Source organism: Bacillus sp. CHD6a (genome assembly GCF_001293645.1).
Classification (GTDB): Bacteria; Bacillota; Bacilli; order Bacillales; family Bacillaceae_I; genus Sutcliffiella_A.
The window spans coordinates 1-186221 of record NZ_LBMD01000012.1 but is presented as its reverse complement, the minus strand read 5'-3'; the positions used below and the strand labels follow the sequence as shown (position 1 = coordinate 186221).

Here is a 186221-nt window from a genome sequence, read left to right as displayed (position 1 = left end):
ACATTCGCCCTGCGGGGTCTTCCATGTCCCTTCCTCCCGCAGGGCAAGGAAGTCTACGGAAGCGATTCATCGCACGAAGAAAATGCGGTAGCATTTTCGAGGAGTCTGCGCTTCCTTCCACTACGATCAACTAGGTTTTCTAGTATCATCTTTTATTATCCTACTATTATGTTGCGCTTCTTAACCCTTTTGAGATTAATGTTAATAAAAATACAAAGATTGCGGCACCGATAATGGCTGGGACGATGGCAAAGTCAGCAATGACAGGTCCCCAAGTTCCGAATAAGCCGTGACCAATCCATGCTCCGACAAGACCTGCAAGCATAGCTCCCAAGATTCCACCTGGCATGCCGCCTGGTGCAATGGCGCTTCCAATCATACCAATTACGATTGCTATAATAAGGGTGATTAATAATCCTAACATAATAATTTCCTCCTCTGATTTTTAATTGTTCAACATGTTACTGTGTATATTTCCGTCCGAAGAACTTTTTAAACTTCTTGCTTCAATTTCTCACTAAACTTTCCTTTTTCTGTGCTATGATTAAAGCATCAAAGATGGTTTATGAGAGGAGCAATTACCTTGCCAGATATCCAAGATTCCGTCATTATTTCAAAGCCTGTAGAAGAGGTATTTTCTTTTGCGGCCAACATGGACAACTCTACGAAAATAATGGAAAATGTGGTAGCTATCGAAAAATTGACAGACGGACCGCTGCAGGTTGGTTCAAAGTTTAAAGAAACCCGTGAAATTCGCGGACGTCAAGCATCCTCTATTATTGAATTTATTGAATTCAAACCGAATGAAAGATACGTGGTTCAGAGCGAGGCAAATGGCCTCAAAGTTATTTATCACTATGACTTCAAGCCTACTGTAGATGGTGGTACAAAGGTTCACTTTCAGGGGGACATCCATACTACCGGCATCGTCATGAAGCTCACCAAGCCTATCATCCGAAAAATCCTAAAAAAAGAAGACGGGGACCATTTATCCCAATTAAAGAAGGTTATAGAAGGAAATGCCGAGGGAGAAGAATCCACAATAAAAGACTAATCGGGCGGTGCAGCCCGATTTTTTTCTTATAAGCGAGGTAGCACTTTCTTGAAAAAAATACTGATTCCCATCCTATGGAGCATCGTCATTTTCACCATCTTCATACCTATCACAAGGACTCTCACTACCTACTTGCATCCTGTCGTGTTAGTGGTCCTCTTTTTTTGCCTGCTCGTTGTTAACCTAGCCATCTATTTATTTCTAACGAAACAGCAAGTGAGGATAAGATTCTTTTTTCTAGTTGGCATCTTTATTCTTTACACCCTTTCCCTTCTGGTTCTTCTTTTTTTGAGACCCAGCGAGCCGGCCTATGATAATAGCAATCTTACTCCTTTTAAAACCATTACTCTCTACCTTTCTGGCAATGCAGATTGGTTTGTTTCTTTCTATAATCTGGCTGCTAATGTAGGGTTGTTTGTCCCATTTGGCGTTTTACTGGCATTTTGTACTAGACGTTTTTTGATTAGAGCTTTCCTTCCCTTTACACTAATCTCTTGCATTGAAATTACTCAATTGCTTACGAATAGGGGTAGTCTGGATATTGATGATCTGATTTTGAATGTACTGGGGTTTTATATCGGGTATGCATTGGTTCCTATAGTGAGGAAAATTATAGAGATAAAGTAAATGAAATAACCTTGTTGAAGGTAGTGGAAGGCGCGTAGACGCCCGCGGGAGGAAAGGGACAGGGGAAACCCCCTAAGCGTTGTGAGGAGGCGCCTGGAACGAAAATCAACTGTTCTATACTATATGCTTTCCTCTCTTTTAAAAGGGCAGCCCCGTATTATTGACGAGGCTGCCTTCTTTTTGCGTATTTTTTATTTTTTTGCAAATCCTTGCTTCTCCACAAAATCCTTCACATGCATACGCTTCGGCTCTTTCAACATACCTGCCATTTGACTGGTCCATGTGTCTGAACGTTTTCCTTGTGTACGCTCGTGATAATAGGCGGAAATTGTCTGGTTGTACTCTTCCAATTGCTCTTTGAAGACCTTGTCATTCTGCTGATAAACCTCTTCGTGATAAACATTTTCCAAAGGTAAACGCGGTTTTACTCCGGTATCCTGAGCGGGGTAGCCTACTGCGAGTCCGAATAAAGGAATCGTGTTTTCCGGCATCTTCAAGAGCTCTGCCACTTCTTCCATATTCGTACGAAGACCACCGATATAGCAGATGCCAAGTCCCATGGACTCTGCCGCAATAGAAGCATTCTGTGCGGCAAGTGATGCATCAATGACTGCCACCATAAACTTTTCCGTGCTCTCAATGGAAGAGGTGACATCTGTTCTTTCCATATCACCAATTAATGCATGGCGGTGGAAATCCGCGCAGAAAATGAAGAAATGTCCATTATCCTCTACATATGATTGGTTTCCTGCAAGTTCAGCCAAGCGTTTTTTCTTGGACTTATCTTTGACTCCAATAATGGAATAGGCTTGAATAAAGCTTGACGTGGAAGCTGATTGAGCACTTTTTACAATCTTGTTTATCTGTTCGTTTGTTAGGAGTGTATCTTCAAACTTCCGTACGGATCGATGCGATAAAATCGTTTCAATAGTCTGATTCACGATGGTCCCTCCTGTGGTCTTTTTTTCATTGTACACATGGAGGTTATCCCTTTTCCACTTTAACCTCTCGGATCAGGACTTAAACCATCCATTAAAAAGGAAATGGCGGCTTCTAGTTCTTGATGAAAATCCTGTGACGGATCAAGGAATCGTTGAGTAAAGATTGTTCCAGCAATAGTCGAAATGGTAAAGCGGATTATAGTATCAGGCGGAAGCTTTTTTAACTCGCCTTTCTCTTGGAAATGTACCACCACTTTTTTAAAGTTTGGAAGGATGACTTCTCTGAAAAGGTTAAAATAAGGCTTTTGAAACTCTTCATGAAACGCGACTTCCTGAATGAAGATTTTTAGAATCGGGAAGTTCTGCTTAATGAATTCATAACGATTGTATGCCAGATTTCTAAGAAATTCCTCATAGCTGTTATACTCTCCCTCTAATACTTCCTTGGAGAAAGATTTAACGAAATGCGGGGCGATAAACTTGGCAACCGTTGGAGAAACGATGGAAAGGAGTAATTCTTTTTTCGTTTTGTAATGTCTGAATATGGTCCCTTCTGCGACTCCTGCCTTTTTGGCTATCTCGTTGGTTGAAGTAGCCGCATACCCCTTTTCTGCAAAAGTTTCAATGGCAGCCTCTAGTATTTTACGATGTTTTTCACTCAATTTCTTTTCTTCTTGATTGTCCATGCCTGCTCCTTTCCGTTTTTATTCTTACGTAGGACGATATTTTTTTAAAGCTTTTATGTTTAATAAGATAAATAATAGAGAAAATCCGAATAAAAGTAGAATATTTCTGTAGATCTCTTCTATCCCTTTCCCTCTAATCATAATATCCTTCATCGCTTCTCCTGCATAGGTTAAAGGCATCACCATGCTCACTTTTTGGAGCCAGGAAGGCATCGATTCTATAGAGAACAGTCCGGAAAAAAATACTTGCGGAACGACAACAAGTGGAATGAACTGAATCATCTGTAACTCGTTTCGGGCAAATGCTGACAACAAGGTTCCAAGTGTCAACGCAGTGATGGCAACAGTAAAGGTAACAAAAAGAATGGAAAGGATTGTTCCTGCCATTTGAATATCAAGAATGTAAATGGTAAACAGGACAATGATGCTTGATTGTAAAAGCGTAAATATTCCAAACCCTACCACATACCCTATCACAAGCTCCCATCTCTTTATAGGTGTAGCCATCAGCCGCTCCAGCGTTCCACTCGTCCGTTCCCGAAGGAAAGATACTCCCGCTATCAAAAAGACGAAAAAGAAGACGAAGAATACGATAAGAAATGGACCGATATTATCAAACATCTCCATTGACTCTGATCCATATGCATATTCTACTTCAAATGGGAGTTGTTCTTTGTTTTCAGCAGATCGGTTCATTGTTTGAAGCTTTAGGAGAATAGCTTTGTTGGTAGAGGGCTCGCTTCCCTCTAGCACTATTTTTTCCTTTGTAAGAAAAGCATCGATTTCCGACTCTTCTATTCTTTCCCATCCGTCCTCCTCACTATCTATTAAAATAAATTCCATATTTTTATCTTCAACATTAGCTTGTAGAGATTGTACCTCTCCTACCAGTCCTATATCCATGGTTGGTTCCTGATCTGTGAACACCACATTCATCAGAGTCAAAATGAGCATAGGTGCGAAAATCATTAACCCTAATGTTCTTTTATCACGAAAGAATTGGCGTAAAATCCGAATGATTACAGCCGTTATTCTCATACGGTGGCACCTCCTAAAGTTAAAAATGCATCTTCCATGCTAGTGGTACCTGTCACTCTTTGTAGTTCTTCAGTACTTCCCACCGCTAGGAGATTCCCCTCTCTTATCATCGCGAGGCGATCACATTTTTGGGCTTCATCCATTACGTGTGTAGTAACAAGTACTGCTGTGCCTCCTTGGCTAAGTGCCTTTAGTTCTTGCCAGATAGATTTCCTAAGCAAAGGATCAATACCTACTGTAGGTTCATCTAATATGAGAATTTCTGGGTTGTGAAGAAGGGAGATCGCTAGAGAGAGTCTGCGTTTCATACCGCCTGAGAATTGTTGCACAGGTTTATGGAGATGCTCACTGAGATTCACCAGCTCCATCACTTCGCCAATTCGCTTTTTTCTATCGCTCCTATTTAATTTATACAGGGACGAAAAGAATTGAAGATTCTCCTGTGCAGTCAAATCCTGATACAGCGCATCTGATTGCGCCATATATCCGATTTTCTCTGAAAGTGACAAAGTGGGCATTTTACGTGCAAGCACCTCCACCTCCCCTTTGTTAATGGGCTGTAGCCCAGCGATTGCTTTTACAAGCGTTGTTTTCCCCGCGCCTGAGGGACCAAGAAAACCGAAGATTTCTCCTTTATTAATGGTTAAGTTAATATCTTCTAGTACTTCTTGGCTGCCAAAAGAAATAGATAGATGAGATACTCTGCAAACTTGAGTTGTCATTGTTTTACCCCTCTCTAAAAGTGAGTGATTACTCACTTTTTTATTCAAACATAATAGATACACAACCTATCTGTCAAGAAGATTTATCAATATGGACATCCGCTTAAAAAAAGAAGGAATATATCTATTAGTAGAGAAATGTAAAAGAGGGATGGGATTAATTTTCGACAAAAAACTTATTAGGGGGATACGCGTGAAAGGTATTATTTCTTTTTTTAATCGTTTAATGCAACGTTATTTACCGGATCCATTCTTGTTTGTTATTATCTTAACCCTTGTGGTATTCGGGCTCGGACTTCTTTTTACTGATAGCAGTCCTGGTGATATGGTACAGCATTGGGGGAACGGTTTTTGGGCTCTTCTCGCATTCTCGATGCAGATGGTACTAGTCCTGGTTACAGGATATGTCCTGGCAAGCAGCGCCATTTTTAAAAGGTTTCTTGGTGCCTTGGCGTCTACAGCCAAATCTCCAGGAAGTGCAATTATTATCGTTACCGTTGTTTCCATCATTGCCAGCTGGATCAACTGGGGCTTTGGTCTTGTTATCGGTGCTTTATTTGCAAAGGAGCTGGCAAAGCGCGTTGAAAATGTAGATTACAGACTTTTAATTGCAAGCGCTTACAGCGGCTTTCTTGTATGGCACGGAGGATTCTCCGGTTCCATTCCGCTCACCATCGCAACAGAAGGGCATTTTTCAGAAGGTTTAATTGGGGTGATCTCCACAGATCAAACCATATTCTCCCCATTCAACCTAATCATACTGGCTGCACTTTTTGTGACACTGCCTTTATTAAACCGGTTCATGATGCCAGAAAAGGATGAAACAGTCACTGTCGACCCTTCCCTTTTAGAAGATGCATCAAGCCTGCAGGCCGCCACAGTCGAAAGATCGGAAATGACACCTGCTGAACGTTTGGAAAACAGTTGGATTTTATCTCTATCAGTATCAGTTATGGGGCTTCTATTCCTTTTCTTTTATTTTGCGGATAATGGGTTTAAACTCAATCTTGATATTGTAAACTTTCTATTCTTATTCCTTGGAATTCTGTTCCACTGGCGTCCGAAAAACTTCCTTGAATCTGTAACGAATGCAGTAAAAGGAGCTAGCGGCATTATCATCCAGTTCCCGTTCTATGCTGGGATTATGGGGATGATGACTTTATCCGGTCTTGCAGCTGTCATGTCGGAAGCGTTTGTTAACATCTCCAATGAGCAAACCTTCCATTTCTTCACATTCCTTAGCGCAGGTATTGTGAATTTTTTTGTCCCTTCAGGAGGGGGACAATGGTCCGTTCAGGCACCAGTTATGCTAGAGGCCGCACAGACAATGGGGGTTTCCGTTACAAGAACTGCACTTGCCGTAGCATGGGGAGATGCGTGGACGAACATGATCCAGCCTTTCTGGGCATTGCCTGCACTCGCTATCGCAGGGTTAAAGGCAAAAGACATTATGGGCTTTTGTGTGATTGTTCTGTTTGTCAGCGGTGCCATCATATCCTTGGCTTTCCTGCTTTTATAACAGACCGGGTATATGCCCGGCATAAAAATACCCTCTACACGTCACTGGTGTGGAGGGTATTTTTGTGGGATCTTCACACTTTTCATGATGTATAGATAAAGGGCTAATGTAGTGGTTTGAATGTAAAAGTAGAAGGGATATGAAAAGATAAACACATACCCCTCTTTGTAGTGAAATACGCCAAAATATGTAGCAATCGCCTCCATAATCAATGCAATAATTGACCACATGACAATATAGAGCATATTAAAATATCCCTTTATTTTAAGGTAGCTGTGCAAGTAAAAGAACAGGTAGCCAAAAGGTCCATATTGGATATAAGAGAGAAAATCAAACAGCTCAAAATACGAACTGTCATTTACATCATAAAAGTCAAAGGGCGGAATGCTAATGGTATGATCAAACACAATGCCACTATTAATCCCAATAATGAGAAACAGTAGGCTTAACGGTAACGGAAATCTTTTTGGCAAAAAGAAAATGAGTGCATAGCCGGCAAGTAAAGAGACAATGATGAACCACTCATTAGAGTTAAAATAAAAATCATAGTTGATAATTGGGGTTGGTCTCATTTCAAGAGCTCACCATCCCTTCTCTCGCTAGTAATCGACGGTAAAATGACGATATTCCTAAAGCTAGGACGAGATAGCATGAAGCCAATACAAATGAGATGAAAAATGACCACATATGGTACTGAATGATGGAGAAATGGATGGCCATGGCCTCGGTCAACAATGTAAAAATAACGGTGAATATCCCCGCCATAACTTTTATCCCGATTGACTTCTTGAACACCCCATTGACGAAGATGAGCAAAATCAACGGAAAAATAATATTTCGCTGAAGCCAAAAGCAAATGAACAAATGCGGCACCTTGCTGTACATAATAAGACTTAAATTCATACTGATCATCGTCAGTATGCATTTATTGATAAAAAGAAAAAACAAAAATAACATGAGGTTTTCTATAAAGAGAAGACGCTTCTTTTGGAAAAAGAAATAAGTTGCGATAAACCACGTGAAGATAAGGTAGATTACTAATTCCATGGATGGCGCCTCCTTTTGAATATTTAGGATCACAGGACTTTATACATAGTTGCACAGCAAAAAAGAGAAGCCAAATTTTGATTTTAGGCTTCTCTTTAGCATTCCTTAATATTAATTTTTCATTCGTATTTGATTTCCCATACCTTCATCTCTGAAACAGTCCCTGCGCCTGACAGCGTTACCCCCGCTGCGTCTGGTACATCAGGGAAAATCCGTGCAGTAAACACCTCTTCTCCTCCGTTCAAAAACACCTCTATAGAAGACGTATCCACATATGCACGCAATTCCGTTAATGTCTGCAGCCTGCAGCTTCGTGTTTCCCATTGCCCCGTTACAAAGTTTTTACGGTAAAGGGAAAAGACACTCACAGAAGCGTCATATGTCATTCGGGCGGTATCACTTATGTGTAGCTCAAATGATGAAACATCCTTTTTAAAAGAAAGGATCATTTCAAACGCGGCACTTCTTTCCTCAAAAAATACTTCCTCTTTTTCGTCAGAAAGTTGCATATCGTAAACAGCAACCAACGCTGTTTTTCTTACATTCGTTAGTTCTTCCACAGGAATCTGCAACAACTTCCCCTCGACCCATTTTAACTCACGCGGCAAGGTTAAAGCATGAATCCATTTGTGCGCAATGGTCGGATGCTTATCTTCATCCTGCTCAGGCACCCCCATCCAGCCGACCATCAGACGACGGCCTTTTTCATCTAAAGTGGTTTGGGGGGCATAGAATTCAAAGCCCCGGTCCAGCTCCACAAAGTCACCATGCTCAAATGAAGCTCTCTCATAGTCTAGCTTTCCAATAAAATAGCCCGCTTGGTAAACGTTTTGATACTTCATTCCTTCCGCCTTTAATCCCTGGGGCGATGCAACCAGTACATCCACGCCATCAAGCTCAAAAAGATCCGGGCACTCCCACATGTAACCGAAGTCCCCTAACCCATTCATACCAGAACCGGAAATGGCACCTAGGTGCTCCCATTTTACTAAATCAGCAGACTTTAATAGAGCCACTTTCCCTGTCAGTTCCTGACTTTGCGCACCAACGACCATGTACCAGACAGAATCTTTTTTCCACACCTTTGGATCTCGGAAATGAGCAGTATATCCTTCCGGCAACTCTACCACTGGACCTTTTTTATCAAAGGTTATGCCATCTTCTGAAACGGCCATACACTGGTAGGTTTCCCGGTTTCCAGCTGCATCTTTTACATTCCCTGTGTAAAAAAGGACCATCTTCCCGTCATGCTCTACTGCACTTCCCGAGTAGCATCCATTCTTTTCAAACCATTCGCTTGGAGCCAACGCTATCGGCTCATGCTTCCAATTCACGAGATCTCCAGAGGAATAATGCCCCCAAAATTTAGCTCCATGGCCTGTTTTGAACGGCATCCACTGATAGAAAAGATGGTAGGTACCATTCCATTGAATAAAGCCATTTGGATCATTCAATAAGCCGACAGGTGGCATGAGGTGGTAACGTAATCGGTGAGGATCGCGGTCGACAACCTCTTTGTTTTTCTCCACTTCTTCCTCTGCAAGTCTAATAAGCTCTTGCTCTCTTTCTGTCATAAAAGAAAACTCCTTTATTTTGCTAAGATTGACTGAACCTGCGCTAATGAAGGTAAGGCTGTCATTGCTCCCTTTTCAGAGGCAGCGAGGGATCCAGAAACACTTGCGAAAGACGCCATTTCCACAGCCTTCTCAACGGTTATGGTACGGATATCCCCTTCCCACTCATTTGCCGTATAAAGTATGCCAGAAACAAACGCATCCCCAGCGCCCGTCGTATCCACTGTTGTCACCTTGCGTGCCGGCACATGCTGATATCCTTCACGAATGAAAACATAACTGCCTTCTGATCCAAGTGTCACAAGTAAAAGCGGGATTTCGTATGCTGCTAATTTCTCCGCACCTTTTTCGATATCCTTTTCACCAGTAATGAATTCTAATTCTTCTTCGGATATTTTTAAGATATCAGCATATGGAAGCATAGAAACAATCTGTTCTTTCGCGGATTCCTCGCTGTCCCAAAGGCCAAGGCGTAAATTCGGATCATAGGAAACGATAAGACCTTTTTCTTTAGCAAGCTTCACCGCTTTGATAGTAGCACTTCTTGTTGGTTCGCTTATAAGGGAAATGGAGCCAAAATGCAGGATTTTATTTTCATCAAAAAGCGTCTCATCTATCTCATCATCTGTTAAAAAGCGATCTGCACTTGGATTGATATAGAAGTCAAAGCTGCGCTCTCCGTTTTCCAATGTAACGAATACAACACCTGTACGAATGTCGTCGGTCAATAACATCGAGCTTGTGTTAACTCCGTAGTCTGCCAGTGTATTTTTTAGAAATCTTCCCAGCACGTCGTTTCCAACTTTCCCGATAAAAGTGGATTTAGCTTCTAGACGTGCAACACCTACTGCTACGTTTGCCGGGGCTCCACCTGGGCTTTTCTGATAAGTGATATTGTCTGGGTCGAGCGGGATAAAATCAATGAGTGCTTCTCCTAGTGAGATGATTCCTTTTTTCACGGGGTGGCCCCTCCTTTATGTTTAAGGTGGTCTTACTATTATCGAAACTTGTAGCTGTTGCTTGGAGCAAAAGGCGAAGACTCCGGCGGGAGGTAGCGGTAGCTTGAGACCCCACAGCGCAGCGAGGAGGCTCAAGCACACGCCCCGCGGAAAGCGAAGCCATTTGCGGAAAGCAACAGCGGTGTCAAATTGAATATTATTTTACGTCTTCTTCCTTAATACCCATAAACCATGTGGCAATAAAGGCACCTACTACTGCAATGGCGAACCCGATAAGATAATTCACGACATTGACAGTGCCAAACTCGACAAGGATGGCGATCATCGGAATACCTGTCAGGCCGTACGCATTTGCGACAACATTCGTAAATACCACATAAGCTCCACCTAACGCACCACCTATGGCAGCTCCGATAAATGGCTTACGATACCTCAAGTTTACTCCAAAAATAACTGGTTCTGTAATACCGAGAAAAGCTGATAAAGCGGCAGGTAATGCTAACTCTTTCGTTTTCGCACGCTTTGCTAAGAAGTAAACAGCCAGCCCTGCTCCACCTTGTGCCACATTGGCCATGGACCAGATTGGCAAGAGGTAGTTGAGGCCGAGTTCTGCCAAAAGGCCTGCTTCAATCGCATGAAAACTGTGATGAACCCCTGTAATAACAATCAAGGAGTACATTCCACCAAAAATAAGTCCAGCAAACACACTGCCATATTCATACACAAAATTAAGTACAACTGTGATGCCGGAACCGACGGCATTTCCTAACGGTCCGATAGCAAGAAGGGTGATGAATCCAGTTAATATGACTGTTACAAATGGCGTGACGAGTAAATCTATTGCACTCGGAACTATTTTACGCAGATTCTTTTCAATAAAGCTCATTACAAGAACAGCGAGAAGAACCGGTACAACGGTTCCTTGGTAACCAATTAATGCAACATCAAGCCCCATAAAATCCATGTATTCTGGCTTTGCTTCGGCAAGACCCCAAGGATTTAAGAGATCAGGGTGTGTCATGATTCCCCCAATTACTGCTCCAAGGAACGGATTTCCTCCAAATTCTTTTGCCGCACTATAGCCGAGCAAGATTGGGAGAATAATAAATGCGGCGCTTGAGAACATGTTTAGCATTTTCACAAAGGAACTGTCCGCAGCGACCCAGCCGAATGTTGTTACCATTCCGAGTAACCCCATTAGAAGGCCGCTTGCCACGATGGCAGGGATGATTGGTACGAAAATGTTGGATAACGTTCTTGCAAAACGAGCGAACGGGTTCATCTTCTTTTTCGCTGCTTCTGCATGATCTTGAGTATCCTTATCCTTCAGGCCCACTTCTTCCGCAAATTCAGCGTACACTTTATTTACTATTCCTGTGCCAAAAATAACTTGGAACTGTCCGGAACTTGCAAATGCCCCTTTCACTCCGTCAAGCTCTTCTATTTGGTCACGGTTTGCTGTTGCTTTTTCATCGTCTTTTAATACTAGTCTTAGACGAGTCGCGCAGTGTGTCGCACTGATGACATTGTCTGTACCACCAAGCAGCGGGATCAAGTCTTTTGCTATCTTGTTATAATTCATGATGAGCACCTCTTTTTCCTATGATTTTTTACTATTCCGGTGAATATTGGTTACTTTTTTTGCTGAAGTAAGGGGAGATTCGTCTAAAATCAGGTTGATTTTTGAGATATCCATTGTAAATGAGATTTATCCATTGTAAGTAGGATTTATCCACGCTACAGACGAACTTATCCATTGTAAAATTGTTTTATCCATCCTAACCGACCATTTATCCATTATTGGTGTTACAGCCGTGTCCGTAACCTAACTTCGAAACAAAAAACAAAAGACCCAAAACCTGCAAGATGGTAGAGTGGTCCCTACGTTCTTACCTGTTTTAGGTCTTGCCTGCTTTACCAGTCACAATCCTGTATATACATGTTAGCGAATACGTTTTCATTTTAAACAGTTCGACGAAATTCGTCAACAGCTTAACACGTCTTATTTTTCTGTCAATCGTTGAATATGAAGGGTGATATATCCGACCTCTGATAAAGGAAAATGAATGTCATATTCTGCATCCAAAAAATCGGCCATTTTCTGCGCCGTTCCAAATGCTTTCCCAAATTTCATCTGAAGTAATTCCAGCATTTCAGGGTCCATAGAGTGAAACGGCTCTCCTGCTTCCACACGATTAATCGCGAACCTTAGATGTGTTAACAACCGTTGATAATTAATGGAAGTTTCCTCAATCTTCACTCTAAATTCATTCTCGATGATCTCAATTGCTTCACGGATGATGCTAGCCAGCTGCATGGTGTTTGCCATGCTTTTAGAACCCATTTTGGCCGTATGAAGATGTAGGGCAATATGTCCCACTTCATCATCTGGAATGCTAACACCTAGACGCTCCTTAATCAACCTCTGCGCCCATAGGCCAATTTCGTATTCCGGCTTATAAAGGACCCTTATTTCATTCAATAATTTATTTTGAATGGTGTATCCTTTTTCCAACCGCTCAATTGCAAAAGATAAATGGTCTGTTAAAGAGATATGAATGTGGTTGCTCAAAGGAACCATCAGCTTGCCTTCTGCATAACTAATAATTTCCTCGGCTACATCTATATGTTCAACAGGTAGGGTGGAAAGCAACTCCTGAAACTTGTCACTTTCCTCCTTCATCACAAAAATCTTTTCAATTTTACTACGGTCCACCAAATCGTTTTTGCGCTTTTGGAAGCCGACACCAAGTCCCATCACGATTTTCTCTTGATCATCTTCTTTGACGACAACCGAGTTATTGTTTAATACTTTACTTATTCTCAATCTTGTCTCTCCCCAATGTAACCGCCCTGTTTTAACTTCTATTATAACCAATCAAAGAGGCTATACAAAGCAGTTACACGCCTGTGGAAAAGAAAACAAGATAGCAATAGGAAAATTATGCTTTAATATTCCAATCCATCAATGCTGTTTCGCCTTTTGTTGCTGTTTTGGCAGCATGTTTTGTTACTGTATCAATGATATCCCCATTTGTCAGGATAACAGGTGTTACGATGCTTTTTGCTTTTTCGTTAATAAGGTCGATATCAAACGTTAGCAAAGGTGTGCCTACTTTTACTTTGTCACCAACTTCCACAAGTCCTTCAAAACCTTCCCCTTTCATGCCGACTGTTTCAAGACCTACGTGGATCAGTACTTCCACTCCTGTCTCTGACTTGATTCCAATTGCGTGTTTTGTGGGGAAAAATTGCACGATTTCTCCGTTTACTGGGGATACAACTGTTCCTTCTGTTGGCTCGATCGCGATACCGTCCCCCATCATTTTTTGCGCAAATACAGGATCTGGAACATCTTCTAGGGGTACCACTTTACCTGTAATTGGAGCTACTAACATTTCTTCTGTTTTTACTTCTTCTTTTCCACCAAAAAGTTTTTTGAAAAATGACATGGTTTTTTTCCTCCTATTGTCGGAATTGTGCGGAAATAGAAAAAGACCCAATACGCTACTCTTTAGGGGAGTATGCGTATTAGGTCTTGCCTGCTTTACCAGTCACAATCCTACATGTGTGTGTTTTATTATTTTTGGCTCTGTTAAACACGCTGTTGCTTTCCGCATTGGGCTTCGCTTTCCGCGGGGCGGTGCTTGAGCCTCCTCGGCAAGCCTGCGGGGTCTCAACCTACCGCTACCTCCCGCCGGAGTCTTCGCCCTATGCTCCAACCAACAGCTATCGAATCGTCTTTAACGGAGCTATTATGTTATTAAGGTAAGACAGATTAGCATGTTTGTCAATTAATACGTGAGGGTGCCTTTGACTAGCTTTTCCCAGTCTGGGTAAAGATCGTTGCGGCGGTCTCTCCAGGTGGTGACAGAACCGGCTTCTCTTACTTTATGTAAGAGGGTTATGTCTAGATCACCAGTAACAATCATATCTGTGTTTAGCTCCCCTTCTGCCACAATACCTCGAGGAGGAAACGGAACATCATTTGGCGAAATGATCGCCGCTTGTCCAAAGTTACCTCGCATAAAATCGACCGTAGGAAGCGAACCAATCGTTCCTGTTGTCACCACGTAGATTTGATTCTCTATCGTGCGCGCGTGGCATGAATATCTGACACGGTGGAACCCGTGACGGTCATCTGTACAGGAAGGACAGAATACCACATCCGCACCCATCGCCTTCACAAGCCTTACCGCTTCTGGAAATTCAATATCATAGCAAGTCAGCATCGAAATGGTGCCAAAATCGGTATGGAAAATTTGCAAGTCTTCACCTGGGGTCAGTCCCCATTCATACATTTCTGTTGGTGTTAAATGTAACTTCGCTTGTGTCGCAATGCGGCCATCCGGGTAAAAGAGGTGGGCTGCGTTATAAAGTTTGCCTTCTTTTTCGATGATGTGGGTACCTCCGATGATATGCATACCAGTCTGGATGGCAATTCCACTGAAGAGCTGTTGATAGTGTTCGGTGTATGTTGGCAAATCGTGAATTGATTGCTCTCTTCCATCCACCGGGAAAGAAATTAGTTGAGTCGTTAAAAACTCGGGGAAAAGAACGAAATCCGCATCAAATTCAGCAGCGGTTTTCACATAATGAATAACTTGATTTGCAAACTCATCAAAGCTTGAGATTGTGTGCAATGGATATTGCACAGCAGAAGCACGAAACTTCATGAAAGCAGGCCCCCCTTAAATCTATGTAAACCATTTATTTTCAAAGTTTTGTTACAACTAGTCTATTATAAGGGATAGGAAGCAAAAGTCTCAATGTTAGATTTGTGGGATATTATGGTATCTTAGTTTGTGTTCTTAGGAGTGGGGGAGGCAGGCAATCAGAGAGTCAATTCGTGTCATTACATGTCGATTTCTTGATATAACTTGAAAATTATTGATATATCTCAAAATTTCTTGATATCTCTCAAAAATTATCGATATAACTTCTAATTTCTTGATATTCTCCTAAATTTCTTGATATCTCTCAGAAATACGGCTGACCAGGCAGCCCACAAGCAGCCACCCGGTCCATTTTCACCTTAATCAAACCTCGCTTTTCACCATTGCCTCAATAATTGCCTTTGCAACACCGCTATTTACATTCGTGTCTGTTACTATATGGGCTTTCTCCTTCACACCATCCGGTGCATTTCCCATCGCAACTGCCCGACCGACACGCACTAGCATCGACACGTCATTGTAATTGTCTCCAATAGCCATCGTGTCTTCCATAGAAATTCCTCGTTCAGAGGTGAACGTAGTAAGAGCAATCCCTTTCTGAGCGTCTACACTAGTGATCTCTAAGTTGTCTTTACCCGAAGAACTAACGGCAACCGTGCCAAGTTCCAACAATTCAGCACGTGCCGCCTCTAGGTTCTCTTTATTCATAGAGAATGCAAGGAGCTTATAAATTACTTTTGACTCGTCTTGTAAAATGGGTTCAAAACTATCGACCATATTCACATTCCCGTCTTCCATTCTTTCTTGTGCCGCCTTTAAAACTTTATCGTAGTCATTATCTTTACTTGCTGACATGAAAACATCCATAATGGTGGCAATCGCCTTATCATAATCTTTAGAATATGTCCCGTTCTGCGTATAGATTTCAAAGTAGATGTCGTGCTTGTCTAAAATTCGTGCCAGCTCTCTGCCAAGGCTAATTGCAATTGGATTTGTTGAAACAATTTCTCCTTCAGGTGTACGCGCCTCTGCTCCATTTACGCATATAATCGGTGTGTGTATACCTGCTTCCGCCAAGACATCTTTGGCTTCGGAGTATGCTCTTCCAGTGGCAATGACCACTTCCACTCCATTATTTCTAGCAAGCTTAATGGCATCTGCATTCTCTTCACTAACTACATGGTTATTGTTTAATAATGTTCCGTCCATATCTATGGCAATACATTTTACCAAGTGAATTCACCTTCTTTTATGTAATTAACTTTCTGTATATATCCTATCCTAGTTAATCTTTCTTCGTATTACAAACATTATACTGCAAAAGCATTTCGCTAAAAATTTTGAAAAGTACAATTTATCCTGTCTTATATTCGGCAAATCCCTTATAATAAAGGTATTATCGCAATCAGGTGAGGTTGAACTCTATGCAAATTTCCTCCAATCATATTGGGAAAATTCTAAAAAATGATATTTACTCTTTGTCGGGAAATCTCTTGTTAAAAAAAGGCACGGTCCTGAATGCAAACCATGTCGAAAGCCTTCAAAAGCATGCTTACTATTTCGACCAGGCCTTTATTTTGGATGAGCCCCATCATCTTTCCAGAGAGTATTTTCAGCATGTCAAAGATATGTATGAAACGAGTATTCATACTTTTCAATCCATATTTGCCAATCTTGAAGGGGAACAACTCCCTCCTATAGATGAAATTCAAGGTATGTTGACTCCTCTAATAGATAAGCTCGTGGACGACCCAGTTTTCACCCGTTACATAGAGCAAGTAAAAAGCTATGACAATTACACTTATACCCATAGTTTGAATGTCGGAATCTATTCTTCTTTAATTGGGAAGCTGCAAGGACTTGAAAAAAGCAGTATCAGCTTACTAGGTCAAATGGGGATGTTCCATGATGTCGGAAAGCTACTTATCGACAAGGACATTTTACAAAAGCCAGGTCGACTTACCGAAAAAGAGTGGATGGAAATACAAAAGCATACAACTTACGGATATGATCTGCTTAAAAAGAACCGGACAATTGATCCACATATCTTGCAAGGTGCCCTGCTCCATCATGAACGTCTTGATGGAAGTGGTTACCCCACAGGAATCAGTACGAAAATTCCTTATTTTGTTCAGATCCTATCTGTTGCAGATATGTATGATGCCCTTTCATCCGAAAGAAGCTATCGACCAAAGCAAAATATTTTCACCACTACTAAAGTTCTTATTCAAGAGGCAAATTACAATCGATTGAACCCAGCCATTGTCTATCCGTTCGTCCGATATATACTTTCTAATCATCTTCGTGAAGAAGTGGTCCTTAACAACGGGAAGCTTGCGGAAATCATTTTCATTCATTCAGATGAACCGCATTTACCAATCATTAAGGTCGATGATCACTTTATTGATCTTAGGAAAAATAAAGAATTAGAGATTCTGGATTTTGCAAACTGATTCACAGGAAAATGTTTTTATGCACTTGATTTTGGGAAATAAAATTGAAAGATACACACAAAATTCCAGTAACTACCTTTGAAAAGTTCGAAATATGTATTAAAATAACTAACGTTGCATATTTACGCATAAGGAGATTATTATATTGAAAAATCATTCATCTTTCAGAACTGCAGATAAATTAAAATTCATTATCCCATCTTTTATCGGGATATTATTATTTATGTTCCCTGTCATGTACAAGGACGAGTTAACTATTCCAATTGCCATTCTTGCTGGGTTATTAGGAGACTTTTTAGGAAATAGCATCCCTTCCATTATGACAGGGGTCATTACCATCACTGCTATCGCAACGGTAGTGACAAAACTTACAAAACCCGCTTTTACAAAAGAGCAAGGATTTTTTAATACGTTATTAAACGTTTCTGTATTTTGGACAGTCGTTAGGGTACTTGCGATGGTATTGGCCATTATGACCTTGTTTGAACTTGGTCCAGAGGCTGTTTGGAGTGATGTTACAGGATCTGTTATTTTATTTGACCTTTTACCGGTATTATTTACTGTCTTTCTTTTTGCCGGATTATTCTTGCCGTTATTATTAAACTTTGGACTATTGGAATTGTTCGGCGCACTTTTGACGAAAATCATGCGTCCTTTGTTTAAACTTCCTGGACGTTCTTCTATCGATGCCTTGGCTTCCTGGCTTGGTGATGGAACAATCGGGGTACTATTGACAAGTAAACAGTATGAAGACGGCTATTATACGAAAAGGGAAGCAGCGGTTATTGCGACTACCTTCTCTATCGTTTCCATTACATTCAGTCTTGTCGTAATTACTCAGGTTGGACTTCCTGGTATGTTCATTCCATTTTATATAACCATCGGTGTGGCAGGACTTGTTGCGGCTATCATCATGCCACGAATCCCTCCGTTATCCAGAAAGGCGGATACGTATTATAACGGGGAAGAACAAGATGAAAAAGAACTAATACCCTCAGGATACTCTCCATTAAAATGGGGATATACTCAAGCGGTAGAGCGTGCTTCTAAAAATAAAAGCGCCGGAAAATTCTTTCGTGACGGTGGAAAAAATGTCCTCGATATGTGGATGGGGGTAGCCCCAATCGTTATGGCATTCGGTACTATTGCCTTGATCCTTGCTGAAAACACAGACTTGTTCGTTTACCTTGGCATGCCATTTATTCCACTGTTAGAATTGTTGCAGATTCCAGATGCAGCTAAAGCGTCAGAATCACTGATTGTTGGTTTTGCGGACATGTTCCTGCCAGCACTTTTAGCTTCGGATATACAAAGTGAATTGACTCGTTTTGTAGTTGCAGCAGTCTCTGTCACACAACTTATTTACCTTTCTGAGGTAGGTGGCGTTATTTTAGGATCTAAAGTGCCTGTGTCGCTTTGGGAGATGTTTGTGATTTACATTTTACGTACATTGATCACATTACCGGTTATCGCGCTAATGGCGCATGTGTTTTTCTTTTAATGGTGGTATTTAATAAGCTATCCAAGGGGTCCTAATGGGACTTTTGGGTAGCTTTTTTCAATACATGCTTTTACTATTGCCGTTCCTTTTCGCTACAGGCACTCGCTTTCCTCGGGGCGATGCTTGAGCCTCCTCTTCGGCAACCGCAATGGCAATTTTACTATTGAGACGTCTAAACCTACGTTTTTTAGTGTATCCTGCATAATAACTAGCTCCTTCCGTAATGTAGCTCTGATTTAGTTTGGTTTTTCCAGTAAACTTTCTAACCAAATTAACCTACGATTTTACGAGTCAGGAGCTATTTTCGTTCATGATAACTCGGCAAGCCTGAGGCCACTAAAAAAAGTCTTAATTTTAGTTTTTTTATAAACACCGCTGTTGATTTCCGCAAAAGGCTTCGCTTTCCTAGGGGCTGACGTGAGCCTCCTCGGCCTACGCCTGCGGGGTCTCACCCTACCGCTACCTCCCGCCGGAGTCGAGTACCTTCCGCTCCAATCCACTTGTTTTGGATACTTAAGGAGTCCATTTACCTTACAAAACAGCCTTAGTAAACTTTTAGTTCATCTGATTTACGCTCTAGCTCTTTTCCCAGTAGTTTAGCAAGTTCGAGCATGCCGATTTTGCCGGCTGCTTGTTCGGCGTCTGCGTTATAATTGGTATTGGTGTTAACGTCATAGGTGAAGATTTCCCCTTGATTGTTGCGGATAAATTCAATACCCGCCACCTGGATCTCATTTTCTTGCAGAAACTTTTCATATTTATCGATGATTGGGTCGGCAAAGCCCTCTACGATACGGAATTTAGGCTTTTCCTCCACCTCTTCGCCTACAGGGCAAAACAAGTCACCGATTTGGCAGGCATCGGCCGGGCACAGCTCAAAGCCTTCAGATGTATCAACCTGAACAGCGTACATGAACTTACCACCAATAAATTCACAACGAGTAATAAATGGTTCTGGTGCCTGAATGTATTCCTGGATAAGCGTGATACCGTCTACCGGCTCTTCAAAATCAGGTCCATACAAATATTCTTCAAGCGATGCCGTGGAATGGAATAACTGTACTCCAAGCCCTTTGCCTGCTCGATTATGTTTTGTGATGAAGGAGTCGGATCTTATTCGTTTTGCTGCTTGCAGTATATGTTCTTTTCCTACCGCCGCAATGGTTTTCGGTGTCTTTACTCCAGCTTTTTCAAGGGCCGTATACTGATTGACCTTGCTTAATTCGAGCTGAAGGGCACGACTTCCATTCAGTACTCTTCGACCATGGTATTCCAACCATGAGAGTACAGCCCCTGTTAATTCAGGTGCAAATCGATGATCCCTTGTGTGGGAAGAGGCGCTCATTCTGTTGTAAAATATGCCTTCAGGTGGTTCTTCGGTTAAAGGAACCACTCCTTCGTCTAAGTGCCATTCTTCATATGGCAAACCCAACTCTTCCAATCTAGTAGTTAAGTGTGTCGTCCACTCTTTATTTTCATGAATAATATAAATTTTTTCCACGATGTCTGCCTCCATTTTATGCATATATGGTAGTGTATCTTCTGCTGGATATTATGATTGAGCAAGCTCTTTTGCCCTTGGATTTACAAGCGGCATTACCTTTTTGGCGAAACGCTCCATCTCTTCAAGCTGCGGAGAGAACTGCAATAGCAATAAATCCACCCCAGCATCCTCAAATTCTTTTATTCTAGCAGCAATCTGCTCTGGCGTCCCTACTAAGTTTGGACGCAAGCCTCTATTAGATACAGAATAATCCTGAAGCTGTATTTGTTGCTCTAGCTGTGATTTGCTTGTGAAGTCTTTAAATCCAGCATACGCGTCGGATTCTTTTACAGCGGTGATTCGGGCAAGTTCCGATTGGGCTTCCTCTTCTGTATCTCTGCAAATGACATAGGCAGCCATTCCAAAGGATTGAAAAGGGGTATTCGATGTCTTGGCTCTCTTTTCTTTCATATCTGAGATTTTTGACGCCACTTCCTCTACTTTGCCACCATGCATCACATAAGCATCACAGTGTGAGGAGATCACTTCCTTGCCCTTTGGACTCTCTCCTCCTGCATAAAGGATGGGATTTGGACGTTGCACTGGTTTAGGGTGAAGATTTGTTTCTTTTAGCTGATAGTATTTTCCTTCATAGGTAAAGGAGTCTTCTGTCCATAATCCTTTGAGAACATCGATAAACTCTTTTGTGCGGTCATAACGCTCATCATGCTCGGTGAAAATCCCACCATATTGACGCGCCTCCTCTTCCCACCATGCCGAAACGACATTGAGAGTGAAGCGACCGTTGCTGATATGATCAATATTTGCCGTTGCTTTTGCTGCAATGGCAGGGTTGTGAAAACCTGGCCTGATTGCCGTCATAATTTCTATTTTTTCTGTTACGGCTGCCAATGCTGCCGCAGTCGACCAGGCTTCGAGTGTGTCCTCTTTCGGTCCTTTAATGTCATTTAAAAAGAGCTCCGCAATCAAGGTTGTGTCAAACCCAAGCTGTTCCGCCTGTTGGATTACCTTTTTTGCATATTCAAAAGTTGGCGGCATCTGTTCGTCCTCCACATTTCGCAGCCAACCGCCGAAAATCGGCAACCAAAATCCAAATTTCATCTCACACTTCCCCCTTCGATGCTTGTTTATGTAGACAAACAAAAAACTCCTTCGATAAGAAGGAGTTTGAGTTTAAGCCCGTCACATCCACTTATCTTCCAAGAACGTTTGTCTTGCTGGAATTAGCACCTATACAGTTGTTTTGTACTGTATGGTTGCCGGGCTTCACAGGGCCAGTCCCTCCACCTCTCTTGATAAGAAAACTAACTATTCAATTAACATTAATTAGACTAATCCTATCACGAAACTTGGTAATGAACAAGTCTTTCGGATGGCTAAATATGCTTGCTGTATTATAAGCTTATTAGGTGGTTGGGGATTTCATGATTGGTTGGTTTTTGGGAGGTCTTGAAAGGGTCGGGCAGATGAAGTCACTTTCGGGGATAAAAATTGGTCAGGAATGTCTTCATTCAACTTATGAAGACATTTTGGAGCATGAAAACCACTCCATAATGTTTTCATCCACCTTATGAAGACAATCTCCACTCAAAAATCACGTCAAAACTGTCTTCATCGTCTACACTCCCACCCACCTTCCCAAAGGCTGCGCTAATACCCAAAAAAAACGCCCCCCCAAACCTGGAAGGCGCGTCTCGCTTAAAAACTATTATTGTACATCCTTTTCAAAATTAGGAGCGTGCAGGCCTGCCGCTTCAAACGTTTCCCCAATTTTTTGATGGAAATTCTCTAATGCAGCAGTCACTTCTTCACCATCTGAACCTTCGGACATCGATGCAGCGCGTTCTTCAAAATATAAGGCTAACAATTCAATAGAATCCTTCATATTAACCTGAAGATCCTTATCAAGGTTTTCTGGGATCTCAATTCCTCGAAGTTCGTTTGCAATGAGGTTACTAGACTCAACAGCAGCCTCCAAATCTCCTGCACCCTCTGACCTTTCATAAGATGTTACAGGCTCAAGATGCTTGCGAATCGTCTGGATCATTTCCATTTGTATATTCATAAGGACGGTTACCGTTTCCCCACTTTGATCAGCAGGAACCTTTTCTGAATCGGCCGTGTCCACTTTATTTTTTTCTTCTGTGCAAGCAGAAAGCACAATCACTAAAACAAGTATCATAGAGAAAGTCCACTTTTTCATTTCAAATCCCCTTTTCATCTGTTATTACGGAAATAGTGTACCCGTTTTCACTCATGCTGTATATACTTCCGTCAAAAGTTGGATTCTTCTATGAATAATTAATTTTCTTACATCTTTATTTAGTTTGTTAAAAATTTATTAAAATAATATTTTCTACTTGCATTGTTCACCATCATGCCCTACAATAGGAAAATGCAAACGGTTGCACTATAAGTGCACTACTTCGCAATAAAATGAATTCGTTTTCAACAAAATAATAGAAACTATAATTGAAAGAAGGCTGTTAATATGAAGAACTTTTTGTCCTTTGATTTCTGGCAGAAATTCGGTAAAGCATTACTAGTAGTAGTCGCGGTTATGCCTGCTGCTGGTATTATGATTTCTCTTGGTAAGTTGGTAGGCATGACTGGCGGAGACATCGCTCTTGTGCAAACGATTGCAAGAGTAATGGAGGATATCGGTTGGGGAATTATCACCAACTTACATGTATTGTTCGCCGTTGCCATTGGTGGTTCGTGGGCGAAAGAACGTGCAGGCGGTGCTTTTGCAGCATTGATCGCTTTCGTACTTATAAACCGTATTACTGGAGCGATTTTTGGGGTTAACAATGCTATGGTGGCAGACCCTGAAGCTACTTTCACCACTCTTTTTGGACAAGAACTTATTGTAGGTGACTATTTTACAACTGTGTTAGGTGCCCCTGCATTAAACATGGGAGTATTTGTTGGGATCATTGCCGGGTTCCTTGGTGCTAACCTTTTCAATAAGTTTTACAACTATAGTAAATTACCAGATTCTTTATCTTTCTTTAACGGAAAGCGTTTCGTACCTTTCGTGGTAATTGGTGGTTCTGTTATCGCAGGTATTGCGCTTAGCGTAGTTTGGCCATTCATTCAAGGATTGTTAAACGATTTTGGTGTTTGGATTGCTTCTTCTAGAGACAGTGCGCCAATCGTTGCTCCTTTCATTTTCGGTGCGCTTGAGCGTCTATTGTTGCCGTTCGGCTTGCATCATATGTTAACGGTACCAATGAACTACACGTCACTTGGTGGAACGTACACTATTTTAACTGGCGGTAGCGCAGGCTCTGTTGTAGCAGGTCAAGATCCATTATGGTTAGCTTGGGTTGCTGATTTGAACAACTTCCTGGCAGCTGGTGACACTGAATCTTATGAAGCGCTTCTTCGTGAAGTAGTACCTGCTCGTTTTAAAGTAGGTCAAATGATTCTTTCTTGTGCGGCATTGATTGGTATTGCGTATGCGATGTATCGTAATGTAGATAAAGATAAGCGTAAAAAATATAAGTCTATGTTCTTTTCTGCAGGTCTTGCAGTATTCTTGACTGGTGTTACTGAGCCAATCGAATTCATGTTTATGTTTGCGGCTCCTGTGTTATATGTAATTTATGCAATTATGACAGGACTTGCATTTGCTATTGTTGATATCATTGACATTCGTGTTCATGCGTTTGGAGTTATTGAGTTGTTGACTCGTACACCGATGATTGTAAAAGCTGGCTTATGGTTAGATCTAGTAAACTTTGTGATTGCGTGTCTAGTATTCTTCGGATTGAACTTTGCGGTGGCGAACTTCATGATTAAGAAATTCAACTTCCCTACTCCGGGACGTAATGGTAACTATATTGAGCAAGAAGAAGGAGCTGGTAACGGGTCAGCTGCAAGTGTACAAGCAGATTCCTTGGCACCTGCAATCATCGACTTGCTTGGTGGAGCACAAAATATTGAAGACGTAGATGCATGTATGACTCGCCTTCGTGTGACAGTAAAAGATAGAGAAAAAGTTGCAAATGAAACGGCATGGAAAGAAAAAGGTGCACTTGGACTGATTGTGAAAGACCGTGGGGTACAAGCAATCTACGGACCAAAAGCAGATGTAATCAAATCTGATATTCAAGACTTGTTGGGAGCGTAATAAACGATGAATTTACTAACCTTAAACTGCCATTCTTGGCAGGAAGAGAACCAAATGGAAAAGATACAGCATATCGCGGGAGCCATTAAGGAACAAGCATACGATGTCATCGCTCTTCAAGAGGTTAGTCAAAGCATGGATGCCGAAGTGGTAACAGGCAACATCAAACAAAACAATTTCGGCCTTGTTCTACTGCAAGAGCTTGAGAAAATTGGGGTTTCAGACTACGAGTTGGTCTGGGACTTCGCCCACATGGGGTATGACACCTATGAAGAAGGCCTTGCCATCTTGACTCGACACCCTATCAAGAAGAAACATTCCTTCTTTGTATCGAAAAGTACGGACACTGACTTTTGGAAAACACGTAAAATTGTCGGTGTGACGGTGGACATGCAAGGTGAGGAGAGGTCCTTTTATACATGCCATCTTGGTTGGTGGGATGATAAAGAAGAGCCTGGTAAATTCCAGATGGAGCAATTACTTGCGCAGGTCAAGGGAACAGAACCCTTCTTTTTACTGGGAGACTTTAACAATAGTGCCCATATTGAAGGAGAAGGCTATGATTATTTGACCTTAACAGAGGGGCTGCATGATACGTATCTTCTTGCATCTGAAAAAGATTCAGGTGTGACGGTGGAAGGAAGTATTGCGGGTTGGGATAAGAACAAGCAGGACTTGCGAATTGATTTGATTCTGGCAAGCTCTCCAGTCAAGGTCACATCTTGTCATGTTGTTTTCAATGGAAGAAACAGAGAAGTTGTCTCGGACCACTACGGGGTAGAAGTAATCGTGGAAATATAGTCGAGTTTTGACGTATTTCCTGGGAAAATGTAAAAAGGTGAACGGCATGAAAGTGCTGTTCACCTTTTTTAGTTTCGTTATTTTGTATCTGCAATGGCTTCAATTTCTGCTTGGATTCTTTTGGTCCACTCATTCACTACATTATAATCCATTGCTTTTACATAGATTTCTTCTAATTGTCCGTGCCAGTTTTTGGCTTCTGCCAATTTCCCAATGGCCTCCTGCATGAATTCTGTATAACGTTGTTTTACAAGAGCAATTTCCCTATCATACCGTTCATCTGTCCCTGGACGAATCGTAATATCATACATATCCACGATGGAATCTCCTTCGCGCTCAGGGAAGTATTCATGCGGGGCTGTACTGTCAAAAATAGCGAAACCAAGCTCTCGGCAGATAATCATATCTAGACTGTATGGATCAAACCCACAATGATAGACTTCCACGTCAAACCCTTTTTCTTCTGATGCTTTAGCCAACTTCTTCAGCATAGTGGATTTTCCTGACCCTGGACGACCTTTTATAAAGTATCGATTTGTGAGTCCTTCTGTCAGATTTGGCACGAAATCTTTTGCTCCTGCTGGGGTTGCTGCACCAAGGAAGCGGTGTCTGACATCTGCTTTTTTATCTAAAGTTTTCCCTTGGAACAGTTGCTCCACAAGATTCTGTGTCAGCTTATTTGCCGCCTCAAAATTCATATTATGAATATAATATCTTTCCCAATCGTCATGTATTTTCAGGGCTCTCGCAAAAGTTTGGTAAGCTGTCTGGAAAGCTTCCTTCTTTTTGGTGGCTAAGTGTTGTATTTCCGTTTTCTGTTCGGCAAGTAATTTGGAATCCCAGGCCTCGCCTAGGTTGACGTATTCCTCCACTGCCCCCGGCGCTTTCGGTTCAATGACATGTGGCGCAGTACCATCTACAATCCCAATGCCAAGCGCACGGATAACCACCCCGTCCACCGACTTTGTGTCAGATGAACAATGAAGCAGTTCAATATCGTACCCTTTCTCGTTCCAGACTTTCCCGATCTTTTTAATTAGCGATGATTTCCCTGTCCCTGGTCCGCCCTTGAGGATAAAAATGCGGTCCAATCCTTCTATGTTTGATTCATATAGACTATAAAATCCACGCGCTGTATTTCCACCAGCATAATAATTTAATATTTTCCCCGCCAAGATCTAACACCCTTTCAATGGTAGGTTATCTTACAATTGCGATTCCATTTAGCCTATGCGGGAGGGGTTGGGTGGGTGAAAGCCTAGCTTTGGTGAGGGGTGACTGACTTAAGGAGGAAGGAAGCCGCGGGGACGTTTCTTGATATATTTAAATTTTTCTCGATAAAACTTGAGATTTCTTGATAAATTGTGGAAATTCTTGATATCCTGCAAGTTTTCTTGGTATCTTACAAATTTTCTTGATATATCGGGTGAGCGGAACGAAAAACGATCTCCAGACTTAAATAGAGCCACACTCATTCCCTAGAGGCCACTGAGAAAGTCTTTGATTTTAGATGATATATATACACCGCTGTTGATTTCCGCAAATGGCTTCGCTTTCCTAGGGGCACTGGTGAAGCCTCCTCTGCTACGCCTGCAGGGTCTCCACCTAGCGCTATGTCCCTCAGGACAAGGAAGACTTCGGCAGCGATTCATCGCACGAAGAAAATGCGTAGCATTTTCGAGGAGTCTTCGCCTTTTGCTCCAATCACCAGCTAGGTATCAATGAAAACTTTACGTTATCAGTTTTTCAGTGGCCTCATTCCCTAGAGTGTGGCTTCAAACCATTATTTCAACTTCAACTTCGCCAATGCATCCGCTAAAGCGGTATTCACCGGCTCATCATTATTCTGTTTTTTCAAGTATTGATTCACGTCACGTTTAGACGCTTTCTGGTTGGCATTGTTCTTGCGGCGTTCCTGGAAGGTACTTAACTTCTCACGGTGTCCGCATACACAAGCGAACATCTGACCTTCCCCTTCTCCGCGCAATTCCAACTTCTTACGGCATTTTGGACAACGTGCATTTGTCACTTTGGAGACATTTTTACGATGACCGCATTCTCTGTCCTGACATACAAGCATTTTCCCTTTTTTCCCGTTCACTTCAAGCATCGGCTTGTCGCAGTCGGGGCAACGTTTGCCTGTCAAATTGTCATGTTTGAACTTTTGATCGGTATTTTTTATTTCATGAACAATCTGTTTGGCATATGCCTTCATTTCATTAATGAATGTTGCTTTTTTCAGTTGTCCTTTTGCAATCATGCCAAGCTTTTGCTCCCATTCTCCTGTTAGGGCTGGAGATTTCAGATCCTCCGGAGCAAGGTTCAGCAGCTGCTTCCCTTTAGAGGTAATATGCAGCCCTTTGCCTCGCTTTTCCATCAAGAAACTGTTAAATAACTTTTCAATAATGTCCGCTCTGGTGGCAACCGTACCAATCCCACCAGTTTCACCCAGGGTTTTCACTACCTTTTGGTCGGTCTGTTCCATATACTTTGCAGGATTCTCCATCGCAGAAAGTAATGTACCCTCGTTAAATGGTTCAGGCGGTTTTGTTTTTCCAGAAGTCAACTCGATCTTTCGGATCGGCAAAACGTCGCCTTTATTCAAGCTCGGCAACAGCTGATCGGAAAGTCCGTCACTTCCGTCCTCCTGTTCCTCCATGGAACTGAAAACTTCCTTCCAGCCTTGGGAGATGACCGTTTTTCCTTTAGCTACAAACTGTTCTGCCCCAATGGAAGCGGTGATATTTGTCTGTTCATATAAGAAAGGCGGTAAAAGTACAGCAAGGAATCGCTTCACAATCAAATCGTAAATTTTATATTCCTTGTCGGATAGCTTGCTTAACAAGACTGCTTCCTCTGTCGGGATAATTGCATGGTGATCTGTCACTTTTTCATTGTTCACAAAGGCCTTGTTCGCTTTGATTGGTTTCGTGAGTAACTTGGACGCAATAGACTTGTAGGAGTGCGCACGAATCGCCTCCACGCGCTCTTTTAACGTATCCACCATGTCAGTGGAAATGTACCTGGAGTCCGTTCTTGGATACGTAACAATTTTATGTTGTTCGTAAAGGCGCTGCAAGATGGATAGCGTTTCTTTTGCAGAATAGCCGAAGATACGGTTTGCATCGCGCTGAAGTTCCGTCAGGTCATATAGTGCTGGAGCGTAGCTTTTCTTCTCGGTTTTATTTATGTCGGTTACCTTCGCATCCTGGTTCTTCACTTTGGAGTGTAAGCTTTCCATTGACGGCTTGTTGAAATTTCTTCGTTCTTTCGTTTTAGCGTCCTGCCACACGAGCTGGAAACCATTTTCCGTGGTGGCCTTCAAGCCGTAATATTCTTTTGCTGTAAAGCTTCTAATCTCTTCTTCCCGTTTGGCAATCATGGCAAGCGTAGGTGTCTGGACTCTCCCACATGAGAGCTGGGCATTGTGCTTAGTGGTCAAGGCTCTTGTGGCATTCATCCCAACTACCCAGTCCGCCTCTGCACGGGCAACGGCTGAGTAATAGAGATTTTCGTATTCTTTTCCGTCACGAAGCTTCGCAAAGCCTTCCTTAATTGCACGGTCTGTAACAGAGGAGATCCAAAGTCGCTTTACTGGCTTTTGAATGCGGGCTTTCTCCAAAATCCATCTAGCAACAAGCTCCCCTTCACGGCCAGCATCGGTTGCGATGACAATTTCCTTTACATCTTTACGTGTAAGCTGTGCTTTTACTGCACTGTATTGCTTACTTGTATTCTTGATAACGACGAGCTTCGTTTCATTCGGCAGCATGGGCAGGTCTTCTAGCTTCCACGCTTTAAATTTTGCGTCGTAGGCTTCTGGATCTGCCAGGGTAACGAGGTGACCAAGTGCCCATGTGACGATGTATTTGTCCCCTTCAAAAAATCCATTTCCTTTTTTCGTACATTTCAATACTCTTGCTATATCTCTACCTACAGAGGGCTTCTCTGCAAGAACGACAGTTTTTGACATAGTAACAATCCTTTCAAGCTTCTTGTCTTCTAATCTTTACATATTGTGTGAGGGTAGTCAAAAAGAGAAGACCGCTGTCAGGTAAGGAATTCGGTTATAGGAGACTATTGCTTGTTCCAATCTCTCTTTAGTAGGGAAAAAGAATAATGGTGATAGTATTTGCCTTGATACAAATGTTTGTCTCGATATATCCCTTCATTTACGAAACCTAAACTTTCTAATGTATTGGAAGACTTTTTGTTTTCCAAAGCGACGTATGCATTTATTCTATTGAGTTTCATGTTACGAAATCCACTCTCTATCGCTGCAGTCAAAGCCTCTTTCATGTATCCGCTTCCCCAAAACTCATACCACAAGTCATACCCTATTTCTGCAATATTATTGGTTTTGTCCCATAAATGAAAACCACAGGTACCTATCTGTTCATTGCTGTCTTTTCTTTCAATAACCCATCTATTAAACCCTTTTCCTTCTGGATCGTTATACCACTCTATTAATTCGATGGCATCCTCTTTTTTCGTAAATATTTCTTCATCATATAGAAATTCACATATCTTTTCATTACTGAAATGTTTAAAGATAAAATCGGCATCAGTATCGTTTACATTTCGTAATTTTAATCTATTTGTCGCTAGATCAGGGAAAAACCTTTGGTCGCTCATAATAAACACCCTTTACATTGAATTGCTGTTATTTTTCGTTATAGAAGAGAAAAGTTAAAAAGAAACGTTAATGCTAAAAAGATTGCGATTAAAAATGTTATTGACCCAGATAATAGTAAAATTAGCCCCCGTTTACGATCGGCTTTCCATATCTCAGCTCCGTCTACTATCCAACCTATCCCCATTAACAAAAAGGCGATATATTTCAAAGCGTTTATATCAAATACGAACCCTATAAAGAAGAGAAAATATCCAATATAGGGTAGTACATGGAAGACTAATATAGGATTCCTTAGTTCCTTTTTTACCTGGTCTTTTTCTTCCATTGTAAAATTTTTGTATTCTTTTCTGGCAAAAATAAAACCTAACAATAAAACTAGTAAAATCGCCCCTAATTGAACAATTAGCATGTTTCTCCCCACTTCAACGTTTGCTAAACTCCCCTATCATCTTCACTTCTTCTCGGGAAGTTTTTCCAATGCATTTACAGCATCTTCTATTGTCCCTACCGGTATAAGTTCAATGTCCAGATTTTCCTCACTTATGGTTTTTCTCGCAATCGTTTCATTTTTGTCCCACTCGTCATCTAGCGGGACAATGAAGTAATCAAACCCTGCATTGGCAGCTCCAATTACCTTTTGTTTCACACCGCCGATTGGTCCCACTTCTCCTTCAATGGTGATGGTGCCCGTACCCGCTACCGCATTCCCTTTTAGAAGGGAATCTTCCATCATTTTGTCTAGAAGTGTGAGGGTAATCATCAGACCTGCACTAGGTCCGCCTAGATTCTCTATGTTTTTCCACTGAATATTTTCGTCTTTTGATGAATCAAATACTTCCTCGAAATATACTCCGAGTATCGTGTTTCCGTAATAATCCTTGTGTGGGTATGTCGTAACATCGATTTCTATTTCCTGACCTTCTCGTACTAGCGACAACGTGACCGTTTCTCCTGGTTCTTTTTCGACAATTAGTTGATCCAAGTGGTCAAAGGAGTCCAGTTTTTCTCCGTCTATTCCTACTAGAAGGTCTGTTACTTTAACCGCTTCTTTGTCTTTCCAATCTGGCAAGTAAAAGACAGGATAAAACCCAAGCAACTCAAGCTTTGGATCCTCGCCTAATACGCCACGTGCTATGTACTCTGCCTTAATTTTTGATTGCTCCATCTTTACTTTATTTTGGTAATTAAGTTCCTCAAATCCCATATCCTGCTGCCCGGAAAGAGAAGGAACAATCTCTACCCCTTCTTCAAAAAGATGTGTAAGAACCATTTTCGGCCACTTGCTGTTCTGGAGGCTAGCCACGTAAGTCATCCCCAAATCACCGTCGAGTTCTGAGCCCCCCTCATATACAACAAATTCGTCCAGATTAAACGGGTTCCCTGCAAACAGCACATCATACCCTGTAGGCACAAACCCGCTCCCTATTATGACTAGTAAAGCTATTACAATTATCCACGGTGCCCGTCTCTTCATCCGATTCCCCCACCATCCTTTTTTATCTACTTTTATTTTATAGTAGATTGGTAGATTTTAGTATATATATTCTAACTATAGAGGAAGAAACTTCTTTCATTTCCCACATAGCCATTCCTAGAAAATTTTAGTATGATGAAAAGTAGATATTTTTTTAGATAGGATGGATACAAACATGAGTTTATTGAGCATAGATGGGTTAAGCCATAGCTTTGGCGACCGTACGTTATTCAAAGATGTTTCTCTTCGCCTGTTAGCTGGCGAACACGTTGGCCTTGTTGGAGCAAACGGGGTTGGTAAATCGACTTTAATGAATATTATTACAGGGGAGATTGTATACGATACAGGACGAGTAGAGTGGACACCAGGTGTGCATTACGGATATTTGGACCAACATACAGTGTTGACGCCTGGAAGAACAATCAGAGACGTCCTGCGTGATGCCTTCTTGCCTTTATATGAAAAAGAAAAAGAACTGAATGCCATTACCGATAAAATGGGAACGGCCACTCCGGAAGAGTTAGAAGAGCTTCTGGAGCAAATGGGCGAAATTCAAGATCATCTGGATGCCGGCGGATTTTACAACTTGGATATCAAGGTAGAAGAAGCTGCTCGAGGTCTTGGTTTGGATGCAATCGGGCTTGAACGTGACGTTGCTGCGCTAAGTGGTGGACAGCGTACAAAAGTCCTTTTGGCGAAACTGTTGCTTGAACAGCCGCAAGTGTTGTTACTGGATGAGCCTACGAACTATCTGGACGTGGAACATATTCGTTGGTTAAGCTCATACTTGAAAGAGTACCCGCATGCATTCCTCTTGATCTCGCATGATACCGAGTTCATGAACGGCGTGGTGGATGTTATTTTCCACTTGGAATTCTCTAAATTGACCCGCTACACAGCTTCTTATGAAAAATTCTTGGAGCTTGCGGAAATCAATAAAAACCAGCATATCAATGCGTATGAAAAGCAGAAAGAATTCATCAAGAAACAAGAAGACTTTATTGCGAAAAATAAAGCGCGTTACTCTACAACTGGTCGTGCCAAAAGCCGTCAGAAGCAGTTGGATCGCATGGAACGTATTGACCGCCCAGAGACAGCTGCAAAGCCGACATTCGAGTTTAAAGAATCCCGTGCAAGCAGTCGTTATGTGGTGGAAGCAAAAGACCTTGAGATTGGGTACTCTGATCCATTATTGCCAAAGCTTACAATGGAAATTGAGCGTGGGGATAAGATTGCGATCGTCGGATGCAACGGGGTTGGTAAATCGACCTTACTGAAGACAATTCTCGGTAAAATAGATCCTCTTGGCGGTTCCGTCATACTAGGTGACTTCCTTTTCCCTTCCTACTTTGAGCAGGAGGTAAAAGCGAAGGATATCACGCCGATTGACGACGTATGGAACGAATTCCCTTCCCTTGATCAGCACCAGGTCCGTGCGATCTTGGCGCGTTGCGGGTTGAAGAACGAGCATATCTCCCGCCCGTTGAGCCAGCTTAGCGGTGGCGAGCAGGCAAAGGTGCGATTATGCAAACTGATGATGCACGAAAGCAACTGGCTACTGTTTGACGAGCCGACCAACCACTTGGATGTGGTGGCGAAAGAAGAGTTAAAGCGAGCTATCAAAGCTTATAAGGGCACCATTCTCCTTGTATGCCACGAACCTAGCTTCTATGAGGACTGGGTGACGAAGGTGTGGAATGTGGAAGAGTGGGCGGAGCAAAAACAATAAGAGATTTTATTGAGAGCAGCATGGGGGGGATAGCCTCCGTGCTGCTTTTTGTTATTTTGTTGAAGGTTGTGGGCGGGGCGGGCGATCTGCTACCATTTTGTTGATTACGGTGGTCTTTTGGGTGCAGAGGCGGCTTCTCTCCTACCGTTTTGCTGGTTGCGGCGGCGGGGCGGGCGGTGAGAACGACTCTCTCCTACCGTTTTGCTGGTTGTGGCAACGTTTCGGGCGGTGAGAACGACTCTCTCCTACCGTTTTGCTGGTTGTGGTGGCGTTTCGGGTCTAGATAAGGCTTCTATTAATCAAACCAAACAACTTCCCCCAACTCTTCGGGCGATTAGAACCCTTCCATTAGACAAACCACCCTCTTTCAAGGCGCTTAAGTCTAATAGAGCTCTACTAAAAGATCCCCTCCACCCCTTTGCTACCAATCAAATACCACTCTCCCCACCAAACACAAAAAAGACCGCCCCAAAAGGCAGCAACAACACATGCCCTCCAGAACAGCCCCAACACTCCCCCTCTACAACGGCTTCGGATTGTAACTTGAACCCGTCCAGTCTGTCAATTCACAAACTGCTTCCCAAAGCTTCGGATAGAATTCAAACTTTGCTCCTCTTTCCAACGCTTGAGCAGGGATCCCCTTCAAACTTTTCGTATTCAAACCAATCATTCTGCGAACAAGCTGGATGTGGTGCTTACGGAATGTTTGGAAGTTCTCGTCAAAAGCAATCAATTCTTGCATGAGCAAGTACAGCTCATAATTGTCACTGGCAGCTTTATGAAGGATGAAAGGTGTCAGTTGCTTGTCATTCAACAGCTGTTCAAATGGTCCCCATAACGTCGGTCCAAGTCTTAGTATTTCATTAAATCCAGGTGAATCCTGTCCACTTCCACGTCCGAGTGCGAGTCTGATAGTATGGTAGTCACTTGGAGTGATCACTTTTACCATATCGAACACTGGCGGCAGGTGCTTCAGATGCATGTTTACCCTTTGAAGTTGTTGGGTTGCCTCCAAGACTTTCCCATGCTTCATATTGGCATCTGCTAAGTGAATGTACTGAATGACAAGCTTGAAATGCAGTTCAGCAATTTGATGAATCATTTGAAATGTGAGTTCATCATCACAAGAGAGTTCCCCAGCTCCCTTTTGTAGGCTTAATAGCTCTTCAGTACGGATGTACTTTTCATAATCTGTCACTTTTTTCTCTTCCATTTTCTTCTCCTCCTACTATCGAGTAAATGGAATGGCGCTAGCAGCTAATGTCTTCTATCTTCCACTCAAACGTTTATGTAAACCCTTACATTTTATGTTACGCACTTGGACAAATAACTGTCAAGCTACAAATAAACACTCTTCAATTAGGCAATAAGCTTTTATGTATCCAGATTGCCGCTTGTATGCCGTCCCCCATTGCAATAGCGGCTTGTTCTGAATGAACGGTTATATCACCGGCGGCCCAAATGTTCTCCACTGAGGTCATTTTTGTGCGAGGATCCACCATAATGTGTTTATTTTTATCCAACTTAACCCCCAACTGCAAGGCAAGCCCCGTGTTGGGTATGTTGCCACCAAATGCTAAAAAAGCATAAGCAAATTCAAGACGGACTCCATTAGTAAGCGTTACTCCTTTAAAATTAGAAAACTCCGTATGAATTTCCGAGATCTCATCAGAAACAAGACGTATGCCTTTGCCAACCAACTTTTTCATTAAGTCAGCATCAATCTCCCCTTTTCCATGGTTGATAAATGTCAGCGCATTTGTCCAATATGTCAGCGTTAACGCCATGGATGCTCCTGCGTTTCCCGAGCCAATCACAAGAGCTTTCTTATTCAAAATTTCGTATCCATCACAATCTGGACAGACGAACACACTTTTCCCAAGACATGGTAACAAGCCTTCAAAAGGAGGAATATTATCTTTAATTCCGGTTGCAAGTAGCAGCCTTTTCCCAAAAAATTGCTGAGACGTTGAGGTGGTTGCACAGTATAGCCCTCGGGTTCCCTCCACTGCTTCTACACGCTGTTCTTCAAACTTAACTCCTAACCTCATCGCTTGCGTTTTTCCAATACTTCTAAGCTTCTCTCCGCTCACTCCATCTGGCCATCCTAGTAAATTATGATAGCAGTGACAAATACTCGAACGACCTTTTCCATCATCCATAACAAGCACGTTATGTTGGTACCTTCCCAGTTGGATAGCTGCCTGAAGTCCGGCAATGCCTCCCCCGATAATTATACAGTCATATATCACAGTAAACTCTCCATTCTTCCAGAGGCCACTGAAAATGTCTTGATTTTAGTTTTTTTATAAACACCGCTGTTGATTTCCGCAAATGGCTTCGCTTTCCTAGGGGCTGACGAGAGCCTCCTCGGCTACGCCTGCGGGGTCTCCACCTAGCGCTAGCTCCCTCAGGAGTCTTCGCCTTTTGCTCCAATAACCAGCTAGGAATCATAAAAAACTTCACGTTATCAGTTTTTAGTGGCCTCTTCTCAAATCATAGTGTTACTAGTATTTGAAGTTTTTTGCGTATTATCAGTAAGCTTTTCCCTGCAGAAAAAAATTTATCTAAGGCATGTTTCACTTTCTGTCAGCCGGGTATCTTTATTACATAACCAAGGAGGCGATAAAAAAATGAAACCCACTTATAAAGAGTTTCAAAATGATGAACAAGTAGTAGGAGCAGTACAGGAGCTAAAAACTAGAGGTGTTCATGAGGATGATATCTTTGTTATCACTCATGATGATGACCGTACAAAACGTGTAGCTGATAATGCTGATGCTAATACTGTTGGCGCCGGTGAAGTTGGTATGGACACTTATGTGAAAAATATTTTCCGCAAAAAAGGCGATGAGCTTCGTGCTCAATTCGAGGAGTTAGGGTTCACAGCTCCAGAAGCGGAACAGTTAGAAGAAAAACTTGATCAAGGTAAAATAATCCTGGTGGTAAAAGATAAAACAGCAAGCACGACGATTTAAGTATTGACCGAAGTTGACTCCCCCCCCTTAAAAATATAGAGAAGCGGATGGCCCAGGTCATCCGCTTCTTCGTTTTTTCTTTTTTGCTTTTTCATGTTACACTCTAGTTAAGCAATCTCTCAAAAAGGCGTACGACCAATTAGGAGGGAACTATATGACAAACAAAACAACCACTATTAACATCCAGCATGAAAAAAAACACTTACACCTCACACTTACAAATCTCTTCATGTATCAAGGATTTCAAGTCATAGAAGCTTATAATCAAGAGCACGCAGAATGTTATTACTTATTTTTCTATAAAACATCGTACCTCACCGGAAGATCCACATCTAAAATTAAACGAAGATCTCAGCTAAGTACCATTCTACAAAAAGGCATTCGTTTCTCACCAGATCATCCACTATTGGCATATCTACTCACACATAACCGAATTCACATATTCCCTGCCCTCACTCCGTTGTGGGAAAAAATCCAGAGAAAATACTCGCCACTTGAAGCATCCAACATCTTACCCATTTTCGACAACTATATGAAAAAAGAAAAAATAATTAAAGTGATGAAAGAATTTGCGCTTCAATACCGTAGAGAAGGTCAACTCCTGCACACCTACCAACTTCTGCGACTAATATTGGACATTTACCCAGCCAACAAATGGGCACAAGAAATGTCTAAAAACCTGCAATATCAATCCTATCAAGCACTATATACTCCCGCCCCCCCATCTTTGCTTTCCAAGGATCCACTTTATGTTGAAAAATACTGCTTCAACCACATAAAACAGGACGATTCGAAAAAGCTGCTGTTGCAATTACTGCAAAAAGAAAACCGGAAAATGGAGCAGCTCAGTCTGTACTCCCACTTACTAGTCATTAGTACGCACGAAGATTACACTATCTATGAAGAATTGGTAGCAAGCATACCGGTAGATTTCACAACCAATGATAAAGTGGACCTCCTCAGCTATATCCTAAGGAATCGAGACACTCCTCATGAAGGCTTGTATCATGATTTGCTTGGGTTATTAAAAAAATCGAATCGCTATGAAGACCTTTTAATTTTACTTACGAAAAACAAGGCTCTCATCACAGAAAAAGACCTGCCTTACGTGCAGGAGGCTTTGCTGCATGTGAAATGGCTGGAAAATTCAGATTGGCTCAGCGACCTAACCTTCCATTTGGATGAAAAGATAGCACCTAAACAAGTTCAGGCACTCTTTCAATCATTTGTGCCAAAACTGCTTCAGTTAAAAGGACTTGACTATACCGATCAGTGGGTCGCCTCTTATACTTCAAAATATCCAGGCATCCCAATCCTCATGAAGATCAAGAAAATGGCTGCCCTGAAGGATGATCCAGACCAAATGTATGCACTTGGCGAACTATATTATGAATTTAAACAGCTCTCAGAAGCAGTGGAGTGCTTTAACTGGGAGCTGGAGTTAGATCCATCCAATACTCGGTCGATAAAATGGTTATCGAAGCTTTACCTCGAGATGGGAATGGTGGAAGAATCGAAGTCCTATCAGTATATGTTGAGGGATGGGTCATAAACTGAAAGGAGCCAGCTGACGTGCTGACTCCTTTTCTTTATCCTATTCTTTTTATAAACAATACCTTCAGATAGTTCCCTTCCTTAAACTCCTTGATGGTCGCGAAGTCGCTTGGGAGGGAAAACTCTTCTACAATCTTGTATTTTACGTGGTTTTCTTTAAATGCCTGGTCGATAAAGCCTTGGAATTTGTCCATGCCGAACGTAGCGGCGTTGGTGGAAGCGACAATCAGGCCGTTCTTTTCGGTAATGGCAATGGCATCAGATACTAAGCTTGTGTAGTCTTTCTCGGCTCGGAATGTGACCTTTTTGGAGCGAGCAAAGCTTGGTGGGTCCATGATGACGACATCAAATTTTAGATTTTTCTTTTTTGCATATTTGAAGTAATGGAATACTTCTTCAACGAGAATCGATTGCGTTTTTGTTTCAATTTTATTTACGTTGAATTGCTCGGTTGTTTTTGGCAAGCTACGTTTTGCTAAGTCTACGCTTGTCGTTTTGACGGCACCGCCTAATGCTGCATAGACAGAGAAAGCTCCAGTGTAAGAGAAGGTGTTTAAGACCGTTTTCCCTTTGGCGTATTTATCCCGGATGGTTTTTCTTACTTCCCGTTGATCAAGAAACACTCCTACCATCGCGCCATCGTTTAAATGGACGGCGAAGTTTACGCCGTTTTCTTTGATGATAAGAGGGGATGGTGCCCTTTCTCCTTTTACAAAATCATCGTCTTCTACATACTGGCCGTCCATGTTGAAACGTTTCTTTTCGTAAATCCCTTGATATTCGATGACTTCTTCAATGGCTTTTAAAATTTCCTCGCTGAAGGTGTAAATTCCTTTGCTGTACCAGTTGATCACTAGGTAGCCGTCAAAGAATTCAATGGTAAAGCCGCCAATTCCGTCGCCTTCTCCGTTAAAAAGGCGAAATGCAGTTGTGTCTTCGGCTTGCATAAGGGCGGAGCGTTTGTTTACAGCTTTTTGAAGGGCACGTTTGAAGAAAGGGATGTCCATTTCTTCGTTGGGATCTTTGCTGACAATCCAGCCGTATCCTTTGTTTTGGTTACCGTAGTAGCCTTTGCCGAGGAAGTTGTTTTGTTCGTCCACCAGTTTTACGAGTGTGCCTTCCTCTTTTAGATCATTGCCGTTGATGAGGGACTGCTTCGAGATAAGCGGGTAGCCGCTTTTATAGGGTTTAGCGTATTTATTTTTCACTTTCAGTGTTAGTTGCTGTCGCATGCTTTCATCCAATCTTTTTGGGTTTTTAGTGTGGTTGTATTATAACGCAAATGTGCGAGGAAGACGAATTGATGCTTTTTTTACTTGGAAAATAAAAACACTTATATCTCCGCAATGGTTTTTAGTAAAATCTCTTTCCAATTCTCCCTCCATCTCATAACCCCTTTTTCAATTTATTTCAATTCTTTGACGAATAACGGACACTTTCTGTCTCAAATTTTTATTAAATTAGTAAAAAATGTTATTAATACTTGGGCCATAATTTCACTTATAGACTGGTTGAAAATACTACAGGTGTTTCGGTAATGCTTAAAGCGGTTGAAGTGGTAAAAAGGATTCCAACACCATACAGTAGCTTGTTTATGGCATTTGGAGAGGAGGAATAGAGGTAAAGTACTTTGGTAGTCGCATGAGGGTTGAAGTACAAAATAATGTAAGAATGATTAAAATGGATAGTTTGCAATCGGGGATGGAAAAGAGTCTACACATACATACTCCACTGTACTGATTGACTAGTTAAATTTCACGGATAAAACCATCAGAGTAAAAAATACTTTGTTAATTCATGTCTAAGGGGGATGTCATGCATAAATTTATTCTTTCTTTTGTTTATCTTTCTTGCTTTTAACAATAAGTACAGCAAAGATAAAACATACAAAACCTATCGTTTTCATAATTATATGACCTGCATTTCCCATATCATTTATGGTTAGGGAAAGTAAAATGGATCCAAGTAAAATAAATAGGATAGCAAACAACCATCTCATGAAAGAAACCCCCTTTGAAAAAAACATAGCGTTTGGTTTTTGTCGCTGTTGACTTAATAAAAAGATGTAATAATTACTGTTTTAACTCTTCTAAACATTGCTTGTTTGCATTATTCCGATCATCTCTTGGCCCAACATAAAATCGAACGTTGACTATATTACAGAATGTATTGTAGAAATGTTGATTAAACTTCTCATATGTTATAATTATCCAAACAAAAGAAGGGAGGTATACCTCTTTGGACTTTTTTAATATTTTGCCACTTTTAGGTTTACTATCTTATTTAATTCCAATAGTCCTAGTTTCTTGGTTTTTAATAACCTTTATAAAAATTCAAAAAGAAAGAAACAGTATACTTAGAGACATTTCATTAAAGTTAGAATCAAATAAAAGCGATTGAAAGGAAGAATGATCCATTCTTTCTTTTTTTAAAAGAAACATAGATAGTGTTGCAATTTAGGTTTAATTTGTAGTGTATATTTTATTCGATAGATTATTTGAGAAATGTAGCTATTCTTTAGTAATTTTAATTTTTTTCGCAATGTACTGCCCTTCAAATACTTCTACCCAAACTTTCACCACTTGATTTTCATCCAAATCTTTAATGCTACTTATTTTTCCTGATACTTTTGTATTCTTTGTAAAATAAAATTCAGGAGTAAACGGTTCCTCTTCTGGATATACTTTCGTAGGGTATAAGATAAATTTATCCTCTTCTAAGTTTCCTATTACACCACGATGATCTGGTTTAATTACATACCAACCTGATAGGAAAGCCCCAACAACAATTAAAAATATGGAAAGCGAAATTAATTCTTTTTTCACTCTGTTTGTCATCGCATTCACTCTCCCTTATTCTTGAAATCTGCCAAATCTTTCAATTTCCATTATTTACAATACTATCATGAAAAGCTTTGCAAGAGATTCACTTGTCAATTTTTCCTAGCTTTTTATAATTTAATGTTTATGTGGTAATACAAAAATAGCAGGTCTAATTCATTATTTGAATTAGACCTGCTATTTATTTTGGTATTTATTATTTTCTTCTCTTAAAATTTTACTATACTTGCGTTACCTTTTGTTTACTAATGAATCTTTGTTACTGTATCCAAGCTTTAGAGTTAATCTCTTTTTATTTTTGTTTTTGTTTTTAATGCGTGGAAATCATTTGGTTTTCTTCGCATGCTTTGACCATGAATTCGTATTGGAGTAGGCGTGCTTCGAATAGTTTCAGTGGGTCGTAGTAGCGTTCTGGGCTTGCTTTCATTTGTTCTAGTTTTTTGTTGGCGTTGTGGATGGCGCGTTCTGTGTCTTCCACTGTTTTGTTCAGTTCTGTGAATGGTGCTTCGTAGAACATGTTGATGTCTGCTTTTAGCGCCTTTTCAAATAGATCAAATTCAAGGAAGAATTTATCTACTACAGATTGGGCCACATCAGTGAAGCGTTCGTTTTCAATGTATTTTTTATATTGAGTGAAAAGCAGTTGATTGCTTTGCTGTAAAGAACCGAACAGGCGTCCTGCCCCTTTTAACAGATATTGAGTGGTGTTCGGACGGTTTAGGATGTTTTCCTTTTCCACTTCCACTCTGCTTAAGATTCTGTTGATGTCACGACGCCAGTCTTCCATGACTTTAAAGTCGCAGTTTAGGTGCATTTTCTCTTCCTTGTAAAGAGCATTGAATGTTCCACTCATTTCATGCAAGTACTCTTGGCTGTCGATCAGTTCACGGTTGGATGTATCGAGCCATAATTGAAGTTCCTGACGCAAACGAGGTAACAGGTCGGAATGCATATAAGTGCGAATTGTTTCATTCATACGCTCATTCAGCTCGATATGCAAAGTTTTGAAGTTGCTGTCTTCCTTTACATAGCTAGAGCACTCTCTTAGCAGACGAGGAATGGTTTTTGTTGCTTCTCGTTTCATCTCAATCGTCACAGCACGGTAATTTTCGGAAATACTACGGATTTTCTCTGATTCCGCATCATGTAGGTGATTGATGAAACCACTTAGCCTGCTTAGAATATCTTCATTGAACTCCACTGTGTTTGTCAGGTTATCTTCCATCGCAATGCGGCTATCCAGCAATTCTGTTAAGGTTGAACGAATCAGTTGCAACAGCTTGGTGGCACGGCGTTCTTCCACTGCTTTTGCACGCAGCTTGAAGTTGGCCTCCATGAAAGTTGCCAACCCTTGGTGCTGCTTGCTTGCAGAACGAAGGGAAGAGTATGGGAATACTCTCGCATCTGGGAAAAATTCGTTGATGCGGTGTTTTGCTTCTTCTACAATCTGTGTTGCTTCTGCTTCGTGGAAAGCCGTATCCATTTTGTTGATGACAAAATGAACAGGTACTTCCGGCGCGCGTTCTTTAATTTTCACCAATACTTTCAATTCATCTTCTGTAAAAGGTGTTTGCGCGTCTAAAATGTATAATAGTCCATCTGATAACGGGATGTATTTCATTGTTTCATTGTTCTCAATCTCATCCACACTGAATTCCGGTGTGCTGATCAGCGAGTACTCTTCGTCTTCTAGGAACTGTGATGGCCATTTAAGGTCGATCAAGGACCCTTGTTGATGCTCGCTAATATCTCCCAGGGCAGATGTACCTTTTGTGGAAACCTCATTCATCTCTGCAATATCTCCGTTGGAAGAAACAAATACCGGAACCGTTTCATCTCCAAGAAGCTTCTCGCCAATAATGGAATTGATGAAGGAAGTTTTCCCGTTCTGAACGGTACCTGTAACAACTAAATGCTTTCTGTTTAGATTGCTAAGTTGAGAGAATAGCCATTTCTTTTGATGTGCGACTTCGAGGTGGTTGTCCTTTGCCCAATTAATTAGTGTCTTAAACAGCTCGACCGTATAATTCAATTGAATGCTGTCATGTTCATAATGGAAGATTCTATTTTCTGCATCCGCTAAAACATGCGCAGGTAATGCTGTTGGAAAGACTTCATTCCAAGACATGACCGCAGCCGAAGCAAACAAGGATTTTGACCTATTGGATACCTTTAGCCAGTTTCCAAGTAGATCCGGGACTATGCCTTGCAGTTCTTTAATCAAATATTCGCCTTCAATAAGAGATAAATAAGTTCGTTGGTGAAGCTCCTCCACTTTCGTCCAAGAAACTTCAGAGTCTCTATCTAAGGCCATGAACAGGCTGTTTGCAGTCTTCACCCATTCCAAATACATTGGATGATTTTCATAACTGTTCCATAAAGCAGCCGTAATATCTTCAAATTTCCGTTGATTCATCTCTAGCAACCTCAACAGAACCTCTTGAAAATAATCAGGTGTAAATTCTCTCGTATAGCCAACTTCTATATAATGCTTCAAGCAATCGTACCATGCTTCCGAACCTGTTCTTAAAGCTTCATGAACAGCCAACTCTACCGCATGTTGACTGTCTTCTTGCTCTTCATAAAAAGTACGAGCCGTTTGTGTAACATGTGGATAATCTGGATCAATCGCAATGGCTTTTTTAATATTTTTATAGGCATTCTCCAATTTTTCACGTTGTATATATAACGTAAACAGCTGAAGTGCCACTTCTATTTTAAGTGTTTTATTATCAGTATTGATATTAGCGTAAATATCTTCTGCTTCTACTAACATTCCAAGGTCATAGTAAGCGTCTGCAATATTTTTCTTTGCCCAAGGCTCCATTTCGTTGTGAACATTTTCCCACTTATAGATGGCACTCTCATAATCCTTGCTGTGAAAATATACTTCTCCTTGCGCATAGCGGATAAACGAGAGATCAGACACTTCATTGTTCTGCTCTGCAAGGAAGGCTTCTCCAAGCACTTGCACGGGATGCTTTGTTTCCACATCCAACATAAAGGTTTCAAAATACGTCTTACTTATCAATTTGTTTTCCTGTGTCATTTTACCCTCCACCAATCATTTCACATTATTTTCTTAATTAAAATGATCTAGTAACTTCGTCTCTTGTATCTATTATTGTTTTCCTGCTATATAGTTCGATTACCATTTAAATTTTAGGACCATTCTATTCTATACCCTTTTTACTGCAGCTATAACTATTTTAGATAATTATTGTTCCCATACTATCATATTTCCCGGGAATAAAAAAAGAGCCTAAACGTATAGGCCCTTCCTACTTTTGACGCTCTTTTTTTATCTCGTTTTTAATATAAACCCACATGATGATATAGGTGGAGAACAGTAAGAGTAAAAACACTGGTACAGATAATACATCGCGAATAATCACGAATAAATCACCTCTTATTACTTAAGACTTTCCCAAGGAACAGGGAACATGAACACAAATAGTATCCCCAAAACAATGGAAACTAATAAGGCTCTGACAGGATTTTTGTCATGCATTCTTAAGATCAGAAATAAAACCAAGTTTAGTAGAATGTTGTACCCGTTATTCCAACCATTATCATATACATACATTCCTTTTAAGGAGAACAACCACTCTAAAGCAGTATAAAAGGCTACCCATGCTGCTAAATAAGTGAACTGATTGCGTTTTTGCCTAGGAAAACGCTGCAAGAAGATTATTAGGCCTGCCGGCACGATGAAAAATGTAAAGACCAAATTGATGAAGGTGTGGTTCAACCAGTCTAGTGTTACACCCCGAAATGCCCATAAAGTATGATTAAAATAGATCATATTATGCGTCATATTGATGACAATAAAAAACAATACTGTCGGATAATGCTTCCTCCAATTGGCCCAATCAATGAACCGGTACGCAAACAAAATCCAAACGACAATGACCAATAATAAATACATAGACTCCTACTCCCGTCTTTTATTCTTTTTTACTAGTTATGGTCATTTCAGTTGGAATCTATTCTTTTATTTGTAAAAAGCATAGATAAAAAGGCCGCTAATTTCATAGCGTCCTTACTGGTAAATCACTTATTCATATGTGAAAGAAAATCTCCCAATAGCTTATCCACATCTTCCACATCCAACTCTTCTTCTTCCGTTGATGCCTGCTCTTGAAGAGCTGCATCCCAGTCGAAAGTGTCTAAGTCGTCATCGTTTAACACGGTAGGATTGACCTTTTCATCTGTCTCTTCAGCGGGTTTGTACGGCTTTTCCTCCTGAAGGTACAAGGCTTGGTCAATGTCAGTGGAATTGCTGTTCATTGCTGCGAGAATACTTGTTGCCCGAACAGGATCTGCAAGCAATTGATAGACGATATTACCGAGCAATGCTTCCGAATGCTGATGCTTCAGCCAATCTCTTTGTGTTTTTGATAAAGATTTTGGAAGAGGGATAGAGATGGTTTCTTTTTCCCGCGCATGTGAGCTTGTCACACCTTGCAGAACAAAATCCGCTATTTTACTAGAGAAATTCCTTCTTTCCGTCTCTTTTAGACGCTGCAAATGCTTAATTAGATGGTCAGGCGTATCAGAAGGGATGCGGAACGATATTGCTTGCCCCCTCTGAATTCCCTGATTAGAATTGGTATTCTTCATCCAATCACCTTATTATGCTTTCACAGGTTTTGGTTGATCTTTAGATTCTTTATCCTTGCCTGTTTTCTTTACATAATCAGCAATCAATTTGTAGTAGGCGTTTGCCATCATCCAGATGCTTTCCTTTTCATCTTCAAAGAAATCGATGTTGTAGCCATCTAAATTGTTGTTTAATGTTTTCAAGTATTCTTTCAACACTGTGGAACCACCGCCGACAAAATAGCAGATCTCTGTCTGGGAGTTTTTCTGCCATATATTTCTCAACAGACGGTATTGTTTTTTTGCTAAGTCTAAAAGAATGCGGTCTGTGATATCATGCACGCTCGTTCTGCTTCCGCGTACCATGATGTGGTTGCGGTCATTCTTTTTCGTAATGATTTCTACAACATCTCTTCTGCTATCAAGCTCAATGCCGTGCTTTGACCGGATTTCTTCTCGAATTTGCTCAAGTGCTTCCGATACTCCAAGGTTGAAGCCTTGTGCTTTATCATCATCGACATTTCGGTTCTTGATGACAGCTATATCTGTGGAAAGACCGCCGATATCTTGGATAAGAATGCGCTTGTCGATCAAGTCTTTATTTATAATATTTCCATTGTTATCTAATACAAGGTTTATGTATGCAGCGAAGCCCTCTGGATAAACCTTGATTTCATCAAATTTAATGTTAACTTTAATGCCTTGGTATTTAGGTGTAATTAGGAATTCTACCTGATGGACAGATCCTAGCAGTTTAGAACGGTAGCCTGCATCCTTACCTTCTTTCACTTCTCTCAATGGAAGACCTGTTCCTAATGTGTAGTTTGCATCTACGACATTCTTATTACGAGGGAATGTTTTTTCATTTTGAGCACTTACTGCATCCAGTGCTAATGTAGCAAACAGCATGACTAATGTTTGGTCTTCTTCTGATTTGCTACTACCAGGATCAAGCTCAGTAGCATTGTTGCTCTTTGTTGCCAAGTTCCCAATTCGATAGATTGCGTTGTTATCCATTAGGGCAGGGGAGTGAACACGAACATGAATTCCATCTAGTGGATCTTTGCTATCTAACTCTTCTATGCCTATTACTGGGCGGTCCTCAATATCTCTAGCGATAACATTTGGGATATTTAATTCAGCATCCAATTTTCCAAAAATAGCTTTAATAGAATCATTACCTACGTCAACTGCTGCAATTCTTGAATAAGTCATTTTTCATCTTCCTTTCTTTTCCTCATTACAATATTTGTTTCCTATAGAAGAAAATAAATCTAGTAGTTATAAGTTTAGCGTACAGAAAGTTTCTCTACTATTCAATCATTCTGGAGAAAAGTAATGAAAGTGTAAAAAATGTTTACGATAATGTACACAACCGTTTACAAGTATACATTATCGTTTACTTGTATTCTTTTATTGTACACATTCTTTTATACCAACATGTACACGCATTTGTATACACGTTTACTTATTTGTATACTTTTGTTTACATTTCGTAAACTTGTATACTTAATTTGTATACTTCTACTATATTCCATTTCTAGAATTCTATTTTAACTATAATTGACCTTTAAAATTTCGGTTTTACTCCTGGATACACATGGTAAAAAACTAACTTGGGATTCTTTTTGATTTGTTGATAAAAAGGTATCGTGATGTTCGGCTTCCCCTTTTAGAATGGAAAGTTCACAAGTTCCACAACGACCGACTTTGCAAGAATAAGGAACGGGGTAACCTGCTTCCAATAAGACTTCCAAGGTGGACTTTTCGTCAGGAACAGACAAAAAACGGCCATTTGTGAGTTCTAATAGGAATGGACGAAGCTTATTTCTGTTAGGTGGTGAAAAAAATTCATAATGAATGCTTTCAGAAGGATAGCCAATGGTTGTAGCAACACTTAAAAAAGAGGAAGTAAACTCTTCAGGACCACAAAAATACACATGGGTGCCAATATACTGATCTACTAGAATGTTAGTATTTATTCGATTTTGTTGTTTAGTGAAGTATAAATGTGTTTGTTGTGGGTATTTTTTTACTAAATAGGAATAGAATGCACAATCGTCTTTTGTTCTTGTAGAATAATGAAGTTCAAAGGACGCCCCCTGTTCTTTTAATTCACGCATCATAGATAAAAAGGGTGTAATCCCAATGCCAGCAGCAATTAGAACATGGTGTTTTGCTCGAAAGCTAAGAGGAAAGTAATTTTTCGGAAAACTAACTTGTAAGATATCTCCTACTTGGGCTTTGTTATGTAGGTGAATTGACCCTCCAGAAGATTTTGCATGGAGTTTGACTGCAATTTGATAGTTATACGTGCAATCAGGATTACCAATTAACGAATATCTTCGTTCCATCTCCCCTCCCCTTCCCTTCAAATATAAAATGATATGGGAACCAGGGCTGAATGCCGGTAATAACTTCTTGTTTATACCCTCAAAAGTAAACCGCTTAATCGTAGCAGTTTCATTTGTTATCTCTGTTATTCTTACCTCTAACCTATATTCTGGGATCACCACAAATCTACCCTTCCCTTTTTAGTTTTGCGCAACATTTCCTAAATAAGCATCTTTTACAGGCGAATAGTGATCGGATAATACTAACTGCAAACTGCAAGCAGCACAGTTAACGTGTTTATCCCTATACAATGTATGGTCAACTGATGATACGAAGTGACATCTACAACAAAAAATCCTCTTTTCTTCCTCTCCTACAATAATATATTGAGTCTCATCAGAGGTATATCCGAGTTTTCCAGCTGTACTTTTGATCTTTCTTAGTTTTTTTGCTTCTGCTGCAACATAAAGAAAAGTCCCTATCTTCTGCATTTCAAACTTTTTTTCCACCTCAGAAGAACACTCTAACTTCAGGTGTATTTCTTCAAAAGACAGCTGGTCGTTCAATAGGATTTCTTTAATCAATTTCAAGCTACTTAAACCTTCTTCATCTCCACAAAGAACATAGTGCCTTTTCCCTGGTTGGAAGATTGGTTCGTTCTTTATATCGTTCACGGAGACCCCTCTCCTTTCTTTTCGATATACGCCAAAATCTTATTCTTAAATAATGAAATCCCTTTATACTCCACAATATAAGACGGTAGCTCTACTAAAATCTGATAGAATTGTCGCCTCCACTCAGGAATTTCAATCAGTTTCTCAAGGGGTAACAGGTGAGTATGAATGGTAAACAGGATGGCATTAGAACGAGGCAAACGAAAGAGTTTTTGAACCTCTACCCGTAAATGCACGAATTCGCCAGCATTTTCAACCGTAACATTTTTTCTATCCTTTCCCCATTGATCAAAGGTTTCTAGGGAAGTGTCCATTTTGTTTCCTGCCATAAGGGACCAATTTTTCCTTCCCCACGGATTCCCAGCTTCTAGCCTTAGCAGAAATTGCAGAATCCTCTCGTCCAACCCTTCTTCCTTAAACCCGGGAATTGGAAAGTGAATATTTTTGAAGCTCATGCCGTGGTTAAACGCTAATGACCAATTAGCTGGAAAACAAAGTTGGCCGGCATCAAGGTAAAGATCTCCATCTCGCTGCATCATAATGATGAGGTCTTCTTGCACATGTCTCCCAATAAAATCCAAAGGTTCATCAAGTAAAGTGGAGTCATCTCCCAATTTAAATTCGTGCTTTTCTTGGGTAAGCTGGTTGATAAAGATGTGCTTTTTTCCTTCTTTTTTGAGGTGAAAACTTTCTGGAAAGAAGCTAGTAAGGTCGGTCAAGATAAGCTCCATCGCTTCCCACTGCGCCCTGTTGGTATGAGGAAAAGATTGAAAGCAACGAGAATGGTGTTTTGATAATAAGGACCTTTTTAGTTTTATGTCCTCTAGATAGCCCTTTGTTACCTCTACGCTACTAGGAGGAGTAAGGAGTGCGGAATTATTGGAGTAACGGTAGATATCCCCTTTGAACGGATAGGGAAAGCTCTCAAGTTCCTCGGTCAGCTTCATATCTCTCGCCACCTTTTTCAGAATATTTTATACTTTTATTTTAAGGAAAAAGACATGGTTGTTCAAGTGAAGGGCCTGGCCAGTTATTTCAACTGTAGCCAGGCCCTTTTTAGATGGAGTTTATAAAGTTGAATACTTCTTTATTAAACAATTCTGTTTCTTCAAGAAATGGACAATGACAGCTTTCTTCAAACAGAATTAATTCACTATTCGCTATGGATTTCTTCAAGTGTTCCCCCGCTGCAACTGGTATCAACTTTTCCGCTTTTCCAAAACACAGCAATGTTGGTTTCGTTAAGGCGGGGAACGTAGAACGATAATCCACCACGGATTGGTCAAACAAAATGGCGCTTGCCACTCCTGACGTAGGTTTCATTGTCTCCTCAAGCATCCAGGCCATCTCGTCAGGCTTCACATCCTCTTTAAACATGAGGGGAATAAAGCCCTTAAGAAAGCCTTCTCTGTTATCTTGGACCTCTCTCATAAAATGAGTCAAGGTAGGCAGGTCAAAGGCGCCAATTGGAAAATCAGGCCATTTGAAATCAGAAGCAAGTTCATCTACTATGACCGTTCCTCTAACGTTCGCCTCCCCAAATTGCTGTAAGTAATCCCAGATTACAAAGGCCCCCATCGACCAGCCAACCAGCACTACATCTTTCAGATCCAGCTTAGTGATGAATGCCTGCAGATCTTTTGCATACGTGGAAATGGTGTGACCTTCCGTGACTTGTGCAGAGTCACCATGCCCCCTCAGATCGATGGTGATGGCACGGTGTTTTTGGCCGAAATAAGGTAGCTGTTTATGGAAAAACTTCCTGCTCATCCATACCCCATGAATAAAAAGTACCGGTGTCCCCTCTCCTTGGTCGTCAAAATAGAGCTCTACACCAGATTCTACTTCTATTTTAGGCAAAAAAATCCCCCCTATAAAATGTTATACAAAAGTATATTTTCATAGTGGGGGAATTATCTCCAATTAATATATTGTTTTTTTCACTCTTCCCAAAATAATTGATCTAACGTTTTAGATAGAGCTTTGCAGATGGAAAGACAGAGACTGAGGCTTGGATTATATTTGCCGAGTTCAATTAGTCCAATTGTTTGCCTAGATACCCCTACAATCTTGGCCAGTTCGTACTGAGACAAGTCTTTTTCCACTCTCGCCATTTTCATTTTTAAATTTTTCATGTTGATCACCGCTCTAATTCGTCTTCATCTAATTCTTTTTCTGCAGCCTTTTTGCTACGATTCATCGCAGCATGGAACGTACTTCCTGATAACAAAACTAAAAACGGTATATATATCATTAAAGAAACAAAGAACACCATGAAAAAGTAGGAGTAGGCCTGTGCAGTCGTGTCCGCATAATTAAATGCGCTGTTTAAACCGAAGAAAATTGCAAGGATGACACCAGAAGCTCCACCCCAAAAAAGAGTCTTCCACTTCATGGGCACCTTACTTTTGCGATCATGCATTTCTACCTCATCTGACAATACACCCATGCTCGCCCCCCTTGCCGTGTAATAGGCACCTTGCAAGATAAGTATTGCTAATTCTGTGTGAATCGAGCTGACACCAAAGCCGTATTGGTAAAATTTAAATCCTATGGAGATAAGGCAAATCGCCATCACGAAAAAATATATTTCCCGGTAAATCTTGTTTTGAGCTGTGACAATCCGCTCATCTTCCACCTTTGTTGGCCCGCCAAAGAAATTCATTCCCATCACCTCTTAGTAAAATATGGATTATATTTATTATTATACATTTTATATTACTTTATGCAATATATATATGTCATTTAGACAAGTATATTTTATTAAAGAGGGGTTTTTCCCAGTTGCATTTAGAGGGGCTTTTTAACGTAGAATACTTTCGGGCGATTTTCAGCAGTTTTCGGGCGAATCCCAATTTCCTACGAATCCAACAAAAAAAGCCGAGATCAGCATCTCGACTTCTTATTTTTAGCAACTTACATCTTCACAATAATTTTACCTTTTACATGACGACCTTGCAGCTGCTTCAGCCCTTCTACCAACTCTTCTCTTGGAAGGACCTTCGTTACAAGAGACTCCAGTCGTCCTTCTTTCACCATTCCCATCAGCTCTTCTGCCATGAAAGCCAGATTGCTGACTGCACGATCTTCTCCACTAGCGTGTGCAGCCCCTAGAGCGACCTCATGGATGGATGGAGATAGAGAGAATGGTTTTACACCGGAAAGATCTGGAGCGCCTGCAATGTACGCCAGATGGCCTGAGAATGCGAGTCGTTCTAAATCTGCTGTTGCCACATCCCTGCCAACGGTATTTAGAATTAAATCTGCTCCTCGTCCGTTGGTTTCTTCCATAATGCGGTCTGTTACATTTTCCTCTTTATAGTCAATCACCACATCAGCGCCAAGTTTCTGCACCCAGGCATGATTGGACTTAGAAGCAGTTGTGAAAACTCTCAATCCCTGCATTTTCGCCAGTTGAATGGCAAATCCACCAACCCCACCGGCACCTGCATGAATGAGAATGTTTTTCTTATGAGTAACGTTCAACTTTTGAACGACAGCTTCATAAGCGGTCATCCCCGCACATAAAATTGCAGCAGCGTCTTCAAATGAAACTTCGTCGGGAATACGTCCTGCTGCACGGGCATCTACCACCGCAAGTTCTGCGAACGCACCTTTTTTGGCGAGATTTGTGTGAACTGCAACACGGTCCCCCACTTTGTGACTAGTAACCCCATCTCCAACAGAAACTACTTCTCCGGCAAGGTCCACTCCGACGATGTGCGGATAACACCAGGCAGGATTCCCATTCGTGGCTACTTTGTAGTCGACAGGATTCAGTGCTACAGCTTGAACTTTCACTAACAGTTCCCGGTTTTCTTCTTTTGGGTCTGCAATGTCGCCCCATACCATGTTATGGATACTTCCTGCTTCTTTTAATAACCAAGCTTTCATGTTGTCTCCCCACCTAAAAATGGAATAAATTATATCTAACACTAGGCTAACTGATCGACGGTAAAACATTAGAGGAGCCTACTAGGCAAGCTTGTAGGTCTCCTCTAAGCGCAACTTCCTGAAGTAAATAAGATTTATGATTGAGATTAATAAGCACCTTCTGAATAGGTTAGCTCATAAGAATGGGAATAGATTTCTACTAAGTTACCGAATGGATCTTCACAGTAGACCATGCGATATGGTTTTTCACCAGGGTAATATTCACGGATTGGCATGCGTTGTTTGCCTCCATGCTCCACAATTTTCTCTACAAGTCCCTCTACATCGGAATCTTGAACACAGTAGTGGAAAATGCCTGTCTTCCAGTATTCGAAATTATTTTCCGGCTTTTCATTTTCCGGGAATTCAAATAGCTCTATTCCTATTTTGTCTCCAGTGGCAAGGTGAGCAATTCGGAATTTCCCCCATCCTTCTCCAAAGACATCGGTACACATAACTCCAATAGCAGAGTCATCCTCCACTACATCTGCCGGTTCCATAATGACATACCAGCCCATCACTTCTGTATAAAATTTTACTGCTTGCTCCAAGTTAGGAACAGATAAACCTATATGCGAAAAAGTTCTTGGATATCTCATTTTGATTTCCTCCTAAATAAATATTATTTGCTAATATTGATAGGGTAAAATATAATGCATAAATAAAAAAGTACGCACTTTAAAGTAACTGACTTGATATAGAAAGGACTGTTCTATGTGGAACCTAAAGAATTCCCAGTCAACCGCGCTTTAAATGTCATTGGTGGTAAATGGCGACCGCAAGTATATTGTGCCCTCGAAAATGGTCCTATACGCTTTTCTGAGCTGGAACGAGAAATTCCAGAGATTAACCGGAAAGTCTTGACCGATCAACTCCGCGAGCTCGAACAATTAGGCATGGTGAAAAGAACAGAATACCCCGGCAAGGTTTTGCATGTGGAGTATGAGCTGACAGAAGAAGCACTTACCCTCCAACCGATGATGAAATCGTTGTGTAAGTGGGGTAATGAGGGTTGTGAAGCGGAAAAGCAATTATAGTCTATGGATCAATAAAGCAGCCCAACAGATTTCATTCGGGCTGCTTTTTTGTATTAACTTACACTTCTTCTCTCTCCCAATGTCTATGCGCCGCAATGGCATCCACAAAGCCAGTTACAAACTGCTCCGCTTCATCACTGCATACCACACCAGAAGCACCTTTGATCTCCAATTTCTCCACCCACTGCTTGCCATCATGGGTAGCTCCAATTGGCTTGAAATGGTGATAGGCTTCCTCAAGGAAATAAGTAGCTTCACGGTGGAACTTCTTGTCCAATTCTTTCCCCCCAACAGCGTAAAGCGCATCGAACAGAACAGAATCACAAGTCAAAAACGTATGGTCTATCTCTAACTCGGCTCCATCACTAGCAGTCACCTTTCCAAGGGTAGTACTGATAAGTTCTGGCTTGAGCCCCTCGGCCTTCAAGGATTCAAGAACAGATAATACATCCTTCCCTTGAAAATCATTAGAAATGATGACTCCCACTTTTCGTGTTGCAGGCTTTTTCACCGTATTTTCCTGACTTAGTGCAGGCGATGATTTTGTCACAGTAGACCCTGATCCACTAGGTTTATCAGCGCTAATTGCTTCCGCTACAGCTTCTGCTAGCTCCATGCTGACGTTAGCAAACATGTCGACCACTTGTTGCCTTATGTCTTTGCTCTTTACTTTTCCAAGCTCAAAGCTAAACGCTTGTTTAATATGATCTTTTTCAAATTTTGTCATGCTGTTCCAAAATAAAGTCGCTTGAGAGAAATGGTCCTTGAAGCTGTCACTTCTCGTTCTCACTTTTCTACCTTCAACCTTTTCTTGATAATGGACATACCCGCCTTCCGCTTCGCTTGCCGGCCTTGGAGTATTGGAAGCTAATGAATTTTTATGATAGCTTACCGGGCCCTTATTAATCGTTTGACGGCCGTATCCATCACGCTGATTGTTATGGAACGGGCATACCGGCCTGTTGATAGGGAGTTCGTGAAAATTAGGACCGCCCAGTCTAATAAGCTGGGTATCCGTATAGGAGAATAAACGACCTTGCAATAATGGATCATTGGAAAAATCAATGCCCGGTACAACATGGCCCGGGTGAAATGCCGCCTGTTCTGTTTCGGCAAACACATTGTCGACATTGCGGTTCAAAGTTAATTTTCCGATAATCTTTACGGGAACATCTTCTTCCGGCCAAAGCTTCGTCGGATCAAGAATATCAAAGTCAAAATTAAACTCGTCTTCTTCAGCAAGTAACTGTACTCCAAACTCATACTCCGGGTAATCTCCGGTTTCTATAGACTCCCAAAGGTCTCGGCGGTGAAAGTCAGGGTCTTTTCCGTTAATTTTCTGCGCTTCGTCCCAAACAAGGGAATGGGTTCCAAGCACCGGTTTCCAGTGGAATTTAACAAAATGAGCTTTTCCTTCTGCATTTACAAACCGGAACGTATGAACGCCAAAGCCTTCCATCATCCGGAGACTTCTCGGAATAGCCCGATCTGACATTGCCCACATGACCATATGTGCAGACTCTTGATTATTTGCGATAAAATCCCAAAACGTATCATGAGCAGAAGCTGCTTGCGGTATCTCGTTATGCGGTTCAGGCTTTAAGGCATGTACTAAATCAGGAAACTTTATTGCATCTTGTATGAAGAACACCGGAATATTGTTTCCAACAAGATCGTAGTTCCCTTCTTCTGTATAGAATTTCGTTGCAAAACCACGTGCATCACGGACCGTTTCCGCCGAACCCCTTGATCCGGCAACCGTTGAAAAGCGCACAAATACAGGCGTTTTGACTGAAGTGTCTTGCAAGAATTTCGCTTTTGTATATTTCTCCATTGATTCATATAATTCAAACTCGCCATGGGCTGCAAATCCCCTTGCATGGACAATCCTCTCCGGGATGCGCTCATGGTCAAAGTGGGTCATCTTTTCTCTAAAATGGAAATCCTCCATTAAGGTTGGTCCGCGTTCGCCTGCTTTTAAGGAGAACTCATCCTCTGAGACCTTGACTCCTTGGTTGGTCGTCATTGTCTTCCCTTCATCATCTACACGAAACTGATCTAATTGGTCATGTTTGCTTTGCTCGTTTACTTTATTACTCACTTCGCCGCTCCACTCCTTAAATTAGATTATGTAAAAGGACATGCCTTTTTTACGTACCCTGTTAAAATGTGGTGCAAACGGTATGAATGTAAAAGTTAGGAAAATGGATAATAAATTTAATATTCGGATAATAAACTAAAAAATTTGGCTAATAAAACAAGCTGTGCAAACCAAAAAAGGCATACATCCCTCTAAGAATGCATGCCAAATCAACTATTTCATCCAGTTAATATATCATTCCACGTTATTTCACAGCACCGGATGTCAGACTATTCATATGTTTTTAAAAAATATTTATAAAGTCTCCCCTTGTACGGAGGAGTAAATCATCGAGTGTAATGTTTTTCGGATGGTTCTTATGTTCGTAGACCTGCCGTAATGAACGGCATTGGTCAAGAATGCCACAATTAGTTCTTCTTGTGGGTCAATCCAGACACTGGTTCCTGTGAAACCTGTATGGCCAAATGAACCAATTGACCAGCTTGGTCCGCATGATAACCCTTCGCCTTCTCCGTTCCACACTTCAAATCCAAGTCCTCGGTTATTTTGCTTATGACGCGTTGCCAGCTGCATTAGTTCTGGAGGTAACACATCCTGTTCCTCTGGGTATAAAAAGTGCTTAGCGAACTTGGCGATATCCTTCGCAGTGGAAAATAAGCCGGCACTGCCGCTCACTCCTCCGAGGTGCAATGCTTTTTCATCATGAACTTCTCCTTGAATATAGCGAGTTCCGAATTTCTCTGTGGATGCGGTAAGCGCTTCTACACCTGAAGGAAGCTTATAGCCTGTGTTAGTTAATCCCCAAGGTGTAAAAATGTGCTCCTTTGTAAAGATATCAAGTGGTTGATCAGCAATTTTCTCTATGATCTTTCCTACTAAAATCATTCCTAGATCACTATAAACGACAGAGATCCCCGGTTCGTGCTGAAGCTTAGTCTGATAGATTAATTTCATCACATCCCTTTTCCCGTCCCTTGCCACATACGGAAGGTCTGGCGGCAACCCGGAACGGTGGGTCAGCAGATCCTCCACCTTCACTTTTTCATATTGGAATTCAGCCAGATAATGTTGGACTGGCTTTTCAAGTTGTAAGTCTCCTTTGCTCCACAACAATAGACTTGCAGGTAGAGTTGCCACCACTTTTGTCAAGGATGCAACATCAAACAAAGTATTTTCCGTAACGGGATAATGGTTTGCATCTCCCCCAATAAAGCTACCGACTGCTTTATAACACAGAGGTTGCTTCTTTTTGGAGGCATAAAGGACTGCTCCTGGAAGCTCCTTATTTTCTATTAAGCTATCCATATAATTGTTATACATGCCGCTTGGACGCCTCCACTGCTCGATGGTTTGAATGTATGCAAACTTTCATCGATAAAAATAAGTTTTCTTTACTTAAAACCACTATTTTCAGACATTTCTAACATTTATTTTATTGAATAATTTTTCGTAAATCAAATACTATTTTCAGTACTTCGGGCTAAGTATGTTTTATGAAGATGCAGAAAAAAACACTACACCGGAAAGAATCCGCCATAGTGCTTTTTTAACCTCACATCCCATTTATGATCCCATGAACCATACCTAGCAATGTAAATATGATGAGATGGTCTCCAACAGCAATATAGAATGCTTTTTTAGTTACCAACCCAAACAATGTGTTTTTTAAATAGACTAGCGTAATTATTATCCCTATTAATAATCCTACGATCAGACCGCTCAGGATACCATCTGCTCCTGCTGCCTGCACGAAAAATGCTACTATAAAAGAACTGACAAATGCAATAATTATAGATACCACATATTTTAGCGGGCCTTCCGTCTGTTTAAATTGCGGGTCTTTCTTTTTTCCAAGCATAATCGTGTAATAGATTCCTCCATAAAATGCATACAGAAGAGCACCTATAAGTATCGCAACAACATTTAATTCGAACCAATTCATCATATTTTCTATTCTCCTCTTTTACGAATTTATTTTATTTCGGCTCAATCGCTAATGAAATGGCCTTCACTCTAACATCCACTTCCAAGCTGCCTTTTTTAGATTTCATGGATATAAGTTCTATAGGGTTATCCAAGTATTTATATCCGCTTTTAGGAAGCCAAAAGCTGTACAGCTCCGAATAGCACTCCATCAGCTTATTCCTTTGCATATAATCTACAGGCTCATCGAACTCATAGACTACATGCTTTCCCCCTGTAAAGTGATAGGTCACTAGGGTATCATCCATCAACCCTTCTATAGCTAGATGACAATCATATCGGCTCATTTCCGCTGGAGTTATATATGGATTATTTTTAGGCACCCCAAACATGAACGTGTTGTCCGTTATAAGATCTCGAGCCTTTCCCCAATGGTACACTCTCTCCCAAACTTCGGGGATCCCTTTTGTGTATGGGCCGACATTTTGTCTTTTTACAGTTGTGCATGCTGGAAACTCCATGATCTTTACTTTTTCAAGATCGAGCCACTGAAACTTATTATATCCCTCATTGATTAGCTGTTCTTGCTCCATGTTGCGAAGCTGTTTAGATTTCTTGCTATTATCAGCATATTCTCGTGGAAATCGCTTTAAATAGGCTCCTTCTCTCCATTTAGTGGGACTGCATTGAAAAAATGTATGAAAGGAAGTTGTGAAGTAAGAAAGAGAAGTAAAGCCGCACATGAACGCAATCTGCGTAATTGGTATGCTTTGTTCATAAATTAAATAATGCGCAGCTTTTTCCATTCTAAGTCGCTTTACATAGTTAGCAGGAGTTTCCCCCACATGCGCTTTAAAAATCCGTTGAAAGTGATAGGGCGAGTAAGTAGAGATAGAGGCTAGCTTTTCAAGGCTGAGTGGGCTCTCAAGATTATTTTCTATATATTCCTCGACTTTATTCATGAGTCTCTCTTGTTCGGATGAAGTATGCATTGTTTTTCTCCTTATTTGGATGTTCTTTCCTAATATAACAAAAACACGCCCCCCATAAAAGAGAGCGTGTCTAGATGTCTTATCGTTTTCCAGAATCAAATGGTTCTCCCACTGCTTTTGGAGCTTGAGAGGATTTAGAAAACACGATTAACGCAATTAACGTCACAACGTAAGGAAATACCTTCAAGAATACTGGCGGGATGACAGCCAAAGAAGGAATTACCTGTGAAACGTTCGCCACCGTAGTCGCAAAACCGAAGAACAGAGTTGCCGCCAGGATACCAAGTGGCTTCCACTGTCCGAAAATCAAGGACGCAAGTGCTAAGAATCCAAGTCCTGCAACCGTTCCGTTGAATTCTCCACCAGTTGTTACGATGAAAACCGCTCCTCCTAAACCAGAGAAAGCCCCTGAGATCATTACCCCTATATAACGCATCTTACTTACACTGATTCCTGCTGCTTCTGCTGCATGTGGATGCTCACCGCAAGAACGAAGACGAAGTCCGAAAGGTGTTTTGTACAGCATGAATGCACTAATTAGCAAAATGGCAAGAACGAGCCAAGTCGTTGCATAAGTTCTAGTAAATAGCAGACTGCCGATTACTGGTATATCTGATAAAAATGGAACATTAAAAGGTTTTAATGTGCTAATTTGAATGTTTCCGCTACCTGTAATATTTCGAGCCAAGAAGACGGTAATAGCGGCAGCAATCATATTAATGGCTGTCCCACTGATAATCTGGTTGGCATGAAGATTAATACTTGCAAACGCGTGAAGAAGGGAGAATAATAATCCCATCACAGTAGCAAGAGCTAGCCCAATCCAGATTGCCTTTTGCTGACCAGGCATCATTTCCTGCATGTTCAAAATGACAAGGGCTCCTGTAAATGCCCCTATGACCATTAATCCTTCTAAACCAATGTTAACAACTCCACTTCGCTCACTGAATAAAGCTCCTAACGCTGTGATCAAAAGAGGGATAGTGAAGATGATTGCGTACGGTGCTATCTGTTGAATCACTGTCCACATACCTTATACCTCCTCCTTCTTCTGAACATTGTTTTGAGTTGCTACCGGTTGTCTATTTTTCTTTTTATTGATAAAAAAGCGAATCATGCGATCTATTAGAATGCTTGTTGCGGCAAAATAGATAATGATAGCGATAATGGAATCTGCAATCTCTGGCGGAATATCCGTCATGGCATTCATAAAACCTCGACCGGAATAAAGAAGTCCGAAGAAAACAGCCGCAAGTAATACCCCTATACCCGTGTTTGCTCCAAGAAGTGCCACGGCAATTCCATCAAAACCTTGGGTTGGGAGAATACCAATTTGAATGCTTGTTGCATTTCCAGCATAGAATGCCACTCCCCCTAAACCAGCCAAACCACCGGCAATGACCATGGAAGTCACAATACTTCTGTTAACTGCTATCCCTGCATATTCTGCTGAATCACGGTTAAATCCTACTGCCTTTAACTCATAACCAAGCGTGGTTTTATTGATAATAAAGGAGAAGATGATTACTGCAATTGTTGCAATAAATAAACCTAGATTAATATAAGACCCATCAAACATTTCTGTTAAAATTGGTGTACGTAAAGATGCCGATTCTGGTAGCTTTTTAGATTCTGTTTCCAAAAACTCGCCTTTAAAGTAGGCAGGAACCGCATAGTATACTGTCCAGTAGGCAATCCAGTTCATCATAATGGTTGAAACTACTTCATGTACGTTGAACTTTGCCTTTAATAGACCAGGAATAAAAGCCCAAAGTGCCCCTCCGATAAAACCAGCCACGACCATCAATACTAATAAAAGCGGTCTGGACACATCAAAAGTCAATCCGACAGCAACGGCACAAAAACCACCGAAGAGCATTTGCCCTGCTGCTCCTATATTAAACAAGCCTGTACGGAATGCAAAAGCAACTGATAAACCTGTGAAAATGAGTGGCGTAGCTGTTGCTAGCGTATTTCCGATTCTGGACAGATTTTTTAAACCGCCTTCAAATAAATATTTATATCCTTCTACAGGATTGTTTCCTGTGACTGCCATCAATATCGCACCTGCAATCAAACCGAAAAGGACAGCAAGTAACGAGATTATGCCATTTCTCATTCTTCTTCCCCCTTCATCACGCCAGCCATCATTAGTCCAAGTTCGTTCTCGTTTGTTTCCTTTGCATTCACGATTCCAACTAGTTGGCCATTGTTCACAACGGCGATGCGATCTGAAACATTTAATACTTCATCTAATTCTAAGGACACAAGTAAAACAGCTTTCCCTTTATCACGCTGTTCCACTAGTCTTTTGTGGATATATTCAATAGAACCAACATCCAGTCCGCGCGTCGGCTGAACGGCAATTAACAATGTAGGGTCTAGTTCAATTTCACGTCCAATTACCGCTTTTTGCTGGTTACCACCTGAAAGGGACCTGGCAATGGACTTCCCGCCTTCACCTGAACGTACATCAAAGCTGTTAATAATGTTATCTGCATGTTTTTTAATCGCAGCAAAATTGAGTACGCCACGCTTGGAGAATGGCTCTTTATGATAAAGCTCAAGCACCATGTTCTCCTCAATCGTATAATCTAAAACAAGTCCATGCTTATGACGGTCTTCTGGTATGTGTGCAATCCCGCTTGCGATTCTTGAACGAACCGGCATTTTGGTAATGTCTTTTCCTTCAAAAAGGATGGTCCCGGAGTCCGCTTGTTTCAATCCAGTGATGCTTTCCACAATTTCAGCCTGACCATTGCCGTCTACCCCTGCAATTCCGAGAATTTCACCTTTTTTCAGCTCTAAAGACATGTTCTTAAGAGCAACTACATCCTTGCCCTTCTTTACCGAAACATTATCCATTTTTAATACGACGTCACTTGGAGTTGCTTCTGTCTTGTCGACCTTAAAGTTTACTTCTCGTCCGACCATCATTTCAGCCATTTGTTCTTTAGACGTTTCCGCTACATTAACCGTGCCAATTGTCTTTCCTCTTCTGATAACCGTACACCTGTCTGCCATCGCCTTAATTTCTTTTAATTTGTGCGTGATAATAATGATGGATTTACCTTCTGCGATAAGGTTCTTCATAATCTTACCGAGTTCCTCAATTTCTTGAGGGGTAAGAACCGCGGTAGGTTCGTCCAAAATAAGAACGTCCGCTTGACGATATAGCATTTTTAGAATTTCAACACGCTGTTGCATGCCGACTGAAATGTCTTCAATTTTGGCATGTGGATCTACATTCAAGCCATATTTTTTAGACAAATCTTCAATTCTTTTGCTGGCCGTTTTCTTATCAAGCACATACATTTTATGCAATTCAGAACCAAGCATGATGTTTTCTGTTACCGTAAAGTTACTGACCAGCTTGAAGTGTTGGTGGACCATCCCGATACCGAGTTTTGTCGCAACATTAGGATTGGAAATTTTCGTTTCCTTGCCATTAATTTTTATAGATCCTCTATCCGGTTGATACATACCGAACAAAATAGCCATCAGTGTTGATTTCCCGGCACCATTTTCTCCAAGAAGGGCGTGAATTTCCCCTTGCTTCAGACGAAGTGTAATATCATCATTGGCAACTATTCCAGTAAACTCTTTCCGGATATTGAGCATCTCCACTACATAGTCCATAGAGTGATTCTCCCTTTTTTGTTTTTGGTTTTTTCGCAAAGGTTGCCGTTTATAAGCTGTCCCGTTTCTTTTCGTTGCAGCCACTTGCTTTCCTCGGCTTTGCTAAGGCCACTGAAAAAGTCTTTGAATCTAGGTATTGTTTAAACGTCGCTGTGGATTTCCGCAATTGGCTTCGCTTTCCTAGGGGCGCTGCTGGAGCCTCCTCGGCAAGCCTGCGGGGTCTCCACCTAGCGCTATCTCCCTCAGGAGTCTACGCCTATTGCTCCAATCCACAGCTCGAAAATACAAAAATACTATATTATATCAGTTTTTCAGTGGCCTTGCTTTGCCCGGGGTCTCTCGTTTCCCTCTATCTCCCGCAGGAGTCAAGTGGCTTCCACTCCAATCCACTAATATCCAACACTCTATAAACTCCAACAAACTTTGCCAAAACAGTTTATTTATCCCAAGAGGACAGACAACTAACCTCTTACATTTGCATTAAAAAAGGCGGGTCACCCCGCCTTTACTTTATCAATCTGAATCTAGCAAACAAGTTTGCTTTAGATCATTACGCAGGTACTGCACGTATTACTTGATCAATTCGCCTTGTTCAGCAGATACTTCTACTTCACCAGATTTGATTAATTCAAAGATCTCATCTACCTTAGTAGAAGTTTCATCACTTAAGTTTGGATTTTCTTCAGGAAGACCTACACCGTCGTTTTTCGCATCAAAAATAAGTGTTTCTCCGCCTGGGAATTTTCCATCGATTTCTGCTTTGATCATATCAGCAGCAGCTGTGTCAATTTTCTTCATTGCAGAAGTTAGGATAACAGATTCGCCGTTGTCCATTTTTCCTTCTTCGTATTGGTCAACGTCTACTCCGACCATCCATACATCGTCTCCACCTGCTACACGAGTTTTCGCTTCGTTGATTGCCCCAACGCCAACTCCACCCGCTGCTGCGAAGATTACATTTACGCCACGGTCAAACATTGCTCCAGCAATTTGCTGACCTGCAGCTACATCATCAAATGTACCTTGGTACACAACGTTTTCTGCTTTAATGCTTACATTTGTATCTAGGTTTTCATTAGCATACGCAACACCTTGTTGGAAGCCCCAGTTAAACTTTTGAACTGGAGGAATTTCCATACCACCGATGAAACCAGCTTCGCCTTCTTTTAATTCAAGAGCCGTAGCAATACCAGCTAAGAATCCAGCTTCGTGCTCAGCGAAGAAGATAGATACTGTGTTTTCACCTACAACAGGGTTAAAGTCACCTTTATGTGGAGATCCATCGATTAGAACGAATTTTGCATCTTCATATTGGCTTTGTGCTTGGAATACCGCTGTTTCAAATTTAAATCCAGGAGTAACAATAAATTTAAAGTCTGCATCATATAAGTTTGTAATTTCTTGCATGTAGTCAGCTTCTGTAGTTCCGGCTGGCTTTAAGTATTTCTCTGTAATGCCGAAGTCTTCTTTAGCTTGAAGGATACCTGTCCAAGTTCCTTCATTAAAAGATTTGTCATCAATCGTTCCAGCGTCCGTCACCATTCCGACCATTAAGTCAGAACCGCTGCCATCGCCAGAAGCAGAGTCAGAGCTGCCATTGTTGTCAGTTCCGCAACCTACTAGAAAGATCATCGTAGTTAAAACTGTGACGATCGTTGCAATTAAACCCTTTTTCATTTTGTAATTCCCCCAAAATTAAAAATTTATAGTAAAGTGAAAACCCTTACTATACTAACTATATTCGTAAACTTCTAATATTTCAATATATGTTTTTCAAAGATGAACATATTTTCATGAATAAAAATACCTAGAAGAGAAAAATGTCGAAAATTTGCAGATAAATACTAGGTTTCTACTATTTTGAATGGTAGAAATTACATAAAAGGAGTGTTAAAAGGGGTCTGACCCGCTCCCCGTTAAAGCGTTAAAGCATCACTCAAAATCTTCACGCATCTACTGGTTCCCCCTTTATTTGTAAGCGGTCCTTGGTTTATTGTATGATAGGGTACATATAAAGGATTATTCCTCACTTCTTCCTATATAAGAGTGAGTTCATTTTTTCATATAAGGACGTGTACGAGAATGAGAATAAATAAATTTATTAGTGACTCTGGGGTTGCTTCGAGGCGCGGAGCAGATAAATTGATTGAAGAAGGTAGAGTGAAAATCAACGGGAAGGTTGCCAAGATCGGTGGTCAGGTAAACCCTGGAGACGAGGTATTGGTTAACGGACAACTAATACGGATTGCTAGAAATAATGTTTATATTGCGTTGAACAAGCCAATCGGTATAACTAGCACCTCCGAAAAGAAAGTGAAGGGAAATATCATAGACTTAGTGAACCATCCGTTACGTCTTTCTCATATCGGGCGTCTTGATAAGGAATCGGAAGGTTTGATTCTACTAACAAACGACGGTGATATCATCAATGAAATTTTGCGCCCAGAAAACAAGCATGAAAAAGAGTATATTGTTTCTGTCGATAAACCGATCACATCGGATTTCGTGAAACAGATGTCTGAGGGTGTTAAGATACTAGGTACAAAGACACTCCCATGTGATGTTGAACAGTTATCAAAATTTGATTTTAAGATTATTTTGACACAAGGATTAAACCGTCAAATCCGACGTATGTGTGCAGAGCTTGGTTATGAAGTGTTAAGGCTGCAGCGCACACGAATTATGAATATAGAGCTTGGAAATCTTCCGATGGGACAGTGGCGCGACCTTAGCAAAAAGGAAAAACGCCAGTTGTTTGCTGAATTGAATTATGAGCCTAAGGAATGGTGAAGAAGCTGCTTGTCTCGCCGACCATAAATTGGTTGGGAGACGGGCATTTTTTATATTGTTTTTTCAGGCAATTCCTGTATAATTGTCCCGAATCATGAATTATTATGCTTTGAGATATACAATACTTTAGGTTCTGTTAATTACCGCTTTTGATTTCCGCGCCAGGCTTCACTATCCGCGGGGAGCTGGGAGCCTCCTCACAACGCTTGGGGGTTTTCACCTAACTCTACCTCCCGCCGGAATCTTCGCCTTTCGTTCCAATCACCAGCTAAATGTTACTTTACAGAAATCATATATTAGAATCTTATATTTGGGGAGGTTGCTATGACTAACGTAATTATTCAATTTAAAGATGTACGCAAGCAGTTTGACCAAGATCCTGCTGTGCTTAACGATGTTAGTTTTGAAATAGAACGCGGGAAGTTTTATACCCTGCTCGGCCCTTCTGGCTGCGGGAAGACGACTATCCTTCGCTTGATTGCCGGCTTTACAGAGGCAACGGCGGGGGACATTTATTTTAATGGAAAAAAAATAAACAATGTACCTGCCAACAAACGCCAGGTAAACACGGTTTTTCAAGACTATGCTCTTTTCCCTCACCTAAATGTATTTGAAAATGTCGCATTTGGGTTGAAAATTAAAAAGTTGAAAAAGGACGATATTGAAAAGAAAGTAAAGGAAGCTCTTAGTTTCGTAAACCTTAAAGGCTTTGAGTCTCGTGAAATAAGAGAAATGTCGGGCGGTCAACGCCAACGGGTAGCGATTGCCCGTGCGATCGTTAATGAACCGGAAGTTATTCTATTAGATGAACCACTATCTGCACTCGATCTTAAACTGCGCACGGAAATGCAGTATGAATTAAGAGAGCTTCAACAGCGTCTTGGCATCACATTCATTTTTGTTACGCATGATCAGGAAGAAGCGCTTGCGATGTCAGATGAAATATTCGTCCTTAATGAAGGCCAAATTATTCAAAGCGGGACGCCAACTGATATATATGATGAGCCGATCAACCGATTTGTGGCAGACTTTATCGGTGAATCCAATATTGTAGAAGGACGAATGATCAAGGATTTCCTTGTGGAATTCGCCGGCAAGCAATTTGAATGTGTAGACAAGGGACTAAAAGATGACGAATTGGTGGACATTGTTATCCGACCGGAGGATTTGGCCATCACCACACCCTCAGAAGGAAAACTTCAGGTACGAGTGGATTCTCAACTGTTCCGTGGCGTTCATTATGAGATAAGCAGCTATGACCACGAAGGAAATGAGTGGCTTGTTCATTCAACTAAAAAGGCTTCTGTCGGGGATCAAATTGGACTGTATTTTGATCCGGAGGCTATTCATGTCATGCGCCTTGGGGAATCGGAAGAGGATTTTGATAGACGTCTAGAAGCCTATTCCCATGCGAGCGGAGAGAGTCATGGAAAATAGAGTTACAAAAAATCTTTACTTTATCCCTTATGCTCTTTGGATTGCGTTATTTGTCATAGCCCCGATACTACTAGTTCTCTACTATTCTTTTTTCAATATTGAGGGGAACCTGTCACTGGAAAATTATCAAAAGTTCTTTACTCCGGTCTATTTAAAAATGACGCTTAGTTCATTCTGGTATGCATTCCTTATAACCGCCATAACACTTTTGATTGCCTATCCAACGGCATTGTTGTTAACCAAAACCCGACACAAATATTTGTGGTTATTGTTGCTTATTGTCCCTTCTTGGATTAATTTGCTCCTTAAAGCTTATGCGTTCTTGGGTATCTTCGGTACTTACGGAATCGCCAACAGTTTCTTGGACGTCATCGGGATTGGTTCGCAGCAACTATTATTTACAGACTTTAGCTTTGTTTTTGTTTCCGTTTATATATTTATTCCGTTCATGATCTTGCCTATTTTTAACGCATTAAATGAATTGAATCCGACCCTGATAGATGCTGCCAATGACCTAGGTGCCTCCCGTTTTACAACGTTTTGGAGGGTCACGTTACCTCTTACGCTGGACGGAGTAAAAGTCGGATGTCAGATTGTTTTCATCCCGGCGTTATCTCTATTCATGCTGACAAGATTAATAGCCGGTAACAGGGTTATCACTCTTGGAACAGCGATCGAACAACATTTCCTTGTTACACAGGACTGGGGAATGGGGTCGACCATTGCCGTCTTTTTAATTATCATCATGTTCCTATTCATGAAATTGACAAGCAACAGAAAGCGAGGAATTTAACATGGGTAATAGAAAAACATCTCCGTTATCAACGTTGTTTCTCGTGTTGATTTTTGCAATTCTTTATCTACCTATTTTCTTCCTCGTGTTTTACTCATTCAACAGCGGAGGAACAATGTATGATTTTGAAAGCTTTACATTGGATTGGTATAAAGAACTGTTTGCTGATACGCGCCTGCTGATTATCGTATTGAACACATTATTGATTGCTTTACTTTCCGCCTTAATTTCAACCATTATCGGTGTGCTGGGAGCAATCGCCATTTATTCTTTTAAAAACAGGAAAACAAAAAGCACATTATTATCTTTAAATAATGTTTTAATTGTCAGTCCAGACGTGATTATCGGTGCCTCTTTCCTCATTCTTTTTACCATGGCTGGCATCAAACTTGGCATGTACTCTGTTCTGTTATCGCATATTGCCTTTTGTGTACCTATTGTCGTATTGATGGTTTTGCCGAAGCTCTTGGAAATGAGCCCAACCTTAATTGATGCGGCCCATGATTTAGGGGCAAGCCGCTGGGATGTGATGAGAAAGGTTGTTCTGCCGTATATCACACCTGGGATATTTGCCGGTTTCTTTATGGCCCTGACATATTCTTTAGACGATTTCGTTGTGACATTCTTTGTAACAGGGAATGGTTTCACCACCCTTTCTGTTGAAATATACTCCCTTGCACGTCGTGGAATAGCGCTGAACATTAATGCACTTTCCACCTTACTTTTCTTGTTTACCATAGTTCTTGTGATTGTTTACTACTTCATCACGGTGCGCAATAAGCCTACTGGAATGGGGGTTAGACGATGAAAAAACTTATTCAGTTCATGGTTGCGATTGTAATGGCGTCAGCAGTCCTCTGGTACGCCATCACAGAATTGAACTCTGCTCAAGGATACTCTGGTGGAAACACGTTGACGATTTACAACTGGGGCGACTATATCAATATGGATGTAATTGAGCAATTTGAAAAAGAAACTGGTGTGAAAGTTATTTATGAAACGTTTGACTCAAACGAAGCGATGAAAACAAAGATAGAACAAGGTGGAACCACCTATGACATTGCCATTCCATCAGAATATATGATTGATAAAATGATTAATGAAGATCTGCTTATCCCACTAAATCATTCTAAACTTCCAAATCTAGGGAACATTGACGAGCGATTTATGGATTTACCTTTTGATCCAAAAAACAAATACTCTGTCCCTTATTTTTGGGGAACGGTCGGTATTGTTTACAATCCATCTATGTTAGATGGGATAGAAATTACAAGCTGGAATGATCTTTGGGATGAAGATCTTAAAAATGAAATCCTCCTGATAGACGGTGCCCGGGAAGTGATGGGGATGGCCCTTAACAGTTTAGGCTATTCTTTGAACGACACAAATAAAGAGCACTTGCTTGAGGCAAAAAACAAGCTTGATACGCTTACTCCTAACATCAAAGCCATCGTCGGGGATGAGAACAGAATGTTGATTGAAAATGAAGAAGCAGCGATTGGACTCGTGTGGTCAGGAGTTGCTGCTGAAATAATGTGGGAAAACGAAGAACTAGAATATGTGGTTCCCGTCGAAGGTTCGAACTTGTGGTTTGATAACATGGTCATCCCGAAGACTGCCAAGAATGTCGAAGCTGCCCACCAGTTTATCAACTTTATGTTAGATGCGGAAGTAGCAGCAAAAAACACAGAGTATGTAAGTTACTCTACGCCAAACAAGGCCGCCATACCACTTCTAGATGAAGAGCTAACAGGTGATGAACGTTTCTATCCGCCACCAGAGCTTACAGAGAAACTTGAAGTGTATGAGAACCTTGGGAAAAGAAATCTAGCTTATTATAACGAACTGTTTTTAGAGTTTAAGATGCATGGTAAATAATTTAGTAGGAAAGGAACTCAATTCCTTTCCTTTTTTTATACTTCTTCTAGCCTTCCTAATCGATGCATTCTAGAGATAAACGGCATTCCGTTCCATATAATCTTACTTGGAGCCTCCCTCTTTTTCACTTGGGGCTCATTGAGCAAGAGCCAGAAATTTTTCGTTGGAAGATGCCCTAGACTATGCTTTTCTGACAAACGGTCCAAATAAAATCTCATACTATCTAAATCTTTGGATTGGTTACTGTTTTCTTCAGAAAAATCATAAAGTACACCGGCTATGGCTGATCTTGCTACTCTGAACTTCTCACACACCCTTAAGAAAAAGTCCCAATCCCAATAATTCTTCATTTCAGGATCAAACTTTCCAATTCGATCATGAAGATAGCTTCTATAAAGGCTGCCGGACGGTACAAATGTAGAAAATCTCCTCATCGCTGGTAAGTCAAGCTCGTAGGCGAAAAGGTGCCTGCTTGCCGCTTCCCGAATGCCATTCTTTTTGACATACTGCACAATTTCCACATCCGAATAGACCAAATCAACATCTTCTATCTTTTCTATCATTGTTTCCAGATGGGTGGGGACAATCAGATCGTCATCATCTATGAGCATGATGTATTCCCCTTTTGCAAAGGAAACCCCGATATTCCTAGCCTGAACGTGCTTTACATTCTCCGTCAAATCTATAACGGTAAGATCTAATTCTGGATAGTATTCTTTTAGACTATCCACTCTTTCCCCTCCGTCATTAACTACGATAACCTCAAAATCTTTTCTTGTTTGCAGAACGAGAGCTTCCATTAACTCGGAAAGCATTGTTAATCGGTTATAGGTAGGGATGATGATTGATACTAGTGGCAACAAAAATCTCAACTCCCAAAATAATAGTTCTTTTAACCTAATCATTATATTCTTTTTTCATTCTTATGACGACTAACAACTCTTTACGTTAAGAATGGGAATTGCTTCTTATTGATTATCTTTCTCAATTAGCCGTTGACATCGCACTCTAATAGTCTTATAGTAATACTTGTAACGAAATTGATAATCATTATCAATAATGTGAACTTACTTTAAACTGGAGGTTACATAATGGTTCGCCTACATACAAAGGACCTGAGCATAGGCTATGGTGAACGCTTAATCATAAAAGATTTATCCATAGAAATACCAGATAAACAGATCACGACGATTATTGGTTCTAACGGCTGCGGAAAATCCACCCTCTTAAAAGCCATCACCAGAATTATCTCCCACCAATCTGGAGCTATCCTGCTCGATGGACAAGAGATTGCCAAAGAAAACACCAAATCACTGGCAAAAAAAATGGCGATTCTGCCTCAGACACCTGAAAGTGTAAGCGGATTAACCGTTGGCGAACTGGTTTCTTACGGTCGTTTCCCCTATCAAAAGGGATTTGGAAGACTGACCAAAAAGGATTATGAAGTCATAGATTGGGCACTAGAAGTGACCGGAACAACCGAGTTTAAATATCGCCCGGTTGATGCTCTTTCTGGTGGTCAACGTCAACGTGTTTGGATTGCCATGGCCCTTGCACAGGAAACAGAAATCATTTTCCTAGATGAGCCTACCACCTATCTAGACATGGCACACCAACTAGAAGTGCTCGAATTGTTGCAGCGCCTCAATCGGGAGCAAGAAAGAACCATTATCATGGTCCTGCACGATTTAAACCAAGCTGCAAGATTTGCTGATTACCTGATTGCTTTAAAAGACGGTACCATCATCAAGTCTGGTAATTGCGAAGAAGTAATTACAACGGAAGTATTAAAGAAAGTCTTTCATATTGATGCTGATATTGGGAGAGATCCAAGAACAAATAAGCCTATGTGCTTAACTTATAACTTACTTAAAGGAGACAACCAAGATGAAAAAATTAATGATTCCATTCGTATTCCTACTATTGCTGGTCGTTAGTGCCTGCGGAAATACCAATAATAATGCTAGTAATAATAATACTGATAGTTCCAATGCTTCTTCTTCTGAAACGATTACGTATGAAGCAGAAACAGGAGCAATAGAAGTACCTGCAGATCCACAAAGAGTCGTAGTATTAAATTCTTTTGTAGCTGGAAATGTTATGGCACTTGGAACAAATATTGTTGGGACGGATTCTTGGGCAATGGCAAATCCGCGTTACCAGGAGTACCTTAAAAATGCAGAAGAGATTACCGATCAGGATTTAGAGAAGATTATTGAATTAGAACCAGACTTAATTATCGCTGCCTCCAACACAAACAATCTGGAGCAGTTAAGCGAAATTGCACCAACTGTCGCATATACATATGGAAAAGTTGACTATCTTACACAGCACGTGGAAGTTGGAAAACTATTGAACAAAGAAGAAGAAGCTCAAAATTGGGTGGATGACTTTAAGTCTCGCGCGCAAGAAGCAGGAGAAGAGATTCGTGCTAAGATTGGTGAAGATGCGACTGTCTCCGTTATTGAGAACTTTGACAAAGACCTATACGTGTTCGGGGACAACTGGGGACGCGGGACAGAGATTCTTTATCAAGAAATGAAATTGAAAATGCCTGAGAAAGTGAAGGAAGAAGCGTTAGAAGCTGGGTATTATATGCTTTCCTTTGAAGTGTTACCTGAGTTTGCTGGGGATTTTGTTGTATTCAGTAAGAATTCTGATGGAGATACTTCTTTCCAGGAAACAGATACTTATAAAAATATTCCTGCTGTGAAGAATGGACAGGTTTTTGAAGCGGATGCAAAAGAATTCTATTTTAACGACCCAATTTCCCTTGACTTTCAGTTGGAATTCTTTAAAAATAGCTTTTTAGGAAACTAAGACATTTTGGAGGGATGCTTCTTTTAATAGAAGGTCCCTCTTATTGTATTGTTACACCATTGTTTTTGCTTGAACCAGTTGATCTCCGTTCGTGGCGCTTCGTTTTCGGCGGGAAGTTCGGGAGCCTCCCTCAGGACAAGGAAGGTTTCGGGAGCTTTTCATCGCATGAAGAAAATCCGTTAGCAATTTCGAGGAGTCTGCGCGCCTTTCACTGAAATTCACCATTTTTTACATAACATAAAACTCCCATTCTAATATAGAAAAGATGAGGCACATGAAGATTACGTTGGAACGGAGCATTCCTTTTACAATAAAATTTATTGGGGCAGTCATCGTCTTTTGGGCGGTGTTTTTTGCTGCTATGGTGTTTGGTGCAGCTGATACAACCATTAGAGATGTATGGTTGGCTTTAACTTCACCAGGAACAAGTGGAGATAACATCCTGATCATCCGCGAAATAAGGCTACCACGTGAGGTTGCTGCAATTTTTGTTGGAGCTGGGTTATCGGTTGCAGGTGCCATTATGCAAGGGATGACAAGGAACCCTCTTGCAGACCCAGGACTGCTTGGTTTAACAGCTGGAGCGAATGCTGCACTTGCTATCACACTGGCATTCTTGCCTTCTATTAATTACTATGGCATTACCATTGCTTGTTTTATTGGAGCCGCAGTAGGGGCTATTATGGTGTTTGGTTTAGGCGCCATGAAAAAAGGCGGATTTTCCCCTCTTCGGATCGTCCTTGCAGGTTCCGCCGTTTCTGCCTTTCTATTCGCCATAGCGGAAGGGATTGCGTTGGCCTTTAAACTGTCACGAGATGTCTCTATGTGGACTGCAGGGGGAATTATCGGGACGACATGGGGTCAATTGCAGTTGATTATTCCATTAATTACTGTTGGCTTGCTTGTGGCTCTTTACCTATCCAGACAACTGACCATTCTTAGTCTCAGTGAGGAAGTTGCGGTCGGGTTGGGGCAGAAAATTGCAGCGGTAAAAGCGGTATTGTTTGTTGTGATTATATTATTGACTGGTGCTTCTGTTGCACTTGTTGGAAACATGGCATTTATTGGACTAATGGTCCCTCATATTGTCCGCGCCATCGTGGGAACGGATTACCGTTTTATCCTGCCGATGTCCGCGATAGTAGGCGCTACCTTCATGCTTTTTGCTGATACTCTGGGACGCACCATAAACGCTCCTTTTGAAACGCCGGTCGCAGCAATCGTAGCAATGGTCGGTCTCCCCTTCTTCCTTGTTATTGTCCGTAAAGGAGGGAAAGCATTCTCATGATCCATCCGTCTATTATTCGTAAACAACGTATTATTGTAGCTCTTTTATCTTTGCTTATCGTGACTACCATTGTTGTTGGTATCGGTGTAGGACCAGCATCTCTGTCCTTCGACAGGTTAATACCAACCATACTAGGTCAAGGGAGCTTTAAAGAGGAGTTTGTTTTGTTTTCTATCAGGCTTCCACGAATTGTCATCACACTCCTTGCCGGCATGGCGCTTGCATTATCTGGTGCGATTCTTCAGGGAGTTACCCGTAACGACTTGGCGGACCCAGGAATTATTGGAATAAATGCAGGGGCCGGTGTGGCTATTTCTATTTTCTTCTTGTATGTTCCTATTAACGTTGGTTCCTTTGTCTATATGTTACCGGCGGTTGCATTTTTGGGGGCGCTTATTACGGCTATGTTGATTTATCTGTTCTCTTATCAGCGAAATGGCGGGTTGCAGCCTGTCCGTCTGGTGTTGGTCGGAGTAGGGTTTTCCATGGCACTATCCGGTATGATGATCATCTTGATTTCCTCTGCTGAGCGTGTAAAAGTGGATTTCATCGCCAAGTGGCTGGCAGGTAACATTTGGGGCACAGACTGGCCATTTATACTAGCTTTGTTGCCTTGGTTACTTGTATTGGTTCCTTTTACGTTGTATAAAGCCAACCGTTTGAATTTGCTTGGCATGAGTGAGCCTGTGGCAATTGGGGTTGGGGTATCTCTTGAAAAAGAACGCATGATTTTGTTGTTGACGGCTGTAGCATTGGCCGCTTCTGCGGTCTCTGTGACCGGTGGGATTGCTTTTGTTGGATTGATGGCTCCACATATAGCCAAATCACTGGTTGGTCTTAGAAACCAACTGTTCCTCCCTGTAGCAGTCTTAATTGGGGGATGGTTGTTATTGTTTGCGGACACGATGGGACGAAATCTGATTGACATCGGGATTCCAGCAGGTATCATGGTCGCGTTGATTGGAGCACCTTATTTTATGTATTTGTTGTTGAAGAAGTGAGGTTGGGAAGATATAAGGGGGCTCTGTGTTACCGTTTGGACTGCTGTGGAGGTGTTTGGGTGTTGATTAGGACTCTATGTTGCCTTTTTGGCTCCTGTGAAGTTGTTTCGGGCGTTGAGACGACCTCTCTACTACCGTTTTCTCTAATGCGAAGTTGTTTTCGGGCGTTGAGACGGCCTCTCTACTACCGTTTTCTCTAATGCGAAGTTGTTTCGGGCGTTGAGACGGCCTCTCTACTACCGTTTTCACCACTGCGAAGTTGTTTCGGGCGTTGAGACGGCCTCTCTACTACCGTTTTCACTACTGTGAAGTTGTTTTGGGCGTTGAGACGGCCTCTCTACTACCGTTTTCACTACTGCGAAGTCTATTCAGTCCTTGAGACGACCTCTCTACTACCGTTTTCACTACTGCGAAGTCTATTCAGTCCTTGAGACGACCTCTCTACTACCGTTTTCACCACTGCAAAGTTGTTTCGGGCGTTGAGACGAAAAAAAGGGGTCTGACCCTCAGTGCTTTAAAGCGCTGAGGGTCAGACCCCTCTTTACCCCTTTAACTCATCACCAAGTCACAGGCTCTATTCACCAGTTGCCCCTCATCAATGTATAATATCCGGTCGGCAATGGCTTTGGCGTCTGCAAAGTCGTGGGTGACGAAAATGGAGGTGATGCCTGTTTTCTTCAGGATTTCTTTTAACTCGTCGCGAATTTTTTCCTGAAGATGCGCATCCAGATTACTAAACGGCTCATCGAGCAACAATAGAGACGGTGCCGGTGCCAACGCTCGAGCCAAGGCTACACGCTGCTGCTGTCCTCCACTAAGCTCATATGGATAACGATGCCCGTAATCAGCCAAGTTAATCAAGCTAAGCATTTCTTCTAGTCGCTCCTGCTTTTGCTTCCGGTTCATTTTTCGCAATCCGTACTTAATGTTTTGGGCTACAGTCATATGCGGAAACAACGCGTAGTCCTGGAACACGACCCCGATACCACGTTTTTCCGGGACAATGAAGTTCCTTGGATCAAACATTACTTCTCCATTTATTTTCATGCTTCCTAAGGTTGGATTTTCAAGCCCAGCGATGATACGTAGCAACGTACTCTTCCCACTTCCACTTTTTCCAAGAATAGATATAATCTCTCCACGGTCAATATCCACCTGAATTCGATCGAGTGTATTCTTTTTTGTATTTTTATATTGGAACTGCAAGTCTCGGATCTGGATAAACATTAGTTTGCCTCCTTATCAAGCACACGGTGAAAAATAAAGATACATAATGCACTTATGAAGATGATCATCAGGGAAGCAATGGAAGCTTCCTGCACGCGTTCATCATTTGCATATTTGAAAGCTTGTGTCGCAAGGGTTGAAAAATTAAATGGTTGCAAAAACAAGGTTAACGGTAATTCTTTTAATATATCCACAAAAACTAAGATGAAGCCGCTGGCGATGGCACCACGTAACAACGGAAGGTCTACCAAAAAGAACGTCCTAAACGTTGACGCACCTAGCATCCTAGAAGTTTCCGAATACCTGTTACCCACTTTTTCGAACCCCGCCTCAATGTTATTAAAACCAATAGCAAGGAATCGTATCACATAAGCAAAGATCAACATAATCAAAGTTGTTCGCAGCACAAACTCAGGTTTTAAATTAAATTGCGCAAGGAACGTCACAATATACTGATCTAATGAAATAAATATTGTAATGACCGCAATTGCGATCGCAGCTCCGGGAATGGAGTATCCGAGTGTTGTCACTCTAGAGATAAACTTAGTCAACAGACCTGATTGCAACCTTGTGTAGTTAGATATAATAAGTGCCACCAATATAATAATAAGAGAAGCAATAGAAGCTACAAACACGGAGTTTTTTGCAAGTATGATAAATTCTGCGTTAAATACTTTTTCATACGTCATAAATGCCCAGCTCAACAGCTGTAGCAAAGGTATGATAAATGCAATGGTAAACACTCCGAAACAATAAGCGAATACACCCCAAGCTTTTGCTCCAGTAAGCTTCTTCGGCTGAATGGGACGAACCTTTGAGGAGGGATCAAAGAATTTCTTTCTTCCCCTCACCACTCTTTCAAACATTAGAACAACCATTACCAACACCATTAGAGTTCCTGCTAGCTTCAAAGCAGAATCAAGATCCATCATCCCATACCAAGTACGAAATATGGCCGTACTGACCGTCTGAATGCCAAAATAACTTGTAACACCATAATCATTTAGCACTTCTAAAATAACTAGGGTCACACTTCCTACGATTGCCGCTCTTGAAATCGGCAAAGCTACTCGGAAGAACGTATCCACATCGTTTCCGCCTAGCAATCTCGCATTCTCGAGTACCGACGCTGACAGGTTCTGAAAAAAGCTCCTCGTAATCGCATAAACGTAAGGAAACAAGGTGACCGTAAAAATGAAGATAGCCCCTTGCATACTCATGATATCGAAGTAAGCCTGATTCACCTGTATATCAAACACGTTACGTAAGGTGGTTTGTACGACACCTGTATAGTTTAGGATACCGTGAAACGTATAAGCCGCAATGTATGGCGGTATAGCCAATGGAAGGATCAACGCCCATTTTAGAAAGTTTCTCATTGGAAACTGATAAATAGTAATCAACCACGCAAGGCTTGTGCCAATCAACATGGTTGCCAGTGCAGTAAAAATAATAATCACTGCGGAATTTTGTACATAATCCTTTAATAAATATTCTCGTATATGATGCCAGTTGTCGTTTCCTTCTGTAAAAAATTCAACAGCTATGAGTAAATTGGGAATTAATATAATCGCTATAAAAAGAAGACTTGCAAGCGCCCATCCTTTATGATGTACCCTTGACCAATGGAACCTGTTCACAGATGACACATCCTTCGTTGCCTCTTTGTTTCTCCATTCTAAATTATAACGAAAATCATTCTCAAATGGAACAAAAGATTCCAAATAAATAGAACCGAAGCACTATCTAGTATGCTTCGGTTCAAGGTTTGTTCATATTTACTTATTTCCAACCAACTTCATTGAAGATGCGAATCGCCTCTTGTTGGTTTTCACCTAACTTAGAAAGGTTGATATCTTGCTCTTTAAATTCACCCCAAGATTTTAATAGCTCAGAAGGTTCTACTTTCTCATTTACAGGGTATTCGGAGTTAGCTTCCGCAAATTGACCTTGTGCCTCTTCGCTGCTTAAGAACTCGATGAACTTAATTGCATTTTCTTTATTTTTCGCATGCTTTGTCACACCAGCACCACTAATGTTAATATGTGCACCAGTTGTTTCTTGGTTGGGGAAGAATACGCCAACACTTTCTGCAACTTTTTTCTCTTCTTCATCTGTTCCATTTAACATACCACCAAGATAGTACGTGTTCATGATCGCAACATCCGCTTCTCCTGCTGCAACAGCCTTCGCTTGGTCACGGTCTCCACCTTCAGGGTCACGAGCCATGTTATCTGCAATTCCTTGTGCCCATGCTTTTGCTTCGTCTTTACCCATGATGTCAATAAAAGATGCTAAAAGAGACATGTTGTACATATTCTCAGATGTTCTGATAACTACACGGTCTTTCCATTCTGGTTCAGCCAAAGCCTCATATGTCGAAAGTTCTTCTGGGCTTACACGCTCTTTATCATATACGATAACACGCGCACGCTTTGTTAAACCAAACCAATGATTGTCAACATCACGTAATTTTTCTGGGACATTTTCAGCTAGGACATCACTCTCAACCGCTTGAAGTAATTCAGCTTCTTTTGCCTGATGAAGGTTACCAGCATCTGAAGTAATAAATACATCTGCTTCTGTAGCTTCCCCTTCAATGTTTAAGCGTTCCATAAGCTCGTCGCCTTTGCCTTCTACCACGTTCACTTTTATGCCTGTTTCTTCTTCAAACTTTTTGTAAAGCTCTTGGTCCGCTTCGTAGTGACGGCTAGTGTATAGGTTGACAACTTCTCCTTGCTCGTTCGTTGCTTCTTCTTTGTTCTCTGCCCCATTGTTATTGGTGCTGCTCACACAGCCTGTTAAAGCTAACATTAAAGCTAGCATCATACTTAAAATGACAGTAAACTTTTTCACTATGTACACTCCCTATGTATGTAATTTCATTAGAAATGATAATCACTCTCACTAACTATTGTAATGATAATCATTTTCAAGTCAATACTATTTTGAACATTTTCTCAAAATTTATTTGTGTTCCACGTGAAACGTATAAAGGCGCAACTACTTTTCTGACTTCACCTTCATCTATTCTATTTAAGATCCTTCTGCCACCTTGCATATCCTCCAAGCATATTACGTACATCTTTTACCCCTTTTGCCTGCAACAAACATCGTTAAGCTTTCTGGCCATCTTTCCGTTGCTAACCACCATCTATTTCAATCTTGCCGATTACTTTATTATTGAGGACACTGCGGAAGGCGCTTTTGACTATTTGCTTCTGCACTGGTGGATGTTGATTATTCTTTTTGTACTGGCCATGGTCATCTCTGTGGGCATCGGCTATTTGCAGACAACCGTGAAGTATGGAAACTACGAAATTAGTGATGACACTGAGCGTATCTATATAAAAAAGGTGTCGGAAGCACAAACAGCTTTGCTATTTCCAAAGAGAAAGTACAAGCAGTGGTGGTAGAGCAATCTCTCTTAAAACGCCTGCTCGGACTAGCTTCAGTTAAGCTCATCAGTGTTGGTGAAATGAAAACAGAAGAGCAAGAAACAAGCTCCCTCTTCCCTTTCATGCCAAAGCAAAAAGCCTACTTGCTGTTGGAAACGCTATTACCTCACTATCCCATTCAAGAGAAAATGGAACGTTTTCCAATCAAAGTGCTGTGGTACAAGCTCTTGGTGCCATACTACTTTACGATCATTGCAGCTGTCGGTCTTTTCTTATTTAAAAGAGAGTGGCTCTGGGCTGCGGGCGTCGTCTTTGCTATCTCACTGATAACACGTGTGCTGGATTATCTTTTCACCAGCTACCTTCGCCAAGGGAACACTGTCCAGATCCGAAAAGGCGGACTCACCAACGAAACATTTATCACCCACTACAACCGTATACAACAAGTTTCCGTAGAACACTCCTGGTTGCAACGCCGGTTCGGGATTGCAACCTTGTACTTTCAAAACCGTGCAAACCCGCTTCATATTAGTGAACTGAACGGAGTCTCAAAAGAGGAAGCCGGGGAGTTTTATAACTGGTTTAAAAGGAAAAGGGAGAGGTTGGTTAGGCGGGAGAGGGTTTCATAGAGTATTTAAAAAGCAAGGCCCAAGACGGGCCTTGCTTTTTTATTTATTATTCAAATACGCAACAGCCTCTTCAAACTTATCGGTATAAAATTCCGCGTTTTCGTAATCATACATGATCTTATCCTCTGCTATCATATACTCATCTGGATGGATTGCATTAAACAGCCAGTCCCACCAGTTCTTCCGCTCCATCTCTTTTATCGCCTGATTCACTTTATCTTCATGAACTCTTAGAATTACAAAACGCGGAAACGAAGAAGGTTGTTGTTCAGGGAACTTTCTTTGCAATACTTCCCATTCCTTTACGTAATGACCGACTTTAATTTCACTGACAACCCCAACACCTATCTCGTCACTGAAGGGCTCGGCAAGCTTGTCATACTCCACTTGCGATAATTCATTTTCTACCAAAATGGCAACAGCGTAATCTTCATATTTCCTTTTTTTTTTAAACATGTACACCCTCCACCTTTCTGTTTTTATCATTGCATGCTAGGAAGGCTGTTTTGTTTTTACCCGCTGGACAACACCCAGTATTTCCTCCATAAGTGCCTGTCCCTGAGACTGCTTTGTCTCAAGCATTTCCTTTCCGTTCTTTTGGACCATCCTTAAAGTCCAGTTGGAAGAAGGAGAGGTTAACAAATGCATCCCTTCCACTCTCCACTGCTCGTCTTCACGGTAAAAGGTCATAAGCCGGTTGGTATATTTTTTTCTTTGAATGGCAAGCTCAAATTGCTTTATGAAGGAATCTTCTAATGTTAGAGCATGCCTTTCCGATAGCTCGTCCTTATTTTCAACTTTCATGGTCCCACAATAGATGGTGTATTCCTCTGGTGTAAGGTAGAGACTTTTCCTCTGACGGGCTGGAATATTCTCCACCCCCATCAGCATCCGTGGAATGATTACTTGTTTCCAAGTCCAGTCAGGGGCAGGGTGGCTTTGAAGCTCATATTCCTTTTCGGTGCCTTTAGTCACTTCCACCACCCTGTCTTCACTAAAATAAAATAGACTTTGAGTTGAATGATTGGTCAACACTTCAGTAATCATATTGGACCTTGCCATCACCCACAGTGTCTGGATGAAATTTTCTTCAAACTTCAACTCACCATCCACAAGGTCAACCAGCTCCATTTTGTGCAGCTTCTTGAACGTAGCCTCCCATTCCTGCTCCATGTCCTCCTCGCGTTGTCTAAGGAATGGATTAGGAATGCCAACAAGGACTTTTGCTCCGAGCATTTTGGCTAATAGATAGAGGTCTTTTATTGTCAGGGTCCAGTTCATGAAGCTATTCCCCCTTGATTATTTTTTCTTCTTTTGATACGTTTTTCGCTGAGCTTTCGGAAGTCCAAATTCCGGGTTCACTTTTTTTACAGTTTCATAGTTTTTAAGTATAAAAATGTATCTGTGAATAAAAATAGAGAAATATGCAGTTACTATTGAAAAGAACGACAACAAAAAAATGTAAAAAAGCATTTTAATAGAATTATCATAAACAAGGGTCAGAAACAACTGTGAGAGTACATAGCCTATTCCAGCTGCAGTCAGATATGGAGAAGTGTTATGGTTATACTCCATATTCTGTAGCCTTGCATAGGTACCGCTGTATAGTACCTTTATATTAATAATGTTCATTACTAAGAGTAAGGCTATAAGCAAAATCAAACCAAGAATAAAAGGAAAATAACCCTCTACACCTATAATTGAGTATAGAATTTTTTGTATGGAAAGGAAAAGTACATAGGAGTTTATTATTCCATATACACCAAAGAACAAATAATAAGAACGTTCATATTTATATGGAGCTATTATGTAAAGACATGCCCAGATATGTATAAAGATTGTAGGTATCAGGGCAGCTAATAGAAAACCCTTATTAAAAGGTACAGCTAAGATTGGAAAAAAAGCGATTAAATCAAGAAAAATTAGAAGGAAAACGATAATATTACTTCGGTTTTCCTTGGGTGTTTGCAACCTTAAATACGATGTGGTGATAGAATCTATGTCATTCTTCAAGGGGTACATCCTTTCATATTGAGATACCTTTTATACAAAAAATTTATTAATTAAACCATGACCCCACTTTGTCTATAATTCCTGTTGTTCCTTTTTTAATTGCATCTCCTATTGAATCATTTTTCCCGTCCTTATCAAAATCCATAAATTTATAATCATCAAGCACTGAAGACACAAATATCCCTACAGCAGCGCCTACAACTGTTCCCACAGCAAAGCCAACAGGACCACCAGCAACACCCACAATTGCTCCTACTTTAGCTCCTGCCGCAGCCGAGGCAACTATAGATGCGCCAGCTATTGCAACATCTCCTGTTACATTTCCTGCTATCTCACTGCCTGACTGATTGTTTTGCATCCCGTGGACAATATCACCAGCTATAGTTGTCCCAATTCCAATGTAAGTAATCTTGTTTCCTGCCCATTTAAAGGATTCTTTTACATTAGTCGTTGCATCCACAAGTTTAAATAATCTTGGATTATTAGTAGCATTGTGACCAGAGTAATTCCTCTTATCAATGCCATACAATTCGGGTTTGTCTACGGTAATTCTTACTCTTGTTTTTCCTTGGGCAGTAACATAATATGACCGTCGTACCCCGAAGCCTTGCTTAGCTTTATATACATTTTTTGAAGCATTATAAGCTGCTGCAGAAGTCATTACAAAATTAGTTGCTGCATTTGTTGGTTTTTCTCTCCACTGATCAAAATTCAAACCAAGTGTAGGGGTTGGATCCCACTCAAGCGGCACATCCCTTCCCGTATCTGATGCATCCACCCCGTTTGCGACAACGCGGGGATCTGTTGAGAATCCATAGTAAGGATCTCTGCTTCCACCATTCTGAAGATACTTGGGAGCATAGCAGAAGTTCGGATTATAGCTGTCGATGGAGACACTTCCGTTTGTAAAAAGTCCTTGTACTTGCTGGACATACTGGTTCATAAATTGAAGGTTCTGCTCTACCGGTTCAAGGGCACTAGTTTGTGTTTGATCAAATTGGTGCAATTTTTCTATCGTTTTGTCGACATGTTGTCTTGCTGCTTGCACCTGACCTTGGAAAGAAGCATCTTGAATTCTCGGCAAAGATACAATATCCGATATGCTTTGAACCTTTTGATTGGTTTCATCTGCCAGATCCATTACGAAATCTCTTGCTTGGTTCATTGCCTGCTCCACATCATGCTGCAGGAAATCTTCTTTAATGACGCCGTTTGTGGCCGGTTCCACACCGTTTAATTCATTTTTCAGCCCATTTAAAGTAGACTCATACATTTCAATCACTTCTTTGAAAAATTGAAGAAAAGGTTGATGACTATCCTGATAAAATCCGCGTATGGACTGTCCAGCTTGTCCTTTAAATGACTCGTCTAGAGAGGAGAAATTTTGAACCGCAGATTCCAACTGAGATACTTGCTCTCTATGTTGCGACAATTTTGTAAGTAATTGTTCCACACCAGACTGTAATGTTGATATTTCAAGAGTTTTCATTATGACACTCTTTCCGCTACCGGAGCTGCATATTGGAGGAAAGCTGTTGGTCTTTTTCCACCATCTGCTCTACAGACTGTCTGGTCATTTCTTCGTTATGCAACAAGAGGGCCTTATAGTTTTCAGTCAGCTGTTCTAATGTGCGGTTTATTTCATTTAATTTATCGACGACATCTAAACGGTTACCGCTTCCAATTGAAGAGGGGAAAGAGGATGTAAGAGCTTCGGAGGAGGATTTTATTTGTGATAACGCCTGCTCTATCTCACTTTTCTTTATCTTAATTTCTGTACTCATATGGAGACCTCCATTGGTTTAATTGTATCGACTGGCAGCCCTTTCTTCTGCAAGCTGCAACTCTAATGAAGCAATGGTCTGTTTAAGTGAACTGATTTCACGAAGAAGTTGTTGAATTTTATTTTCAATACCTGAGAAGATCGCACTGAATTGGCTTTGCTCCATTTCTGAATAATAATGAAGCATCCCATTTGTACGAATATCTTCAAATCGGTTGGCAAGTGTCCCCTGCCAAGTAAACGAGGAAAGCTCAGGACGTGTGACAGAAGCTCTGAAACTAGCAAACTCCTGTTGTTTGCCTCTTAGTTGACTTTGACAGTCTTGGAGACGCTGAAGATGCTGCTGCTTTTCCCTAAGCAGAGCATTGTAATATGCGATCGACATGTTCATCACCTCATAAGGATCGTATTTATTTTATAGTGAGCCTCTATGTAAAAGGCTGATTGGGTTTGGTTTATTTCTCAATACCTTTTACTATAACATGGAAGAAAAATACCAAAATGATGAAAACTGTTTATTTTCGGGTTGCTTCTGATGGGTAATTTATACTAATTTGTGTGAATGGGGTTTGATTGATGAGAGTAAGTAGATATACACCCTACCGGACGAAAAGCACTAGTTATTTAATAGCACATTATTTGGAAAATGAAACATGGATTTGGGGCTTTTTTGGGTGAGCAGGCATTTGATGGGGAGTCTCTCTTACCGTTTGGGCTTTTATTTATCTGGTTTGGGCGGAGAGACGCTTTCTCTACTACCGTTTGGGCTTTTGTTTATCTGCTTTCGGGCGGAGAAAGGCGCTCTCTACTACCGTTTGAGCTCTTTTCGACCTGCTTCGGGCGGAGAGACGGTTTCTCTACTACCGTTTGGGCTTTTGTTTACCTGCTTTGGGCAGAGAGACGCTTTCTCTACTACCGTTTGGGCTTTTGTTTATCTGCTTTCGGGCGGAGAGACGCGCTCTCTACTACCGTTTGAGCTCTTTTCGACCTGCTTAGGGCGGAGAAACGCGCTCTCTACTACCATTTGGGCTTTTATTTACCTGCTTGGGGTGGAGAGACGCTTTCTCTACTACCGTTTGAGCATTTGGCTACCTGCTTCGGGCGGAGAGACGCGCTCTCTACTACCGTTTGAGCTCTTTTCGACCTGCTTCGGGCGGAGAAACACGCTCTCTACTACCGTTTGAGCTTTTGTTTACCTGCTTGAGGAGAGACGCTTTCTCTACTACCGTTTGAGCTCTATTCGACCTGCTTCGGGCGGAGAGACGCGCTCTCTACTACCGTTTGAGCTTTTGTTTACCTGCTTTGGGCAGAGAGACGCTTTCTCTACTACCGTTTGAGCTCTATTCGACCTGCTTCGGGCGGAGAGACGCGCTCTCTACTACCGTTTGAACTCTTCTTGACCTGCTTCGGGCGGAGAGACGCGCTCTCTCCTACTGTTTGAACTCTTCTCAATCTGCTTCGGGCGGAAACGCGCTCTCTACTAACGTTTGAACTCTTCTCTACTGGCGGAAAAAGGCGCTCTCTCCTACCGTTTGAACTCTTCTCAACCTACTTCGGTCGTAGAGATGCATTCTCACGCTCTCCTCAATACCCCCTACCAACATCCACCCTATTTCGCAACTGACGCCCGCTCTCCACAGCCTCCAACGTTTCCAAAAAACATGCCAGCCCTTCTTCAGGTGTCGTGATTGCGGAAATATGCGGGGTAATCCTTACACCTGGGTGGCTCCATAACGGACTGCCAACAGGTAATGGCTCTTCCTCAAAAACATCCAGAACTGCCGACTTAAGACCACCGCTCTCCAATGCTTTCAACAAAGCATCATGATTTACGGTCCCTCCTCTTCCGACATTAACAAATACCGCTTGGTTCAACTGACCAAAAAACCGCTCATCAAACAAACGCTCCGTATCCTTCGTTAGCGGCAATGTATTTATGATATAGTCTGCATTTTCTAAACTAACTTCCTCTAATGACATCACCCTGCAAAAATGATCTTTTTCTGTCCCACTGCGGGATACACCTTCTACCTGCACACCAAAAAATGCTAGAATCCTAGCCAATTTCTGTCCGATCTCTCCTGTTCCAAAAATGACTACCTTCATCTCTTCCAAGGTACGGGGAGCAACCATTTTCCAATCCCCTCGCACTTGCTGATTACGAAACGTATCATGATGTTGCAGGTCCTTTAACATATAACTAAGCGTGTACTCGCCAATTTTCTTACCAAATGAAGTAATGGTTCTAGTTAAAAGGACCTCTTCCGGCCATCTTTCGCCAAGTGCCATGTAACGATCGACACCGGCACCCAGTGAGTGAACCCACTTTATATTGCCAAAATGGAAGTTCGCAACCGGATGAAATGCCACATACGCATCCGCCCATTTTAAATCCTCTAAAGAAACATCTTCCTCTGCTAAAAAACGAAGATTCCTCCCTTTCAACCTATCCTCAGCATCCAATAATCTCTCTATTTCTTTTACCAACCTACCTGTAAAAAGGATATTAGTTATTTTCATAAATGAGCGCTCCTCGCTAATCTGTATAGACACAATTCTACCATGTTAGAGTACAAGTGTAGTAGCACACGCAACCTATTAAATATGTGATTATAACAGCAAATCACCTAAATACTGGGTTAATATTTGATAAATGGCTGTAATATCTGTAAAATAGAGTTGTTAAATTAATTTTTTAGGGGGAGTTTGATGAAAAAGAATAGTTTCCTAGCCTTATCTATGATTCTAGTTTTATCTTTATTCTTAGCTGCATGTGGTGGCGGAGATAATGGTTCTAGTGGAGAAGGCGGCAGTGAAGATCCGAAATTAATGAGCATGCTGACAGGTGGAACAAGTGGTACATACTATCCGCTTGGTGGCGCAATGGCAAAAGTAATTACAGATGAAACTGGAATCCAAACAGACGCTGTTTCTTCCAATGCTTCTGCTGATAATGTTATCGCTCTTTCTGAGGGTGAAGCAGAGATCGCTTTCGTACAAACAGACGTTATGGCTAACGCAGTAGAAGGTACGAATGCATTTGAAGGGAAAGCGGTTGACAATGTATTGGCAATCGGATCTCTATATCCAGAAACGGTTCAAATTGTTACTCTTGCTGATTCTGGAATCTCAAGTGTAGAAGATTTAAAAGGTAAAAAAGTTTCTGTTGGTGCTCCTGGTTCTGGTACTTATGTGAATGCTGAGCAAATCCTTGAAATTCATGGCATGACTATGGAAGATATTGATGCTCAGAATTTAGACTTTGGTGAGTCTACTGGTGGAATCCAAGATGGTAACATCGATGCAGCTTTCATCACTTCTGGTACTCCTACAGGTGCGGTTGACGGTTTATCCGCTACAAACCCTGTAAGCATTGTTCCAATTGCGCAAGAAAAAGTAGATGAGTTGGTAGAAAAATATCCTTACTATGCTGCAAATACAATTCCTGCTGGAACTTACGGCATGGAAAATGAAGTAAACACAGTAGCGGTACTTGCGATGTTAGCAGTATCTAAAGATCTTTCAGAAGATCTAGTTTACAACATTACAAAAGCAATCTATGAAAATACTGATGCTATCTCCCACGCTAAGGGTGAATTCATCACACTTGAAACAGCAACAGACGGAATCGGTATCGACTTCCACCCTGGTGCTGAAAAGTACTTTAAAGAAGAAGGTCTATTAGACTGATAATTTAATTGTTAGAGGTTCCTAGCTGTTGATGGAGCACAGGGCGAAGACTCCGACGGGAGGTAGTGCTAAGAGGAGACCCCGCAGGCAAAGCGAGGAGTCTCCGCAAGCGCCCCGTGGAAAGCGAAGCCCAGTGCATAAATCTACAGCTGCGTTTAAGGATTCCTAAACAGGACCAAATTGGCCGACACTTAATTTTCATTATGCTGTCGGTCCTTCTTTTTTTATTTCTAAGCTTTTAATAGCTAGGTGGGTTACCATGAAAAAGAAAGTGATTGCCATTATATTATCCTCTACAACCGTATTACTCTTATTGGGGCTTTTTTTGCTCCCATTTCGAACCGCGCTAGTTTTCCATGTACAAAACACCGAACAAATACATGCATTCCTTCCCATAGATGAAGAGGAAACATTTCAAATCATCTTTACACACTCCATTCATTTAACTGATGTGGTGGAAAAGTATAGAGTGCGAGATGATCGCCAAATCGTGCAAACAGAAATCATTTACGAAGAATTCGGGATAGGCATGCCATCGAATGCGGAAGAGGGAGAAGAATTTGTATATGAAAATGGAAAATATCATATAAAAGATTTAAACAACGTATTCTCCTCTATGAATGTCCGAAACGGAAAAACCGTTTCCAAGAATCGTCTTGCCTGGGGCGATGATGGAGAAAAGATGGTATGGTTTAACGAATACTTTACCCCAGGAGACTGGTATAATGTAAGAGTTAAAGAGTTGACATTATGGCAGTATATGAAAGGAATGAAAATACATGACTGATAGAAACGACCGACAGGAATTAACGGCTGAAGAACAAGAAAAGTTGCTAGAAAAATACGATCCGGATGCCCAAACAAGAAATCTCTCCGGTTACGCAGCAAAGGTTGTCTTCTTTATGTTGATTGCCTTTTCCCTATTTCAACTATATACAGGAATATTTGGTCAACTTACAGCTTACCTGCAACGTACTGTTCACTTAGGTTTTGCTTTGACTTTGATATTCTTGCTATTTCCAGCCAGAAAAGGTGGAAATAAAACGAAAATAGCTTGGTATGATTACATTTTAGTAGGGTTGGCCGTTGTTGTATGCGGATACTGGCCTGTTTACTATGACACGCTAGTGCAACAGATTGGAAGCATCACCTCCGCACAGGCTGTAATTGGTGGCTTGGCCATCCTCTTAGTTATCGAAGCAACAAGGCGTGCTATCGGACTTCCGATTACCATTATCGCCGTTGTATTTATGGTTTACGCGCTTTTCGGTCCTTACATGCCGGGAATGTTGATCCATCGAGGGCTAAGTCTTGAACAATTGATTCAATCTATGTTCTTTACAACAGATGGCATTCTTGGTACACCTCTACAGGTATCGTCCACCTATATTTTCTTATTCTTATTATTTGGTGCATTCTTGGTTCAAACGGGTGTCGGGAACTATTTTAATGATTTAGCGATATCCATAGCGGGCAGACGTACAGGTGGACCTGCAAAAGTAGCTATTTTCTCTAGTGCACTACAAGGTACTATTTCTGGAAGTTCCGTTGCTAACACCGTTACCACTGGATCTTACACAATTCCTTTGATGAAACGACTTGGTTATCACCGTAACTTTGCTGGTGCGGTAGAAGCAGCGTCTTCCACTGGTGGACAAATTATGCCGCCAATTATGGGTGCAGCTGCCTTCTTGATGATTGAATTTGCAGGTGTTCCTTATTGGGAAATTGCTAAAGCCGCAACCATTCCTGCTATTCTCTACTTCTCAGGTATTTGGATCATGACCCACTTAGAAGCAAAAAAACAAGGGTTACTTGGATTGCCGAAGGAAGAAATTCCAAAGAAAATGGAAGTATTGAAAAAGATTCATCTCTTATTGCCTATAATCGTTATTGTTGTCCTGTTATTCCAAGGTTTCAGTATTGAGAGAACGGCTTTATTAGGTATTTTAAGTACAATAATCGTAAGTTTATTCAGAAAAGATACAAGAATTACCCCAGCTAAATTTACGCTTGCTCTAACAAGCGGGGCACGCACTGCTCTTGGTGTCGCTGCTGCAACGGCATGTGCCGGTATAATTGTTGGAGTAGTAACGAAAACTGGTCTTGGACTTAAACTTGGAAACAGTCTTGTAAGTATGGCTGCTGCCATTACGTCCACACCAACCTTACTATTATTACTGACTCTATTCTTCACAATGATTGCATCTATCATCTTGGGAATGGGTTCACCGACGACTGCAAACTATATCATTACGTCTACGATTGCGCTTCCTGCCATCTTAGCGCTTAATGATCAATTGGAAGTAGCAATACCAGTCCTTGCAGCGCACATGTTTGTGTTCTACTTTGGAATTGTTGCAGATATCACTCCACCGGTTGCCTTAGCCGCCTTTGCTGCTACAGGGATATCTAAAGGGGAGCCAATCCGTACAGGTATTAATGCATCTAAACTTGCTATCGCTGCGTTCATCATTCCATATATGTTTGTGTTCCAACCGCAGCTATTGATGATTGATACCACGATTCCAGAGGTTTCTTGGATACTCGTCACGTCCATCATAGGTATGATCTCTATCGGAGCTGGGCTTATCGGTTTCTGGTATAGAAAACTACACTGGATTGAGCGTATCCTTACTGTTTCTACAGGTCTATTATTGATTTACCCTGAAGCTAATACAGATATCTTCGGATTCATCGCTTTTGGTATTATGCTTGCACTGCAACTATTTTGGAAACGTGGAAATACTGGAAAAGGTGCTGGGAATGCTGTAAGAGAAGCAAACTAAGCGTTTAAAAAGACAAAGCCTGCCACCATTTGATTAGGGGCAGGCTTTTTTCTATTGAAAATTTCATGTCACTTTCTCTAACACACTAAAAAGTTTCGCTCTCTTCAAGTACAATGCTTGTGCTTCTTCCATCGAAACTTCCCTGAATCGGATGGTAGTACCTGGCTGAGCTTGAGCTAAAAGCGGAATATCATAGGAAATGACCGTCGCAATCCTTGTATATCCCCCAGTCGTCTGGCGGTCTGCCATTAAAAGAATCGGACTTCCATCTGCTGGGACTTGGATTCCCCCTAATGGAATTGCTTCTGAAATGATATCTGCAGAAGTTTTATGCTCGATTTTCGGTCCTTTCAACCTGTACCCCATGCGATCGGATTGTGGAGTAACTTCATAGGTCGCTGACAAAAATGTTTCCACAGAAGATTCATGAAAAGCATCCAGATGCGGTCCAAGGCAAACCCTAATTTCCATCTCTTGTTTATAAGTTGGAATTTCATCAGGATGAATAGAACGACCGGTAGTTGCCTGATTCGAAGGTTCTCCGTATAATACGTCATCTTTCTCCAATGCCCTACCTTGGAATCCTCCAATTTTCGCTTTCAAGTATGTCGACTTACTTGCCATAACAACTGGTACGTCAAACCCACCCTCTACACAAATATAGGCGCGGGCTCCTTCCACTGGCATTCCAAACTCAATAAGCTCCCCTTTTTTCATTTTGAAGCTCTTCCACATAGAAACTTGCTTGCCATTAACTTTCGGGGACAGGTTTCCACCGCAAATGGCAACTACCATGTCCTCGAGCGCCTTTAATTCAGGACCCATGATGGTGACCTCCAGAGCAGCTTCTGCTTTGTCATTTCCAACTAAAAGGTTGCCTATCTGCAGAGCAAAAGTATCCATCGCTCCAGCAACTACCATTCCAAACTCCTGATAGCCTGTCCGACCCAAATCCTGGAGAGTCGTCAATAGGCCTGGTTTTATTACTTGAAAAACTGGTCTGCTCATGGTTGATCCACCGCCCCAAAAGCCTGAATCGCTACTTGGTTTTCCTCCAGTTTCGCTCTTAGTTTCCGCACAAAATCCAACGCTTCCGGCTCGTCTCCATGCACACAGATGGTATCTGCTTGGATGCATATATCTTCTCCATTAACCGCCGGCACTTTGCCTTCTGTAACCATCCGCAACACACGCTTGACAGCAAGGTCTGCATCATGGATCATTGCATTAGCATGGGACCTTGGAGTAAGTGTTCCGTCAGGTTGATACGTCCTATCAGCGAAAACTTCTTGCGCCACTTTTAACCCTACTTTTTCCCCAGCCCAAACAAGTTGACTTCCTGCCAAACCAAATAAGATTAGATCTGGATCTACCGCAAGAACCGCTTCTGCTATTGCTGTAGCTACCATTTCATCTTTAGACGCGAGGTTATACAAAGCACCGTGCGGTTTTACATGGTGCACATGTGTTCCTGCTACCGTAGCAGCCGCTTTAATAGCCCCTATCTGATAAACGACAAGGTTAAAGATTTCCTTTTTGCTCAATTGCATATCACGTCGACCAAATCCCGCAAGATCTGGAAAACCAGGGTGAGCTCCAACGGAAACCCCAAGTTCCGCAGCTTTCTTTACCGTTTTCATCAAAACGTTATAATCACCAGCATGAAAACCGCATGCGATATTAGCAGAGGAAATATACTGAAGCACTTCCTCGTCATTTCCGATCGTATAGGCACCAAAGCTTTCCCCTAAATCACTGTTTAAATCAACGGTCTTCATCGTGTGCTCCCCCTTTTGCATAACTCTTCACCTTGTATTCTCCACGTGAAACAGCTTCTTCTATCTCCTCATATTCTTTTCGGTCAACAGGTGCGAAACGGATATAAGCACCGGCAGAAAGAAGGATAGGTTCATGCCTTTCTGAATCATACAGCTTCACAGGAGTCCTCCCAATAATCTGCCATCCGCCTGGAGTTTCTATTGGATACACCCCTGTTTGCTCCCCTGCTATCCCAACAGAACCTGCTTCAATTCTTGCTCGTGGATTTTCGCGTCTTGGCGTAGCTATTTCCTTTGGCATGCCGCCTAGGTAAGGAAAACCAGGAACAAAACCCATCATGTAAATAAGGTAGGGCTGATTGGAATGGATGGAAACCACCTCGTCCTCTGTCATCCCGTTGTAGCTTGCCACTTCTGACAAATCAAGCCCCACATCTCCTCCATACAAGACAGGAATTTCGTAAACGATCGCACTCGATTGAACTTCTTCCTTTTGCAATACTTCTTTAATATCTTGAAGCGTGTTGCACAAATCCTTGTAGCTGATTTTATCAGGACGATAAAAAACAGTTAGGGTCGTATATGCCGGAACCAACTCCGTAATGCCTTCTATTTCAACCTTCTTAAGGTAGTCCGCAAACATCCTGATTTGCTGATTGGTTTCCTCCGATATATCGGACCCAAATAATACCTGTATACCTGTATCCCCCAATGGATGAAATTGAATTTTCAACTTGACTCCCCCCTCAAGTTTTATTTAGGAAAATAATTTCGGAACCTGGTTAATCAGCGTAATAGCCGCAAGATACGCGGTTGAGAGAAACACAATGGCACCGAAAATAGTTAACCACAGTGGATGCTTATAGTCGCCTACAATTTCTTTTTTATATGCTGCAATCAATAACGTCCCAAGTGCCACAGGTAGGATAAGGCCATTAAACGCACCAGCAAGTATCAACAACAGAACCGGCTCTCCGATAAAAGCAAATATAATGGTAGAAACAATGATGAAGCCAATAATGACCTTCGAGTTATTCTGATCCACTTTTTTGGATAATGTCCGTAAAAAAGAAACCGACGTGTAAGCCGCCCCGACAACAGAGGTGATCCCTGCAGCCCAAAGTACAAGGCCAAACATTTTATAACCAACCATGCCCGCAGCTTCCATGAACACTGATGCCGGAGGATTGTTTGGATCTAACTTGAAACCCGTTGCCACCACACCCAGTACAGCAAGGAATAAGAAAATACGCATAATAGAGGCTATAACAATTCCGGATACCGAACTCTTCGTAACGTGGTGAAGGTTTTCTTTTCCACTAATCCCTGCATCCAACAGTCGATGACCACCAGCGAACGTGATATAGCCACCTACTGTACCACCAACCAGAGTGATGATGGCAAAAACATCAATTGTTTCTGGCGCAAACGTACGGAAAACAGCCTCTCCAACAGGCGGATTACTTTGGAATGCCACATAAAGCGTAAGCAAAACCATCATCAATCCCAGGTAACGAGCAATTTTGTCCATAGCCACCCCTGCCTCTTTGGATAGAAAAATCCCTATGGCAATAGCAGCAGTGATAACGGCCCCAATTCGCACATCCATGCCGAAAAGTACGTTCATTCCAAGCCCAGCACCACCGATGTTACCGACATTGAATGCCAAACCACCTAAAGCAACGGCAAAAGCGAGGAAATATCCTAGCCCAGGCAAGACCATGTTCGCTATATCCTGCCCTCTTTTTTTAGAAACGGCAATGATTCTCCAAACATTTACCTGTACCCCTATATCCAAGATAATGGACATTAAGATAACAAAACCAAAGCTTGCCAAAAGTTGTTCGGTGAATACTGCCGTTTGTGTTAAGAATCCCGGTCCGATAGCAGATGCACCCATCAGAAAAGCCGCACCAAGCAGGACACTCCAATTACTCTTAGTTGGCTTTTGCAAATCCGTGTACGTATTCTTCTGGTTCGACGACAATAGTAAAACCTCCTTTTTAAAAAATTCTAACTATTATTTTGATATACTAACACTACCATAAATCCTCCAAGGATAAAACTTCACACAAAAAACCACCTTGTGGAATAGGTGGTTTCGTTATTCAGGTTATTTTTTTTCTACAAAGTACATGGAAAGCGCTCCAAGTCCCACATGCGTTCCAACAGATACACCCATCTGCATGAGGTGAATGGTCCCTGTGAAATCTGTTTCGTTTTGTATTTTTATTTTCAGGTTCTCCGCGATTTTAATATCTGACGTATATCCGATAATGATGAAATCCGTCACCTGTTTGTCCATTCTCTTACTAAATTCATCCACATAATGCTTGAGGACCCTTTTTAAGCCTCTCTCTTTTGCGACTATAGCACCTTTACCATTTTTCATCGTCATAATTGGTTTCAGCATCAGTAATTTTCCAAGGAATGCACTCGCATTCGTCAGCCTTCCACTTTTGATCAAATGGTCCAGGTCATCCACTGACAAGAAGTGCTTCACATTGGTTTTGTGGCTCTCGTTAAAATCTACTAACTCCTGAAAAGATGCGCCACCCTCCCTCATCATCGCACTCTTTAGCACAAGCCAGCCGCTCCCATGACTCATACACTTTGAATCTACCACATGAATTTTTACAGATGAATCTGGGTATTCTTCAAAGAAATATCCTTTTGCCAATTCAGCCGATTGATAAGACCCGCTTGTACCGCTCGACATGCAAATGCACAGAATTTCTTTGTATCCGCTCTCAACAGCCTCCTTAATAATAGCCAAATACTCTACCGGACTGGGCATCCCCGTCGTCGGGAATTCCGAAAGCGCCTCCATCATTCCGTAAAATTCATCTGGCTCAATGTCCACTCGGTCCTTATATGTTTTTCCATCAATATTAATACTTAATGGTGCCAGACTGATGTCATACATCTCCAACACTTCGTTTGATAAATCACAAGTTGAATCCGCCATTAATTTAATCATTCAGTTCCTCCAATAAAACATACTTCATTCATCATAACTGAAAGGGTTTTAATAGACTATCAAAATTAGATAAAAAGAAAGAGGGTAAAATAAGGAAAGTAGACCATGTGTTATTTACTGAAAATTATGTTATTAATAGTGTGAAACTGTTATAGTTAAGTAGACTCTGAGAAAGGATGTGGGACATGCTAGTAAAATCGCGTAAGTTGTCAGTCGAAATGCAAATTTATCAATCTTTGAACGCACGAATGACCCTTCTTGAGAAAGAAAAGCAATATTTATGGAATTTGGAGAAAGGTTATGAAGGAGAGTGCATGTTTGATGCCCTGACAGAAAAATTAGAGGGCGGGAATCTCTTATTTTTGAATGACCTCTTGCTTAAGCATAATAACACCACTTTTCAAATTGACTCCTTAATTATCACTCCCCAGAATGCTTATCTTTTTGAAGTGAAGAACTTTGAAGGGGACTACGTCTACGATGCTCGCACTGATCAACTTCACTTAAAAACAAACTCCAAAGATTATGAGGTTACTAACCCCCTGACCCAATTGAATCGGTGCAATTCATTGCTCCGCCAATTCCTTAATAGTTACGGATTTAATTTACCCATTCTCGCTTCCGTGGTCTTTATCAACTCCGAATTCACCTTGTACCAATCACCTCTTGATAAACCTTTTATTTACCCAACCCAAGTAAACAGATACCTTAGAAGCTTGGAGAATGACTTTCCTTCTGGGCTTAATAGCATGCATACCGCGCTTGCTGAAAAACTGACCTCCCTTCATATCGTGGATTCTCCTTTTAAGAACTTGCCGGATTATTCTTATGATCAGGTTAGGAAAGGATTGGTGTGTGCAGGATGCGCCTCTTTGTCTGTATATGTTGAGGGGCGTTCGGCACGGTGTGTGAGGTGTCATAAGGTGGAGACGCTTGAGGAGATTGTATTGAGGCATGTTAGGGAATTTAGGATGTTGTTTCCGGAGAAACCTGTTTCTACAAAGAGTATTCATGAGTGGGGTAAGGGTATAGGATCTCAAAAAACAATAAAACGCATACTGGATAAACATTTTGAAATAAAAGGAAGTAATAGATGGAGTTATTTTGAGTGATCTGGTGTTATTACCTATTCTGATTCTGGGGTAATGCTTCGGGGCGTAGGTGTGGGGGATTTCTGTTACCGTTTTGCTATGGCAGCTTGGGATTTGGGTGGAGAGAGCTTCTCTTCTACCGTTTTTACGATTTCACTCGGGTTTTGGGCGGAGAGAGGGCTTCTCTTCTACCGTTTTTACGATTTTACTCGGGGTTCGGACGGAGAGAGGGCTTCTCTCCTACCGTTTTCACGTTCTCACTCCGGTTTCGGGCGGAGAGAGGGCTTCTCTTCTACCGTTTTTACGCTCTCACTCGGGTTTCGGGTGGAGAGAGGGCTTCTCTTCTACCGTTTTCACGTTCTCACTCGGGTTTCGGGTGGAGAGAGGGCTTCTCTCCTACCGTTTTCAAACTCTCACTACGGTTTCGGGCGGAGAGAGGGCTTCTCTCCTACCGTTTTCAAACTCTCACTCCATTTTTGGGCGCAGAGACACTCTCTCTCCTACCGTTTTCAAACTCTCACTCCGGTTTCGGGCGCAGACACTCTCTCTCCTACCATTTTCAAACTCTCACCCGATTTTCGAGCGCAGACACTCTCACTCCGGTTTCGAGCCCAGAGACACCACATCCACCAAACAAAAAACCCTCAATCCCCAAAAGGATCGAAGGTTTTACCATTTAATCTAATTTTAATGAAAGGAAAGCGCCTTTTGCTCCTTCCCGTCACTAAGAAAGAGGGTTTGCGCCGTTGATGCGAAAAGCTCATCAAACAGTGCAGGATTATCTACTAAAGATACGCCATAGCTAGGAATCATTTCTTGGATCTTCTCTTTCCATTCAAACATTTGCTCTGGGAAGCATTTTTCAAATACTTCGAGCATCACGTGAACGGCAGTGGAAGCTCCTGGAGAAGCACCTAGCAACGCCGCTATGGAGCCGTCGGATGCACTAACTACCTCTGTACCAAATTGAAGTGTCCCTTTTCCTCCTATTTCCGTGTCCTTGATGACTTGAACACGTTGACCTGCCACAACGATCTCCCAGTCTTCACTTTTGGCATTTGGGATAAACTCTCGCAGCTCATCGATGCGCTTTTCATTGGATAACAGCACCTGTTGAATCAAGTACTTGGTCAGCGCCATTTCTTTGAAACCAGCCGAAAGCATGGTCATAACGTTATATGGTTTTACGGAGCCAATCAAGTCCAGATTGGAACCGGTTTTCAGAAACTTCGGTGAGAATCCTGCAAATGGGCCGAACAGCAGGCTCTTTTTGTTGTTGATGTATCTCGTATCAAGGTGAGGAACCGACATAGGCGGAGCACCAACCTTGGCCTTTCCGTATACTTTTGCGTGATGTTTTTCGACCACTTCAGGATTATTGCATACTAGGAACAGTCCACTCACGGGGAAACCGCCTATATTCTTCGACTCTGGGATACCGGTTTTTTGCAATAATGGAAGACTTCCTCCTCCACCGCCGATGAATACAAATTTGGCATGGTGGTACTCCACCTGACCAGTTTTTGCATTACGGATCTTCAACTTCCAGGAACCATCGCTTGCACGCTTAAGGTCCTCTACGCTGTGCTCATAGTGAACTTCTACGTTGTTTTTCTCCAGGTGATCAAACAACATGCGGGTCAGCGCGCCAAAGTTCACGTCTGTTCCAGAGTCAATCTTGGTTGCCGCAATGGGCTCCGTTGAGGTGCGGCCTTCCATCATAAGCGGCATCCATTCCTTCAGCTTGTTTGGATCTTCAGAGTATTCCATTCCTTTGAATAGCGGGTTTACTGTTAGCGCTTCCATCCGTTTTTTCAAAAATGTTACATTTTCTTTCCCTTCCACAAAGCTGATATGTGGAATTGGCATGATAAAGTCTTGAGGGTTGCTTATTAGGTTTTGTTTTACTAAATAGGACCAGTATTGGCGAGAAAGCTGGAACTGTTCGTTAACCTTTACCGCCTTGCTGATATCCATCGTTCCGTCCGCTTTTAGTGACGTATAGTTTAACTCGCATAATGCTGCATGTCCCGTTCCTGCATTATTCCACTCATTTGAGCTTTCTTCCCCTGCGCTTGCCAGCTTTTCAAACACTTTGATATTCCAATCAGGAGCAACTTCCTTTAACAATGAACCTAAAGTCGCGCTCATGACACCGGCACCAATTAAGATAACGTCTGTTTTATTCTGCATGTTGCTCATCATTACACATCCCCTAAATTTATAAAAAAGAGCAGGCGCTATTGCTTCTAGCATCCTAAAGGCATAACGCTACCTAAAAACATACTTTGTCCATCTTGTTCTCTATCATATCACATTTTGGGCTAACTTTTCACCAGAATACACCCTATTGTCTGATTATTTTAAACTGTCTGGAGCAAAAAAGAAAACGGTACTGCAAGCCTCCACAAGTAGCTGTAGCTCACTGTACCGCTTCCGCTATTAATCTCTTTCTCTTGCGTTCTGGGTGTCTCTAATATTTTTTTGAATGGTGATTGCTGCAAATAAGCTGAGCACAAATGACATGCCGTAAAATCCTTTTTCACTTAAAATGATACTTCCGGCATTGTAGAGGCCGATTGCCATTAAGGATATGGACACAATAAGGGCAAACCAGCTTAGCCCGTAATAGATTCCAGATACAGGAATGTCTTCTTCCCGATCTCGTACTGCTTTTTGTAAGGACACGGCTGCATACAATCCGAAAACCAATACAGCAAAATAGTAACCCTTCTCATTCAGTTCCATCGTAGCATTGAACAGGCCGATTAAATAAGCGGAAACACCAACCACAAGGGCGGCCCAACTTGCGCCTTTAAAGGCTGCCGTTGGTTCCCCTTCTTTTCTTTCTACTTTAATCTTTGGTTTATTTTCGTCTCTTTTTAATAATGGGTTATCATTCATCTCTGCCATCCCATTCTCCCCTTTACTGAGTTCACATATGGTTAATTATAACAATATTTTACAAATATGAAATAGGGTAAAGAGAAATTTTCTATGCTTCCTTCACAATCTTTTGAATATAGAAAACATAGCATTGTCTGTCTTCATCAATTTCCGTGGAATCAACGTGGCATTCCCCAATTCCAGGCAGGTGCACAATATCTTTTAACAAGTATTTAATGGCTTCCCAGTGGCTTTCCAATGGTTGTGTGTGCAGGAGCGGCATATCTTGAAGGTATTTAAACTCGCGAAACTCCATGTGAATGCCGGCAGGGTACGATTTTTCTTTATAGAAATTCCTTGCAACCTCATCTTTTTCTACTGTAATTGTTTCGGTACTGTTATGTAAGGTGCCCTCGTTGCATATTAATTTATATTGAATTCCTTCTTTTATGAAAAAAGTGCAAAGCTGCCTTGCCATTATTTCATCTTCGCTAATTTTTCCTTTTTTGTATTCATAAATGGGATCATAGCTGCCTCGATCGTGTAAGTAATAAATCAGTTCCATTAAAAGAACACCTACCTGTCTCTATTATCATATATATTCATCATAGCAAAATTACGTAAATTCTTCTGCCGAATCAGTAAAATTTTCTCCTATTCATTTCCTATTTTTGTTACTATTAGTTTAGTCCATTAAGTAAGAAAGGAGTTATCCTCATGACAAAGACAAAAAAAGTATTAAGTAGTGTTTCTGCCACCATATTCGCTTTGGGTATGACAGGTTGCGGTTCCAATACGGAGGAAGTCAGTTCGCTGCCTCCAGAGCCATTTGATGACCGTTGTAATGAGTATGAGTGGGATAATGAAGAGGGCGTCTATCAATGCGACGATGAATCATCCAGCTTTTATCGCAGCTATTACCATGGAGGAAGCTTTTTTGGAAGTAAGTCTTCCTTAAAAAAGGATTCTTCTTATAAGACTTACCGAAACAGCTCTTCTTATAAATCCAATACAACACCAAGCAAGGGATTTGGCAGTGGTTCCTCTTATAGTGGAGGATGAGCTAGATGAAAGAGCAAGCGTATCAAAAAGCTCGAGAGAATTTTTATGCAAAGTTTCCTGACTTCTGGAGCAATTTGTATGGCCAGGAATATGCCCTCTATTCCCTACATGAAATAACGGAAGAAGAAGCTGCGCACATACGTAAAGTGACCAATAGAGTAGGGAGAATCTTTTGTAAAATGGCAAAGCTGCTGCGGGGACTCGAAGAAGAAACTCTTCTCGAACTTGGGTATCCCAAAGAGACCATTCCATTTCTGTCAATCAAGGAGCTGAAGGCTGAGTCTGTGATCTCCCGAGTAGATTTGGTAAAAACGAAAGATACATATAAAGTATTGGAGATTAATAGCGACACGCCAACCTTTATTAAAGAGTTGTTCCAAATGAACGGGGAAGTTTGTAAAGAATTTAACCGTACAGACCCTAATGCTCAAGAAGAGGAGCACTTAGGAAGAGCGGTAAAGAATGCAATTTTTGAAAGCTATCAGGCTTTGGGGAAAAAGGATTTCCCAAACATTGTGTTTACTTCCCATGATGAAAATTTCGAGGATAAACAGACGGTCTTATATTTAAAGGATATTTGTAAGCTTCCTTCCCAATACGTTCCCCTGCACAAGCTGAAAATCATGGAAGGGGAAGCGTTGTTGGATGAGGAAGGACGAAAGATTGATGTCCTGTATCGCCAGACCTTCCCGGTAGAATCGCTTATATTGGATAGGGATCAGGAAACTGGTGCGAATGTTGGCCTTCAGTTGTTAGAGTTGGTCCGTTTGAAGAAGCTTGCCATCGTTAATCCGTTAAGTGCCTTTCTTCTACAATCCAAAGCGGTGCAAGCCATTATCTGGGGGCTGCACGAACAAAATAGCGATTACTTTACACAAGAGGAGCATGAATGGATCAGCGAGTATTTTCTCGCTACCTACTTAGAGCCCACGCCTTTTCGGACTGCAGGGAAAAAATATGTGGAAAAACCGACCTTTGGGAGAGAAGGCGATTCTGTCAAAATATACGCGCATTCAGGGGAAAAGGTTGAGGAAGATCCAAACAATAGTTATGTAGATTATGTGCAGGTCTACCAAGAGTATATAGATCTGCCAAAGATCTCTTTTCAAACAGATCACGGGGAAAAAGAAGGTCATATGATGATTGGTGCTTTTCTTGTGAATGAAAAAGCTAGTGCGTTTGGATATCGTTTAGGAAAACAAATTATTGATAATTTATCTTATTTTATGCCTGTAGGGTTTAAACATACGAAGGAGTGATTGGAAATGGGCAGCTATTTAGCGTCTTTTGGTTTATATGCTGGTACAGCGTTTGTTTTACTGTTTATTGGATTATTTTTGTTCGATTTAACATCTAGGAATGAGAAAATCAAACTCGTTTCACAAGGTAATACCACGGCAGCGTTGGTGATGGGAGGAAAACTGCTCGGCTTGGCATTTGTTATCGGATCTGCCATTGCACATTCCGTGTCGTTCTTGGATATGGTTATCTGGGGAGCTATTGGGATCGTGGCGCAAATCGTCTTTTACGTGCTAGCTGAAGTAGTTACAATCAATTACAGCATTAAGGATGCAGTCAATGAGGATCGGGTGTCTGTGGGAATCTTATTGATGATGTTCTCTTTGTCCATCGGCTGGATTATTGCCAGTTCATTAACCTATTAAAAAAGAAAGCTCAAAGCATTCGTTCGCTTTGAGCTTTTTTCTATTTATCCCACTTTAAACTTCGATTCATAGGTATTTTTATCACAGATGATATATAATTTTGCGTCGCTTGGAATCTTCTCATCCAACCTTCTATTAATATCCAGCTCTTTCCCATTCGATAATAGTGTCGCTCCTTTATCGAGGATTTCATGAAAGGCTTGCCTATAGGTGATCCAAGCAGGGTCTGCAGCAATTTCATAAATATTATCGCCATGCATTCGGCTGGTAAGCTGTCGAAATAAGTGTGTAGAACCGTGGTACATCGTTGCTTTTGCTAATAATCGAGATGCCGTTTCACCTGATATGACAAATTCGTCTACATTAGCATGGGAGAAATTTGGGATGCTTTTTTCTTTTCTAATCTCCACGATTGTATAGATATTGCGATTATGTATCTTGGAAAGCCGTTCTACAGACGATGCGACTAAGAGCGTTTTTCCATCGGAAAGCGAGGCATCTTCTATCATATCGTCTGAAAAGATCGTCACAGATTTTGCTTCAAGAACGTTTGCTTTTAGCAATACAGCATCTTCACTCGCATCTCCTTGAACGTAATCAATCTCTAACTCACACGGATTTGTTTTTTTAGAATCTATTAATACAATCTGTGCATTCTGATTATCTTCAAGAATTTCCCCCATCGCTCTTTCGGTTTTATCTGTCCAGCCAACAAAGATAAAATGATTGGTCTTTTTACTATTCAATTTCCCCTCCCCCTTCCATTTACTATAAAGTGCAAAAAGATTAACAACCTTTCCAATTAACACACCAATAAGTCCGATGCCAAAAATAAATAAAAACATGGCAAAACTTTTTCCTGCAACGGTTTGTGGAGAAACATCGCCATAACCCACTGTGGTAACCGTCGTCATCGTCCACCATAGTCCTTCAAATACCGTTGGAAATGTGTCCGGCTCTAACAGATGCATAGTGAATGAACTTCCTGCAATAACTAAAATGGACACAAAGACTATAGCAAAATTATTTGTTTTGACTACATTTTTAAAGAATCTCTGTAAAATCCACACTTTAAATCACCTCTCTTTCCCCTACCTCGGCCAACACAATCCGGTTTCTACCACCGTTTTTTGCTGCATAAAGCAGTTTATCTACTTTTTCCACTAAAAGATCAGGTCGCTCCCCATTTTGTTTATCCGACCCGAAGCTCATCGTGACGGAAAACGTCTCCCCGTTGTCACAGAAAACGTGGCTTGCTACTGCTTGTTTCATTTCATCAAGTACTTTCTTTACTTCAGAATCGTTATTGTAATAGAGAATAAGGGCGAATTCTTCTCCCCCATACCGAAAAGCTTTTCCCTCTTTGTTGGAAAGTACAGAGGTCAGGATCTCTCCAATTTTCCTTAGCACCTTGTCTCCTGTCACATGTCCATATTTATCATTAATAGATTTAAATTTATCAATATCTGTGAGAGCGAGGTAGAAAGGTTTTTGGTCAAGAAGGTCATTACGCAAGCATTCCTGAAAAGAACGGTGATTGGCTAGATTGGTAAGGTAATCGCGGTTTGCCGCTTCCACCAACAAGCTGTTTTCCCACTGATGTTTTCGCTCTCTAGAAACGATAATGCCTCCCAATCCACCAATAAGGAGTAGAAAAAGCACCGCACTAACATAGTGAATCATACTATGTACGGAAGTGGCTTCTTGCGCTTGCACGAAAAAAATGACTGAGTACACTAGCGTAAAGAAACCAGCTGCCATCATACCTCCAAGAAACCGCCAATATACAGCGACATGTAAAATGATTAAATATGCTAAAGGAAATAACGGGCTATCCAAGCCACCGGTCAATGGGACTAAGGCTGAGAATGCAATAAAATCAAAAAACGGTCCACCCTTTGTCATCATGACATATATTCTGGAGCCTTCAGGTGACTTATGCAAATAGTAATCAGATATACCCATATATAGAAAGCCAAAAATAACTAATATTACAAATAAAGTAATCTTCCATTGAGTCGGATTATCAATAGTTTGAATGGTAAAGACAACAATAGATAGAACAAGAAAAAACCAACGCAAAGAAGAAAAAATTATTTCCAGTGCATGATGCGACTCGTAAGCATTCTTTAAAAAAGCATTCATCTCATTCACATCCTGTAAAAGCTAAAAGGTTATATGTATAGACACTGCGACCCATTAAGCAACGATATCTAACAAGACATTTCTTATTTATGCCGCTCTAGTCTGCCCTTTGCCTGGAGAGGTACCAGATGCCCAGACTAACAATCCTATCCCAACCATCAAAAAGGCTAACCCTACCCAAGAAGTAGCAGTCAAATTTTCCCCTAACAGAAACACTCCAAACAATGCTGCTGTCAACGGCTCTGCCAAAGCAAGCGTAACCGCGGTGGAGGAGGAAACATGCAGCAAGCCTCTTGCAAAAAGAAAATAAGCCACTCCTGTCGTCATGACACCTAGATATAAGACAATGACCCATCCGCGCACCTCTGCCACCCAAGCCATATCATAGATAAATAAAACAGGTGCTAATAATATGGCACTGAGCGTAAACACTACTGCGATTATGGAGAGCGACGGGAATTTCCCCACCAGGTCCCGACTAACCAATGCATATAGGGCAAACGACAAACCTGCACCTAAGGCCATCAACACCCCAAAAGGATCCATCACGACAGAATTCTTATTCACAAAAAGCATCATACAGCCCATGATAGACAGTAAAGTAGCGCTCCACCAAATTCCACTTGGACGTCTTTTCACAAAGAGCCATTCTAAAAATCCTGAGAACACCGGGGCACTCCCTATCGCAACAACCGTTCCAATGGCCACTCCCGTTACCTTAACGGCAGAGAAAAAAAGCGGTTGAAAAAGGGCCATGCTTATAGCAGCGAGAACGGTTGCCCTCCATGGCCAGTTCTTTAAGCTCCATCCACCAGTCAGAAAAACAAGTACCAATAAAAACGAGCCCCCAACCGCTAAACGGGCAGCCCCTATGGCCACCGGATGTGCCGATTGAGGAGCAAAGGACTGGGCCGTGCCGGTGGTTCCCCAAAGGACGGCAGCAAATAAAATTAGAAAAGGAGCTAATTTCCCCGTCAAAGTCCTCACCTCATAGTAAAAATATAGACACACTGCCTATTCTAAACGGTTTTTATTAATGGGTTGTATTTAACAATTCATATGTATTGTCGCACACTCTATTCCTGCCTGTTCGTTTTGCCTTATATAAACACTCATCAGCAATATATACCATTTCGTTTCTATCACTTACGGTTTCTGGATAAGTTGCTACACCTATAGAAACTGTTATGTTTATTAATTCTGTTTTAGAAACATTAAACTTATATGCTTCTACTGCTTTTCTGATACGTTCCGCTATTTCCATTGCATGAGGATGCGGGCTGTCAGGTAAAATAACCGAAAACTCCTCTCCTCCGTTTCTAGAAACCACATCAAACGAGCGAGTAGTATTTTTAAGAATCTTACCCAATTCTGCTAGAATCATATCGCCTACTGGATGCCCATATGTATCATTGACATGTTTAAAATGGTCGATATCAATGAATAGTAACGATAATTTTTCACCTTTCGTTGTAGCATTATCGATTAGCGAATTCCAAATAGCATCGAACTGTCGGACATTATTTAATCCGGTAAGAAAATCCGTCGTGGATTCTTCTTCATATTTCATCAAGAGATACTGCGTTTTTCGTATATATTCAACAAAGAAGACAGAAGTAAAGCCACCTACAATAGAAATTATCCAATAGGAAGGTATTAAACTTTTTAACACACCGTAATCCTTGACCAGAATGTAAATAAATACACTGAATACTATGTTTGAAAATAGGATCATAGCCAAGCTTTTTTTAAAAGAATGACGACCTATGTTATATTTCACACTTAGTTTGTTTATGAAAACAAAACCTAACATCAAAATTGCCATCATGATGAATGCTGCAACAGCAGAAGTAGTGAACCCAAATATAAATCTACCAATTATTATTAATATTGTACTAATAAGAGCTTGCGGGAGTCCTAAAAACATAATAACCAGCATGACAGGTATGTAACGTAAGTCGACAATTGTTTCCTGCGTTACCTGTATCGAATAATACATCAATATAATACCTAAAAGCCCTCCAGCAACTCCATCTATCAATACGGAGATAAGATAATTTCTTTTTTCTAATTGAATTTTCCACCTTAATTGTAAATAAATAAATATTAATGAAAATAAAACACAAAGATTGAAAAATAAATCATTAAATAAATCTAACAAACACCATTTCCTCCTTTAATCTATGCTAAGTAATCCGCTAATTTATATAATATTCAAACCAACCTCAGTAACCTTAACTATTTTCTATTTAATTCCAATATCTTTTAATAGTATAGCATCAAAATTCTTAGAAATGGATGTTTTGTGGTAAAATTTTTATGTTATTAAGTAAGTTAAATCTTATGTTATTGAAGGCGAATTGGTGTTAGAAGATTCATTCTTTCTTTACCATTTCCTGTAATTATCTACCACCATCTCTACCAATAAATGATAAAATGAAGTGAACCTATTCGACAAGAAAAGGAGCAATTGTTTTAATGGAAACCATTTCAAGTTCATACCACCTACCACTAGTGCTACTTTCCATCATAATAGCCATCATGGCGTCCTACGCAGCACTAGATTTAGGGATTCAAGTCCGTAAAGCGAAATCAATTGTACGATTGGCTTGGGGAAGCGCAGGTGCTTTAGCAATGGGGATGGGTATTTGGGCGATGCATTTTGTCGCTATGCTCGCCTTTCATCTAGACATACCTGTTCACTATGATTATCTTTTGGTTATTGTATCCATTCTGCCGGCTATTCTGTCTTCCGGCATCGCTTTATATATCATCAGCAGAAAAGAAATGAAAAAAGTAGATGTTTTTCTTGGAGCTTTCTTTATTGCAACTGGAATAGTGTCCATGCATTATTCCGGAATGGAAGCCATGATGATGGATGCAGCTATTGTGTATAATCCTTATTTGTTGGCACTCTCTGTACTTATCGCATTTGTTGCATCTGTGGTTGCTATTTATCTTATATCTTTTGTGAGTAAAAACTATCAATCTAAAAAAATATGGTCGAGAAAGTTTTTAAGCTCCCTTATCATGGGTGCAGCAATTTCAGGTATGCATTACACAGGAATGGCTGCAGCAAGCTACGAGCCTCATTCTCACCAAACGCATGGATATGATGCCTTTAACAGTATCTATTTGGCCTATGGAATAGCACTTATCATTCTTATCTTACTAGGATTTGTGTTTGTAAGTGTGTTAATTGATCGCCGTTTTGAGAATCAATCCATTATTTCTGAGAGAAGATTCTTATCCGTTATTGAATCGGCTAATGATGCCATTATCATTTCTGATAGCACTAGTACTATTATCTCCTGGAATAATGGAGCAGAGAACATATTCGGTTTTACGAAAAAGGAAGTAGTCGGCCAAAAGCTTCAAACCATCATTCCAAAGAGATACCAGCAGGCACATCGAAAAGGGATGGACCGTTACATAGCTACTGGGGAACCGAAAGTAATTGGAAAAACAGTGGAATTAGAAGCCGTGAAGAAAGATGGAAGTGAAATCCCGATTGAGTTATCACTTGCTGCCTGGAAAGAAAGTGATGCGATTTATTTTAGCAGTATTATCAGAGATATTACGGATAGAAAAAGAAATGAGAAGAAAATCAATCAAATGGTGTATTTAGACCCGCTAACAGGCCTTCCAAACCGACTTTTATTAAACGACCGCTTATCATTAGCAATGGACCAAGCTGATCAAAACAAACATTCTTTGAGCATCATGTTCATTGACCTAGACCGTTTTAAATATATTAATGACACACTTGGCCATGCAGTTGGAGATCAGCTGTTAATTGAGGTGGCAAACCGTATTCAGTCCTTTTTAGGAAGACACGAAACGTTATCCAGACAAGGTGGGGATGAATTTATTGTATTGCTCCCACAAACAACTGCTTCTGAGGTGACCAAGCGGGCAAAAGCTATTGTAGACGCTCTTAATAAATCATTGATAGTAGACGAGCAAGAATTATTTATCACCCCCTCCATTGGGATTACCATGTATCCTACAGATGGAAAGGACATCGATACTTTAATAAAAAATGCCGATACCGCCATGTACCAAGTAAAGGAGCGCGGTAAAAACAATTTTCAATTTTACACACCAGAAATGAATGAAGCTGTTTCTAGAAAAATGCAGTTGGAAATTGGTTTACGAAAAGCACTGGAACGCCATGAATTTACGGTTGCCTATCAACCGCAAATAGACGTAAACTCTAATCAAATCATTGGTGCGGAAGCACTCCTTCGCTGGAATCATCCAGAGTGGGGCAGTATCTCACCTGCTGAATTCATTCCAATTGCTGAAGAAACGGGACTTATCCTCCAAATTGGCGAATGGATTCTAAAAGAGGCGTGCATGCAAAATAAGCGATGGCAAGACCAAGGCTATAAACCTCTCAGGATAGCGGTCAATATCTCCTCTCGCCAATTTCAACAAAGTGACTTACTTGATCGAGTAAAAAACATCCTGAAAGAAACAGGTTTAGAATCACACTATCTGGAGCTAGAACTTACAGAGAGTATTATCCAAGATTCCAAACATGCCGTAGCCAAAATGCAACAACTGAAAAAAATGGGGATACATTTATCTATCGATGACTTTGGAACAGGATATTCCTCCTTAAACTATCTAAAGACATTCCCAATTCATACTCTAAAAATTGACCAAAGCTTCACTAGAAATATTTATGCAGATCCAAAGGATGCTTCTTTAGTAGAAACCATCATTACAATGGCGCACAACTTAAATTTAAAAGTAATAGCAGAAGGAGTAGAGACAGAAGACCAACTCAGATTCCTACAGCAACATCACTGCAATGAAGCACAAGGCTATTATTTTAGCAGACCAATATCCGCCGATGAGATGAGCGGGATGTTGGAAGGCAATGCTATTAAAATTTAATACTACAAAACGTGTTACGTCTAGGGTGGCGTAACACGTTTTGTTTACAAAGAGAAAGACTGTCCAATCCTCCTCCCAAAAACCACCTATCACCGCGACTGGAATTCACTCGCACCTATTCCTTTCATTCTAACTCGCCAAAATAATTTTCGCCCATTAGGCAAGAATAAAATTGTATTTTATAACTGGTAAGAAACGAGTGAATGGTGAATGTTCTTAAAGTATAAAAGTTTTTTTGCAATACTTGCTCAATGGGGCTTTTTTGGAAGCATAATTGGTTTAATGGTGGGCTCGATCACTACTTTCCTTTTAAAAACGAATGATTATCTCGGAGATGTACGATTACAAAACGATTGGCTGATCCTCCTTCTTCCCTTTGGAGGTATCATCATCGGTTACCTTTATATGAATTATGGAAAGGTTTTTCTACATCATACGGTAAATGACATAGCCGAATTGAATAACTTGGTAATAGACGCTGTACATGGCGAAAAAAAAGTGCCTGTGAGGATGGGGCCAATTGTCTATATTGGGACTTTTATTACGGTCATCTTGGGGGGCTCAACAGGAAGAGAAGGGGCAGCTATTCAAATGGGGAGCAGTGTAGCCTCGGCAGTCAACAACTTCTTTAAAGTAAACAAATTGGATACCAAAATGATCATCATGAGCGGAATAAGTGCTGGCTTTGGTGCTGCCTTTGGGGCACCCATAACTGGTGTTGTTTTCGGGATGGAAATGGCCGCATTAGGAAAATTAAAATTTGAAGCAGTGGTTCCATGCCTAACGTCTAGCTTTGTTGCACACTTTATCACAACGGGTGCTTGGGGACATAAACACGAGGAATTCATCATCCAAAGCGTACCAGAAATATCGTTTATTACGTTTATGAAAGTGATACTTCTATCCGTGATCTTTTGTCTGGTCAGCGTTTTATATTGTCAGTTGCGGCACGAAATACAACATTTCTCTGAGAAGTTGTTTAAGAAGAACCATATGAAGAGGGCCTTTTTTGGAGGAATCTTAGTAGTAGCCATTACATTAATGATTGGTTCCCAAGACTACAACGGTCGCGGAATTGAGATGCTAGAGCTATCCTTCAGAGAAGAAGTCCCTCCCTTTTCTTTCCTAGCGAAGCTTGCTTTGACTGCGATTACGCTTGGTAGCGGCTTTGTCGGCGGGGAAGCCATTCCTTTATTCTTTATGGGCGCAACATTAGGAAATGCCTTACATACTTTTGTTGATTTACCCCTGTCCTTTGTCGCTGCATTAGGATTAATTGCCGCTTTTAGTGCAGGAACTAATACTCCGCTGGCAGCATTCCTTTTGGCAATGGAGATGTTTAACGGAAAGGGTTTAGAATACTTTTTTGTTGCCTGTTTCATCAGCTATCTATTTTCAGGACATCACGGACTATGGCCTTCCCAAAAGATATATGAACCGAAAAGCAGGTTATATCAACTGCCTCCAGGAGAAACCATTAAAAAGGCAGAAAAGAAATAAAGTGTTACGTCTTGGAGGCGTAACACTTTTAACGTTGAGATTGGGAAAAGTCGGATCGTCAGGGGGGTGTTTGGCCCGTCTACTTATCCAAAAGCTTATACTTCTCCTTGAGCGGAATCGGTGCCATCTTTACTATCCTCTCCAACAAAAACGTCACAACCATCACATCATCCAACACACCGAAAAACAGAAGATAATCAGGAATGAGATCAAAAGGGAAAATCAAATACACCACGAGAAGCACCACACCAACAATCTTTTTAGTCCCTGTTACTTCGTTTGACCTGAAATAATCTATCAGGAAAGGAATGAACCTCCAAAAGGTGAAGATAAACTTTAAACGTCTGATAAACTTTCGCATGCAGCTTCCTCCTTGGATTGGAAGGGACAGTTTAAACTGTATACAGGCTGACGGCCCTGTCCTCTTAACCCTATTTCCATCTCTCCAATTTATGAAGATTTTTCACATAAAATCCTGCTAAAAACTTAGGAAACCCCATTTCTATGCATTTAGCTTTTACAAATTGTTTCATTTCATCTACAGAAATATTCTTTTGCGTGAACTCGCCGTCTTGATAACAATGCTTGCAGTACATGGAGCTTTTGTCTAAGTTCACTTCTGTACCCCGGTCTTCGCTTTTTTTCAATGGCATGGCGCAACTTTGACACTTTTTATATTCTTTCATTGCTATCACACCTCTACTGTTTTATAAATTTTTTTAACTCTCTTTAATTGAGGTGCTGTTAAATATTTTTCTCTCTTTTGTAACACAGCCACAAACTCCTCTTTGTTATTATCATCAACTGCAATCAATGTGCTTTCAGCATGCTGTGGAATTTCCTTTGGCCGGCAATTCTCTAAGTGTTGCAGCAAAAAAGGAAAGATAACGTTACAATTTTCTTTATTTACTTTTGCAAGTTTAGCAAGGGTCAGCACACCTTTATCCACTGTAATAACGGATCCGTTTTTCATGGCACGTATAACACTTTTATGATTCTCCATAATCGTATCCGATGCCACCTCTGCAATGGTTGTCAGAGCTGACATAGCCCCCCACACTAAACGATTATGGCGACTCGTAAGCAGTTCAAGAAAGATTGGTGCATACTTACTAATAAGTGCTGGTTTAACTTGTCCAATTTCATATGCCACCTTAATACAATCATGCGATATCTTCTTGTCTTTGTTTGATAGGTTCACCACTATCTCTTCTATTCCCTCGAGATTTTCTTCGTTTGCTAGCATATGTGCAAGTTCAATGTTCGGCTCTTCATCATTACGATCTTGCTGTGAAGCTAATAAGTGCAATACGCTCATGACTTCCCTTCCTTTCGAAAAATCTCTTTTCGTAACCTTTCTTTCATTATGATGAGATATGCTTCAGAAAGTAAAGATAACTTTGTTTGAAACGAAGCTTGAACTGCGTTTACTTACCAATTACAGGAGTGTTTTTTGTCAAAAAATAAGATGACCTTTTGTGAGGTCACCGCAGCGTTAAAGTATAGTTCATTTAAGAGGTTTTTATAAAAGTTCGTGCCAAAATACATTTTTCCATGAAGGTTGGAGTGGAGTCAGTCGAATGGAACGTCCCCTCGCACGAATCTTACTTATATTTCCGCAACAACTCTTCTGGAATATGGCAATAATCATCCGGACATCTAGCTAACCTGTCTTGATGCTCTTCAGCGCTTCTCACATAGTTTGAGAGAGGTAAAACTTCCACAACAATCTGGTCCCAATCGCTTCGATTACGAATAAACGCTCGTGCTGCTTCCAAATGTTTAGGATTTTCACTATACACTCCCGTTCTGTATTTCTCCCCCACATCCTGACCTTGTTGATTCAAACTATACGGATCAATAATCTCAAAGAAGTATTCCATTAATCTCGTTACATTTACAAGATCCGGATCAAACTCCGTTTTTACACACTCCGCATACCCATCATACTTTCCCTCAAGGGTATGACCTGTGCCATTCGCTCTTCCCGCTTCCGTTAACATAACACCAGGCAACGTCTTTATATATGCCTGCACGCCCCAAAGACATCCACCAGCGAAATAAATTACTTCCATGTTGTCTCCCCCTCATGATTAAAGGGACAAGTATCATAAACCTTTTTTTCTCTTGTCCAATTCATTAAAGTTTTACCTACTTAATTATTAAGATAGCATTCAAGCAGTAGTGAAATATACAGGTTTTATAAAATCCTAGAGCCACCTTTCACTAAACAAGATATGGAAAGGAAAATTCTCTTTTCTGGTATAGAAATTAACACGTTTACCTTCATATTCCTTTATGTCACTATTTTCTCTATAATAATCCTATATCTCAAAGGTAGATTATGAGATATATTGGTATTATTAGGGCTGACTAGAATTTAAAATAAACTATTGTAAGACTACTTGGATGAGAGCATTCTCCATGGCAAACATAAAGCTGTTAAGAAGCTTGATTGTCTTTTTTAGTAAGTATATCACTAGCAGTGTATTTTGTTTCTAATGAATTAGATGAAATGACTGACTCTATAACTTCTTATGACACTTATCGTGCAGGTACTGACTGTAAAATGCCAAGATCTATGGATGGAGAGGGTACATGATTCTACAAGAAATTCAAGGAGATAACGTTTAAATTTCACTGAGGAGCCGTTTCATTTGAAAAAAGGGAGGATAAGGTACGTGAGGAAACACTATATAGATGGTATAAGGATAGTAGCCATACTATTGCTCATTCCATTTCACACCGCAAGAATCTATGATTATTACCCGTTCTACATAAAAGATGATCAAAGCATGATCCTTCAATTGTTTGCTATTTTTTTGTCACAATGGCGGATGCCAATTCTTTTTTTGGTTTCTGGTGTCGGAACCTATTTTATACTACGTTCTAGAAGCAACAGAGCCTTTATCCATGACCGACTAAAACGATTGCTCATTCCCTTTATCTTTGCTGTATTGGTAATCGTTCCCCCTCAAGGATATTATGCCGCCTTAAGTAAAGGAATCATTCCTGCTACTACAAGTTATTGGGAGTATTATCCCACCTTCTTTACCTTTGATCTTTCTCAAATTGACGGATTTACTGGTACGTTTACGCCGGCCCACATGTGGTTCATTTTATTTTTAGTCGTGTTTTCGCTAATAAGCATAGCGGTCTTTCGTTTTATACAAAAAAAGGAAAGTATGATAACGTCTTCTACCCCTTCATGGCTTTTATACGTATTGATTATCCCTATTTTCATTACGGATATTGCCTTATTAGGCATGGAATTTAACCCATTCTACTATTTTACTTTTTTTCTCTATGGTGCATGCATCGTAAAAGAAACAGAGTTAGAGCGCATGATGGTGAAAGAACGAGGTCGCCTATTGATCCTTGCGATCGTAGGCATGAGTGCTGTGTTATTCCTCTATTGGCAACACATCACAAACGGCTTTGATACTCCACTCGTATTATTCACCTTGCTACAGTCCATCACCACCTTTGCATGGATGTTTGCCATTCTTGCTTATTTCAAAACGTATATAAACAAAAAGAATAACTGGATTTCATCTGTGAATAAGAAGGTGTTTACCATTTATATACTTCATCAAACGCTGATTGTGGTAATCGGGTTCTATATGCAAGAATTATCTATTTCTATATGGTCTCAATTTATTCTCATTAACCTATTAACGTTCCTCTCTATTGTTTTAATCTTTTTTATTTTCATCAAACGCTTTGCCGTTGTAAAAACTTTATTGGGGGCGAAGTAAAGACCGCCAATTCTTGCATTCTATAGGAAAAAAATGGCCCTTAGAGGGCCATTTTTTATTTCCATTATTACTTCAAAAGCGATTTCAATTTTCCTGTCGCTTCATCCGTATTCCTAATAAACGAACTAACATATCGCAATAAGAAAAAGGCCCGTTTTTATATGCAAGTCAATGAATGCCCTATCAAACTCTCTCAACATGCATATGATATCTATGAATCTATGAAAATAATAAGGAGGTTTAAGAGATGGATGAAAATATTGTAACATCTATCAAGAATAGCTTATTGGGGAATATCTGTAACATCCCTCATTTAGGCGGGCATTTAATAACCATTGTCGATGAAGAAGGCAGAAGTAGAACATCGCTTGCAAGCCAAGAGGTTTTAAGACCTGGAGAGATTGGCGTTGTGTTTTGCTTGCCTATTTTTGGGGCTCCAACGAGAAGATTACCAGACGTAAACTTATGTGGAGAAGAGTATGTTAGAATCTTTTGCGGCTTAACCACATTGGATGTATATTGCGAAAGAAGAGTAAGTGGCCCGCCAACACAAACGGTATCAATGAGGCCAGGAGAATTTGTCGTCATTACATGTGACCGCTGATTCTAAGTTCAAACACAGAGGGACGGTTTTACTGCTAGGGTAGCAGCTAACCGTCCCTTTTGTACTTATCAAACTTTCTTTTTGTTTAGATATAGTAAACTTCCTAAAGAAACATTAACTTCAGCTTAGTTTCACAGTCAAATCAATAAGTAAACCTCCGTGTAGACCAATGCTTATATATCCCATGATGATCCTGTCCCCTTATCTTACCTTTTCGATTTCATCAAAAGATAGATAAAGTATGGTGCACCAAGGGTTGCTGTAAAGACCCCTGCAGGTACAATGGAAGGTAAGAACATGGTCCGTCCAATTAAATCTGCCACCATTACAAGGATGGCACCGATAAAAGCTGCGACTGGAAGTAGTGCTCCGTACGAGGAACCTACCAGTTTGCGGGCAATATGTGGTGCCATCAGTCCGACAAATCCTATACCACCAGCAAACGCAACTGATACACCTACTAATCCTGTACTAATCATGAGTAGCAGGAAATGTTGACGTTGTACCGCGCTTCCTACGTTAGTAGCTATATCTTCCCCTAAGGACTGAACATTTACATTCCGCGCGGAGAGGAAAGCCAAAATTAGGAGGATTACGGTGACAGGAAGAAGCACGTTTACATCCTCCCATGTGATACTATTAACGCTACCTGTAATCCATATGTTCGCTTGACTAGCCATATAAATGGGACCTAGCACCATAAACGTGGTCGTTCCCGCCTGCATCAATGCAGATATCCCTATTCCAATAAGGATCAGTCGAACGGGAGTTACCCCGTCTTTCCAGGAAAGGAAATAGACTGCAATCGCTACTAGAGAAGCTCCAAGAAAAGCGGCAACAGGCAGCCATTTGATGCTGACGAATAAAGAGTAATTATCGTCGCTAAAAAGCCAGAGAAAGGCGACAACGGCCATTGCGGCACCTGCGGTTACACCTATTGTGTCCGGAGCAGCGAGGCTGTTCCGGATCATTCCTTGCAAAATTCCCCCTGCTACCGCTAATGCCATTCCGACTAACACAGAGGCAATGATTCTCGGTAATCTAAATTCAAAGACAACGAGCTGCTCGAGCTCTGATCCTCCTCCAAAAAATAAATTTACAACCGTAAAAGGATGGATGCGAAGATCTCCTAATCCAACACTCACAATAAAAATAATACACGTGATCATGACAAGTATTCCAAGTTTTAAAAGTGCATTTTGATCTAAAAGCAGGGATACCTTGTCCTTACCAATCCGAAAACTACGATATCCCTTCATCCTTTGTTAAACCCCTTCCTTGCTATGTATATAAAATACGGTGTCCCGATAAATGCGGTCATGACACCTACTGGCACCTCTTGTGGCATGACAATATACCTTGCTCCTATGTCAGCTGCCAAGAGAAGAACGCCACCTAGTAAACCAGCAAAAGGTACGAGCCATCTATGATCAGTACCAATAATACGACGCGCAATATGAGGTATGACCATTCCAACGAACCCGATAGGTCCTGCCACGGCAACCGATCCACCAGCAAGTAGAATGACAAGAACACCTACTAGTAGTTTCAAGATTCCAACCTTGACCCCAAGGCCTTTTGCGACATCATCTCCCATTGCCAACACATTCATCATCGGGGTTAGGATCAGCGCCAACACCCATCCACCTAATAAATAGGGAAAGACAGATGCCAATACTTCCAGCTTTCTCCCTTGAATTGATCCAGATAGCCAAAATAAGACTTCATCTAGTGCAGCTTCATTCGTCACTAATATGCCTTGTGTAAAAGAGGAAAAAAGTGCAGTAATCGCAGCCCCAGCAAGGGTTATTTTCATAGGGGTCAATTCTTGTCTTCCTATTCCCCCAATAAAATATACTGCTAATGCAGCAACGGCAGCTCCCAAAAAGGATACCCATGTGAAAATATTCAAGTTTGCCACGTTAAAGAAGGAAATGACAAACACTACCGCAAAACTTGCCCCTGCATTGATCCCAAGTATGCCAGGAGATGCCAAAGGGTTCTTCGTCAAGGTTTGCATATACACACCCGCCATAGCCAGAGAGGCGCCAACACATGCGGCAATTAGCGCTCTTGGCAAGCGGACCGATTGAATAATGATATGCTCATTACTTCCATTAAAGGCGGTAAATGCTTCATAAGCTAACTTAACCGTTGTATCTGTATACCCTAAGACAATGCTCATCCCCATTAACAAGAGGAGCAGGAAAGTTACTACTATAAATTTCATTATACTTTTCCAATCAACTATTCTACTCACTTTTTCTACCATCCTAATTTATGTCTATTACCAGTTTAGAAGATATTAAAAAAAGCGTCAATGATAATGAGAATTATTTTCAATTTAATATTGACAGTAAATTGATCTTCCCATATTATAGTGAATGTGATAAGTAGTTGATAATGATTATCAACATTATTTATACATAATTAGCACAGGGGGATAAAAGAAATGAAAAGAAAATTTTGGTCATTAGCTATAGCAATGTTAACACTATTAGTGTTGGCTGCTTGCGGTAATACGAATAACAACGCTTCAAACAATTCATCAAACAATTCTAATGAAGCAACGGAAGCAACAACAGAACCTACTAACTATACAGTCGAACATGCGATGGGTACGACGGAATTAGAGAAAACTCCAGAGCGTGTAGTTATCTTAACGAACGAAGGAACTGAAGCATTATTGGCACTTGATGTAAAACCCATAGGTGCTGTAATGTCTTGGGATCAAGATCCTTGGTATGAGCACATCAGCGCGGACATGGAAGGCGTTGAAGTTGTTGGGGATGAAATCGAAGTAAACATTGAGAAAATTGCAGAATTAAAACCAGATTTAATCATCGGTAACAAAGTCCGCCAAGAAGCAATGTACGATCAATTAAATGCAATTGCTCCAACTGTCTTCGCTGAGGACCTGGCTGGTGATTGGAAAATTAACTTTGAATTATATGCTAAAGCTTTGAATCAAGAAGAAAAAGGAAAAGAAGTAATTGCTGCATATGATAAGAAAGTGGAAGATCTAAAAGCAAAGCTTGGAGATAAAGTAAACCAAGAAGTTTCTGTAGTTCGTTTCAGCTCTCGTCCAACACGTATTTACTGGACTGATTCTTTCTCTGGAGTTGTTCTTGACCAAATTGGTTTCAAACGTGCGGCACACCAAGAAGAACTATTTACAGCAGACAACAAAATGGGTAACTTTGCTGTAGAAGTAGACAAAGAATTGATTCCTAAAATGGATGCAGATAAACTATTTTACTTCACATATGCAGATTCAGTTGCAATAGAAGAAGAATGGACCAACGATCCACTTTGGCAAAACCTAACTGCTGCTAAAGAAGGAAATGCGCACAAAGTAAGTGACATCATCTGGAACACTGCTGGTGGTGTAAAAGCTGCAAATCTCATGCTAGATGAGATTGAAGAAATCTTCTCAGCTGAATAATGATTAAGTAAGGTACGGGTTTTCCCCCCGTACTTTTTTTTATGCCCTTGGTTGTAAAAACCCATGCTATAATAAATCTAACTATTCAAAAATATCAAAATGCTTATCGGGTAGTTGTAAGCGCTTTTATAAAAAGGGGGTTAGGCTTTGGAGGTTGTAATAAAGAAAAAGTTTCGAATATGGCCTAGAAAAAAACGATGGCAAGTCACTATATCGGTAGCATTAATCATTCTATTTCTTGCTATTGTGGCATTTAGTTACTTGTTTTGGCTTCTAAATAAGAGTGTACCGCAAACAGAAGGGAAGATTGAAGTAAGTGGACTAATAGAAGTAGTTAGCGTCTACCGGGATGAGGCAGGTACCCCTCATATCGAAGCAAAAAATCAGCATGACCTATTCTTTACACAAGGTTATGTAACAGCACAAGATCGAATTTTTCAAATGGATTTAAGTAGAAGACAAGCATCCGGTATGTTAAGTGAGATTGTAGGCAAACAAGCACTTGAGCGGGATAAATTTTTTAGAACATTAGGATTAAGAAGAGCTGCAGAAAAGTCGCTCGATCTTTATTCTGAAGAAGCAAGGAACGCATTAGCCTCCTATGCAAAAGGAGTGAATCAGTATATTAAACAGGCGAAAACAGCCAAAACCCTACCTATTGAATTTACAATATTGGGGTATGAACCAGAAGAGTGGTCTGAACTGGATTCTCTTACGATTGGAAAATACATGGCCTTTGACCTTGGAGGGCATTGGGAAGGGCAAGCGTTTCGTCATCATCTCATTCAAAACTTCCCTGAGGACAAAGCGCTAGAACTTTTTCCAAGCTATCCGGAAGATGGTCCTACCATTATCCAAGCAGTAAAAGACTCTACCATTGATATTGGAAAAAGCTTTGCAGGAGCGGTTATCCCACACGAATTTAATGGGAGTAATAATTGGGTAGTAAGTGGTGAAAGATCTGAATCCGGCTTCCCGATATTAGCAGATGACCCTCATCTTGGACTGGCAACTCCTGCAATATGGTATGAAACTCATTTGCAATCCCCAGACATTAACGTTAGTGGTGTCATTTTTGCAGGAATTCCCGGTATTATACTTGGCCGAAATGAAGCAATCTCTTGGGGTGTGACGAACGTTGGACCGGACGTACAGGATCTCTACATAGAAAAACGCAATCCAGATAACAAGCATGAATTCTTGTATAACGACAAATGGGAGCCAGCTGAAATAATAGAGGAAAAGATTTTTATTAAAGATGAAAATCCACTAGATTATGAGGTAGTAGTGACAAGACACGGCCCCATTATGTCTGAGTTCGCACATTACGAAGAAGCGAATACCGCACTTGCTATGAAATGGACGGCACTAGAACCTTCCACGGAGCTCGAAGCTGTGCTCAAATTTAGCAAAGCAACCAACTGGGAGGAGTTTAAAGAAGCTTTAACATACTTTCACACACCAGCGCAGAATTTCGTCTTTGCTTCTACAGATGGAACGATAGCATACCGCGCGAATGGACTTATTCCCATTCGAAAGAAAGGAGATAGCTTACTTCCGGTACCAGGTTGGACGGATGAATATGAATGGGAAGGATATATACCGTGGGATGAGCTTCCAACCGTTGTAAACCCCAAAGAAGGTTACATTGCAACAGCAAACTACAAAGTGGCGGGAGAGGAGTATCCGTACCATATTTCGAACATTTGGGCTCAACCATACCGTCAGCAAAGAATTCAAGACGTTCTAGAATCTAAAGAGAAGTTAAATGTAGATGACATGATGCAACTTCAATTCGACCATTATAATCTCCAAGCCGAAGAGTTTGTCCCTATACTATTAAAGAATACAGATGTTTCTAAACTTAGAGAAATGGATAGAGAGGCTATTGAAACATTTAAAAATTGGGAGTTCACAGATAGCACTGATTTAGCTGCTCCCCTACTCTTCCACTTTTGGATGGAAGAGATCGCTAACTTGTTGTTTCATGATGAGATTAGTGAAGACGTGCTAAAACTCTTTGCAGGAAAAGGAAATGTGGTAGACCAACTGATTCGGGAAGCACATCAAGGAGAGGCAGGAATCTGGATTACGGAAAAAGGCGGTTTACAAAACGTTGTGCAGGAATCTCTAACAAATGCTGTTAATCGAGCGGCTGACTTCCAAGGAGAAAAGCCCGCTAATTGGAAATGGGGAGAAGTGCATGCCGCCGAGTTTTCTCATCCATTGTCGGGAGTGAATCCTTTACACCTCCTCTTCAACCGAAAAGGGTCTATTCCAATGAGAGGAAGTAGGGTGACCGTTGGAGCTGCTGGCTGGAATAGTGAAACTGGAAAAGTAAACCACGGTGCCGCCTGGAGAACAATTGTGGACATGAAAAATCCCCTAGAGAGCTATAATGTTGTCGGTCCAGGTCAGTCAGGGCATGTGATGAGTCCTTGGTATCATGACCAGATGTATGATTGGACGGAAGGAAGATATCATCAGACATTGATGAGTGATGAGTATCGCGAGGAAGCTAAGGTGCTAGTTTTACAGCCAAAATAAATAGTAAAGCATATAGAAAGCGAGTAAACTTAATTATCTAGTTTACTCGCTTTTCTACTATTTATTTTAAAGGCTTTGTTAAACACCGCTGTTTATTTCCGCAAATGGCTTCGCTTTCCTAGGGCCTGACGTGAGCCTCCTCGGCTACGCCTGCGGGGTCTCCACCTAGCGCTATCTCCCTCAGGAGTCCTCGCCTTTTGCTCCAATCAACAGCTAGGTTGCTGCAAAAATCAACAATTTTAATAGCAAAGCATAGGAGCAAAACCTATTCCTTGCCCTGCTGCTGCTCTTCTTTATCCATATTTCTGCTGGTGATCTTTTTTGCTTTTAAGATATTCCTTATCCTCTCTCGCAAGCTTCCATTTTTCCTTGAAAATGGCCGCTGATTCAGCTTTAACGGGGTCAATCTTCCTTTCGTTTACCTTGCCATTCTCGTCATATTTCTTTCCGCCTTTATAATTAGTGTAGCGGCGGGCTCGTGTATAACCCATCTGCAGGAATTTCCTTGCCATGTCCATCCCGACAAAATCATCTTTTTCCTTATAATCAAGAAACATCTGATAGATTTTATCGGATGACTCCTCCGCAATTTCCGGGTTCTTAAAGCGCCAATGCTGCAAGATTTCACTTTTATAAGGTTCCACCAGAAGAACGCCCTGTTCTCCCCTGCCAACCCTATACAGTTCAGGATTCTTACGAAAGTCTATTTTCTCAAAGTCCAAATCATAATCGAAAGCCATAGAGATCATCCTTTTTAGTTGAGGTTTACCCTTGGCAGGCTTTTAGTATGCACAGTGAGTTCCATAGCAACATCTTTCATTGCTAAAAAGGAGAAACAATTCTCTTTCTAACGTCCTTGAATCTCTTTAATTCCTTTCCCACCTAGAAATGCATGACCTGTCTGTATGGTTAAGGCTTTAGAAAAACCGTAACGACTATACACCTTTTCGACTCTTTTCGTGATGGGGTAAATCCAAAGTTTTTCTAATTGAAGGGTTTGGGCTTCTTGTTGAATACGTTGTAGCAATAAACCAATTAACCCTTTACCTCTATAGGCTTCGATGGTCGCGACACTTTCTACGCGCCCTTGATCCTCATGAACAAATAAGCAAGCTGTGGAACACGGCTTTCCATCATACCTTAATAGGAAATGCGTATAACGACTATCGTTAAATTCCGTTTCAAAGGCTTTTTCTCGGACGGATCTCCCTCCAAATTCCTCTATCTGACATTCCACCTCTACCGCTTCTGCATAATTCGTAGCGGTTACCTTCTCAATCGTGATATTTTTATTCACTGTTAATGGGGTCACCTCTCCATCCCATTGCTGAATGAGCTCCGGAAAATCTTCAAACTGAAAGCCCTTCTCTTTTAATAGATGGATAAAGGAGGTCAAAGATTCTATGTTATATAAATAAAATCTAGGTGTAACGTGTATTTGTTTATAAAAAGAAATCACCTCATCGATTATCTTTTCCGGCTGATCTGGTGATTCACTTACCCGGGCATGATTGGCATCATAATAGTCTGGTTGGTCTTCATTCCAGAACATGACACCCCACGGTAAGTCTTTTCTATTAGAAAAAGATTGTAAAAGGGCGAAATTTAGTTCCTCTAACTGCTTGACTACATCCATCTGCTTCCCGCCTATTCCTGATTTTTTACTATTTTCTCCTTTCCACATCCCAACCATAAATCCCTTTATTATTTTTTCGTTTATCTATAATATGACACATTACGACGGAATCGGAGCTAGGGTACCAGAAAACCTTAGCAAAAAAAAGAAGGACAGGTAATTTCATGTACCTGTCCTTGCCTACTCAACCTTTAAATAAGAACTCATTTCCATCTTCGTCGCTAAACTGCACAAACGTACCCCACTGCATTTCTGTTGGTTCCCCTTTAAAACTTACACCGTTTTCTTTCATGGTATTATACGTCTTCATAACATCATCACATTCAAATACAATCGATGCTTTCATATTTTCTGACCCTTGCATCATTTGTATCGGATAGATTACCAGACGCGTTTGAGCACCTTTTGGAGCAACTTCTAACCAAAAAGCTTCAGGTCCCATAGGATGCTCCGCAATAACCTCAAAGCCAACTTTTCTTGTCCAAAATTCCTTCGCTTTTTGCTGGTCTTCCACATATACAGCAACAGTACCTATATTAGTAATCATATTTCTCCTCCTAAATGGTTCGTATTACTAGTATACCTTTTTTACACCTGTTTCTTGGAACAGTACGATATTTTTGGGTCGTTTTATTCTCCAAAAGATAATTTATTGAGTTATTTCCACCATTCCGAATTATTGGTTGTTAACTCTCCGTTTAATAGGATTGTCTCACCAATTCGAGGAGACAAGAGATTAAGATCCGCTTTTTTTGCCTCCGTTACAGCACGTTCAATAGGTTCTGTCCAACCGTGATAAGCAAGAGTAAAAGCTCCCCAATGAATGAGCATCATATCTCCCCCATTTACGTCTAGATGGGCTTGTACCGCTTCTTCAGGTGTCATATGAACCCATGACCAGCGACGGTCATATTGCCCACCTTCCATTAACGAGATAGTAAATGGACCGTATTTTTCTCCAATTTCCTTAAAATGAGCATCATAGCCACCATCTCCACTTGTATAAAAACGGGTCTGTTTCCCATGTATTACCCAACCACCCCACAAAGTCGTATCTCGATTAAACAACCCTCTCCCAGAGAAGTGCTTGGATGGAGTTAAGCTAATCGTCAGACCTTGAAACTCCAATTCATCCCACCAATTAAGCTCTGTTATCTTGTCCTTTGAAACTCCCCAACGAACTAAATGGGCACTTACACCACAAGGAACGAAGAAATGGCCAACCTTATCCTTTAACTTTCGGATAGATGGGTAATCTAAGTGATCATAATGATCATGGCTAATAAAAACAGCATCAATTGGCGGCATTTCCTCCAAAATATGCAGCATATCTTCACTGTACCTTTTACTACCTATAAAAGAAAATGGTGACGCAACGGAACCAAGCATCGGATCCACCAGCATTTTTTTATTGTCAAGACTGATTAAAAAAGCTGAATGCCCAAACCAAGTTACACTATCTGCTTCACTCTTTATTTTGTTCCAATCAATCGGAGAAATCGGCAATGGACCAGCAGGTTTACGATCTTTGGCACCAAAAAAAGAATCTTTCATCATGGAGAAGAAGTCAGATACATTCATTGTCATCTTAGTAGGTACTTGATTAACAAACTTCCCATTCACATAATTATCAAATTTAGTATATTGTTTTTTCTGCTCGCTAGTTGGATTTCCACCGAATACTGGATGGAAGATTATGAACGAGGCTACCACCATTAATATCATGAAAGATATGAACAAATAAATCATTATTTTTTATAGTCCTTCCTCTTATTTCTAAGTAATTATTTATCATAATAGTACCAGATTTGTTAGCATGACATTCATTATACTACGGTTTCTTGGAAGCACCTAAAGAAGAATCCTTAACTTTAACTGTTTGGTGATCAGTATGAATATAAGTTAGATCCTATCATTTTTTGCTATTATATCTACTACATGATATATAAGGTGATCTGTCCCGTTGAAAAAACTAATCTTATTGAAAAAAGATTCTCTAACATGCCTTTCACCACTCTAGAATTGCCTAATTATTTGACAGAAATCTGGGTGGTGACAGACACCTTAATACAAAATAAAATAAGAATATCGTAAATAAAGAGAAAGATGTTACTAAATGAGGTGAGTTATGTTGAATGAGGTGTTAATACCTATAGATAAGAAGTCGAATATGCCACTCTATGAACAAGTTTATAATGGCATCAGGGAAGAAATCCTGAATGGATCCTTGAAGGCTAATCAGAAATTGCCCTCTGTTCGCTATATGTCTTCACTTTTATCAGTAAGCCGAAATACAATAGAGGCTGCGTATGAGAGGCTAGATTCAGAAGGCTATATTTCTAGTAAAAAAAGAAGTGGTTATTACATTCAACAACTCCATACGGATTTATTTGAAGGACAGCTGGTGAACCTTGAAGAAACAGAAGTCAGTAAAGAAGTTGAGCCTTTTTGCGAGATAGAATTTGATTTTTCAGGAAATCGCGTCGACACGAATCATTTTCCTCTATCAGTTTGGAAGCGTATCACTAATCAATGTTTGAAGGAGCAGCATGAAGAAGTTTTCTTCTTTGGTCACCCTCAAGGAGAGGTTGGTCTGAGGAGAGAAATTGCTTCTTATATCAGACAGTCAAGAGGGGTTCAATGTACGGAGGAACAAATAGTTATTGGATCTCATACTCAATATTTACTAAACTTACTCTGTCAGATGATTGGCATTGATGGTCAAACCGTAGCTTTTGAAAACCCTGGGTATTATGCAGCTAGACAGGTATTTGAGTTACTCGGCTACAATGTGCAATTGATTCCAGTAGGAGTTAAAGGAATTGATCTAAAAGCGCTAGAAGATAGCGAGGCCAAATTGGTTTATGTTACACCTAGTCATCAAATTCCGATGGGATATGTGATGCCTGTTAAGCAAAGATTAGAGCTAATTAATTGGGCAATGAATGGTAATCGGTACATTATAGAAGATGACCTGAATAGTGAGTTTCGTTATTATGGTCAGCCAATTCCAGCCCTACAACATCTTGATCAACATGGAAAAGTAATCTATATGGGGACTTTCTTTAAATCGTTACTTCCAAGTATACGTCTTAACTATATGGTGTTGCCTCCAACTCTGGTTAAAATTTATCAAGAACAATTTATCATCTACCAACAAACTACATCACGTATCCTTCAAAAAACAGTTGAAATTTTTATGAAGGAAGGCTATTGGAGTCAGCATATTAAAAGAATGAGGAAACTTTATAAGAAAAGATGTGAATGGACAGTCTCTTGCCTTCACAAATATATGAGTAATAAGGTTGATATATTAGGAGATCAGGCAGGACATCATGTTGTCATTCAGTTGAAAGAAAGAGAAGTTTCTCGGAATCTTCAAGATATTGCTTTACATAATGGTATAAGAATAGATAGTGTGAACATATTTTTGGCTGATAAGCAGATGAATTCGCTATATAATCAAATTTTTATGTTAAGCTTTAGTGCTTTATCGGAAGAAGAAATTCATGCAGGTATTAGGAAATTGAGTAAGGTATGGTTCTCCAACTAATCTGTCCCCTATAAAAAAGATAAATCTGCCCCTGTTAAATGGAGCAGATTTATCTTATTATTATTAAAAATTCAGAATATTAAAAAGGGGGATGGCATATGGCGCTACCAAATCAAGTTTCAACAAATAAGCTAAACATACCACCAAAGAAAACAATTGTTTCTCGCTTTTTAGATCTCGTTGAAAAAGGAGGAAATAAGTTTCCCGATGTGTTAACTTTATTTGCTATCATTACTGGGATAATTTTAGTATCCTCTTTTATTGCTGCGAAGCTTGGAGTGAGCGCGGTTAACCCGGCTACGAATGAAACAATGAATGCAGTGAATCTCCTTAACGGAGATGGAATTAGAAGGATTATGACCGAAATGGTTAGCAACTTTGTTTCCTTTCCACCTCTAGGTCTCGTTCTTGTTATCATGCTTGGAGTAGGTCTAGCTGAGTCAACTGGATTAGTATCTGCATTCATGAGAAGAGTAGTATTTGCTTCACCCAAAAAATTAATTCTACCAACAATCGTATTGATCGCGATCCTAGGAAATGCAGCAGCAGATGCAGCAGTAATCGTTTTGCCGCCAATTGCCGCCTTAATCTATCTGACTCTTGGCAAAAATCCGATAGTTGGGCTAGTGGCCGCATACGCTGCAGTAGCTGGTGGCTTTAGTGCTAACCTTATCATTACGTCATTAGATGTTTTGCTTGCAGGCTTTACAGAGTCCAGTGCTCAAATTATCGATCCATCCTATATAGCAAACCCCGCCATGAATTACTATTTTGTCTTTGCATCTACTTTCGTTTTATTACCAGTTACAATCTGGGTAACAAATAAAATCGTTGAACCGAGACTCGGAACACTTGACACCGTACACACATTGGAAAAACAAGAATTATCCCTTAGTGATTCAGAAAAGAAGGGATTAAAATGGGCATTTATTACAACAATACTGTTTTTACTCGTAATAGTAGCAACCATCATTCCTGAAAACGGGATTCTTCGTAACCAAGAGACTGGAGAAATTATGAATTCACCATTTATGAGCTCTCTTGTTGCCATTATGTTTCTCTTTTTCTTCCTCCCTGCGTTAGCATATGGGATTGGAGCAGGATCTATTAAATCTGATAAAGATGTAGCAGGTCACCTTACAAAGTCTATGTCAGGAATGGGATACTATATTGTTCTAACTTTCATTGCGGCTCAAATGATCACCTATTTTGCATGGAGTAACCTCGGCGCAATTATTGCCATTAACGGAGCAGAATGGCTACAAAGTATTGGACTAACCGGACTTCCACTTTTAATTGGATTCATTCTATTATCTGCATTGATTAATTTAATCGTTGCGAGTTCTTCAGCTAAGTGGGCCATCTTAGGACCGGTTTTTGTACCAATGCTTCTTCTAATGGATTATAGTCCAGCATTTACTCAGCTTGCATATAGAATTGGAGATAGTATCACCAACATGATTACGCCTATGCTTGCCTATTTTGCTATCATTCTAACGTTTGCCAAGAAGTATGACTCCAGAATGGGAGTAGGAACGCTTATATCAGCACTTTTACCCTATTCAATTGCATATATGATTTTTTGGATTTTATTGTTTGTAGTTTGGTATCTACTAGGACTTCCGATTGGTCCAGATACGTATATTAGGGTGAAATAAACATATACTTTGCTCTTATCTAATTCTACTAGGAAAAACTCTATTTCCCATTGACTTGCTGGCGACTTCGAAGAGAACAGCGTTCAAATCAATGACAGGAGCAGACTTCTTCCTATTTATCTAAAAAATTATAAGGATGGTGCTATTTCAATGAAATCAATTAACACAATACTTGATAGCGTATATGAGGAAATGGTCGAAATAAGAAGACATCTACATATGTATCCTGAACTTTCATTTCAAGAGGTCGAGACGCCTCGATTTATTGCAGCATTTCATCGTACGTTAGGTCATGATGTACGGGAAAGTGTTGGAGGAAGAGGTGTAGTTGCCACTTTAAAAGGCGGTAAGCCTGGTAAGACGGTAGCTCTTCGTGCTGATTTTGATGCCCTTCCAATACAAGAACAAAATGACGTTGACTACAAATCAAAAGTAGCAGGGGTGATGCATGCCTGTGGTCATGACGGTCATACAGCCACTCTTCTAGGTGTAGCAAAAGCATTAAATGCCATCAAAGAAGATGTAGAAGGTACGATTGTGTTTATTCACCAGCATGCTGAGGAAATGCAGCCTGGTGGTGCCATTAATATGATTGAGGATGGTTGTTTAGAAGGTGTTGATGTCATCTTTGGTACACACCTTTGGGCAACTGCACCACTTGGGGAAATTCTATATAAGGAAGGACCTCTAACTGCAGCAGCGGACCGCTTTGAAATGAAGATAATGGGAAGAGGCGGACACGGAGCACAGCCACATCTAACCAGGGATTCTATCGTCATTGCCTCACAGATTGTTGTCAACCTACAACATATCGTGTCTAGAAGAGTGGATCCTTTACATGAAGCGGTTGTATCCATCGGTTCTTTTGAAGCAGGAAACGCCTTTAATGTCATTGCGGATACTGTTCAATTGAAAGGAACGGTTCGCACTTTTAATAAAGAAATTCAAAAGCTAATTGAAGAAGAAATTGAGCAAATTGTAAAAGGTCTTTGCATCGCTCATAAGGCAGAATACTCACTAAATTACGTTCATGGTTATCCAGCAACGGTCAATCATAAAGCAGAAACTGAACAGCTTGCTAAATCAGCAGCCACCGTTAAGGAAGTCTCAGTTGTTCGCGAAACTGTAGCTCAAATGGGAGGAGAAGACTTTTCGTACTACCTAGAGCAAATTCCAGGCACATTCTTTTTCACAGGTGCACAATGTTCAGATCGTACAGAGACCTACCCACACCACCATCCAAAATTCGATTTTGACGAAAAAGCAATGCTCATCGCTGCCAAAACATTAACACAGGTCACATTGGATTACCTAAAAGTTCAAAACCAAATGGTAGTGGTGCAAGAAACAAGGTAGAATAACACATAAAAAACAGTGCTGTGTACGGATATAAAAAGGTGTAACATCTAATACCACCAAAAACCTGATCAGTCAGAACCATTTTAATCCATCCAGTAACTGGTTCTCATTTAAGAAAAAGTGCCTGTCACCTCCCCAATTTGTTAAATCAAAACGACCAAGACCAGGGGGGGACAGGCACCTCTTTTTAACTTTACTAACGTGTATCAAGGAAAGACGATCAGTCAAAACGTTAACAAAAAAATATTATGCGAACCGATTATATTTGCAGACAAAGTTTTATTAATTTTCTAACTTCATTGCACATTTGTTTGTTTATAGGATGCACGGATTCTATATATTCTAAAATCACATTTGCTGATTCAGGAACACGGTTGTATCCCTGTAACATATGTTCTAATTTAACTGCAAAGCGAGGGAATCTCTTCTCCAGTCTTCTTTCGTTTGCAAAAGCATCTGGATAATAGGCAACTTCCTTTTCAAGTAAGTGTAACACCTTAAGGATGCTATTAATTGCATGACCTTCAATAAACCTTAATGCGGAAAGCTTCTCTCCCCTGGCATACCTGCATAACCCTACATACAAGTTAGTCAAAGCTTCATTAATGCAAAAATCGAGAGAAACCTCATGAATGTTTGACTTCTGAACTTGGGAAGATGGAATCTTGGAATCGTCAAATGAAGATTTTTTCCACACAATACGACCTTCTGAATAGGATATATTCTCTAGTTCTTGTTCTTCAAAAACAGCGAATTCTCCATATATTCCATCTGAAAATAATATTTTAAAACCATCTCTCGAATTTTTAAAAGCATAATCAATCGGATGTGAGGCACTAATCCAATCAAGCAGTTCAAGAAATCTTGTTTTATATCCAGGTTTTACAATAACGAAAAAGTCCAAATCTGAAAATTCGTCTAAGCGATCCAATTCATTTCCTACTGAACCAAGTCCTAACAATAACAACGCTCCCTGTGTTCTCTCTAAGCTTAAACCAATCTCGTCTAACCTTCTTAACAAACGTTCTTTTCTCATCCTCTCTCTCCTCCTCTTGTTTAAAAACAAAAAAGGCTCAACCACATCAATTGACGAGGTTGAACCCAAAGGTTACATTGCCTTCATTATTCTTAAGACTATATATAATTCATCTTATTTTAACATCTTGATCTTTATAACCGGTACTCATATGTTGAACCTTATTTACTTATGATACGGTTCACCGTGGTTATTTAAGAGGCAAAAAAGGCATTGGTGAAACCTATATCCAATGCCTTTTTCTTTAAGATTTTAAAATTTTATTTTAGAATTTGACTATTAATATATTCTTCTGTAGTACTGAATAAATTTGTAAATGCTCCATTTGCATATTCAAAAGTATTATCATTTTCGTCCACCACAATTAAAATACCTTCAATCCCTAAATTTTGAATGACAATATACTTGTCTAATTCTCCATTTGCTAAGGTACGCTCTTCTTTTGTGGATTCTACGACATTTAAATAACCACTCACACCTAAACCAAATATTTCATCCGTTCCTGCTGAAATCACTCCGTATTGCTTAACAATCTCTTTATAAGATCTCGGGAAAGAAACATTTAATTCTTTTTCAGCTTGTGTAATTACGTCCTCATCTATTGGTCCCACTGTTCTAATATCAGCATTATCTAAAATATTTAATACATCCATTATTCATTACCTCTTTCTTCTAAGACTTGTGCTGCACGTTCTTTCCAATGGTCTTCACGTTCTTTTTTAAATTCTTGACGGTCTATCTCAGACTCAACAGTTTTGTCATGTAAAATGCCGTCATTCCCTGGCCCCCTATGCTCTTCAACCTTTAATTCAGCTAATGGAGAGTCTGATTTTTGACCAATATGATGTAATTCTATTGGTTTTCCATCAACCAGTGGTGGCATCCCTTGCTGCATTCTTTCTAAATTTGTCCGACCTAGAGAATCCACTGCATCATAGTCTATATCTGTACGTTGAAGTACTTCACGGCCATTTACTTCACCTTTTTCTAGATTCGCCTCTTCATAGATGGACTTTTCCTCTACTGATGCTTCATCTAATGCTTCGTCCAAGGTTTTATATTCTTTCGCGTCCTCAGTTATCTCCCATACTTTTCCTTCTTGTAATTCTCCTACAGAGCAATTATCCAACGGTAATTTCTCAATATTTGTATTCCACTTATCCTTTTCACCTGTTTCCACTTGTAATTTCTCTGTTGTTTTTGCTAGTTCAATCATTTGATTTTACCTCCACGAACGGCTTCTATCCAAGAATCATAGATTTCACGTTTATTCATGATTCCGTCTGTATGTAACAAACATTGAATGGTTGCCATTAAATATTCGTGGGATAATCCAGGAATTTGTTTTTCAATAAATTCATATAAATATCGATTTACGTCGTTAATATTGTTACCTTCCTTCACAAATTTTGATACATTTGTTTTCCCATTCAATAGCTCGTAGACTACTTTTGATAATTCACTAAACATATCTTTTTCAAATAATTTACTGCGATAGGATTCTTCATGGACTGCTCTTTGAATAGAAAGTTTCACCTTTGTTGATAGTAGCAATCCATCAGCAATTTGATTAAGGTAATCTTGCTCATCAACTTCAGCTTCACGAACACGCTTTTGTAATAAAAACTTAAGAATTCTCTTTTTCTTCTCAGCGGCATTTACAGTTTGTTTAAGAATAGATTCTTGATATAATTTTGAACTTTGGTTAAAATAATTGATTTTACATAACACTGGTTCAACCCAATCATTTTGAAACACAACAGCTACACCTTGTGGCAATTTGATAATTTCATCTAATTGCTCATCCTTCATACTAGCTGATTTTCCAATTAAACGTCGGTCCATTTCATCTGGTAGACGCATAATTATTTTCGTATTCGTGTTACGGATTGCTGACATGTCTAACGTACTCGGAGATTGATCTGCAATAATAAAGCCTTCACCAAAAGTTCTCATTTCGGCAATTGCATTCGAAAGCATCTCTACAGATTTCCCTAATACATTTGAGCTTTCACTCTGTTGTTCTGTGCTTGTACGCTTTAAAATATTATGTGCTTCTTCTAACACAGTCACATGTTTCAATGGTTCATTCATGCCATTTGCATTCGCCATTCGATATTCACTTAGACGCATCACAAGAATCCCCATAATTAACGCTTTTGTTTCTGAAGATCCGACTCTACTTAAATCAACAATAACATTTTGATCAAATAAAAGTTCATTATCTAATTCTTTTGAACAGAAGATTTGGCCGTTAATACCATTTGTTAATGATTTAATACGTGTCACTAAAGACCCAGTGTAATTTCCTTTTGTCTCCGCATCGTATGCAGATTGCTGGATGACTTCTTCTAAGCTGTTTAAAATGTCCTTAAATGTAGGAATACTATCTGAATGTTCATTTACAGAGTACTCTAAATCCCAGCCACATTGTTCATATGAATGGATGATCGCTTCTTTTAAAATAGCTGGCATTGCTGCATACATTGGCCAACAAACATTAAATATTTCAATCAATCGGTCAATATGTTCTAAGACGTGAATATCTTCAGGAAATGAAAATGGGTTGATTTTTAATAACGATGATTTATTAGGATTAGTTCCTAGTACTGTTACATCTGAATCATGTCCAAAAACATGTTTATATTCACCTTTTGCAGGCTCGATTACTAAAAACCTAATTCCCTGATTTTTTAATTGAAGCAGGATTTCATAGACCGTATTGGATTTCCCAGAACCTGTCGAACCTGTTATAAGTGTATGCATCGATAGACTTTGTAAATCAATTTTCACACGGGAATTTGTAGGCTGTCCCATATTGTAGATAGAACCTAAATTAATATTGCGCCCTTCTGTTTCACGATAAGTAACAACTTCTTGAGCAAATTCTGCATGTTCAATTACAGGGAATCCATTAATCGACTTACGAGGTAAACTCATATGGATCGCTAATTCTTTCCCACTTACTAATGAAGTTGGCAAAATTGGCCATTCAATTCCTTTATTGCTATAGGTAAATACTGGATGTATAAAATTTTTTACATAGTTTTGAATTTCATGAGTTTCTTGCTTATTCCCGGACCAACTAGAGATATGAGAAATCTCTACTCCTGTATTTTCTCCTTGCATTAAAGATTTGTAAGTAGCAGCCGCGATATCTGCCGCATATGGGGTATCAGACATAAAATATGCCGCACATTCCCACATCCCTAAACTTTCGAATTCTTGGATTCTTTCTAATTGTTGGTCAATTTTACTTAAATAACTTTGAATAGTTTTATTATGTTGTGTTAGTTGAATTGTTTCTGTATTTCCAAGTGTTGTACCTACAGCATCTGAATGACTCTCTGTAGTTGTTTGTGACACTGCTTCTGAACTACCAGTCGTTGTAGCCGAGCTAGCATTAGTTGAATTCGTGGTCCCAGCAGTTGTACTTACTGTCTCATGGGTAATGGCAGCAATTGCCCCACCAGCAAGACCTCCAAGGGCTCCTCCAATTAATGTTCCTATTCCAGGTACAACACTTCCTACAATTGCCCCAGCAACCGTTAACGCACCAGCTGCTGTTTTACCTGCAGCACTTTTACCTGTATTCTTTGAATGGCTAGTTGTTGTATTGGTAGATTCTGAAGATCCGACGGTATCCGTATTAGACTCATTTTCAGTATGAGTCGTACCTTCTGTGGTACCTTGAGTATGAGTAAATGTATTATTAGTAGATTCATTTATTCCATACGACACTTGTGTAGTTGCTAACGGCGAAAGCATCGAATAAATATTCTCATATTGTTTTCTTACTTCTATTAATTGGTTCGTATTAGTAGGATTAGCTAAAATAACTCCTGTAAAAACTTCACCCTGCATGGTTAAAGCCAATTTCTCTAAACCTTGAATGAAAGATTGGTTATTTTGCAATCCACTAGCTTTGTAATTAGCTACTCCTGTAACAATAGATACAGCGTTTGTACCGATTCCATCTAATATCTCTTCAATCTCATCTTTTAAAACATTTTCTGTTTTAATCCCCGGAAAATGTCCATTCATTGCATTTTTCAACGTATCATACGATGTTTTTGTGCTATTACTTTCATTTAGTGAGCGGATTCCCATATAAAAGTCAACTTTCGTTCCATCGCTATCTACTAAAATAAAAACAGAACTTTCTGTTACAGCCCCTGCGTTTAGCACACTGGATAATTTATACGTGGAATCCTCATCTTTAGCATAAACAATCTCATTTATTTTAAACATCCTTACCGATTTTGCTAGATTTTTTTCTAATAGACTTTGATCTAACGGGATAATATTCATCTGTTCTAATTTCGAGATGTAATTCTTAAAAACAACATCATCTACTACTTCAAAAGCCGTACTTACCTGCTCTTGGAAGGTATTGAATTTAGGTATGACAATATCTTTTTTTGCAGATTCAACTAGTAGAATTTCTGACATATTATATACATTCCTTCACTATTTTTTTACTAAATAATATGTGATTCCACCAATGACACAAGTTGCGATAATTGTAGTAGTGGCTATTTTCACAATTGCCGCATTTCTTATAACCCCGAATAAAATAGACACGGCTGCTACTCCGAGAGTCGGAATTAAAGTAGCCATTGTACTACTATCCATATTTCGTGATGAAGATTGAGACTGACCGCTTACTCTTGGATAAGTCTGATTGTGTTGTGACGGCTCTCTTGTTGGTGAAATTGCTACTTGTACTGCTTGCGTTTCTGGTGCTGCATATTGTTTTTCAACCACTATCTTATCAGCATATACAAAACGCTGAACATCTTTAATATGTGCAATGCGTTGAGAAGAGAAATTGTCGATTAAATCTACTTTTAGATCACTAGCATAGTCTTTATTCCAGCTTGATTTTCCTTCGAACGTAGTACCATCATGAACTTCAATTAAACCTGGAATACGTGAAACCGCAAAATCTAACATTTCTTGAAACTGTCGAAATGTAAGATCCATTGTTAAACTATCTTTCATCATCAATCTGACACGCGTAATATCTTGAGCCATTACTGCTTCTTTAAACTTATTTGAGAGCATAAGCTACCTCCTCAATCTCAATGATATTGTTTACTTTTCTTTCAATCTTTTCAAGCCACACTAGTTTTTGTTTCGACTCATCAATTAATAGTTGAACCGTTTCTGCATCATTTGTAAATTTTGTTAGTTCATTTAATTTCTCACGTAATAATTGGTCTACTTTTTCGAACTTTCGGTTATAATCAAACTTCAATTTTTTCAGTTCTTCTTTTGCATGTAGTTCGATAGATTTGCCAAGGTTACGTTGGTGTTCCTGAATTAACAGGCCATATTCTTCTGCAATGACATGCGCTTTAATTTTCTCGCGATTTTCGTATACATTTTCAGTTATATATTTTGGCTTCCAAAATTTAAAGAATCCAAAAAACCCCTGTCTACTAGGATTATGAACTTGTTGTTCTCCAACTTTTACACGTTCTGTGTATTTAGCTGTTTCCATGATTCGATTTTTCTCTTGAGAGAAGTCAATTTCTGAAGAAATTAACTGGAATGGCTCAAGGAAAATTTCCTCTGTTTCTAAACCGTCAATTAAACTCACAATTTTATTTTTATATTCTTCTAATAAATACAATGCTGTTTTAACTAATTTAGTATCTATTAGTTTTTCTAATTCCGTTGCTAGTTTCGCTTGTGATTGATTTGCATGGTTAGATAAGTTATTGATAAAGGTTTCCGCCTCGTGATGCGTAAATTCTTGGTTGGCTTTCCCTATTAAGAACCTATCCAATTCCTTCTGCTGTTGACGTAAGAATTTTTTCGACTCATCCTTCAATTCAGGTAAAATATCTAACACTTCAATTTTTTCTTTAAATTTCTGCGCCTCTTCACCAGAATTCAATTTATCTTCAATCATAGAAATTTGCTCACGAATTTGTGCGTGTTTTTCTGTATTCTTTGCAATGGCATTTTTCATTTCTTCAAATGCTTTAGAGCTTTCGAGCTTTTTATGGAACGTATCAACAACATTTTTAATTTTTGCAGTGCGCGCGTATTTTTCAACATACAATCTAATTGTTTCCTCAATAGCTGGGATACCTGAGTGGATTAAAGCGGTTTCTAGATTCATGATATCGCCATCATCAACTTGGGCTAAACGGTCGAAAATTTTCTTTTTCGTACTGGATGTCAACGTCGCATAATGTTCTAAGTGTAATTGTTGATTACGGTTTAGTTTACGTGCAGTCATTAAGATCTCGTCTTCTAAATCTTCATCAATTGCAGCTGGGTTTTTCATTAATTCCCTAATATCTAATGCAGGGAGTGCTGCTGCTGGAAATAGATTCGGATTATGAATATCACGATCTGCTAAGTATTTTCGAACTTTTTCTAAGGACTGTTGAACATCATCCTCGCCTTTACGGAAATTATCGATTTTATTAACGACAAATAAATAACGATCTTTTGATTGTTTTCCACCAACTTTCATACTGTTTGCTACAACGTCAAGCAATTTAGAATCATCATTAACACCTAATTGTGTCGCATTTAAAATGTATAATACCAAAGCTTTTGATGATTCATCTAAGTTTTTAAAAGTCGTTTTTAAATGGTTTTCGTTACGGGAATTATTAGGTCCTGGTGTATCAATTAAGACTAGTGACATTTCTTCAGTAGAGGTAAACGGAATGTCTCCTTCAATATGAATTGTAGAGACATTTTCATCAGCATTTAATTTTGACATATCTTCAAGTGTTACATCATTTACGCTTTTAACCTTATTTCCATTATCATCATAAGCAACTGCGAAAAAATCTGGGTCATCCGTATCTTTGATTCTAGCAATTGTTGCTGTACATGCTTCTTGACTCGATGGCATGATTTTACGTTGTAGCAAAGAATTAATTAAAGTTGATTTTCCAGCACTCATGGTTGCTACAACTGTAATTTCAAATTCGCTATTTAACGCTTTCTTAAATGCATCTTGCAAGTCTTTTGTTTTTAACTCATCAATAGGGCCATGAATAATTTCATCAAATACTTCTTCGATTGCTAACTCCATATGTGTGACTTCTTTTGCTGGAATATGGGTTAAATGAATCATAATTCCTTTTGTTTTTGCTTCTTCAACTGATTCTTGTAAATCTTCAAAGTCCATTAATGTTCCTTGAAAGGTTAAATCAAAACTGTCCTCATTACATTCCTCTTGCAACAACATTGGCAGGTCTTCTACCCACTCTTGTATACGTTTATCTCCTACATTTAGTTCACTGTTATCTGCTACTCGTTCGCCATCAATTCTAACAACAGTTTCAAGTTTATACGGATTATATTTAATAAAAATTTCTGTCATCATTATGCATCCTTTCCTACAAGTTCTGCTTCTAAATTTGCAATACCAGACTGTTTTAAAATGTTTTCTATTTCAATTAATTGAAGGTGGTGGTAATTTCCATAAGATGATAAATCCCATTCCTTCCGATTAAATTTACGTTTATAGAGGTTTAACTCATCCTCTTCTTCTTCATCCAAGGTTTGTCCTAATAATTCAATTTTAAATAAATAGGACGCATAAGCTGAAAGCGGAAAAACTTTAGGCTTTTTAAACTTAAGTCCTTTTAGTTGTTTCACCACTTGTTTAAAGCTTGTTTTGATTGAATCTTGTTCTTTACGAAACTGGTCTACTTTATTAATGATAAAAATGATTTTTGAATGATCTACATGCTCACTTATGAACTGTAAATGCTCTAAATCATCATTACTTCCCAAGTGATTTCCATTCATCACATAAAGTAAAAAATCAAACTGGTTTCTTTTAATCATTTCATGCGTAATTTGTTTATGTTCAGGGTCAACAGAAGAGTTAATTCCTGGTGTATCAATTAGTTCCCAAAGGAGATTATCTCCTATGTGATACATGCTACTCCGAATTTTAATATTCGAGTTTGCTTCGTTATGTATAATGGTCGCTACATCTTTATTTAACTCTACCTGCTTATCTGGAAAAACACAGATAACATCCGCAGCTTCTGGATCCTCCATGATTTCATAGGTTTTAGCAGTACATGATTCGTTTTTAGTTTCCATTATTTTCTTTCCAATAAGGGCATTAATTAAAGTTGATTTACCCGCACTCATGGTAGCTGTAACAATTATTCTCTTTATTAATTTTCCATCTTTCGAATTGACGTTTAAGCCTATTCTTTCCAACAGGTGATCAATTTCATTTGCTAATTTTATTGGATGTTTTGGATTGATCACAAATTCATGAACTAATCTTGGAAATTCATCAACATATTCTTTATATCTATGGATGTAAAACTTATTTCTTTTTAGTTGTGTGTACTTCTGATTAATAAACTTTGATTCATTAATTTGCTCAGAAAAAATACTAGATGCATAATTATTGATTAACTTCCTTGATTTCGTAAAATCTGATGAATATTTTTTTGCAAAATAGTATAAAATGGCTAGCCAATTTTCCTTGTAACTATTGCTTTCATCTATCAATTTAATCACCTACCTATCTTCTTTTTCTAAGCCAACCTGGTTGCTATCTTTCTTGATTATTTCGACTACTAAATTCGGATTGGGGTATTTATAAATTTGTGCTTATAGAAAGACAAATATAATTCATTTATCACTCATTTATTTTTATACTTTATTCTATTACTATTTTACTAAAGGATTTTATAGAAACATGTCACTATTTGTCGATACTTATGTACTTTTGTAGGATATTGTAATTAATATCTTTTTCAACATACAAAGACAGCCTTAAAATCTAACAAATATCATAAAAAAGAAATCCGAATTTTTATCAGTAAGAAATAGGGAATTTCATTATTTTCATTAGCAACATCATTCTGATTTCATTTCAATAAAAAATGCTTATTTATAACACTACGATTTGAAAATGAGCAAGGTTGAATTCAACATAATCTTCAGAAGTGACAGAGATATGTGAACATTAGCCGATTTCCAAAGTGTCTATTTATTATTTCAAATAATTGTATAATATACCTGGACTTAAACTGTATTTAATGTTTATGTGAGTTTTATTATTAATTTTTTTAGAAGGGCAATTATATGCTCTAAAGTAAATAGATAATAAGAAAAAGCCCTAATAGACATAATTGATCTACTAAGGCTTTCTATTTTGATATAAGAACTATTTCTAATCTAATTAAATCTATCTACCAATAATTTATTCAGTTAGTATTAATATATTTTTTTCTGTAAAAAGGACAGACTTATACAAATTATTAGGTTGTATATTGAAATCTTATCTTCTCTTCATTGTAAGCAGTTATTTCTGAAAATTATAATACGTTTTTCTACCATTCTGATATACAAATACTTTAGTTACTAATACTTGTCTTCTCTACTCATTATTCATTAGTTGGAGTCTTGAGGAATAATGAGAGACTTCGTATTAGTATTTTTTTTACTTTTCTTAATACACTGGGATCTACATCTAATTAAAACAACTAAACATCCGGTGGATTGGTTCTCAGCTTCTTAATCGTCTTAAACATTACTCATCACTCCTGGTATTCAGATTCAAGATATACTGTCACTACAACCTTATTACACTGATTTGTGTCATCAACGATATAGATTATGCCATTGTTGATTACCTTTGTTTTACTTTTACCGTCTTTAAATGTGGTAAAACTAGGTACTCCTGATTCAATTTCATTCTTTGCAAACTTTCGAGCAAAGTTGAACCCCATTGGCGTAATTCTTTCATTCATGCGTAAATGAGCATGTGAAGTTATTGTCATTTATTAACTTCCTCCTTGTTAACCTCCTCTCCCATTATTAATAATTCATTTTCAAGACTCCATAATAAATTATGACAATATTTACTTATAAATAGAACTACTTCTTGTCGTTAAATACTGACAATTTAATATTTATTTCGACACAACCTGTTAATGAAAAAGTAGGAAAAAAGCTACTTTTTCTGGATTCCTTCTCCTGTTAACATTATATGTACTTTTTTAACCAAACGTATAGATTATTAATAAAAGAACCCTTGAACCCCTCTAACAATAATTAATAAACCTTCTGTCCTTTTAGCATAATGGTAAGCATCACCGTAGTTATTTAAGAGGAAAAAAATGGACTTAAAAAAGGGAGCACAGGGTACGTCCCCATACTCCTTTTATATCCAGGCTTTACAATAACGAAAAAGTCCAAATCTGAAAATTCGTCTAAGCGATCCAATTCATTTCCTACTGAACCAAGTCCTAACAATAACAACGCTCCCTGTGTTCTCTCTAAGCTTAAACCAATTTCGTCTAACCTTCTTAACAAACGCTCTTTTCTCATCCTCTCTCCTCCTCTTGTTTAAAAACAAAAAAGGCTCAACCACATCAATTGACGAGGTTGAACCCAAAGGTTACATTGCCTTCATTATTCTTAAGACTATATACAATTCATCTTATTTTAACATCTTGATCTTTATAACCGGTACTCATATGTTGAACCTTATTTACTTATGATACGGTTCACCCCGATTTATCCTAAACCCACGATAAACCTGTTCCAATAAAATCAATTTCATCAACTGATGCGGAAATGTCATTTTTGAAAAAGACAGCGTATCATTCGCCCTCTTCATTACGTCCCCGCTCAATCCTAAAGATCCCCCAATCACAAACGCCACTTTGCTTTTCCCATAGGTCGCAAGCTTGTCCATTTCCTTCGCCAATTCTTCAGAAGAACGCTGCTTTCCTTCAATCGCCAAAGCAATGACATGGGTGTCAACGGAGATTTTCCCTAGAATCCGTTCGCCTTCTTTATTTTTCACTTGTTCCATTTCGGCATCGCTTAGTTGTTCGGGTGCTTTTTCGTCTGGAAGCTCCACGATGTCAATTTTTGCGTAGGCACTTAAACGCTTCAAGTACTCATTTATTCCTTGTTTCAGATACTTCTCTTTCAGTTTTCCAATTGTGATTATTGAGATATTCACATGTCATACCACCTTGCAAACAGTTTATCCACAAAAGTTATCCACATATCAACAATTTCTATCCACATTTAGTGGGCGAATATTAGTTCCCCACCATATATATTGCAGCTTCTTTACAAAATTCACAGGTTGTTGATAACTTCTCTTCTTCCGGTAACATCTCTAGAATTGGTGCCTCTTCGTGTTCATCTATGTACATTTCCATTGCTAATTCAATATGCTCTAAACAGCATTTCATTTTATCCACAATCCTTTCCATTCCTTCATTAACTTCACTAGAATACCATTTATCCACATGTTAGAAAACAGAAAGAGGAGAGATTTTTATTATCCCTCCCCTTTTCTCCTATTCGCCGGTTGTATCTTCTGTTAAATTTACAGTGGTTGTTTTCTGTTCCTGCCCTCGATAAAATGTTACGTCCATTTCATCGCCGACTTGTTTTTCGTTATAAAGATGTTTACGCAACTCAATCACATCCCGAACCTGCTCGCCATCTAACTCCACGATTACATCGTATTCCTGCAACCCTGCAAGGGCTGCCGGAGACCCTGGTGCCACTCCAGTAATGTATACGCCTGCACTGACCTCTTTCGGAAGCTTCAGTGTCTGTTGCCAGTGATAGCTGGATACATCGGACAATGAACCAATGCTGACCCCAAAGTAAGGACGTTTAACTTGTCCGTATTGCTCGAGGTCTTTAATAATTGGTATCGCCGAGTTAACCGGAATGGCCAGGCCGATTCCTTCCACCGCAGACTGTGCAATTTTCATCGAGTTGATGCCAATGACTTTTCCCTGGATATTAATCAAAGCTCCTCCGCTGTTCCCCGGGTTGATGGCTGCATCCGTCTGCATAACGTCCGCATGCCAGTCAGGTGTGCCGTCTCTGTTTACATCCACCGGAATGCTTCTGTCTGTTCCGGAGATGATTCCTTGTGTAACAGAACCAGAAAATTGCAGCCCAAGTGGATTCCCAATGGCTATAACAGGTTCGCCTGTGCGGACGCTGTCGGAGTTGCCGAAGTCTGCCACCTTTGTGACCATTTCATCTGCCATAGACAACACGGCAAGATCTGTGAGCGGGTCTTCTCCAAGTACCTCTGCCGGTACCCTTGTCCCATCAATTAAGCTCAGCTCCACCTGCGTTGCCCCTTCAATGACATGATAGTTCGTTACCACATAGGCTCTTCCGTTTTCTTTTTTATAAATAACACCAGACCCTGTTCCTGCTTCGCCTTCTTCGTCTGTTTCCGCTTCTGTATCGTTCCAAAAGGAGGCATTTTGCAGGTTGATGACACCGACGACTGCTTCTGCGACATTATCCACCGCTTCTGTAACACCTGATGTTACATTAACAGAGACGTTTCGAATTTCCGCTGCTGTCCCGCCGGATTCAGGTTGTTCTGGGAGCTGTTCTCGTTGTTCAAGCGCTTGACGGTCACTTCTCTCTGGCATCACGCGTCCTGTTAGTCCTGGGAACGCTACAACTAGTAATAAAATACCAAGAGACAATGCTACCATTCCAGGGAGAATATACTTCCCTCTGTTTCCTTTTTGTTTGGAGTGATCCGATGGACCTTGTTTGTCGTAATATCCCATGTTGTCCTTCCTTTCTTTCACGTCACAACCAACGTTTGTCTGCTGGATCGTGTAAAAAAGGCAAAAAGAAAGGCGCTTAAGCCTAAGATTTTTACACGAAAGCAAGTGCGGTTGGTTTGTCCGGGTCTGTGTCATACAACTCCACTTGTTCTCCCACGATAACTCCTCGTGTGGCAAGTGTTTGCTGAACAGACATCCTCGCTAAATCTTTCATGTTATTATCTTTACTTAAATGCGCCAAATAAATACGCTTCGTTTTGTCTCCCATGACATCTGCCATGGCTAGGGCTGCATCCTCATTGGATACGTGGCCGACATCACTTAAGATGCGGCGTTTGATGCTCCAAGGATAGTGTCCCATCTGCAGCATCTGCACATCATGATTGCTTTCAAAAACATAAGCGTCAGCATCGGAAATGATTCCTTTCATCCTGTCGCTCACATAACCTGTGTCGGTGATGACCACAATCTTCTTATCGCCATCATGGAAAGAATAGAACATCGGCTCTGCCGCATCGTGAGAAACACCAAAAGACTGAACATCCAGTCCTCCAAATGATTTCACCTGTTCTATTTCAAAGTTGAATTTTTGCTCTGTCGGGATGACCCCCACCAGGCCGTCCATTGCCTTCCAAGTTTTTTCATTGGCATAAATCGGGAGCTTGTACTTTCTCGCAAGTACGCCGAGTCCCTTAATGTGATCACTATGCTCATGTGTGACCAAAATGCCAGATAGGTCTTCTATCTTTTTGCCTATCCCATTAAACAGTTCTTGCATTTTTTTGCCGCTCAAACCAGCATCTATTAATAAAGAATGCTCCTCTGTTGCGACATAAATTGCATTTCCTGTGCTGCCGCTTGCAAGCACGCTAAAATGCAGGCTCATGTCACTTCACTCCAATGTTCGTTCATCTTTTTTTATCACAGATCCTTCAAACGCGTTAACGTAAAAATCCTCTTTTTCATTGACGACAATATGCCACGTGGGGATTAGCACATGGGAATTTGTGTAGTCTACAAGGGTGTAATATCCAAGCTGAACATTACCTACTTCGCTCCCCGGCTTCAAATCCCCTGTTTTATACAGATTATATAGTGCATCCAGTACAGAAATGACGTCCTGTTCTACATCCATTTTTTCCGTATCTAGTATATAGGTTTGTTTATAAGAAATTAGTTCGTTTAATTCGTTGAGATATGCTACCACCATTGCACTTTCATTGCTATAAATATTTTTCCCATCATACTGTTGAAAGAAAACAAGGGTCCTGTTTTGTGGATTAAATCCCCAGAATTCATATTTCTCCCCAAACAGTATTTCTTCTTTAAAGATAGTCTCTAATCTGGTGATCATATTCATCTCAGGTAAAGGGATTGGTTCTTCCCATGTTGCAATGAGATTGATGTCGTCTAGAATTTCCGCCTTCTGCCCATTTTCCGCCAATTTCTTAGTATCCTCTTCTGTAAAAACGTAGCTGTTTCCACTGATGTAACTAGCTTTGTTTGGCGCCTTTGGCAATTGACCATATGAGATTTCATCTACCTTGAACTGCTCTTCCATTGAAGCTTCCGCCAAGATTTCTAGCTGATTGCTCTCCCTTTTTTCAAGAATTTGAAAAACAAGAAATATATTCAGAATGAGGAAGGTGATGATGAAAATGGTTTTGGTTCTTCTCCAATCCATTTTATATTCCCCCTTCCAAATCATCGCTAGCAGTAAAGTTTAACTTGTTCCATGCATTATTTTCCTTGTACACCCAAATCGGCTCAATGATATAAACATCGGATTCTCTTCTCAATTCATATCCGACTCGTATGTCCTCGATATTTCTGGTGTCATTGAAGTTGTCGAGCTCCCGCTTTACATCTTTTCCAGAGGGGATGTTTGTCGCAATGGATTTCCATGAAAGAAATTCAAAAACAGGCCTAACATATTCATAAATCTCATTATTTCTCCATGACTGTGAGATATCTGCAACACCTTTTTCAGCAAAATAATAGATTGGATAATCCCCAATAAACATTCTATAAACAATGCTATGATCATTCGTGCTGCTCGTCCAATTATCAAGTTTGAAGCGCTCAGGTTGTCCTGTCCACCCGCTGTGTTCGTTCACAAATTCAATTCCCCGTTCAATCACATTAAAGTCCATGGAATTCCCAAGCCCTGTATTTCCTGGATTAACGTAATGCAGGTTATTATTGGGACGGGATACACTCATCAAGCTGGAATCATCACGATACACTATTCCATCTGTTACTTGATCTCGTGTCACGATGCTCGGATTGCTGAATAAGGCATTCTTGAAATCTTCTGGGTTTAATTGTTTAGCGTAGTAGTATCCTGTTCGTACTTTTGGTGATTGTTCCGGAAAAAACACATACCGATTTTCATCCACTTCTTCATAAATAAATGTCGGTAATATTTTTGCCGTCTGGTAAAAAGTCCGAGACAACTCACTGGTAGACAGATTACGGACTCTTGCTTGATACACTTTCTGGTCATCATACTGAACCAAATAAATAATTGGTTCACTTCCTAATGTTTTTCCCGAAAAATCGATGAGAATCCTGTTTATAGAAATATTCGGGGGAATTTCATTATCACTAAAGCCCGTAATATATCTAAATGTTTGTAAAGGGATGGTTGTAGGAAACACAACCTCCATTTTTTCACTGCCATGCATGAAAGAAAAGAAATCTTCTTCCGAATAACTTGTGGCTATTTGTATATCGAAAAGGCTCCATCGTCCCAATTCTTCCATAAATAAATTAAGATCTGCCAGTTCCTCTGTTCCATGATGAACACCATCAAAATGGTATAACAGTTTGCTAGGTTGTAAAAGCTGTCCTATTTCCTGCTTTTCATTAATTTCCACTTCACTAATGGTACTATCCCGTTTGTCTAAATAATCGAAGTCGGGTTGATAGGTCCATAAATTCCAGGTGAGAATCAAGCTTGTCAGTACTAGAATGGTTAAAACAAGCGATTTAATATTTTCATATTTCATTCCCAGTCACCTTCTTGCTCTTCCTCGGAAATTGGAAGGGTAAAGTAAATAGTTGTTCCTTTTCCTTCCACACTAGAGGCCCAGATGTCTCCATCATGCGCTTGAATCATTTCTTTTGCTATCGCTAAGCCAAGACCGGTACCCCCAAGCATCCTTGTTCTTGCTTTATCGACCCGGTAAAAGCGTTCAAAAATCTTATTAATATCCGATTTTGGTATTCCTACCCCTTGGTCACTGATACTGACCAAAATTTGATTAGCAGCCTCTTCAATATCTACAGTAAACGTAATAGTACCACCTTCAGGCGAATACTTCATCGCATTGGAAATGATATTATCTAATACTTGCGTTATTTTATCTGCGTCAATGGAGACCAAAATAGGTTGGTTTGGCATGCTTCTGACGAAATCTACTTTTTGAGACTTAGACATTTCAAAACGATCAATAATTTTATTAAAAAACTCCACAAAATCGACGCTGTTTTTATAGAAGTTATAGTCTCTTGAATCCATTTTAGACAGTTGCAACAAATCATTTACCAAACGGATCATCCGCTCCGTTTCCGTTTGAGTAACATCTAGAAACCTTGGAGCAATCTCATCATCCTGCCACGCACCGTCTGCCAACGCCTCTAAATAGCTTCTCATCGTGGTCAATGGCGTCCTCAATTCATGCGACACATTAGCAACAAACTCTCTCCGTTCAAGATCTATTTTCTCTTGCTCCGTAATATCGTGTAAAACCGTTATTAAACCATTGATAAAGCCAGTTTCCTTTTGAATGATGGAATTACTAGCACGCAAAATGTAACGCTCTTTTTCTGTACTAAAGTCCAAGATGAGGGATTCTTGTTCTGATACGAGATGATCAAACGAGTGCGTCTCTTCAATGCCAAGTACCTCTACAATCGGTTTGTTTAGTACTGTTTCACGTGAAACGTTTAACATTCCAAGGGCTGGCTCATTAATCAAAATAATTCTGCCTTTCCTGTCTGTCGCAAGAACTCCATCTGTCATATGGGACAAGACTGAGCTTAATTTCCTTCTTTCCCCCTCCGTAGTCGCCTGTGCTTCTTGAAGCTTTTTCGTAAGGTTATTAAAGGATAAAGCCAATTGACCTATTTCATCATCACCATAAATATTAACTTTCCTTGAGAAGTTACCTCTTGCCATTTCAAGTGCTTGTTTCCTCATATCAGACATTGGCCTTGTAATGGTTTGGGCAAGCAAGACACCAAGAACTGCTGTGACCGCAAGCGCTATGGTTGTCCCAGTTGCAAAGATGCTGTTGATCTGACGCATTTGGGCATAGACCTTTTCCATAGATGCTTCCAAGTATATGGCGCCAATAATGTCTTGATTGTTGGATTTGACGGGCGCTGCAATAAGTTTCAGACGATTTTGAGTTTCCGAATCAATAACGGTCTTATTCGACATCTGTCCTACTACTAATGCTCGTTTAACCAGCAATATCGTCGTCCTTTTTCCTACACTTGACTGATTGTAGGGATCAGAGGTTCCGAGGACCTTGCTTTGGTTATTCGTGATGCGAATTTCTTCTATATCCTCCATTGTGACGTCCTGCAACACCGTGCGGATATCCTCTTCAATGGTTGGGGTTGTATCATCACGCTGTTTTTTAATCTCCTGCTCAATACTATAAGCAAGTAAATGAATTCTTTCTTCTAATGATTCATTAAAGTTACTCGTCAGCTGACTCTCCAGCTTGCTTACAAAATACACCCCGATAATCTGCATCGCAATAAGGATGAGCAAAACGTAAATCAACACAAATTTAAGATGAATGGAACGAAAAAAACCTACCTTTTTCATGTAAATTATTCCTGCTCAGTTTGTCGCAGGTAATAGCCAACTCCTCTTCTTGTTACAATCCATGTCGGGTGACTAGGGTTGTCTTCAATTTTCTCACGCAAGCGACGAACCGTTACGTCCACTGTTCGTACATCTCCAAAATAGTCATAGCCCCAAACAGTCTGTAAAAGGTGTTCACGTGTCATGACCTGGCCGATATGCTTCGCTAGATAATGCAGCAATTCAAACTCACGGTGAGTCAGCTCAATCATATCTCCCCTTTTGGTTACCATGTAAGCATCAGGGTGGATCACAAGGGAACCAATTGCAATCTCCGATGGTTCTTCTGTATCCGCAGCTTTCTGTTGGTGACGTCGCAAATTGGCCTTTACCCTCGCAATTAGTTCACGGGTGCTAAAGGGCTTTGTAACATAATCATCCGCCCCTAGTTCTAATCCAAGCACCTTATCTATCTCCGAATCCTTTGCAGTCAGCATGATGATTGGCATTTCATATTTCTTACGTACTTCCCTGCAAACTTCCATTCCGTCTCGCTGAGGCAGCATAATATCTAAAAGGATTAAATCAGGGCGCACTTCCTCCACCTTATTGACCGCCTCTTCCCCATCATAGGCACAATACACCTCATATCCTTCTTTTTGAAGATTGAACTTCAATATATCTGCAATTGGTTTTTCGTCGTCTACTACAAGTATTTTCTTTTCCATATGGTTTCGCTCCTTCTCAGCATCTATCTATTCTTATCTGTTAGTATGGCTCTTTTCCAAAGATTGTTGCCATTTTACAGTGAAAAGTCGGCAACTAACCGTAATGATGATAAAAAACATTCTACTTCTTACTTTACCATGTACAGCGAGGTAGCGCATCTATTATGAGAAAGCTCCAAAAAGTACATGCGAAACATAAAAACCTCTAGCTCACTTATCAAGTTGCTAGAGGTTCCATGTATGTGTTTAGTTGTTTAAATACTGCATTGGATCTTTTAATTTGCCATCTTGGTATACTTCAAAGTGTAAATGAACACCTGTAGATTGTCCTGTCGTACCCATAATACCAATCTTTGCACCACGAGAAACAGTTTGTCCAACTGAAACGCTGATCGTATCCAGATGAGCATAAGTTGTTTTCATCCCATTTTGGTGGTTAATGACTACTTTATTTCCATAACCGCCGTCCCAGCCAGCTGATTCAATGACTCCATTGTCCGCTGCCTTAATGGTACGGTCGCTTGGGCGAGCAATATCGATCCCTTTATGCATTTTCCCCCAACGGTGACCCATTTTACTGGAAATATAACCGCCAACTGCTGGCCATGCAAGGGATCCGCTGCCACGAGAAGGGATCACTTTCGTACCTTTTACAACGATATGCTTCACAGGTTCTTTCAATGTTTCTTCATGAGTTACTTCCGTCTTGATGGTCATACCGTTTTCTTTCGTAGTGATAGTTCGGACATTTTTCTCTCCGTTTTCACCTTGTTGCTTCACTTTCGTTTCTCCCTTAGGAAGTTCTTTATCTTCCACAACTTCCTGCTCGTAAGGGATTTCTTCGTTTTTAGAAGCTTCTTCTTTTACTTGTACATTCAAATAAGGTTTTTTTGCTGAAACATTTAGCACCTTACCGACCTTCAGTAAAGTATCCATTGCAATATCAGAATTCATCTCCAGTAATTCTTCTGAAGAAAGCTCATGTTTCTCCGCGATATCTCCTAAAGAATCTCCTGCCTGTACTTCATACTTCTCAGCTTGCTTTTTGCCGTTTTTAATTAGTTCCACGGCTTCATCTACAGATACAACTTGTTTAGGATTAACACTTTTATCACTGAATGAAACTTTTTCAGAAATAGTTACGTCTAATACACGAGACTCATTTTCTTTCAACTCAGGAAGCTTGGACACTTGGTTATCTTGTTGTTCTTCTAAAGCCTTCAAGTCTTCTTCAGAAACAAACTCTAACTTTAACAACTCAACAACCTTTTCCGCTTCTTCCTTGTCTTTAACAAGAACCACTTCTTCTCCGTTAATGGACAGTGCAGAAGCGCTAGCTTTCACTTCTACTTGCTCTACTACTGTATCGATCGTCTCTTTGTTCTGAGCAGAAGGTCTAAATACTTTCTCAGGTATAACTGATACTTGTTCTCCTACTGAAAGCTCCAGGTCCTTATGGTCTTTCTGAACAGACTCCACTTTAGCTTCTAGCGCCTTGTCTAACTGTGTCTTATCATCGACTGCACCAACACGCTCACCATTTAAATACACATGATAAACCGTTCCAAGCAGTGAATTCTCACTAGCATGAACTGCCACTGCGCCAAGTGTAATAGTAGAAGCAGCAATAGTGGTAACCATTACTCTCTTTGTAAAAGTAGAAAGGCGATTTTTTTGAGATCTATGTTTACTATTTTGTTTTTCGGTGTATGTACTATATATACGCTTTAATCGGTTCATCATGGTCTTTCTTTCCCCCTGATTTCTTCCCCGTTCTGTAAACAGTTTTATTTAGGTGACCTAGACTTCTCGTCTTAGGACTATTGATACCCATTTAAAATTTCCGACTACTTTACCATACCATAGGTTCATAAACAAATAGAATACTAGAACAAAAGATGTAATATAACTGTATTATTGTTGTCATATTTAGGCGATTTATAGGGGTTTTTCCTTATTAAGGGATAAAATATGGGTAATTCTACATAGTTTTGTCTTTTGATCTGGAAGTGGAGGAGAATTTCTCCTGTTATGTTACAGCGGGGTAACAGGATGTGTTACGGGTTATGGTGGTGGAGAGTGTTTGTTGGCCTTTTGATGGGCTTTTTTTGTTACTTCGGGCTTTAATGGTGCTTCTATCAGATAGGTGATAGAGGTTTGTTAGGGATTTTAGTGATTTTGGATTATAGGAGGCTTCTATTGGACAATTCTGGGGGTTTGCTAGTGATTCGGGCATAGAGAGGGCTTCTATTAGACAATTGACGGGGACTTGCTTCCGTTTCGGGCTTAGAGAGGGCTTCTATTGGACACTTGACGAGGATTTGCTTCCGTTTTGGGCTTAGAGAACGCTTCTATTGGACACTTAACGGGCTTTTGCTTACGTTTCGGGCTTAGAGAGGGCTTCTATTGGACAATTGACGGGCTTTTGCTTACGTTTCGGGCTTAGAGAACACTTCTATTAGACACTTAACGGGCTTTTGCTTACGTTTCGGGCTTAGAGAACACTTCAATCGGACACTCGACTTCCGTTTCGTCCATACAGAGAACGCTTCTGAAATAAATTGGACTTCTCAATATTTTATTGCAAAAAAACAGCACATTCATTAACAAAATGAACGTGCTGTTTTGAGATGGCTCGGGACGGAATCGAACCGCCGACACATGGATTTTCAGTCCATTGCTCTACCAACTGAGCTACCGAGCCGAATATATAGTTGTCGTAACAATATGATATGCACTCGCACCATCACCCAAATTTTAACGTTCAAAATTTGTGCGCTGTAGCAATGCTTCGAAGCTTACTCGATCGTGCTCTACCAACTGAGCTACCGAGCCTAACACTCTAAAAGAGAAATAAATATGTAAATGGCGGTCCCGACCGGGATCGAACCGGCGATCTCCTGCGTGACAGGCAGGCATGTTAACCGCTACACCACGGGACCTAAAAGTATAAATGGTGACCCATACGGGATTCGAACCCGTGTTACCGCCGTGAAAGGGCGGTGTCTTAACCGCTTGACCAATGGGCCTAACTTTTTTGAAATAAAATGGTGTGCCATGAAGGACTCGAACCTTCGACCCTCTGATTAAAAGTCAGATGCTCTACCGACTGAGCTAATGGCACCTCTTACTAATTTCGCCTGATGTAACTTTAAATCTCTTTTGACGACGTTTTTAATAATAGCATACTATTAATAAATCTTGCAATAACTTTTTTAAAAAAATATTAACTTCTATAAAACTTACTAAAAGTCTCCCAATAAAAAAATACTAATTATATGTAATGAAGACACTTTAAAGCATGAGACTTCACTAACAATGACTTCATTTGGTTCATGAAGACACGTTGGTGGAAATATTATTGTCGTAAGAGTCATCACCCAAACAATGATAACACTTTTACATGAAACTCTCCTGCAAAAGTGCCATCATAAACTTATCAATCCTAGAAATCAACAGCTCAACAAGTATCATGCCACATAAAAAGCCCCCACTAAGGAGGGCTTCAAACAAAAATCAATTACTTCGCATACACACTGCGTACCACGTTCGTCTGAGAGCGATCTGGCCCTACAGAGAAGATGGACAATGGAATGCCTGTAAGCTGAGATACACGCTCAATATAATGACGAGCATTCTCAGGAAGCTCACTTAAGCTTCTAACGCCTGTGATGTCTTCTGTCCACCCTGGCATTTCTTCATATACCGGCTCACATTCAGCAAGTACTTTCAAGCTTGCAGGGAATGCTTCCATCACTTTACCTTTGTATTTGTAAGCTACACAAATTTTCAGTGTTTCAATACCTGTTAATACGTCGATGGAGTTCAACGAAAGGTCTGTCATTCCACTTACGCGGCGTGCATGGCGAACAACGACACTGTCAAACCAACCTACACGGCGAGGACGTCCTGTTGTTGTCCCATACTCTCTTCCTACTTCACGGATTTGGTGACCAATTTCGTTGTCTAGTTCTGTTGGGAAAGGACCATCTCCAACACGAGTAGTGTAGGCTTTCGCTACCCCTACAACGTGGTCGATTTTAGAAGGACCTACTCCAGATCCAATCGTAACGCCACCAGCTACTGGATTGGAAGAAGTTACGAATGGGTATGTTCCTTGGTCAATATCAAGCATAACCCCTTGAGCCCCTTCAAAAAGGACGCGGCGGCCGTCATCAAGCGCATCGTTTAGCACAACGGAAGTATCCGTTACGTATTTTGCAAATTGTTGTCCATACTCGTAGTACTCATCAAGAATATCTTCTAATTGGAAGCCTTCTGTTTCGTACATTCTTTCGAGTAAACGATTTTTCTCAGCTAAATTGTGAGCAAGCTTCGCTTCAAAAAGTTCGCGGTCCAGCAAGTCGGCAATACGGATACCAACACGAGCTGCTTTGTCCATATAAGCTGGTCCGATACCTTTTTTCGTTGTACCAATCTTGTTTGCACCTTTGCGCTCTTCTTCCACCTCGTCCAATTTCAAGTGATATGGAAGAATAACGTGCGCACGGTCTGAAATGCGCAGGTTGTCTGTGCTCACACCGCGGTCATGCAAGTATTTTAATTCTTTGATTAATGCTTTCGGATCTACAACCATACCGTTTCCAATGACACAGATCTTGTCGCTATAAAAAATTCCAGAAGGTATTAAGTGTAATTTATAAGTTTCACCGTTAAATTTAATTGTGTGTCCTGCGTTATTACCACCTTGGTAACGCGCAATCAGCTCGGCATTCTCAGAAAGAAAATCGGTAATCTTCCCTTTTCCTTCGTCTCCCCATTGTGTTCCTACTACGACTACTGATGCCATAGTCCGTACACCTCCACTAAATATGTAACTTTTATTCTTTTTGAACCAAAGTAAGTTTATCAGCTGCTCACTAGAAAGTCAACCTAAACACGAACGTTACAGAAATTTAATATTATATTTGTTCGTAATTAAGACGTAAAACTTCTAATAACAGTTTATAAAGTATAAAAAGGCACCTACATGACGTAGATGCCTTTTATTATGCCCCTGGAGGAACGGATTCATCATCAAATCGCCGCTCCAAATTAACAAATTTATTATATTCTTTTACGAAAGCCAAGGAGACCGTCCCAACAGGACCATTACGCTGTTTCGCCAGGATGATCTCAATGATGTTTTTGTTTTCACTTTCTTTGTCATAATAGTCATCACGATATAGGAAACCAACGATATCGGCATCCTGCTCGATACTTCCGGATTCACGAATATCGGACATCATTGGACGCTTGTCTTGACGCTGCTCCACGCCACGCGAGAGCTGAGATAGGGCAATTACAGGGACCTCTAGTTCCCTTGCTAATGCTTTTAGGGAACGGGAAATCTCGGAAACTTCCTGCTGACGGTTCTCTCCACCGCCGCGTCCGCTACCTTGAATTAATTGCAGATAGTCAATCAGTATCATTCCAAGGCCGCTCTCTTGTCTTAGACGACGGCATTTGGAACGTATCTCACTGACACGGATACCTGGCGTATCATCAATGTAGATACCAGCATTAGATAGGCTTCCCATTGCCATTGTCAGCTTGCTCCAATCTTCAGCGGTCAACTGGCCTGTCCTTAAATTCTGCGCATTGATATTTCCTTCTGCGCAAAGCATCCTCATGACCAGCTGCTCAGCACCCATTTCCAGACTGAAAATCGCGACATTTTCTCTAGCTTTTGTAGCAACGTTTTGCGCAATGTTCAAGGCGAATGCCGTTTTACCAACGGAAGGACGGGCAGCAATAATTATTAAGTCGTTTCGCTGGAATCCTGCCGTCATTCTATCCAATTCCGTAAAGCCTGTCTCAATTCCTGTGACTTCCCCTTTACGATTGTGAAGGGTTTCTATATTATCGTAAGTTTTAACGAGTACATCCTTGATGTTTTGGAACACACCGGAGTTTTTTCGTTGGGAAACTTCAAGTATTTGTTTTTCCGCTTCGTTCAATAAGCCCGCTACTTCATCTTCCCTGCTATAGCCTTCTTGGGCAATGTTGGTTGCGGTACGGATCAGACGGCGAAGAATGGACTTTTCTTCTACAATCTTTGCGTAATACTCTATATTGGCTGCAGTCGGCACCGAACCTGCTATATCACTCAGGTAAGATACCCCTCCAACTTCTTCTAAAAGCTTTAAGTTTGCAAGCTCAGATGTGACTGTGACGAGATCGACCGGTTCGCCCCGGTCGGAAAGATTCAGCATGCAGTCATATATCTTTTGATGGGCAGCGCGGTAAAAGTCATCTGGCATGACAAGCTCAGACGCCAATGTCAGAGCAGACGGTTCTAAGAAAATGGCCCCGATGACCGCCTGTTCCGCTTCTATATTTTGCGGTGGTATTCTATCTTCAAAAATATCACTCACCCTTGTTCCTCCTCCCAGAAAACGAACCTTTTAAAGCCTCTCATAAAGAAAACTCGGCGAGATTGCCGAGCGCTTTTCTTACTTCTGTTCAGTTACATGCACTTTTAAGGTCGCTGTAACGTCTGTATGCAGTTTTACAGGTACGTTTGTATAGCCTAAAGCGCGAATAGCATCATTTAGCTCCATTTTGCGCTTGTCGATCTTTATTTTATGCTTCTTTTGAAGCTCTTCTGCGATTTGTTTCGTCGTGATGCTACCGAATAAACGGCCGCCCTCACCTGCTTTTGTTTGGAACTCAAGCGTCAGCTTTTCCAACGTCTCTTTTAATTCCTTCGCGTTATCTAGCTCTTGTTCTGCTTCTTTGGCTTCTTTGTTCTTTTGAGCTTCCAATGATTTAAGGTTACCATTTGAAGCCTCCATCGCCAACCCTTGTTTTAGTAGAAAATTATGGGCATACCCATCTGCCACGTTTTTCACTTCGCCTTTTTTGCCTTTGCCTTTTACATCTTTTAAAAATATTACCCTCATTCCTTGGAACCTCCCTCTAAGTACTCTATTAATGCTTGTTTCAGTTTTTCTTCTGCTTCATCAATGGTCGTATTCATTTGTGTGGCTGCATTTGTCAGATGCCCGCCGCCGCCAAGGTTCTCCATGACAACCTGCACGTTGACATCCCCGAGCGATCTTGCACTGATGCTTACCTGGTCCCCATTCCTGTGGGCGATGACGAAAGATGTATTAATGTCACTCATCGCAAGCAGTGTGTCTGCAGCCTGTGCAATCATCACCTGGTCAAACGACTCTTCAGGTACACCTTTTGCAATAACTATGCCTTCTTGGTACAAATACGCGCTTTCTATCAATTTGGCACGTTTTACGAAACGGTCTAGATTTTCTTTTAACAGTTTTTGCACAAGGATTGTATCGGCTCCTTGAGAACGTAAGTAAGATGCTGCATCAAATGTACGGGAACCTGTACGGACCGTGAAGCTTTTCGTATCTACTATTATACCAGCTAACAGGGCGGTCGCTTCAAGCATTGTGATTTTGATGCGTTTTGGCTGGTATTGCAAAAGCTCTGTCACAAGCTCTGCAGTAGAGGAAGCATAAGGCTCCATATAAACAAGCAACGGATCCTCAATAAAGTCCTCTCCACGTCTGTGGTGATCAATCACAACCACATTATCTATTTTATTTAACAACTTTTCCTCAATTACAAGAGAAGGTTTATGTGTATCAACCACCACCAATAGTGTATCGCCTGTCGCTACTTCAAAAGCATCTTCTGGTGAAATAAACTTCTCCCAAAGTTCACTATGACCTTTTAACTCTTCTAACAACCGATGAATGCCAGCATCAATTTCCTGCTGATTTAACACAATATACGCATCCTTGTGATTGAGTTCCGCCACTTTGGCAATACCAATAGCCGCTCCAAGTGCGTCCATATCTGGGTAGCGATGACCCATGATAATTACCTTATCACTTTCATGTATCAGTTCCTTCAACGCATGGGAAATGACGCGTGCACGTACTCGTGTCCGTTTTTCCATTGGATTTGTTTTTCCACCATAGAAACGGACCTTTCCATTCGTTTGTTTGATGGCTACCTGATCGCCTCCGCGCCCCAACGCAAGGTCCAAACTAGATTGGGCGAGGTGACCAAGCTCAGGAAGCGAAGGGACTCCTGTACCAATACCAACACTTAATGTAAGTGGCATGCTTTGCTTGGATGTTTGTTCACGAACTTCATCCAAAATGGAAAACTTATTCTTTTCCAATTGCACTAGAATATGTTCATTTAATACGACAATAAAACGTTCCATGGACGTTCTTTTTAAGAATACGCCGTTTTCTGTGGACCATTTATTAATAATGGAGGTCACCTGGCTGTTGATCGCACTTTTCGTCTGATCATCCATTCCCTGTGTCACTTCATCATAATTGTCTAAGAAGATGATACCAAGTACCGTCCGCTCGTCTTCATATAATTTTTCAATATGAGTCTGTTCCGTAATGTCAAAAAAGTAAATGAGTCGTTCCGCTTTCTTAATGACTACTTTATATTTCCGATCATGCAGTGCAATGGTTTCCGTTTCAATATCCTGCTTTAAAAGAGGAATCAAGTTTTCCCCAACATCATATAACGACCTCCCTACCAGGGTTTCCTCATGGAAACAGGAGGCGAGGAATGGATTAGTCCATTCAATTTGATAATCGTCATTATAAAGCATGATACCAATCGGCATCTCCATTAATGCTTCTTCTCCGACCTTTTTTAACCGGTAGGAAAGGGTGGAGATGTACGTTTCCATTTCTTTTTTAGCCTTTTGTTCCACTTTGATGTAAAGATATACAACCAAGCCCAGGAGCAGAAAGCTGACAATCCCTATTTGCCATTGGAAAAACACAATTATCCCAAGTTGTATCAGTGCGATGACAAACAATAAATAGACGGGATAACGCAGATTCAGTTTTTCAAAATAATTAGGCATGTATGTTCAGCTCCTAATTAATAATTTAGCTCTTTATTTTCCTTGATTATTTCTCTGTATTCTTTCTCTTAATTGAAAACCGATATCTATTATTCCTACCATTCTTATTATATAGACCAAAGGAGTGATTAGGAAGGACAAAATGACCAACGTAATCGGTATCGCTTTGGAGATTTTCTTAATATGACAAAAGAAAAAAATGAATGAAAACCCTTGAACCGTCATTAATAGCATTAAAATAAAGGAAAGATTAAGAACTACCATAAATAAAGTTGTTCCTTCTTTTGGAGCCATAAGCGATAAAATGAGGACAACCAAGTAGTACCACAATAAGCTTTTTGGAAGGACTAATTCCCGAAATGGCGGGAAGGGACTAACCTTCATCTTCAGTCTTTTTAAAATAAAAACGGTTATTAGCTGCGAGAAGTATGCATGAACAAAAGAGGTCAATACCAACATGGTCGGTAATAGGTAGCTCAAATAGCCTAGGGCATCCTCAAACACTTTCAAGGCTTCTTTTGCATTCTCTTGACCAAGGGAGGTGGCAATTGCTTCTGATGCCCGCATGGACTCCCTGGTCATCTCTTGCAAAACTTCTATAAAATCAATATTAAAGAGGACAATTGCAACTACATATGCCAAAATATAATTCAGCAAAAACACCCCTGTAGCAGCGCCTAAAATCGCATAGCGACTAGCATTCTTTTGGATAAGATGACCCATCGCAAGTCCGACGGTACTAGCTGGTATGCTGAATGTTAAAGCAACTGGTGATCCGATCAGAACACTAAGCACTCCTGCAACCACGATGAGCCAAATTCCTGCCTTCCACCCGTTTCTTGCTGTATAGATGACAAATGGAACAACGAGTGCGAGAAAGGCGATCAGGCCTATGACAGGGATGAATAGTGTCATGAGAAGGAGCAGGACGTAAATACCGAGCAGTGCTGCACCTTCTGTTATATGTTTTGTTTCCTTCATAAGTATAAACCTCCAAGAACGCTTAGTTACAATATGTATAGTTTATCCTTAAGATTCTATTACAATCAAATGTTATGTTGATGATAGCGTAAACTCCCTGTTGTTCTTCGTTCCGCCTTTTGCTACAATCACCAGCTAGGAATCACAAAAAAATTTACGTTGTCAGTTTTTCAGTGACCTCGCTTTGCCTGCGGGGTCTCAAACAACCGTTACTCCCCCGCTGGAGTCTCACACCTTGCACTTCGGACAACTTGGTAGTGTTGATAATTACGCTTAATGTCTTAGTAGCAAAAAGGAAGGCAGCAAGATATTCTCTCACTGCCTTCCTTTTATTAATTCGGCTGTATTACTCACCAGATACGTATGGTAGTAATGCCATTTGACGAGCGCGTTTGATTGCGATCGTTAATTTACGTTGGTATTTAGCGCTAGTTCCTGTTACACGACGAGGTAAAATTTTACCACGCTCAGAAACGAACTTTTTCAATACATCGATGTCTTTGTAGTCGATGTGAGTGATACCGTTAGCTGTGAAATAACAAACCTTACGACGTTTGTTACGTCCACCTCTGCGTCCTCCTGCCATTTTATTCACCTCTTCTTTTTTGGATTTTTCGGCTTATAGTGCCATTTTTATAAAACGATTCCTTCTAGAATTAGAACGGCAAATCGTCATCGGATATATCAATCGGTTGGCCATCATTCTTAAATGGGTCGTCATCAACACGAGTATAACCTTGGTTGTTGTTATTGCTGCGCTGTTGGTTCTGATCATACCCAAAGTTAGGTGATGAACCATAGCCTTGATTTTGATTTGGATTAGGTCGAGAAGCATTACCAGCACCACCGGATCCTTTAGGCTCCAGGAACTGAACACTTTCTGCCACTATTTCCGTTACGTATACACGTTTTCCATCTTGGCCTTCATAATTGCGTGTCTGCACACGGCCATCCACACCAGCTAGGCTTCCTTTATTAAGGAAATTCGCTGCGTTTTCAGCTTGTTTTCTCCAAACAACACAGTTAATAAAATCAGCTTCGCGTTCGCCCTGCTGATTCTGGAACGTACGATTTACTGCCAATGTAAAAGTAGCAACCGCCACTCCACTTGGGGTATAGCGCAATTCAGGATCTTTGGTCAAGCGACCGACCAATACTACGCGATTTAACATCAGAACCACTCCTCCTTGAGACGACGTCCATAAAGAGGACAACTATTATTTTTCTTCTTTTTTCACAACGATATGACGGATGATGTCTTCGCTGATTTTAGCAAGACGATCAAACTCTTGAACTGCAGCTGGCTCAGCAGCTACGTTTACTAGCATATAGTAGCCGTCACGGAAATCATTGATTTCGTAAGCTAAGCGGCGTTTACCCCACTCTTTTGCTTCAGAAAGATCTGCACCGTTGTCAGTTAGGATCGTATTGAAACGTTCTGTAAGAGCTTTTTTAGCGTCTTCCTCAATGTTTGGACGGATGATATACATGATTTCGTACTTGTTCATCACAGTCACCTCCTTTTGGTCTAAGCGGCCCTTGGTGGGCAAGGAGCAATCAATTATAAATAATCATTACTCACAAATTAAGATTATACCAGAGGGGTGGGATTTTTGCAACATGTCCTATTGGAGTTGGTTTTTTGTGGTAGAGTGTGTTTGGGAAAATGACAAACATATGAGCTCCTTGGTACTAAGGAAACAACTATCATGGATAAATTCTTTTTAGAGTGGATATACCGTGCGTTACGATGGATAAATCTTTTTTACAATGGATATCTGTAGCCTTAGGATGGATAAAACCGAATTGTAATGGATAAACGGCTCTATGGTGAAAAAATAAAACTCAGTAAACAACTCTAATACCCGGAATCCACTGTTATGAGGTCAATTGAACAAAATAAGAGAGGAATCCCCCTCTCTCAGTCTGTACAACCCCTTAAAAAAGTTGCATATAGCGGTTGATCTTCGTTACAGGCGCTTCGCTTTCCGCGGGCGGTCCGGAAGCCTCCTCGGGCTAATGGTGGCCACTGAAAAAGTCTTGATTTGAGTATTTTTATAAACACCGCTGTTGATTTCCGCAAATGGCTTCGCTTTCCTAGGGGCTGACGTGAGCCTCCTTCGGCTACGCCTTCCACTACGATCAACTTGGTTACTGCATTACTCATAAAAAAAGAGAGGGAAAGCACCCTCTCATCTAACAAATTTTATACATTAAAACGGAAGTGGATAACGTCTCCGTCTTTTACGATGTATTCTTTTCCTTCTAGGCGGACTTTCCCTGCTTCTTTGGCAGCTGTGTGGGTACCTGCTGCAAGCAAATCTTCATAGGATACCGTTTCAGCACGGATGAATCCACGTTCAAAGTCGGTATGGATGACTCCTGCGCATTGTGGTGCTTTCATGCCTGTACGGAATGTCCATGCACGGACCTCTTGTACTCCTGCGGTGAAGTAAGTAGCAAGTCCAAGCAAGTTGTATGCTGCGCGAATCAATTGATCTAGGCCGGATTCTTTAATGCCAAGTTCCTCAAGGAACATTGCTTTTTCGTCAGCATCTAGTTCCACAATTTCAGACTCAATTTTCGCACAAACCGTAATTACTTCTGCATTGTCTTTAGCGGCAAACTCACGCACTTGTTGCACGTATTCGTTGTCGGAAGTGTCTGCTACATCTTCTTCGCCAACGTTTGCTACATAAAGGACAGGCTTGCTTGTTAAAAGGTGCATACCTTTTAAGTATTTTACCTGCTCGTCTGTCACTTCTACCGTACGTGCCGGAAGCTCATTTTCAAGCGCTTCTTTAACGAGTACAAGTACTTCATGCTCATATACCGCTTCTTTATCTTTTTGCTTTGCTAATTTTGCGACACGCTCCAGACGTTTATCGACAGATTCTAAATCAGCCAAAATTAGCTCAAGGTTGATCGTTTCGATGTCATTGATTGGGTTCACTCCACCTGAAACGTGGGTGATGTTGTCATCTGCAAAGCAACGTACCACATGGCAAATTGCATCTACTTGACGAATGTGAGATAAAAACTTGTTTCCAAGTCCTTCCCCTTTGCTTGCACCTTTAACGATACCAGCAATATCGGTAAACTCGAAGTGTGTTGGTACTGTTTTCTTTGGATTTACAAGTTCTGTTAATTTTTGCAGACGCTCATCTGGAACATCTACGATACCTACGTTCGGATCTATGGTACAGAACGGGTAGTTGGCAGATTCCGCCCCCGCTTGTGTGATTGCATTAAAAAGCGTTGATTTCCCTACGTTTGGAAGACCAACGATACCTGCTGTTAAAGCCATTTTATCCACTCCTAACTTCCGTTAACACATATTTAAACCTCCCACAATTATAGATAGAATGGGAGGAAAAGACAAGTTTATTTGAATTCCAGTTGCTCTATGTCATCACACGACAGAAGTTAGTGGTTTATTCATCTAGAAGGGGGATTTGTACGTTGCTGATTGCAAATGTCCGAAGTTTTCAGGTTTTTGTCCAAAGTTTCGGCGAAGTTGGCCGAAACTTTCACATTGTTGTCCAAAGTTTTGAATAAGTTGACCGAACAAAATTTTCAAATGACCAAAACTCGTTAATTCTTGGCTGAACAAAGCATTAAATTGTCCGAAACATACACCTTTTTCTGGGACTAAATGTCCAAACCATCTTTAGAATTGTCCGAATGGTTTTTTAGAAGTAATAATCTAATAAAAAAACCTATTTTCGAGGTCAATTCTTGCATGTTATCTGTATGTGTCAAATAAACTGTTTTCTAGTTTTCCGCTAATCACAATTCCAATCCTAAGGTAAAGGCTATTCTTCACTTCTAACCAATATCTTCTTAATCTTCCTTGTGAATTCCTTTCTTGGCATGAGGACGGTGTGGTCGCATCCTTCGCATTTGATGCGGATGTCCATTCCCATTCGTACTACCTTCCATCTGTTTGTCCCGCACGGGTGTGCTTTTTTCATCTCTACTACATCGTTCAAGCCAAATTCTTTATCTGTCATGTTTCTACACTCCCTATTTTTCTACTTGGAAGCATCCCCATCTTGCTTTGTTTCCCGGTTATAGAGGACCAGGCGCGGAAATGGGATTTCAATTCCTGCTTCATCAAGTCGATTTTTAACTTCCTTTCTGATTGAACGCCCAATATACCAGTGCTTCATTGGCACTGTTTCACATGTGATTCTGAGTACAACCTCGGAATTGCCTAACGTTTGGATACCAAGCAGCTCTGGTGGTTCTGTCATTTCCACATATCTTGCTGGCATTTCTGCAAGTAATTCTTTTATTACTCGCTCCGCTTCTTCTATTTTTCCTTCATATGCAATGCTAACATCGACCACGGCAACACTGTTATGAATGGAGAAATTCGTTAATTCTACAATACTGCCATTGGGCAATATATGCAATTCCCCTGTCCAACTTTTTATTTTTGTGGTCCGAAGTCCAATCTCTTCCACATACCCTTCAAATGTGCCGGTTCGGATATAATCTCCGACAGAAAATTGGTCTTCAAATATAATAAAAAAACCTGTAATAATATCTTTTACCAAATTTTGCGCTCCAAAGCCGACAGCAAGTCCAACTATTCCCGCTCCGGCTAAAAGAGCCCTAACATCAATATGAACAATTTCAAGAATCATAATGAAGGCGATAAAATAGACCACATAGGTTAACACATTTTGTAAAAGTTTGAGGAGGGTGTTCTCTCTTCGTTCCGATATCCGTATTGGCCCTTTTTCACGTAATTTCACAAAGTTTTGAATGATCTTTTTTCCTACCTTAATGATCATCGTTGCAACAAGGATAATTAAAATAATTTTTAGAAATCCCTCTCCGATAGAAATCCAGAGATCCTCATTTAGTAAGGAGTTTTTCATTTGTCCTAATACTCGGTTTGTCCATTCCATAATCGCTCTACCTCAATATCTATTTGTTTACATCTAGATTCCCCACAAATTGCTATTTTACTAAAACATACACAACGTTCACTTATGAGCTTTCACGGTTTTTAATTGGATAAAGCAGAATACAAACAAGCAGATAGAGATTGATTAAGCCAAATAGTGGGTAAAGTATTGCTACGAGGACGGAAAAGCCCACTGCAGTGAAGGGAACCATTAATAAAATGAATACGAAACACATGAGCCAAAGTGGAATTGGTACGACATTTCGAAATCTCGTAACTAATCCGAGCAACCCGGAGGCCGCCGTAGTATAAATGGCTACCCAGAGTAAGATGGTCATAAAGAACAACATATAAAAAGGATAACTCTGGATGATGGCAAAGAGCGGGATTTCAAATAGACCGAGCTTACTTTGTACCAGAATAAGAGTTTGATTGTAAAAAAGAGAGATGACTCCCAAAATGACCCCACTTCCTACACTTGCGATAATTATTTCCCCTTTACCTTTCACTTCTTTTCCGATTGCGGATAAAACAGCAACAAGTGGAAGAATATTTAATGCTGTAAAGGTAAATCCAGCGGGCCAATTACTTTGTTTAAGTACAGAAGTTGGGATAACATCCGGACTATTTAGTACCGCATCTATCAGCACATAGGCTAAGGTTAAAACAATTATTGGGATAATAACGACATTTACCGTTACCATTCCTTTAACGTCGTAAACAAATAACACAATTAATAAGAAGCTTATGATCGCAATCCCTCCCCAATAAGGGATAGAAAAGACCTGTAACGCCGCCCCACCACCTGCCAGCATCACAACTGTAGTAGTAAATAAGTAAACGACCATGACGATATTGTATAAATACGATGCCCTTGCCCCGACAAGTTTTCTTAATACGGGGGAGAAATGTTCCGTCTGCTCCTTGCTGCTGATTTGCAAGATGACATAGCAGGAAATGATAAAGAACAGGGTGAATAAAAGAATGGCAAGTCCGCTTTCCGAACCGAAAAATTGCCAGAGTTCCCTACCGGATGCATACCCTGCACCAATCACTGTACCCAATATTAAAAACATCCAGCGAAACCCGCTTTTCCACATACATGTAACCCCCTAAAATATCCGAAAATAAAAAAGTGGACGTATAGTTTCCAATCAATAGTCGTATACTGTTACTACTATTAAGAAGGAGTGGAACCTATGAATCTTAAATCTAATTTTTTTGAGAAGAAAGGAGGCAATATTCGTATTGCTCATGATGAAGTAAATGCTTTTAAGGAACTTGCACTTACTTTACAATCCAACCTTCCTCCAAGCCTGGTGTACCGCCCCATCGTCATTGTATGCATTGGCACAGACCGTTCAACCGGAGATTCCTTAGGACCACTAGTCGGTACTAAGCTCCATGACATAAAGCTTGACCATGTTCATGTATATGGCACATTAGATGATCCTATTCATGCCGTTAACCTAGAAGAAAAGCTTACTCAAATCCAAGAAAAGCATCTTACACCTTTTATCATTGCGATAGATGCCTGTCTTGGCAGGTTGAAGAGTGTCGGACAAATTACCGTAGCGGATGGTCCTGTGATGCCTGGGGCTGGAGTAAAAAAAGACTTGCCGCCAGTCGGGGATATTCATATTACAGGAATTGTTAATGTTAGTGGTTTTATGGAATTTTTCGTTTTACAGAATACGAGATTAAGTCTAGTCATGAAAATGGCGACCGTAATATCACAATCCATCCAAGAATTAGATGGGGTTATTGAACGTAAGAATTTCCTTGCATCTGCAGCGAGAGACTCTGATCCACCATTCATACAGAGCCAAGAATAGAAAAAAGGCCGACCCTCTATAAGTCGACCTTGTAAGAAAATATAGTTTATATGATAAAGAAGTATTGTATAAGCACAAGTGCAGCTGCTACTAAAATTCCTGGAAGCAGGTTGGCCACTCGAATAGCGGTTACACCTATGATATTCATTCCAATTGCCATAATCATGACTCCGCCAGTAGCGGTAATTTCAAATATGAGCAACTCCAGTAAATCCGGTGGGACAAACAGGTCAATTTGAGTAGCAAACAAAGCAATACTACCTTGATAAATCATGACAGGGATGGCAGAAAACAGTACCCCGATCCCTAAAGTCGTAGTCAGAACAATACTTGTGAATCCGTCAATGATAGATTTTGTGTACAGCACTTGATGATCGCCTCTAAGTCCACTATCCAAAGAGCCGACAACCGACATTGCTCCGATAACAAAGATAAGCGTTGCCGTTACAAATCCCTTTGATACGGAGCCCTGCTGTTTGGATCCCATCTTATGTTCCAGCCAATTGCCGACATTGTTCAACTTGCGGTCAAGATTAATCCACTCACCAACCACCGCACCTACCACCAGGCTGATAATGACAATGAGAAATTCATTACTTTTAAAACCCATTTGTGCTCCAAGTAAAAATACGGCAAGACCAATGATTTTCATTACCGTTTCTTTCGTGTTTTCCGGAATGCGGGTGAAGATTTTTCCTATTAAAGTACCGAGCACAATACATATACCATTTACAATGGTTCCTAATAAAACCACTTTAAAGCCCCATTTCTATTAAAATAACACCTATCCAAAAAAGCAAACCACTTTGAAGTGATCTGCTTTTTATTCTTCTGTCTGAGCTAACAACTCTAACAATCGATTCAGGTCATCATCAGAGAAGAATTCAATTTCAATTTTCCCCTTGTTTTTAGAACGTTTAATAAAGACAGACGTTCCAAAACGCTCTCGTAACACTGATTCATGATCCTTAAGAAAAATATCTTTCTCTTCTGTGTCTTTTTTTGTTTCACGTGGAACACTTTCATTCAACTGCTGAATCAACTGTTCTAACTGGCGCACATTTAAGTGTTCTTGCAGAACTTTATCAATGACCGCTTTTAATTTTTCTTTCCTTTTGAGGCCCAATAGGGCCCGGCCATGTCCCATGGAAAGTTTTCCATCATTCATCAGCTCTTGGACTGACTTTGGAAGAGATAATAGACGAATATGATTTGCTATATGTGGTCTACTTTTCCCAAGTCTGCTTGCTAACTGTTCTTGTGTCAATTCCAGCTTTACCATCAAAGATTGATAGGCTGCAGCCTCTTCAATAGGTGTAAGATCCTCACGTTGCAAATTCTCCAGAAGCGCAAGTTCCATCATTTGTTGTTCTGATAATGTGCGGACTACAACAGGAACTTTGGACAACTTTGCCTCTTTTGCTGCACGAAAACGGCGTTCCCCTACGACAATTTCGTACCCTTTAATGCTTTTACGAACAATAATTGGTTGAAGAATTCCATGTTGGAGGATGGATTCTTTTAATTCTTCAATTGCTTCAGGCTCAAAGTATTTACGCGGTTGGTAGGGGTTTGGTCGCACGTCTTTGATGCTTATTTCTTGAACGGCTTCTTCTTTGGAAGCTTCCATCGAAGGAAACAGTGCATTTATGCCTTTTCCTAATCCTTTACCCATGTGTCACCACTTCCTTTGCTAGATCTAAGTAAACTTCCGCTCCACGTGACTTTGGATCATAAATAATGATGGGTTCTCCATGGCTTGGCGCTTCACTCAAACGAACATTACGAGGAATAATGGTTCGGTACACTTTATCTTGGAAATACTTTTTCACTTCTTCAATCACTTGAATACCTAAATTTGTTCTGGCATCGAGCATTGTCAGCAAGACACCATCAATCATAAGTTCTTTATTTAAATGTTTCTGTACTAACCTTACCGTATTTAATAGCTGACTTAATCCTTCGAGTGCATAATATTCGCATTGAACCGGAATCACAACTGCATCAGAAGCTGTTAAAGCATTGATGGTTAACAAGCCCAAAGATGGGGGACAATCGATGATTATGTAGTCAAACAGGTGCTTCACATCATCTAATGCTCTTTTTAAACGTACTTCTCTAGAAATAGTAGGAACTAATTCAATTTCAGCACCTGCGAGTTGGATCGTTGCGGGGATGATGGAAAGGTTCTCTACCTTTGTTGATAGAATTGCCTTTTTCGCTTCCACATCTTCTACTAAAATATCATAAATACACTGATGGACTTCTGCTTTTTCTATTCCCACTCCACTAGTGGCGTTTCCTTGTGGGTCCACATCTACTAAAAGCACTCTTTTACCAATGTAGGCTAAACAAGCACCTAAGTTAACAGATGTAGTCGTTTTTCCAACTCCACCTTTTTGGTTAGCAATAGCAATAATTCTGCCCATGCTGTCACCTGCCTTCAGAAAAGAACATACTTTTTATTCGTTGGTTCTGGATAACACCGCTGTTGATTTCCGCACTGGGCTTCGCTTTCCTAGGGGCGGTGCTTGAGCCTCCTCCCAACGCTTCAGGGGTCTCAAGCTACCGCTATCTCCCTCAGGACAAGGAAGGCTTCGACAGCGATACATCGCACGAAGAAAATGCGTAGCATTTTCGAGGAGTCTTCGCCCAGTGCTCCAATCAACAGCTAGAGACTACTTTATTGTTGGTGATTCAATTAAACAGGACTTTTGTTTCTCATATATTTTATCATGAATTGACAGAAATTTAACTTGTTTTTGAGAATAATTATTAGGGGAGCAGGGGAGTGGAAAATTGTCGAAGAATGTTTCTCGGGAAATAATTGAATGTAAAGACAAGAAAAAGATGGCTTCGCTTATTACTTATCGTGTCGTAGCGCCTAGTGATATTACTAGATTGCTAGGTTTTTGATAATTAACGGCGAGGGCCATCCTGATAGAGGTATTATTTTTTCGGTATGCGGATTGTGAATTGGTAATATTCTTCGGTTTCTTCTTCTTGCGAATCCAGTTTAATGCCGCTGTCGTTTACCATCGTAAGGGACTGGCGGATTGTGTTCATCGCAATACGCATATCTTTACTAAAGGCTTTTCGCTTAGCCTTTGGTTTTGGATTAGCAGCTTCCAGCAGTTTTACTACGCGTTCTTCTGTTTGCTTTACATTTAATTGCTTTTCAAGAATTTCAGCAAGTACGGCCACTTGTTTTTCCGGTAGCTTTAACGGAATAAGGGCACGAGCATGACGCTCGGTTATTTTTTTCTGAAGCAGGGCATCTTGAATTTCAGAAGGTAACTTTAAAAGGCGCAGCTTATTTGCAACAGTGGATTGCCCTTTGCCTAAACGCTGGGCTAAAGCTTCTTGTGTCAAACTGTGCAATTCTAACAGCTTGGAATAAGCGATCGCTTCTTCAATGGCGGATAACTCTTCACGTTGAAGGTTTTCAATAAGGGCTACAGAAGCTGTTTCTGCATCGTTAAATTCTTTCACAATTGCAGGTATGGTCTCCCAACCTAGCTTCTGAACCGCTCTCCAACGGCGTTCTCCAGCAATTATTTCATATTTACCCTCATCAAATTGTCGGACGACAATAGGCTGAATGATTCCATGTGTCCGAATGGTAAGAGATAACTCTTCTATTCTTTCATCTACAAAAACAGTACGTGGTTGGTATCTATTCGGAACAATGTCCTTTACAGCTACCTGCATAATTTTTTCATGATCAGTCTTTTCTACTATTTCCTGTTCTTCTTTTTCGCCAATTCCAAAAAAACGAGAGAACGGAGACTTCATAGTTCCACCACCTTATGGATAGAATCCCTATTAACGTAATTCGCTTTTCACGCTAATAAGTCCTGTTTTTCCGATCAAAATGTTTCACATGAAACGAGGTTTACTATGCACTATAACAGTTTATTCTAACGGTTGTTTATTAGGTGTACCTGGTTTACGTGGGTACTTCTTAGGTGTTGATTTAATCTTATTGATGATCAGGATATTTCTTTCACTTTCTTCTAACGGCAAAGAGAAAGAATGCACTTTTTCTAGCTTTCCACCTAATATTTGCAGGGCTTTTTTTCCTTTTTCAAGCTCCTCGCTTGCAGCCGCAGCTTTCATCGGCACAAACATACCGCCTTCTTTAACCAATGGCAGACAAAGTTCACTTAACACAGATAAACGTGCTACAGCTCTTGCTGTAACCAGGTCAAATTTCTCGCGGTAGTCAGCATTTTTCCCGAACGTTTCTGCCCTGTCATGTACAAAATGAACATTCTTCAAACCTAGTTCACTTGCAAGGTTTTGCAAAAAGGTTATTCGCTTATTAAGCGAGTCCACGATGGTAACTTTAATATTTGGAAAACATATTTTCAAAGGAATGCTTGGGAAACCGGCACCTGCTCCCACATCACATAGAGATAATTCTTTATTTAGATCGACATAGAACGATGCGGTAATGGAATCATAGAAATGTTTAAGATAAACCTCTTCTTCATCCGTGATGGCAGTAAGATTCATCTTTTCATTCCATTCCACCAGCAGCTTGTAATATGTATCAAATTGAGAAAGCTGTTGAGGAGAAAGGGAGATCCCCTTCTCCTCCAACAAGGAAATGAATTGTTCTTTATTCATGTGTTCGTATCCTTTCTATCGTTGGATTTACTCGTTGGATACTTTAGCGATACGACCTTGTTCCAAATAAACAAGCAAGATGGAAACGTCCGCTGGGTTTACCCCTGAAATTCTGGAAGCCTGTGCAACGGATAAAGGACGCACTTCTTTTAGCTTCTGCCTTGCTTCGTTCGCAAGTCCGTGAATGTCATCATAATCGATGTTTTCTGGTATTTTCTTATTTTCCATTTTCTTCAGGCGGTCCACTTGTTGAAGGGATTTTTGAATATATCCTTCGTATTTCACCTGGATTTCCACCTGTTCTGCTACATCAGGAGTTATTTCCTTGTCTGCAGGCACCATCTGATGAATATGATCATAGGTCATTTCAGGACGCTTCAGAAGATCAGCTGCCCTGATGCCATCTTTCAGCTCACTTCCGCCAGCTTCTCTGATGATGGTCTGAACCTGTTCATTCGGTTTAATAATAATGGATTGCAGGCGTTCTTTTTCTGCCTCGATTTCTTGTTTTTTCAAATCAAACTTTGCATATCGAGCCGGGGAAATAAGTCCTATTTTATGGCCGATTTCCGTTAATCGCAGGTCTGCATTGTCATGGCGCAAGAGCAGGCGGTATTCCGCACGGGAAGTAAGCAATCGGTATGGTTCATTCGTTCCTTTTGTCACCAGGTCATCAATTAATACCCCGATATAAGCATCAGAACGGCTTAAGATAAGATCTTCCTCTCCAAGAGCACGTCTTCCGGCATTAATACCTGCCATAATCCCTTGCCCGGCCGCTTCCTCATACCCCGAGGTCCCGTTGATTTGCCCTGCTGTGTAAAGGTTTTGTATTCTTTTTGTTTCAAGTGTCGGCCATAATTGCGTTGGGACGATGGCATCATATTCAATAGCGTACCCCGCTCGCATCATGCGGACATTTTCCAGACCAGGAATAGTAGAAAGAATCTTACGTTGCACATCTTCCGGAAGACTTGTGGAAAGACCCTGCACATAAACTTCTTGCGTATTTCTTCCTTCTGGTTCTAAGAAAATTTGGTGTCTAGGCTTGTCATTGAAACGTACCACTTTATCCTCAATAGATGGGCAATACCTTGGCCCGGTCCCTTTGATCATCCCAGAGTACATCGGAGAACGGTGAAGGTTGTCATCAATTAGTTGGTGTGTTTCGGCACTGGTATACGTTAACCAGCAAGGTAGCTGGTCGGTAATGTATTCCGTTGTTTCATAAGAAAACGCGCGCGGCACCTCATCACCTGGCTGAATTTCCGTCTTGCTGTAGTCAATAGAAGCGCTGTTTACACGAGGAGGGGTTCCTGTTTTAAAACGCACCAAATCAAACCCTAATTCCTCTAAATGCTTTGAAAGCGTAATAGAAGGTTGTTGGTTATTTGGACCGCTTAAATATTGAAGTTCTCCCAGAATAATTTTTCCTCTCAGGAATGTTCCTGTCGTAATAACGACTGTCTTGGACTCATAGATGGCACCTGTTTGAGTAATTACACCTTTACATACTCCGTCCTCGACGATTAACTTTTCTACCATTCCTTGTAGCAAGGTGATATTTTCTTCGTTTTCAATAGTTTTTTTCATTTCATGCTGGTAAAGGAACTTATCAGCCTGTGCACGCAATGCGCGTACCGCAGGACCTTTACCCGTATTTAACATACGCATTTGAATATGCGTCTTATCGATATTTCTTCCCATTTCTCCACCAAGCGCATCAATTTCACGCACGACGATTCCTTTAGCAGGACCGCCGACTGATGGGTTACATGGCATAAAAGCAACCATATCCAGGTTGATGGTCACCATTAACGTTTTCGCTCCCTGACGAGCTGCTGCCAATCCTGCTTCAACACCAGCATGACCGGCTCCAATTACAATTACATCATAGGAACCTGCATGATATTCCATGTTTGTTCCCTCCTATTCTAGGCTCTTTTCACAAAAACTTACGATAGGAGCCACTATTTCCCTAAACAAAATTGTGAAAACAATTGATCAATCAGGCTTTCATGTACCGCATCGCCGATAATTTCACCAAGTATTTCCCACGTTCTGGTTAAATCTATTTGAACAATGTCTATCGGCACACCACTTTCCATTCCAACTATCGCATCTTCTAATGCTTGTTGGGCTTGAGTGATTAGACCTATATGACGAGAGTTTGAGACATATGTCATATCACCAGCTTCTAAGTCCCCTTGGAAGAACATGGATGAAATGGCCTCTTCTAGTTCGTCTATTCCTTGTTCCTCTTTTAAAGAGGTAGAAATGACGGTGTGTTTTTCAGCAAGTTCTCTCACTTGCTCTATATCAATTTTTGTCGGCAGGTCGGTTTTATTTACAATAACAATGACATCCATGCCTTTTACGGCTTCAAACAACTGCTTGTCCTCATTTGTGAAATCATCGTTGTTATTTAAAACAAGCAAAATCAGATCTGCTTTTTTTAATACTTCTCTTGATCTTTCCACACCAATACGTTCTACTATATCTTCTGTTTCCCGAATCCCGGCAGTATCCACTAGACGTAACGGTACACCACGGACACTTACATATTCCTCAATGACATCACGTGTGGTCCCTGGAATATCAGTTACAATCGCCTTATTTTCATGTACAAGGCTATTTAGCAAAGAGGACTTCCCAACATTTGGTCGTCCGATAATAACAGTAGAAAGACCTTCTCTTAGTATCTTACCCTGTTGAGATGTTTGTAACAGCTTTTCCAATTCTTCTTTTACATATGTCGACTTTTCAAGCAATACTTGATGGGTCATTTCTTCGACATCATCATATTCAGGATAGTCGATATTTACTTCGACATGCGCCAATGTTTCTAAAATTTCTTGACGAAGTTTTTGGATCAGTTTGGATAATCGACCTTCCATCTGACCTAGCGCCACATTCATCGCACGATCTGTTTTGGCACGGATTAAATCCATCACTGCTTCAGCCTGCGAAAGATCAATACGCCCGTTTAAAAAGGCACGCTTGGTGAATTCTCCAGGTTCTGCAAGCCTCGCTCCTCTGCTTAATACAAGTTGAAGGAGTTTATTAACGGATACAAGCCCGCCATGGCAGTTGATTTCCACCACATCTTCCCTTGTAAAAGTTTTAGGTCCACGCATAACTGACACCATTACTTCTTCTATTGTCTTTTCCGTTTTTGGATCTACGATGTGTCCGTAGTGAATGGTATGAGAGGCAACGTCATTCATTTTCTTGGACGATGGGGTGACAAAAATTTCATCAATAATTCGGAACGCTTCATCACCGCTCAGGCGGATAATGGCAATAGCCCCTTCCCCCATTGGAGTCGAAATAGCTGCTATCGTGTCAAACTCATACATATCATTCACCTCATTTCTTTTTCTTTTTATTACTTCTATATCAATGTAAAATAGTTCGTCCTTTAACTTACTAAGGTTAGCATAATTTTTGTGTCTTTTAAAGTATTCCTCTTCGACAGTTATCCACAAAAATTTCCCAAGAGCTTCGTTTGTCATCAATTATTTTAACTTATCCACATGTGAATAACAATAAACAAATCTCGCACAGTTGCTTCATCAGTTTTGCCGAAGTTTGTATTAGCTAAAACCTCTTCGAAAATTTAAGAATTCGCTTTTCTTTTTAGTCGTTCCTTTCCACTGCAGACACTCGCTTTCCGCGGGGTGCCGGGAGCGTGCTCGGCTAAGCCGAAGCCACTGAAAAAATCTTTGATTTTATAAATTGGTTAAACTCCGCTGTTGATTTCCGCAAATGACCTCGCTTCACCTATGGGGTCTTCCATGTCCCTTCCTCCCGTAGGAGTCGAATGTATTCCGCTCCAATCCACTTGTCTCAATATATTTATAAATAAAAAACGGCTGGCCCTTGATATCGGGCCAGCCGTTTTTTATTTGGATTATCTTCTTGCGACTTTGTTCTTTTTTGCTGTGATGACAAGGGAGCGGTTCGGTTCTTTTCCTACGGAGTAGGTTTCTACTTCTGGGTAGGAAGAAATGATCGAGTGCATCACTTTGCGTTCAAAAGAAGGCATTGGCTCAAGATGTACATCCTGTTTTGTTTTCATTGCTTTTTGCGCAAGCCGTTCTGCAAGCTGCTCGAGGGTTTCACGGCGTTTCTCCCGGTATCCTTCTGCGTCAATGACGACATTTAAATACTGATTGGAAAAGCGGTTTGCGACAATTTGTGTTAAATATTGAAGGGAATTAAGGGTTTGTCCCCTTTTTCCGATTATTAGTGCGGTTTTCTCGCCACTGATGCTGATGAAGATATTTCTACTTTCCACTTTTACATCGAGTTCTGCGACAATGTTCATTTCAGTAAGAACTTTTTTCAAGAAATTCGTTGATTCTTCGATGGGGTCTTGCTTCAATTTGACGGTTACAACACTAGGTTTAGAGCCAAACAATCCGAAGAGACCTTTCTTGCCTTCGTCAACGATTGTAATTTCTGCACGGTCTTTTGATGTGTTTAGTTGAGCTAAAGCAGATTGGACAGCTTCCTCGACTGTTGGACCAGTTGCAGTTATTTCTTTCACTTTTTTGTTCCTCCTGCAGTTCCAGTAGCTGCTTCTTTTGCTTTTCTCAGCTCCGGTCCTTTAATAAAGTAAGTTTGAACAATCATAAAGATGTTACCCACTACCCAGTATAGGGAAAGTGCCGCAGGGAAATTGATTGCAAAAACAACGATCATGATTGGCATGATCCAAAGCATCATTACCATCTGCGGGTTGTTATCCATACCTGCCATCATGATTTTTTGCTGAATGAATGTCGTGATTCCAGCAACAACAGGCAGGATAAAGAATGGATCCGGATCTCCCAAGTCAAACCATAAGAAATTATGGTTTGCAATTTCCGTCGTACGAGTAATCGCATGGAAAAATCCAATAAGGATCGGCATTTGAACCAATAAAGGAAAACATCCAGCAAGCGGGTTTACACCATGTTTTTGGAAAAGACCCATTGTCTCTTGCTGTAATTTCTGTTGTGTTTTTTGATCTTTGGAACTATATTTTTCACGAAGTGCTTTCATTTCCGGTTGTAATGCTTGCATCGCTTTTGCATTCTTTGTTTGTTTAATCATTAACGGTAAGATAGCAAATCGGATTAATAACGTTACAATAATAATAGATAGACCGTAGTCATTATTCATTAGTTCTGCAAAATACGTAATCAACCAAGATAATGGATAAACCACAAATTCATTCCAAAAGCCTTCGCTTTCATTGGTGATTGGCTGGTTGATTTCTGTACAACCTGATAGTAAGACTACAAGTCCGATAAGGGCCGTTAGTAGCCATATTCGATTTTTCAACCTCTTTTTCCTCCTTTTTACACAAAAAAAATGATTCCTTTTACATCCTATCATTTTTATCTGACAAATTGAATATATGTCACACTTCCAACACATTTTTTCAAGCTCAAATCAACACCGCTTTTGATTTCCGCAAACCGCTCCGCTTTCCGTGGGGCGACCTTGAGCCTCCTCACTTCGTTGCGGGGTCTCAACAATGTCGCTACTCCCCCACAGGAGTCTTCGCCTTTTGCTCCAATCAAAAGCTATAAACTAAATAGAATTTTTATAGTTCTCTTATAGTTTATTTTTTAGCTGATAGTGTCGGGAGTTTTCTTATTACGTGTTGTAGGCTTTTCTTTACTTCTTCAAATGACATGTCCGCAGCTGGTTTCCTGGCGATCACGACAATGTCAACGCCACCAGGTAGCTGTTCGTTCATTTCGTGAATGGCTTGTCTGACTAGCCGCTTTATTCGATTCCTTGTTACAGCGTTTCCAATTTTCTTGCTGACAGATAAACCAATCCGAAATACAGGCTGATCCTCTTTTTGCACAGCATAAATAACAAATTGCCGATTAGCCATCGACTTTCCTTTTTGGAACACATGTTGGAACTCTTTATTTTTTTTAATTCTTTGTTCTTTCCTCAATGTGTCTCCTCCTGCCTTACACAAATCCTCTAATTCGGTTCCATTTCCACATTCTTTCTAAAATCTCATGAAAAAATAACCGGAATATGCCCGAAATAGTAAAAAAGACCACTGACAGTCAGTGGCCTTATGCTGATAATACTTTTCTTCCTTTGCGACGACGACGTGCAAGAACTTTACGTCCATTTGCAGAACTCATACGCTCACGGAAACCGTGTACTTTACTACGTTTACGATTATTTGGTTGAAACGTTCTTTTCATTACTATGACACCTCCCTGAGGATACTTCAAAATCTAAGTGGAAAAACACCTCTATATGATCGATAGACATTTATAAGCCGTTTTTCAACACTACTGGAAAGTCTTGCTTTCCTATAATATAAAATTTCTTTACAGACAGTCTTACTAATTATAGAGAATATACCATCGGAATGTCAACTTCCCAAATGTAAGTATAAATTCCCCAGCCCCACAAAGCAACCCTTTCTTTTTATATAGTAAAAACTAACAAGAGATCCTTCGCTCACTTCTACATTAAAAATTGTATTTAACTGTTAACCTCCGTTCCAGGCGCTTCGCTTTCTGGGGCAGTCCGGGAGCCTCCTTACTGTGTTGGAAGCCACTGAAAAAGACCTTGATTTTAAAATTTTACTAAACACCGCTGTGGATTTCCGCAAATGGCTTCGCTTTCCTAGGGGCGCTGCTGGAGCCTCCTCGGCTTCGCCTGCGGGGTCTCCACCTAGCGCTATCTCCTTCAGGAGTCTTCGCCTTTTGCTCCAATCCACAGCTAGGAATCGTAAAAAACATTACGTCATCAGTTTTTCAGTGGCTTCCTTTGTTGCTGGGTCTGACCTGTCCCTTCTCCGCAGGAGTCTTCGCGCCTTTCACTTAGGTTAACTTAGTTTTTACATTTTTCTTTTATACGTTCAACCTTTTTTAACCTGTGAATAACTTTTTTCGCTATTTTTCGTCATCCACAACACTTATCGACAAGGTTTACACAGTATATTGTGTTGTGGAAAACTTTTCTCCACAATTTGTGGTAGTTGTGGATAATTACAAAAAGCAATTGCAACATAAGGTTTTTTTTGATATTATTATTGTGTTTTCACTCTTAATAAATGATTAACAGAAAATAGTTTTCCACAGATTGTGGATAAAGTGTGGATAGTTATTCAAGGGTGTGTGTAAGTAATTGTCCACAGGTGCGGTTTTTTGTCGAAAACTACTTTTCTACTATATAATATCTTTTTCACAGTATACGAATGAATAAACATACAACGGGTGTTTTTCTAGCAGAGTGTTTGTTGAACAAAACTTGTACAGATAAGCACCTTTTTCTATTGTAAAAAGGTTGCCAGACATAAACGAAAGGGGGATTCATGATGAAAAATATTTCTGATCTATGGGTCAAAGCACTAAATCAGATAGAGAAAAAAATAAGTAAGCCAAGCTTTGAAACATGGTTGAAGAGTACAAAAGCTCATTCTTTGCAAGGAGATAATCTCGTCATCACTGCGCCAAATGAATTTGCACGTGACTGGCTAGAGTCCAGGTATTCCGGTCTTATTGGAGAAACCATCTCTGATATCACAGGAGAAGAATTATCTATTAAATTTATTATTCCTCAAAACCAAGCAGATGAAGAGATCGAAATAAAAACTCCTCCTGCAAAAATGAAAAAAAATGATGATATGATCGAAATTCCTCAAAATATGCTGAATCCGAAGTACACATTCGACACATTTGTCATCGGTTCTGGAAACAGGTTTGCTCACGCTGCTTCTTTGGCAGTTGCTGAAGCTCCAGCCAAAGCCTATAATCCTCTATTTATTTACGGGGGAGTAGGACTAGGAAAAACCCACTTAATGCATGCCATCGGCCATTATGTTATTGAGCATAATCCTGCTGCAAAAGTGGTCTATTTATCATCTGAAAAATTCACCAATGAATTCATTAATTCTATTCGTGACAACAAAGCTGTCGATTTCCGCAATAAATATCGAAATGTCGATGTGTTGCTTATTGATGATATTCAATTCCTTGCCGGAAAAGAACAAACTCAAGAGGAATTTTTCCATACGTTCAATACACTGCATGAAGAAAGCAAACAGATTGTCATCTCTAGTGACAGGCCTCCAAAAGAGATTCCGACCTTGGAAGACCGCCTGAGATCCCGTTTTGAGTGGGGCTTGATTACAGATATCACACCACCAGATTTAGAAACCCGTATCGCAATCTTGCGTAAGAAAGCAAAAGCAGAGGGGCTAGATATTCCAAATGAAGTGATGCTCTACATTGCCAATCAAATTGATTCAAATATCCGTGAACTTGAGGGGGCACTTATTCGAGTTGTTGCCTATTCTTCTCTAATTAATAAGGATATCAATGCTGACTTGGCAGCAGAGGCACTTAAAGATATCATTCCAAGCTCTAAGCCTAGAGTAGTGACGATTCATGACATTCAACGGACCGTTGGAGAAGAATACAGTGTCAAATTAGAGGATTTTAAAGCAAAAAAGCGAACGAAATCAGTTGCTTTCCCTCGACAAATTGCTATGTACCTATCAAGGGAGCTCACAGATTATTCATTGCCGAAAATTGGAGAGGAATTCGGAGGACGAGATCATACGACCGTTATTCATGCTCATGAAAAGATCTCTAATCTTGTAAAAACAGATACAACATTACAAAAACAAATTCAATCGATTGCCGATTCTCTAAAAAGTTAAATAGAACAATAGTGGAAACTGTGTATAAGTGGCACTTAGTTAAACACAGGTTATTCACATGTGGATATCTACTCTTTGTAGTCGAAATGTGAGTTATCCACATAATCACAGCCCCTACTATTACTTCTACTAGTTTTTTATTAATAAAATATATAAATAGACCTGCCCATTAAGGAGGATTACGATGAAATTTATTATCCAACGCGACAAGTTAGTTCAAAGCGTTCAAGATGTACTAAAAGCAGTTTCTTCCCGGACAACCATTCCTATTTTGACTGGAATAAAGATTGTCGCTACAGAAGAAGGCGTTACCCTTACTGGAAGTGATTCTGATATTTCCATTGAATCCTTCATTCCTTGTGAAGAAGATGGATCGGAAAATGTCGAAGTGAGAACAGCTGGTAGTGTTGTACTGCAAGCCCGATTCTTTAGTGAAATTATTAAAAAACTTCCAATGGATACAGTTGAAATCGAGGTTCAAAACCAATATGTCACAACCATTCGTTCTGGAAAATCGGAATTTAACCTAAATGGACAAGATGCTGCTGAGTATCCTCATTTGCCACAAGTAGAGGAACAAAACGTATTCCGTGTTCCAACTGATCTATTAAAAAACATTATTCGACAAACTGTCTTTGCAGTGTCCACCTCAGAAACACGACCTATCTTGACAGGTGTAAACTGGAAGCTTGAAAACCATGAACTTACCTGTATTGCAACAGATAGTCATCGCTTGGCTTTACGCAAAGCAAAGGTAGAAGCGGAAAATGAGATTACGTGCAATGTAGTCATTCCTGGAAAAAGTTTAAATGAATTAAATAAAATTTTAGATGATACAAACGAGTTGCTTGATATCGTCATGACGGAAAACCAAGTACTTTTTAAAGCAAAAAATATTCTTTTCTTCTCCCGTTTGCTTGATGGAAACTATCCGGATACTTCCCGACTAATTCCTGCTGAAAGTAAAACGGATATCACGGTAACAACGAAAGAATTCCTACAAGCGATTGATCGTGCGAGCTTACTTGCAAGAGAAGGACGAAACAATGTAGTAAAGCTTGCTACTTTAGAGTCTGATACATTGGAAGTTTCCTCTAATTCTCCAGAAGTCGGAAAAGTAGTGGAACAAGTCCAAAGCAATTCCATTGATGGTGAAGAACTGAAAATTTCTTTTAGCGCAAAATATATGATGGATGCTTTAAAGGCGCTTGAAGGAAACGAGATATTAATAAATTTCACCGGTGCGATGAGGCCGTTTGTCATCAAAACATTACATGATGATTCCATGCTTCAACTTATCCTGCCAGTCAGAACTTATTAATAAATATTGAATCAGAAAGCTGCTAGTGACCATTCCTAGTGGCTTTCTTTTCTATATGGAGAAGTTCTAGTACAATAGGAAGTAGACAATAAGGGAATAGTAAAAGAAATACTTATCCCTAAAAAGAAAGTGAGCGCGAACTAATGACAGAAATTCAGATTTCTACAGAAATGATTACACTAGGACAATTCTTAAAGTTGGCCGACGTCATTCAATCAGGCGGAATGGCAAAATGGTTTCTTTCAGAATACGAAGTGAAAGTGAACGGAGAGCTTGAAGACAGAAGAGGAAGAAAATTGAAAGTACGAGATGTAATTGAAATAGATGGTCATGGAAAATATGTCGTTGTTTCCTGATGAGTTGGTGATACGGATTGTATATTGAAGAATTGACGTTAAGACACTATCGCAATTATGAAAGCTTGCATGCCGTCTTTGAAAATGGTGTGAATGTCATATTAGGAGAGAACGCACAAGGAAAGACCAATGTGATGGAATCTATCTATGTATTGGCAATGGCAAAATCACACAGGACGTCCAATGATAAAGATCTTATCAGATGGGACGAAGAGTATGGTAAAATAGAAGGCAGGATACATAAACGGAATGGAGAGTTGCCGCTGCAACTAGTCATTAGTAAAAAAGGGAAGAAAGCAAAGATTAATCATATTGAACAAACAAAATTAAGTCAGTATATCGGAAATATGAATATCGTCATGTTTGCACCTGAGGATCTAACCCTTGTAAAAGGTAGTCCTCAGGTAAGACGCCGTTTCATAGATATGGAACTTGGTCAAGTATCACCACGGTATATGCATGACCTGTCGAGGTATCAAAAAGTACTTCAGCAGCGCAATCATTACTTGAAACAGTTACAGACGAGAAAGCAAAAAGACGAAACCATGCTGTTTGTATTAACAGAGCAGCTAATTGAAATGGCTGCGAGCGTGACGGAAAAGAGGCAGGAATTCGTTCAATTGCTGCAAAGCTGGGCTCAGCCAATTCATAAAAGCATCAGCCGTGATTTGGAAGAATTGACTATTATCTACAAACCATCCATTGATTATGTATCAGAAACAACAAACTTGTCGAAAATGATAGAAGCATATAACGAAAAGTTTGATAAAATAAAAGATAGAGAAATTGAAAGAGGCGTAACACTATTTGGTCCGCACCGTGATGACCTGCTCTTTCAAGTGAACGGAAAAGATGTCCAGACATTTGGATCACAAGGACAACAGCGCACGACAGCTCTGTCGCTGAAGCTTGCAGAAATAGATCTGATTCACTCGGTAGTAGGGGAATATCCCATACTGCTCCTTGATGACGTATTATCTGAATTAGATGATTATAGACAATCCCATCTCTTAAACACCATTCAGGGAAAGGTTCAAACTTTCGTGACAACAACGAGCGTGGATGGAATCGACCATCAAACCCTGAGACAAGCGGCTACATATGAGGTGGTCTCCGGTACGATCAAGAAACGAAATTGAGGTGAAGGCTCATGTATTTGCATATTGGAGAAGAAGTAATGGTGCGCGCTTCTAAAATTATTGCTATTTTAGATCGCAGGCTCCTGCAATCCGACTGGAAGAGTACGCTTCCGGAAGTAGCAGATAAATCCATTAAAAATATCAGTAAACATGACATCAAATCAATCGTGATTACCGAGGAGCACATATACCTTTCTCCTTTAGCCTCAACAACCTTGAAAAAAAGAATGGATACCTCGATGGAGGAGTTCCTTTATTAGAGTAATTCTGTTATAGATGCGTTTGTTGCCCTAAAAGACAACCAGTCTATTGTGTAGAAATAAAAAGTGAAGGTGATAGATATGACGATGGACCAAAAAGAATTGCAAGAAAACAGCTATGATGAAAGTAATATACAGGTACTTGAAGGCCTTGAAGCCGTTCGAAAGAGACCAGGTATGTACATCGGTTCTACCAGTGCCAAAGGTCTGCATCACTTGGTGTGGGAGATTGTCGATAACAGTATCGATGAAGCGTTGGCAGGGTATTGCTCTGAGATCAATGTGATCGTCGAAAAAGACAACAGCATCACCGTAAAAGATAACGGCCGTGGTATTCCAGTCGGAATTCATGAAAAGATGGGGCGTCCGGCAGTAGAAGTAATTATGACCGTACTTCACGCAGGTGGAAAATTCGGCGGTGGCGGCTATAAAGTATCCGGGGGTCTGCACGGGGTTGGTGCATCCGTAGTTAATGCCCTTTCCTCTGAGCTTAAGATATATGTCCATCGCGATGGCAACATCCATTACCAGCAATACAATAAAGGTGTACCGAATGAGGACCTTAAGATAATTGGTGAAACGGACATCACAGGGACAATCATTCATTTTGTTCCTGACGAAGAAATTTTTACAGAAACAAAAGAATATGACTACGATACGCTGGCACACCGTCTTCGTGAGCTTGCGTTCTTAAATAAAGGAATACGAATAACGATTGAAGATAAGCGTGAAGAAACGCCGAAAAAGAATGAATACCACTATGACGGCGGTATTGCTTCTTATGTAGAGCATTTGAACCGTACAAAAGAAGTTATTCATGAGGAAGTTGTGTTTGTAGAGGGAGAAAAGGACGGTATCTCCATCGAAGTGGCACTGCAGTATAATGACAGTTACACAAGCAATTTGTACTCTTTTGCCAACAACATCAATACCTATGAAGGTGGAACCCATGAATCTGGCTTTAAGACGGCATTGACGAGAGTAATCAATGACTATGCCCGCAAGAACAATATTTTCAAAGATGCAGACAGCAATCTAACTGGGGAAGATGTTCGAGAAGGCTTGACGGCCATCGTTTCGATCAAACACCCAGATCCTCAGTTTGAAGGCCAGACAAAAACGAAATTAGGAAACAGTGAAGCAAGAACAGTTACTGACTCTGTTTTTACGGAAAAATTTGAAGGCTTCCTGCTTGAAAACCCTTCTGCAGCCAGAAAAATTGTAGAAAAAGGTTTAATGGCTTCCCGAGCAAGAATGGCAGCCAAGAAAGCAAGAGAACTCACCAGAAGAAAGAGTGCATTGGAAATCTCCAGCCTTCCTGGAAAATTGGCAGATTGCTCCTCTAAAGATCCGTCGATCAGCGAATTATATGTGGTAGAGGGAGATTCTGCGGGAGGATCAGCGAAACAAGGGCGTGATCGCCACTTTCAAGCGATTTTGCCTTTACGTGGAAAGATTATCAATGTAGAAAAAGCACGGTTAGATAAAATCTTATCCAACAACGAGGTACGTGCCATTATTACAGCGCTAGGTACTGGAATCGGCGAAGACTTCGACATTTCGCGTGCACGTTACCATAAAATTGTGATCATGACAGATGCAGATGTCGACGGTGCCCATATCCGTACTCTTTTACTGACATTCTTCTACCGTTACATGCGCCAAATCATTGAACATGGATACATCTACATTGCCCAGCCGCCTCTTTACAAGATTCAACAGGGTAAAAAGATTGAGTATGCGTACAATGAACGTCAGCTTGAGGAAGTTCTTGCGACCATGTCCGATCAACCAAAAGCCGGCATCCAGCGCTATAAAGGATTAGGAGAGATGAACCCAGAGCAACTTTGGGAAACAACAATGGATCCTATGACTAGAACGTTGTTACAGGTAAGCCTGCAAGACGCAATCGAAGCGGATGAAACATTTGAAATTCTAATGGGCGATAAAGTAGAACCGAGAAGAAACTTTATCCAAGACAATGCCCGTTATGTTAAAAATCTGGATATCTAATTTCAGAATCCCATAAAAAAGTGGGGTAGGACTATGCCGGGCCACTGAAAAATGAAAACTAAAGTTCCTATGGTTTCTAGCTGGTGATAGGAGCATATGGCGAAGACTCCAGCGGGGGAATAGCGGCAATGTTGAGACCCCGCAGGGCAAAGCCCGAAGAGGCTCAAGGCCGCCCCGCGGAAACCGAAGCCATTTGCGAAATCAACAGCGGTTGTTAACAAACACCAGAATTTAGTGATAATTCAGTGGCGACGTGTCATGCTATCCTGTCTTTTACATAGAGAAGAGCGAAAGCGAATGTGGTCTTGAACTCACATTTCGCAAGGAGGTTCGTTATTATGTCTGAGAGGTCCTCAGTTAAAGAAATAAATATCAGTCAGGAAATGAGAACATCATTCCTGGACTATGCCATGAGTGTTATCGTATCCCGTGCCCTGCCAGATGTAAGGGACGGATTGAAACCTGTACACAGACGTATCTTGTACGCCATGAATGATTTAGGAATGACAGCTGATAAAGCTTATAAAAAGTCTGCGCGTATCGTAGGGGAAGTAATCGGGAAGTACCATCCACATGGTGATTCTGCGGTTTACGACACAATGGTCCGTATGGCGCAAGACTTTAACTTCCGTTATATGCTGATCGATGGTCACGGAAACTTTGGATCTGTCGATGGTGACGCAGCAGCTGCCATGCGTTATACCGAAGCAAGAATGTCGAAGATTTCCATGGAGATACTTCGCGATATCAATAAAGACACGATTGACTATCAGGATAACTACGATGGTTCCGAAAGAGAGCCCGTTGTATTGCCTGCACGTTTTCCAAACTTGCTTGTAAACGGTGCTTCTGGAATCGCCGTAGGGATGGCAACCAATATCCCACCTCATCAGTTAGGTGAAATCATTGATGGAGTGCTTGCCGTAAGTAAGGACCCTGACATTACCATTCCTGAATTGATGGAAATCATTCCGGGGCCAGACTTTCCGACAGCGGGCCAAATCTTAGGCAGAAGCGGTATCAGAAGAGCCTATGAAACGGGTCGTGGATCCATTACTGTGCGTGCTAAAGTGGAAATTGAAACAAAACCAAATGGCAGAGAAGTCATCCTTGTCCATGAACTGCCTTATCAGGTTAATAAAGCAAAGCTGATTGAAAAAATTGCGGACCTTGTTCGCGATAAGAAAATAGAAGGCATCTCTGACTTGCGTGATGAATCAGACCGTAACGGTATGCGTATCGTTATGGAAGTTAAAAAAGATGCGAATGCTAATGTCCTTTTAAATAACTTATATAAACAGACCTCTCTTCAAACAAGTTTTGGTATCAACCTGCTTGCATTAGTAAACGGTGAACCGAAAGTATTGAACTTGAAACAGTGCCTATATCACTACCTAGAACATCAAAAAGTAGTAATCAAGCGTCGTACAGCATTTGAACTTCGTAAAGCCGAAGCAAGAGCACACATCTTAGAAGGTCTGCGTATAGCATTAGATCATTTAGATGCAGTTATCACCTTGATTCGCAGTTCCCAAACGGCAGATATAGCCCGTGAAGGGTTAATGACAGAATTCTCTCTATCTGAGAAACAAGCACAAGCCATTCTAGACATGCGTCTACAACGTCTAACAGGCTTAGAGCGCGAAAAGATTGAAGAAGAGTATCAAGGACTTATGCAGCTTATTGCTGAATTAAAAGCAATCCTTGCAGATGAAGAAAAAGTACTTGAGATTATCCGTGAAGAACTTACAGAAGTAAAAGAACGTTTCAACGATACTCGACGTACGGAAATCATGGTTGGTGGTTTTGAAAATATAGAAGATGAGGACTTAATTCCTCGTCAAAATGTCGTGATTACCCTTACACATAATGGCTATATTAAACGTCTGCCTCTTTCCACATACCGTAGCCAGCGTAGAGGAGGCCGTGGAATTCAAGGGATGGGAACCAACGAGAATGATTTTGTTGAACATCTATTGACCACTTCCACTCACGATACCCTTCTTTTCTTTACTAACAAAGGGAAAGTGTACCGTGCAAAAGGGTATGAAATTCCAGAATTCAGCCGAACAGCAAAAGGAATTCCAATTATTAACTTGCTTGAGGTGGAAAAAGGAGAATGGGTCAACGCCATTATCCCAGTGGAAGACTTTGTGGATGACTGGTATCTATTCTTTACAACCAAGCATGGAATATCCAAGCGTTCCCCATTATCTCAATTCGCCAATATTCGTAAGGGCGGCCTCATTGCCCTTGGATTAAGAGAAAGTGATGAATTAATCTCTGTAAAATTAACAGATGGCACAAAAGAAATGATCATTGGAACGAAAAACGGTATGCTTATTCGCTTCCATGAAACAGACGTGCGCTCCATGGGCAGAACGGCTACAGGAGTAAAAGGAATCTCCATTGCTGAAAATGATGAAGTAGTAGGGATGGAACTGCTTGATGAAGGCTTAGATGTGTTAGTTGTAACCAAAAATGGTTATGGAAAACGAACTCCGGCGGAAGAATACCGTGTTCAAAGCCGTGGAGGAAAAGGGATAAAAACATGTAATATCACCGAACGTAACGGTGAGCTGGTATCTGTTAAAACCGTAACCACGGAGGAAGACTTGATGTTAATCACAGCAAGTGGCGTCCTAATCCGTATGTCAGTCGATGGAATCTCACAAATGGGCCGAAACACCCAAGGAGTGAAACTCATTCGTCTAGCAGAGAACGAATTTGTGACAACAGTCGCAAGGGTGGACAAAGAAGATGAGCCAGAAGATGGTACGGAAGATACAGAAATGGAAGAAGGAGTTTCCGCAGAAGAGGTCGAAGAATAAGAAGAGTAAATGATCAACTCTAAGAGAGGAGCACTTTTATGTGTTCCTCTTTGTTTATAAGGAGAGAGCGTTCATGTTAGTGAAAACCGAACAGCTAGTGGAAGGGTGTATTCTGGCACAAGAGATAAAGGCACTCACATCAAAACCGATTATGCCAAAGAGAACCGTTCTGACAAATCAACACATCGAAATATTAGAATCTTTTTTGGTAGAAAAAGTAGAAATAGAAGCTTTCCTTTCAAACGGACAACCCTTCAACCCTCAATTGTTAACCATGCTTGAAGATAAACCAAAAGAGGATTCCTTTTTACAGATGTACTTAAAAGCAACGCAATCTTACAAAAAAATGTACGAGGCATGGGGCTCAGGTGCCCCGATTGATTATAGTGCCGTTCGCAAGACAATTATCCCTTTAATAGAAAAATCCCTTCAATATCAAGAAGAAGTTTTTGCAGTCTACCATTACACAAACGAAGAAGACTATATCTATCATCATTCTGTAGCAGTAGCGATTATTGCTTCTGCAATTGCTAAATCTCTTGGCTATAAAAAGAAAGATATTATTCAAGTCGGCATAGCTGGCTTCTTAATGGATTGCGGCATGTCCCGTATCGATCAGAAAATATTAAAAAATGTTGCGGCCCTGAGAAAAGAGGAATTTGCGCAAATAAAAGAACACCCTATCTTCAGCTATCAAATGGTAAGCAAACAACCAGTGATTCAGGATGAAATAAAACTTGCTGTATTGCAGCATCATGAACGCTACGATAAAACCGGCTATCCTTTTGGACTATCAGAAGACAAAATACACACCTATACAAAAATACTTGCAGTCGCAGATGTGTTTCATGCGATGACGTCCCCCAGGAAGTACCGCAGCAAACAATCGCCATTTAAAGTCATAGAACAACTGAAACATGAAACCTTTGGGAAATATGATCTTTCTATCGTTCAAGCTCTCACGTCAAATGTTTGCAGTTTCAGCATAGGTGACAAGATAAAGCTTTCTAATAATAAAATCGCAGAGATAGCCTTTATCGATCCACAATATCCGTCTAGGCCGATGGTGAGAGAAATTGACTCCAATCAATTCCTCACATTAAATCAAGAATTAGATATTCATATAGAAGAAGTTTTAAAATAACTCTTTATATAAATCCTGTAGAAAAAACGGAGGGAATCTATCAGGTTTCCTTCGTTTTTTCTGTTGCATAAAAGAAAATAAAAATATATTAAAAAAGTAATTGCATCCCTAATCGACCCATGCTATAATCAATCAAGTCAGCAACGACAACGAGTTGCATCTTACATAACTATCGAAAAAAGATAATAAAAAGATGTTGACTTAAAATGAAATAAATGATATATTAATGAAGTCGCTTTTGAAAGGCGGCAACACAAAAGAGTT

At 40.4% G+C, this 186221-nt stretch carries 168 protein-coding genes, 4 tRNA genes and 1 riboswitch; of the genes, 47 read left to right on the top strand and 125 right to left on the bottom strand.

Annotated elements, in window-relative coordinates:
- Window positions 1-166 precede the first annotated feature (166 nt).
- Window positions 167-424 (bottom strand): GlsB/YeaQ/YmgE family stress response membrane protein, encoded by a 258-nt coding sequence (locus AAV98_RS11875; RefSeq protein ID WP_060665779.1) that lies wholly within the window; start codon window positions 422-424, stop codon window positions 167-169.
- A 159-nt stretch (window positions 425-583) separates the two neighbouring features.
- Between AAV98_RS11875 and AAV98_RS11870 the strand changes: the two genes are divergently transcribed.
- Window positions 584-1054 carry an SRPBCC family protein gene (locus AAV98_RS11870; protein ID WP_082380875.1) on the top strand — a complete coding sequence of 157 codons (471 nt, stop codon included), beginning with the start codon at window positions 584-586 and terminating at the stop codon, window positions 1052-1054.
- A 48-nt stretch (window positions 1055-1102) separates the two neighbouring features.
- Window positions 1103-1681, top strand: coding sequence for a VanZ family protein (locus AAV98_RS11865; protein WP_060665777.1), 579 nt, complete (start codon window positions 1103-1105; stop codon window positions 1679-1681).
- 191 nt (window positions 1682-1872) lie between these two features.
- Here AAV98_RS11865 and nfsA read toward each other — a convergent pair whose 3' ends face one another.
- Genes nfsA through ccmA form a run of 4 tightly spaced genes read right to left on the bottom strand, consistent with a single transcriptional unit; the run spans window position 1873 to window position 5068 of the window.
- On the bottom strand, window positions 1873-2622 hold the full coding sequence (gene nfsA / locus AAV98_RS11860; RefSeq protein WP_060665776.1) for an oxygen-insensitive NADPH nitroreductase: 750 nt from the start codon (window positions 2620-2622) through the stop codon (window positions 1873-1875).
- Between the two features lie 59 nt (window positions 2623-2681).
- A complete protein-coding gene (locus AAV98_RS11855; protein ID WP_060665775.1) occupies window positions 2682-3308 on the bottom strand; it encodes a TetR/AcrR family transcriptional regulator in 627 nt (208 codons plus the stop codon).
- Window positions 3309-3332: 24 nt separating this feature from the next.
- Window positions 3333-4346: an ABC transporter permease gene (locus AAV98_RS11850; RefSeq protein ID WP_060665774.1), complete on the bottom strand. Its 1014-nt coding sequence runs from the start codon at window positions 4344-4346 to the stop codon at window positions 3333-3335.
- Complete coding sequence (gene ccmA / locus AAV98_RS11845; protein ID WP_060665773.1) at window positions 4343-5068, bottom strand: heme ABC exporter ATP-binding protein CcmA; 726 nt, start codon at window positions 5066-5068, stop codon at window positions 4343-4345. Before ccmA ends, AAV98_RS11850 begins: the two co-directional genes overlap by 4 nt.
- 193 nt (window positions 5069-5261) lie before the next feature.
- On the opposite strand from ccmA, the gene AAV98_RS11840 reads away from it, so the two are divergent.
- Window positions 5262-6587, top strand: coding sequence for a short-chain fatty acid transporter (locus AAV98_RS11840; RefSeq protein WP_060665788.1), 1326 nt, complete (start codon window positions 5262-5264; stop codon window positions 6585-6587).
- Between the two features lie 41 nt (window positions 6588-6628).
- Here AAV98_RS11840 and AAV98_RS11835 read toward each other — a convergent pair whose 3' ends face one another.
- The 9 genes from AAV98_RS11835 to AAV98_RS11795 form a co-directional block, all read right to left on the bottom strand.
- Window positions 6629-7159, bottom strand: coding sequence for a hypothetical protein (locus AAV98_RS11835; RefSeq protein ID WP_060665772.1), 531 nt, complete (start codon window positions 7157-7159; stop codon window positions 6629-6631).
- Window position 7160: 1 nt separating this feature from the next.
- Window positions 7161-7634 (bottom strand): hypothetical protein, encoded by a 474-nt coding sequence (locus tag AAV98_RS11830; protein ID WP_060665771.1) that lies wholly within the window; start codon window positions 7632-7634, stop codon window positions 7161-7163.
- A gap of 119 nt (window positions 7635-7753) precedes the next feature.
- Entirely contained in the window at window positions 7754-9208 is a 1455-nt protein-coding gene (locus AAV98_RS11825; RefSeq protein ID WP_060665770.1) for a sucrose-6-phosphate hydrolase, read from the bottom strand.
- A 14-nt stretch (window positions 9209-9222) separates the two neighbouring features.
- The gene (locus AAV98_RS11820; protein WP_060665769.1) at window positions 9223-10167 is read right to left on the bottom strand and encodes an aminoimidazole riboside kinase; all 945 of its coding nucleotides are present in this window, start codon (window positions 10165-10167) and stop codon (window positions 9223-9225) included.
- Window positions 10168-10363: 196 nt separating this feature from the next.
- Window positions 10364-11749 (bottom strand): sucrose-specific PTS transporter subunit IIBC, encoded by a 1386-nt coding sequence (locus AAV98_RS11815; RefSeq protein WP_060665768.1) that lies wholly within the window; start codon window positions 11747-11749, stop codon window positions 10364-10366.
- A gap of 420 nt (window positions 11750-12169) precedes the next feature.
- Window positions 12170-12994 (bottom strand): PRD domain-containing protein, encoded by an 825-nt coding sequence (locus AAV98_RS11810; RefSeq protein WP_060665767.1) that lies wholly within the window; start codon window positions 12992-12994, stop codon window positions 12170-12172.
- Between the two features lie 115 nt (window positions 12995-13109).
- A complete protein-coding gene (locus AAV98_RS11805; protein WP_060665766.1) occupies window positions 13110-13619 on the bottom strand; it encodes a PTS sugar transporter subunit IIA in 510 nt (169 codons plus the stop codon).
- A 342-nt stretch (window positions 13620-13961) separates the two neighbouring features.
- The gene (locus AAV98_RS11800) at window positions 13962-14843 is read right to left on the bottom strand and encodes a carbon-nitrogen hydrolase family protein (protein WP_060665765.1); all 882 of its coding nucleotides are present in this window, start codon (window positions 14841-14843) and stop codon (window positions 13962-13964) included.
- A gap of 363 nt (window positions 14844-15206) precedes the next feature.
- A complete protein-coding gene (locus AAV98_RS11795) occupies window positions 15207-16076 on the bottom strand; it encodes a Cof-type HAD-IIB family hydrolase (RefSeq protein ID WP_060665764.1) in 870 nt (289 codons plus the stop codon).
- Window positions 16077-16267: 191 nt separating this feature from the next.
- Here AAV98_RS11795 and AAV98_RS11790 point away from each other — a divergent pair, with 191 nt between their 5' ends.
- Together AAV98_RS11790 and AAV98_RS11785 are read left to right on the top strand one after the other, a co-directional pair.
- Entirely contained in the window at window positions 16268-17296 is a 1029-nt protein-coding gene (locus tag AAV98_RS11790) for an HD-GYP domain-containing protein (protein ID WP_060665763.1), read from the top strand.
- Window positions 17297-17441: 145 nt separating this feature from the next.
- A complete protein-coding gene (locus AAV98_RS11785; protein ID WP_060665762.1) occupies window positions 17442-18797 on the top strand; it encodes a YjiH family protein in 1356 nt (451 codons plus the stop codon).
- Window positions 18798-19341: 544 nt separating this feature from the next.
- On the opposite strand, the gene AAV98_RS11780 is transcribed toward AAV98_RS11785, so the two are convergent.
- From AAV98_RS11780 to AAV98_RS11770, 3 genes are all read right to left on the bottom strand, one after another.
- Complete coding sequence (locus AAV98_RS11780) at window positions 19342-20298, bottom strand: ATP-grasp domain-containing protein (RefSeq protein ID WP_060665761.1); 957 nt, start codon at window positions 20296-20298, stop codon at window positions 19342-19344.
- A gap of 51 nt (window positions 20299-20349) precedes the next feature.
- The gene (locus tag AAV98_RS11775) at window positions 20350-21402 is read right to left on the bottom strand and encodes an LLM class flavin-dependent oxidoreductase (protein ID WP_060665760.1); all 1053 of its coding nucleotides are present in this window, start codon (window positions 21400-21402) and stop codon (window positions 20350-20352) included.
- An 88-nt stretch (window positions 21403-21490) separates the two neighbouring features.
- Window positions 21491-21603, bottom strand: a riboswitch (SAM riboswitch).
- A gap of 406 nt (window positions 21604-22009) precedes the next feature.
- On the bottom strand, window positions 22010-22504 hold the full coding sequence (locus AAV98_RS11770; protein WP_060665759.1) for a hypothetical protein: 495 nt from the start codon (window positions 22502-22504) through the stop codon (window positions 22010-22012).
- 288 nt (window positions 22505-22792) lie between these two features.
- On the opposite strand from AAV98_RS11770, the gene AAV98_RS11765 reads away from it, so the two are divergent.
- Together AAV98_RS11765 and AAV98_RS11760 are read left to right on the top strand one after the other, a co-directional pair.
- Window positions 22793-24436 carry a PTS transporter subunit IIBC gene (locus tag AAV98_RS11765; RefSeq protein ID WP_060665758.1) on the top strand — a complete coding sequence of 548 codons (1644 nt, stop codon included), beginning with the start codon at window positions 22793-22795 and terminating at the stop codon, window positions 24434-24436.
- Window positions 24437-24442: 6 nt separating this feature from the next.
- Window positions 24443-25237, top strand: a complete 795-nt coding sequence (locus AAV98_RS11760; RefSeq protein WP_060665757.1) for an endonuclease/exonuclease/phosphatase family protein — start codon at window positions 24443-24445, stop codon at window positions 25235-25237.
- A 77-nt stretch (window positions 25238-25314) separates the two neighbouring features.
- On the opposite strand, the gene AAV98_RS11755 is transcribed toward AAV98_RS11760, so the two are convergent.
- The 5 genes from AAV98_RS11755 to AAV98_RS11735 form a co-directional block, all read right to left on the bottom strand.
- The gene (locus tag AAV98_RS11755) at window positions 25315-26412 is read right to left on the bottom strand and encodes a PRK06851 family protein (RefSeq protein ID WP_060665756.1); all 1098 of its coding nucleotides are present in this window, start codon (window positions 26410-26412) and stop codon (window positions 25315-25317) included.
- A 608-nt stretch (window positions 26413-27020) separates the two neighbouring features.
- Window positions 27021-29210 (bottom strand): DNA topoisomerase III, encoded by a 2190-nt coding sequence (locus tag AAV98_RS11750; RefSeq protein WP_060665755.1) that lies wholly within the window; start codon window positions 29208-29210, stop codon window positions 27021-27023.
- A 104-nt stretch (window positions 29211-29314) separates the two neighbouring features.
- Entirely contained in the window at window positions 29315-29872 is a 558-nt protein-coding gene (locus AAV98_RS11745; protein ID WP_060665754.1) for a GNAT family N-acetyltransferase, read from the bottom strand.
- A gap of 38 nt (window positions 29873-29910) precedes the next feature.
- Window positions 29911-30282, bottom strand: a complete 372-nt coding sequence (locus AAV98_RS11740) for a hypothetical protein (RefSeq protein ID WP_060665753.1) — start codon at window positions 30280-30282, stop codon at window positions 29911-29913.
- Between the two features lie 42 nt (window positions 30283-30324).
- Window positions 30325-31347, bottom strand: coding sequence for a S16 family serine protease (locus AAV98_RS11735; protein ID WP_060665752.1), 1023 nt, complete (start codon window positions 31345-31347; stop codon window positions 30325-30327).
- A gap of 175 nt (window positions 31348-31522) precedes the next feature.
- Here AAV98_RS11735 and AAV98_RS11730 point away from each other — a divergent pair, with 175 nt between their 5' ends.
- Window positions 31523-33076 (top strand): ABC-F family ATP-binding cassette domain-containing protein, encoded by a 1554-nt coding sequence (locus AAV98_RS11730; RefSeq protein ID WP_060665751.1) that lies wholly within the window; start codon window positions 31523-31525, stop codon window positions 33074-33076.
- 520 nt (window positions 33077-33596) lie between these two features.
- Here the strand turns inward: AAV98_RS11730 and AAV98_RS11725 are convergent.
- On the bottom strand, window positions 33597-34289 hold the full coding sequence (locus tag AAV98_RS11725) for a tryptophan 2,3-dioxygenase family protein (protein WP_060665750.1): 693 nt from the start codon (window positions 34287-34289) through the stop codon (window positions 33597-33599).
- 142 nt (window positions 34290-34431) lie between these two features.
- Window positions 34432-35325 carry an NAD(P)/FAD-dependent oxidoreductase gene (locus tag AAV98_RS11720; RefSeq protein WP_442853683.1) on the bottom strand — a complete coding sequence of 298 codons (894 nt, stop codon included), beginning with the start codon at window positions 35323-35325 and terminating at the stop codon, window positions 34432-34434.
- 384 nt (window positions 35326-35709) lie between these two features.
- Here AAV98_RS11720 and AAV98_RS11710 point away from each other — a divergent pair, with 384 nt between their 5' ends.
- Complete coding sequence (locus tag AAV98_RS11710; protein ID WP_060665747.1) at window positions 35710-36054, top strand: general stress protein; 345 nt, start codon at window positions 35710-35712, stop codon at window positions 36052-36054.
- A gap of 154 nt (window positions 36055-36208) precedes the next feature.
- The gene (locus AAV98_RS11705) at window positions 36209-37606 is read left to right on the top strand and encodes a hypothetical protein (protein ID WP_060665746.1); all 1398 of its coding nucleotides are present in this window, start codon (window positions 36209-36211) and stop codon (window positions 37604-37606) included.
- A 37-nt stretch (window positions 37607-37643) separates the two neighbouring features.
- On the opposite strand, the gene AAV98_RS11700 is transcribed toward AAV98_RS11705, so the two are convergent.
- The 15 genes from AAV98_RS11700 to AAV98_RS11635 form a co-directional block, all read right to left on the bottom strand.
- On the bottom strand, window positions 37644-38840 hold the full coding sequence (locus tag AAV98_RS11700) for a class I SAM-dependent rRNA methyltransferase (RefSeq protein ID WP_060665745.1): 1197 nt from the start codon (window positions 38838-38840) through the stop codon (window positions 37644-37646).
- 593 nt (window positions 38841-39433) lie between these two features.
- Window positions 39434-39607 (bottom strand): hypothetical protein, encoded by a 174-nt coding sequence (locus AAV98_RS20275; protein ID WP_156317748.1) that lies wholly within the window; start codon window positions 39605-39607, stop codon window positions 39434-39436.
- A gap of 511 nt (window positions 39608-40118) precedes the next feature.
- Window positions 40119-40445, bottom strand: a complete 327-nt coding sequence (locus AAV98_RS11695; protein WP_060665744.1) for a hypothetical protein — start codon at window positions 40443-40445, stop codon at window positions 40119-40121.
- Window positions 40446-40758: 313 nt separating this feature from the next.
- The gene (locus AAV98_RS11690; RefSeq protein WP_060665743.1) at window positions 40759-43497 is read right to left on the bottom strand and encodes a hypothetical protein; all 2739 of its coding nucleotides are present in this window, start codon (window positions 43495-43497) and stop codon (window positions 40759-40761) included.
- Window positions 43498-43860: 363 nt separating this feature from the next.
- On the bottom strand, window positions 43861-44376 hold the full coding sequence (locus AAV98_RS11685; RefSeq protein ID WP_060665742.1) for a CBO0543 family protein: 516 nt from the start codon (window positions 44374-44376) through the stop codon (window positions 43861-43863).
- Window positions 44377-44501: 125 nt separating this feature from the next.
- Window positions 44502-45071: a hypothetical protein gene (locus AAV98_RS11680; protein ID WP_060665741.1), complete on the bottom strand. Its 570-nt coding sequence runs from the start codon at window positions 45069-45071 to the stop codon at window positions 44502-44504.
- A 12-nt stretch (window positions 45072-45083) separates the two neighbouring features.
- A complete protein-coding gene (locus AAV98_RS11675) occupies window positions 45084-46265 on the bottom strand; it encodes a ParM/StbA family protein (protein WP_060665740.1) in 1182 nt (393 codons plus the stop codon).
- 338 nt (window positions 46266-46603) lie between these two features.
- Entirely contained in the window at window positions 46604-47566 is a 963-nt protein-coding gene (locus tag AAV98_RS11670) for a PDR/VanB family oxidoreductase (RefSeq protein WP_060665739.1), read from the bottom strand.
- Between the two features lie 18 nt (window positions 47567-47584).
- Complete coding sequence (locus AAV98_RS11665) at window positions 47585-48058, bottom strand: hypothetical protein (protein ID WP_060665738.1); 474 nt, start codon at window positions 48056-48058, stop codon at window positions 47585-47587.
- Complete coding sequence (locus AAV98_RS11660; RefSeq protein ID WP_060665737.1) at window positions 48055-49005, bottom strand: heme-dependent oxidative N-demethylase family protein; 951 nt, start codon at window positions 49003-49005, stop codon at window positions 48055-48057. Before AAV98_RS11660 ends, AAV98_RS11665 begins: the two co-directional genes overlap by 4 nt.
- Before the next feature lie 109 nt (window positions 49006-49114).
- Window positions 49115-49918: an alpha/beta fold hydrolase gene (locus AAV98_RS11655; RefSeq protein ID WP_060665736.1), complete on the bottom strand. Its 804-nt coding sequence runs from the start codon at window positions 49916-49918 to the stop codon at window positions 49115-49117.
- A gap of 80 nt (window positions 49919-49998) precedes the next feature.
- Window positions 49999-50193, bottom strand: coding sequence for a helix-turn-helix transcriptional regulator (locus AAV98_RS11650; RefSeq protein ID WP_060665735.1), 195 nt, complete (start codon window positions 50191-50193; stop codon window positions 49999-50001).
- A gap of 5 nt (window positions 50194-50198) precedes the next feature.
- Complete coding sequence (locus AAV98_RS11645) at window positions 50199-50723, bottom strand: DUF6773 family protein (protein WP_060665734.1); 525 nt, start codon at window positions 50721-50723, stop codon at window positions 50199-50201.
- Between the two features lie 251 nt (window positions 50724-50974).
- Complete coding sequence (locus AAV98_RS11640) at window positions 50975-51952, bottom strand: zinc-binding dehydrogenase (RefSeq protein ID WP_060665733.1); 978 nt, start codon at window positions 51950-51952, stop codon at window positions 50975-50977.
- A 146-nt stretch (window positions 51953-52098) separates the two neighbouring features.
- A complete protein-coding gene (locus AAV98_RS11635) occupies window positions 52099-52590 on the bottom strand; it encodes a lactoylglutathione lyase family protein (RefSeq protein ID WP_060665732.1) in 492 nt (163 codons plus the stop codon).
- 117 nt (window positions 52591-52707) lie between these two features.
- On the opposite strand from AAV98_RS11635, the gene AAV98_RS11630 reads away from it, so the two are divergent.
- Window positions 52708-53028 (top strand): winged helix-turn-helix transcriptional regulator, encoded by a 321-nt coding sequence (locus tag AAV98_RS11630; protein ID WP_060665731.1) that lies wholly within the window; start codon window positions 52708-52710, stop codon window positions 53026-53028.
- 58 nt (window positions 53029-53086) lie between these two features.
- On the opposite strand, the gene AAV98_RS11625 is transcribed toward AAV98_RS11630, so the two are convergent.
- The 8 genes from AAV98_RS11625 to AAV98_RS11590 form a co-directional block, all read right to left on the bottom strand.
- A complete protein-coding gene (locus AAV98_RS11625; RefSeq protein WP_060665730.1) occupies window positions 53087-55129 on the bottom strand; it encodes a catalase in 2043 nt (680 codons plus the stop codon).
- 294 nt (window positions 55130-55423) lie between these two features.
- Entirely contained in the window at window positions 55424-56449 is a 1026-nt protein-coding gene (locus AAV98_RS11620) for a serine hydrolase domain-containing protein (RefSeq protein ID WP_197284284.1), read from the bottom strand.
- A 232-nt stretch (window positions 56450-56681) separates the two neighbouring features.
- Complete coding sequence (locus tag AAV98_RS11615) at window positions 56682-57074, bottom strand: DUF1761 domain-containing protein (protein WP_060665729.1); 393 nt, start codon at window positions 57072-57074, stop codon at window positions 56682-56684.
- 31 nt (window positions 57075-57105) lie between these two features.
- On the bottom strand, window positions 57106-58044 hold the full coding sequence (locus AAV98_RS11610) for an AraC family transcriptional regulator (protein ID WP_060665786.1): 939 nt from the start codon (window positions 58042-58044) through the stop codon (window positions 57106-57108).
- Window positions 58045-58123: 79 nt separating this feature from the next.
- On the bottom strand, window positions 58124-59074 hold the full coding sequence (locus AAV98_RS11605) for an ABC transporter permease (RefSeq protein ID WP_060665728.1): 951 nt from the start codon (window positions 59072-59074) through the stop codon (window positions 58124-58126).
- A gap of 3 nt (window positions 59075-59077) precedes the next feature.
- Window positions 59078-60163, bottom strand: coding sequence for an ABC transporter permease (locus AAV98_RS11600; protein ID WP_060665727.1), 1086 nt, complete (start codon window positions 60161-60163; stop codon window positions 59078-59080).
- Window positions 60160-61683 carry an ABC transporter ATP-binding protein gene (locus AAV98_RS11595; RefSeq protein WP_060665726.1) on the bottom strand — a complete coding sequence of 508 codons (1524 nt, stop codon included), beginning with the start codon at window positions 61681-61683 and terminating at the stop codon, window positions 60160-60162. Before AAV98_RS11595 ends, AAV98_RS11600 begins: the two co-directional genes overlap by 4 nt.
- Window positions 61684-62253: 570 nt before the next feature.
- Window positions 62254-63360, bottom strand: a complete 1107-nt coding sequence (locus tag AAV98_RS11590) for a BMP family lipoprotein (protein ID WP_060665725.1) — start codon at window positions 63358-63360, stop codon at window positions 62254-62256.
- A 405-nt stretch (window positions 63361-63765) separates the two neighbouring features.
- Here AAV98_RS11590 and AAV98_RS11585 point away from each other — a divergent pair, with 405 nt between their 5' ends.
- From AAV98_RS11585 to AAV98_RS11565, 5 genes are all read left to right on the top strand, one after another.
- The gene (locus AAV98_RS11585; RefSeq protein WP_060665724.1) at window positions 63766-64473 is read left to right on the top strand and encodes a pseudouridine synthase; all 708 of its coding nucleotides are present in this window, start codon (window positions 63766-63768) and stop codon (window positions 64471-64473) included.
- Between the two features lie 324 nt (window positions 64474-64797).
- Complete coding sequence (locus AAV98_RS11580) at window positions 64798-65910, top strand: ABC transporter ATP-binding protein (RefSeq protein WP_060665723.1); 1113 nt, start codon at window positions 64798-64800, stop codon at window positions 65908-65910.
- Window positions 65900-66703 (top strand): ABC transporter permease, encoded by an 804-nt coding sequence (locus tag AAV98_RS11575; RefSeq protein WP_060665722.1) that lies wholly within the window; start codon window positions 65900-65902, stop codon window positions 66701-66703. The genes AAV98_RS11580 and AAV98_RS11575 overlap by 11 nt, the downstream gene beginning before the upstream one ends.
- 1 nt (window position 66704) lies before the next feature.
- Window positions 66705-67511, top strand: a complete 807-nt coding sequence (locus AAV98_RS11570) for an ABC transporter permease (RefSeq protein ID WP_060665721.1) — start codon at window positions 66705-66707, stop codon at window positions 67509-67511.
- Window positions 67508-68581, top strand: coding sequence for an ABC transporter substrate-binding protein (locus AAV98_RS11565; protein WP_060665720.1), 1074 nt, complete (start codon window positions 67508-67510; stop codon window positions 68579-68581). Before AAV98_RS11570 ends, AAV98_RS11565 begins: the two co-directional genes overlap by 4 nt.
- A gap of 35 nt (window positions 68582-68616) precedes the next feature.
- Here AAV98_RS11565 and AAV98_RS11560 read toward each other — a convergent pair whose 3' ends face one another.
- Complete coding sequence (locus tag AAV98_RS11560; protein ID WP_231687740.1) at window positions 68617-69444, bottom strand: glycosyltransferase family 2 protein; 828 nt, start codon at window positions 69442-69444, stop codon at window positions 68617-68619.
- A 228-nt stretch (window positions 69445-69672) separates the two neighbouring features.
- Between AAV98_RS11560 and AAV98_RS11555 the strand changes: the two genes are divergently transcribed.
- From AAV98_RS11555 to AAV98_RS11540, 4 genes are all read left to right on the top strand, one after another.
- Complete coding sequence (locus AAV98_RS11555) at window positions 69673-70518, top strand: ABC transporter ATP-binding protein (RefSeq protein ID WP_060665718.1); 846 nt, start codon at window positions 69673-69675, stop codon at window positions 70516-70518.
- The gene (locus tag AAV98_RS11550) at window positions 70469-71401 is read left to right on the top strand and encodes an iron-hydroxamate ABC transporter substrate-binding protein (protein ID WP_060665717.1); all 933 of its coding nucleotides are present in this window, start codon (window positions 70469-70471) and stop codon (window positions 71399-71401) included. Before AAV98_RS11555 ends, AAV98_RS11550 begins: the two co-directional genes overlap by 50 nt.
- Window positions 71402-71675: 274 nt before the next feature.
- Complete coding sequence (locus AAV98_RS11545) at window positions 71676-72689, top strand: FecCD family ABC transporter permease (protein ID WP_060665716.1); 1014 nt, start codon at window positions 71676-71678, stop codon at window positions 72687-72689.
- On the top strand, window positions 72686-73690 hold the full coding sequence (locus AAV98_RS11540) for a FecCD family ABC transporter permease (protein WP_060665715.1): 1005 nt from the start codon (window positions 72686-72688) through the stop codon (window positions 73688-73690). The genes AAV98_RS11545 and AAV98_RS11540 overlap by 4 nt, the downstream gene beginning before the upstream one ends.
- Before the next feature lie 549 nt (window positions 73691-74239).
- Here the strand turns inward: AAV98_RS11540 and AAV98_RS11535 are convergent.
- The 3 genes from AAV98_RS11535 to AAV98_RS11525 form a co-directional block, all read right to left on the bottom strand.
- On the bottom strand, window positions 74240-74917 hold the full coding sequence (locus AAV98_RS11535; protein WP_060665714.1) for an ABC transporter ATP-binding protein: 678 nt from the start codon (window positions 74915-74917) through the stop codon (window positions 74240-74242).
- Window positions 74917-76557 carry an ABC transporter permease gene (locus AAV98_RS11530; protein WP_060665713.1) on the bottom strand — a complete coding sequence of 547 codons (1641 nt, stop codon included), beginning with the start codon at window positions 76555-76557 and terminating at the stop codon, window positions 74917-74919. The genes AAV98_RS11535 and AAV98_RS11530 overlap by 1 nt, the downstream gene beginning before the upstream one ends.
- A gap of 142 nt (window positions 76558-76699) precedes the next feature.
- The gene (locus AAV98_RS11525; RefSeq protein ID WP_231687739.1) at window positions 76700-77773 is read right to left on the bottom strand and encodes a Fe(3+) ABC transporter substrate-binding protein; all 1074 of its coding nucleotides are present in this window, start codon (window positions 77771-77773) and stop codon (window positions 76700-76702) included.
- 14 nt (window positions 77774-77787) lie between these two features.
- On the opposite strand from AAV98_RS11525, the gene AAV98_RS20270 reads away from it, so the two are divergent.
- Together AAV98_RS20270 and AAV98_RS11515 are read left to right on the top strand one after the other, a co-directional pair.
- Complete coding sequence (locus tag AAV98_RS20270; RefSeq protein WP_156317746.1) at window positions 77788-78333, top strand: hypothetical protein; 546 nt, start codon at window positions 77788-77790, stop codon at window positions 78331-78333.
- Window positions 78324-78944: a PH domain-containing protein gene (locus tag AAV98_RS11515; RefSeq protein ID WP_060665711.1), complete on the top strand. Its 621-nt coding sequence runs from the start codon at window positions 78324-78326 to the stop codon at window positions 78942-78944. The genes AAV98_RS20270 and AAV98_RS11515 overlap by 10 nt, the downstream gene beginning before the upstream one ends.
- A 39-nt stretch (window positions 78945-78983) precedes the next feature.
- On the opposite strand, the gene AAV98_RS11510 is transcribed toward AAV98_RS11515, so the two are convergent.
- The 7 genes from AAV98_RS11510 to AAV98_RS11480 form a co-directional block, all read right to left on the bottom strand.
- Window positions 78984-79400, bottom strand: a complete 417-nt coding sequence (locus tag AAV98_RS11510) for a hypothetical protein (protein WP_060665710.1) — start codon at window positions 79398-79400, stop codon at window positions 78984-78986.
- A 36-nt stretch (window positions 79401-79436) separates the two neighbouring features.
- Complete coding sequence (locus AAV98_RS11505) at window positions 79437-80225, bottom strand: hypothetical protein (protein WP_060665709.1); 789 nt, start codon at window positions 80223-80225, stop codon at window positions 79437-79439.
- 18 nt (window positions 80226-80243) lie between these two features.
- On the bottom strand, window positions 80244-80957 hold the full coding sequence (locus AAV98_RS11500; protein ID WP_060665708.1) for a hypothetical protein: 714 nt from the start codon (window positions 80955-80957) through the stop codon (window positions 80244-80246).
- A gap of 46 nt (window positions 80958-81003) precedes the next feature.
- Window positions 81004-82446, bottom strand: coding sequence for a T7SS effector LXG polymorphic toxin (locus AAV98_RS11495; RefSeq protein WP_060665707.1), 1443 nt, complete (start codon window positions 82444-82446; stop codon window positions 81004-81006).
- A 16-nt stretch (window positions 82447-82462) separates the two neighbouring features.
- Window positions 82463-82741 carry a YwqI/YxiC family protein gene (locus AAV98_RS11490; RefSeq protein WP_060665706.1) on the bottom strand — a complete coding sequence of 93 codons (279 nt, stop codon included), beginning with the start codon at window positions 82739-82741 and terminating at the stop codon, window positions 82463-82465.
- Between the two features lie 18 nt (window positions 82742-82759).
- On the bottom strand, window positions 82760-83125 hold the full coding sequence (locus AAV98_RS11485; protein WP_060665705.1) for a YwqH-like family protein: 366 nt from the start codon (window positions 83123-83125) through the stop codon (window positions 82760-82762).
- A 1199-nt stretch (window positions 83126-84324) separates the two neighbouring features.
- The gene (locus AAV98_RS11480; RefSeq protein WP_060665704.1) at window positions 84325-85260 is read right to left on the bottom strand and encodes a D-2-hydroxyacid dehydrogenase; all 936 of its coding nucleotides are present in this window, start codon (window positions 85258-85260) and stop codon (window positions 84325-84327) included.
- Window positions 85261-85449: 189 nt separating this feature from the next.
- On the opposite strand from AAV98_RS11480, the gene AAV98_RS11475 reads away from it, so the two are divergent.
- From AAV98_RS11475 to AAV98_RS11465, 3 genes are all read left to right on the top strand, one after another.
- Window positions 85450-86430, top strand: coding sequence for a TAXI family TRAP transporter solute-binding subunit (locus tag AAV98_RS11475; RefSeq protein WP_156317744.1), 981 nt, complete (start codon window positions 85450-85452; stop codon window positions 86428-86430).
- 259 nt (window positions 86431-86689) lie between these two features.
- Window positions 86690-87217, top strand: a complete 528-nt coding sequence (locus tag AAV98_RS11470) for a DUF1850 domain-containing protein (RefSeq protein WP_060665702.1) — start codon at window positions 86690-86692, stop codon at window positions 87215-87217.
- On the top strand, window positions 87210-89219 hold the full coding sequence (locus AAV98_RS11465; RefSeq protein WP_060665701.1) for a TRAP transporter permease: 2010 nt from the start codon (window positions 87210-87212) through the stop codon (window positions 89217-89219). Before AAV98_RS11470 ends, AAV98_RS11465 begins: the two co-directional genes overlap by 8 nt.
- Window positions 89220-89282: 63 nt before the next feature.
- On the opposite strand, the gene AAV98_RS11460 is transcribed toward AAV98_RS11465, so the two are convergent.
- From AAV98_RS11460 to AAV98_RS11440, 5 genes are all read right to left on the bottom strand, one after another.
- Window positions 89283-90227, bottom strand: a complete 945-nt coding sequence (locus tag AAV98_RS11460; RefSeq protein ID WP_060665700.1) for a biotin-dependent carboxyltransferase family protein — start codon at window positions 90225-90227, stop codon at window positions 89283-89285.
- Window positions 90224-90997: a LamB/YcsF family protein gene (locus AAV98_RS11455; RefSeq protein WP_060665699.1), complete on the bottom strand. Its 774-nt coding sequence runs from the start codon at window positions 90995-90997 to the stop codon at window positions 90224-90226. Before AAV98_RS11455 ends, AAV98_RS11460 begins: the two co-directional genes overlap by 4 nt.
- Complete coding sequence (gene pxpB / locus AAV98_RS11450) at window positions 90984-91730, bottom strand: 5-oxoprolinase subunit PxpB (protein WP_060665698.1); 747 nt, start codon at window positions 91728-91730, stop codon at window positions 90984-90986. Before pxpB ends, AAV98_RS11455 begins: the two co-directional genes overlap by 14 nt.
- A gap of 24 nt (window positions 91731-91754) precedes the next feature.
- Entirely contained in the window at window positions 91755-92984 is a 1230-nt protein-coding gene (locus AAV98_RS11445) for an NRAMP family divalent metal transporter (protein ID WP_060665697.1), read from the bottom strand.
- 126 nt (window positions 92985-93110) lie between these two features.
- Window positions 93111-93977: a DegV family protein gene (locus tag AAV98_RS11440; RefSeq protein WP_060665696.1), complete on the bottom strand. Its 867-nt coding sequence runs from the start codon at window positions 93975-93977 to the stop codon at window positions 93111-93113.
- 185 nt (window positions 93978-94162) lie between these two features.
- Here AAV98_RS11440 and AAV98_RS11435 point away from each other — a divergent pair, with 185 nt between their 5' ends.
- Window positions 94163-95089, top strand: a complete 927-nt coding sequence (locus AAV98_RS11435) for a nuclease-related domain-containing protein (RefSeq protein WP_060665695.1) — start codon at window positions 94163-94165, stop codon at window positions 95087-95089.
- Between the two features lie 666 nt (window positions 95090-95755).
- On the opposite strand, the gene AAV98_RS11430 is transcribed toward AAV98_RS11435, so the two are convergent.
- From AAV98_RS11430 to AAV98_RS11420, 3 genes are all read right to left on the bottom strand, one after another.
- A complete protein-coding gene (locus tag AAV98_RS11430; protein WP_060665694.1) occupies window positions 95756-97270 on the bottom strand; it encodes a malate:quinone oxidoreductase in 1515 nt (504 codons plus the stop codon).
- A 240-nt stretch (window positions 97271-97510) separates the two neighbouring features.
- A complete protein-coding gene (gene yiaA / locus AAV98_RS11425; RefSeq protein ID WP_060665693.1) occupies window positions 97511-97981 on the bottom strand; it encodes an inner membrane protein YiaA in 471 nt (156 codons plus the stop codon).
- An 82-nt stretch (window positions 97982-98063) separates the two neighbouring features.
- The gene (locus AAV98_RS11420) at window positions 98064-98519 is read right to left on the bottom strand and encodes a hypothetical protein (RefSeq protein ID WP_060665692.1); all 456 of its coding nucleotides are present in this window, start codon (window positions 98517-98519) and stop codon (window positions 98064-98066) included.
- A gap of 152 nt (window positions 98520-98671) precedes the next feature.
- Between AAV98_RS11420 and AAV98_RS11415 the strand changes: the two genes are divergently transcribed.
- Genes AAV98_RS11415 through AAV98_RS11405 form a run of 3 tightly spaced genes read left to right on the top strand, consistent with a single transcriptional unit; the run spans window position 98672 to window position 100680 of the window.
- Complete coding sequence (locus AAV98_RS11415; RefSeq protein WP_060665691.1) at window positions 98672-99016, top strand: hypothetical protein; 345 nt, start codon at window positions 98672-98674, stop codon at window positions 99014-99016.
- 5 nt (window positions 99017-99021) lie between these two features.
- Window positions 99022-100275 carry a glutathionylspermidine synthase family protein gene (locus AAV98_RS11410; protein ID WP_060665690.1) on the top strand — a complete coding sequence of 418 codons (1254 nt, stop codon included), beginning with the start codon at window positions 99022-99024 and terminating at the stop codon, window positions 100273-100275.
- Window positions 100276-100281: 6 nt separating this feature from the next.
- Entirely contained in the window at window positions 100282-100680 is a 399-nt protein-coding gene (locus AAV98_RS11405; RefSeq protein WP_060665689.1) for a DUF350 domain-containing protein, read from the top strand.
- A gap of 44 nt (window positions 100681-100724) precedes the next feature.
- On the opposite strand, the gene AAV98_RS11400 is transcribed toward AAV98_RS11405, so the two are convergent.
- The 4 genes from AAV98_RS11400 to AAV98_RS11385 all read right to left on the bottom strand — a co-directional run bounded on the left by AAV98_RS11400 (window position 100725) and on the right by AAV98_RS11385 (window position 104986).
- Complete coding sequence (locus tag AAV98_RS11400) at window positions 100725-101750, bottom strand: potassium channel family protein (RefSeq protein ID WP_060665688.1); 1026 nt, start codon at window positions 101748-101750, stop codon at window positions 100725-100727.
- A 1-nt stretch (window position 101751) separates the two neighbouring features.
- Window positions 101752-102825, bottom strand: a complete 1074-nt coding sequence (locus AAV98_RS11395; RefSeq protein ID WP_060665687.1) for a GGDEF domain-containing protein — start codon at window positions 102823-102825, stop codon at window positions 101752-101754.
- A gap of 87 nt (window positions 102826-102912) precedes the next feature.
- Entirely contained in the window at window positions 102913-103803 is an 891-nt protein-coding gene (locus AAV98_RS11390) for an EamA family transporter (protein ID WP_060665686.1), read from the bottom strand.
- A gap of 55 nt (window positions 103804-103858) precedes the next feature.
- Window positions 103859-104986, bottom strand: a complete 1128-nt coding sequence (locus AAV98_RS11385) for a GGDEF domain-containing protein (RefSeq protein ID WP_060665685.1) — start codon at window positions 104984-104986, stop codon at window positions 103859-103861.
- 317 nt (window positions 104987-105303) lie between these two features.
- On the opposite strand from AAV98_RS11385, the gene AAV98_RS11380 reads away from it, so the two are divergent.
- Together AAV98_RS11380 and AAV98_RS11375 are read left to right on the top strand one after the other, a co-directional pair.
- Entirely contained in the window at window positions 105304-107730 is a 2427-nt protein-coding gene (locus AAV98_RS11380; protein WP_231687738.1) for a bifunctional diguanylate cyclase/phosphodiesterase, read from the top strand.
- Between the two features lie 210 nt (window positions 107731-107940).
- The gene (locus tag AAV98_RS11375; RefSeq protein ID WP_060665684.1) at window positions 107941-109230 is read left to right on the top strand and encodes a chloride channel protein; all 1290 of its coding nucleotides are present in this window, start codon (window positions 107941-107943) and stop codon (window positions 109228-109230) included.
- A 79-nt stretch (window positions 109231-109309) separates the two neighbouring features.
- On the opposite strand, the gene AAV98_RS11370 is transcribed toward AAV98_RS11375, so the two are convergent.
- From AAV98_RS11370 to AAV98_RS11355, 4 genes are all read right to left on the bottom strand, one after another.
- Entirely contained in the window at window positions 109310-109591 is a 282-nt protein-coding gene (locus AAV98_RS11370; RefSeq protein ID WP_060665683.1) for a YkvA family protein, read from the bottom strand.
- 70 nt (window positions 109592-109661) lie between these two features.
- Entirely contained in the window at window positions 109662-109916 is a 255-nt protein-coding gene (locus AAV98_RS11365) for a zinc ribbon domain-containing protein (RefSeq protein WP_060665682.1), read from the bottom strand.
- Window positions 109917-109921: 5 nt separating this feature from the next.
- On the bottom strand, window positions 109922-110548 hold the full coding sequence (locus AAV98_RS11360) for a hypothetical protein (protein ID WP_060665681.1): 627 nt from the start codon (window positions 110546-110548) through the stop codon (window positions 109922-109924).
- Between the two features lie 286 nt (window positions 110549-110834).
- Window positions 110835-111305 (bottom strand): peptide-methionine (S)-S-oxide reductase, encoded by a 471-nt coding sequence (locus AAV98_RS11355; protein ID WP_060665680.1) that lies wholly within the window; start codon window positions 111303-111305, stop codon window positions 110835-110837.
- 606 nt (window positions 111306-111911) lie between these two features.
- On the opposite strand from AAV98_RS11355, the gene AAV98_RS11350 reads away from it, so the two are divergent.
- Both AAV98_RS11350 and AAV98_RS11345 read left to right on the top strand, forming a co-directional pair.
- Entirely contained in the window at window positions 111912-112988 is a 1077-nt protein-coding gene (locus tag AAV98_RS11350) for an acyltransferase family protein (protein WP_060665679.1), read from the top strand.
- Between the two features lie 247 nt (window positions 112989-113235).
- Entirely contained in the window at window positions 113236-113592 is a 357-nt protein-coding gene (locus AAV98_RS11345; protein ID WP_060665678.1) for a hypothetical protein, read from the top strand.
- Window positions 113593-113798: 206 nt separating this feature from the next.
- On the opposite strand, the gene AAV98_RS11340 is transcribed toward AAV98_RS11345, so the two are convergent.
- Window positions 113799-114851 carry a FecCD family ABC transporter permease gene (locus tag AAV98_RS11340; RefSeq protein WP_060665677.1) on the bottom strand — a complete coding sequence of 351 codons (1053 nt, stop codon included), beginning with the start codon at window positions 114849-114851 and terminating at the stop codon, window positions 113799-113801.
- Complete coding sequence (locus AAV98_RS11335) at window positions 114848-115822, bottom strand: FecCD family ABC transporter permease (RefSeq protein WP_060665783.1); 975 nt, start codon at window positions 115820-115822, stop codon at window positions 114848-114850. Before AAV98_RS11335 ends, AAV98_RS11340 begins: the two co-directional genes overlap by 4 nt.
- A 222-nt stretch (window positions 115823-116044) precedes the next feature.
- On the opposite strand from AAV98_RS11335, the gene AAV98_RS11330 reads away from it, so the two are divergent.
- Complete coding sequence (locus AAV98_RS11330) at window positions 116045-117037, top strand: ABC transporter substrate-binding protein (protein WP_060665676.1); 993 nt, start codon at window positions 116045-116047, stop codon at window positions 117035-117037.
- Between the two features lie 147 nt (window positions 117038-117184).
- Entirely contained in the window at window positions 117185-119584 is a 2400-nt protein-coding gene (locus AAV98_RS11325; protein WP_060665675.1) for a penicillin acylase family protein, read from the top strand.
- Window positions 119585-119877: 293 nt separating this feature from the next.
- Here the strand turns inward: AAV98_RS11325 and AAV98_RS11320 are convergent, their stop codons facing one another.
- From AAV98_RS11320 to AAV98_RS11305, 4 genes are all read right to left on the bottom strand, one after another.
- Window positions 119878-120324, bottom strand: coding sequence for a DUF4385 domain-containing protein (locus AAV98_RS11320; protein WP_060665674.1), 447 nt, complete (start codon window positions 120322-120324; stop codon window positions 119878-119880).
- A gap of 107 nt (window positions 120325-120431) precedes the next feature.
- The gene (locus AAV98_RS11315; RefSeq protein WP_060665782.1) at window positions 120432-121220 is read right to left on the bottom strand and encodes a GNAT family N-acetyltransferase; all 789 of its coding nucleotides are present in this window, start codon (window positions 121218-121220) and stop codon (window positions 120432-120434) included.
- A gap of 184 nt (window positions 121221-121404) precedes the next feature.
- Window positions 121405-121767 carry a VOC family protein gene (locus AAV98_RS11310; protein ID WP_060665673.1) on the bottom strand — a complete coding sequence of 121 codons (363 nt, stop codon included), beginning with the start codon at window positions 121765-121767 and terminating at the stop codon, window positions 121405-121407.
- 110 nt (window positions 121768-121877) lie between these two features.
- Window positions 121878-122969: an MBL fold metallo-hydrolase gene (locus AAV98_RS11305; protein WP_060665672.1), complete on the bottom strand. Its 1092-nt coding sequence runs from the start codon at window positions 122967-122969 to the stop codon at window positions 121878-121880.
- A gap of 379 nt (window positions 122970-123348) precedes the next feature.
- Here AAV98_RS11305 and pdxR point away from each other — a divergent pair, with 379 nt between their 5' ends.
- The 3 genes from pdxR (at window position 123349) to AAV98_RS11290 (ending at window position 127787) form a co-directional block, all read left to right on the top strand.
- A complete protein-coding gene (gene pdxR / locus AAV98_RS11300; protein ID WP_060665671.1) occupies window positions 123349-124773 on the top strand; it encodes a MocR-like pyridoxine biosynthesis transcription factor PdxR in 1425 nt (474 codons plus the stop codon).
- A gap of 98 nt (window positions 124774-124871) precedes the next feature.
- Complete coding sequence (locus tag AAV98_RS11295) at window positions 124872-126431, top strand: AbgT family transporter (protein WP_060665670.1); 1560 nt, start codon at window positions 124872-124874, stop codon at window positions 126429-126431.
- A gap of 150 nt (window positions 126432-126581) precedes the next feature.
- Window positions 126582-127787, top strand: a complete 1206-nt coding sequence (locus AAV98_RS11290; RefSeq protein WP_060665669.1) for a M20 family metallopeptidase — start codon at window positions 126582-126584, stop codon at window positions 127785-127787.
- A 262-nt stretch (window positions 127788-128049) separates the two neighbouring features.
- Here AAV98_RS11290 and AAV98_RS11285 read toward each other — a convergent pair whose 3' ends face one another.
- The 34 genes from AAV98_RS11285 to AAV98_RS11120 form a co-directional block, all read right to left on the bottom strand.
- Window positions 128050-128826 (bottom strand): hypothetical protein, encoded by a 777-nt coding sequence (locus AAV98_RS11285; RefSeq protein ID WP_060665668.1) that lies wholly within the window; start codon window positions 128824-128826, stop codon window positions 128050-128052.
- 260 nt (window positions 128827-129086) lie between these two features.
- Entirely contained in the window at window positions 129087-129479 is a 393-nt protein-coding gene (locus AAV98_RS11280; protein ID WP_060665667.1) for an SMI1/KNR4 family protein, read from the bottom strand.
- Window positions 129479-130042, bottom strand: a complete 564-nt coding sequence (locus AAV98_RS11275; RefSeq protein WP_060665666.1) for an HNH/ENDO VII family nuclease — start codon at window positions 130040-130042, stop codon at window positions 129479-129481. The genes AAV98_RS11280 and AAV98_RS11275 overlap by 1 nt, the downstream gene beginning before the upstream one ends.
- A complete protein-coding gene (locus tag AAV98_RS11270; protein ID WP_060665665.1) occupies window positions 130039-133278 on the bottom strand; it encodes an ATP-binding protein in 3240 nt (1079 codons plus the stop codon). Before AAV98_RS11270 ends, AAV98_RS11275 begins: the two co-directional genes overlap by 4 nt.
- Before the next feature lie 18 nt (window positions 133279-133296).
- Window positions 133297-133893, bottom strand: coding sequence for a hypothetical protein (locus AAV98_RS11265; protein ID WP_060665664.1), 597 nt, complete (start codon window positions 133891-133893; stop codon window positions 133297-133299).
- Entirely contained in the window at window positions 133880-136186 is a 2307-nt protein-coding gene (locus tag AAV98_RS11260) for a dynamin family protein (protein WP_082380872.1), read from the bottom strand. Before AAV98_RS11260 ends, AAV98_RS11265 begins: the two co-directional genes overlap by 14 nt.
- Entirely contained in the window at window positions 136186-137349 is a 1164-nt protein-coding gene (locus AAV98_RS11255) for a dynamin family protein (protein ID WP_060665662.1), read from the bottom strand. The genes AAV98_RS11260 and AAV98_RS11255 overlap by 1 nt, the downstream gene beginning before the upstream one ends.
- A gap of 1025 nt (window positions 137350-138374) precedes the next feature.
- On the bottom strand, window positions 138375-138617 hold the full coding sequence (locus tag AAV98_RS11250) for a hypothetical protein (protein WP_060665661.1): 243 nt from the start codon (window positions 138615-138617) through the stop codon (window positions 138375-138377).
- 325 nt (window positions 138618-138942) lie between these two features.
- Window positions 138943-139167, bottom strand: coding sequence for a hypothetical protein (locus AAV98_RS11245; protein WP_060665660.1), 225 nt, complete (start codon window positions 139165-139167; stop codon window positions 138943-138945).
- Between the two features lie 163 nt (window positions 139168-139330).
- On the bottom strand, window positions 139331-139810 hold the full coding sequence (gene rlmH, locus AAV98_RS11240) for a 23S rRNA (pseudouridine(1915)-N(3))-methyltransferase RlmH (RefSeq protein ID WP_060665659.1): 480 nt from the start codon (window positions 139808-139810) through the stop codon (window positions 139331-139333).
- An 82-nt stretch (window positions 139811-139892) separates the two neighbouring features.
- Window positions 139893-140048, bottom strand: a complete 156-nt coding sequence (locus AAV98_RS11235) for a CxxH/CxxC protein (RefSeq protein WP_065240321.1) — start codon at window positions 140046-140048, stop codon at window positions 139893-139895.
- Between the two features lie 108 nt (window positions 140049-140156).
- Complete coding sequence (locus AAV98_RS11230; protein WP_060665657.1) at window positions 140157-141410, bottom strand: S1C family serine protease; 1254 nt, start codon at window positions 141408-141410, stop codon at window positions 140157-140159.
- Between the two features lie 91 nt (window positions 141411-141501).
- Window positions 141502-142296: an MBL fold metallo-hydrolase gene (locus tag AAV98_RS11225; protein ID WP_060665656.1), complete on the bottom strand. Its 795-nt coding sequence runs from the start codon at window positions 142294-142296 to the stop codon at window positions 141502-141504.
- Window positions 142297-142302: 6 nt separating this feature from the next.
- Window positions 142303-143094, bottom strand: a complete 792-nt coding sequence (locus AAV98_RS11220; protein ID WP_060665655.1) for a two-component system regulatory protein YycI — start codon at window positions 143092-143094, stop codon at window positions 142303-142305.
- Window position 143095: 1 nt separating this feature from the next.
- A complete protein-coding gene (locus AAV98_RS11215; protein ID WP_060665654.1) occupies window positions 143096-144421 on the bottom strand; it encodes a YycH family regulatory protein in 1326 nt (441 codons plus the stop codon).
- Window positions 144418-146253 (bottom strand): cell wall metabolism sensor histidine kinase WalK, encoded by a 1836-nt coding sequence (walK, locus tag AAV98_RS11210; RefSeq protein ID WP_060665653.1) that lies wholly within the window; start codon window positions 146251-146253, stop codon window positions 144418-144420. The genes AAV98_RS11215 and walK overlap by 4 nt, the downstream gene beginning before the upstream one ends.
- Before the next feature lie 5 nt (window positions 146254-146258).
- Window positions 146259-146960, bottom strand: coding sequence for a response regulator YycF (gene yycF / locus AAV98_RS11205; RefSeq protein ID WP_060665652.1), 702 nt, complete (start codon window positions 146958-146960; stop codon window positions 146259-146261).
- 246 nt (window positions 146961-147206) lie between these two features.
- Complete coding sequence (locus AAV98_RS11200) at window positions 147207-148703, bottom strand: M23 family metallopeptidase (RefSeq protein ID WP_060665651.1); 1497 nt, start codon at window positions 148701-148703, stop codon at window positions 147207-147209.
- Window positions 148704-149591: 888 nt separating this feature from the next.
- A tRNA-Phe gene (locus AAV98_RS11195) sits at window positions 149592-149664 on the bottom strand.
- Window positions 149665-149826: 162 nt separating this feature from the next.
- Window positions 149827-149902, bottom strand: a tRNA-Asp gene (locus AAV98_RS11190).
- 12 nt (window positions 149903-149914) lie between these two features.
- Window positions 149915-149989, bottom strand: a tRNA-Glu gene (locus tag AAV98_RS11185).
- A 19-nt stretch (window positions 149990-150008) separates the two neighbouring features.
- Window positions 150009-150084 (bottom strand) — tRNA-Lys (locus AAV98_RS11180).
- 396 nt (window positions 150085-150480) lie between these two features.
- Window positions 150481-151770 carry an adenylosuccinate synthase gene (locus AAV98_RS11175; RefSeq protein ID WP_060665650.1) on the bottom strand — a complete coding sequence of 430 codons (1290 nt, stop codon included), beginning with the start codon at window positions 151768-151770 and terminating at the stop codon, window positions 150481-150483.
- A 199-nt stretch (window positions 151771-151969) separates the two neighbouring features.
- A complete protein-coding gene (gene dnaB / locus AAV98_RS11170) occupies window positions 151970-153337 on the bottom strand; it encodes a replicative DNA helicase (protein ID WP_060665649.1) in 1368 nt (455 codons plus the stop codon).
- Window positions 153338-153415: 78 nt separating this feature from the next.
- Complete coding sequence (gene rplI, locus AAV98_RS11165; RefSeq protein WP_060665648.1) at window positions 153416-153865, bottom strand: 50S ribosomal protein L9; 450 nt, start codon at window positions 153863-153865, stop codon at window positions 153416-153418.
- Window positions 153862-155832 carry a DHH family phosphoesterase gene (locus AAV98_RS11160; protein ID WP_060665647.1) on the bottom strand — a complete coding sequence of 657 codons (1971 nt, stop codon included), beginning with the start codon at window positions 155830-155832 and terminating at the stop codon, window positions 153862-153864. Before AAV98_RS11160 ends, rplI begins: the two co-directional genes overlap by 4 nt.
- 33 nt (window positions 155833-155865) lie before the next feature.
- Window positions 155866-156813 carry a YybS family protein gene (locus AAV98_RS11155; protein WP_060665646.1) on the bottom strand — a complete coding sequence of 316 codons (948 nt, stop codon included), beginning with the start codon at window positions 156811-156813 and terminating at the stop codon, window positions 155866-155868.
- 346 nt (window positions 156814-157159) lie between these two features.
- Entirely contained in the window at window positions 157160-157399 is a 240-nt protein-coding gene (rpsR, locus tag AAV98_RS11150; protein ID WP_060665645.1) for a 30S ribosomal protein S18, read from the bottom strand.
- A 70-nt stretch (window positions 157400-157469) separates the two neighbouring features.
- Window positions 157470-157985 carry a single-stranded DNA-binding protein gene (ssb, locus tag AAV98_RS11145; RefSeq protein WP_060665644.1) on the bottom strand — a complete coding sequence of 172 codons (516 nt, stop codon included), beginning with the start codon at window positions 157983-157985 and terminating at the stop codon, window positions 157470-157472.
- A 45-nt stretch (window positions 157986-158030) separates the two neighbouring features.
- Entirely contained in the window at window positions 158031-158321 is a 291-nt protein-coding gene (rpsF, locus tag AAV98_RS11140; protein ID WP_060665643.1) for a 30S ribosomal protein S6, read from the bottom strand.
- Window positions 158322-159019: 698 nt separating this feature from the next.
- The gene (ychF, locus tag AAV98_RS11135) at window positions 159020-160120 is read right to left on the bottom strand and encodes a redox-regulated ATPase YchF (protein ID WP_060665642.1); all 1101 of its coding nucleotides are present in this window, start codon (window positions 160118-160120) and stop codon (window positions 159020-159022) included.
- A gap of 508 nt (window positions 160121-160628) precedes the next feature.
- On the bottom strand, window positions 160629-160826 hold the full coding sequence (locus tag AAV98_RS11130) for a DUF951 domain-containing protein (protein WP_060665641.1): 198 nt from the start codon (window positions 160824-160826) through the stop codon (window positions 160629-160631).
- Between the two features lie 21 nt (window positions 160827-160847).
- The gene (locus tag AAV98_RS11125; protein WP_060665640.1) at window positions 160848-161732 is read right to left on the bottom strand and encodes a mechanosensitive ion channel family protein; all 885 of its coding nucleotides are present in this window, start codon (window positions 161730-161732) and stop codon (window positions 160848-160850) included.
- Between the two features lie 82 nt (window positions 161733-161814).
- Window positions 161815-162831 (bottom strand): YkvI family membrane protein, encoded by a 1017-nt coding sequence (locus tag AAV98_RS11120; RefSeq protein ID WP_060665639.1) that lies wholly within the window; start codon window positions 162829-162831, stop codon window positions 161815-161817.
- A 99-nt stretch (window positions 162832-162930) separates the two neighbouring features.
- Between AAV98_RS11120 and yyaC the strand changes: the two genes are divergently transcribed.
- Window positions 162931-163566: a spore protease YyaC gene (yyaC, locus tag AAV98_RS11115; RefSeq protein WP_060665638.1), complete on the top strand. Its 636-nt coding sequence runs from the start codon at window positions 162931-162933 to the stop codon at window positions 163564-163566.
- A 46-nt stretch (window positions 163567-163612) separates the two neighbouring features.
- Here the strand turns inward: yyaC and AAV98_RS11110 are convergent, their stop codons facing one another.
- The 11 genes from AAV98_RS11110 to rpmH all read right to left on the bottom strand — a co-directional run bounded on the left by AAV98_RS11110 (window position 163613) and on the right by rpmH (window position 174422).
- Entirely contained in the window at window positions 163613-164320 is a 708-nt protein-coding gene (locus AAV98_RS11110; protein ID WP_060665637.1) for a DUF554 domain-containing protein, read from the bottom strand.
- 69 nt (window positions 164321-164389) lie between these two features.
- Window positions 164390-165241: a ParB/RepB/Spo0J family partition protein gene (locus AAV98_RS11105; protein ID WP_060665636.1), complete on the bottom strand. Its 852-nt coding sequence runs from the start codon at window positions 165239-165241 to the stop codon at window positions 164390-164392.
- Window positions 165234-165995 carry a ParA family protein gene (locus tag AAV98_RS11100; protein WP_060665635.1) on the bottom strand — a complete coding sequence of 254 codons (762 nt, stop codon included), beginning with the start codon at window positions 165993-165995 and terminating at the stop codon, window positions 165234-165236. The genes AAV98_RS11105 and AAV98_RS11100 overlap by 8 nt, the downstream gene beginning before the upstream one ends.
- A 520-nt stretch (window positions 165996-166515) precedes the next feature.
- Window positions 166516-167361, bottom strand: a complete 846-nt coding sequence (noc, locus tag AAV98_RS11095) for a nucleoid occlusion protein (RefSeq protein ID WP_060665634.1) — start codon at window positions 167359-167361, stop codon at window positions 166516-166518.
- Between the two features lie 120 nt (window positions 167362-167481).
- Complete coding sequence (gene rsmG / locus AAV98_RS11090; protein WP_060665633.1) at window positions 167482-168198, bottom strand: 16S rRNA (guanine(527)-N(7))-methyltransferase RsmG; 717 nt, start codon at window positions 168196-168198, stop codon at window positions 167482-167484.
- Window positions 168199-168225: 27 nt separating this feature from the next.
- A complete protein-coding gene (gene mnmG / locus AAV98_RS11085; protein ID WP_060665632.1) occupies window positions 168226-170115 on the bottom strand; it encodes a tRNA uridine-5-carboxymethylaminomethyl(34) synthesis enzyme MnmG in 1890 nt (629 codons plus the stop codon).
- Window positions 170116-170168: 53 nt separating this feature from the next.
- Window positions 170169-171557: a tRNA uridine-5-carboxymethylaminomethyl(34) synthesis GTPase MnmE gene (mnmE, locus tag AAV98_RS11080; protein WP_060665781.1), complete on the bottom strand. Its 1389-nt coding sequence runs from the start codon at window positions 171555-171557 to the stop codon at window positions 170169-170171.
- Window positions 171558-172111: 554 nt separating this feature from the next.
- On the bottom strand, window positions 172112-172750 hold the full coding sequence (gene jag, locus AAV98_RS11075) for an RNA-binding cell elongation regulator Jag/EloR (RefSeq protein WP_060665631.1): 639 nt from the start codon (window positions 172748-172750) through the stop codon (window positions 172112-172114).
- Complete coding sequence (spoIIIJ, locus tag AAV98_RS11070) at window positions 172747-173529, bottom strand: YidC family membrane integrase SpoIIIJ (RefSeq protein WP_156317743.1); 783 nt, start codon at window positions 173527-173529, stop codon at window positions 172747-172749. The genes jag and spoIIIJ overlap by 4 nt, the downstream gene beginning before the upstream one ends.
- Before the next feature lie 283 nt (window positions 173530-173812).
- Window positions 173813-174160, bottom strand: coding sequence for a ribonuclease P protein component (gene rnpA / locus AAV98_RS11065; RefSeq protein ID WP_060665629.1), 348 nt, complete (start codon window positions 174158-174160; stop codon window positions 173813-173815).
- Window positions 174161-174287: 127 nt separating this feature from the next.
- Complete coding sequence (gene rpmH, locus AAV98_RS11060) at window positions 174288-174422, bottom strand: 50S ribosomal protein L34 (protein ID WP_010197888.1); 135 nt, start codon at window positions 174420-174422, stop codon at window positions 174288-174290.
- Window positions 174423-175546: 1124 nt separating this feature from the next.
- Between rpmH and dnaA the strand changes: the two genes are divergently transcribed.
- The 8 genes from dnaA to AAV98_RS11020 all read left to right on the top strand — a co-directional run bounded on the left by dnaA (window position 175547) and on the right by AAV98_RS11020 (window position 185957).
- On the top strand, window positions 175547-176893 hold the full coding sequence (gene dnaA / locus AAV98_RS11055) for a chromosomal replication initiator protein DnaA (RefSeq protein WP_060665628.1): 1347 nt from the start codon (window positions 175547-175549) through the stop codon (window positions 176891-176893).
- Window positions 176894-177077: 184 nt separating this feature from the next.
- Window positions 177078-178214 carry a DNA polymerase III subunit beta gene (dnaN, locus tag AAV98_RS11050; protein ID WP_060665627.1) on the top strand — a complete coding sequence of 379 codons (1137 nt, stop codon included), beginning with the start codon at window positions 177078-177080 and terminating at the stop codon, window positions 178212-178214.
- A gap of 143 nt (window positions 178215-178357) precedes the next feature.
- A complete protein-coding gene (gene yaaA, locus AAV98_RS11045; RefSeq protein ID WP_060665626.1) occupies window positions 178358-178570 on the top strand; it encodes a S4 domain-containing protein YaaA in 213 nt (70 codons plus the stop codon).
- 17 nt (window positions 178571-178587) lie between these two features.
- Entirely contained in the window at window positions 178588-179709 is a 1122-nt protein-coding gene (recF, locus tag AAV98_RS11040) for a DNA replication/repair protein RecF (protein ID WP_060665625.1), read from the top strand.
- A gap of 11 nt (window positions 179710-179720) precedes the next feature.
- A complete protein-coding gene (remB, locus tag AAV98_RS11035) occupies window positions 179721-179969 on the top strand; it encodes an extracellular matrix regulator RemB (protein ID WP_060665624.1) in 249 nt (82 codons plus the stop codon).
- A gap of 87 nt (window positions 179970-180056) precedes the next feature.
- Complete coding sequence (gene gyrB / locus AAV98_RS11030) at window positions 180057-181982, top strand: DNA topoisomerase (ATP-hydrolyzing) subunit B (RefSeq protein ID WP_060665780.1); 1926 nt, start codon at window positions 180057-180059, stop codon at window positions 181980-181982.
- A gap of 338 nt (window positions 181983-182320) precedes the next feature.
- A complete protein-coding gene (gene gyrA, locus AAV98_RS11025; protein ID WP_060665623.1) occupies window positions 182321-184813 on the top strand; it encodes a DNA gyrase subunit A in 2493 nt (830 codons plus the stop codon).
- 73 nt (window positions 184814-184886) lie between these two features.
- On the top strand, window positions 184887-185957 hold the full coding sequence (locus AAV98_RS11020; protein ID WP_060665622.1) for an HD-GYP domain-containing protein: 1071 nt from the start codon (window positions 184887-184889) through the stop codon (window positions 185955-185957).
- The last annotated feature ends 264 nt before the right edge of the window (window positions 185958-186221 follow it).

What these genes read in the sequence shown, in the direction of transcription:
- AAV98_RS11535 (WP_060665714.1), bottom strand. Translation starts at nt 74,917, where the DNA reads ATGTTTATCCAGATCCGAGACTTGCAGTTCCAATATAAAAATACAAAA.
- AAV98_RS11245 (WP_060665660.1), bottom strand. Translation starts at nt 139,167, where the DNA reads ATGAGAAAAGAGCGTTTGTTAAGAAGGTTAGACGAAATTGGTTTAAGC.
- AAV98_RS11470 (WP_060665702.1), top strand. Translation starts at nt 86,690, where the DNA reads ATGAAAAAGAAAGTGATTGCCATTATATTATCCTCTACAACCGTATTA.
- AAV98_RS11335 (WP_060665783.1), bottom strand. Translation starts at nt 115,822, where the DNA reads ATGAAATTTATAGTAGTAACTTTCCTGCTCCTCTTGTTAATGGGGATG.
- AAV98_RS11835 (WP_060665772.1), bottom strand. Translation starts at nt 7,159, where the DNA reads ATGAGACCAACCCCAATTATCAACTATGATTTTTATTTTAACTCTAAT.
- AAV98_RS11305 (WP_060665672.1), bottom strand. Translation starts at nt 122,969, where the DNA reads ATGATTTATTTGTTCATATCTTTCATGATATTAATGGTGGTAGCCTCG.
- AAV98_RS11565 (WP_060665720.1), top strand. Translation starts at nt 67,508, where the DNA reads ATGAAAAAACTTATTCAGTTCATGGTTGCGATTGTAATGGCGTCAGCA.
- pdxR (WP_060665671.1), top strand. Translation starts at nt 123,349, where the DNA reads ATGTTGAATGAGGTGTTAATACCTATAGATAAGAAGTCGAATATGCCA.
- AAV98_RS11395 (WP_060665687.1), bottom strand. Translation starts at nt 102,825, where the DNA reads ATGAATGCTTTTTTAAAGAATGCTTACGAGTCGCATCATGCACTGGAA.
- AAV98_RS11765 (WP_060665758.1), top strand. Translation starts at nt 22,793, where the DNA reads ATGAAGAACTTTTTGTCCTTTGATTTCTGGCAGAAATTCGGTAAAGCA.
- gyrB (WP_060665780.1), top strand. Translation starts at nt 180,057, where the DNA reads ATGGACCAAAAAGAATTGCAAGAAAACAGCTATGATGAAAGTAATATA.
- AAV98_RS11645 (WP_060665734.1), bottom strand. Translation starts at nt 50,723, where the DNA reads ATGAATTTCTTTGGCGGGCCAACAAAGGTGGAAGATGAGCGGATTGTC.
- AAV98_RS11285 (WP_060665668.1), bottom strand. Translation starts at nt 128,826, where the DNA reads ATGAGAAAAGAACGTTTGTTAAGAAGGTTAGACGAGATTGGTTTAAGC.
- rpsR (WP_060665645.1), bottom strand. Translation starts at nt 157,399, where the DNA reads ATGGCAGGAGGACGCAGAGGTGGACGTAACAAACGTCGTAAGGTTTGT.
- AAV98_RS11320 (WP_060665674.1), bottom strand. Translation starts at nt 120,324, where the DNA reads ATGGCTTTCGATTATGATTTGGACTTTGAGAAAATAGACTTTCGTAAG.
- AAV98_RS11265 (WP_060665664.1), bottom strand. Translation starts at nt 133,893, where the DNA reads ATGCTCTCAAATAAGTTTAAAGAAGCAGTAATGGCTCAAGATATTACG.
- AAV98_RS11610 (WP_060665786.1), bottom strand. Translation starts at nt 58,044, where the DNA reads ATGCATACTTCATCCGAACAAGAGAGACTCATGAATAAAGTCGAGGAA.
- AAV98_RS11200 (WP_060665651.1), bottom strand. Translation starts at nt 148,703, where the DNA reads ATGATGAACCGATTAAAGCGTATATATAGTACATACACCGAAAAACAA.
- AAV98_RS11125 (WP_060665640.1), bottom strand. Translation starts at nt 161,732, where the DNA reads ATGGAATGGACAAACCGAGTATTAGGACAAATGAAAAACTCCTTACTA.
- AAV98_RS11475 (WP_156317744.1), top strand. Translation starts at nt 85,450, where the DNA reads ATGAAAAAGAATAGTTTCCTAGCCTTATCTATGATTCTAGTTTTATCT.
- AAV98_RS11850 (WP_060665774.1), bottom strand. Translation starts at nt 4,346, where the DNA reads ATGAGAATAACGGCTGTAATCATTCGGATTTTACGCCAATTCTTTCGT.
- rsmG (WP_060665633.1), bottom strand. Translation starts at nt 168,198, where the DNA reads ATGAATAAAGAACAATTCATTTCCTTGTTGGAGGAGAAGGGGATCTCC.
- AAV98_RS11420 (WP_060665692.1), bottom strand. Translation starts at nt 98,519, where the DNA reads ATGGAACTGATTTATTACTTACACGATCGAGGCAGCTATGATCCCATT.
- AAV98_RS11280 (WP_060665667.1), bottom strand. Translation starts at nt 129,479, where the DNA reads ATGGATGTATTAAATATTTTAGATAATGCTGATATTAGAACAGTGGGA.
- remB (WP_060665624.1), top strand. Translation starts at nt 179,721, where the DNA reads ATGTATTTGCATATTGGAGAAGAAGTAATGGTGCGCGCTTCTAAAATT.
- gyrA (WP_060665623.1), top strand. Translation starts at nt 182,321, where the DNA reads ATGTCTGAGAGGTCCTCAGTTAAAGAAATAAATATCAGTCAGGAAATG.
- AAV98_RS11690 (WP_060665743.1), bottom strand. Translation starts at nt 43,497, where the DNA reads ATGACACAGGAAAACAAATTGATAAGTAAGACGTATTTTGAAACCTTT.
- mnmG (WP_060665632.1), bottom strand. Translation starts at nt 170,115, where the DNA reads ATGGAATATCATGCAGGTTCCTATGATGTAATTGTAATTGGAGCCGGT.
- AAV98_RS11590 (WP_060665725.1), bottom strand. Translation starts at nt 63,360, where the DNA reads ATGAAAAAGGGTTTAATTGCAACGATCGTCACAGTTTTAACTACGATG.
- AAV98_RS11695 (WP_060665744.1), bottom strand. Translation starts at nt 40,445, where the DNA reads ATGACAAACAGAGTGAAAAAAGAATTAATTTCGCTTTCCATATTTTTA.
- AAV98_RS11685 (WP_060665742.1), bottom strand. Translation starts at nt 44,376, where the DNA reads ATGTATTTATTATTGGTCATTGTCGTTTGGATTTTGTTTGCGTACCGG.
- AAV98_RS11555 (WP_060665718.1), top strand. Translation starts at nt 69,673, where the DNA reads ATGGTTCGCCTACATACAAAGGACCTGAGCATAGGCTATGGTGAACGC.
- AAV98_RS11415 (WP_060665691.1), top strand. Translation starts at nt 98,672, where the DNA reads ATGACAAAGACAAAAAAAGTATTAAGTAGTGTTTCTGCCACCATATTC.
- AAV98_RS11260 (WP_082380872.1), bottom strand. Translation starts at nt 136,186, where the DNA reads ATGATGACAGAAATTTTTATTAAATATAATCCGTATAAACTTGAAACT.
- AAV98_RS11105 (WP_060665636.1), bottom strand. Translation starts at nt 165,241, where the DNA reads ATGGGTAAAGGATTAGGAAAAGGCATAAATGCACTGTTTCCTTCGATG.
- AAV98_RS11485 (WP_060665705.1), bottom strand. Translation starts at nt 83,125, where the DNA reads ATGTCGATCGCATATTACAATGCTCTGCTTAGGGAAAAGCAGCAGCAT.
- AAV98_RS11375 (WP_060665684.1), top strand. Translation starts at nt 107,941, where the DNA reads ATGTTCTTAAAGTATAAAAGTTTTTTTGCAATACTTGCTCAATGGGGC.
- AAV98_RS11855 (WP_060665775.1), bottom strand. Translation starts at nt 3,308, where the DNA reads ATGGACAATCAAGAAGAAAAGAAATTGAGTGAAAAACATCGTAAAATA.
- AAV98_RS11250 (WP_060665661.1), bottom strand. Translation starts at nt 138,617, where the DNA reads ATGACAATAACTTCACATGCTCATTTACGCATGAATGAAAGAATTACG.
- mnmE (WP_060665781.1), bottom strand. Translation starts at nt 171,557, where the DNA reads ATGTATGAGTTTGACACGATAGCAGCTATTTCGACTCCAATGGGGGAA.
- AAV98_RS11160 (WP_060665647.1), bottom strand. Translation starts at nt 155,832, where the DNA reads ATGCCTAATTATTTTGAAAAACTGAATCTGCGTTATCCCGTCTATTTA.
- AAV98_RS11490 (WP_060665706.1), bottom strand. Translation starts at nt 82,741, where the DNA reads ATGAGTACAGAAATTAAGATAAAGAAAAGTGAGATAGAGCAGGCGTTA.
- AAV98_RS11215 (WP_060665654.1), bottom strand. Translation starts at nt 144,421, where the DNA reads ATGAAATATGAAAATATTAAATCGCTTGTTTTAACCATTCTAGTACTG.
- AAV98_RS11480 (WP_060665704.1), bottom strand. Translation starts at nt 85,260, where the DNA reads ATGAAAATAACTAATATCCTTTTTACAGGTAGGTTGGTAAAAGAAATA.
- AAV98_RS11235 (WP_065240321.1), bottom strand. Translation starts at nt 140,048, where the DNA reads ATGAAATGCTGTTTAGAGCATATTGAATTAGCAATGGAAATGTACATA.
- AAV98_RS11750 (WP_060665755.1), bottom strand. Translation starts at nt 29,210, where the DNA reads ATGTCAAAAACTGTCGTTCTTGCAGAGAAGCCCTCTGTAGGTAGAGAT.
- AAV98_RS11570 (WP_060665721.1), top strand. Translation starts at nt 66,705, where the DNA reads ATGGGTAATAGAAAAACATCTCCGTTATCAACGTTGTTTCTCGTGTTG.
- AAV98_RS11100 (WP_060665635.1), bottom strand. Translation starts at nt 165,995, where the DNA reads ATGGGCAGAATTATTGCTATTGCTAACCAAAAAGGTGGAGTTGGAAAA.
- AAV98_RS11365 (WP_060665682.1), bottom strand. Translation starts at nt 109,916, where the DNA reads ATGAAAGAATATAAAAAGTGTCAAAGTTGCGCCATGCCATTGAAAAAA.
- AAV98_RS11380 (WP_231687738.1), top strand. Translation starts at nt 105,304, where the DNA reads ATGGAAACCATTTCAAGTTCATACCACCTACCACTAGTGCTACTTTCC.
- AAV98_RS11735 (WP_060665752.1), bottom strand. Translation starts at nt 31,347, where the DNA reads ATGAAGAGACGGGCACCGTGGATAATTGTAATAGCTTTACTAGTCATA.
- dnaN (WP_060665627.1), top strand. Translation starts at nt 177,078, where the DNA reads ATGAAATTTATTATCCAACGCGACAAGTTAGTTCAAAGCGTTCAAGAT.
- noc (WP_060665634.1), bottom strand. Translation starts at nt 167,361, where the DNA reads ATGAAGTCTCCGTTCTCTCGTTTTTTTGGAATTGGCGAAAAAGAAGAA.
- AAV98_RS11020 (WP_060665622.1), top strand. Translation starts at nt 184,887, where the DNA reads ATGTTAGTGAAAACCGAACAGCTAGTGGAAGGGTGTATTCTGGCACAA.
- AAV98_RS11730 (WP_060665751.1), top strand. Translation starts at nt 31,523, where the DNA reads ATGAGTTTATTGAGCATAGATGGGTTAAGCCATAGCTTTGGCGACCGT.
- AAV98_RS11635 (WP_060665732.1), bottom strand. Translation starts at nt 52,590, where the DNA reads ATGAGATATCCAAGAACTTTTTCGCATATAGGTTTATCTGTTCCTAAC.
- AAV98_RS11550 (WP_060665717.1), top strand. Translation starts at nt 70,469, where the DNA reads ATGAAAAAATTAATGATTCCATTCGTATTCCTACTATTGCTGGTCGTT.
- AAV98_RS11700 (WP_060665745.1), bottom strand. Translation starts at nt 38,840, where the DNA reads ATGCGACAGCAACTAACACTGAAAGTGAAAAATAAATACGCTAAACCC.
- AAV98_RS11410 (WP_060665690.1), top strand. Translation starts at nt 99,022, where the DNA reads ATGAAAGAGCAAGCGTATCAAAAAGCTCGAGAGAATTTTTATGCAAAG.
- AAV98_RS11225 (WP_060665656.1), bottom strand. Translation starts at nt 142,296, where the DNA reads ATGAGCCTGCATTTTAGCGTGCTTGCAAGCGGCAGCACAGGAAATGCA.
- AAV98_RS11455 (WP_060665699.1), bottom strand. Translation starts at nt 90,997, where the DNA reads ATGAAGACCGTTGATTTAAACAGTGATTTAGGGGAAAGCTTTGGTGCC.
- rpsF (WP_060665643.1), bottom strand. Translation starts at nt 158,321, where the DNA reads ATGAACAAGTACGAAATCATGTATATCATCCGTCCAAACATTGAGGAA.
- AAV98_RS11790 (WP_060665763.1), top strand. Translation starts at nt 16,268, where the DNA reads ATGCAAATTTCCTCCAATCATATTGGGAAAATTCTAAAAAATGATATT.
- AAV98_RS11800 (WP_060665765.1), bottom strand. Translation starts at nt 14,843, where the DNA reads ATGAAGTTTCGTGCTTCTGCTGTGCAATATCCATTGCACACAATCTCA.
- AAV98_RS11345 (WP_060665678.1), top strand. Translation starts at nt 113,236, where the DNA reads ATGGATGAAAATATTGTAACATCTATCAAGAATAGCTTATTGGGGAAT.
- AAV98_RS11740 (WP_060665753.1), bottom strand. Translation starts at nt 30,282, where the DNA reads ATGCTAATTGTTCAATTAGGGGCGATTTTACTAGTTTTATTGTTAGGT.
- rpmH (WP_010197888.1), bottom strand. Translation starts at nt 174,422, where the DNA reads ATGAAAAGAACGTTTCAACCAAATAATCGTAAACGTAGTAAAGTACAC.
- AAV98_RS11585 (WP_060665724.1), top strand. Translation starts at nt 63,766, where the DNA reads ATGAGAATAAATAAATTTATTAGTGACTCTGGGGTTGCTTCGAGGCGC.
- AAV98_RS11440 (WP_060665696.1), bottom strand. Translation starts at nt 93,977, where the DNA reads ATGATTAAATTAATGGCGGATTCAACTTGTGATTTATCAAACGAAGTG.
- AAV98_RS11600 (WP_060665727.1), bottom strand. Translation starts at nt 60,163, where the DNA reads ATGAGAAATGGCATAATCTCGTTACTTGCTGTCCTTTTCGGTTTGATT.
- AAV98_RS11540 (WP_060665715.1), top strand. Translation starts at nt 72,686, where the DNA reads ATGATCCATCCGTCTATTATTCGTAAACAACGTATTATTGTAGCTCTT.
- AAV98_RS11460 (WP_060665700.1), bottom strand. Translation starts at nt 90,227, where the DNA reads ATGAGCAGACCAGTTTTTCAAGTAATAAAACCAGGCCTATTGACGACT.
- yiaA (WP_060665693.1), bottom strand. Translation starts at nt 97,981, where the DNA reads ATGGCAGAGATGAATGATAACCCATTATTAAAAAGAGACGAAAATAAA.
- AAV98_RS11775 (WP_060665760.1), bottom strand. Translation starts at nt 21,402, where the DNA reads ATGAAATTTGGATTTTGGTTGCCGATTTTCGGCGGTTGGCTGCGAAAT.
- yyaC (WP_060665638.1), top strand. Translation starts at nt 162,931, where the DNA reads ATGAATCTTAAATCTAATTTTTTTGAGAAGAAAGGAGGCAATATTCGT.
- ccmA (WP_060665773.1), bottom strand. Translation starts at nt 5,068, where the DNA reads ATGACAACTCAAGTTTGCAGAGTATCTCATCTATCTATTTCTTTTGGC.
- ychF (WP_060665642.1), bottom strand. Translation starts at nt 160,120, where the DNA reads ATGGCTTTAACAGCAGGTATCGTTGGTCTTCCAAACGTAGGGAAATCA.
- AAV98_RS11295 (WP_060665670.1), top strand. Translation starts at nt 124,872, where the DNA reads ATGGCGCTACCAAATCAAGTTTCAACAAATAAGCTAAACATACCACCA.
- AAV98_RS11340 (WP_060665677.1), bottom strand. Translation starts at nt 114,851, where the DNA reads ATGAAGGGATATCGTAGTTTTCGGATTGGTAAGGACAAGGTATCCCTG.
- AAV98_RS11130 (WP_060665641.1), bottom strand. Translation starts at nt 160,826, where the DNA reads ATGACAGATAAAGAATTTGGCTTGAACGATGTAGTAGAGATGAAAAAA.
- AAV98_RS11405 (WP_060665689.1), top strand. Translation starts at nt 100,282, where the DNA reads ATGGGCAGCTATTTAGCGTCTTTTGGTTTATATGCTGGTACAGCGTTT.
- AAV98_RS11120 (WP_060665639.1), bottom strand. Translation starts at nt 162,831, where the DNA reads ATGTGGAAAAGCGGGTTTCGCTGGATGTTTTTAATATTGGGTACAGTG.
- AAV98_RS11330 (WP_060665676.1), top strand. Translation starts at nt 116,045, where the DNA reads ATGAAAAGAAAATTTTGGTCATTAGCTATAGCAATGTTAACACTATTA.
- ssb (WP_060665644.1), bottom strand. Translation starts at nt 157,985, where the DNA reads ATGTTAAATCGCGTAGTATTGGTCGGTCGCTTGACCAAAGATCCTGAA.
- AAV98_RS20270 (WP_156317746.1), top strand. Translation starts at nt 77,788, where the DNA reads ATGTATGTAATTTCATTAGAAATGATAATCACTCTCACTAACTATTGT.
- AAV98_RS11155 (WP_060665646.1), bottom strand. Translation starts at nt 156,813, where the DNA reads ATGAAGGAAACAAAACATATAACAGAAGGTGCAGCACTGCTCGGTATT.
- yaaA (WP_060665626.1), top strand. Translation starts at nt 178,358, where the DNA reads ATGACAGAAATTCAGATTTCTACAGAAATGATTACACTAGGACAATTC.
- AAV98_RS11430 (WP_060665694.1), bottom strand. Translation starts at nt 97,270, where the DNA reads ATGAGCAACATGCAGAATAAAACAGACGTTATCTTAATTGGTGCCGGT.
- AAV98_RS11360 (WP_060665681.1), bottom strand. Translation starts at nt 110,548, where the DNA reads ATGAGCGTATTGCACTTATTAGCTTCACAGCAAGATCGTAATGATGAA.
- AAV98_RS11465 (WP_060665701.1), top strand. Translation starts at nt 87,210, where the DNA reads ATGACTGATAGAAACGACCGACAGGAATTAACGGCTGAAGAACAAGAA.
- AAV98_RS11505 (WP_060665709.1), bottom strand. Translation starts at nt 80,225, where the DNA reads ATGAACTGGACCCTGACAATAAAAGACCTCTATCTATTAGCCAAAATG.
- AAV98_RS11220 (WP_060665655.1), bottom strand. Translation starts at nt 143,094, where the DNA reads ATGGATTGGAGAAGAACCAAAACCATTTTCATCATCACCTTCCTCATT.
- AAV98_RS11830 (WP_060665771.1), bottom strand. Translation starts at nt 7,634, where the DNA reads ATGGAATTAGTAATCTACCTTATCTTCACGTGGTTTATCGCAACTTAT.
- AAV98_RS11270 (WP_060665665.1), bottom strand. Translation starts at nt 133,278, where the DNA reads ATGTCAGAAATTCTACTAGTTGAATCTGCAAAAAAAGATATTGTCATA.
- dnaA (WP_060665628.1), top strand. Translation starts at nt 175,547, where the DNA reads ATGAAAAATATTTCTGATCTATGGGTCAAAGCACTAAATCAGATAGAG.
- AAV98_RS11595 (WP_060665726.1), bottom strand. Translation starts at nt 61,683, where the DNA reads ATGGACTATGTAGTGGAGATGCTCAATATCCGGAAAGAGTTTACTGGA.
- AAV98_RS11710 (WP_060665747.1), top strand. Translation starts at nt 35,710, where the DNA reads ATGAAACCCACTTATAAAGAGTTTCAAAATGATGAACAAGTAGTAGGA.
- AAV98_RS11310 (WP_060665673.1), bottom strand. Translation starts at nt 121,767, where the DNA reads ATGATTACTAATATAGGTACTGTTGCTGTATATGTGGAAGACCAGCAA.
- AAV98_RS11675 (WP_060665740.1), bottom strand. Translation starts at nt 46,265, where the DNA reads ATGACTTATTCAAGAATTGCAGCAGTTGACGTAGGTAATGATTCTATT.
- AAV98_RS11650 (WP_060665735.1), bottom strand. Translation starts at nt 50,193, where the DNA reads ATGAAAAATTTAAAAATGAAAATGGCGAGAGTGGAAAAAGACTTGTCT.
- AAV98_RS11760 (WP_060665757.1), top strand. Translation starts at nt 24,443, where the DNA reads ATGAATTTACTAACCTTAAACTGCCATTCTTGGCAGGAAGAGAACCAA.
- AAV98_RS11435 (WP_060665695.1), top strand. Translation starts at nt 94,163, where the DNA reads ATGCTAGTAAAATCGCGTAAGTTGTCAGTCGAAATGCAAATTTATCAA.
- AAV98_RS11315 (WP_060665782.1), bottom strand. Translation starts at nt 121,220, where the DNA reads ATGGATGTAGTCAAGCAGTTAGAGGAACTAAATTTCGCCCTTTTACAA.
- AAV98_RS11510 (WP_060665710.1), bottom strand. Translation starts at nt 79,400, where the DNA reads ATGTTTAAAAAAAAAAGGAAATATGAAGATTACGCTGTTGCCATTTTG.
- AAV98_RS11230 (WP_060665657.1), bottom strand. Translation starts at nt 141,410, where the DNA reads ATGGGATATTACGACAAACAAGGTCCATCGGATCACTCCAAACAAAAA.
- AAV98_RS11495 (WP_060665707.1), bottom strand. Translation starts at nt 82,446, where the DNA reads ATGAAAACTCTTGAAATATCAACATTACAGTCTGGTGTGGAACAATTA.
- AAV98_RS11580 (WP_060665723.1), top strand. Translation starts at nt 64,798, where the DNA reads ATGACTAACGTAATTATTCAATTTAAAGATGTACGCAAGCAGTTTGAC.
- AAV98_RS11805 (WP_060665766.1), bottom strand. Translation starts at nt 13,619, where the DNA reads ATGTCATTTTTCAAAAAACTTTTTGGTGGAAAAGAAGAAGTAAAAACA.
- walK (WP_060665653.1), bottom strand. Translation starts at nt 146,253, where the DNA reads ATGAAAAAGGTAGGTTTTTTTCGTTCCATTCATCTTAAATTTGTGTTG.
- AAV98_RS11680 (WP_060665741.1), bottom strand. Translation starts at nt 45,071, where the DNA reads ATGAAGAATACCAATTCTAATCAGGGAATTCAGAGGGGGCAAGCAATA.
- AAV98_RS11660 (WP_060665737.1), bottom strand. Translation starts at nt 49,005, where the DNA reads ATGAAGCTGACCGAGGAACTTGAGAGCTTTCCCTATCCGTTCAAAGGG.
- AAV98_RS11770 (WP_060665759.1), bottom strand. Translation starts at nt 22,504, where the DNA reads ATGAAAAAGTGGACTTTCTCTATGATACTTGTTTTAGTGATTGTGCTT.
- AAV98_RS11615 (WP_060665729.1), bottom strand. Translation starts at nt 57,074, where the DNA reads ATGATGAATTGGTTCGAATTAAATGTTGTTGCGATACTTATAGGTGCT.
- AAV98_RS11620 (WP_197284284.1), bottom strand. Translation starts at nt 56,449, where the DNA reads ATGTATAACAATTATATGGATAGCTTAATAGAAAATAAGGAGCTTCCA.
- AAV98_RS11745 (WP_060665754.1), bottom strand. Translation starts at nt 29,872, where the DNA reads ATGAGCGACCAAAGGTTTTTCCCTGATCTAGCGACAAATAGATTAAAA.
- AAV98_RS11705 (WP_060665746.1), top strand. Translation starts at nt 36,209, where the DNA reads ATGACAAACAAAACAACCACTATTAACATCCAGCATGAAAAAAAACAC.
- yycF (WP_060665652.1), bottom strand. Translation starts at nt 146,960, where the DNA reads ATGGAAAAGAAAATACTTGTAGTAGACGACGAAAAACCAATTGCAGAT.
- AAV98_RS11545 (WP_060665716.1), top strand. Translation starts at nt 71,676, where the DNA reads ATGAAGATTACGTTGGAACGGAGCATTCCTTTTACAATAAAATTTATT.
- AAV98_RS11640 (WP_060665733.1), bottom strand. Translation starts at nt 51,952, where the DNA reads ATGAAAGCTTGGTTATTAAAAGAAGCAGGAAGTATCCATAACATGGTA.
- rplI (WP_060665648.1), bottom strand. Translation starts at nt 153,865, where the DNA reads ATGAGGGTAATATTTTTAAAAGATGTAAAAGGCAAAGGCAAAAAAGGC.
- AAV98_RS11875 (WP_060665779.1), bottom strand. Translation starts at nt 424, where the DNA reads ATGTTAGGATTATTAATCACCCTTATTATAGCAATCGTAATTGGTATG.
- AAV98_RS11725 (WP_060665750.1), bottom strand. Translation starts at nt 34,289, where the DNA reads ATGGAAGAGAAAAAAGTGACAGATTATGAAAAGTACATCCGTACTGAA.
- AAV98_RS20275 (WP_156317748.1), bottom strand. Translation starts at nt 39,607, where the DNA reads ATGAGATGGTTGTTTGCTATCCTATTTATTTTACTTGGATCCATTTTA.
- AAV98_RS11355 (WP_060665680.1), bottom strand. Translation starts at nt 111,305, where the DNA reads ATGGAAGTAATTTATTTCGCTGGTGGATGTCTTTGGGGCGTGCAGGCA.
- AAV98_RS11815 (WP_060665768.1), bottom strand. Translation starts at nt 11,749, where the DNA reads ATGAATTATAACAAGATAGCAAAAGACTTGATCCCGCTGCTTGGTGGT.
- AAV98_RS11175 (WP_060665650.1), bottom strand. Translation starts at nt 151,770, where the DNA reads ATGGCATCAGTAGTCGTAGTAGGAACACAATGGGGAGACGAAGGAAAA.
- AAV98_RS11370 (WP_060665683.1), bottom strand. Translation starts at nt 109,591, where the DNA reads ATGCGAAAGTTTATCAGACGTTTAAAGTTTATCTTCACCTTTTGGAGG.
- AAV98_RS11605 (WP_060665728.1), bottom strand. Translation starts at nt 59,074, where the DNA reads ATGTGGACAGTGATTCAACAGATAGCACCGTACGCAATCATCTTCACT.
- AAV98_RS11575 (WP_060665722.1), top strand. Translation starts at nt 65,900, where the DNA reads ATGGAAAATAGAGTTACAAAAAATCTTTACTTTATCCCTTATGCTCTT.
- AAV98_RS11275 (WP_060665666.1), bottom strand. Translation starts at nt 130,042, where the DNA reads ATGATTGAACTAGCAAAAACAACAGAGAAATTACAAGTGGAAACAGGT.
- AAV98_RS11290 (WP_060665669.1), top strand. Translation starts at nt 126,582, where the DNA reads ATGAAATCAATTAACACAATACTTGATAGCGTATATGAGGAAATGGTC.
- AAV98_RS11825 (WP_060665770.1), bottom strand. Translation starts at nt 9,208, where the DNA reads ATGACAGAAAGAGAGCAAGAGCTTATTAGACTTGCAGAGGAAGAAGTG.